Source organism: Flexibacter flexilis DSM 6793 (assembly GCF_900112255.1).
In the GTDB taxonomy this organism is placed as follows: Bacteria; Bacteroidota; Bacteroidia; order Cytophagales; family Flexibacteraceae; genus Flexibacter; species Flexibacter flexilis.
This window is the reverse complement of record NZ_FOLE01000001.1, coordinates 519,045-749,730: the sequence shown is the minus strand read 5'-3', so window position 1 is coordinate 749,730 and position 230,686 is coordinate 519,045. Positions and strand designations below refer to the sequence as shown.

The window sequence follows — 230,686 nt, the reverse complement described above, 5'->3', positions numbered from 1 at the left end:
TAGACAGCCATGGGTTTCAGGAGGAACATTTACCACAAATTGTCAGTCGCCAACTATATTTTCTACTACTGACATTACAGGAAAAGGGGCTACACTTAATTGGAATAAAGTGTCAGCAAAAGGCTTTGCTGTACGAGTGAAAGATATTGTATCGTCAACATGGAATTACTATCCGCTTTCCGTATCTACAGATACTACTGTAAGACTTTCAGATTTGAAGTTGAGTACTACCTATGAATGGCAAGTTCTTGATACATGTTTGTCAGGAAATGTGAATCCGTGGAGAAATGCAGGTGTATTTACAACCTTAGCGACACCGTATTGTGCTGATCCATCTGGCCTTAGTCTTGGAACCATTACATCTAATGGGGCGGTATTTAATTGGACTCCTACTTCTTTAGTCGGACAATACACATTAGCAGTTCGGAATACATCTTCTCCAAGCAACTCTTGGACCGCGATAAATGTTAGTGGTGCGCTTAGTACCTATACCGTTAATTTTTTGTCTTCTGGCGTGACCTACGAGTGGAGAATGAAAAATGAATGTACAAACGGAGACCAAAATAATGATTGGATTCTCGGAGCTAATTTTACAACTGTTTGTGCTTCTCCTTCTGGTTTGGATACAAGTAGCGTAACGGGTACGGGAGCTACGCTTAACTGGGCTATAGATAACACAAATGTTAGTAAGTTTGAGGTGCAAATTAAAACTGTTGCTGCAACGACTTGGACCAATGTATCCACGAGTTTAGCAAAAACAGCTCTGAATATTCGGGTATCTACCTTGTCTCCTTCTACTCCTTATGTTTGGAGAATTAGGAGTACTTGTAGTAACAATACTGTGAACAATTGGATCCAATCAAATGAATTTACGACAAAAGGGACTTTTGCGTGTAGTCAACCAACTAGTTTGGCAACGGCTGATATTACAAGTAATGGCGCAGATTTGACTTGGGTTGGCGGAACAAGTATTGCTACTTTTGATATAGAATACAAGACAAGTGCAGCCACTACATGGACAAGAATTTCGGGACTTTCTAGTGCAACTACCTCTCGCAGGCTTACTACATTAATCCAGCTTACTACTTACATGTGGCGTGTTCGTAGTGTATGCTCTAACGGTGATGTGTCTCCTTGGGTGAACGGTGCAGACTTTACAACAACAGCTGAAGTTGCGTGTCAGTCTCCAACAAGTTTACATACAAGTGATTTGACTGCTAACGGAGCGACATTGAATTGGAGCTTGGATACCACGGGCTTAGGTTCTGTACAGATTTCTTACAAATTAACATCATCAAGTACATGGGGTACGGCAGTAACATTAGCTAAAGGGGCTACAAGTTATCGTTTGAGCACATTGGCTGTGAACACCTCTTATGATTGGCGCATAAGAACTGTATGTAGCAATGGCGATGTGCAAGCATTTGTAACGGCATCAAGTTTCCTTACAACATCTGTCGGAGCTTGTCAAAGTGCTACGGGTTTGTTTGTCTCCGATACTACCTCCAATGGAGCGACATTGAATTGGAGCTTGGATACTACGGGTTTGAAGAACATGCAAATATCGTATAAAACGAGTGCAGGAACGACATGGGGCACAGCGGTAACATTAGCTAAAGGGGCTACAAGTTATCGTTTGAGCACATTGGCTGTGAACACCTCTTATGATTGGCGCATAAGAACTGTATGTAGCAATGGTGATGTGCAAGCATTTGTAACGGCATCTTTTACTACTACGAATGTAAATGCTTGTAACTACCCTACAAGTTTAACGGCGACAAGTATTACTTCTACGGGCGCAACATTAGGCTGGAGCATAGATACCGTAGGCTTAAAGAGCATGCAATTGTACTATAAACTGAGTTCGTCTGCTACTTGGAGTTCGGCGATTGCTATCACAAAAGCTACGACATCTTATAGGTTGACAGGCCTTACCGCAACAACTTCTTATGATTGGAGAATCAGAACTATTTGTAGCAATAATGATGTACAAAATTTTGTAACAAGTTCATTCTCTACAACTAACGCTGCGGCTTGCAACTCACCTGCAAGCCTAACAGCTACAAACCTAACAGCTTCTGGTGCTACATTGGGTTGGACATTGGATACTACGGGTTTGAAGAACATGCAAATATCATATAAAACGAGTGCAGCAACCACATGGGGGACTGCTGTAACTTTGGCTAAAGCTGTAACTTCGTATAGATTAAATACTCTAACCGCGAATACCTCTTATGATTGGCGTATAAGAACTGTATGTAGCAATGGTGATGTTCAGGCGTATGTTACAAGTAATTTTACGACTGTGGATACATTTGCTTGTAGCCAACCGTCAAGTTTGTTTACGTCGGGAATTACCACTTCGGCTGTAACGTTTAACTGGACTGGCGGTTCTAATATTTCAACTTATGATATCCAGTTCAAAACTGTGGCAGCTACTGCATGGACAAGTGTTGTAACAGGTTTGAGTGGCTCGGCTGTGTCTCGCACAAGAACAGGCCTAACATCTGGTACTACATATATGTGGCGCATGCGTAACAAGTGTACTAATACAGATATCAATCCTTGGGTTAATGGAACTAATTTTGCGACACTTGCACCACGTTTTGGTGATGAATCTTTTGCTAATAACTGGACAGAAACCATTAATTTGTATCCTAACCCAAGCGGTGGATTGGTAAATATTGGTGTGGAAACTTCTAACGAATTACCAATTGAAATCACTGTACTTAATGCGTTGGGACAACAAGTAATGAGCAGAAATGTAACTTTCACTAATGATAACAATACCACAGAATTTAACCTTACGGCTTTGCCTGCTGGTATGTATTTCGTGAAAATGAAATCAGCTCAAAAAGTGGTTACTCGCCAGCTCATTCTTGAGAATCGTTAATCACTAACTATATGTTTTTTAGCAAAAGGCTTCTTCTTTTCGGAGGAAGCCTTTTGCTTTTCTGACACATGCTGCATTGCACTTGATATTTTATTTACCTTTGCGCCGACAATCTGCCGATTTGGTCAGAAATAATAATTTATAAATAACTTATTATCAATCAAATAAGCCTAAAATAAGCTTTGAATACATCTTTAGACACAGTGCCACGTGTAGCCGTTGTGGGTGGTGGCAGTTGGGCTACGGCCATCGTTAAAATTTTGTGCGAACAATCCGTAAAAATACGTTGGTGGTTGCGCAAACCCGAAGACGTGGCGCATATCAGCCATTATCATCATAATCCAAGTTATTTGACTGATGTACAAATAGATACACACAAAGTAGAGGCGCACAGCGATTTGAAATATGTGCTTTCCGAAGCTGATTTTGTGGTGCTGGCTGTGCCTGCGGCTTTCGTACAAAGTGCCTTGCAAGGCATAGATTCGGAGGATTTGCAAGGAAAAGTAATCGTTTCGGCCATCAAAGGCATGATTCCCGAACGCAATATTTTGGTGACGGATTATGTTGAGCAATATTATAATGTTCCGCCCGAACAGCTTTGCATTATTGCAGGGCCTTGCCATGCAGAAGAGGTGGCCTTAGAGCGTCAATCCTACCTGACCATTGCAGGCTACCAAAAAGAAACTGCCGAACGCTTTGCCGCTTTGCTCAATTGCCGATACATCAAAGCGACTGTAAACACAGACCTTTATGGGGTGGAATACGCCGCTGTAATCAAAAATATTGTGGCCATTGCTTGCGGCATTTGTCATGGGTTAAATCATGGCGACAACTTCCAAGCCGTGTTGGTTTCCAATGCCATGCAAGAAATCAAATGCTTTCTGGACACGCGTTTTCCGCTTCAGCGCGACGTAAACTCATCGGCCTACATGGGCGATTTGCTGGTTACGGCCTATTCGCAATTTAGTCGTAACAGAACTTTCGGGAACATGATTGGGCGCGGATACAGCGTAAAATCGGCGCAAGTGGAAATGAATATGATTGCCGAAGGCTATTACGCCGTACAAAGTTTGTATCAGGTAAACCAAAAATACGGCGCACAAATGCCGATTATGGAAGCGGTTTACAAGATTTTGTATGAAAAAAAATCTGCACAAAAAGAAATAGACAAACTCCGCAAACAACTCAGCTAAGCAGCGCGTTGGGCTGTTAAAATTTCTGGCATTTGTGCTTACTTTGCACCTGATTTATTAAAGATTTTACCTGACAATATGAGCATCGAAAAACCCAGCCTGCCAAGCGGAACACGCGATTTTGGCGCGGCTACCATGATACGCCGTAATTTTATTTTTGATACAATTAAAGCGACTTTCAAACGCTTTGGCTTTACGCCACTGGAAACCCCCGCAATGGAAAAACTCTCCGTCCTGACGGGAAAATATGGCGACGAAGGCGACCAACTTATTTTCAAAGTACTCAATTCGGGCGACTTTCTCAAAGACGTACAGGCCGACGATTTGGCCAAAGGCTACAGGCCACTGACCAGAAAAGTGTCCGAAAAAGCGTTGCGCTACGACCTGACCGTTCCGTTTGCGCGTTACGTGGTGATGAATCGCAACGATATTTCTTTTCCGTTCAAACGCTACCAAATCCAACCCGTTTGGCGTGCCGACCGTCCACAAAAAGGCCGTTACCGCGAATTTTATCAGTGCGATGCCGACGTAGTGGGTACAGATTCGTTGATTTGCGAAGCTGAAATCGTGTTGATGATGCACGAGGTTTTGCATAATTTGGGAATCAAATCTTTTCAGATAAAAATCAATAACCGCAAAATATTGGCAGGTTTGGCCGAAGCCATTGGCGCGGCTGGCCGCGAAGCCGAACTTTGCGTAGCCATCGACAAGCTCGACAAAATAGGCCAACAAGCCGTAGAAAAAGAGTTGCTCGAACGCGGATTTTCGGCAGAAGCTATCGAAAAATTAGCTCCGATTTTCTCCGTACAAGGTGATAACACAGCCCTTTTAACCCAAATCAAAACGTTTTTGGAAAGCTCTGAGCAAGGCCAAAAAGGTTTGGAAGAACTTAATGCCGTGTTTGATTACTTGGCGCAATTTGGTTACGACGCGTCCGCGCACGTGGCTTTTGATGTTACGTTGGCGCGTGGCTTGAGCTATTACACAGGAGCGATTTTTGAGGTAAAAGCCTTAGGCGTGAGCATCGGCAGCATTAGCGGCGGTGGCCGTTACGACAACCTGACGGGAATGTTTGGGTTGCCGAATGTGTCGGGCGTTGGCTTCTCGTTTGGCGTGGACAGAATCTACGACGTAATGGAAGAATTGCAGCTTTTTCCCGCGAGTCAAACCACTACCACACAGGTACTTATCAGTAATTTTGATGCGCAAGCCGAAAAATACGCGTTGCCACTTTTGGCCAAAATACGCGCGGCAGGCATTTGCGCCGAGCTTTTCCCCGAATCCAGCAAACTCAAAAAACAAATGACGTACGCCAACAACAAGCAAATTCCGTTTGTGTTGCTGATTGGCTCCAACGAAATGGAAACGGGCTTGCTCACACTCAAAAATATGACGTCGGGCGAGCAACAAAACCTTGCTATTGACCAAGTGATTGAGCAATTGAAAGCCTAAAAAATTCTTATTGAATAAAACTAACTAACTCACTGTCAGATAAAAACTTGTTTGCGTCATGGCTAACGACCCCATTAATCTATCTTTCGACAATTTGGAAGTGGCTTTTGCCTCCAAAACCAATGCGCAATTGCGCAAAACTTATTGGCTGTTTGCGGCCATGAATAACACAGGTCTGATGAATTTCGGAACGTCGGCGATGCAGACGGCTCTGAATTGGCGATTGCCCATCAATGGCCTTGTGAAAGCAACGATTTTTGAGCAGTTCTGCGGTGGCGAAGACATCAACGAATGCCAAAAAACGGTGGATGAGTTGGGTAAATTTAATATCGGAACGATTCTGGATTATTCCGTAGAGGGCGAAAAAAGCGAAGCGGGTTTTGATGCCACCATGCGCGAAATCATGGCCACGATAGACAAGGCCGCCACGTCCAAACACATTCCTTTTTCGGTGTTTAAGGTAACAGGTGTAGGCAACTTCGATTTGTTGGCCAAAGTGCAAGAAGCCAAAAATATGACTGATGCCGACCTGAAAGCCTTTGACCGTGTGCGTAATCGCGTGCAGACTATTTGCGCGTATGCGGCCAAACACAAGGTCAGAATTTTTATTGATGCCGAAGAAAGTTGGATTCAGCAACCTATCGACCAACTCGCCGACGAGATGATGGCGGAGTTTAACCGCGAAGAAGCCATTGTTTACAATACCTACCAATTTTATCGTTGGGCTACGTTGCCAACTTTGCAACAGGCTGTATTTGAGGCGAAAAGCAAAGGCTATCAGGTAGGCGCAAAACTCGTAAGAGGGGCGTATATGGAAAAAGAACGCGCCAGAGCTGCCGCCAACAAGTATGCGGACCCGATTCAGCCAAATAAAAAAGCCAGTGATGAGGATTACGACAAAGGAGTGTTATTTTGTTTAGAAAATTTGGATACTGTTGCTTTTTGCGCGGGCACGCACAACGAAAATAGCAGTTTGCAACTGGCCGCCGAAATGAAAAAACGGGGCATTGCGCCAAACAATCCGCGTGTTTTCTTTGCGCAATTGTTGGGCATGAGCGATAATATTTCCTACAATTTGGCGAAAGCTGGCTACAACGTGGCCAAATATGTACCTTATGGTCCAGTGGCTGCCGTCATGCCGTATCTGATGCGCCGTGCGCAAGAAAATACGTCTATCGCAGGGCAAAGCAGCCGCGAATTTAGCCTGATTACACGCGAACGCGAACGCCGCAAGATTCAATAATTTTGTGTATTTTGGTGAGTTAATTTGATAATAATATCACCGACCTATTTTGTTTTTTTGATTAGATGAAGAAAGATATAGAATTTCCTGCCGTGAAGGGCGTTTCGGTGGCTATCGTGCGCAAACCTTCCGAAGAAGACAACCAAGTCTATGAATGGTCTGTTTATTTGTTGAATAACAATGATTTTGCCTTGACGAATGTCTTGATTGCTTCCAAAGGTTATGGCACCAACGCCGAAGGCGAACAACAACGCACTTCTACTTTGCGCCATTTTATTGAAGAAATTGCGGCCAATGATTACGCGCTTATCGAGCCGATAGACCCGTCTGTATTTCATTTGTGCAACGAATATTGGGTAACGTATTATGTCGGCAATTTTGGCAAGCAGATTTATGACAAGAAATTTTTGTTTTTGCCCGATAGCATTGTAGAGACCAATTTGCAATTTATTCCGCAATTAGAATTTGAAGGAATTTTGCACGTATAATTTTGATTTTCAATAACAAACAACTCCCGCTTTTGGCTGATAGATAGTTCTAATTTGCTTGGCGGAGTGTAAATGCTCAGTTATAAGGTTTTTAAAATCTTAGGACTGAGCATTTTTTGTAATAAAATAAATAGATTTGTATGCCTTGCATGTAAAGCAAAAAGGACTTTTTTATTCTCCTAAACCTCATTTTCCTATGAAACAAACAATATTCCTATTTTTCTTTTGGCTCCTGATAGCAGCCTTCAGCTATGCCCAAAACCAATACAGTACATGGGTTCTATATAATCGTTTTCTACTATCTTTCCCCCCAGACAGTGGCCAAGCCTACCAAACCTTTGAGTATCCTTATTCCTCTTCGCTGGTTATGTATGGGCATACGCAAATAGCGGATAGCGCAGGCCATTTGCTTTTTTATACCAATGGTTTTAACACACCTCCACCAGATGTAGTTATTCGTAATCGCGCTCATGAAATTATGCCACATGGTGGTACCATGGAAAATTATTCTGGCTATGTGGGTCAGAGAGATATTATTGTCCCTTCGCCCACCGACAAGCAGCAATACTATCTGTTCAGGACAACACGCCGCCGTTCTACAGCCATGGTCTATCTCCAGATAGAGGATACGGCCAGCTATAGTGTAGTGGATATGCGATTGGCGGGGGGCATGGGTGATATAGCCCAAGATACGGAAGGCCATTTGCTTAAAGACATACGTTTGTATCCGCGCCCCTCTTCTTGCAAAATCACGGCTACGCGCCGTAGTCCCTGTGGCCGCTCCTACTGGATACTGACCCACGATTTGATTAGCAATGCCTTTTATGCTTACCTGCTCGATTCGGTGGGCTTGCACGCCCCCGTTATCTCACAAACTGGCTCGGTGTTTTCAGATTATGGAATGGGAGGAGGACAGATGATATATGCAGAGTCAGGCTGTATGAAATTCTCCAGAGACGGTACTTGTGTGGTAGCAGCCGTAGGATCAAGCAATACGGTCAGCAAGGTTGAGTTTTTTTAATTTTGATAAGCATACAGGGCAAGTGAGCTTGCGTGAGAGCATAGACTATAAAGCATTATCGCCGTACAGCTATCCATGGGGTGTATCTTTTTCGCCCAATGATTCACTCATTTATGTGAGCATGATTAACACCGTGTATCAGTACGATCGATATGCTACTTCTCTGGCAAGCAGTACAGTGCTGCTGACCATTCCAGATACCAATCCTTATACATGGTATAATAAACATTATGGCATATTACAATTAGCCCCTAATGGGCGTATTTATGCTGCTGAGGCGAGAACAACCTTATACAACAGTACAGGCCAACCAATAGGCTATACGCGGGGTTGGCTCAGTGAAATACGCTACCCCAATCGGCGTGGCTTGGCTTGTGGTCTGCGCGATAGCGTAGTACAGTTTAGAGAACCTTATATTTTCTATGCTAGCCTTCCCAACTGCATTGATAGTGATATGGGCTTTGGTGCCGCCTTTGTGAGCGTATCGTCCCATCATTTTTGTGTCGGGGATAGCCTGCGGGTACAAGCTAGCATGAAAGGTTTTTCGGGTGATTATGCCCCTCAGATGCAAGTATGGTATAGCGATTCGGATTCGGTATTGGTGCAAGGCTACGCCGCTACGCACACCTACACTCAGGCAGGCCAATATACGCTGCGTGTTCGGCTGTGGGAGTCATGCAGTGGGCGTTATCGGGACTATACGGACAGTGTAGAAGTGTTGGGTTGTGAGCCACCGCGTTTGTCCTTGTCCTGCTTGGTGTCTGATACTTGCGGCCAAAGTGTGGGGACGGTATCTTATGCCAGTATTGGGGGCGCGGTGGATAGCCTGCGTTGGGACATGGACGGCGATGGGGTTTTTGAGTATGTGGGAGAGCAAGCCCCCTTGCTGCATGAGTCCCGTGCGGGGGTTCGCCGTGTGGGTTTGTGGTGCAAAAATAGGTATGGCCGCGATACTGTGCATTGCGAACTGTCGTTTCAGCCACAGGATTGTAGTAGTTATTATTTTGTCCCGAATGTATTTACGCGCAATGCGGACGGCGTGAATGACCGTTGGGAGTTGAGCAGTCGGGGTTATGGCTTGGAGCGATTGTGGGTGTATAATCGTTGGGGTGTTCGGGTGCATGATTTAGGAGCGGTTGGTGGTTTGCCGCCTTCGTCTGTGTTATGGGATGGCGGTCAGCAAAGTGCAGGTGTTTACTTTTATGTATTGGAGCTAAAGGAATCAGCCACAGGTCGTAAGGTACAGATTAAAGGTACCGTAGAGTTGATGCGATGAGTTTTCTAATTCATTCAAATAAAAAAATCCTCCGTTGCTGGAGGATTTTAAGTGTTAGGTTAGATTATAATGCTTCCAAAAACTTGATAACGGCGTTGCGGTCAGTTTCTGGCAAATTCTTGTATTTCTTCTGTGCTGTTTCGCCTTCGCCACCATGCCACAAAATCGCTTCTTCGAGGTTTCGGGCTCTGCCGTCGTGTAACAAAAAGCCGTGTTTGTTCACCGTCGGGATAAGGCCAATGCCCCAGAGTGGGGGAGTGCGCCACTCGTTGCCGTTGGCTTCGTAGTCAGGACGATTGTCCGCCAAGCCGTCGCCCATGTCGTGCAAGAGCAAATCTGTGTAGGGGTGAATGGTTTGGTTCGCAAATTCGGGTACGTCCGTACTCGCGCCAGTGCGTAAGGTTGTGGTATGGCATTTGGCGCAACCTATTTCCGTAAACAATGCTTTTCCGCGAATTACAGCCGCCTCGCCAGTTTTGCGGCGGGCAGGTACGGCCAAAATCTGACAGTAATACGTTACTTTATCCAATTTAGAACTTTCCAATTCGGGCGTTCCGCCGTTTGGCAGATTCAGGCAAGCCGTTTGCAAACTTGTATGATTTTCTGCATTAAAAATACTGGAGCTAATGCCCAAATCGCCCTGAAATGCGCCTGCTACTTGTTGTCGCATAGAAGGTTGGTTGGCTTTCCAGCCCAAGCGACCGATGCGGTATTTGCCTTGCTCGGCATCCCAAACACGGTTCGGACGGCCAGAAATGCCATCGCGGTTCGCGTCGTCGGGGTCGGCCATGGCTACTAGTTGGTCTTCGGGTACTACTTCCAACAAGCCCAAACCTTGCATTTGTGGTGCAACGCGCGGCGAATACATCACGTTGGCACTCATTGCCCCATAACCCAAATTAATAAACTCATATTTAGGTTTACGCAATTGGTACGGCTTGCCGTCGTCGAAAGTAGCGTTGATATAATCGTAAGTAATTTTCACGTCGCCTTCGGCAGGCACGCCCAAAATGGCTGAATTGCTCAACTGTCCGCCATAATTTGGTTCGCCTTTCGGTTCGCCGTGTTCGGTGCTTCCTGGCACGCTCAAACGAATGAGCATAGAAGAAAGCGGTTCGCCTTCCGAAAGTGGCGGCTTGCCGCGCCCATCCAGAATATGACAGCCCGAACAAGATTTGGAGTTGAAAAGAGGCCCCAAACCGTCGAGAGCTTCCACCGAAGCGGGAGCAGTTACCCAATTGGAACGAAAAATAGAATTGCCCGTTGTAAAAGTAAGTTGTCCGTTGTCGCTCACATTGGGAGCGGCGTGCCCGAAGGCATTTTCCGACTCGTCAAAAACGGTAGCCGAACCACCCGAAAAAATCTCGTCGGCATCGGGATTGGTGGATTCTTTGTCTTTACAAGCCCACAAAATACTGCTTGCAAACACGGCAGCAGCCAAAGGCAGCAGGGCAATTCTTGCTTTTTTCATGATATAATTGGGATGTTAGATTGTATTAGTGTTAAGAAAAGTAACTGGAAATGAGTTGCTTAATTATTCCAAAGTAATTTTGATACCAAATAATTTTGCTCCGTCCAGAATCAAATCGCCTTGAGCGGTGTAAGTGTCGATGCAAGTTTTCATGCGCACGCGACCCGCTGGGTTGCTGTCCAAAAATTCTTGGTCGAAAGGATTTTGAAGTGCGTTAGCAGCCGTAATGCCTGCGGCGATTTTGTCGGTTAGGCTTTGTGCTAATTCTGGTTTTACGGATTTGATAATATCGTCCAAACCTGTGCCATCTATCACTGTGCCATCAGCTTTTTTGTAATAACCTAAATAAACATTTTGGATGCCTGTGGCGTTGGCGATAATGTCATTTTTTGTATTGTCGCTGAAACAAGAATGTTCGTGTTCGCGGTCTTTTTCGTCATAAGCCACATACATACGTTCGCCTGCCAACTCGCCTTTGCTCAGGCTGGCAATTCCCAACACGATGTCTTGGAAACGAGATTTATAGATTGCATCTGTTTCAAAATCACTGCGATAATTGCTTGCATTTGGCTTCCAGTCGTTGAGTACCGTAGCTAAGTGCTCTACTAATAAGTTAGTAACCACTTGCAAATACTGACGACGACGCGCTTGATTTTTTGCTGTGCCATTGTCCACATAATCTGTATAAGGGCGTTGGCCTGCGCCAGGGCCTACGGTAAGATCTTGTCCCCACAATAAAAATTCGATGGCATGATAACCCGTGCTAATGTTGGTTTCGCCGTCTTTTTCGTTAAGCGAAATAAGCAATTCTTTCGTAATGTTCGGGAATGCTGTTGGTTTATTAATTACACCTGCCGAGTCGTTGCCTGACACATAATCAATGTACGATTCGTCAATTGGCCAAGCGTTGATAAGACCTTCTGGGCCTGTTTCGCTGTCAATTGGGCCGCCATAAAAACGGAATGCTTCTGTTTGTCCGTAATAGTTACGAGCTTCGAGCCACGCGCTTTTGGTCGAGTCAAAAGTAATTTGCGTAGGACTAGCCACAAAAGCATTTACTTTTTGTTGGAGCTTTAGGGCTTTGTTATAAGCGTCAGTATAGTTAGCATATACGATATTGGCGTAATTACTGATGTAGGCTTTGGTTTGTGCCTCGTTGAGCGGGTATGTTTTTTCTCCGTCGTCGTCTTTGTCGCAAGAAGCAAACGCAAGTAAAGAGGCTAGAGCCAAGGCCGAAAGGCGCGTATATTTTAGCATATCAAATAAGATGTTTTGTAACTGATTTAATGGCCGCAAAACAAATACTTATTTAGACTTAATCCAAATAAATTTATTTGATTTTTGTCATATACTTTTTTGATGGATCTAATGTTTGGGTTTTGGCCTGAGCGTTTTATATTAAATGGGTTAGGTGATAAAAAATCTACGTTTAGCAAAGTCTTTTTAATGCTTTTTTTTGAAGCGATAAAAGGGCTTATTGTTTTATTTTGACTTTTGATGCCAAAGGCTAAAAATTATTTTGATTGTGTAAACCGTATCAGTGTATTTGAATAAAAAGCCGCCCAAAATGTATTTTAAGTATTGATATTCAAAAAAATAAGCAAACGTTTGCAAATGGTATTGAAGCGTATTGCTTTTTGATTAACTTGTTAATTATCAGTAATTTATACTTACTTTTTTGATTAGTGGCTATTGCTTTTGTTTTGGGAAGTCATTTATCTTTGTCGTGGGCATTGCCCTGAAAACTATACATAAACTTTCCAAAAAAATGACTGTATGAAAAAAAGAGTTACGCTACTTTTAGCGATGCTCCTAAGTATTTGGAGTATGGCACAAGCACAAGACATCGTTGTTACGGGCAAAGTGGTTGCGTTGGATGATAACGCACCGATGCCAGGCATCAACGTGGTAATTAAAGGAACTACCAACGGTACATCAACTAACGCAGAAGGTAAGTATAGCATTACGGTTACGAAGGGTGCTACACTTCAATTTTCATTCATTGGCTACGAAACAGAAGAAGTAGTGATTTCGGACGAGTCACAAACTACTGTAGATGTAAAAATGAATGTGAACATTTCTACACTACAAGACGTAGTAGTTGTAGGTTATGGCTCACAACAAAAACGCGATCTTTCGACGGCTGTTGTGTCTGTAAGCACAAAAGACATCGAAGAACGCCCAATGATTCAGGCAGGTCAAGTGTTGCAAGGTAAAGCGGCTGGTGTACAAGTAACACAACCATCTGGTAAGCCAGGTAGCGCGCTTTCGATTCGTGTACGTGGTGCTACGTCTATGCAAGCAGGTAACGATCCATTGTATGTAGTGGATGGCGTGCCTACCACAGACATCAGAGACATCAATACCAACGACATCGAAAGTATGCAAGTGCTTAAAGATGCCGCTTCGGCTGCTATCTACGGTGCTCGTGCTGCTAACGGTGTGGTGATTATCACTACAAAACGCGGTACTGCCAACCAATCATCTATTGATTTTGGTGCGTATTGGGGTACTTCTAAAATCATTAAAACAATTGATGTGTTAAACTCACGTCAGTATGCTGATTTGCAAAACGAAATGAACGCAGGTTCTGTTCCAGCTTCATTAGTAGATAAATATGATACAGATTGGGGCAAAAAAGTATTTAGAAATGGTTCGATTCGTAACTACCAATTGAGCTTTAGAGGTGGTAACGAAAAAACGAAATACTATGTTTCGGGTTCAAGCACACAGGACATCGGTATCATCAAACCTGCTCAATATGAGCGTTATGCGTTGAGAATGAACCTTGACAATCAAGTAAAAGATTGGTTCAAAGTAACAACCAACCTTACTTACTCGAATGTTCATAGCAAAAATGTAAAGGATAATTCTAATGCTGGCCGTAATGCGGTAGTATTGGGTGCTTTGGGTGCGCCTCCAACAATGGACGTGTACGAATATGATGCTTTGGGTCGTCGTCGTTTTACTTCTAATCCATTGAAAGCTGGTTGGGACAACCCAATGGCGGCTATTGATGGTCCTTCGCAAGGTTCGGTAGATAATCGTTTGCTTGGCAACGTAGTAGCAGATTTGAAACTATATGATGGTTTGAGCTTCAAATCAAATATGGGTTTAGATTTCTTTAATCACAAATATGATTATTATGTGGATTATATCCAGACTACAGGTGGCCGTACAGACCACGGTTATGCAGAAGCAGAGAAATCTAACAGCATGACTACTTTGTGGGAAAACACATTAAACTACGAAAAATCATTTGGCAAACATACTGTAAATGGTTTGGCTGGTATTACTCGTCAAGAGAACAAATGGAATCAGTCTTGGATTTCGGCTAAAGATTTCCCAGCAGATTCGACTGTTCATACCATCAACGCTGCTAACGTAATTAACGATGCTTCTACTTCTGAATCTCGTTGGTTATTACAATCTTATATTGCTCGTGCTAACTATAATTTTGATGGCAAATACTATTTGAACGTAAACTTCCGTGCGGACGGTTCGTCTAAATTGGCGAAAGATCACCGTTGGGGTTACTTCCCATCGGCATCGGCTGCTTGGCGTTTGTCTTCTGAAAAATTCATGGAAAGCGTAACGGCTGTGAATGATTTGAAACTTCGTGCAAGCTGGGGACAAAACGGTAACCAAGAAGGTTTGGGAACTTATGCGTCTTATGGTTTGAATGGTTATTCGCGTATTACGCCTACAAATCCTCCGTCTGGTCCAGCGATAAACCCTCCAGGCTACGCGCCAAACGCTGATCTGAAATGGGAAACAACAACACAAACAAACATTGGTTTGGATCTAAGTGTATTGAACTCACGTGTTACTTTGTCGGTAGATGCTTATATCAAAAAGACAAAAGATTTGTTGGCTAACGTGCCACTTCCAAGCACAACAGGTTTGAGCTATATGCCAATGAATGCTGGTAGCATCGAAAACAAAGGTCTTGAGTTTTTGATTTCATCTCATAACATTGATAATGGTGTTTTCACTTGGAAAACAGATTTCAACATTTCTTTCAACAGAAATAAAGTAACGAAACTTGATCTTGTACCAGTTTACCGTGATGCTGAAATCGAAAACAAAGGAACTGTAGCTATTGTTAAAGAAGGCTTGCCTCTTGGCTCATTCTATGGCTACGTTGCTGAAGGTGTAAATCCTGAAACAGGTGCAATGATGTACAAAGATTTGGACGGTAACGGTGAGATCAATGATGCAGACAGAACTGTGATCGGTAACGCTCAACCTAAATTTACTTACGGTATCAACAACGAATTGAAATACAAAAACTTCACACTTTCATTCTTGTGGCAAGGTTCTTACGGCAACGATATTTTCAATGCTTCACGCATCGAAACAGAAGGTATGTTTGATAGCAAAAATCAATCTACTGAAGTATTGCGTCGTTGGACTACACCAGGTCAAATCACTGACATTCCGAAAGCTGGCGATCAGAATAACTCAAGAATTTCTACTCGTTTTGTAGAAGATGGCTCATTCTTCCGTCTTAAAAACTTGACGTTGAACTATACTTTCGACAAAGCTTTGCTTGCTAAAGCGCGTATGACTCGTTTGTCTGTATATGGTACTGTACAAAACCTGATCACATTCACAAAGTATAATGGCTTTGACCCTGAAGTAAATGCTTGGGGTGGTAGCGGTACAGCATTGGGCATTGACTATGGTACATATCCACAGGCTAAATCTTTTATCTTGGGTGTAAATGTTTCGTTCTAATCAAGACAATCTCAGACGATTATGAAAAAGACTTTCAAAAATTCAATATATCTTTTCTTGGCAGCAGCATTAGCGACGGGTTCTATCACGTCTTGCTCTGACCAACTTGACCTTAAGCCAATTTCCAATACAACTGTAGGTGGAAGTGGGCAAGGTACAAGCGGCTCGGCTATCACAGATAGCTCTTCTGCCGAAACAGCTTTGGCTTCAGCGTACTCATTCTTCAAAACAGATGGGGGCGAATATTATGTACTTGATCTTTATAATATTGGGGACTCTCAGTCAGATAACGCCTATGTTGGTGCTGACAACGTAGCAGGTTTTGAATGGGACGAATACAGAGTAACTGCCACAAACTCTTGGGTGGCTCGCGACTGGTCGTATTTGTACAGACATGTTGCGCGTTGTAACAACGTGATAAGCCGTGTGCCTAACATTACAATGGATCAGACGCGCAAAAACCAAATTTTGGCAGAAGCAAAAACGATCCGTGCAAGAGCTTATTTCGATTTGGTGCGTCTTTTTGGTGATGTGCCACTTATCATAGACGAAACGCCTGCTGTTACTCTAGAAAATCTTTCTAAGCTTTATCCTGCTCGCACCCCAGCGTCTCAAGTTTATACGCAGATTCTCAAAGATCTAACGGAAGCTGAAACCGCTAATTTACCACAACAGGCCAACAAACAATTTGTTTCTAATGGTGCTGTTTGTACGATGTTGGCTAAGGTATATGCCACACAAGGCAACTGGGCTAAGGTAAATGAATATACTGATAAAGTAATATCACAAGGCTATAGCTTAGTTTCTACCTTCGATCACTTATGGGACGGTGCTCACGAAAACTCGTCAGAGGCTATCTGGGAACTTAACTTTGAGGATTGGAGTACTGGCGGAAACTGGGGGGTTGGTATGTTTACTGGTACCGACTGGAAACGATTCTGTAACCCGTCTAATGATATGATTAAAGCGTATATCGACGAACAAGATTCTGTACGCTCCAAATCAACTATTACTTATATTGATAATGTACATTGGGTGGATAAATATTTGTCTGTGGCGCATTTTCCATTCTTTAACAAAATGCGTGTTCAGCCTACTGCTAACACTATTTTGTACCGTTTGGCTGATGTATTATTGTTAAAAGCGGAAGCCCAAAACGAATTAGGAAATACTTCTGTTGCTGCTACTTACGTAGATCAAGTGCGTAGCCGTGCTAAATTGAACCCAACTACAGCCACAACACAATCTGATATGCGTTTGGCTATCGAAAAAGAACGTCGTTTAGAGCTTGCTTTCGAAGGACATCGTTGGTTTGATTTGATACGTACTGGCCGCGCTATTCCTGTAATGCAGGCGGTTAAAGACGGCAACGGTAATTCGCTTAATTACGTTATCAACCAAAATAAATTGGTGTGGCCTATTCCACAAAATGAAAGAGATAAGAACGCTAACTTAACTCAAAATGCTGGCTACTAAGCCAAAACCATTTCAGTAATCCTGAATAATTAAAAAATGTTGTGGGGCTTTGGTTGGCGTATCTAATAGCCCCACACATTTTTCTTACAACAATAATTCCCGCTATGAATTTGCAATCTTTCAATATAAAAGCTACTGCCCAAGCATTAGCCCTTGGAATGCTTTGTCTTTCCCAAACGGCTTTTGCACAAAATGCGCAGGACGCACAAATCGAAAAACTTATTAGCCAAATGACCCTACAAGAAAAAGTAGGACAAATGGCACAAATCACTTTGGATGTAATCGGCAAAGGAAAAGACCGCTATTCGAGCTTTGAACCGCTCGCGCTTGATACTGCCGAACTCAATAAAGCCATTCTCAAATATCACGTTGGTTCTGTTCTCAACACCGCCAACAACCGCGCCCGTACGCCACAAGTTTGGCACGAGCTTATCAATCAAATGCAGGCCGTTGCCACCAAAAAAGCACGCCTCAAAATACCTATCATTTACGGAATTGACGCCATACACGGCACTACATATACAGCGGGAGCTACGTTTTTCCCGCAACAAATAGGCCAAGCGGCCACTTTTAACCGCAATTTGGTGCGCGAAGGTGCAGAAATTGCTGCCTACGAAACCCGCGCCAGTGGCATCCGCTGGAACTTTTCGCCCGTGCTGGATTTGGGGGCAGACCCACGCTTTTCGCGCCAATGGGAAGGCTACGGCGAAGACCCGTATTTGGGTACGGCTTTAGGACTTGAAGCCGTAAAAGGCTATCAAGGACAACTTGGCCAAAATGGGGAAATTGATGCCAAACACGTGGCAGCCTGTCTCAAACATTTCTTGGCTTACTCTGCGCCTGCTTCGGGCAAAGACCGCACGCCTGCATATATGTCCGAACAAATGCTTCGCGAATATCATTTGCCAGCTTTTAAAGCGGCTATCGAAGCGGGAGCTGCTACGATTATGATTAATTCGGGGCTTATCAATAACATCCCGACGCATGCCAACTATCAGATTTTGACCAAATTATTGAAAGAGGAGCTAAATTTCAAAGGCTTGGTTGTGTCTGACTGGGGCGATATTGAAAACCTTTACCGCCGCGATCATATTGCCGCCAACGACAAAGAAGCTATTATGTTGGCTGTAAATGCGGGTATTGATATGTCCATGATTGCCTACCAATACGAAGTATTTTGCGATAATTTGGTGGCTTTGGTGAAAGAAGGTAAAGTAAAACAAGAACGCATAGACGATGCCGTACGCCGTGTTTTGCGTACAAAACAGCAGTTAGGTTTGTTCAAAAATGCCGTAGAAAAGCAAAAGGATTATCCAAAATTCGCGGATAAAACCTTCCAACAAGCGGCTTATAACACTGCTGCCGAGTCTATTACTTTGCTTAAAAACCAAAATGGCGTTTTGCCTTTGGCTAAAAATAAAAAAGTGTTCGTAACAGGGCCAAATGCTAATTCGATGCGCACGCTTAATGGCGGTTGGTCGTATTCGTGGCAGGGCGAAAAAGTAGAAGATTTCGCTGGCCAATACAATACTATTTTGGAAGCAATCCAGAACGAAGTAGGCAAAGCCAACGTGCAATATGCCGCAGGCGTGAGCTACAAAATGACGGGTTCTTATTACGAAGAATTTGCTGACAAACTTGAAGAAGCCGTAGCGCAAGCCGCCCAATCGGATGTGATTGTGGTGTGTGTGGGCGAAAATTCTTATACCGAAAAACCAGGTGATCTTAACGACTTGTATTTGTCGGACTTGCAAACAACGCTGGTGCAACGCCTCGCCGCTACGGGAAAACCTGTCGTGGTGGTACTTAACGAAGGCCGCCCGCGTGTGATTAGCCGTTTTGAGCAAAGCGTGCCAGCCATCGTGCAAGCCTATTTGCCCGGCAACTTTGGCGGTGATGCCATCGCAGATATTTTGTTTGGTGATGTGAATCCTTCGGGCAAATTACCATACAATTATCCTCGTTACCCAAATTCGGTTTCGACGTATTACCACAAGCCATCTGAAGAGCAGAAAAAAGCGGAAGGTATGTACAACTACGAAGCCGACTACAATCCGCAATACGAGTTTGGCACAGGTTTGAGCTATACTACTTTCAAATACAGCAACTTGCAATTGAGCAAAAACAAATTGAAAGTAGGAGAGAGCCTCAGCGTTTCGGTGGACGTAACCAACACAGGCACCCGCGAAGGCAAAGAAACCGTATTGCTGTATTTGTCCGACAAAGTGGCCAGCATTACGCCAGACGTGAAGCGTTTGAAAGGTTTTGATAAAATTTCGTTGAAACCAAATGAAACCCGCAAACTAACCTTTACGCTAAGCCCTGCGGAAATGGCATTTATTGGCCTCGACCTCAAACCAACCGTAGAAGCAGGAGACTTTGAAGTACAAGTAGCTGACCAAAAAGCAGTTTTTGTTTGTGAATAAATAAAATATAAATACTTGCGATAGTTAAGTATCTAATGCAACGAATAACACCACAATTAAATCAGAAATGAAAATGAAAAATGTATGCTTATCGGCTTTGGCGATAGCCGCTTTCCTGACTTCGGCGACGGCTTGCAAAAAAGGAGGAGATAGCCCTACTGCTGTCGTAGAACCAACCAAAACAGAACCAACGGTTTCGGTATGGGTAACGACTGGCAATCAAAGCGAGCTATTGAAGAAGCGCAGTGATATTGGCTTTGCTAAAAATCTGACAGGTGATTTTGTAACCATTGATACCGCCCAACATTTCCAACAAATCGACGGAATCGGCGCGGCCATGACGGGTTCTTCGGCGTATTTGTTTAGCAAAAAATTAACAACAGCCCAACGCGATGCCATCATGAAGGAGCTTTTTACGACCAATGGCATTGGTATTAGTTATTTGCGCCTCACGATTGGAGCTTCAGATTTTTCGCTTAAAGATTTTTCTTATAACGATTTGCAAGAGGGACAAACTGATCCGAATCAGCAACAATTTTCGATGGCAGAGGAACAAACAGACTTGTTGCCGATGCTCAAAAAAGTAAAGGCTGTTTCTTCTGAAGTAAAAATGATGGGTTCGCCGTGGAGCCCACCCGCTTGGATGAAAACTAACAATAGTTTCATTCAAGGTGAGGTGAAAACCGAACATTATCAGGCTTTTGCCAACTATTTGGCCAAATACGTAAAGACGATGGAGGCGGAAGGCTTGCCGCTTCATGCCATTACTATTGAGAACGAGCCGCAAAACCGCGACGCGGGTTATATGAGTATGATTATGTCGGCAGAGCAACAACGCGACTTTATCAAAAATAACTTGGGGCCAACGTTTGTGAACCAAAATATCACGACCAAAATCCTGACGTGGGATCACAACTGGGACAAACCAGAATACCCAATGACGATTCTCCAAGACCCAGACGCGGCGCAATATGTGGCTGGTTCGGCTTTTCACGGCTACGGCGGAGAGCCTGAGGCCATGAGTACCGTGCATAATGCTTATCCTGAAAAAGGCTTGTATTTCACGGAGATTTCGGGTGGCGATTGGTCGCCAGATTTTTCGGGAAACCTGATGTGGCACATGGAAAAAGTGCTTTTGGGTACAATGAAAAATTGGTCTAAGTCAGTGATTTACTGGAATTTGGCTTTGGACGAAAATCACGGTCCGAAGAATAAAGGTTGTGGCGATTGTCGCGGAGTCATTACGATTCCTTCGTCGGGCAATGGCAAAATTATTCGCAACGTAGAGTATTATTTGTTGGGTCATACGGCTAAATTTATTCGCCCAGGTGCGTACCGCGTATCCAGCGAAGGCCTTACTGATTCAAATATAAAATATTTAGCATTTGTAAACCCTGATGGCTCTAAAGTAGTCGTGGCCTTGAATAAAGGCAATGCCGACAAAGCCGTAAACTTTAAGTCTGGGGCAAGAACTTTCCGCTACGTGTTACCAGCTAATGGAGTAACTACACTGACGTGGAAATAAATTGTTTGAGTGTGTTTTTTATAGGTTAATTTGGTTTTAGTGATAGCATGATTTAACGCATCGTAACTCCAAATAGGAAAAGGGAGAAACCCTACTGCTGCTGGTGGTAGGGTTTTTATTTTATATGGTGGCCATTGTCCTCACAGACCACATATTTTTGTTGTTTTTTATGGTTTGTGAAGACACAAACCATGGAGGAGATACCAAGTTATGTATGTAGGTTCTAACAAATCTGTGAGGATTGAAATCTTGGTAGAAAAATGAAATGCCAACACCTTAACGCCGTAGGTGTGAAATCTTCCCCAACCCCGCGCCTCTCCACACCTCATACTTTTGTCGTCTTTTATACTTTGTGCTGTCTTTTATTTTATCAAAAAAAATGCCCAAAACACGGCTTTTAAACGTAGCTTTGTTACTTTTGCAGGCTTTCTTGACTTACGAAAGACATTTTTATTATGCCAATTATTCAGACGATCAACCTCGAAAAAATTTTTAAAGGGGCAGAGGAGTTCAAAGTACTCAACGACATTAACATTAGCATCGAAACAGGCGAGTTTGTTTCCATTATTGGCCAATCAGGTAGCGGAAAATCTACGTTGTTGTACGTGCTTTCTACGTTGGATACCAATTACGGCGGCCAAATCCTCGTAAACGGAACTAATCTTAAATCATTGAATAAAAACCAGTTGGCTTCTTTTCGTAACAAAGAAATTGGCTTTGTTTTTCAATTTCATTATTTGCTTCCCGAATTTACGGTGGCCGAAAACGTTTCTTTGCCAGCCCTCAAGTTGGGCAAATACAGCCAAGAAGAGATTCGCGAACGTGCCTTGCAAAAGCTCGATATGCTCGGCCTGAAAGTCCACGCCGACAAAAAAGCCAGCCAACTTTCTGGCGGCCAGCAACAACGCGTAGCCATTGCGCGCGCGCTTATCAACGACCCTAAGATTTTGTTTGGCGACGAACCGACGGGGAACTTGGACTCGCAAAACAGCAAAATGGTATTTGAGATTTTTCAGGAATTAAAAACCAATTTCAAACAAACCATCGTCATCGTTACGCACGACAACGACATAGCAGCCAAAACAGACCGCCGCATCACACTCAAAGACGGCATCGTAGTGAGTACGAATTAGTTGTAAGATATATTTCTGTAGATACGCACAACCCGTGCGTATCTTTTATTTTTTTCGCCCAAAGTCAGCAGGATTTTCGCCCCATTGTTCGGTTTCCCATTTCAAAATACGGTTCGAATAGCGATTGTTTTCGAGCCAAAACAAGGCGCGGTCAATGAGTTGCCAAATTTTTTCGGTTTTGGCATTGCGCGGCAAAGTGGTTTTTACTTTGCGCTGATGCAGCCAGCCGATGGCATTACGCGAGTCCGAATAAATCGGCAAATCGCTGTTGCGTTGTTTGAGGTAGGCCAAGCCATGCACTAAGGCCAGAAACTCGCCGATGTTGTTTGTGCCGTTGGCAAAAGGCCCCGCATGAAAAATCTGTTCGCCAGTCTGGTTGTCCACGCCTCTGTATTCCATCAGGCCGGGGTTGCCGCTGCACGCCGCATCTACGGCAATGCTCACTCTGTCGAAGTCTGCCGCCGCGATTTTGGCTTGTTGGGCGGCTTGCTGCGTGGCTGCGGCAGGAAAATACCCCAGTCGCGAGGCTTGCTTGGCCGCGTCCCAACTCTCAAAAGATTTGTATTGCGCTCCCGTAAAATTTTCTACTTGTGCCTTGCAGTCGTCCCAGTTGTCAAAAATCCCCGTAACGCGGCCTTTTAGCACTACATAATATTTCTTCTTCTTTGCCAAAACCCTTATTGCAATTTATCTAATAATTCTAATTTACTATTAACAAAAAGAACAATTATACGCCGTTTTTCTTAAAATATCTACCGAAAAAGTAAGTAACGGTATGGATATATTGAATATAAAATTCTGTATTAAGCTGCTTATGCATACATTATACAGGGTTAATGTATGTTTATATATTGTATTATTTGGTAAAAATAGCTTAAATTAGCCGATATTCATTGTATATTTCTTCTATTAATTATCTATAAGAATCGCCATGACACGAATCAAAAAAATGCCTATCGCAGCAAATGCCTTTAAATATCCGTTACTAATCAAACGTTTGTTAGATTATTCTACCAAGCTCGAACCTACACGCCAAATCCATTACCAAGACAAATTTGCAATGGATTATTTTGAGCTAAATCGCCGCGTGCGCAAGCTGGCCAACGTTTTGTATAGTTTGGGACTTGATGGCGGCCAAACCGTTGCGATTCTGGATTATGATAGCCACCGTTATTTGGAAGGATTTTTTACAATTCCCATGACGGGCAACATTATTCATACGCTTAACTGGCGACTTTCTCCCGAACAAATTCTTTATACGATCAATCATGCCGAAGACGTCGTTATCATTACGCACGCCGACTTTGTGCCCTTGCTCAATAGTTTTGGGGATAAAATCAAGACCGTAAAACAAATTATTGTGGCCACCGACGGTGCAGCCATGCCCGAAAATTCATTATTGCCTGTGGCTGGCGAATACGAAGAACTGTTGGCGGCTGCTCCCGACCAATTTGAGTTTGACGACTTTGACGAAGATGCCGTAGCCACTACTTTTTATACCACAGGCACGACAGGCAACCCGAAAGGCGTGTTTTTTACGCATCGCCAAATTGTGCTGCATACTTTTGCACTGGCCACAAATTTTGGTTACATCGACCGTTCTGGTCGTTTGAGTAACTCGGATGTTTATATGCCACTTACGCCGTTTTTCCACGTTCACGCATGGGGATTTCCGTTTTTGGCAACCATGACGTGTATGAAGCAAGTGTATGTAGGTAAATTTGAACCTGCCATCGCTCTGCAACTTTTCATTAAGCACCAGCCAACATTTTCGCACTGCGTGCCGACTATTTTACAAATGCTGATTGGCCACCCAGCCACTGCCGAAATGGATTTGTCGTCATGGAAAGTAATTATTGGCGGTTCGGCTTTGCCCAAAGCCTTGGCGAAAGCGGCAGTAGAACGCAAAATTGATATTCTGACAGGTTACGGAATGTCCGAAACTTGCCCCGTGCTTACGATTTCGTACATTAGTCCAACAGAAAAAAATATCGAAGATGTAGATTGGCAAGTGGCCGCACGTGTGCGCACAGGTTTGCCTATTCCACTTGCAGACGTGCGCGTGATTGATGAGTACGGCAAAGAAGTTACGCACGATGATGAGGCCGTAGGAGAAGTGGTTGCGCGTACGCCTTGGCTGACGCAAGGTTATTACGGCGAGCCAGAGCAAAGCGAAAACTTGTGGCATGGCGGTTGGTTGCATACGGGCGACGTGGCTACGATGAACGGTTCTAATTTCTTGAAAATTTCGGATCGCCTCAAAGACGTAATCAAAACGGGAGGCGAATGGGCTTCTTCTATTGATTTAGAAAATATTATTGGTCAGCACCAAGCCGTACAAGAAGTGGCCGTAGTGGGTTTGCCAGATGCGCAATGGGGCGAACGTCCGCACGCAATGATAGTGCTGAAAAAAGGTTTTGCGGCTACCGCCGAAGACATTAAATTTTCGATGCAACAGTTTGTAGCCAACGGACATATAAACAAATGGGCTATTCCTGACAAAGTTATTTTTGTGGAGGTATTGCCCAAAACGTCGGTTGGAAAAATTGATAAAAAAGTCATTCGGGCTATTGTGCAAGAGCACTTGGCCGAAAATGTTTAATTTTTTAGGATTAATTAGGAATGTAAGTAAAAAAGGTTGCCCCGTTTGGGAGCAACCTTTTTTGTTTGATATATCAAAACCTTGATTATAAGGTTCTTTTTACTTCTTTCAACTCAAATGCTTCGATAGTATCACCTGGTTTCATGTCGTTATAGTTTTTGAAACTCATACCACATTCATAACCAAATTTCACTTCGCCTACATCGTCTTTGAAACGTTTGAGGGCATCAATTTCACCTGTGTGCAATACGATACCATCGCGGATGAGTCGTACTTTGTGGTTACGTTTGATGTTGCCTTCTTGTACGTAACAACCTGCCACATTGCCCACTTTCGAGATTTTGAATACGTCGCGGATTTCGACCACACCCGTAATCACTTCCTCTACTTTCGGTGCGAGCATACCTTCCATCGCGTCTTTTACGTCGTTGATAGCATCGTAAATAACCGAGTACATACGCATCTCGATTTGCTCTTGGTCGGCGAGTTTGCGTGCATTTACCGACGGGCGCACTTGGAAACCGACGATAATCGCATCGGAAGCCGAAGCCAACAATACGTCTGATTCCGAGATTTGACCAACGGCTTTGTGGATAATGCGAACTTGAACTTCGTCTGTACCCAACTTTTGTAAAGCATCCGAAAGGGCTTCGATTGAGCCGTCCACGTCACCTTTCACGATTACGTTCAACTCCTTAAACGTACCGATAGCCAAACGGCGACCGATTTCGTCGAGGGTAATATGTTTCTTGGTACGAATAGATTGTTCGCGTACCAATTGTTCGCGTTTGTTGGCGATTTCGCGGGCTTCTCTTTCGCTTTCCATTACCGAGAATTTATCCCCAGCTTGTGGCGCACCGTCCAAGCCTAATACTTGTACTGGTGTAGATGGCCCTGCGGCTTTGAGGCGTGCGCCTCTGTGGTCTGTCATGGCTTTTACTTTGCCATAATGCGAACCAGCCAACAATACATCTCCGATGCGCAAAGTACCTGTTTGTACAAGCAATGTGGTTACATAACCACGTCCTTTGTCCAAAGATGCCTCGATCACTGTACCTTGTGCGGCACGTTTCGGATTGGCTTTTAGGTCGAGCATTTCGGCTTCTAACAATACTTTTTCAAGCAAATCAGAAACACCCATACCCGATTTAGAAGAAATTTCTTGAGATTGGTATTTACCACCCCAGTCTTCTACCAAAATATTCATTTGAGCCAGTTCGTTGCGGATTTTGTCTGTGTCCGCTCCTGGTTTATCTACTTTACTGAAAGCAAAAACAATCGGTACACCTGCCACTTGTGCGTGGTTGATGGCTTCGCGTGTTTGTGGCATGACGCTGTCGTCTGCTGCTACTACGATAATGGCCACGTCCGTGATTTTCGCACCACGCGCACGCATCGCCGTAAAGGCTTCGTGACCTGGTGTATCAAGGAAGGTAATACGTTTGCCCGAATCGGTTTTTACGTCATACGCACCGATGTGCTGCGTGATACCGCCTGCTTCTTGTGCCGTCACTTTTGATTTACGGATGTAGTCAAGCAATGACGTTTTACCGTGGTCAACGTGACCCATGATCGTAACGATTGGTGCACGCCATTCCAAATCTTCTGGTGCGTCTTCAAATACGTCTTCGGCTTGTGTTACTTCTTCTTCTGCCGAAATGAATTGTACATCATAGCCAAATTCATCTGCAATTACAGTAATTGCTTCAGCATCAAGACGTTGGTTGATAGAAACGAACATTCCTAACGACATACACGTAGAAATTACTTCGTTGATCGAAACATCCATCAGAGATGACAAATCACTGGCCGAAATAAATTCGGTTACGCGCAGTGTTTTTGCTTCGATTTGGTCTTGAAGGTAACGCTCTTCAGCGGCTGCGGCATCGGCACTACGGCGGTCTTTTTTACGACGAGCTTTATTAATCGCCATCGAGTTATTTTTGTTACCGCTCAACTTGGCCAAAGTAGCCTTGATTTGCTCTTGTACGTCTTTGTCGGAAATTTCCTCGCGACGTGGTTCGGGCTGGCGTTTGTTATTTGGCTTATTTTTATTACCGCCTTGGGTGTTGTTTTGACCTTGTCCGCCTCCTTGTCCTTGTGGTCTTGGTCTGCGGTCTTGTTGCCCACCGCCACCTTGTCCGTTGGCTGCTACTTTAGGGCGTTCGCTATTGCTATTATTATTGTTGCCGTGTTGATTGTTGTTGTTTCTGTTATTGTTGGCAAGCTGAATTGGGCGGTCGTTGCCAGTACCCGCAGCAGGAACAGAACCATCAGAAGAACCAACTTTCAAACGTTTACGTTTGCGTTTCTTTTTCTTTTTGTCGTCGTCGTCAGAGGCCGCATTTCCACCAAATTTAGCATTTGGTGCAGCTGGGCGTTTTTTCTCTGTCGGCAACTCGATTTTACCCAACACGGTAAGACCTTTAAGCGTTTCGGCTTTAGAACCAATAAATTCTCCCTCCGCAGGCGTAACTGGAGCAACTGATTTTGGTGGCTCTGGAGCTTGTGGTGTTGTTACTGGTTCTGCTGGTTTTACGACTGGCTTGGCAGGAGCGGCAGGCGCAGCAGGTGGCGTATTGGGTTTGCTGTTGGTTGGAGCAGCGGGCGCAGCGTTGCTTGTGGGTTGTGATGGAGCCGCAACAGGTTTGGCAGGAGCAGCCTGTACAGGCTTTTCTTGCTTTGGTTGTTGTGGCGGCTGCGGTGCGGGCTTACTTTTCGTTTGCTCGGCGGCAGGTTTTCCCGAACCCTGAACAGCGTCCAAATCTATTTTTCCTAATACTTTCAAACCGCCTGTTTTGGGTGCAGTGGCTTTAATTGTTTCAGAATCAGTATTTTTGGTTTCTTCTTTTTTCGGCTCGGCAGCTTTTGGCTTGTTGTCAGAAGTATAATTTTTGATCATGATTTCTTCTTCTTTCTCGTCTTCGCGAGATTTTTTGCCCTTTTTACTGTCGGCTTCGATAACAATATTCTCGGCAGTTTTCTTCCCGATGTTGAGACCAGAGGCTTCTTTTTTTACTTGCGCCGAGGCAGCAAACTCTTTTCTCAGCAACTCATATTGTTGCTCAGAAATTTTTGCGTTAGGACTACTCTCAATCGTAATGCCTTTTTTTGCCAAGAATTCCGCAATCGTAGGAATCCCCACGTTCAATTCGGCGGTTACTTGACTAATTCTCTTCATCTTTTCTTCTGCCATGCGTATGTATTGCTTTACTAAGTTGATGCAAATGTAATTAAATTTAAAGGAACGGACTTTGTATTGTCCAAAGTTTGGTGAAGAACGGCAAAATGTTGAGCAACTCCCATCATACATTTTTATAGCGGGCTTCACGCTATCTCTCACATAACCAAACAGCTAAATTAAATAATTAGTTTAATCTATTTGGCATTTTCCCCAACAACGCTATGCTGTTGTTTGGGATATTGATATAAAAACAAACAAATTGCCTGATACCAATAACGGTTTGTATATCAGGCAATTGCTTTATTTATTCTTGTTCAAATTCTTGGCGCAAAATCTGGAGTACTTCCTCAATGGTTTCTTCTTCCAATTCTGTACGACGTACCAAATCCTCTTTCGAGAGCGCAAGTACACTCTTGGCTGTGTCCAAACCGATGCGTTTTAGCTCTTCGATTACCCAGCTTTCAATCTCGTCGTCAAACTCCTCCAACGCGATGTCGTCTTCTGTTACGCCTTCCTCGTTTTCGCGGAATACATCTATTTCATAACCCACCAATTTGCCTGCCAATTTGATGTTCTGGCCACCTTTACCAATCGCCAAAGATACTTGGTCTGGTTTCAGGATTGCAGATACGCGTTTGTCGTCGTGGTCAAATTTCATGCTCGAAATTTTGGCTGGACTCAGCGCACGCGCAATATAAAGTTCCAAATTGCTGGTAAAGTTGATTACGTCAATGTTTTCGTTTTCCAACTCACGCACGATGCCATGAATACGCGAACCTTTCATGCCCACGCAAGCACCCACAGGGTCGATGCGGTCATCAAAAGATTCTACGGCTACTTTGGCTCTTTCGCCTGGCTCACGCACGATTTTGCGAATCGCGATAAGGCCTTCGATGATTTCAGGAACTTCATTCTCGAACAAACGCTCCAAGAAAACTGGCGAAGTGCGCGACAAAACGATACGCGGGTTGCCGTTTACCATTTCCACGCGATGCACTACGGCACGCACGCCGTCGCCTTTGCGGAAACGGTCTTTCTGGATTTGTTCGGTACGAGGCAAAAACAATTCGTTACCGTCCACGTCATTGACAATAATTTCGCGGTTGGTTACTTGGTTCACTTCGCCGTTAATGATTTCGCCTACGCGCTCTTTGTAAGCCTGAAATAAGTTTTCTTTTTCAAGGTCTTTAATTTTTTGTTTGAGCGTTTGGCCTGCCGTCATTACCACACGACGACCGAAATCTTCCAATTTAATGGGCAAAGCCACCATTTCGCCTACTTCAAAATCTGGCTCAATTTTGCGTGCATCGGTCAAACAGATTTTGTCTGTGTCCCAAATGTCTTCTGACTCGTCAGAAACCACTTCTAATTTTTGCCAAATTTCCAAATCACCTTTTTCTACGTTAATGATTACGTCGAAGTTATGGTCAGTGTTATATTTTTTGCGAATAATAGACCTGAACACATCTTCGAGAATGCGAATCATGGTAGGACGGTCTATATTTTTAAATTTAGCGAAATCGGCAAACGATTCGATGAGTTCTTTGCTATTCATTATACTAAATGAAATAATGTTTTGTGAATAGTGTTATCATTATTTGAAAGAAATTTGCACGACAGCCTTCGCAACATTGTCCAAGCTAATGGCTTGCGTTTCGATGCGGGCTTTTTTGCCTTTTTCTTTGATAGTTACGTCTAAGGCGATGTTTTCGCCTACTACGGCTTTGAGTAAGCCCGTGACATCTTTTCCGTCTTTGAATTGCACTTTGAGTTCACGGCCTATATTTTTGATGTATTGGCGCACGCCGCTGAGTGGGTAATCAATGCCAGGAGACGAAACTTCCAACAAATAAGCTGTTGGGATGAGGTCTTTTTCGTCCAAGAATTGGCCTAAAGCTCTGCTCACATCGGCGCAAGTATCTATTCCTAAGCCTTTGTCTCCGTCGAGAAGCACCGTAATTTTTTGTGCTCCTTGTGCATTGCCGCGAATGTTTACGGCTACTACATAATATTGCGGGTCTTTTAACGTTTCGGCTACAAAGTCCGCAATGGTTTGTTTCAAGTCCATTCCGAATTTTTAAAAATCTTCTTGATAAAATTGTAATAAAAGAGGGGACTTGTTGCCCCCTCAATCAATTTCACCTTATCACCCGCAAAGGTAGCACTTTTTTGTTTGAATACAAAATATAAAATAATCTTCGTCAAAGTTCGGCCTTGTGTTTGGCGCAAATCCTGAAAAAGAAGGTGGAAGTATATTTTGATTATCAGCTTTTTGTAACATTTCCAAAACTTTTTTAGCTGGGCTTGTCACCCTTTTTGTCTTCGAGAAACGTCTTATAGCCGTAAAACCCTGAAATTGGCAGGAAATGCGAAGAAATAAAATATAAAAATATTTGCAATTTTGTCGAGCATTTTGGATTTTGCGAAGAGAATGGCAAGCAAGGTGCTTGTTTGAGCCAAGAAATCGAAATATCAGAGCATTTTGCGTATTTAGATGTTGAGGTAGTAATTCTATACAGGGCTAATAAAAATCAAACAATAAAATATGGACGCATCGAAATTTTTAAACATTTTACTTGACTTAGCTAGTGACAGTGAAAAAGCAACTGAAACACTTAATACTTTGGCTAATAATATTAGTTCAAATCAATCAACAGAAATTTCAGCTAATTTAGATAAACTTAAAGAGTTTTTTTCGGATTCAATCGTAAATGAATATAATCCGAGCAATTTAAAAATTATAGAGAAAATTGGTGCTAATGACTATTTTGGTCTTTAAAAATTTAGAAAATATCCTGAACAAAAACTCATATGATGTTCAAAAAACAGTAGCTGACTTACAAAAATTTATTCAAAAGCGAACAGAATATATTTCACTTATTAAAACAACAAGTGACAGTTTAAAGAAGCTAAATATAAAACCTCATTTTCATTCTGACAATACGTTTGAAGTTGGACTATTGATGCCTAATGAGCTAACTAATAGCAAAATAACCAACATAACAAAAGAACTAAATAACTGGGACAAAGTATTTAAAACCTTAAAAGAACTAACAAGTGGCTCTGTTGATGATACTGAAATCAACTTCGTAAATAATGGTTCATTAGAGTTTTTTATAGATAATGGCCCCCAAATTGCAATTTGTTTGGCAGTTACTGTTGAGCGAATTATTAAGGTTTATAAAAATATAGTTGAAATTAGAATTGCTAAAGAAAAATTAAAAGATTTGGGTGTAAGTACTGGAGAACAAAAAGACATAGAAAGACAAGAAAAAGATATTTTAGAAAAAGGCATTGATACAATTGCTGCCGATATAATAAAGGAATTTTCTATAAAACAACTTGATAGTGGTAGAGTAAATGAGCTTAGAATTGCGATGAAAGGACATATAACCTACATAGCAAAGTGCATTGATAATGGAATGGTAATTGAGATTAATCCACCTGAAATTCCTGAACCATCTGAACCTAAAGAGACGGATTCAGACGAAAAGAAAAATGAGGTACAAAAACTTAAAGAGAATTATGACAAGACATTAGAACAAATAAATATTGTTCAAAAATCAATGGATACTGTAAAAACAATAGGAAAAACAGGAGTTGATATTGTCAAATACCTAACAGAAGGTGAAAACCTCAATGATTAAGGAATAATTTCATTCCCCACAAACCAATTTTTCAGTAACTTAGAGGCCACAGAATCTATTTCATATTTTTATGAAATCTTTTTTTAATATAGTGTGTGGCCTGTTGCTGAGTGCGGCGGTGGTGGCTTGTTCCGATGATGCCGCTGCGCGTTTGCCTTTGTCGTCGCCAGACGGAAAATTTGAGTTGGCCAAATCCACTGACCAATTACAACAACTTATCACGCGCCGCGCCAATGCCAAAGAAGCCGTTAGTTTGGACAGCGTTAAATATTTTCAGGTAAGCCAAGGCGTTTGGTCGGCACTGGTCAAATACCACGATGCCCAAAACGAGCAAGGTTCTATTATTATTTCGCACCAATTGTCCGACCAAAAAACCGATTCGGTCGTTATTTCATCGGATTCGGTGGCGGTTGCGCCCAAACCATAATTTTTGTTATATCTCTGATAAACAGTTTATTATTGATTAAATGCTTTGCTTTCGGGCAAGGCATTTTTTGTTGGCGGGTATATTTATAGTTAAAATCTATTAGTTATTAAATTTTATTGATTTGCTCTATATATGCCCGATGCACTACCTTTGTAACATCAAAACGGAAAAAGTCAAACGCTTAATAATATGAAAAACTTCATCGGCATCGAATCACAACAAGCCGAAACACTCGCCCAAGAATTGAATACGCTTTTAGCTTCTTTTCAACTTCATTATCAAAGCCTACGCGGTTTTCACTGGAACATCACAGGCCGCAAGTTTTTTGAATTGCACCTCAAATTTGAAGAGTATTACAACGATGCTCTTTTGAAAATAGACGAAATCGCCGAGCGTATTTTGGCACTTGGCGGCAAACCACTGCACACTTTTTCGCAGTATTTGCAACACTCATTTATTACCGAAAACGGCTACGTTTCCACCGAAAAAGAAAGCGTGGAATTAGTTGCGGCGCATTTGTCCGCGCTGTTGGCTGCCGAACGAAAACTGATGCGTTTGGCTGCCGATGCCTCCGACGAAGGAACTACCAGCCTTTTGAGCGAGTACATTAAGCAACAAGAAAAAACGCTGTGGATGCTAAGGGCTTGGTCCGAATAATTCGCCCTTTTGTGTCATCAAAACAAAATGAAAAATCTTAATTAATAAAACTCATTATCATTCTCAATATCAAATCATTAACTATCATGGAAAATCGCATTCTTGGCCTTGGAAGCCAATTCCCAATATTCGAAAAAACTGCCGTAGTATCTTTGGAAAAAGGCAAAGAATTTGCCACTATTTCTAACAAAGATTACCAAGACGCTGGTCTTTGGACAGTAATGTTCTGGTGGCCAAAAGATTTCACGTTTGTTTGCCCGACAGAAATCGCCGAGTTCAACAAACACGCCGAAGATTTCAAAGACCGCGACGCAGCACTTATCGGAGCTTCTACGGATTCGGAATTTGTGCACTTGGCTTGGCGCAACAACCACGACGATTTGCGCGGCCTTACTTTCCCGATGTTGGCCGACACTTCCAAGTCTTTGGCTGCCGAATTGGGCATCTTGGAAGCAAACGAAAAAATTGCGTACCGCGCAACGTTCATTGCTGACCCTCAAGGTGTTATTCGTTGGGTAAGTGTAAACGATTTGAGCGTAGGCCGCAACGTGAAAGAAGTGTTGCGTGTGTTGGACGCTTTGCAAACCGACGAGCTTTGCCCTTGCAACTGGGAAAAAGGCCAAGCAACAATTAAAGCATAACCTTCTGTAAATATACTGTTTGTCTCAATTTGTAGTGTGTTTAATGTTGGCGTAACTAACTGCGCCAACATTCTTTCAACCAGTTTTTATTTTCTTTTCATCAAAAAAACAAAAATCTTAATAGACCAATGACGACTTTATCTGCCCCCAACCAACTTTTGGAAGATGCTTCTTCTCGCTATTTGCGCGATATGCGTGTGAACTTGAACAGCATTTTTGAACTCGAAAATATCAACAAAAAAGAAGCCGCCTTGTTGGGCGTGGCCATTGCCGCCAACGGTCGCAACGAACGTACTTTGTCCTATTTTACGGAAGCTGCCCGCGAACATGGCGCGACTACGGAAGAAATCGGCGATGCGGTGGCGTGTGCTTCTTTGCTTTCGGCCAACAATGTGCTGTATCGTTTCAGACATTTTACCGAAAAAGACACGTATGAGCAATTGCCTGCGCGTATCAAAATGAATATTATGATGAACCCTGTTTTGGGTAAAGAATTTTTTGAGTTAGTGAGCTTGGCAGTTTCGGCAGTGAACGGCTGCGAGCGTTGCGTAAAAGCACACGAAGCCTCATTGTTGCAATTGGGCACGCGCGAGGAACGTATTTTTGAGTCGATTCGCGTGGCCGCTATCGTCGAGAGCGTGAACAAAGTTTTTTAATTGCCTAATCGGTTGCATTCAATTCTATAATTTGCCTTACAGTGGCACGGCGTTGCAGCGCGAGAGTTTCGGCTCTGGTGTTGCAACGTTTTTTTTTGAAAACGGTCGTTCTGCACATTATTTTCTTGATGAAAATATTGTGCCTAATTGTAGATACTGTGTTTTGGGGTAAATTGCACCTCTTTATACTTAACTCATTTTTGCTTTGTTATAAATATTATGGGACACAACCATCATCATTCCGAACACGGACATCATCATCATCACAGCCCCGCAGATACGGCAAATTTATCGGTGGCCTTTTGGCTTAACTTTGTGTTTTGCCTATTAGAGTTTGTGGGCGGATTTGTTACAAATTCTGTTGCGATTATGTCGGACGCGCTGCACGATTTGGGCGATAGTTTATCATTGGGTTTGGCGTGGTATTTTCAAAAAATATCCAAACGTAAGCGCGACACCAAATTCAGTTATGGTTACAAAAGATTTTCTTTGCTGGGAGCTTTAGTTAATTCCTTGGTATTGGTAATTGGGTCTGTATTTGTGCTTTCCGAAACCATTCCGCGCCTTTTTCATCCTGAGCAAAGCGATGCAAAGGGAATGTTATGGTTTGCTATTGTGGGTATTGCCGTGAATGGAGCGGCAGTTTTGCGTCTCAAAAAAGGAGAATCGCTTAACGAGCGTGCCGTGATGCTGCATTTAATGGAAGATGTGTTGGGTTGGGTGGCAGTGTTGATTGGCAGTTTATTAATGCTTTGGGTGGATTGGCCGATTATAGACCCGCTTTTGTCCATAGGCATTACGGGGTATGTGTTGTATAATGTTTACGGTAATCTGAAAAGCGTATTGTTGGTGGTGTTGCAGGCGATTCCTGAAGAGCTTGACGAATCCAAGATAACAGAGGCCTTGCTTAAAATCCCCAATATTGTAGGCATACATGATTTGCATCTGTGGAGCATGGATAGCCAATATCATATCATGACCGTACACGTAGTTTGTGCCCCTCTGACGAGCTTAGAGCAAGCAGAGACCATTAAAAACGAAGTGAAACATGAAGCTGAGCATATTAATATTCAGCATGTTACCGTTGAAATAGAAGCAGAAAGCGCGATGTGTGAACAAAAAAATTGTTAGAGAATAAGCTAAAACAAAAAAGACATTAGCATTCAGCAGCTAATGTCTTTTTTGTAAATTTTTGGTGTATGTTGGTGTGTGTATTGGGGGTAGTCTGAACAGAAGCTATTGAATTATTCTTCTCTGTACCAAGTTTGTGTGCGGAAGAATGGCCCTAAATAGCCTCTAACTTTAAGTGTTTTTGCATCAGCTAACCATAATTTACAACTATATGTTTTAGCTTTTTTGGGGTCGAAGATTGTACCATCTTCCCATTCATCATCATCTAAAATCATATCTTTAACGATAATCATCCCGACAATTTTTTTGCCTTTAAGCTCGCCTGTGCATGGTTCGCATATAGCGTCTTGTGGCTTATTTAATAATTTGATGACCTTTCCGAAAAGCTTTCCACCTTGTTCGTATAATTCTACGATAGATTTTGGCTGGCCTGTTTCGTCATCTATGGTTTTCCAACGCCCTGCTACTTTCGCTTGCGAGAAAGCTGAAACGCCGAAGAACAACAACCCAAGGGTTAATAAACTTGATTTTAGGTTCATAAACGATGTGTTATTTGTCTGTCTATTGAACGAATTTATTAGCTTACTTTCAGAAAACCAAACTTTCTAAGTGTTTGGCAAACGTTTGCGCTAGCTAAAATCGCATTTTTTCAACAAACTGTGAATCAGGAACTAAAGCGAATGGCCATTTTTGTTGAAAAGCTGCAAACGTTTTTTTTTGTTTGTTAGGAAAACCGTAACGTTCGGGTGTGTTTTTAGAGAAAAGTATAAATCTTTTATTTTGGGGTATAAATCATAAAAATTTTTCAAAAAACTTACGATAAGCACGCCGCCAATTCACATGTTTACTAACAAATCAAAAAAGTTGTTGTGTCGTGTAAATTCCTTTTTTGCCCGATACCCAACAAGCCAACCACGTAGCTAATGCCCAATACAAACCCGCTTGCGCTCCAAACAATTCTACACCCAATAGCAAACCCGTCAGCGGAACATTCGCAGAGGCCGAAAACACTGCAATTAGACCCATTCCCGCCAAGCCTGCCACAGGCAACGGCAACCAAACCGCCAACGCACTGCCCAGTGTTGCGCCAATAAAAAATAGGGGAGTTACTTCGCCGCCTTTCATACCAAAACTAAGCGTAAGGCAAGTGAGTACAATTTTTATAAAAAAAATATAAATGGCCTGCGGCTCTCGGAAAGATGCTTCGATTAGCGGCAAGCCCAGCCCGATGTATTGCGTAGTGCCCGCCAGCCACACACTTGCGGCCACTATTGCGCCGCCAATGGCTGCACGCAGTATTGCATTTGAAATAAATTGTTTGCTTTTGGCCGAAAGCCATTCGTTGAGCCACACGAAAACCCGCGCCGCCAACCCAAAGGCAATGGCTGCCACCACTACATACAGCAGATTTTCGGGGGAAAAAGTCGGCATCGTGATTTGGGGGTAATGTGTATGTGTTACTGGCCAAAGGTTACAAACATAATTGGCGCAGAGGCTTGCCCAAAACACAGGAAGCCAAGCCTTATGCCACATTTTACCCACGACCGCAAACTCAATGGCAAAAATAGCCCCCGCCAACGGCGTACCGAATAGTGCCGAAAAGCCCGCACCTGCACCACACATCAGCAGCAAAATTTGATTTTCTTTAGACCAACGTCCAAATTTTAGCAAAAGAGAAGCCAACGCCCCGCCAATTTGTACGGCTGTACCTTCGCGGCCTGCCGAACCGCCGCCCAAGTGTGTAAGCAATGTTCCGACTAAGACCATTGGCGACATTCGCCAGCTAATGGGCTTTTGTTCAGGATGTTGTATTCGGGAAATAATCGTGTTGTTGCCTTTGCTTTCTTCGCCCGTATCGAAACGTTGGTAAAGGTAAGCCACAGCCGCCGCCAACAAAGGCAGTAAGCCAATTATCCAAACATGGCTTTCGCGCCATTGCGTAACCCATTGCAACGAAATCAGGAAAATGGCACAAGCACTCCCCACGATTAGTCCAAGCAGCAGCCCCAAACCCGCCCAAAGTCCAAACCAAGCTAATTGGTTAAGTGGCTGTTTATATGAAAGTTGCGTTTGGGTTTGGGTCATTTTGTTTAATCAAATTTAATGGCTTTGATGGGTTGGATACTGGCAATAACGCGCGTAGGCAAAAGCAGCACCAACGCCGCTATGACGATGGTCATGACATTGAGTGAAAGTATCGGCCAAATATTCCATTCGATAGGCACGAAATACATGTAATAGTTTTCGGGGTCGAGGGGGATTATTTTGAAATAATATTGTAACGCACAGACTCCCAGCCCAATGACGTTGCCAAAAAGCAAGCCGCGTGCCGTGAGTTTCAGGCCGCTCCACAAGAAAATACCCCGAATCTGGGCATCTGTCGCACCTAAGGCTTTGAGTACACCAATCATGCGTGTGCGTTCCAGAATCATGATGAGCAGCGAGGATATAATACTAAAACACGCCACTACCGTAATGAGTACCAACAAAATATCTACGTTGCGGCCAATCATTTCCAGCCACTCAAAAATTTGGATATGTTGGTCTGTTACTTTGATGGCACTCATATAATAAGGCAAAAGATTGGCTACTTCGTTGTGGAGTTGCTCAAGTTGATCGAAATTTTTACCAAAAACCTCCACACCACTCGACAGCGAGTCTGGCCAAGCGTTGATTTGGCGCAGCATTCGGGCGTTGCCCAATACAATACTTTCGTCAAACTCTTCCATGCCCGTATCATAAATCCCGACAATCTGGACTTTGCGCAGGCGCGTAGGATTTTGCATAAAATACATGATTACCTCGTCCGAAGGTTTGAGCAGCAGCATATTAGCCAGTTTCTTGCTAATCACCACTTCCGTTACGTGGTTGGTGTCGGCGGTGTTGGGCAAGCGGCCTGCCGTCATGTTGGGGGCAAATGCTGGGCTATAAAAATTAGCATCTATGCCTTTTATCACAATGCCTTGCACGGCTTCTTTGGTTTTGAGTAAGGCCGGTTTGAACACATACGACTGCACCGCCGCCACGTCGGGTAAATGCTTGATAGCCGCCACACCTTTTTCTAAAGTGCTAATGGGCTGTTCTTCGTAATAATTATTGCCGTTGAAAGTGGTAACATTCAGGTGGGCAGCAAAGCTAAAAACCTTTTGGCTAATGTTTTGGCGGAAACCTTCCAACACGCCAAAGGCCACGAGCATCACGGCTACGCCCAAAGCGATACTACCCGTTGCGATGCGTATGACGGTAGCTGAGAAAGCGTGCGCATCCTGATTTTCAAGTCTTTTGGCAATAAAAAAAGAAGTATTCAAGGGCTAAATCAAGTTTGGATATGAGCAGATTGCAGCCCGAAAGTACGCCACAAGCAGCATTTGTGCAAGTTTGGGGGCAGGAGAGAGCCTTGTTGCATTTTTTTTGTGTATGGATTTATTTACTTATTCTAAGTATTTTCTTGTAAATTGTGATACGTTTTGTTTTAACACTAAAATTTAAAGTAGTGATGAAAATTGAAGAAAAAGATTGGCGAAAATATGAAAGAAGTATTTATGGCGCATTATCTAATGCTTTTGATGGTTGCTCCTTTGAATTTGATGATAAGATTTTTGGCAAGTATAGCAAAGAAGAAAGACAAATTGATATTGCAATTCGTGGAGAAATAGGAGGAAATAAAATTCTTGGAATAGTTGACTGCAAGTACTTTAGTAAAAATATTGATGTTAAGATTATTGAAGGATTTTTGGGCATGTTAGATGATGTGAAAGCTAATTTTGGTATAATTATTACCAATAACGGCTTTAGTAAAGCAGCCAAAAATAGAGCAATTCAAAAAGGTGTAAAATTAGAAATTATAGAGTTTGATAAAATAAATGAGATACAATTAGTATATGATTATTTTATAAATAAAGACATACATAATTTAGAATTATCTAAATACGAATTCTATCAGAGATGCACCCATAATAGTAGTTTCTTTGATAAAGAAAAATCTAATTATGAAAGCCGAATCATTATATTTAAGGAAGGTTTTGCCAATACAGAATATTATGCGTATAAAAAACTTATTCAAGAAAGTGCCAGATTATTTAGAGACTTTCTTGATCTGGAATATATAACAATAAAAATTCCAGCTAATGACGATAATCAGCGTAAAAAAATATATTCTGTAACTATTAAAAGAATTCAATTAGAGTTATTTTTAGAATTAAATTTTAAAAATTTGAGAGAAGATATTAGACTATGGCGTGGTGATTTTTTGTATAATAATCGTTTTACAAAGGAGATTATATATGATTTTGCCCGATTATATATAAAATCAGATCAACATTATAATTATGCAGATGATGTATCTTAGTGTACACTAAGATTTCTTTATAGTAGCCTAAATTCCTTATAGCTTAAATCCCCACCTATCAATAATCTACCCAAAAATCCCTACCTTCGCGCGGCGTGTTTCGGCACGTATTCACTTTAACATCTTATTTACATAGAATATGAGTCTATTGGTAGTAGGCTCGGTGGCGTTTGATGCCATCGAAACTCCATTTGGAAAAACAGATAAAATTATTGGTGGAGCAGCCACTTACATTACGTTGGCTTCTACTTATTTCACCAAAAAAGCTAATTTGGTGGCCGTTGTGGGTGGCGATTTCCCTGCTTCGGACATTGCGCTTTTGCAAAGCCATGGCGTAAATACCGAAGGTTTGCAAATCCGCGAAAACGAAAAATCATTTTTCTGGTCGGGAAAATATCACAACGATATGAACTCACGCGATACGCTCGTAACAGAGCTTAACGTATTGGGCGATTTCGATCCGATTATCCCAGAAAGTTACAAAGACTGCGAATTTTTGATGCTCGGCAACCTTACGCCAGCCATCCAACGCACGGTGATTGAGCGTTTGCCAAAACGTCCGAAACTTATCGTAATGGATACGATGAATTTCTGGATGGATATTGCTTGGGACGATTTGATGCAAACCCTTTCGATGGTCGATGTACTTTCCATCAACGACGAGGAAGCACGCCAATTGTCTAAAGAATATTCGTTGGTGAAAGCTGCTCAAAAAATCTTGACAATGGGGCCTAAAGTCTTGATTATCAAGAAAGGCGAACACGGCGCATTGTTGTTCAACAAAGAGCAAGTTTTCTTCGCACCAGCTTTGCCATTGGAAGAAGTATTTGACCCAACAGGCGCAGGTGACACGTTTGCAGGCGGTTTTATTGGCTATTTGGCCAAAACTGGCGATATTTCTTTTGCCAACATGAAACGCGCTATTATTTACGGTTCGGCTTTGGCTTCTTTCTGCGTAGAAAAATTTGGCGTAGAGCGTTTGGCCAGCCTTACGGATACCGAAATTCAAGACCGTGTTCAGGATTTTGTGGACTTGGTTCAATTTGAAATTACAATAGACTAATCATCTGTATTTCAGATAAATAAAAAGGACTTCGGCGCAAAACCGTAGTCCTTTTTTGTTTGTGTTATTATGAAGATTTCACGCCTACGGCGTTTATTGTTTCGTCGGGCAATTATTCTATAAAGATACTAAGCCCAAAGGCTTTGGGTATATGAATTACAATTCGTTAGGATTGAAATCTTGGTAGCAACAACGAATATTAAATCAATTCTCAGCCCAAGGCTTTGGGTATATGAATTACAATTCGTTAGGATTGAAATCTTTGTAGCAACAACGAATATTAAATCAATTCTCAGCCTAATGCTTTTGGTATATGAATTACAATCCGTTAGGATTGAAATCTTTGTAGCAACAACGAATATTAAATCAATGCCAAGCACCGTCGGTGCGGCATCTGATTTTTATTTAATAAGCCTCGTAAACGGGTGCGGTTTGAAGTCTGATTTCAAAATCGCTGAGTATGTTCATGTAGTTGATGTAAGCGTCGTAGGGACTGGCATACGGCGAAAAGTTGTCGTGCACGGGGTTGCCCCAATAGCGCGTGGACATATAATAAAAATGGTCGGAAGTCTGCAATTTGCCCCATTCGTCCCATAGCTCGGAGTTACCGACGTGCGCTAATTGGTGTTCGAGGGCATAGAGTTGGCGCAAACAATCTTGTTGCATCAGGCCAGCCGTCCACGCCGCAAGGTCGCGGTTTTCGTCTGCCCACGAGATAGTTTCGCTTTCTTTCACCGAAAAAATGCCGTAAGGCTTGTGTATCTTGACGGCTTCGGCAGGTGTCCGAAACTTAAAATCGCGGTTGCCAATCACGGCAGCAGGCAAAGTCTCCAAAAAGTCAAAAATGCCTGTTTCGGCGGCTCGGTGTTCGCCAAAAGTTTCGTAATCCATGAAAAGCCCGATAGTGTCCGCAAATGCTGCTTGGCGATGTAACCAACCCGCGAATTTGTCGGCAGTAAGCGGATATTCTGCCCAACTTTTTTCCGTGAACCGAAAGGCAATATCATCCGAAAGTTGGCTGTTGCGCAGCAGCACAAAGGCTTCTTTTTCGGCTGATTGATAAAGTTTTATACTCGGATTCGCACCCAAAATGCGGCGTGCGTCCTCGGTTACGACGGTCGTAAAACCCAAGTTGGCGGCCATGCTCGCGATGCGGTCGTTGTAAATAAGTTCGGTGTTGCGGAAGGTCGTGGGCGTATAGTTAAAAAGGCGTTTGAGTATTTTTTTGTGCAAAAGCACTTGTCTTTCAAATTCGGTATCCGAATACAAACCCGCCAACGAATGGTAATAGGTTTCTCCGAAAAGTTCAACACAACCCGTTGCCACCAATTGCTTAAACGAATGCAAAACCGCAGGCGCGTATTTTTCCATTTGCTCCAAACAAATACCTGAAATAGAAAAACTTACTTTAAATTTTCCTTCAAATTGCTTGATAAGTTTCAGCAATAAAGCATTGGCAGGCAAATAACTTTTTTCGGCTACGCGCTGCAAATAATGATAATTTTGGTCGGCAGCTTCGTAGTGATGATTGTGGCCAATATTCATAAACGAATAATCGCGCAAACGGAAAGGTTGATGTACTTGAAAGTAAAGACAAACGGAAGCCATAGCAAAAATATTAAGCCCTATAAAAACATTTGACCCGACGCACACCTCCGCAAAGCAGTACGCATCAGGTCAAATATAAAGATTTTTGCACAAAATCGCAGCTAAATATTACGGAATATTTCTTTTGTTCAAAGTAAATATTGTTGTTGGTATTTATTGGAGATTGTACCCAAACTGGCGTAGTTTGTTTTCGCGGTCGCGCCAATCAGGTTCTACTTTTACGTGCGTTTCCAAAAACACTTTTTTAAGGAAAAACGCTTCCATTCCTTCTCTGGAAGTAATACCTAACTTCTTGATAGACTCGCCTTTATGCCCCAATAGAATGGCGCGTTGCGTGGCGCGTTCCACATAGATTTCGGCGCGAATTACTATCATATCGTCACGTTCTTTAAATTCCGTTACGACTACCTCGCAGCTATAAGGCACTTCTTTTTTGTACTGAACCAATATTTTTTCGCGAATAATTTCCGCCGCAAAAAAACGCTCGGATTTGTCCGTGAGTTGGTCTTTAGGGAAATACGGCGGGTGAAGCGGCAAATTGTTCATAATCATTTCCAACAATTTGTCCGTATTCGTGCCGTGCAGTGCCGAAATCGGGAGAATATGGTCGGCAGGAATTTTTTCGCGCCAATACGCCATTTTTTCTTCCACCTGTTCGGGCGTGGCTTGGTCTATTTTATTCACCAACAAAATAACGGGTACTTGTATGCGCGGAAGTTTGCGGATTACGTCGTCTTCGTCGTATTTCTCAAAAATATCCGTAACGAAAAGCACCACGTCGGCATCTTCCAGCGAGGTATTTACGAAACTCATCATGGATTTGTGAAGCTCGTATTTTGGCTGAATAACACCAGGGGTGTCGGAGTAAACTATCTGAAAATCATCGCCGTTGATGATGCCAAAAATTCTGTGTCGGGTGGTTTGGGCTTTGGACGTAATGATGGAAAGACGCTCCCCAATGAGCGAGTTCATCAGCGTAGATTTGCCTACGTTGGGTTTGCCGATAATGCTGACAAAGCCTGCTTTGTGTGGCGTGCTTGAAGTTGCCGAATCTGTCATATTTTTTGTACGAATCAAAGATGCGCCTGCGTGTCAGGCACATTTGCAGCGCAAATTTACGAAGCCTTCGGCAATTATCCCATTATCGCGCCTTCGCAAAAGCTGTATTAAATTTTTTTTAGAAAAAAGTAACAACAATAATTGTATGTACAATTAAATTGTTTTACCTTTGCTCAAACTTCAGGAGGAATTTGTTATGGAACGTCGCCGTTTTATTCGCAATACAATTTTATCTGCAATTTCTATGCAAACATTAGGTGATTTGAGTCGCTGGGCGGATGAGCTTACGGCTTCTGATTTGATGCCCGCGATGTTCGTGGGACACGGTAGCCCCATGAACGCTATCGAGAATAACGAGTTTACGAAAACTTGGCAAAAAATGGGCAAACAATTGCCGCACCCCAAAGCGATTTTGTGTATTTCGGCCCACTGGGAGACGAAAGGCACGTTCGTGACGGCGATGGCCAAACCCAAAACCATTCATGATTTTGGCGGTTTCCCGAAAGCCTTGTTCGATGCGCAATATCCTGCGGCTGGTTCGCCAGATTTGGCGGCACAAACCGTCGCGGCTGTGCATAGCACAAAGGTTACGCCTACGCAAGAATGGGGACTCGACCACGGCGCATGGAGTGTATTGTTACCGATGTTCCCGAAAGCGGATATTCCTGTAATTCAGTTGAGTATAGATTACTCTAAACCACCAGCTTACCATTACGAATTGGCGCAAGAGTTGGCCAAATTGCGTAAAAAAGGTGTGATGATTGTGGGTAGCGGTAACATTGTGCACAACTTGGGAATGTTGCAATGGGGCAACCCGACGGGCGGCTATGATTGGGCTGTTTCTTTCAACGAAAAAATAAAAAAAGCGGTTAGCTCAGGCAATCACGACGACGTAGTGAATTACCAAAAATATGGCCGCGAAGCACAACTTTCCGTTCCGAGCAACGAACACTTTATGCCGTTGGTGTACGCGCTTGGCGTGCAACAGAAAAATGAGAAAATTTCGTTTTTTAATGATACCCCAAATTTCGGTTCACTGACCATGACGTCTGTGCTGATTGGTGGCTAAAAATTACAAATAATTCGTTTGGTTATACACTGATCATCAGTAAAAAGCCCTTGTCCGTTTGTTGGCAAGGGCTTTTCTTTTGGGGTAATTTATTGATTGTATAACTCGTAATATTCGTCGGCCATGCGGGCAGAATCGAAATACGGCATTACGTCGCGCATACTGTTTTTCACAATTTCGAACCATTGGTCGGGCTTGTCGTAGTAGAGCGGCAAAATATCGTTTTCGAGCATATCCATTAGGTTTTGATTGTCGAAATTGTCTTGCTGGTCAATGGGTTGGCGCGTGTCGGCAATCGGCAACACGAATGCATTTTCGCCATGACGCGCAAATTCAGGAATCCAACCGTCGCTAATGGTCAGGTTTACAGCACCGTTCATGGCCGCCGACATACCACTTGTGCCAGAGGCTTCACGCGGACGGCGTGGCGTGTTGAGCCACACATCAGCTCCTTTTTTGAGCAAAGACGAAAGCCCTAATTCGTAACCCGTCAGCACGGCACAGTTGGGCAAATGTTTGCTGCTTTGTACCAGATGATTGAACAAACTAATGGCGTTGTAGTCGCTCGGATACGGTTTGCCTGCCCACACGATTTGAACTTTCTTGTCGGTTTGGGAAATGAGTTTGTTGAAACGTGTAATGTCGCGTTTGATAAGGTCGGCGCGTTTGTATTCGGCAAAGCGTCTTGCCCACACGATAATAATTGCGTCTTTGTCAAACATCTTGCCCGTTTGGTCGGCGATGAGCTGAATTAGGCGTTTTTTGAGGTGCTTTTTGCGGTGCTTGAGGCGGTCGTCGTCGCCATCGGCTAAGGCTTCGTTCATGGCTTTATCTGACCAGTAAGTACTGTTTTGAGAATTGGTAATGGCTTTAATCTCACAAACGCCTACATAATTTTTCCACATTTCGCGCGAAACGCGTCCGTGCAACTGCGAAACGCCGTTGGCCACTTTCGCAAAACGCAAAGCCACTAAACTGTGGTTGAACATTTGGCCATTTTCGCCCGTAATGGCGCGCGCCTCGTCGAGAGAAAGCGAACCAAAAAAGCCCATTTTATCCAACAAAAAGATGTCGTGCTCTTCGTTGCCTGCTTTTTCGGGCGTGTGTGTGGTGAATACTAATTTTTGGCGAATTGCGTCGCTGCTTTGCCCTAATTGGTTGTACAAATGAAAAATAAGTGGCAATGCGTGCGCTTCGTTCATGTGATAAATTTCCGCGCCGCCCAACGCCTCAATTACTTTTGCCCCGCCGATGCCCAACACGATATTTTGGGCAATGCGTGCCGCTGTGTCTGCGTCGTAGAGTTTGTAGGTGATGGTTTGTGCCAAATAATCATTTTCGGGAATGTCGGTCGTGAGGAAAAACAAAGGCGCAGTCCCAAAAACATGCGGCGGCAAATACAAGGCTTTGACGTACACTTGATGTTTGTTGATATAGACAGGTACCATAATGCCACTGTCTTCCAAGAAGCTATAAATTTTTTCTTGAAACAAAACCCCCATAGAGTTGTCGGCGTTGCGCACTTGGTCGTAGTAGCCAAATTTCCACAAAATGCCGATACCAATTACGTTTTGTTTGAGGTCGTAGGCACTGTGCATGTGCGAGCCAGCCAAAAAGCCTAAGCCACCCGAATACGTTTTGAGGGCTTGGTCAATGGCATATTCCATCGAAAAATAAGCAACACGTTTGCTGTATTTCGGATTGATGGGGTAGGGGTGTAGTTTGTTTGCATCCATGATGTAGAATTGATGTTAAGCAGTGAAGAATTGCCCAAACTTAAAAAAAATATTAGACCAAAAACAATACTATTTCTTTTCTATGCAAACGTTGCCGCTAAATGTGCTCGCAGAAACCTAATGCAGTGTTATATTGAATCGCTGTGCGGGTGTTTTCTTTCCCAAATCATTTATTGTTTTACTTTTGTGTTTTTCAACCAAACTTCAATCTACCATGAAAAAATACGCATATCTTTTCGGTCTGTTGATGTGTTGGGGTGTACAAACAGCCCAAGCGCAGCTTTACGATTGTCCAGAAGAAATTTTTCCACGCCAAGACAAAGCCACCAAACTTTGGGGTTATAAAAATTTTATGGGCGAATGGCGCGTACCTGCCACTTTCGTAAAAGCGTATAGTTTTGAGGGAAAAAACGCCATTGTTATTCAGGGCAAACAATACGGAATTCTGAATTGCGAAGGCCGCCTTGTAGCCACTGGCTACGATGAATTTGCTTCATTTATTTTTGGAAAAGGTTGGGGCAAAATCGGGGGTAAATGGGCTTTGGTGGACGACAAAGGCCGCCAACTCATCGCGCCGACGTATTCGCAAATCAAAGAAATTTCGCCGCGAACAGGTTCGCTCACGTGGGTAGAAAAACAAGAAAAATGGGGTTTGATTTCTAAAGAAAATGGCCGTTTTATTATTCCACTCGAATACGATTCGTATTTGAACCTCTCGGATAGTGCCGCCATCGTGCGCCAAGCCAACACGTTTCGGGTGATGGAATATGCACGCGGTACGGTGGTGCAAGATAACATTTCGGCGGTGCTGCCGCTGGGCGGCAATCCAGCTTTGTATGCTTTTCGTCGCAACGGCAAATGGGGCGTGATTAATAGTTTTGCCAGTTTGGTAATGCCCATAGATGCCGATACGGTTTGGCGTTCGGGCAACCATTTGTACATCAAGCAAAACAATAAAACAGGCGTGCGTACTTTGCGAGGTCGCGACGTGATTTTGTGTGAATACGACGAAATTACGCCATTTTCGGAAGGTTTCGTGCGCGTGCGAAAAGGCAATTTGTGTGGTTTGGTATCTCAAAAAGGCGAAATAGCCGTACCCGTACAGTATGATGCCGCCGAAGCCGTACATAATCAACAAACCATTCTCCGAAAAAACAATACTTACGGTGTGTGGAATGTGCGCACCAATCAGTTTGTCATTCCGCTGAGTCAGCAACTTATACAGCGCAACGACAAATACGAATTTTATGCGGTAACGACCGAAAACAAAGCCTTTTTCACGGGGCTGGACGGCAAAAAATTGAATCAAGAAGCCTTTGACAGCATTTATGTAAACGACGACATTACGCGAATGCGCGTGCGCGATAAAGGCCGCTTTAAGTTCTATAATGCCCAACTTTTGCGCTATGCGTCCGAACTGAATTTTGAACAGGCACAGCCATTTGTGGGCGATTTTGCTTGCGTAAAAAACAACGGATTTTGGGGCGTAATCAATGCGCAAGGCGTGCAAACTTTGCCGTATAGTTACGAGGAAGCTCCCGTTTATTTGTCGGTGGCGGGTGTGAATAAACAATTGCTCAAGATAAAAGAAAAAGGCAGTTATGGCGTAGCTGAAGCAACTGGAAAACTTTTATTGAATGTTCAATATCAGGAAGTTGTGCCGTCGGAGCAAAAACTTTTCAAAGTAAAACAATCGGACAAATGGGGTTTGGTGCGCCTGAATGCAGAGCCAGTAGTTGAGCCGACGTATTCGCAAATGAGCAATGGCCAAGACAGCCCAGCGGGTACGCCTGAGTTTCCTGCTATCGTCAAGAAAGGCAAAAAAGTAGGCTTGCTCAATGCCAAAGGCGAACAAGTTTTTGAGGCCGAAGCCGAAACCTTACAGTTTTTGGGCGATGGCGTGTACGGCTATGTGTCCAAGCAAAAATGGAACTTGGTAAACGTACAGGGTAAACCCGTAGAAGTATCTGGAATTGAAGAAATTAGACCGTTTTCAGAGCATTTGGCCGCCGCCAAAAGCGCAGGAAGATGGGGTTTTGTAACGGCCAACGGCCAATGGCAAATGCAACCACAATACGAAACCGTGACGGATTTTAACGGCAAGTCGGCTTACGTACAAACCAATGGCAAATGGGGCGCAGTGAACCGCAACGGTAAATTTTTGTTGCCTGCCGAATACGACGGTTATGAAGTGTTAAGCAACGGCACACGCCATTTGATTAAGAAATAAAAGCCAAAAATAAACCGCAGCTTCTTTGGGGAGGCTGCGGTTTTAAACTCAGATGAACTTGGATGCAGGTTTGAGAAATTAACCCATTTGGTAAAAACATTTGTCCAAAACCAGTTGGTAATGGCCGCTATACTGTTCATAGCACCAATGTTTTAAGTCCTCGATGTCTTGAGGAAGTAAACGGGCGATTGCTTTACGCAATTCTTTTTCAAATAAGTGGCGGTCAAAACTTACCTTTTGTAAGATTAATTTAACGTAATTTAGCATGGCTACACAATGTTTAAAAAATGAGCAGACAGATTTTGTGATTGAAAATTATACAATAAAAACGGAATTTGCAAGTACCTTATTATATATTTTTTAATTTTACCCCTATATACTTAAAAAATATTCACGAAATATATAGTTATTATTCTTTTTGATAGTATTAAAATTGTGTATAAATGATTGATAATCAAAAGTTTAAGTTATTGTTTGTGTGCTTTTTGTGGCTTTGTTCTTGGCCGCTATGTGCGCAAGAAATTTCTGTCCAACTTGGTAACAAAAACATTGCACTTAACGAAACATTTACCATTACGTTAAGCATAAGTAACGACGAGATTAAAAACCATAGTACATTTCCTGATATTCAGGGTTTTACTAAGGTGGGTGTTTCGTCTAACACTTCCACCACGATTATAAATGGCGATATGTCGTCCACGCATAGCGTAACACAGTCTTACATTCCGCAAAAAGAGGGGCGATTTAGGCTCAAATCCTTTACCATGCAAGTAAACGGGCAAACCTTACGTTCGCAAGGAGATGTAATTGTTGTCAGTGCGCCGCGCGAACAGCAACAAACGGACCCGTTTGCTTACGACCCTTTCGAGGATATTTTTCCGCGCCTGCCACAGGCTGCTGCCAACCAAAAAGACGACGCATTCTTTTCTATTTCTGCCAACAAAAAAGAAGTATTTGTGGGAGAAGGCCTTAATGTCGTGATTTCGTTTATTGTGGGGGAAAATAACAGCACTGATTTGCAATTCTATAAACTAGGTGAGCAGTTGGCCGAAATTGTCAAGAAAATTAAACCCAAAGATTGTTGGGAAGAAAATTTTGGCATAGAAACCATCGAAGGTGTCCCCGTGAACATTAACGGCAAACGCTATACCGAGTACCGAATGTATCAGGCTACTTATTTTCCGCTTAATACAGAGCCTATTCGATTTCCGTCGGCGGCTTTAAAGATGGTCAAATACAACCTTGTTGCGGGAGGTGGGCTTTTTGGGCAAGCGCAAGAGGAGTTTAAATCCTTTGTAAGCCAGCCAGTTGTCGTAAAAGTGAAAGAGTTGCCGCCGCACCCGTTGCGCAATAGCGTGCCTGTGGGCAATTATCGCCTCGACGAAACGTTGGGCAAAACGGCAGTACAAACAGGTCAAAGTATTACTTACGAATTTAAAGTACGTGGCGAAGGAAATCTCTCCTCGCTTAATGCCCCCGAAATGTTTACGACAGCCGCTATGGATATTTATCCGCCCAATGTGCGTCAAGAAATTTCGAGAAATTTTGGACGTGTAACAGGGGTTAAGGCGTTCTCTTACAGTATTTTACCAAAAGAAGCAGGTATATTCAAACTCTCCGACGTGTTCGGGTTGGTGTTTTTCAATCCCACTACGGCGCGTTATGATACGCTTCGCCCCAATGCCTCTTTTACGGTAACGGGTGCGAGCAAACACGACATGGACGTACAGCAAATAGAAGCGGATGGATTTTATAACCGAATACTCGAAGTAAGCAATAAATTACGCAGTACCGACCGCGAAGAGCAGCTCAAAGTCTGGGCTAATGTCGTGTTATTGGCCATGCTTTCTATTACCATTTTTTTCATTTTTAAGAAAAAACGCCAAGCATAATGATAATTGGATTTGATGCAAAAAGAGTATATAACAATTTTACGGGATTGGGGAATTATTGCCGCACTTTGCTGCACAATTTGGCCGAATTTTACCCTGGAAATGATTATTATTTATATACGCCGCGCACACGCCACACTGCCGAAACAGCCGAGTTTTTGACTAACCGTAATTTTAAAAATAAATTACCCAAAACAAAACTTAAATCACTGTGGCGCAGCTTTTTGATTAACCAAGATTTAAAAAAAGATAAAACCTCTATTTATCACGGCTTAAGCCACGAAATCCCGTTTAGGATTCAGAAAACGGGCATTAAAACAGTGGTTACAATTCACGACCTTATTTTTAAACATTATCCAGATACTTACGGCTTTATTGACCGCAGTATTTATGATATAAAGTTCAGATATGCTTGTGAAAATGCCGATAAAGTGGTGGCTATCAGCGAAAGTACAAAGCGCGATATTGTGCAGTTTTATGATATTGCACCCGAAAAAATAGAGGTTATTTATCAGTCGTTCAATCCATTATTTTTAAATAATTTATCCGAAATAGAAATAAAAGTGGTATTGCAGCAATACAAAATTCCGACGGATTATTTGCTGTACGTGGGTTCGGTGATTGAGCGCAAAAATTTGCTTACCATTTTGAAAAGTTATTTGCTTTTGCCGCCAGATTTGCAAATTCCGTTGGTCGTGGTGGGAAGGGGAGGAGCTTACAAAAAGCAGATGCAAGAATACGTGCAAAAAATCGGCATTGCTTCGCGTGTGATTTGGCTCGATAACTTGGATAATAATTATCATTTGCACGCGCTGTATTGCGGTGCGCAAGCCTTTATTTATCCGTCTGTTTTTGAGGGTTTTGGCTTGCCTGTCGTGGAGGCGTTATTGTCGCAAACGCCCGTGATAACATCCAATGTTTCGTCGTTGCCCGAAGCGGCGGGCAAACATTCGCTGTGCATAGAGCCGACCAATTTTGAACAAATGTCAGCAGCCATTAAGACGGTGCTGACCAATACGCCTATGCGTGAAAAAATGATTTTGGAAGGCCGAAAATACGCACTTGATAATTTTTCGGCGCAACACACCGCCCAACAGTTGATGGATTTGTATAAAACATTGAAATAAAATGTAGTAGATACGCACAGCTTGTGCGTATCTACTACATTGTTTTAGAAACAAAGCATTTTTACGGCAGTGGCGGCAGCTTCGTCGCCTTTGTTGCCGTGCTTTCCGCCTGCGCGGTCGAGGGCTTGTTGCTGATTGTCAGGCGTAAGCACTCCAAAAATAACAGGTTTGTTGTATTTGAGCGACACGTTCGTAACGCCATGCGCTACGGCAGAGCAAATAAAATCGAAGTGGCGCGTTTCGCCCTGAATCACGCAGCCCAAACAAATAACGGCGTGAATGCCATTCTGCTCGGCGAGCCATTGCGCTCCCAACGAAAGTTCAAAACTACCTGGAACATTTTTTCTAATAATCTGATTGTCAGGTACTCCGTACTTGCGTAAAGTTTCTACCGCGCCATTGTAAAGGGCTTCGGTTACTTCGCTGTTCCATTCGGCTACCACGATGCCAAACACGTAGTCTTTTACGGCTTCCGTGATATTTTTTTCTGAATATTGGCTAAGATTTTTGAGGTTACTGGCCATGTTCTTTTTTAGTTCTTGTGATGGGATTTTGTGGCGGCAAAGCTACCAAAAAACAAAAAGGATTAGCAACGAAGCTAATCCTTTTTTGAATATAAACTTTTGTATAAAGTCCGAATTATTGAGCCATTTGCTCAGCGCGAGCCTGATATTTTTTGGCTTCTGCTGCTTCTGCTGCATCAAAATACTTTGTTGTTACGGTGGCGTAAGTTTGCGCCGCGCCTGCAAAGTTGTTTTGTTTTTCTTGTGCCAAACCTAATTTAAGCAAATAGTTTGGTGTAAGATATTTGTTTGGAGCAAGGTCAGCCGCTTTTTTGTAGTTGGCTTCAGCTTCCGAGAAGCTACCTTTTTCCATATAAATATCACCCGTGATGCAGTAGGCGCGTGCTTGCAACAAATCATCTTTGCTGCTAAACTTGCCGATAGCTTCCAAAGCCTCATCTAATTTGCCTTGTTTTAGTTGAGCTACTGCGATATAAAATTCTGCCAAATTAGCGGCATCAGTTCCTGAATATTCGTCGGCGATGGCTTCTAAGCCTTGGCCAGTTCCGCCACCTTGCAATGCTTTTTTCAATGAATCAGCTTCAAAAGCATAAACGGCTTGGAACATTTCTTTTTGTGCTTCTTCGTTTTGGGTTTTCTTATAATTATAAAAGAAGAATAACCCCGCTACAACTACCAGCACCCCAGCAGCAATACCGCCTACCAAATTTCTATTTTTCTCCAAAAATTCCTCTGTTTTCTCGAAACGCTCCGAAAGCACTTCGGGATTTTCCATAAAAGTTGGTTCAGTTGGGAATATGTCGTTCTCGGTTGATGCTTGCTTGTTTACCTCTTCGTTAGGTGTTTTTTCCAGTTTCATGAGCGAATTTTATTTTAAAGACCGCAAAACTAAAGGATTAGCACCAAAAAAACAATCCTTTAGGGCGGGCTTTTCTGTTCATTTTTTTATACAAATAATAATTGCATGAATGTTATTGTTTCTTTTTTGATTGTATATGTTTGATTACTAGTATTTTGAGTGTTTTATGCAAACGTTAGCCTGCTCGAAAATTATTTTGAGTGTAGGTGAAATTATATTCTTTCGCGTAAGAATTGTTTTGGTATAATACAAACGATTTCATGTTGCTTGTAAATGCTTCGTTATCAAATGAATAAATGCTTTTTGTGTATAATAATTCTTTTCTGTAAAAATATTTTATCTTTTTTGGGTAACAGTTACGTGAAGTTCAGATAAAATAAATACTTTTGCGGCTCAAACTCACAAGTTGCGTTATGTCCTCTGTCAAAATCTTTTCGGGAACAGCTTCCCACTACTTATCAGAGAAAATCGCCCAATTTTATGGCCAACCATTGGGTGCTCTGACTGTTCAAAAGTTCAACGACGGAGAAATCTCTCCTAACTTTAACGAATCGGTGCGCGGTGAAGATGTTTTCATCATTCAGTCCACCTTTCCACCCGCCGACAACCTCATGGAGCTGCTTTTGCTTATAGATGCAGCCCGTAGAGCTTCCGCCAAGTATGTTACGGTAGTGTTGCCTTATTTTGGGTACGCTCGCCAAGACCGCAAAGACAAACCTCGTGTAGCCATTGCTGCCAAATTAGTAGCCAATTTGCTTTCGGCTGCTGGTGCTGACCGCCTGATGACTTGCGATTTGCATGCGGGTCAGATTCAGGGTTTCTTTGATTTCCCTGTGGATCATCTGGACGGTTCGGCAGTTTTTTTCCCTTACGTTAACTCGCTGAAACTAGATAATTTTATCTTTGCAGCCCCAGACGTAGGAGGTGTGGCTCGTGCTCGTAACTTTGCCAAGCATTTTGCTGTGGAAATGGTTGTGTGCGACAAACATCGCAAACGCGCCAACGAAATCGCTTCGATGCAAGTAATCGGTGATGTAGAAGGTGCAGACGTAATTTTGGTAGATGATATGGTAGATACGGCTGGTACGCTTTGCAAAGCCGCCGAAATTCTCAGAGACAAGGGTGCTAAATCCGTAAGAGCCATTTGTACACATGCGCTTTTGTCGGGTAAGGCTTACGAAAATATCGAAAATTCAGCCCTTGAGTCTTTGGCCGTAACAGATACGATTCCGCTTCGCCGCGAGTCGAGCAAAATAAAAGTGCTGACAGTGGGCGAACTTTTCGCAGAAGCGATCAAACGCGTACACGGACACGAATCTATTAGCTCGTTGTTCCTGTAACATTCCAAAAGTGAAAGTTGTGAAACTTTATTTATATATTTTCAATCTTATTTTAACAAAATTCTAATGAAATCAGTAGAGATTATAGGGTTTAAAAGAGCAAATCTCGGCAAAACAGAAGCCAAAGCTTTACGCCTTGAAAGCAATGTTCCATGCGTATTGTACGGCGGTAACGAACAAGTACACTTCTATGTGCCTGCTATCTTGTTCCGTGACTTGGTTTACACGCCAAACGCTTACACTGTAAGTCTTAACGTAGAAGGCAAATTGTTTGATGCAATCCTTCAAGACATTCAGTTCCATCCAGTTAACGACATGATTCTTCACGCTGACTTCTTGGTTCTTGACCCAGCGAAAGAAGTAAAAATGAACGTGCCTGTAAGAGTAGAAGGAACTTCAGTAGGTGTACAAAAAGGTGGTAAACTTTCTGTAAAACTTCGTAAATTGACTGTAAAAGCTTTGCCAGCAGCTCTTCCAGATTTCGTAACAGTAGATGTTTCGGCTTTGGATTTGGGTAAAACGATCAAAGTTGGTCAAGTGAAAGCGGAAGGCTTCGCAATTTTGAACGCTCCAAACATTCCTGTGGTGAGCATCGAAATTCCTCGTGCCCTCAAAAACGCAGCAAGACAATAATTTTCACATTTGTAAATATTTGTCAAAAAAAGCAGCTTCTTCGGAGGCTGCTTTTTTATTTTGGAGTGATTGGGGAAAGTAAAGAATAGGTTGATTTTGCTATAAAGATTTCAATCCTTACGGATTTATTGGGCTTCATCCCAAAGCCTTTAGGCTTGGTAATCTTTGTAGTAATAAGTATTTGGGGACGAAAAAACGCCGTAGGCGTGACATCTTCAATTACCTGAATTGGGATTGTTTTACACCATTAATTACAAATGATTTCTACTGTTTTATAAATTCTCTCCTTGGACAAAACCTTCGTGTACGCCAAAAAAACGCGCTTTTTCGCCCAAATGTGCCAGCAATGCGCGGCTTCGTTCGGGGCGTGCGTCGGTGATGAAAATTTGACCAAAAAACGAATCAGCCACCATTTGCAGCAGTTGCCCGATGCGCAACTCGTCGAGCTTGTCAAAAATATCGTCCAACAACAAAATTGGTTTGTGGCCTGTGGCCGCTTCGATGGCCTCAAACTGCGCGAGTTTGAGCGCAATCAAATACGATTTTTGTTGGCCTTGTGAGCCGTATTTTTTCAACGAAAAATCATTTATCTGAAAAACGTAATCGTCGCGATGTATGCCGTGCGTGCTGCGTTGCAACTGCGCATCTTTGCCCAGTGCCGCCCAAAAATCGGTGGTTGGGTTTTCGGCTTGCCATTGCGACTCGTAGCTAAGGCGCACAATTTCACGGCTTTGCGTGAGACGTGCGTAATGTTTTTGGAAAAGTGGTTCGAATTTTTGTAAAAAATCTTGTCGTTTGTGATAAATTTTTTCCGCCAGCTCCAGCAGCGGTGCGGAATAGGCTTCGAGCAAATCGCGGTCAAAATAATGACGTTCGGCAAACTGCTTGAGCAAACTATTTCTTTGCAACAAATAATGATTGTAAGCCAGCAGGTTATGCAAATAATGGTTGTCGGTTTGGGCAATGATGCCATCAAAAAATTTGCGACGTTCCTCGCTGCCTTCGCGGATTACTTGCGTGTCGTCGGGGGCGATAAGCACCACAGGAAAGCGGCCAATATGTTCCGTAATTCTCTCGTAAGGAATTGTGTTACAGGAAAGTATTTTTTTTTCGACAAGGCTATACGCACACCGAACGGCGTGTTTTTGGGCAGTATCCACAAAGTCGCCGTGAATCATAAAAAAATCGTGACCTTGCCTGATGTTGGGCAAGTCGGTTTTATGAAAGGCACTTTTGGTCAGTGAAAGATAATAAATGGCATCTAAGAGGTTGGTTTTGCCGCTTCCGTTTTCGCCTGTCAAGCAGTTGATGTGTGGCGAAAACGAAAGCCGACATTCCTCATAATTTTTGAAATACAATAACTCCAGCGACTCCAGATACATTGATTGTCAGAGGCTTGTTGGTTATTCTTCTGTTTCGTCTTCTTCCTCGTAAGTGAGTTTGGAAGCGTTTTCCGATGGTTTTTTCACCATTTCCAATAGTTTTTCGATGCGTGCAGCTTCTTCGGCAGTGTCGTCCACATAAAAACGCAATTCGGGCACAATACGCACTTGGTTACGGATGCGTTTGGCCAATTCTTGGCGAATAATCTTGTTTTTTTCGTTGATTTCGGCCAGCAATAATTGCGGATTTTTGGCCAGCAAAAAGCTCAAATATACATATACAACACTCAAATCTGGGCTTACGCGCACTTTCGTAACGGTAATGAACGCACCCCCGAAATGATGTTTGGCATCGCGTTGGAAAATCTCGCCCAAATCGCGTTGGAGCAGACGGGCGTATTTTTGTTGTCTTTGGGTTTCCATTGTCTTCTTCTTGAATTGGCCGCAAATTTAGCGGATAATTCCCAATAATGTGGGCTTATGGGTTAAAATTCGTATGCTTGCGGCTATTGGTTTGATAAATAAAACTTTGCACCTTTGCAGGGTGTTGCCTGTACAAAAGTTGCAACTCATGTTTTCCTTTTTTTCTGTAAAACAAATATGACAGAAGCAAAATTCAATTATTATAACGCAGAGAAAGATATTACGCTCAAAGAATATGGCCGTAATATTCAGAATTTGGTAGATAGCATCGTAGAAACGCCCGACCGCGACAAACGCAACCGATTGGCTCGCACGGCTATCGAACTCATGCGCCAACTCAACCCCAGTGTTCAAGAAAATACGCAAGATTATACCCAAAAACTTTGGGACGATTTGTTCATAATTTCGGGTTTCCGTCTGGACGTAGATTGTCCGTACCCTAAGCCCGAAACAGATGTTTTGTTCAAACGCCCCGAACGCATGAGTTATCCGTCTGGACGTATTCGTTACAAACATTATGGTCGCACGGTAGAATCTATGATTCAGAAAGCCAAGCAGTTAGAGACAGAAGAAGAGCGTAAAGCCGCAGCCGTGGCAGTAGGTAAGCTCATGAAAATGTTCTACAAAACTTGGAATAAAGAAAGCATTGAAGATGCCGTGATTTTGGAACAATTGGAGCACATGTCCGAAGGCGTGCTGACGCTTACGCTCGAACAAGTGCAACGCGAAAGATTGTTCGATATGGACAAGCCAAAATATGTTTCGGGTGGCAGTTACTCTAACCGCAACCACCAACAACGCAAACATCAGGCTGGCCACAACGGACGCAAAAACAACAACAATAACAACGACCACCGCAACAAACGTAAATAGTTGCGCATAAGATTGCTACACAGCAATTCCACTGAAACAAATATATTCTACATCAAACTATCAATTTTTTGGTCTAAATGGCTTCTTTTGAAATTATTGGCGGCACACGCCTACAAGGCGAAATCGTGCCACAAGGTGCTAAGAATGAGGCACTACAAATTATTTGTGCGGTCTTACTTACGCCTGAGCCTGTTACGATACACAACATCCCCGACATTCGGGACGTAAATAAACTCATTGAGTTGATAGGGCATTTGGGCGCGAAAGTCGAGAAACTTTCCGCTGATTCGTACCGCTTCGAGGCCAAAGACGTGGATTTGGCATATATGGAAAGTCCAGAATTTGCCAAAGAAGCAACCGCTTTACGTGGCTCAATTATGATTTTGGGGCCATTGTTGGCGCGTTTTGGTCAGGCACGTATTCCCAAACCAGGAGGCGACAAAATCGGTCGTCGTCGTTTGGACACGCACTTTTTGGGCTTGGAAAAATTGGGCGCAAAATTCAACTACAATTCTAAAGATGGCTTCTTTTATATAGATGGCAGCCATTTGCAAGGAACGTATATGTTGTTGGATGAGGCCAGCGTAACGGGTACGGCTAATATCCTGATGGCTGCTGTGTTGGCCAAAGGCACGACTACCATTTACAATGCGGCTTGCGAACCGTACATTCAGCAACTTTGCAAAATGCTCAATTCGATGGGCGCGAAAATTTCGGGTATTGGCTCGAACTTGCTCACCATCGAAGGGGTAGAAGCTTTGGGCGGAACGGAACACAGAATGTTGCCCGACATGATTGAAATCGGTAGTTTCATTGGCTTGGCTGCTATGACAGGCTCTGAAATTACGATTAAAAATGCGGCTGTAAAAGAATTGGGCATTATTCCCGAAATCTTTGGACGCATGGGTATCAAAATCGAAATCAAAGGCGACGATATTTTTATTCCACAACAATACAAATATGAGTTAGAAACGTTTATCGACGGTTCTACGCTGACCATCGCCGACGCGCCTTGGCCGGGTTTTACGCCCGACTTGCTCAGTATCGTGTTGGTAACGGCCACGCAAGCCAAAGGAACGGTTCTTATTCACCAAAAAATGTTTGAAAGCCGTTTGTTTTTCGTGGATAAACTCATTGACATGGGCGCACAAATTATCCTTTGCGACCCGCATCGCGCTACGGTGATTGGTCTTGATCGTCGCGTGCCTTTGCGTGGTATCCGCATGACTTCGCCCGATATTCGCGCGGGGGTGGCTTTGCTCATCGCGGCACTTTCGGCAGAAGGCACGAGTATCATCGACAATGTAGAGCAAATCGACAGAGGTTACCAATACATTGACCAACGACTTAACGCACTTGGTGCAAAAATCCGTCGCCTGTAATATTCTGATTTTCTTGTGTTTAGATAAAATAAAAACGACTACCGAAACAAATCGCGTAGTCGTTTTTATTATTGTGATAAAAGAAAAATATTAAATTGATTGTCTGCCTTGTTGCGTTTCAACGTCGCGGCGCATGAGGTAAATTAGTACGCCAAATTGTGGCAAAAACAATAAAATAAAATACCACAAATTCTTCCTGCGAAGATTACGAGAGCTAACATCGTATATCGCTAATCCGAGCGTTAGAACTTGTAAAAACATAGCCAGTATATATAGCGCATTTGTTCCTGCTACATGATTGATGCGAAGCAATGTTGCGGCCATACTGAGGACAATATTTAGTCCAATGAGTGTAACAAAACTACGTTTGGTCAGAAATAAAGTTAAATTTTTCATAAGAATAGGGGAGGGGAGGAATAAATGTAATTATATTGAATAAATGTAAATAGGATTTGGTATAAATAAAAAATAAGGCTTTATCGGTACAAGTTCACGGGTACAAAATCAAGGTTTTGGTGTGTGTGAAATATCATGCCGTTGTCGGGTACATTAAAGTTAAATTCATGTGTAAATGGCTGCCCGCCGCGCCGACTTTGTGCTGAAAATGTTACTTTTTGTGGGCCTTTGGGCAGCGTAACCCGCGCGTAATAAATGCTATGCGGTACAGTTTGCCAGTTGCGCGTGTCGGCTTTTTCGGTAAGGGCATTAAACGCGCCAATGGCTGCGCCTACACCGTCGTTTTTCTTTCTTAACTGATATTCCGAAAGTTTTTTCAAGCCCATGCGCAGCAGCGATTTGCCCATCTCAAAAAGCATTCGGTCTTGTAGGCAACGCAACGAAACAGCATTTACATCTTCCAATAATTGCAAGTTAAACGTTTGATTATTAGCTGATAAACTCGCTTGCCCGAACACCAATGGGCGTTCTACATATTTCGGAAAAGCGACGCGTATAAACTCCATCGCCGCCAAGCCATTGCTTTTGTCTTTGTCTTGTTCTTCCAAAAAAAACGGAAAACTAAAGCCCATCTGTTCGTTTGCAAAAAATACTTGCCCGCCTTGCCCGCGCACGATATTAAAATTGATACTCCATTCACTTTTGATAGGCCCCAAACCATTGTGCCACAAGAAAATAACATCGCCAGTTCCTTTGGGTAATGGTTTGTATTTGATACCAAATTGCTTTTCGTATCGTTGGGCATCTTGTTTGAAACCCGTTTGGTAAGCTGTACGAATCAGGTCTTGTTTGAGTTGGTCGGGAGCAGCCATACCAAAAAGTTTGGCGTAGTCGTCCGAATAAATTTCGTAAGCATTCCGATAGGCAATAAAAGCATTGTTATAGTCGTAATTGGCATCATAAATCAAGCCCATGAGCAAATGAATAAAGGCATCACGCTTAAATTTTTTGTCGGATTTATATTTATCCGAAAGTTGATTTATTTTGATATTCAGGCGTTTACATTCTACTAAAGCCGCTTCTTTGTCGCCCAATTTCAAATAATTTAGGGCTTTGTAGTACAAATTCATCAGCACCTCATTGTTTTCGAGGCGGTACTCGGTCATATTAGGGTTGGTGAGCAGTGCCAACGCTTCATTGCCGTAATTGATATGATATTCGTCGGCCATGCGATAGGCATTCTCAAAATAAACGTTACTGCTATCGTAATTACCTAAAAGTGAGAGTGTTGTACCTTTGTTGAGGTTGTAAAGTACCAGTTCGCGTTTGCGTTTCATTTTTTTGTTGGAAGACAAAAGGCGGTCGGCTTCCTCGATGCGGCCTTGCTCAAAAGCGCGTTCGAATTGTAGATTGAGTTGGTAATAAGTAAGGCAAGAACTTAAACCTCCCAAAAATATTAAAATAAAACTGGATAACAGTATTTTACGTGTCATGGCTTTGCTCCAATCTATGTACTTGCGGCTGGACTAAATTTTTCTGAAAAATAAAGCCATTCTTCTGCAAATGGCTTGTAGAAAAATGGCTTTGTAATCGTTTGCGATTAGCTTAGTTGTTGATGAATTTTTTAATTTTTTTCTCACCAATCCAAACTAATTCGTTGGTTTCCAGATCGGCCAACTCCAAATTTACTTGATAGTACACTACTTTTTTGCTTTGGTAAGTGTCCACGATGGAGTTAATTGTCCCGAAAATCATGTAATCTGCGCCCAATTCGCGACCAAATTTCTTTTGGGTTTCGGGCGAAGCAAATTGTTGTTGGTCGCCACGTTCTTTGCGCAAAGCCTCGCGCAATTCGCTATTTTGCACCACGCGCACAAGGCCAGAATTGATAAATTCGCGTTGAATATCTTTTATAAAAGTCTCTGCTTCAATATGTTCGTGGCTTTTGTTGGTAATAATGCCTACTATTACGGTTGGGTTTTTCTTGCGAGAATTAACGAAATTGCCGCGCCAAGCACGCCCAAGTGCGTCTTTGGACATTTCCTCCGCAACCAATCGTGAATCTGTATCGTTCCAACGACCGCTCAGGTCGGTTTGTTGGTTGGGGTCGATGCGCGTAACACTATGCTGTGGTACGGGGGTACAACCAAAGGCTAAAAACGAAGCAACTACCAAAATTTGGGCTTTAACTAATAGATTTTTCATAATTTTATATCAAATGTGATTACGCTTATTTTGTGCAAGAAAGTATATAATTGATTCAAAAGCTAAAAAAATAGCACCGAAACAGCCAATTTTAGATTTATAGAAGCCGTTTACAAATTTGATGCCAATTTTCTGAAAATACTTTCGTTACTAATTCTGTTACAAATCAAACAAAATTATTTAATTTTATATGAATATTTTATTTTTAGAAGATGATTTTACGCTTTCTCAAGAAATTAAAGATTTTTTGGTGGCAAAAGGAATAGAATGCGATACTGTTTTTGACGGCGATTTATTTTTTAGGCAATATAAAAAACAGCATTATGATGTCTTTTTATTGGATATAAATGTCCCTAAAATGAATGGCTTGGATGTGTGCCGCAAAATCAGAGAAGCAGATCAAAATACGCCGATTATTATGCTTACTGCTTATGGCGAGTTGGACGATAAAATAGATGCTTTTGGTTCGGGTGCAGACGACTATTTGGTAAAACCATTTCATTTGGAAGAATTATATGCGCGTATCAAAGTAATTTTGCGCAGAAAAGATACATTGCAAGCCGAAAATAATATTATTACGGTTGGTGATTTGTTCATGAATATTGATGAAAAATTGGTAAAGCGTGCAGATTCTACTATTTCACTGACAGCAAAAGAATTTAAATTACTTTGTATTTTAGCTGAGGCCAAAGGACGCATTGTTTCTAAACAAACTATTGCAGATTCTTTGTGGGATTATCACGTAGAAACAAATCAAAATACGATAGAGGTTTATATCAATTTTTTGAGAAATAAAATAGATAAAGGCCACGAAAATAAATTAATACATACAAAAATTGGTTTTGGTTATTACTTAAGAGCAGAATAAATGACAATCAAACTCAAAACTTCTATTTATATTAGTCTTCTTTTTACGGCACTTTTTGGCGTTGCAGCTGCCGTAATTATTGTTATTTATTCCGACTTTAGAAAAGAAGAGTTTAAAGAGCGTTTGAAGGAAAAAGCCAAAACAACGCTTAAGCTTTTGATAGAAGTTCAGAGTGTAGATTATCAGACACTTAAAGTAATAGATCAAAATACTATCAATCATCTTTACAATGAAAAAACGTTGGTTTTTGATGAAAATTATAACCTGATTTATAGTAGTTTAGACGATACACGAATCAACTGGACACGCGCCGATTTGGATTATTTAAAAAAATATAAAACTTTTTTTAAAAAGGATGGAGAATATGAAGTATATGGCGTGTATTATGATAGTAATTATAAAGATTTTTTTGCTTTAATTTCGGCTAATGATAATTATGGAAAACGTAAAATAGCTTTTTTAAATTACCTTATGCTAATTACTTATTCTATTGTTTCTTTACTTGGTTGGATACTAACATTTTATGTAATTAAAAAACAAATTTCTCCTCTGGATTATTTATACAAAAAAATAAGTAAAATAAACGGAAGTAATCTTGAAACAAGATTAGTAGTAAGAGAAAATAGTAAAAACGAAATAGATTTACTTGGAAAAGAATTTAATTTTATGATGGGTAGGATAGAAGCAGCCTATCAACGCCAAAAAGAATTTACGGCACACGCATCACACGAACTCCGAACACCGCTTGCACGTGTGCTAGCTCAATTGAATAATTATAAGGTAAAAACAGACGAAAAAACAGTTCATTTTATTGATAATATTACCGAAAATATAAATCAAATAAATGATTTAATTCATTCGCTTCTTATTCTTTCTAAAATAGATATAATTAAGAAAGAAGAAAAACAAAAAGTACGCGTTGATGAGGCTATTTTTGAAAGCATAGAGAAAGTTTATGCGCAATTTAAAGACATAAAGGTAAACCTTGACGTGGAAAATTCTGCGAATTTAGATACGCTATTGGAAGTAAGTTGCAACCCCAGTTTATTAGAAATTGCATTTAATAACTTGCTGCGCAATGCTTATTTATACTCTGATAACCAGCAAGTTAATTTAAAAGTGTGGGAACAAAATAGCCACCTTTGGGTGTCGGTAAGCAATACGGGGGCATTGCTCAGTGCCGAAGAGCAGCAGAAAATCTTCCAGCCGTTTGTACGTGGCGCGAACGCAAAAGGTAAAGTGGGGTCGGGTTTGGGCTTGCGCATAGTGCAACGAATCCTTAATGTTTATGATTTTTCTATCCGATATACCTCAGAAGATGCTGTAAATCAGTTTTTAATTATATTTTAATCTCAATTAAGGCTTTTTTAACGTCAATTTAAGCGGCTTTAAAGGATAGCCTATTTCATTTGCACTCATCAAACAAAAGTCAAATGAGAAGGTACTTGGTATTGTTATTTTTATTATTTTTTTTAAAAAATAATTTGTCGGCACAGCAGCAACTCACTGTTACACAGTGCGAAGAGTTGCTGCAAAAAAATAATTTGTATTTGCTTGCAGAGCAGTATAATATAGATGCCAGCAAAGCGGCACTTATTCAAGCAAAAATATGGGAACAGCCATATTTTTCGGGCGAAATAAATGCCATCAACCCCGCAGATAATCGCTATTTTGATGCAGGAAAAAATGGACAAAAGTCTTTTGCTATTCAACAACTTATTTATCTTGGTGGCAAAAAAAGAAATGAAGTTGCTTTTGCAAAATCGAATATTATTTTGTCAGAATTGCAATACGAACAACTGTTAAGAAGCCTTAAATTTCAACTTGCACAAAGTTTTTATACTATTTACTACGATCAAATAAAAGCAAATAGTATTCGTACACAAATAAATAGTATTGACAGCCTTACAAAGGCTTATGAGACGCAAGTAAGCAAAGGAAATATCCCGCTAAAAGACTTGGTCAGACTGCAATCTTTGTCTATTTCACTTAAAAATGAACTAATGGAAATAGATAAAAATATATTGCAAGAACAACAAAATTTAAGACTTCTTACAAGTGCTGAAAGTCCGATTATTCCCATTATTTCAGACACCAATAATATGGCTACACTCTTAAACAAACCTATGCCTAATGTGAGCAATATAGAACAGTTAGCCGTTGAAAAAAATACAGACTATTTGTATTATCAAAAAGTAGCAGAAAGCAATGAACTAATGCTTAAATGGCAAAAATCTATGGCTGTTCCAGACCTTAATATAGGAGCTGCTTACGATCAAAGAGGAGGCGCATTTAATAACCAAGTGGGCTTAACATTCGGAATCCCGTTGCCGCTATGGAATCAAAATAAAGGAAATATTCAGGCTGCTAAAGTACAGGTAATGCAAAGCAAAACACTTAAAGAACAAAAATTGCAAGAGTTGAAATATGGCATACAAACTTCGTATGAAATTTTGCAGCAGCAACGCAATTTATACCACCAATTTTCTGTAAATGTTACTCAAAATATGCAAAAAGTATATGAAGGATTTTTGTATAATTTTCATAAGAAAAATGTGTCTTTAATTGAATTTACGGACTTTATGGAAAGCTATAATCAGACAATTGTATCTTTCAACGAAATGAAGAAAAATATAGTTGTATCTGGTGAAAATATCAACTTTTTAGCCAACGAAAAAATATTCTAATCATGAAAAATATATTTTTATCCTTATCAGTGTTGCTTTTGCTTTTTTCGTGCAAAAAACAAGAACAACCAGAGCAAATGAGTCAAACTTTTGTGTTGAGTAGTAAAATGTTGGCTACTACAAAAGTCGAAAAAGCCAAATATGAAAACCTGAAAAATGAACTCAATTATTACGGAAAAATAACCGCAGACAACAATAAACTGATTGAAGTATTTCCTGTTGTAGGCGGAAATGTAACACAAGTTTTTGTGGAATTGGGCGACTATGTACAAAAAGGAAAAGTATTGGCTCTGATTCGCAGTATGGAAGTGGCAGGCTTTGAAAACGAAATGGAAGATGCCAAAAATGATGTGGTAGTTGCCAAAAATAATTTGAAAGTGGTGCAAGACCTTGTTGAAGGAAATTTGAATACTGAACAAGAATTATTGGAAGCAAAAAGCCAGTTGCAAAAAGCCGAAGCACATTTGCAACGTATTAGCGAAACATACAAAATTTATAACCTTAAAAAGGGTGCAATTTATGAGGTTCGTTCGCCGATAGATGGTTTTATTATTCAGAAAAATATTAACCAAAATATGCTTTTAAGAAGTGATAAAACGGATAATATTTTTGATATAGCCGAAATAAATGACGTTTGGGCAATTGCGAATGTAAACGAAACAGACATCAGTCAAATTAAACTTGGGATAGATGCTTCTGTAACAACTTTGAGTTATCCTGATAGCATTTTTTATGGAAAAGTAGATAAAATTTATAGTGTAATTGATCCCGAAACAAAATCCATGAAAGTACGGATTAAATTACATAATAATAAATTTCTGTTGAAGCCAGAAATGCGCGCAAATATTAAATTGTCTTATACAGATAATGACCAAATGATTGCAGTTCCTTCTGCTGCTATTATTTTTGATAAAAGCAAAAATTTTGTAATGATATTTAAGGACAGAAATAATATAACTACAAAGCAAGTAGAAGTATTCAGACAGCTTGGTAATACTACTTATATTTCTTCTGGTTTAAAGGAGGGAGAGCAGGTAATAACTGCTAATCAATTGCTAATATACGATGCGCTAAATGACTAAGTAATGAATAAAATAATCAAAAATATTATAGCCTTTTCGCTCAAACATAAAGGCTTTACTTTTTTCTGGGTTGCTATCTTAGTTATTTCTGGATTTTTTGCGTTCAAAAATATGCCAATTGAGGCGTTTCCTGATGTTACCAATACGCAAATAATTATTGTAGCAGAATGGAATGGACGTAGTGCAGAAGAGATAGAACGTTTTGTAACGACCCCCATCGAAATTGCGATGAATCCTGTCCAAAAAAAGACAAGTGTTCGAAGTGTTACTATGTTTGGATTGTCCGTAATTAAGATCATTTTTGAAGATGGTATTGGTGATTTTTTTGCGCGGCAACAGGTAAATAATCAGCTCCGAAATGTGTCTTTGCCAGATGGTGTAGAGCCTGATGTGCAACCACCTTACGGCCCAACTGGCGAGATTTTTCGCTATACACTCAAGAGTAAAGACCGCGATACGCGCGACTTGCTAACCATTCAAAATTGGATGATAGACAGGCAATTACGTGCCGTTTCGGGCGTGGCGGATATTGTGGCTTTTGGCGGACAAACCAAGACCTACGATGTGAGCGTGGATCCTAATCGTTTATCGAAATATAATATCACGCCTTTGCAAGTTTTTCAGGCCGTAAATCAGAGTAATATCAACGTCGGGGGCGATATTATTGAGAAAAATTCACAGGCTTATGTAGTGCGTGGCGTGGGTTTAATTAAATCCATACAAGATATTGAAAATATTATTGTAGATGAAGCGGGAGAAAATCCAATTTTGGTAAAAAATGTAGCTGATGTAAAGGAAAGTTCTTATCCACGTGTTGGCCAAACTGGATTAAATGATAATGATGATGTGGTAGAAGGCATTGTAGTGATGCGAAAGGATGAAAATCCACAAGAAGTCTTGGCACGTGTAAAGGCAAAAATAGAAGAATTGAATACTGAAATTTTGCCAAAAGATGTCAAAATGGAAACGTTTTATGATCGTGATAATTTGATGGAATATACCACATCTACTGTAATGCATAATATGTTAGAAGGCATCATTTTCGTTACGGTAATTGTGTTTCTTTTTATGGCTGACTGGCGCACTACAATTACAGTTTCTATTATTATTCCATTGGCATTATTATTTGCTTTTTTGTGTCTAAAACTCAAAGGAATGAGTGCGAATTTACTTTCTTTGGGTGCGGTAGATTTCGGAATTATTATAGATGGTGCGGTGGTAATGGTGGAAGGAATTTTTGTGGCACTTGACCATATTGCGCACAAGCGTGGCATGGACAATTATAATAAATTGGCGATTGGTAGCATAATTAAACGAACTGGTTCGGAATTAGGCAAGGCTATTTTCTTTTCAAAACTCATTATTATTACAGCATTATTGCCTATTTTTTCTTTCCAAAAAGTAGAAGGAAAAATGTTTTCGCCGCTGGCTTATACACTCGGTTTTGCGTTGCTGGGAGCTTTGATATTTACGCTTACTTTAGTGCCTGTACTTTGTCATATTTTCTTAGATAAAAACGTAAGAGAAAAGGATAATAAATTCGTTAATTTCTGGAATAGCATTGTAGAAAAAGGCTTTAATTGGACGTTTGCACATAAGAAAATAACGTTAATTGCTTCTAGTGTATTTATTGCCATTATTTGCTTTTCTGCCAAATTTTTGGGAACGGAATTTTTGCCACAATTAAATGAAGGAGCTTTGTGGGTAACTGCCGAACTTCCAATTAGTTATGGACAAGAACCATCGGTACAATGGGCTAAAATTATTTCGACTGAAATCCGAAAAACCAAAGAAGTCAATAGTGTTTTGTTTCAAGAAGGGCGTTCTAATGATGGTACAGATCCGAACGGGTTTAACTTTCTGCAATTTCAAGTGGATTTGAAGTCCAAAGACCAATGGGGAGGCAAAACAGTAGATGATATTATTCGTGAAATTGATAGTAATCTCGCTAATTATCAGGGAATTGTCTATAATTATTCGCAGCCAATCATGGACAATGTGGCGGAAGCTGCCGCAGGGATTAAAGCCTCTAATGCTATCAAAATTTATGGTGATGACCTCAATCAATTGGATGAGTTGGCCACGCAAGTAATTAAGCAAATTCAGGGCATTGAGGGCATCAAGGATGTGGGCATTTTGCGCAACGTGGGACAACCCGAAATAAGTGTACTGCTTGACCGCGAGAAAATGGCGGCTTACGGCGTGAATGTTTCGGATGCGCAGGCCGTTTTGGAAATGGCTTTTGGGGGCAAAACCGCCACGCAAAAATATGAAGGCGAACGTAAATTTGATGTGCGCGTGCGCTATGAAAAAGAGTATAGAAAAGATGAAAATGACATTGCAAACCTGAAAGTACCGACGATTCAGGGCGCGAAAATTCCACTAAAATCCATCTCAACGATTCGGCGAATCACGGGGCCAGCTTTTATTTATCGCGACAATACCAAACGTTTTATTGGCGTGAAATTCTCGGTACGCGACCGCGATTTGGGAAGCACGATTGCTGAAGCGCAAGCTAAAGTGTTCAAAAATATCAAATTGCCGACAGGCTGCACGATTGGCTGGACGGGCGAGTTTGAAAATCAGGTGCGTGCCACTGGCCGTTTGGCGCAAATGGTACCTATTAGTTTGATTGGAATTTTTGTGTTGCTGTTCATCATGTTCGGTAATGCCAAAGATTCGCTATTGGTGTTGGCCAATGTGCCTTTTGCGATTGTGGGCGGCATCATTGCGCTGCACGTTACGGGCATGAACTTCGGTATTTCGGGAGGCGTGGGCTTTATTGCCTTGTTCGGGATTTGTATTCAGAATGGCGTAATCTTGATTTCGGAATTTCATAAAAATACCCGCGACCGCATGAAACTGGAATTGGCCATCAAAGAAGCCATCAAAGCACGTACGCGACCCGTGGTAATGACCGCACTCATGGCCTCGATTGGCTTGCTTCCTGCCGCTATTAGCACGGGCATTGGTTCAGAATCTCAAAAGCCTTTGGCTATCGTAATTATAGGCGGTTTGGCGACGGCCACCGTACTTACTTTGCTTGTTTTCCCGATTATTTATTGGGTGTTCTATCGCACGAAACACGTAAGCATTGACGAATAAAAAACACAGTAGTAGAGTTAATATTTTTACTAAATTCTAAAAGGACTGGCTTTTTAAGTCAGTCTTTTTTTTGAAAATCTTTTTAGCGATCCTAATTAAACGTTATTCTTCCTGCGATTTTTGACGTTTAATTTTTGTAGCTTTTATCTATTAGAAAAATTCAAATAGAGTGAGATGTCTTTTTCTTTTTAGTAAAATCGTAACGTAATGCTGTTTTTGTTGGGAAATAATCGTAAATTTCAGCTAAACATTGTATATCTGTTGGGACTTCTAACACCTATGGACAAATGAGCAAGTTATTTTACGACTTTAAAGACAGTTGCGGTTGCGGCTTTATTGCCAATATTTATAACAAACCTTCTCGCGGAATTACAGATGATGCCATCACGGCACTGAGTCGCATGGTACACCGTGGCGCGATAGCTGCCGACGGTAAGAGCGGCGACGGTTGTGGCTTTTTGTTTTCGATGCCAAGGGCTTTTATGCAGCAAATCGCCAAAGATTATGGCTACGATTTACCCGAAAAATTTGCGGTAGCTATGCTTTTCTTTTCCGATGAGTCGCAAAAGGATATAGTAAGCAATATTTGCGCCGAATACGATCTTAAACTATTGTTTTACAGACCTGTACCCCTCAATACGGACGTGTTGGGCGAACAGGCTTTGGCCGATTTGCCACTCATTACGCAGGCGTTTATTGTGCCCAATTCGCTGATGGCGGCACGCCGTTTTGCGTCGGTGCTGTACTTGGTGCGCAAGCACATCGAACATACATTTTCCCAAGACGACCGCTTTTATGTGGCTTCTTTTTCGGATAAAGTAATCAGTTATAAGGGTTTGGTGATGCCCGACAAACTCGAAACTTTTTATTTGGATTTGCAAGAAAGGACTTTCGAAACGGGTTTCGTGATGTTTCACCAGCGATTTTCTACCAATACTTTGCCCAAATGGGCTTTGGCGCAGCCGTTCAGAATGTTGGCGCACAATGGCGAGATAAATTCCATTGAAGCCAACCGTTACATTATGCAAGTAAGTACGGAAAGTGTTGAAAGTGATGTGTTTAGCCAAGAGGAAATGCAAAATATTTTGCCGATTCTGGACACACGCACCAGCGACAGCGGCTCGGTGGACAATATGTTTGAGTTTTTGTTGGAAAATGGTGTGGACTTTTTCAAGGCTGTGCGCTGTATGTTCCCGCCAGCTTGGCAAAATTTGCCCAAAAACGATGCCGATATTCGCGCTTTTTACGAATACAAAAGTACCAACTTTGAGGCTTGGGACGGCCCTGCGGCGGTAAACATCACCGACGGGCGTTATTTGGCGACGGTAATGGACAGAAACGGCCTTCGCCCTGCCAAATACGTGATTACTTCGGATGATAGAATGCTTATTGCCAGTGAGTTGGGTGTTTTGGATATTCCAGAAGAAAAAATCTTGAAACAAGGTAAACTCAACGGCGGTGAAATGATCGCCTTAGACACACGCTACGGCCAAATCCTTTCTAACGATGACATTCGGGACTACGTGAAAAACTCGCAGCCGTATCAAGAATGGCTCAACAAGCACCAAATTTATGTGGTGGAACACGTGGAAGAAAATTTTGCTGACCACACCGACTACCAATATGCCGATTTGGTGCGAATGCAACGCTATCACAACTACACTAACGAGGTGATGGAGAGCATTATCAGCCCAATGGCCGAGCAAGGAAAAGAAGAAACGGGTTCGATGGGCGACGATACGCCAATGGCTTGTTTTAGCAATATTCGTCGTCATTTTACGGACTATTTCCGCCAACGATTTGCGCAGGTAACCAACCCGCCACTTGACCCGTTGCGCGAAAAACTGATTATGTCTTCGTCCATTACGTTGGGGCAGCGCGGCAATATCCTGAAAGAGTCGCCCGAAAATGCGATTGGGATTCGTTTGAGCAGCCCGATTTTGTCCAAAGAACGTTTGGACGTGATTTCCAGCTTCGGCAATAGCAGTATGCCGCAGTATCAGCCGCATTACAAAAACCGTGTTTTTTACACGAATTTTGCAGGGGATTTGCGTGCTTCGTTGCATGATTTGGCCGAAAGTATTGTGAGTGCCGTGCGAAACGATGGCGTGCGTTTGGTGATTCTGGACGACCGTCATTTGTCTGCCAATGAAGCACTTATGCCAATGCCAATGGTGATTGGCTACGTGAACGCGGCTTTGTTTAAGCAAAAAATACGCGGCTTGGTGTCTTTGATGGTGATTTCGGGCGAAGTACACGACGCGCACTCTTGCGCCGTGATGATAGCTTTAGGCGCGACGGCGGTGTATCCGTATTTGCTTTTTGCTTCGACGCTTTCTTTGGTAGAACGCAAAGCGAATTTGTATAACGGTACGCTGAATCGCCGCAAAAAAGAAGCCCTCAAAAACGTGAACAAAGCCATGAATGCGGGTTTGCTCAAGATTATGTCCAAAATGGGCATTTGCGCCATAGACAGCTATCATCACAGTAATTTGTTTGATATTATTGGTTTGGGTAAAGACGTTACGGAAGATTGTTTTGAACATGCCAATTCCATTCTGCACGGCCTGACGTACAGCGATATAGAACAAAAAATTTGGGAATATCATACCAAAACTTTCCCGAAAGTTGAATATCAAAAACAATACGCACTCGAAGTGGGTAGCTATTACAAATTTATGCCAAAAGGCGAGTATCACGACTATTCGCCCGACGTGTCGCAGGGTATCCGCAAATTTGCGGTGAGCCATTCGGCAGCCGACTACGAGGCCATTCGTCAGCGCGTGAACAAACGCGAATTGTTTATGATTCGCGACTTTTTGTCTTTGAAAAAAACGCCTCAACCTTTGCCGCTGAGTGAAGTTGAGCCAATCGAAAATATTACGCGTCGTTTCAATTCGGCGGCCATGAGTTTGGGTTCTATTTCCCCCGAAGCGCATGAAGCTATTGCCGAAGCCATGAACCGTTTGGGCGGTATGTCCAATTCGGGCGAGGGTGGCGAGGACAAAAAACGTTACGGCACGTTGCGCAACAGCAGCATTAAGCAAATTGCTTCTGGACGTTTTGGCGTTACACCCGAATATTTGCGCAGCGCGAAAGAGTTGCAAATCAAGTTGGCGCAAGGCGCAAAACCTGGCGAAGGCGGGCAGTTGCCTGGCAATAAAGTAACGCCGCTTATCGCTTCGTTGCGCTACACGATACCGGGCATTACGCTGATTTCGCCGCCGCCGCATCACGATATTTATTCTATCGAAGATTTGGCGCAATTGATTTTTGACCTAAAACAAGTGAATCCGCAAGCACGCGTAAGCGTGAAACTGGTTTCTTCGTTGGGTGTCGGGACGATTGCGGCGGGTGTGGCCAAAGCCTACGCCGACAAAATTATTATTTCGGGCTACGATGGCGGTACGGGTGCGGCGCAACTCTCGTCCATAAAACACGCTGGCAACCCTTGGGAACTGGGAATTGTGGAAGCACATAACGCCCTGAAAGCAAATAATTTGCGCAAAATGGTAGAGTTGCAAGTAGATGGCGGCCTCAAAACAGGTTTGGACGTGGTGAAAGCGGCCATTTTGGGCGCAGAATCGTTTGGATTCGGTACGGTGCTACTTTCTACGATTGGTTGCAAAATTTTGCGCGTTTGTCACCTGAACAAATGTAGTGTGGGCATCGCCACGCAAGAGACAACCTTGCGCGAGCATTTCAAAGGCACGACGGAAGGCATTATCCAATATTTGCGACAAGTGGCGCAGGAAGTCCGCGAAATTTTGGCGGAATTGGGTTATAAATCTTTGGACGAAATCGTAGGCCGCACAGAGCTTTTGGAGGTGGTGAATCACCCGAAAGCCGCCAAGTTTGATTTCTCGTTTTTGTTGAGCAATCTCAACGGCACGAACACGCAACAGCATTGGCGCAACGAGCCTTTCGACAAGCATTTGTTTGAAAAATACGTGTACGAAGACGTAAAGAAAGCGATTCAAAATCCTAAGCAACAGATATTTACAGAATATAGCATTAGCAACACAAACCGTAGTTTTGGGGCGTATATTAGTGGTGTAATCGCTGAGAAATACGGCGATAAAGGTTTGCCCAAAAACACGATTAACATTAGCCTGAAAGGAAATGCGGGGCAGTCGTTGGGCGTGTTTTTGATAGAAGGTTTGAATATTTCGCTCACAGGCAACGCCAACGATTATGTGGGCAAAGGCATGAGCGGAGGCCGCATCGTGGTAGTGCCCGAAGATGTGCGCAAAGAAAAAGCCATTGCGGGCAACACGTGTTTGTATGGTGCGACGGGCGGGCAAGTGTTCATTGCGGGCAAGGCTGGCGAACGTTTTGCGGTGCGCAATTCGGGAGCGTTGGCGGTGGTGGAAGGTACTGGCGACCACGCTTGCGAGTACATGACGGGCGGAACAGTTGTGATTTTGGGTGAAACTGGCTATAATTTTGGGGCAGGCATGACAGGCGGGGCGGCTTTCGTTTATGATGCGAATCTTACGTTTTTTGATAGGGTGAATATGGAGCTTGTAAAGCTCGAACGTATAGATACTGAGGACGGAGAGGAGGCACGTCGCTATCTCAAAGAAATGCTCAAAACATTCTATCAGCATACGCAAAGTCCGCGTGCCAAAGCATTGTTAGACAACTTTTTAGGAGAACTTCGCTTCTTCTGGTTGGTTACGCCCAAAGGCCTAACATCTCCTCTCATTAATCCATTTGAAGGCAACTAATAAAAAAAGCAATTGCTTTTTGCTGTAAAGGTTACATGGTGATTTTCCCGTGTAACCTTTATTATTTTATAACCAATCAGATGTGCACTTAGTGTTTATCTTGCTTTGAAAAAATAACGGTTTGATTATCAATTAACCCTAATAATATTGTTATTTCATCGTGTTAAGTAGTATATTTGCCGAATAATTAAAACTCTCTGGTTAATCTTACATTATTTTACAACGACTATACAAGCATTATTGGACTCAGATTACAACAAAGTTTTAATTCATTCTAAAAGCACATGAAAAAAAAGTACCAGTCTTTATCACAAATCACGAGTATTTATGGTAGTTGGTTAAAAAAAGTTGCATTCATTTTCTTGGCGTTGCTAACGTCTTGGCAGGTACAAGCACAAACAGAAGTTTGTGACGACGGTATCGACAATGATGGAGATAATTTTATTGACTATTACGATCCAGATTGTTCTTGTAACAATAGTAATTATTTTGGTTGGTGTACTCCTGCTTGTCTTTATACAGAAGGTTTTAGTGCCTTTTCGATGGAGCAGCAATGGGCTACCTCCACCACTGTTCCGACCTACAATACACCTATTGTAGCAGATTTGGACGGCGATGGACTTCCTGAAGTAATTATGATGGATATGACAGGCTATGTAGCGGCAGATCCACGTAGAACGTCTGGTATTCAGATATTTAATGGAAGCACGGGGACGCTGAAGACCTCGTTTGCCACTGTGTCTATGGCGTGGGTATCTCCGCATCCTATTGTAGTAGCAGATGTAGATGACGACGGAAAAGGGGAAATAATTGTGGCGGCGATAGACAATGGTCCTAATTCGGCATTGGTACGTGGTCGTTTGGTTTGTTATGAAGAAACATCCCCCAATACTTGGGTGCAAAAATGGATGTCTGATAGCCAGTTTGGCGTGCATGCTTCTGTAAAATTTGGTTCAGCTTTGGGCGTTGCTGATTTTAATAGTGATGGTATTCCTGAAGTATATGTATATGATGAGATTTTTAATGCACGCACAGGCGTAAAGTTGGCCACCCCGACGGTAGCCCCTTATTCTACTGCTTTGATGGGTAATTTTGCTTGGGGGGCGATGGCTTCGCCTACGGCTGCGGATCTGACGGCAGATGCAGGGATAGAATTGGCGTGTGGTAATGTAGTCTATAATGTGAATATAACTAATACTGCGGGAACGGCTGGCAATACCATGACGGCTGTGCGTTTGCCTGACGCTACTTGCAAAGATGGCTTTACAGCCACTGCCGACATGGATGGAGATAATCAGTTGGATGTGGTAGTAGTTACAGGAGCTACGGGTGGTTCTGACAAATCGGTTTATGTCTGGAATCCACGTACATTAACCGTTATTGCATCTACGACAGATAACCGTTCCAGCCAAGCAGGTATTCCTTTTATCGGGGATATGGATAATGATAAAAAACCTGAAATTGGGCTTACGCGTTCCTTAAAAGTGCTAGCTTATGAATTTAATAATACTGCTACATTATCTAAAAAATGGGAATTAGCTACTACCGATGGCTCTGGTTTTACGGGCATTACGATGTTCGATTTTAATCAAGACGGCGTTTATGAAATGGTGTATCGCGACGAAAGCACGCTTCGTATCTTGGATGGTAGTGGTAGTTCGGCGGTTACTAAAGTATCTATTGCGTGTGGGTCGGGGACAGGTGCGGAAATGCCCGTAGTGGCCGACTTGGACGGCGACGGTGCAGCAGAGATTTGTGTAACCTGCCAGACCATAGACATTAGTCGCGGTACATTGCGTTCTTTCCAGTCCGACAAACGCCCTTGGGCTCCTGCGCGTAGGGTTTGGAATCAGTACAATTATAATGTAGTCAATATCAACGATAATTTGAGTGTTCCCAAAACGCAACAAAACCATGCAATTGCTTTTTCAGCAGGTTTGCCGCTGAATAATGCGCTGGTACAAGCTACGCTTTTCGATAAAGACGGAACACAAATTTATCCTGCGGCAGATGCAACCGTCAAAATTATTAGTGGGGTGGTAAGTGGAATTGGTACGACTCTTACTATTAATTTCCGTATAACGAACAATAGCGTGGCAGCCATCAACTTGGCGGCAGGAACGGTCATTTCGTTTTTTAATAATAGCCCTTCTTCGGGTGGTACGCTCTTGGGTACTTATACTACTACTGCGCCGCTTGTTCCTGGTGCATACATTAATGCTTTAAAAACACTGACTTACCCAGGTGGTGCTATTAATTTGTATGCTGTAATCAATACAGATGGAGCCGTTACGCCGATTACCATTGACAATTACAATCAGGCAGAGTGTGACTATACCAATAACATGGATAATTTGTTGGTGGGCGATTATGACAATGACGGTATTGCTGATAATTTGGACATCGACGATGACAATGACGGTATATTGGATACAGTGGAAGGCTTGGGCACGAATCCAAGTGCTGATGACGACTCAGACGGTATCCCGAATTGTTATGATAACATTACAGCCAGTACAGATATTAATAACGATGGTTTGAACGATAGTTTTGACCAAGATCTGGACGGAGTCCCGAATCATTACGACCTCGACTCGGACAATGATGGTATCAATGATTTGCGCGAAAGCGGCCTTACTGCTACCCAAATATTCACCTTGGATACTGATAACAATGGTATTTTGGACGGAATTTTTGGAGTAAATGGTTATGATAATGGCGCAGAAACTGCCGTAGATAATGGCACGCCTATTTATACGGTGGCCAATTCCGACGGACTTACTCGCCCCGATTTTTTGGATTTAGATTCGGATAATGATGGGATTAATGATATTCGTGAAAGTGGAAACATTGCCCTTGATGCCAACAATGATGGAGTGGTAGATGGTGGTGATGCTGATGCAGACGGTATTTTGGATGGTGCTGATGGCAATGATGTTTCTTTTGGAGACCAAAACGATACTTTACCCATCGATACGGACAATGACGGCGTAGTCAATTACAAAGATTTGGATTCGGACAACGACGGCATCAATGACGTACGCGAAGGTTCTATTACAGATTTGGATACCAATGACGATGGCCGCATTACTTCTGCCGATACCAATGGCGGAGATACGGACAACGACGGTATTCCCAATTCAGCGGACGGCAACCCTACGGCTTTCGGGGACTTGAATGAAAGCGTACCGAATACGGACAACGACAATGTGCCTGATTATTTGGATTTAGATTCGGATAATGATGGCATCAATGATGTGCGTGAAAACGGTTTTGCAAGCCTTGATGCCAATAACAATGGTTTGGTGGATGGCACAGACGCGGATGGCGATGGTATTTTGAGTAGTGCTGATGGTTTTGTGGGGCTTGGCGATACGGCTGACCCTGATTTGGTGAACACGGACGGCGCAGATAACCCGAATTTCCGCGATTTGGATTCGGATAATGACAGCGAAAACGACATTAAAGAGGCTGGTTTGTTGGCCACTGACACAAATGAAGACGGTATTGTCAATGGCACTGATGCGGACAACGACGGTATTTTGTCGGCAGTAGATGGCTCGGCGGCTTGGGCTGATGCTTCTGACCCTGCGCCTATAGATACAGATGGTGATGTAATTCCTGATTATTTGGATTTAGATTCGGATAATGATGGTATTTTTGATATTGTAGAAATTGGCAATGGTGTTTATGATGCTAATGCGGATGGCAAGATGGATAATACCATTGATAATGATAAAGATGGTATCGTTGGGGCAGCTGACGGAAACGCGGCGGGCTATGGTGATTTGTCGGATAATGATATGGACGGTGTGGCCAATATCTTGGATTACGATGCCGACAACGACGGTATTCCGAATTTGATAGAAGGCAATGGCGTGAACCCAAGTGCAGACTTGAACGGTGATGGTATTGTTAATTATGCCGACCCAACTTACCCAGGCTTTACGGATACTAATGGCGATGGTGTACACGACCCATTTGATAAAGATTTGGACGGTATTCCGAACCACCTTGATTTGGATTCCGATAATGACGGTATCGCCGACGTAATCGAAGCGGGTGGGATTGATGCCAACGGCGATGGTGTAGTAGATTTTGCGGAAGCAAACTCAGACGTTGCCGATGCCAATAATAATGGGGTCATTGATAATATTCAGGCTACCAATCCGAATACCTCTAAAATGACGGCAGGTACTGCGGCGGGTGGTTTTTATACTAATACCAATGCTGCTCTGGATACAGACGGTGATGGTGTGGCCGACTTCCTCGACCTCGATGCGGACAATGATGGTATTTTTGATGTAATTGAAGCAAAAGGAACAGATGCCAATGGTGATGGTCGTCAGGACTATGCGGGGACATTTGTAGCCAATGATGCAAACCAAAACGGTTGGCTGTCGTCTAAAGATGGTGGTGCGGGTGGCGTTTCGCCTGTTACTTCCAGTGGTACGTTGGGCAGTGCGCCAAGTACATATTTGGGAGCTAATGCAGATGCGGATTATGTACCAAACTTCCGCGATTTAGATTCGGATAATGACGGTATCAATGATGTACGCGAAGCTAATCTTTCGGATTCAGATGGAAACGGTGTGATTGGTTCGGGGGCTGTGCCTACGGTAAATACCAATGGTGTGGTAACGGGTGCTACGGCCTCTCCTCGAAATACAGATGGTGATTTGGTTGCCGATTATTTGGATTTGGATTCGGATAATGACGGTATCAATGATGTGCGCGAACGTACAACAAGTGCTACTTCATTCTCTGATACGAACAGCGACGGTACTTTGGATGGTGCAGATACAGACAATGACGGTATTCGTGATACAGAAGATACATTTGTAGGTTTCGGCGATAGTGCAGACCCTACACTTCCTGATACTGATTTGGATGGCTTCCCGAACTTCCGCGATTTGGATTCGGACAATGACGGGATCAATGATTTGAGAGAAAATATTATTGCTGATAATATCCTTAATTCGCTGGATACCAACGAAGACGGTATGATTGATAACAATGATACAGACGGCGATGGTATTCAAAATGGCGCAGATGGAAATATCAATGCCTTTGGTGATTTGGCTGATGCTTCTTTGAGAAATAGAGATTCCGATGCAGTTCCTAATTATTTGGATTTGGATTCGGACAATGACGGTATCAATGATATTATTGAAGGTGGCTATGCTGCGCAAGACGACAACCACGATGGTTTGGTAGATGGTGCAGACGTGGACGGCGACGGTATCCGCGATGTGGTGGACGGCAACGACTCAGTTTATGGCGATTTGGCCGATGCACTACAACGTAATACGGATAAGGATAGCGCACCTGATTTTGTGGATCTAGATTCGGACAATGACGGTATCAATGACGTAGATGAGGCCAATCTTACAGACGCTAACCGCAACGGTATGGTTGATGGCTCAGATACGGACGGTGATGGTATTTTGTCTTCTGCTGATGCTTTCGTAGGTTTTGGAGATAACTCAGACCCTATCGCTACGGACACGGATGGTGATAATATTCCTGATTATCGCGATTTGGATTCGGACAACGACAGTGTAAACGACGTGATAGAAGGCGGAAACGCCGCCGCCGACCCTGATGGTGATGGCATTGCCAATGGTTCGGATTCTGATGGCGATGGTATTCGTTCGTCGGTGGACAATAGTAGTCTTGCGGTGGGCGAATCGTCCAACCCTTTGCCAACGGATACAGATAGTGATGGCGTACCTGATTACCGCGATTTGGATTCTAATAATGATGGAGTTAAAGATATTGTCAGTGCTGGAAATGGCTCTTTAGACCCTAACAATGATGGTAGAATTGATAATCTCACAGACGGCGATGGCGACGGGTTGGTTGGTGCTTCGGACGGAAATACGGCTTCGTTTGGCGACAAATCCGACAACGATGGCGACGGTATTGATAATACCACAGACCTTGATTCGGACAATGATGGTATCACCGACATTATCGAAGGAAAAGGTACTGACCCAAGTGCGGATGCCGACGGAGATGGCTTGCCTAACTATATTGATCCTTCATTTGCTGGCTTTACGGATATTAACTTGGACGGTATCAATGATAACTTTGACCAAGACCGCGACGGTGTGCCAAACTTCTTAGATCTTGATTCGGACAACGACGGTATTGCCGACGTAATCGAAGCGGGTGGTATTGATGCCAATGGCGACGGTATTTTGGATTATGCGGAAGCCAGTGCGGACGCTGCTGATGCCGATAACAATGGTATTATTGATAATATTCAGGCCACAAGTACAAGCACAACCAAACTTACTGCGGGTACTGCTGCTGGTGGTTTCTATGCTACGGCCAATGCGGCCTTAGATACGGATGGCGATGCCATTCCTGATTATTTGGATTTAGATTCGGATAATGATGGTATTACGGATGTGGCTGAAGCCGCTGGCATTGATGCCAATAATGATGGTATTTTGGATTATGTAGGTTATTTCTCGGCCAATGATGCCAATAGCAATGGTTGGATGGATACAAAAGATGGCCTGATTGGAGGTACTTCACCTGTAAAATCTTCGGGTACGATTGGTTCGATGCCTTCCGCTTATACTGGCTCTACTTCTAACAGAGGGGCAAATAACGATGGGGACAATACACCAAACTTCCGCGATTTGGATTCGGATAATGACGGTATCAATGATGTACGTGAAGCAGGCAATGCCGACGGTGATAATGATGGCCGTATTGGAACAGGAACGCCTGCCATAGATGCTAACGGAAAAGTGGCTGCGGCTACTTCTAACCCGCGTGCAACTGATTTTGATGCAGTAGCCGACTATTTAGACCTTGATTCGGATGATGATGGTATCAATGATATTCGCGAAAATGGGCTGATTAGTTTGGATGCTGACAACAATGGTTTGGTAGATGGCTCTACTGATACTGATGGCGATGGTATTTTGAATGGTGCAGATGCTAAAGCTGGTTTTGGCGACGCTTCAGACCCCGTTTTGAAAGATACTGATGGCGATGGTGTAGCTAATTTCCGCGATTTGGATTCCGATAATGACGGAATTAATGATGTGCGTGAAAATGGAAATATCTCGCTTGATACCAATAATGATGGCATTGTTGACGGTACTGATACCGATGGTGATGGCATTCGAAATGGCGTAGATGGGGCAACTTCTGCATTTGGTGATAGTACTGACCCCGCTTTGAGGGATAGAGACTCAGATGGTGTTGCCAACTATATAGATCTAGATTCGGATAATGACGGCATCAATGATGTAAGAGAAGTATTTTCTACTAACAATGATAGCAATGGCGACGGAACTGTAGATGGTTCGGACTCTGATGGCGACGGTATTTTGGATAATATAGATGATAATGACCTTGCTTTCGGCGATAAAAATGATCCAGCTCTCCACAATACAGATGGTGACGGATCTGCTGATTATTGGGATTTGGATTCGGATAATGACGGTATCAATGATGTTCGTGAGGCTTTAAACCAATCTTTTGACACCAATAATGATGGGATGATAGACGGTACAGACACGGACGGTGATGGTATTTTGGCGGGCGTAGATTCTAAATCTGGATTTGGTGAAACTACTGATGCTATCCCGACAGATACGGACAGCGATGGCTTGGCGGATTATCGGGATTTGGATTCGGATAATGATAGTCTCAACGACATAGAGGAAGCTGGATATGCTTCGGCTGATGCCAATGGCGATGCTATTGTTGATGGTGTTGATACAGATAACGACGGTATTCGCAATTTAGTAGATGGCAACAATTCCAGTATTGGTGATGCCGCAGATCCAGCACCAACCGACACGGACGGTGATGGTATCCCGAATTACCGCGACCTAGATTCGGACGGTGATGGCATGAGAGATATCGTAGAAGCTGGCAATACGATTTTTGATGCGAATGGCGATGGAAAAATGGATAACACTTCTGACAGCGATGGCGATGGCATCGTGGGTGCTGCGGACGGAAATCCTGCGGGTTATGGCGATAGCAATGACTCCGACGATGATGGTATCGGTAACATTGCAGATTACGACGACGATAACGACGGTATTCCTGACCTCATAGAAGGCAACGGTACAGATCCAAGTGCTGATGCTGATGCTGATGGTTTGCCAAATTATGCGGATGCTTCTTTTGCTGGATATGTGGATACTAACGGCGATGGTGTAAATGATAATTTTGATAAAGACCTAGACGGTGTACCAAACCAGTTAGACCTTGATTCGGATAATGACGGTGTTCCTGACGTTGTAGAAGCTGGTGGCGTAGATGCCAATGGCGATGGTGTAATCGACTATTCGGCTTTAGATCCAGATGCTGCCGATGCCGACAATAACGGTATTATTGATAATATTCAGGCTAATGTTGCTACCGCTTCTAAACTTACCGCAGGTGTTCCTGCTGGTGGTTTTTATAAGCCAACTAATAGTGCTTTAGATACGGATGGCGATGGTATTGCGGATTTCCTTGATCTTGACTCTGACAACGACGGTATTTTTGATGTGGCCGAAGCCTTCGGGATAGATGCTGATAACAATGGCCGATTCGATTTTACTGGCACATTTGCCAGCAATGACATCAACAATAATGGTTGGCTCAATACTGTAGATGGTTCTTCGGGCGGGACGGCATTGGTACGTTCTACGGGTACGGTTGGTAGTGTACCAACGGCGTATGTAGGCGGCAATGTAGATGGAGATATTACGCCAAACTTCCGTGATTTGGATTCAGACAACGATGGTATCACAGATGTACGCGAAGCTGGCCTAACAGATTCGGACAATAACGGTATTGTGGGGTCGGGTGCAATTCCTGCCATCAATGTAAATGGCGTGGTGGCTTTGGCTACGTCTGCTCCGAGCAATACAGATGGAGACACAAGACCAAATTATGTGGATTTGGATTCGGACAACGACGGTATTACAGATGTACGTGAAGGTGGTTTCACAGCCAACGATGCCAATAATGATGGTATATTAGATGGTGTTGATTCTGATGGCGATGGCTTGCGCAATGCTGCTGACGGCTTAAGTGGTTTTGGCGATAGTGCAGACCCTGCCCAGCCTGATACAGACGGCGATTCAACGCCTGATTTCCGCGATTTGGATTCGGACAATGACGGTATCAATGACATAAGGGAAGGCGGAAATACTGCCGCCGATGCCGATAACAATGGCATTGCTGATGGCGTAGATGCGGATAATGATGGCTTGCGTAGCTCTGTGGACGGAAACGAAGCGGCTTTCGGTGATAGCGGAGATCCTGCTATTGTAGATACAGATTCGGACGGTGCGCCAAACTACAAAGATCTAGACTCCGATAACGACGGCATCAATGATGTAAAAGAGGCTTCACTTACTGATATTGATACAAACAGTGACGGTATTGTAGATGGTTCGGACGCTGACGGCGATGGTATCCTTGACGATGCTGACGGCAATAGCTCGGCGTTCGGAGATTTGAGTGATGCGACGGTGTTGAATAGCGACGGCGATGCCGTTCCAAACTATTTAGACCTTGACTCGGACAATGACGGTATCAATGATGTACGCGAAAACAACAATGCGGCTTTTGATACAAACAATGACGGCATGGTAGATGGCGCGGACACAGATCAAGACGGTATTATTAACGCCACAGACGGAAATGCTGCTGGCTTTGGCGATGTGGCTAGTAATGTGTTGGATACAGATAACGATGGTGTGCCTGATTATCGCGATTTAGATTCCGACAACGACGGTATTACAGACGTAAAAGAAACTTCTCTCACGGCACTGGATACCGACAACGATGGCCGCCTCACAGGTACTGATACCGACAATGATGGTATCGTAAACGCTGCCGATGGTAATACAAGTGCTTACGGTGATAATGGGGATACTGCGCCATTCGATACTGATGGCGATGGGGTGCTGGATTTCCATTCGCCAGATGCAGACGGTGATGCCGCGTTGGATAGGGTAGAAGGTTTTGACGATAATGAAAACGGCGATGCTTACGACGACCTCAAAGCAAGAGTTTACGACTTTGAAGCAAATCATGGCTTCCCGAATATGTACCCAAGCTCTGACAGCGATTTGGATGGCACACCTGACTGGCTCGACGATGCAGACGGCGACGGCATACCAAACTATTTGGATGTTGATAGCTCTATTTATCACGATACCGATGGTGATGGACTCATTGATTTGTTTGATGTAACTAGCGGTGGTATTGCTTACGGTGCTGTGGCTGGCGAGCCAGACAATGACGGCGACGGAAATATTAACATTCGCGATAACTCAGACATCGTGATTTTGCCGCTGAACTTCCTGTCTTTCTATGCGATCAAAAAAGACAAATTTGCGTTCTTGGAATGGAAAACCACCAACGAACAAAATGTAAGTCATTTTGAAATAGAAAAAAGTTATAACGGTCGCGATTTCTTGTACATGGGACGTGTGAAGGCCAAAGGCAAGACCTTAAGTAGCATCAATACTTACGATTGGCAAGACCCGCAAGCCCTCGAAGGAGTGGTTTACTACCGCATCAAAGAAGTAGATTTTGATGGCAAGCAAGAGTATTCGCATACTGCCGTGTTGAGCGATAAAGCTGCCGAGAAATTCAGCATTTATCCAAACGTAGCCACTACCGACAAGGTTTATGTTTCGTTTAGCTCGGAGGCTGTCGAAAAAGTGCAAGTGGTGATTATCGACGTAAATGGCGTGCCAGTATTTAAGACTTCTTACGAGAAAGAAAAAGGCTTAAGTACCTTACCAATTACACTAGATACCTTGCCTTCGGGTACTTACTTTGTCAATTTGGTTGCTGATGGCCAACGCTATACACGCCAATTGGTGGTAGTGCGCCAATAATTAGCATTTGAATAAACTTTATACAATAAAAGCTACTCTTTTTGGGGTAGCTTTTATTTTTATCTCAAAACCCTTGAACCTGTTACGTCCCACTTGTATTTTATCACAAATTACCTTGTATATTTGTTCGCAGTTAGGCCAATAAAAAAGCAATGTTTTGAAGATAATTTCTGTAAATATTCTTCGCTAATAGCACATTTCTTTATCTTTTTGCACAAACACTTATCAAGAACACATTTATCATTTTTAACCATTTAGGTACTTAATATGCAAAACAAAAGTTTCAATTTTGTAGCCATTCAATACGGAATTATGGTAGGCTTGGCCTATACTGTTGCCTTGTTTATGCTCTATTTGATGGGCGTGGAAGTCTTTTTAGGCTTTGCCCGCGCGGGAGTTTATGCGTTAGTTTGGGCAGCTATTATTTATTTTACGGTTCAACTGCGAAAAAACAATGACAATACTTTTACTTTTGGAGAAGCTTTGTTAGTGCTAATGGTAATGTATGTGTCTGCTGAAGTGGTTTGGCATATTGGCAACTACGTGATATTCAATTTTGTAGATCCCGAATTATCGCAAACCGTTAAAGATGTTTCCATCGAAAAAACACGCGCCATGATGGAGAAATTCGGAACACCAGAAGGCGAAATTGATAAAGCAATGGAGCGCGTAGAAAAAGAAGATTATGCTTTTACGATATTCAAACTCGGACAAAGTTTAGGTATTTATATGGTGATAGGTTTGGTAATGGCTTCTATTGCCGCTTTGGTGATTAAGAAAGCTCCCCAAAACAGCCCTTTCGATTTAGATAAAAAATAATTAACCTTAATAAACGTTGTCCTTCCCAAAAAGGCCGACGTTTTTAGTTTTACAATGAATCCTTATACAATTGATATTTCGGTAGTTGTACCGCTTTTCAACGAGGAAGAATCCTTGCCAGAACTTTGCCAATGGATTGACCGCGTAATGAAAGCCAACAACTTTTCTTATGAAGTTTTGCTGGTTAATGACGGCAGCCGCGACAATTCGTGGCAGGTAATTGGGCAAATTGCCGCCCAAAATCCTAACGTTAAAGGCATTAGTTTTACGCGCAATTATGGCAAGTCGGCAGCCCTGAACACGGGTTTTCGTCATTGCCTCGGCGAGGTCGTGATTACGATGGATGCCGACTTGCAAGACAGCCCCGACGAGATTCCCGAACTCTACGACCTTATCAAAAGGCAAGGCTATCACATGATTTCGGGCTGGAAGAAAAAACGCTACGACCCACTTTCCAAAACCATCCCGACCAAATTATTCAATGGTGTAACCAGTTGGGCATCAGGCATAAAACTTCATGATTTTAACTGCGGCCTCAAAGCTTACCAGTCCAAAGTCGTGAAAAGTATCGAGGTGTACGGCGAAATGCACCGCTACATTCCTGTCATTGCCAAATGGAACGGTTTTGAGAAAATAGGGGAGAAGGTAGTAGAGCACCGCGCGCGCAAATACGGTGTTACCAAATTCGGATTGGAACGCTTCGTGTACGGTTTCTTGGACTTGATGTCCATTATGTTCGTCTCCAAATTCCGCCGCCGCCCGATGCACTTCTTCGGAACGTGGGGGTCGCTTTCGTTTTTTGTCGGCTTTCTCATTTCCTTTTACCTGATTGCCGAAAAAATGTATTACATCTACGGACAAGGAATGTCGGCGCGTCAGTTGCGCAACATCACCGACCAACCACTGTTTTTCTTGGCTCTGGTGGCCATCATTTTGGGCATGCAACTGTTCTTGGCGGGCTTTTTGGGCGAAATGATTTCTTTGGCGGGCGCACGTCGCAACGAATATTTGATTTCGGATGCCGTTGGGGTCGAAATCAAGAATTAAAGCCCCAAAAATACCTTCACAATAACCGAAAGTATCGGAGATATTTTATCCTAAAAAATAAATATTTCCGATACTTTTTTTGTGTTAAAAAACTACTGACCAATGAATAAATCCACTGACTTACTTATTCAAATTGCTTTTTGGATATTTTATACCATTTTATTATTAATTGTAGTCGCCGCAGCTACCAATGGCTTCGCCGAAAACTATAATTTGCGGTATATTTTTAAAGTGGGAATGGCTTTTGTGTTTTTGCCGTCGGTCAGCGGGTTTTATTTATTCTATGTCGTTTTATTTCCCAAATACATCAAGACAAAAAAGGTTAAACAATCGCTTACGGGTGCGCTCATTACCGCGTTGTTTTTGGGACTTTTAAGCGTGCTTTTCGTTGTGCTTTTGTTTGGCTACAAGATGTTGTTTAATCAGCAGTCTGACCAATTTTTTTTCAAAATTATTTCCATGATGGCCATTGCGTTGGCCACTGGCCTGATGGGGGTTGCCATAAAAGGCTTCGTAACATGGTACGACGAAATGCGCATTAAAGAAGCACTCACTTTAAAAAATCATCAAATCGAGCTGGCTTTGGTAAAGTCGCAGTTAGACCCACATTTTTTGTTTAATACGATTAACAATATTGATGTACTTATCCTAAAAGATGCCCAAATTGCTTCAGTTTATTTGAATAAACTTTCTGATATCCTGCGTTTTATGCTTTACGAAACCAAGCAAGAAACCATTCCGTTGAGCAGAGAAATAGAATATATCCAGCAATACATAGCCTTACAAAAAATCCGAACGTCTAACACCAATTTTGTAACATTTTCCGTCATCGGCGACACAAACAATCACACCATTGCGCCAATGGCCTTGATTACTTTTGTAGAAAACGCCTTCAAACACTCTACCAACAAAAAAGAACCTGATGCCATCGTTATGACAATTCGCACCGAAGAAAAAAACATTTATTTTGAGTGTAAAAATAAATTTAATCCCGACAAAAAAACAGAAAAAGAATACAATGGTTTAGGTCAAAATCTAATTCAAAAACGATTAGAATTTATTTATAAACACAGGCACAAACTCGAAATAAAAAACAAGAATAATATTTATACGGTAAAACTATTAATTACGCATGATTAAATACACCTGTATTATTATTGAAGACGAACCTTTGGCAATGGAACGCACTAAAATGTTTGTCGAAAAAACGCCTTTTTTACAACTTCTCGCCTGTTTTGAAAACGCACTGGAAGGCGTGGCTTTTCTCAAAGCGAATAAAGTAGAAGTCTTGTTTTTGGATATAAACATGGACGAAATTTCAGGCATCGAATTACTGGAAACCTTCCGAATAGAGGCGCAAGTAATTATCACGACCGCTTACCCCAACTACGCACTCAAGGGCTACGAACTCAACGTAACCGATTATCTACTAAAGCCTTTTACTTTTGAACGTTTCTTGCAGTCGGTTAATAAGATTCAGGACAAAAAGCCCGCAACATTAGCCGCCGCGCCACAATTTCTATTTATAAAAACCGAAAACCGACTCGAAAAAGTTAATATCGACGACATTTTATTCATTGAAGGAATGCGCGACTATCGCCGTATCCATACCACCACCAAAAAGATAATGACTTTGCAAAACTTTTCGGAGTTCGAACAACTCATTCCCGCCAACCAAATTTGTCGCGTACATAAGTCTTACATGTTGGCTATCAGTAAAATAGATTCGGTGGAGCGTGGTCGCATTCGCATCGCCGACCAACTCATTCCCATTTCCGAAACTTACCGCGACGCATTTTTTCAACGTATCGGCGGCTAAGGATTTCGCAGCCGCAAACGCCATTTTTGCAGACAAATACACGGCGTTGGCATAACGGAATTTCTGTTTAGGATACTTCGGCGCACCTTTGCAATGTGGTTTTTAGCACATTCCCCACACCCCGCAAAGATGAAAAAACGCCATTTGCTTTCACTAATAGGCACAGCCTTACTCATATTGATTTTTTGGGCTAACACACTGGCTTGCAGTATGTACAAAGTAACGCTTGGCCGCCAAACAATGGTCGGGTGCAATGAAGATGCTTGGCGCACTACGCCACATATTTGGTTCGAGACGGCCAAAACCCCGCAAACTTATGGCGCAGCTTTTACGGGTTCGCGCTACGATGGCCACAATGGTTACGCGCCGCAGTCGGGCATGAACGAAAAAGGCTTGGTGTTTTCGCGTCTTGCTTCCTACACGCCACCAGAAGCGAGAGTTTCTTTTCGGGACAAAAAGCCCATCAACAACCCCACGCAATATCTCAAAGACATCTTGCACCATTGCCAAACCGTCGAGGAAGCCAAAGCGTACATCAGTCAGTATGATTACAGTTTTTTTCTGGACGATGTTTTTATTTATGTAGATACTTCTGGCAAATATCTACTGGTCGAATCTTTTGCCCTGACCATCGGCCACGATTCCAAATACGTGTTAGCAAATTTCTGTCCCAGCATCACACCCGACGACCGCAAAAAAGAGTTTAAACGCTATGCCAACGGAGCGTCATTTCTGGCCAATAAAATAGATACGACGCTGGCGTTTTGCAGGGCAGTATCGGACACAATGCACGTTTGTCGCCCCAAAATTGGAGACGGAACATTGCTTACTTCTATCTGGAATACCAAAGCCAAAACAGTGAATCTGTATTTTTATCATCAATACAACCAAACGGCGGCATTCGATTTGAAACAAGAATTAGCCAAAGGCAATCATATCATTGCGGTTGCGCCATTGTTTGCCCCAAATCCCGAATTTGAAAAATTGGCTACTTACAAAACGCCCAAAAATAATTTATCCCTCATGCTTTTTCTGATTGCTTGCGGTGGTTTGTTTTTGTTTACTGCTTTCTTCTTCGGTTTGCATTATGCTAAATATCGTGGTTTGAAATTACAATTATTATTAGTGCCATTAGGTCTGATTTTATTTGGATATATGGTAGTGCTTTGTACAAATCCTAATTTATTTTATTTCAAAGCTCCATATAAAGACTTTTATAATCAATGGGTTACGGCATCATCTTACATTCCTTTTGCTTTGTTGGGTTTGCTTATTCCCTTGAGCTTGGCAAGCGTTAGAACTTGGAAAAATAACGAATGGGGCATTTTTGCCCGAATGCTACTGACTACCAATGTAATTATATATTGTGTGTTAGTCGTGTTGTTTGGATACTGGGAACTGTATAGTTTTTGGAGTTAGTGAAGAAGAGCGTCAGAACCTGCCAAACGTGGCGGGTTTTGGCGTTTCTGTACATGCGCACAGTCTTGTGTATTTTAATAATGACAATATTTATCAAGTTGTCTTTTTTAACATAGAGACGCATTGAAATGCGTCTATTAAATCAAACCTTTTTGTATTAATAAATGTCGTCTATCACGCAAAACAACCGTTGCTATACATATATCAATACACAGTTGCAAAAACAAACTATTTTATTTTAGTTTCGGGCAATTGCAGTAGGCAATTACACTTCTAAAATTAAAATAAAACAAACAAATTTATGTTATATCCAATAATTGTATTTGCGTTAGTAGTCCTTATATCGGGCATTAGAGTAGCGCAAGAGTATCAACGCGCCATTGTTTTCAGGCTTGGCCGCTTTAATGCCATCAAAGGGCCGGGTTTGTATTGGATTATCCCCATCATTGAGCGGCAGCAAGTCGTGGATATTCGTACCAAGACCGTTGATTTAGAACAACAAGAAACCATTACTAAAGATAGCGTTACCATCAAAGTAAATGCGGTGTTATGGTTCAAAATCATCAACCCCGAAGGCGCAATTTTGAAGGTAGTGGACTATAATAAAGCCGTGTATCAGTTTTCTGTCTCCGCGCTGCGCAATATTATCGGCCAACATACTTTAGATGAGGTCTTACGCGAGCGGGAGCAAATCAACGCGACACTACAAAAAATCGTGGATCAAACCACAGAGCCGTGGGGTGTCAAAATCGAAATGGTAGAAATGAAAGACGTAGAAATTCCTGAAGGAATGCAACGCGCCATGGCCAGAGAAGCCGAAGCCATTCGCGAAAAACGCGCCAGAATGGTAAAAGCGGAAGCCGAGTTGGACGCATCTATCAAGCTCACGCAAGGCGCGAAAGAGATGGAAGGCAGCCCGATTGCCCTCGAACTCCGACGTATGCAAATGCTTTCCGAAATTGGCATCGACAACAATACAACAACCATCGTATTAGTTCCATCCGACTTCAGCAATGCCGCCAGAAGCTTCACGGAGCTGGTAGCGAAGAAGAATAATGATGTATAAATGATATATTTTTGAGTAAATAAAAAAGGACTTCTAACCATTGCGGCGAAGTCCTTTTTTATTTATTGAATTAAATGTCAATTACTTAATATTTACGCGAATGCCCTCCGAGTGTGTAGTGAACTCTGGCGCGTACATACATTGTATGCTCGTGATGCCATTGGAGAAACTACCCGCTTGCGCCACGCGCAAATCGTATTCAAACACAAACGTACCTTTCGGCAAATAGCCAATAAAGAAGTTAGCCGACGCATCTTTGATGCTTTGGTAATAACCCAAACCGTTGCGCCATTCGTAGCCCGAAAGCGTTTCGGCTGGCTCAAAACCCGACGCACGCAAATCTTTCAGATGTACATATTCCAAATCGCGGTCGGTAGTGATTTCTACACGCACTTGCACCATATCGCCGACTTCTAACGTTTGTGTCGTGATAGGCAAAAGCTCCGTTCCGCGTGCACCTGCTTGTTTTTTGTAGAGCTTTTTGCGGATAACCAACGGATTGTTTTCGGCTTTCGTGATGTGGTCGAGTTGCTCGAAATATTGCCAATACAACGCGCCCCACGCTACGCCCTCATCGCGTTTGGTCACGGTTACGCGCCCCATTTCTGGCTTGATTTGCTCGGCCTCAAACGTAGTTTTGAAATAACCCGTTCCCGCTTCTTGTTTTATTTTGCTCAAATCAATTTTTTGAGAACCTACACTAATTTCGATGGGTTGCGTATCGGTCAGCCAATTGCCGCCTCTGAGCAACAGCGCGTAGCAAGCTTCGGCGGTGGCTTTGGTGGTTTCCCAGTTGGTCGTTTGTTTGTTTTTCAAAAGCCAAACTTTGAGGTCTTCAACGGCTTTGGCGTTTTGGGCTACTTCATCAAACACCTCAATCATAATGGCTTGGCGTTCGATGGGAGCTTCGTACCAGAAATAACCCGAATTAGCACGCCAATACATTCCCATTTCTTCCGAATGCAACGCCTTTTCCGACAAAGAAGCTACGATGCTTTTGGCCGTTTCCTTTTCGTTGTAGCGATGCAAAGCCAACGCCGCCAACCCTTGCGTATAAAGCGGTTGACTGAGCCAATATTTTTTACTTTGACCCAAATAATAACTAAACGCTTCGCGGTTGCGGGCTTCCATTTCTTGTTTAAAGAAACTGCGCGTATAGAGGTAATGAATGTGCAAACCGCCTACGTGTTGTTCTTTAAGATTTACTTTATGCAATTTTTTCAAATACTCGTAGTCTTCGCGCATTTTGTTGTCCAGATACGCAATGGCTTTTTCAGCAATGGCCGCAATGCGTGCATCTTTTTCGATGCTAATCACGCCCAACTGTTGCAAATGCCCGATGCCCGCCACAATGTATTGCGTAATGTACGGGTTTTCGTTCATGCCCTTAAACCACGGAAACGCACCGCTGGCCATTTGCATTTGTTCGAGTTTGGCAATGGCCGCGTCCAAGCCTTCGCCCATTTTTATCATGTCAAACAAAAAAGCAATGCGGCGTTTGTTTTCCGACTCGTTTTTGGCTTGCAGCACCCAAGGCGTTTCTTGCAAAAGCAAACTTTTGAGTTCTTGGTTTTTCTGCAAATTCGACAAAAACGCCGAGCTGTCCGACTGTTTCCATTGCTCAAAAACCGCCTTAATTTTCGGGTTGCTGCCTACAATGTGCGCGGCCAAACTGTTGGCATAATAGCGGCTAAATGTCTGTTCGGCACACTCATACGGATATTCCATCAAGTACGGCAAGGCTTGCACGGCATACCACGCAGGATTTTGCGTAAACTCCAACGTAAGGCTGTGATTGCGTGCCGTCGGGCTGGCTTTCTTGGTCAATTTTTCCAATTCAAACGTTTTGGTCTGCTTGCCGCGAATCGGTAGCGGCAGGGCTTCGGTTACCAAAATGCGGTTGGTCAGCACAGGCAAAACGGCTTCTTCGCCGTCCGAATACGTGCCCGCTTGCGCCACAATTTTGTATTGCACAGCTTCCAAACCTGCTGGCACAATTATTTTCCAAGTGGCCGTGCTGCTCTCGGCGGCTGGGCAACTAAAATCAAATGTGTTGGCCTTGTTGCCTAACTGCTCATCAATGGACTTTTGCGTAAGCGCATCAAAAAGTTGTAGCTGCACTTTGCCTTGCAAAGCCTTGTCTGAGAGGTTTTTAATTTTGGTAGAAAGAAAAATAGTGTCGCTTTCGCGCAAGAAACGCGGCATATTTGGCACGACCATAAGCGTTTTTTGAGTTACCAATTCATTGGTTACCGTCCCGAAACTCACGTCTTTGGTGTGCGCCAAGCCCAACATTTTCCAGCGTGTCAGCGATTCGGGTATCGTGAAATTAACCAAAATCTCGCCTTTGTCGTTGGTTTGCAAGTGCGGCAAGAAAAAGGCCGTTTCATTGAAATTACTACGTGCTTTCACTTCTAGCGGTGCGGCGGCTTGGGCTTGTGGCTTCGGCGGTGCAACGCTGTTGTCCGTATCTGCGGCTTCTTCTTTGGCTATATTTCCAGCCATAAGCGTTTGCTCTGCTACTTTCTTCGCTTTCATGGCTGGAGCAGGTGCAGCGGCAGTTTTCATTTCTACGGAAGCATCACTCATCGACTCATACGCGGCAGTTGGTGCCATGCCTTTGCGCACCGCTCCGTATCTGTAGCGGCGTGGTACATGGATTCGGAAATCCTCGTAACTGTCATCAGACGTATATCTTTCGTAGTGCGTGGCAGGCCAACGGTACGAGTTTAGGGCTTGGGCAAAAGTAGTATTGCCGCCCCAATTCAAGTACGGATAATAGCTATTAAACACACTCATATAGAAACTGTTAGGCGCGAAAGCATCCAAAGAAGCATCGTACAGCGTAGCCAACATTTCGGCGGCTACTTTCTCGGATTTATAACCCGAAATTTTGAGCTTCCAAGTTTCTTTTTCGTTGGGCAAAAGTTTACTTCTGAACGTCTCGAAACTGATTTTCAGGTCTTTGTTCGTGTACGGAACATATACCGTCAGGGTTTGCGAATACGTGTGATTGTGGCGCACGGCGGTCAGGTGTATGCCCACATTGCCTCTGTATTCTTCTTTGATAGGCAAAGAAAGAACGCGTTGTTCGGCGTTGAGTGTGAGTTGTTCGGAGCTGATAATGCGGCCTTCGTGTTCCACTTCGTAGAGTACCACAAAATCTTTTTCACTGCTTACCACCAAAATTTCGGCATTTTCCAAAGGCTCTACGCTGCTGCGCAAAAGTTTAGCCTCAAACACCAACGGTTTGGCTATTTCTTTGCCTTTTGGCGCAATGAGTTTGAACATATACTCGGCTTTTACGGGTGTTTGGTGTTGGTCTTTTGTTTCCAATTCCACCCAATAAACCCCGACAGGCAATTTCTCTAAATCCTTGAAAGTGAGTGCAGTCGTTGTTTTTGTATCAAAACTAATGGTTTGCAAAAGCGTTTTGGGTTCTTGCAAATGATATGGCGCATCGGACGGGAAATCTTTGGCAAAATCACTATCCGAAATCGTAGGCGCGTCGGGCAAAGTCCAATAGCGGCTGTGCGTGGCCTTTGTGCCCGTTTGTACGCGGTAAAGGCGTGCGGTTACCTGTGCGCCAACGGCTTGCCCAACGGTGTTGGTACTGCTGACGGTAAGGTTAATTTTTTGTTCTTTGTTCACTTCCTCGCCGATATTGGCCGTCAGGCGCAACGATGTTTTGCCGACTTGTACGGAAGTGTTGGCCGTGTGCGTTTCACCGTTTTGGTCTATTACGTCGGCTTTGATGTTGTAAATAAATTCCGTTCCGTCCGACTCGGCAAGGTCGGGCAGCGCAGGGAAACGAACTACAAATTTGCCGTTTTGGTCGGTTTTAAGCGTCTGATTCAGTACCACCGTCGAAGTTTTGGAAGCAGGCGGCACCCACCAACACCACCAGTAAATTGGTTTGTAGGCTTGGCGTTCGATGCTTAACACTACTTTCGCGCCGTCCAAGCCGTAACCCGCGAAGGCTTTGGCCACACCCGTTACGCTAATCGTGTCGCCGAGTCGGAAACTGCCCGTAATCGGCTCGAAAGTAGCTTCAAATTTCGGGCGTTTGTATTCTTCTACTTGTATGTTCAGTTCCGCCAAACTGCCATAATTCCAACGATATTCGTCGGTTTCCGCATGATTAGCCACCAATCTAAAACTTCCGTTCAGTACACCCGACGGCAAGGCCACCGAACCGCTCAGGCTGCCGTATTGGTTGGTTTTGTAGCTTTTAGAAAAAACTTCTTCGTCGTTAGGGTCAAGCAATTTTATCCATATTTCCTTGTCGGCCAATACTTTGGCTTTGTCGCGCAGGCCTTTTTCTATCATTATTCCCTTAAAATAAACCGTTTGGGTTGGGCGATAAATGGCGCGGTCGGCAAACAAAAACATTTGCGTTTGGGTCTGTGGCGGCTGTGGCTTGTGAATGTCTCCACCAAAGCTGGTACAATTGCTTAACGTGTCATGGTTGCTTTGCAAAGAAATTGCAATGTGATGATTCTGCATTGGTGGAACATTTGCTCTACCGTCTGCACTGGTAGTCAGGTATTTAGTTTCGCGAACTACTTCTTTGCCCGTATGACTGTCGTAATATTTGTATTCTGCCATCACTTTTACGCCTGCTATTGGCTTGCCTGTTTCGCGATGCAACACACGTATTTCTTTTTCTTGGTTACGCACAAAAAAGCTCAAATCCGATACCTGAAACGCATCTAATTGCAGTTGTTGGGCTTTGCTCAAATCCGCGTCGTTGGCGACAGCAATAATATAATAACCTAAGTCTAAGGCAGGGATTTTGGCTTCTGTGCTGTGGGTTTTGTAGTCGTTGCTGTCTGGTAAATTAACAACTTGCTCATTTACAGGTTTTTTCTTTTCGAGCAAATCCAAAATTTTACTCAAATGTTCTTTGTTGTTGTAATAATGGTAGTCTTTGAACCACTTGTAGTCGTTGCCCGAAATTTTGTAAATGCTCAAACGCGTAGATTTGAGATTGCGGTAACTCAACAAAGCCAGTTGCGGCAGTCCCGAAGGCGTAATATTGAGGTTCGTAACCGAAAGTTCGGGTTGCTGTATGGCGTTAATAATGTTTTGGCAAAGTGCCGCGCCTCTTGACTTTGGATAAAGGCTAATGCCTTGCTGCGCGATTTTGATGGCCTCGTGCGGTTTGCCTGCGGCTTGTCGTTGTTGGGCTACTGTGGCCAAAAACTCCGTAACTTGTTCGTTGTTTTTGTAGGTGTCGGCAGCGGCCAACAGGCTTTTTTCGTAAAGTTCCGTTTTGGTATTGGAGTCGGTGTAATTGTTTAGCACAAATTCGATGCGCTTTTTCTCCAAATTAATCAACGCGTCATTTTTTGGGTCTTGCAAATGGAAAGCGGCAAGTTGCTGATACGTGCGCAACATTCGCCATTTCACCGAAAGGCTGTCGGGCGTGCCGATGTTGAGCTTTACAAATTCTTTGGCCAACCCAAAATACGCGGGATTGTTGATATAAAATTGCTCGTGCGGACGCGTGTTAAAAAGTTCGTCGTTGTTGAGTGCGTCCAGCGCACGCATAGCCAAAATATCAAAAAGCGTCGGGTACAAATGGCGGTTTTGCTTGCCTCCCGTCGTGAGCGTCTCAAACTGCGCCATCGGCAACTGTTGTAGTTGCTTGGCATTTTGCATAGACTGTTCGTAATGCGTAATTATTATTTCGGACAACTGGTTGATGTTCAGGGTTGCCAGTGTCTCGATGGTCGGCACTTTGCCCTTGAGTTCCACGTCTTTTGGCGCACTCATTTCATAAATTCGCCAACGGTTATTGTCCAAATATTGTTGGTAATATTGCCCCAAAACTGAATGCAAAACACCACTTTTGGCAACCGAAATCTTTTTGTTTTGAAGCTGTTGTTCTAAAGCAATAATGTTGCTCGCCTCATAATCTTCGTCTTTGGAAGCGGAAATAGAAGCCAGATAGAACAACACTTTGATTTGTTGCACTTCGTTTTTTTCGGCAATGGCTTTTCGCTCGATTTCTTCTACTTTTTTGCGTGCCGATTCGGGCAGGCCTTTGCCCATGAGTTTGTCGGTTTCGGCCCAAAGGCTTTCATAACTGGTGTTTTTCATGGTTGGTGTTTTTGTTTGTGCGAAACTAGTGTTTGCCCATGCCCACACGCATAAAACAAACAGTAATAAAGGGTGTCGTTTCATTTTTTTTGATTTTGTTAGTTGGCTGTTGTATGAAAATAAAAAAGTATATTTTATGTAAAAAAGCCTCTCAGTTTTGCACATACTGAAAGGCTTTTTTAGAATAAATTACGGAAAAAATTAACGACGATACGATACAATATAGTCGTTCAAATCTTCTACGCTGCTCGGAAATGTAAACACGTCATTTATCACAAAATAATTGTTAATATCGAGTGTATAACCGTATGCAAATTTTGCAAAATCTAATCTTCTATCCTCAAAAGTAAACATTTTGGCAAGCTCTTTTACTTGTGAAGTAAGCAAACAGTTTGATGTAATTACTTGCTTGGCAATCATGAGTTTGTTGTCGTCAAAAGGCTGCTTGGCGATAGAGTTTTTCGCGGCCTGAAACGCATCAGGTTGCATCGGATAAGGGCAACCGTACACACCAGTATAACCAGGCAAAACGTAAGGTTGTGGCGTTGGAGGAGGTACTACACCACCGTTGGTGGTTGTCGTAGTCGAATTTCCTGTATTTACCTGGCCTCCAATGGTTACGCCGCCTACGCTGATTTGACCGTTTACGGCTACACCGCCGTTGGTAGTAGTCGTGGTGGTGGTACTTCCGTTCGGGCGTGGTGGATTAGGCGTTGGGTTGTAGCCGCCGTTATTGTTGTAACCACCATTATTATTGTAGCCATTTCCGCCACTATTATTATTGTAATTATTGGCATTGGCTGCACCGCCACCAATTTGATTTTGACTTACAAAACGCAACACGTATTTTGATTTCTTTTTGCGAATAGCATAAGTAATTTCTTCGCCATAATAAACGTATAAAGTATTGTCCATTACCCCCAAGCGTTTATCTTCAAAAATGACACGCATTTTGTAATTTTCGGAAGTGAGTCCCGTGAGTTTTACGTTTGTTTCTGGGCGTTGATTTTGGCGAACACCGTTCAGAATTATTGTGAATCTTTCGCCATTTTCTGTAAATAAAATAGCGTTAGCAGTTTGGGCAAATGCTATTGTTTGAGCGGCCAAACAGATGAGCAAAAAAGTGAATAGCTTTTTCATAAAATTGAGTAAGTGTGTATCAAGTGAATGTATGGTTTTTGTTTTATAAAAGCTCTTTTTCAAATATAATGCCAAAAAAATATTTTCTTGATTTAAGAAAATAAATAAAATTATAAAAGTTTATTATTCAGTCTTTTATAATTATTTTATTTTAATAAAAGGCGTGATAATTCGTTCACTTTTCTGTAAATTACGGTCTTTGATTTGCACTTTGAAACAAACTTCCGACACCGTATCGTCGAAGAAGTAGAAAGATTTGAGGTCGTAGCGCAGTGTGCCTTCCAACGCACCGCTTTTTTCGGGCCGAATACGCGGAAAACGCCCGTAAAAAGTGCCGTCGATGCTCGAAAGCGAAGGCATTGGGATCGAATCTATGCGGCCATTGGCTTTGCGCTGAAAGCAGTCCACCGTAATATTAAAGTAATCAGGATTGAAACTTCCGTTGCTCGAAAGTCTTTGATAAGGCGCATTCGTGTCCGCAGCGTTCAGCCCCAAATCGCCGTTTCCGTCGCGGTAGTTGAGCGTGATGGCGATAGTATCTTGCTTAAAATCACCACCTTCTATAAATGCCATGGTGCGGTACGAAATGGAAGGCGTGTCCGAAAAATTAGGCTTACCGAAGCAACCCGAAAGCGTAGCTAAAAACCCTACTAATAGAATATATATGTTGTTTCGTTTCATTATCGTGCAATGTTTAGAACCTATTTCTGTTGCCTTTTCTAACGTGCAGCCAGCGGCTCATAGTACATTTTTCTGAGGCCATAAAGGTATAAAATTTATCCAAACATCTGCATTTAGTCATGGAGAAGTCCACAACTAAGACTGATTGTATGTTATTATTTTACCAAAAGATTTGCTTATTGTTTTTTTTGGTATAATATTGAGGTTGGTTTTATAAACAATAGGGGTGCCGAAAACTAAATATAGAGTAGGCGAAACAATTAAATAAAAACAATAATAATATGGCAGAGCAAAAACCTCTACAATCTAAAACCACCATGATTTTGATTAGCTTCTTTTTGGGCGGCTTGGGTATTCACCGTTTACTAATGGGCTATTCTAATTGGTGGTTAATGCTTATCACTTTGGGCGGCTGTGGTATTTGGTCTTTGATAGACTTTATTCGTATTATTACGGGAAGTCTAAAAATGGCAGATGGCCGTGATTTAGCTTAATAAAAACTACTTTTAAAAGAAAATCAACTTGGGTTAGTGTTGTTCGCTAACCCAAACTTATTTTTTAGCTCATTGATTTATGGATTTAAAGAAAGATAACGAAAAATATTGTACCGAATGCGGTTCGCTTATCAATAAAAAAGCAGAAATATGTCCGCGTTGTGGGGTTCGCCAAACGCCGCCGCAAGTAGTTGCTACAGGAGAAAATCGCTGGCTTACTTGTTTGCTACTTTGCTTCTTTTTGGGGGGCTTCGGAGTTCATCGTTTTTATACTGGCCATACAGGAATAGGTATTTTGCAACTCATCACGCTTGGTGGTTGCGGCATCTGGACTATTATTGATTTTGTTATGATTGTTACGGGCAATTTCAAAGATGCACAAGGTAATGTTATTACTCAAAACACTGCCGTTTAAACTTTTAAGCTATTGCAAAGAAAATTGGATCCCCAGTTTAGTTGTTTTTTATTTGCTGATTTCCAGTATTTTGCAAGCTATCACCAGCATAGACATTGGTATTCCGTGTCTTTGGAAAACTTTGTTTGAGACTTCTTGCCCCAGTTGCGGACTTACGACTTCGTTTGTGTGCTTGTTGCGTGCCGATTGGCTGGCCGCTTGGCAAACCAACAAACTCATTTATGTAGTGCTGCCTGCCGCAAGCTTTTATTTGCTTCAAGATTTTTGGCGTTTTTGTACAAAATGAGCCGACTAAATCAATGCCCCAGATAGATAAGTTTGGGGCTTTTTTGTGCCCAAAACCTTTAGATTTCCCAAATCCATAGGTTTAAGATTATGCTTAAATGCTTTGAAAAAAGGCTAAATTCGGTCATATTTGCCGCTTTGCGTTGATTCTGTAAAATTTTATCTATACAATGAAAATATCATATTCTTGGCTCAAGAAAATTATAGATTTGCCTGAAGACCCCGACTATATTGGCAAACTCCTTACTCGTTCGGGTTTGGAAGTGGAAAGCGTGGAGGAAATCGAACCTGTACGCGGCGGCTTGGAAGGCATGGTAGTTGGTTACGTGGTTACTTGCGAAAAACACCCCGATGCCGACAAACTCAGCAAAACGACGGTGGACATTGGCAGCGATATTATCGTACCGATTGTGTGCGGTGCACCAAATGTAGCTGCTGGTCAGAAAGTTATCGTGGCCACCGTTGGCGCGACACTTTACCCTGCCGAAGGCGAACCTTTCAAAATCAAGAAAGCCAAAATTCGCGGCGAAGCCTCCGAAGGCATGATTTGCGCCGAAGACGAAATCGGGTTGGGCAAATCGCACGCAGGCATTATGGTGCTGGATACCAACTTGCCAGCAGGTACGCCAGCCGCCAAATATTTTAACCTCGAAAAAGATTTTGTATTTGAAATAGGCCTTACGCCCAACCGCGCTGATGCAGCTTCGCATTGGGGCGTGGCGCGTGATTTGCGTGCGCTACTCAACCGCGATTTGCATTTGCCGTCGGTGGAGGCTTTCAAAGCTCCCGAAAATGAATTTCCGATTGCCGTAACCGTCGAAAACTCGGAAGCGTGTCCGCGTTTCGGTGGCGTGGTGATAGATGGCGTAACGGTGGGCGAGTCGCCAGAATGGTTGCAAAAAGCCTTGATTTCCATTGGTTTATCGCCAATAAATAACATCGTGGACGTAACCAATTACGTGATGCACGAGTTAGGCCAACCGCTTCATGCTTTTGACGCGGCAGCGATTGCAGGTAACCAAGTGATTGTAAAAAATGCAGCCGAAGGCGCGAAATTCGTAACCTTAGACGGACAAGAAAGAACGCTTCAGGCCACCAACCTGACCATTTCCAACGCCACAGAGCCAATGGCGATTGCGGGCGTTTTTGGTGGTTCAAAATCAGGCGTAAAAGACAGCACAACGCGCATTTTCTTGGAAAGTGCCTACTTCTCGCCTGTGTCGGTGCGCAAAACCTCGCAAGTGCTGGGTATCAAAACCGATGCTTCGTTCCGTTTCGAGCGCGGCGTAAATCCAGACGGCAATATTTACGCGCTTAAGCGTGCCGCTTTGTTGATTTTGGAAGTGGCGGGCGGCAAAATCGCTTCGTCTGTGACGGACATTTATCCGCAAGCCATACAGCCGTTTGACTTTGAAGTTAAATACAAAAACATTGATAGACTCATCGGTAAAAGCATAGACCGCCATTTCATTCACCGTATTTTGCAAAATCTTGACATAAAAATCACGCAAGAAAGCAATTACGGACACGAAGGTTTTGAGGAAAGTTTCCGCGTAAGTGTGCCGCCGTATCGCGTGGACGTGCAGCGCGAAGCTGACATTATCGAAGAAATTTTGAGAATTTATGGCTTTGAAAATGTGGAGATTTCCGAGCATTTGAGCACGGACTTTTTGGCATCGTTTCCGCAACCCGACAAAGAGCGTTTGCAAACCGATGTAGCGCGTTTGTTGGCGGCCAATGGTTTCAATGAAATTTTAACTAATTCTTTGACCAAAGCCACTTACACGGACCTGACAGAGTCGTTTAAATCCGAACTTAACGTGCCGATTCTCAATCGTTTGAGTGAAGATTTGGGCGTAATGCGTCAAACTTTGTTGTTTTCGGGTTTGGAGGCATTAGCGTATAACATTAACCGCCGCCAAAAAGACCTGAAAGTATTTGAATTTGGGAAAGTGTATAGCCGCAAACCTGAAGGCGGTGAAGGTCAAAAAGCGTATCAAGAAGAATTGCATTTGGCGTTGTTGGTTACGGGCGACAAACACCCAGAATCGTGGCAGGCCAAAGCCGAAAAAACCGACTTCTTTGTGTTGGCGGGTGCGGTGCAGCAAATTTTGGCGCGTTTGGGCATCAATGCCGAGCAACAAGCCGTTCAGAATGATATTTTTAGCTACGGTTTGGCTTTCATGCTCAACAACAGAGCCGTTGCAACGGTTGGTTTGGTAAATCCGAAATTGGCCAAAGCTGCCGAAGTAAAACAAACGGTTTTCTTTGCGGATATTGCTTGGGATTATTTGCTCAAAAAATATTCGGCCAAACACAAATTCCAAGACGTGGCCAAGTTCCCAGAGGTTCGCCGCGATTTGTCGTTGGTGCTGGACAAGCAAGTTTCTTTCGACCAAATCAAGAAATTGGCCTTGCGTACTGAGAAAAAAATCTTGCAACAAGTCAATGTGTTTGACGTGTACGAAGGCGACAATATTGGCGCGGGCAAGAAGTCGTATTCGGTAAGTTTCACGCTTCAGGACGAAGCCCAAACGCTGACCGATGCCGTCATTGACAAAACCATGACACGCCTCATGGAAGTTTTTGAAAAAGAATTAGGCGCGGTAATTCGTAAATAATCAATGCTTTTCAGAACATCGGTTTTCGTCGGCAACCTGCGCGAGAACCGATGTTTTTTGTTTTTATTACAATCCAAACAAAAAACGTTGGCCTGTTGCGCCTACGCTTTTATTCTAACCAATACAAAATCATGTATTCATACGCAGAACTCAAACATTTTGCCAAACAAATATTCCTAAAAATGGGCTGCTCGGAAACACACGCCGAGACGACGGCCACCAATTTGCTGTCGGCGGACTTGCGCGGTGTGGACTCGCACGGCGTGGCGCGTTTGTCGGGCTACGTGCGCCTCTGGGAAGCGGGTCGCATTAACCCAACCCCCAACATTCGCATCGTACACGAAAGCCCCAGTACGGCGGTAGTGGACGGCGATGCGGGACTGGGCATGGTGGTCGCGGATTTTGCTATGAAAGTTGCCATCGAAAAAGCCAAAGTAGCGGGCACGGGTTGGGTTTCGGTGCGCAACTCCAACCATTACGGCATTGCAGGCCAATACGCTATGCAAGCCCTCGAACACGACCAAATCGGTTGGGCAATGACCAACGCCAGTCCTTTGGTTGCGCCGACTTTTGCCGCCGAAAGATTATTGGGTACAAACCCGATTGCCATTGCTATTCCCGCCGACAAACAACCTGCTTTTGTAGCGGATTTTGCTACCACGACTGCCGCTAACGGCAAGCTGGAAATTTTGCAACGCAAAAACCAAGACGCGCCTACTGGCTGGATGCAAACCGCTGACGGACAACCTGCTACCGACTCAAATACCGTGAAAAATGGCGGTGCGTTGTTGCCGCTCGGTGGTGACCGCCAACACGGAAGCCACAAAGGTTATGCACTGGGTGCGATTGTCGATATTTTTTCGGCGGTGCTTTCGGGTGCGAATTACGGACCATTTGTGCCGCCGTTTGTCAGCTATGTTCCGTTGCACCCTAACCCCGTTGGAGAAGGACTTGGGCACTTTTTTGGGGCAATGCGCGTAGATGCGTTTCGCCCTGCCAGTGAGTTTAAATCGCACATGGACAACTGGATAGAAACTTTCCGCAAGGCCAAAACCACGTCCGAAGCCGACCAAGTGTTAATCCCTGGTGATGTGGAACGCCAAGCTACCGCAGAGCGTTTGCGCGACGGCATTTATTTGCTCGAACCTGTGGTAAAAGATTTGGGACAGTTGGCCGAAAAATTTGCTGTACCAGCTCCAACAGCATTATAATTGATTGATTTCAAACGAAATACCCTTCAATTTCTCTTATAGCTTTAGAAAAATTGAAGGGTATTTTTTATTTAAAATTGCCATTACGTAAGCCATAATTCGTCAGAGTGTTTTACTCGAATTGAAAAAATCTGTGTTTGAACGGAATTTTTCGACAAGCAAATAAGCGTGATAAAAAAATTGCATAGGCAAAATCGGTTATTTATTCGGATGTATTGCCTTCTCCTATCCATTTTTTTAGTGTGGGACAAGTGTTACCATCTTCGGAATAGGTTTGTACTTGTTGCTCTTGGCGCACACCAACATACAGCATATTTTCTTTAAAGTTATAAACAATAATAAAGTTTGTATTGTCGCAGTTATGCGCTTGACAAGCCGAGGCAACAAACTGATTTTCATCTACTTTTATCGGTTCTTCTACTTCCCAAAATTCTTTGAGCGCATTATAATTTTCGCCCATTAGTTTTTGCAAACGCGTGGTGAGTTGTGGTGAATTGAGCAACTTTACCTCGTACGGATACTTTCCGTTTAGTTTCTTTAGAAATTCTAAATCTTCGGCAGGTGCGCGTTCTGAGTGAGGGTCGGCGGCGTGTGGCATGGCTGGAATTTCGGCCGCTTTTTCTGCGCTAAGTGGTTGTTCTGTAATTGTTTTTTCGTTGGCACAAGCGGCAAACAAGTAAATAAAACTGCTAATCAGAATTGTTTGGGTAAACTTTTTCATAAATAATAAAGAATAGATAATATGCTAAAAGATTATTGATTCAAACTTACGAAAAGCATTTTTTTAAAAACAGCGATTTTACATAAAAAATAAAGGGCAAGTAATCAAATACTTACCCTTTACCAAAATCATATTATATTTTATTTACTGGAAATGCTGTACAAAAGGCCTATGGCAAGTGTTTGACTTGTCTGGATATGATAGTCCATGTCTTCGTCATAAAGCAATGTTCCAGAAAGATTTACGCTCACAAATTTATTGATTTTGGCGGCCAGCAGCACATCCAAACGGTTGTCAATGGCGCGTAGGGTTTCGTAGTTGGCAAAAGCCGCATAACGTACTTTCAAGTTCATGTTTTTGGCAATATCTTTATCAAAACTAGCGATAAACTGAAAGGCGATTTCGTTACGAACTTTCGAGCCGATATCAACCCCATAATTTTTGGGGACGTTGTGGTAAAGCGTGGTATCAGTTACAAAAGTTTGGCGCAGTGTTCCTGTGCCGAAGCGCAACCAAAAATAACTCACAGGTTTGTATTCCGCCCCGATGGAGTTGGTAAGGTAGGCAGGCGCAAAAAAACGAGAAATCAGATACGATTTTTCTTCACCCGTAACCGCATCTTTTTTATACTCGTAGCCTTTGTCGAACTGCGCCGCGAAGTTGGTAGAGGCAAACAAGTTCCAGTGCGGCGAAATTTTATAACCCAATTTTGAATCTAAGAAAATGCGGTCGGCATTTTTGCGTAAAGATTGGCCGTCATTTTTCAGAAAACCGTATTGCAACTGCAAATCATTGTTGAAAGAAAGACGCGTATTTTCGTAGTTGGCATGGCCGTTAAAGAAAAGCCCCACCGCAATAGAGTTTACACCGCCGCCCTTCCAGTTGCTACTAAAAGAAGCTTGGTTAAGGTTTGTCCCTGTTTGTATATCAGATTTCCAGTGGCTTACTTTTAGGCTGTCTGTTGGCGCGGCAAAAGCCGTAGCACTGAGTATAAGCCCCAATATGAGCATAGTAATTTTGGTTTGCATCGTTATTTTGATAGAAAATAATTTAGATGATTTTTGTTTGTGATATGAATGAAATGTATTTATTGTTATAGAGTATATGTATTTTGTTATCAACTTGTTAGCTTATAAACGCAAACAATCCCCAAACTGAACTTATACAAGAATAGTTTGAGGATTGGTATTGATAATGGCAATAAATCTATGGTTTGAAAACCTCGTCTTGTTCGCTGAGGCCTTCCACGATTTGCACAAATTCCACGTCGTTGAGACCTGTCTTAATTTTGATGCGTTGCGCTTTGCCGTCGCGGTTCACACGTACCGAATCGTTGTGTACATAAAACTTCGGCAGCACCAACACATTTTTTTGTTTTTCAAAAATAATGTTGGCTTCGATGGTTGAGCCTGCATAAAATTTCACGTCGGTAGGCATTTCGATTGTAGCCAAAGCCTTGATACTCTTGTTTACCAAACCAATTTTTGGGTAAATCTTTTTGATTTTGCCCGAAAAATAACGGTTCGGAAATGCATCGCTCGAATAGACGACCTCTTGCCCTTCGCGAATCCAGTTGATGTCCGTTTCGTCGATGGCCAGTTCTACTTCATACGCTCCCGCTTGCCCAATTTCCATGACAACTACCTGAGGAGCAATTAGTTCCCCCAAACGGCCTGCAATGTCGTACACGCGACCATTGATCGCCGAATTAATCGTAAAATTATCTTTGCCCACTTGCTGCGACTTATAAACCTGCTCGGCATTGGCCACGTCCGTGCGGAGCTTTTGGCGTGTGCTTTTGTAGGTTTCTTGAGCGCGTTGGTAGTTTTGGAAAGAGGTTTCCGACAACGTACGGGCTTGGTCTAAGGCTACTTGCGTAGTGGCTTGCTCTGCCCACAAATTCTTGTAACGCACGTAGTTAGTGGAGTCCAAACGGAATTTGGTATAAGCCGCTGCAATTTCTTCGCGTGCCGCTTTCATCATAGATGAGTTTTCCGCCAAATTGGATTTGGCCAAAGCCATATTGTTGCGAGCTACGCTAATGTTATAGTCCGAAAGCTCATTTTTGATACTAAATAACGGTTGGCCTTCACGTACAGAGTCGCCTACTTGCACGTATAATTTTTGTAAATAACCGCCCACGCTGCTGTTGGCGCGGTAATAGTTAAGCGGATATACTTTTCCTGAAGCATAAATCGCTTGCGTTACGTCGCGGCGCGAAGGATGAATGGGTTTTTCGCGATTGAGGCAACCTTGCATCAGTGCCGCACTCATCGCCAACGACAATACAATATTTTTGGATAGATTCATCTAAATTCAATATGAAAATTTGCACATTGTTGGTGCGCAACAAAAAACACCTGCAAAAGAACACAAAAAAGCGATTGGATAATAGCTTTTAATCTCTCAAAACGAAAGTTTTCCTACACGAAAACTTGTAAACTGCTATCAAAATTAACTTTATCTTTGGGATTTGATACGAAAATTGCCCAACCATGAGCTTTGAAATAAAATTGCCTTTGTTTGAAGGGCCTTTCGATTTGCTACTGTTTTTCATCGAACGCGACGAGTTAGATATTTACGATATTCCGATTGCACGCATTACGGACGAGTTCTTGGAATATGTCAAACACTTAGAAAAAATAAATATTGAAATGGCCAGCGAATTTATTTTGGTGGCTTCTACGCTCATGCGAATTAAAGCGAAAACATTGCTGCCGCGCCCCGACCTCGACGCTAAAGGCAACGAAATAGACCCGCGTGAAGAGTTGGTAAGGCATTTGTTGGAATATAAAAAATACAAATCCGTAGTACAGACACTCGCCCAAATGGAAGACGACCGTTCCAATCAGTTTTCGCGCGGCAATGCCTTGGCCGAAGTGCTGCAACTAGCCGAACAGAACAACGACGAAGCCGAATTACAGCATTTGGATTTGTACAAATTGCTCAAAGTGTATCAGCGCGTCATGAAACGTTTTGAGCTGGAACAGCAACGCCCCGTGCATACGGTGGTGCAATATCCGTACAGCATTGAGCAGCAAAAAGAGCATATTTTGGGTCAATTATTTTTCAAAACGCGCATTGGCTTTGGCGAGTTGCTCACGGAGTTTCCCAACAAAATTGCGGCTGTTTTTAATTTTCTGGCTATTCTGGAACTGCTGCAATTAGGCCAAATCGGGTTGCACATCGAAGAGGGTTTTAATCAGTTTTGGGTGGAACGCCCCGCCACGAGCGAAGTAGAAATTTTAGCCGAATAAAATTATCTGATGCCTTACGCGCCTACATTTTTCTTTTATTCGCCTCGCTATACGGATTGGTTACGTGCTCAAATCCCGCAGCAATTGCAACGTTGGCAAACGCCAGAGGCCTGTCTTTTGGCTTGGTATAACACTGATAAAAAGCAACTTACAAGCACCGTTCGGGCTTCTTTTGGGGGAATAGAAGCGACCACTCACGCCAATTTTGCAACGCATCAGTATTTGTACGGCCAGTTGCTCGACTGGGCTAAGGCGCAAGGCGCAACGCAAATCAAGGTAGTGTTACCGCCAGAGTGTTACGCGCCGAATGTGGCTTGGCAAGCAGAGATTTTGCGGGAACTGGGCTTTGAGTTGTTGTACCAAGACCTTAATTTTCATTGGGAAATAACGCCCGAACCCGTGCAAACGCGCTGGTCGGGGCAGGCGCGTTGGAAGTTGAGCAAGTCGCAGCGCATGGGCTGGACTGTAACGCGTGTCAGCAACCCCGATTTGGCCAAAACCTACGATTTTATTTTGGCCAGTCGCGCGCGCAAAGGTTTTGAGTTGAGTATGAGCCAAGCGGATTTTGTGGCGCAATGCACGCAATTTCCGCACGACTACCAAGTTTTTGAAGTGCGCAACGCGGCGGGCGAACTGTTGGCCAATGCCGTTACGTTGGCCGTATCGGAACAGGTATTGTATGTTTTTTATACGGCAGATGCGCCGCAAGCACGGGCTTTAAGCCCTGTGTTGCTGCTACACGCGGGCATTTATGCGTATGCGCAAGCACAAGGTTTCGGGTATTTGGATTTAGGTACAGCCTCGCTGCAAGGCATTGTAAATGAAGGTGTAGCGCATTTTAAGCAAACGGCTTTAGGCGCGAGGCCAACCCCAAAATATACGTTTTTGAAAAAATTAGTTTAAGCATTTTACACAAAAAAAGCCGCCCAATCTTGAGCGGCTTTCGTATTTTTATTCGTCGAGCATGGTGGTTTCACCTTGCAAGATTTTACATTCGGAATATTCGGGGTCAATGTTAATAAATACTTCGCCTTTCGTTTTGTCGAACCACTTGTTCATGGCTTCTGCTTTTTTCTCTTGCAGTGCCGCGTGTTGTATTTTCTGATAATCGTCTTTGAGGTTGGCAGCGTGCGGCGGTGTTTTTGATTTGAAATAAATCAGGCGCAAAGCGTCTTTGCCGTCGTCGGTGCGCACGGGTAGCGGCTTAGTAATCTGACCAATTTTCATGGTATCCGTGATAAAATAAATCACAGGGTCAAGATTTTCGGTAGCAATGTGCGTGCTGTTGGTGGTGGCATCCGTGAAATAACCGCCATTATTTTTAGTGGTTTCGTCGCTAGAAAATTTCTTAGCTGCTTTTTCAAATGTAATACTGTCTTGCATAATCGCCGTGCGGATGCTGTCGAGGCGTGTGCGTGCATCTTCCAAATCTTGTGCCGAAGAAGTCGGGCGTAACAAAATGTGGCGCGAACGATATTCTGTGCCACGTTTTTCGATAAGTTGAATCAAGTGCAAACCAAATTGAGATTCTACAATCCCCGACAACTCATTGGGTTTGAGTTGCAAAGCGGCTTGCTCATACTCTGGCACCATTGCGCCACGTCCCCAAAAACCTAAGTCGCCACCTTCGGCAGCAGAGGCAGGGTCTTGCGAATACACACGCGCCAACGTTCCGAAATCTTCGCCTTTTTCGATGCGGCCTTTCAGCGTTTCGAGTTGGGCGCGGGCTTCGGCTTTGCGGTCTTTACCAACTTTTGGAGTCAGGATAATTTGCCCGATTTCCACTTCCGTCGAGAAAAACGGCAAGCTGTCGGTCGGAATTTCATTGAAGAAACGCTTCACTTGCGCAGGCGTAACTTTTACGTCTGCCGTAATGCTGTTCTGCATTTTTTCAGCCAACATCATTTCTTTTACTTGCTTGCGCAACTCTACTTTGAACTGCTCTACGGTTTTCTTGTAATAGGCTTCGAGCTTTTCGCGTGAGCCAATCGTCGAAATCATGTATTGCATACGGCGGTCGAGTTGTTCGTTTACCATTTTCTCTTCTACCGTTACCGAGTCGATGTCGGCTTTGGCCAACATAAGTTTATTAATCACCAAATTTTCCAACACTTTGCAGCGCATATCAGGGCGTTGGCGTTGGTTGTTTTGGCTGGCTTGCAAATATGCTACTTCCAAATCAGATCTGAGAACGATGTAGTTATCTACTTTTGCAATAATTTTATCAATGCTTTGGCCTTTGAGTTGGGCGTTGGCGCGTGGGGCAGATGCCGCCAACAATGCCACGCACAAGGCACTAAGGTTTAACCAATATTTCAAATTCTTGTTGTTTTTGGGCTTGTTTGTAAACATCGTTGGAAAGTGTATTGAGCAATTCTGTTTTTCTTTGATTAAGAATAATTCCTTTTACTTGTGCTTGCACGTAAGCTAACGGTGCAGTCTGCCCCGATATTTTATAAGCACTTATTTTGAGCAAATAAACAAAATCTTCGTCTTGTTTTTGACTAAAAGTATTTTTGCTTACAAAATCGTTTTTGTTAGTGATTTCGGAAAAGGGCGTACCGCGCACCAATTCTTCAAAATTAGTCCAAACCGTGTCTTGCAGTTGGTAGGTGGTGGCAAAGCGTATGCAATAAGAGCGAAACTCTTGGCGGTCAGCCTCTTTGCGCGACTTGAACCAGTCCATTGCCTTGTCTTGCTTGGGCGTTCCTTTGGGCAGTTGCACCCACTGGGCTTGCACGATGGGAGAGCGCAGCAAGAAATTAGTTTGGTTTTCGGTATAAAATTTATTGATGTCGGCTTCGGTCAGGTTCGTGTCCAGATGCTCGGTAATGTATTTTTGTTTGAAAGCCTCTACGAGCAAATCGCGGCGATATTGCTCCACTTTTTCTTCTAAGTCAGTGGGTGTAAAACCTTGATTGTTAGCTTCTTTCTCCCAAAGTTGTTGGCGTACCCACGCTTCGGCGTAGCGCGTGATGCGTTGCACGCTGTCTGTGTGCGAAATGTTAGGCGCGAGCACATCGGCAAGCTCTGCGTAAGTGAGCGTTTTCGTTCCCACTTTGGCTACAACTTGTTGTGGGTCAATGCTCGGCGATTGGGCGGCTTGCTCTGCTTGCTTTTGGCAGCCCAACAATCCTATTCCCAAACCAATTAGCCCTAAAAATGATATTTTCACGTTCATCAAAACTGTATTAGCCTCAAAATAAGGGGCAAAGATAGACAAATCCGCCCAACAAAAAAGACGTAGCCGCGTGGCTTACGTCTCTGAGTAAAAATGTTAGGATTGCAAAATGAGTCCCAACCATGTGTTTTGTTAAAAATCCCAAATGGAACTATTGCCGCGTCTGAAATGCTTTCGCATATCCATCACGAAGGCCAAAATGAGATACAAAATCACGGGCGAACCCATTGTCAGGAAGGAAGTATAAACAAAAAATAAGCGAATACCCCCCGACGAAATGCCCATGTAGTCGCCCAAACGAGCGCAAACTCCAAAGGCTTGTTTTTCGCAAAAAATTTGAATTTTCTTCGTCATTGCTTTCTATAAATCAGGGTGAGTAACTAAGATTATTTTGTTAATAACTCGGCACAAATGTAGGAAAAAAAATATAAATTCGTATTATTGCGGCTTTGTTAGTGCAATCAAATCTTTAATGTCGAATTTAATTTTAAGTTAATAAACATTGCAAAACGATGATTTCTAAAAAACTGATTTCCGGTGCTTTGCTTCTTGGCTCGGCAGCTTCATTTTCGAGCTGTACCTTGAGCAAGATGATCAAAATGGCTAAAGACCAGCAACTTACCATTACGCCTTCTCCTTTGGAGCTACATGGTGACTCGGTAAAGTTTGAAGCTTCGGCGCTTTTGCCTCTAAAAATGTTGAAGAAAAATACTGTTTACACAGTATATCCGACGTACAACTACGGCGACCAAAAAGTAGCAGTAGGCGACGTACAATTTAAAGCCTCTGACTTCCCTAATTCAAAAGTAGAGCAGCCGAAAGTAACACGCAAATTTGCGTTTGCTTATGGCGGCGAAGCCATGAACAAAGGTACGCTTACTGTAAAAGGTACTGCGGCAAACCTTAACGGCAAATCTAAAACGACACCTGCGCCAGATATGACCATTGCACAAGGTCTTATCACTACTTCGCGCCTCGTACAAGATGCGTATTATCCTGTATATGCTGACCACGGTTATAACAATGCTGAAGAGCTTACGCCAACCAATGTAGCTTTCTATTTCGAGCAAGGCAGTGCCAAATTGCGCGTGGTAGAAACGGGTGGCAAACGTGGTAAATTCTTGGACGCTTTCATCGCACACAAAAACGTAACACGTACCGTAACCGTAACGGGTGCGCACTCGCCAGAAGGCCGTGAAGCGAAAAACGTTTCGTTGGCTGAGCAACGCGCTGGCGCAATCGAAAAATACTACCGCGCACGCCTCAAAAAATTTGATTATGGCAAAAAAGCAGACTCAATTGAGTTTGTTACAAAATCCGTAGTACAAGATTGGACAGCTTTCAAAGATTCGTTGGCAACATACAAAAAATTGTCTGAGTCTGAGAAACAAGAAATCTTGGCTGTAATTGATAACGGCGAAGGCGATTTCGTAGCAAAAGAACAAAAATTGCACGCGTTGCCATCGTACAAAAAAGTTTTCAACGACATTTATCCAAAATTGCGTAATGCAGGCACTGAAATTTTGACGGTTCTTCCTAAAAAGACAGATGCTCAAATTTCGGTTTTGGCTAAAAATATCACTGAAAGCAAAGCAGACGCAAAAGTTCTTACAGACAAAGAATTGGCTTACGCGGCAACGCTTACGCCAATTTTGAGCGAAAAAGAAGCGATCTACTTGGCTGCTACTAAGAAAAACGATAGCTGGGCTTCGCACAACAACTTAGGTGCTGTGTACTTGGAGTTTGCTAAAAAAGCAGCTTCTCCAGCAGAACGCAACCAATACGTGGACAAAGCCGTTACACACTTCGACATTGCAAAAGCAAAACAAGAATCTGCGGAAGTTTACGCTAACTTGGGTACTGCGCAACTCATGAAAGGAAATGTTACGGCTGCCGAACAATCGTTCCAAAAAGCACAAACACTTTCTCCTTCGGACGATGCTCGCAAAGCTGTAAACAGCATGGCGGGTGTGTTACAGATCAAAAAAGCACAATACCAAACGGCTGTTTCTAGCTTCACAAACGGCCTAAACGATGCGCTTGTAAGCTACAACAAAGGTTTGGCGCAATTGCTTAACCAAGATTTCGCTAACGCTTCGGCAAGCTTCGAGGAAGCAACTAAAGCTAATCCTCAATTGGCAGTTGCTTACTACGCTGCTGCTGTGTCGGCTGCTCGTCAAAAGAAAGAAGACGTGTTGGCAGCTAACCTTGCAAAAGCCATCAGCGTTGATTCTAACTTGCGTGCACGCGCTATCAACGATTTGGAATTTGCTGGTTTCGCTTCAAGCCAAAAATTCAAAGATGCAATTCGCTAATCAATAGCATTTTGCTTTCTTCAAATAAAAAAACGCCTGCTTTTCGGCTCAGAAAGGCAGGCGTTTTTGCTTTTATCCGAATGTTTTCTTGTCAAACAGGCAATAATCCAGTATCATTGTAACGTTCTATATAAAGTGAATTGTAATTTGCTCAATCAAAACGATTAAGCGAATCGCAGTAAAAAGAATTAGGTTGCTATGCTAAAATTCATGAGGGAACATATCGCATTTAGAGTATTGTGGCTGCTAATGGGCTTACACATACTCAATTACAGTGTGGACAGTCCCGATAAGCAACCCAATTACGTTCCCGAAGATTTGAGTTATAACGACATGGAAAGTATTGCAGAAATTGTGTTGGAACAATTTCTGGACATAGACGATGCCATGGCCGAACACGACGAAGATGACGACGAAAGTGGCAGTAGTTTTTCCAAAAAAAGAACATTTGATGTATTCGTGTGCCACAAATTCATCAAAGTAGTAATTGGTTGCCCTTGTTATCGCGACATTACTTTTCTTTCAACTTATACGGAGCAATTTTTTGAACAGTTTAATGCTGAAATAATTCCCCCTCCGCCCAAAGCCTAATTTTTTTTGACATTCTGTATTATCCGACCCTGATACGTGCGGGGCTTGGCGTAGCGTAGGCATCTCCTTCCGATGGCCTACTCAATATTCTTTTGTTTCATTATTAACATCCCTCAAAAACAATGAAAAATATAGCATTGATTTTGAGCCTGTTTGCTATTGTCGTTTTAGCAGCCTGCTCAACTAAAATTCAGCATCAAAAAGAAGAAAAATTTAAGGTGGCCAGTCCGTTGGTAAAAGATACGGTTTACACCAGCGAATATGTAGCCGAGCTGAATGCCATTCAGAACGTGGAAATTCGCACACGAATAAAAGGCTACATCGAAACGATTCGGGTAGATGAAGGCCAGAACGTAAAGAAAGGGCAAACGCTGTTTTCGGTGAGCAGTCGGCGTTATCAGCAAGATTTGCGCAAAGCCAAAGCCAATCTGAAAAGCGTGTTGGCCGAGCTAAAATCCGCTGAAATAGAACTGGAAAGTTCCCGAACATTGCTCAAAAAAAATATCATTGCCCAAACCGAATACGATTTGGCGGCGGCCAAAGTAGATGCGCTCAACGCCAAGCTCGAAGAGGCCGAATCGGAAGAGGCACAGGCCAAACTCAATTTGTCTTTTGCCGAAATAAAAGCTCCTTTCGACGGGATTATTAACCGCATTCCATACAAAACAGGAAGTTTGGTAGAAGAAGGAACATTGCTTACAACTCTTTCCAACAACAAAGAAGTGTACGCGTATTTCAATGTTGCGGAGAAAGATTATTTGGATTATGTAATCACGAAAGGCGGCGGAAAATCCAAAGAAGTAGATTTAGTATTGGCCAATGGCAGTGTTTATGCGCACAAAGGCATTATTGAAACGACAGAAAGCGAGTTTGACAAAAGCACAGGCAATATTGCTTTTCGTGCCAAATTCCCGAATCCCGAACAAATCCTCAAACACGGCGCAACTGGCAAAGTACAAGTAAGTACAGCGTTGAAAAATGCCATGCTTATTTCCCAAAAATCAACTTTCGAGATTCAGGGCAATGTGTACGTGTATGTAGTGGATAAAAACAATGTAGTACAAATGCGCAAAATCACTCCAACGGTTCGTTGGCCGCATCTGTATGCCATTGGTGCGGGACTTTCTCCTTCCGACAAATTTATTTATGAAGGAATACAGCGAGTAAAAGAAGTAAGGGGTATAAAATGAAATGTCCAAGAGAGAAAAAGAAAAATGTGCGAAATTTGCACAGAAATGCAGTTTTTGGCGGTTTTATGAAAAAATGAAATGTCCATGCGCCGCTATAATACATCTACCTTGTAACGGTACAATTAACCCATAAAAAAGCCCGTAAAACAGCGATTAACCTACCAACAGGCATAAAGCCCGTATATTAACCTAAAACGCTGTAAAACAACCATATTAACGCCGAAATTATAGGCCGTTTAAACCGAAATTAAAGCCTCATTACACGCTGTATAAAGCCGATGTAATGAGGCTTTTTTATGCCCTGAAAAATAGCCCAAAAATGACCCAAAAAATAGTTGGGTACGCAGTTGGGTACGCAGTTGGGTACGCAAATCACTGTTTTAAAATACGTGTACGAATAGGTATAATGTATAAAAACAGCCATAAAAAGCGCGTAATACTAATATAGATACCCCTTTATTACAGGCGTATGAATGTATTTATTTGTCATAACTGATTGAATATCAGATATTTGAATGATTTTTAGTGTAATTGTTATGCAAAAAATGCGCACACAGCTTCGCAAAACCGCGTGAACTACTATAATTCTCGCGGTTTATTAGGGTACTACCCCATAAAAAAGCCAAAGACTACATGCTTAAACATACCGAGTATGTACCAATATGTTTGCTCGTCAAATTTGGCGTGCAAATAATATGGTTGATAATCAATAGTTTATAGTTGTCGTTTTTTGCCGTCCAGATTTGGACAGTAAAAACAGAAGCTAATTAAGATGGCTGGGTAACATGAATACGAGTAGTCGTGCTACTTTTTTTGCATTCCTCCAACTGAGCCATGAGCATCTGAACCATCATAGCCTGCTGCGCAATAGTCTGCTGCTGCGCTTCTATGGTTTGCTGCTGTGCCTCTATCGTCTGTTGCTGTGCGGTACTTATTGATGAAGGTTCTACGGCGGGGCTGGCTGAATCTGCATCAATAAGCATCGAACCTTTGCCAGTTAATAACCATGTAGCACTAATGTCTGAATATATGGTCAATATATTGGCTATTGCATCAGAATTTAGTGGTGTCTTTTTCGCCTCTCCCTTAAAACTGCCATAGGTCATACCTATATTAGCAAAAAAAATTTCTTTGCTAACTCCTTTATTTTCAGCAATAAGAAGTACTCGCTCTTTGATATTGGTAAATTTATTTTCCATAAAATTTGGATTTTAGTAAATATATTGTCCATATTTGTAACGTCAAACGTAACACAATAATAACAATGTCAGACAATCCACCCAAACAATTACATGAAATAGCTACGCTGCGAGCTGCTGCGATAATCAGGACAGCACAGGAGCTTAAAGTAACGCCACACATGGTTAGGCTTTCGCTCAACAATAAGCGGCACTCCGATACAGCAGCCAAGTGCTGCGAAGTGTTTGAAATGAAATTTGAAAAAATCAAAACCCTGTAATCTAATGTGGAAAATCACCGAGCATAAAGAGGCCAAAAGTCGCCAAGACATTATGGTATTAGCTATGATTAAAGAAATCATAGAACACAAGACATACATCACTTACGCTGGGTCATTCATTGACGAATTTAAAAGCAGGTTGGCCGAAATTCCTCGTGCTAATAAATATTCCGCTGACTTGATGTATCGGACGTTTACGAATGACGAATGGGGCAAAACACTCAAGATTGCAAAACTCAATGTGTTGGGTGATGTCAAGGCAATTATGTACACCCTTTCTTTTGAATCAACTTCCAAAACACCAATCCAATGAAAACAAATAGCTTTTTAGAGCCAAGAATGAGCCTGTTGAAAAAAGCCACCAAAGCAGGTTGGCCATGCGACGAGTCGTTGCAATCGTGGGAAGATATTGAATGGGATGCTCGCGAGTACCTTGCTAATAAGGTAGATAATGCCGATAAACTTAATAGAATTCAGGCCGTCTACTACCATCAAGAGGAAGGAGGATTTCTTGAATGTGAATTACCTATCGGCGGTGATGCTGCTCCAAAATCCGATAGAACGGTCGTCGTGCGAGGGGTAGAAGTTGCGGCGGCTGTAATATGTGATGCTGACGGCGTTTGCTACTTAGTCCATGAATGACAAAGCCACTCCCGAAGCCGCCCGCGTGTATGAGTTAGCCGAAGCACTCAACGAGGCCATTGCCGCCGCTACCGCCAAAGGCTATTATATACGTGTCTGGACGGATAAACCGCTACTTGTACAGGTCTATATCCCTGTGCCAGCACCCAAGCAAGACGAACCGCACCCATTTTAATTACTGCTATGCCTCATTTCTGGAATAATATAGTTGTCGTAACGAAAGATGAACTTGTACCAAGTTTTTTTGCTACATGGAATACGCTGAAAAGTGAGATACAACGCTATAAAGATAAGTCTTACGGGATTAAGCGATTGCAGTCTGGAGGTAATGGCCGCCAATTATTGATTGCCTTCGATAGCCTGCCGATAGAAATACGTGAGGCACTGGGCGACCCTCGCAAGCTGAATCATATCATGGAGCGATTTTACACGGTCGATGCTGAGGCCGTGAGATTCTTCTCAGATTACCGATTCGATGACGCGAGAGCCTTATCCGATGAGCATCAGGAGCTTTACATCACTAATGCCTGTGTGCTAAATGCCGCGATTAAGCTCATGGCCGCTCGCCGTCAGGAGCGAATTACGAAAGGTGGCAAGACGACTGGCATCATGGCCACGATATGCAGCGATGTAGCGAGCTTTAACGAGGTGCTTAAAGCAAAGTATCAGGTGCAGCACAACTTGCCCGAAAGCGAAAAACGCTTTAAAGAGACGTTTAAAAGCTATCAATCAGAGGGATATGTGGTACTGGTGTCGCAGAAATTGGGCAAGAAAAACGCCCAAAAAGTAACCGATACAGTGCTGGAAGTGCTTGAGGCGATGTTCGCGAAAGACTCACAGAAGCCAACGGCCACTGAAATACACAGACGATATTCGTTGTTTTTGGCAGGCTCGGCCAAGCTAATCAACACAGATACAGGCGAGGAGTATAACCCGTCCATGTTCAAGGAGTTAAGCCAAGCGACAGTGCATAATTATCTGAAGTCGTGGAAATCGAAGATTGCGACTTATGGCATTAGAAGCGGCGACCGTCAGAAGTTTATGACGGCCTTCAAAACGCCACATAGCTTGGAAAAACCAAAGTATGCAGGTTCGATAATCTCGGTAGATGACCGCCAACCGCCGTTTAAGTGCTTGGAAATTGATGGTGAACGCATCTGGTTCTACAACGCAATTGATTTAGGAAGCGAAGCCTTCACGTGCTGGGTACACGGGAAATCGAAAGAGGGAATTATCGTTGATTTCTATCGCCAGTTGGTGCGCAATTATCACGAATGGGGCTTGCCGATGCCGCATGAGATAGAGGCAGAAAGCGCGTTAAACTCTTCATTCGTAGATACTTTCTTGAAAAAAGGTGCAATGTTTCAGGAAGTGCGCATCGAGGCGAACAACGCACGCGGAAAACGCATAGAACGCTACTACGGCGAATTGCGCTACCGCTACGAAAAGCAGCGAACTGGTTGGCTGGCAAGACCATTCGCACTTTCAGAAGCCAATCAGGCAGGACCAGACAAGCAACCGAAGCTCTTGTATCAAACAATCGTAGATGGTTGTTTGGCAGACATCGAAGAGTGGAACAATTCGCCTCACAGCGTACACACAGACAAAAGCCGCTGGCAGGTGTTTTTGGAAAATCAGCACCCGAAGCTCAAGCCAACGAACTGGAAAGGCATATTGCCGCACTTGGGCTTTAAGACCCAAACAAGCTGCAATGCAGGCCAAATCAGGCTTAATAATAAGCTGTTTTTGCTTGGAAATAACGGCAAAGTAGCATTAGGCGATGAGCTTATTACGCTGATGAGCAGATGCGAAGGCCAAGACTTAGACATCTATTGGCTGGACGGCAACGACGGCGAAGTAATCAAAGCACTGGTGTACTTACGCGGCGGCTCAACGCTCATGTGCGAGGCCGTAGCCAAACCAAGATATGCTCGTGCGGTGCTGGAACAAACGCCAGACGATTTGGCGCAACGCGAAATAATGTCTGCGTACGTCGCCACAATCGAAGCCTACGGGCGAAACAAACGCAATGCAATTGAGCAAGTGATTTTTATCGACGAATCAAAGAGACGATTTAATGACTTCAGTATCACGGGCAATAACAAACCTAAAGCAACAGTCAGCAGTGAGCGTGCAGCAATTTTGCCACCGCCACCAGACGATGACGAAGTGTTAGTGCCTGCTTTTCCTAGGATAACATTATTTGAAAGATTTTAATTAACAACCCCTACAAACATGAAACTTTCCGAAGAATTTAAAGAAAAAGTAATTGTGGCTCTGATGGAGCAGCGCGAAAATTTTGGCGGCTCAGATGCCGCTTACGCCAAGCGTTACGGTATATCGCCCGCGATATATTCGCGCTTGAAAAATGGTGAACGCGCTAATATTATTGCCGAAAGTGTGCTGCTTAATATTGGCCGCGAGCTTGGAATTGATTTGCGCGAACGTAAGTGGAGTGTGGCCGAGACAGATGTTTTCAAAATCATATCCGAAGACATTGTATTCTGTCAGCAAAATGCGAAAGCACGCATCTGTGTAGATGATTGCGGCATTGGCAAGACTTTTTCGGCCAAATACTTAGCTAAAACACGCCAAAATTGCTTCTATGTTGATGCCAGCCAAGCTAAAACAAAGCAATTGTTTATCCGACTGTTGGCCAAAACAATAGGCATCGACTCAACAGGTAAGTATTCTGAGGTGAAGGCTAACCTAAAGTATTACACCAAGCAGCTGATTGAGCCAGTGATTATCATAGATGAGGCTGGAGATTTGGACTACCCAGCCTTCCTTGAGCTAAAGGAGCTATGGAATGCTACCGAAAATGCTTGCGGTTGGTATTTGATGGGTGCAGATGGCCTTCGCCAAAAAATCACATCGGGAATCAGGACTCGTAAAGTAGGCTATCGCGAATTGTTCTCAAGATTCTCTGAACGCTATACTACGACAGTGCCGACGGGTGTGCAAGACCGCCGAGCATTTTACAAGAAACTCATTACTGATGTATTGGCCGCCAACATGAGCGACAGTAATCACATGAGTATGATTGTCAATAAGTGCTTGGAGAATGATTCGCAGGGTGAGATTGGCGGGTTGCGTCGGGCTGAAAGTTTGTTACTAATCCTTGAAAATCAGCAGCAAAATGACAGATATTAACAGAGTCACACTGTCTCGCGCCTTGTCGCCGAAAAATTTGCTTGACAAAACACACAAGTTATTCGAGTTCGGTAACCAGTGGGCGGAGGTATTCGGGCAGCCCGAACAGTTCGGAGCTTGGATAATTTACGGAAATGAAAAAAACGGCAAGACATGGTTTGCCTTGCTGCTTGCCAAGCACTTAGCTCAATTTCAGCAAGTGTTATATGTGTCGGCGGAAGAGGGTACTGGGGCAGCGTTCTGCCAAGCCGTTGGGCGTGCAGGAATTACAGACAAAACAAGCAACATTTTGTTTTTGGAATACGAATCCATCGACGAACTGCGTGTAAGACTTTCACGGCGGCAAGCGGCTAAGGTAGTGTTCATCGACAACGTCACAATTTATGCCGACGAACTCAAGAATGGTGTTTTTCGCAAGTTGTTGCATGATTTCCCAAGCGTACTATTTGTGTTTTTAGCCCACGAAGAGCGCAACGAGCCGACGACTGCAACGGGTAAGCTCATTAAAAAGTTGGCTAAAATCATAGTGCGCGTGCAGGGTCTTGCTGCCAATGTCGGTGGCAGGTGCAAAGGCGGAAACCTAATCATTGACGAAGAGCGAGCAGCATTGTTTCACGGCCAAAACATCTTACAGCAATGAACATCAGAAAATTATTGATGCAAGTCAATCAGGCTGAAGTATGCCGAAAACTTGGCTGGTCAGAAGAGCAGTACAATGAGTTGCAACTTGAAACAGGGTTACAGTTTTTGCAACTATATAGCCTGCCTGAATATGCTGATAACAAGGTGTTTTGGGCATGGTTTCGCAACCAGTGGGATATGAGAGACGAGCGGTTTTTGCTCAGTATCAGCCAAATCCCGACGCTTGAGCGAGAAGATAAGTATCTCGCTACACACAGTATTCTTAACAATTCGTTTTTTCCACCTCACAACATTATCAATTATGCTTAGGATTGAAGAATTAGATATGCTCGGTATTTACACTGCCAAAAGCGATTGTAAATACTACAAGCGCAAGGCCGAGCAAGCACGGGCGAAAGGAGACGGCCGCACGGCTCGCGAATTGTACGATGAAGCTGATAGAGCTAATGCACGTTTGCAGGAATACCGCGAAAAATATAACCTGACAAATGTATGACTACGCAAGAAGCCACTAATTATAACGCTCAACTAAATTTCTTGATTTCGAAAATAGAGAAGGCGAGAGAACTTGTAGCCAAGCATTACGCAGATGCCGAAACGCAGGCCTTGTGTCGGTCAGATTTGGCCAAACTTGAAAATCAACTAAAGCAACTTGATGCTCAGTATGAAAAAGCGACTAACGATAATTCTGAAAGCGGAGGAAGTGCTGCTACTGCGCAGCGCGATTGAACATATCGCGGCTGACATTGAAGCGATATGTGCCTCCGAAGAGTCAAAGCGACAGTACTGGCAATTGGTGAATCTCACGCTCATAGATTTTTACCAAGCGAATTACGCGAACTTAATGCTGCTGCGATTAGATAATAAGTTCAAAGTTAGTGCGCCGCAATTGTCAGCTATCCTATCAGTGCTGTATTTTTTAGACACACCGCAATCAATGGAATTGGCCGACTACGTTAGAACTTCGGCTAAAACTAAGCTTACGAATGCCACCGACATGGCCAGTGTCGCATTCACCCAAGCAATCACGATTTAAACCCCAATTAAATATCATGGAAACCCTAATTAAGCCGCCAGCACGCGAAATGTCGCTGGTGCAGAACCAACATGCCATTGCTGATTGGCTTAGTATCAGCCGTGAAGAGCTTTTTTGGCTCAAAGTAGAGTGCGCATTACGCTACCTCGAAGACGAATGTGCAGGCTCAAACACCTACAAGTTCAGGCAAGCGATGCAATCAGAGCGATTATGGGCAGGCATTAGCGAACACCTCGACGCGGTCGATGCGTATGTTTTGAAAAATGTAAGGTATTGCCCCGCCACTCAAAAGCACGCTATTGCGCTAAGTCCTACGACGATGGTATATCAGACGACTACGCCACTGGCAATGTATGAAGAGTTTACTGTTTGGTTTTTAACGACTTGGGTAGTGTAGCGATGAAATGGGCATCAATAATTATTAGCCTTGGAGGTCGGGCTATTGAAACCATCGACATTGAGTATGAAGATGTAAGTGATGGCAAGTGCATCGAAGTTGATTCGGTCGTAGGGTTTGAACCTGAAGAAGAAGAAGACCCTGAAGACATACTTCCGTGATTAGTGGAACAGTCTTTGATACACATTAAGTATCTGATTCACAGTTTTTAATTTCAAATTTTAACAATAAAAAAATGTCGATTGCTAAGCAAATTATATTAGATGAGCTTGAGAGTCAGACCCACCCTGAATGGGTTGAAGATGTAATATTTGACGCATTAGAGTTCTATGCCAATTCTGGGCCAAAAGGGATAAGTTGCAGTGTGGCCTACGCTATTAAGGAACGAATTAAAGAAGCTGAAGCCATAACTGCAAACCCAAAAAATCCTACGAGAAAGGCTAAAAAATCAACCTAAAACTACCGTTTGCGCCTTAAATGGCAAAATGTATAATTTCAAATTTTAACAATAAAAAAAATGTCTAAGACACAAGTAACACAAGAGCAATTGGCTGCGATTAAAGCCAAACCATTTGACCAACTTACTGGCGAAGAGCAAGAAATATTGCTTGGCGATGCGGCGGCGAAAAAGGCCGCTAAGCAAAATGGACTGCGCGAAACGTATAGCTCAATGCGAGATTCGCTAATCGTTGGGCTGCTGACTCGTGCGGAGAAATTATCTGCTGATATGACCGCATTTAAAACACAAGCAATTGCCGAGCTTGATACGTTCGCGGAGATTATGAAAGAGTACAGTGGTCGTGCAGACAATGCCGACGACAAAGGCAACTTCACGATTGAGTCGCCTGATGGTTTGGCAAAAATTATCTTTTCCAACAACGAAAAGAGCAAGTTCAACGAGCTTTCTATTGAAGCGGAAAAGCATATCATGCTGTTTATCAACAGCGAGTTTGGGGATAAGCCCGCTGCAAAAATTATTACTACGTTACTTGAGCGTACAAAAGGCAGCTTAGATATTAAGCTGATTCAGAGGCTCTATAAGATGGAAAATGACTATCAAGACGAGAACTGGAAACGCGGCATTGAGTTGCTGAAGGAGTCTTGGCAGCCTACCGACGTGGCAAGCTACGTGCGTTTTTACAAACGCCCAACCAAGCAAGACAAATACACGCTGGTCAATCTTAATTTTTCCGCCGCCTAATTTTCAAACCCCAATTCCCCCGTTTTCGGGGGAATTAAACCCCTACTAAAATGGAAATAAAATTAACCCCTGAGACATATACTTGTATGTTCTCAAACGCCAAAGGGCAACAGATATGTGCGCTACTTCTGTCAAAAGCAGCGAATAGTATTACAGTCAAACATCGTGATGGTACTTTAGAGTTAATTCTTATTACTAATAATGAGCTTGTATCACTTCGTAATGCTATCAATAAAATACTTGATGAGCCGCAGCCATACGCGAAGCTCGAACTAACTAATGAAGAGTTAGGGCTTGCTTGTAATGTTTTTCAGCGTTATGAAGCAGAACCCAATGAACAAAAAGATTGGCTGTCTATCTGCGATAAAATAGACTATGAACTTCTCAGACACCTTAAAGATGAAAAATAGACTCAATTTCACCGAAATCAATAAACGCCTTGTATTGGTTTTTAATGATGGCAGTTTTTCGACCACAACAGGCTTGTGTTATTGGGCGGAAAAAGATTTTCATGTTGCCCAAAAAACACATTGTTATCTGCACGATAACAAACGCCCCGCACCGATAGAGCCAGCGAACCGCCAGATATTGGAGGCGTTATGTGATGAGCTTTCAGCCGATACACTGGCGATGGTCAAAATCAGACTTCTGTTGTGTAACAATGACTTCAATACGATTTACCTGTTTTGCCCAGAGCATGACTTGTCGCCGATGCAGCAGATAAAGATGGCGCATCTTATCGCCGCAATGGTTAATCTCACGGCATGGAAAGTAGTTGTGATGACGCACAGCGATTACCTTATCAAAGAGCTATGTTCGTGCATCATGTTTGGCGATTTAGTGGCGGCGGGCTATCAACATCAGCGGCCAATAAACTATCAAATGTATTTTGCGATAAATCGTAAGGAATTGGTGGCGTACAATGCAATTAGTGGCGGTGGTTTTAAAGAATTGCAAATAAACGAATTTGGTTTTTTAGGACTTGAACACATTGAACGTGCTATTGACTTGCTGGATGTCAATGAAGATCATTTTATCGGTTTAGTTTTTGGTTTATTATGAAATACGCACTTATAATTCACTTGATACTTGGCTTGTTGGTATTTTTCTTTTTGTATTATAACGATAAAGAAAATCAGCTTACAACTCAATCAACTATCTCGAATGTTTCTACGGCACTCGTTATGTTGTCTATTATACTTTTATTTGGGTCTGTTTTTGCTTTTTTGCACGTCTGCCCAGTGTACATATATATTGAGGTTCTTTGGTTAAAGAAATACGATAACATGTCAGCTAAATCACTGGATTTTTTGGCAGATGAATATTTTTCCCAGAAATACAAAGATTGGAATTTCATTCGTAGTGCCATCGAAAGGCATTGTGTTAGAATTGTTTTCAAACGCAATAATCGTGAGTTAAAGCCAACACATTTACGTTCAAAATATTGATTATGACACGAAAATACGCTATCCAAACCACGAAGTACACCGAGCAAGTAGTGTTCGAGTACGACGAAGAATCGGGCTTATTGGTTGGCCTGCACATCGAAGCTGGCTTGCCAGTCGGACCGCATGAATGGATACTGGAGCATCTGCCCCGAACCACTACAGAGTTACAAGACTTTGTCGCTGCCGTAACATCACCGCACACAAGAGTAATTGAAGTGCCTCACGATTTGAGCTTTGAGCGTTTTTGGGACCAATACACCAAGAAAGTGAACAAAGCTCGCTGTATTAAGCTCTTTGAAAAACTCAGCGATGCGGATAAGCTCAAAGCCATCACTACAGTAACGCCATACCTTGAATACTGCAAACGCACTGGTTTTCGGGGTGTGGCCGACCCAGAGAAGTACCTAAACGCAGGATATTATGAAACAGACTGGAAGCGAGAACGTTAAGTACGCTACGCCTGACCAAAAACAATATTTGGCCGTGTTGTGCAAAAAAAATGGCATTGATGCGGAGGCGAAAAAGCAACTGGTCAGTGCGGCAAGCGAAGGCAGAGCTGAGAGTTCTGACGACTTGTATCTCAAAGAGGCACAGTCCTTGATTAAACAATTGGTAGAGAAGACTACGGGCGAACTACCCATTACGGCTGAAGAGCGAATGCGGAGTAAAATAATAAGTGTCGCTCATCAACTGAGGTGGAAGCTGCCTGATGGCCGCGCAGACATTGAACGGTTAAATAACTGGTGCATCAAGTACGGAGCAGGTGTAACCCTCAACCAAGCCAACGCCGAGCAACTTCGCAAGATGGTGACGGCCATTGAAAATATTTTAAAACAACAATTAAATCAAATTTAAAATCATGAGAACTGATGTTGAAATTGAAAAGATTTGCAGGCAAATATTAAGGCTTTCTCCCCAAAAAATAAGAGTAGCACTATGCGGTGGGCTGATAATTGGAGCTTTTAAATCATTGACACATTACAACATTGAACTCAATGATAATAGCTTTAATATATTCGTGGCTGTCGTCGGCGAAAAGTTGTCGGGTAACAAAGACATTGAATATGAATGGCTTGATGAAGAGTATAATATGATTCTTGAAATACGCCAAGCCTACTTGTAATGCGTGGGCTTTTAATCCCCTCTTAATTATATGAATAACGAAAATTTGACATGGCAACAAGGTGTGCCGACAAACCCATTACAACGAATTAGAGAAACTTTCTCCCGTACGTCACAAGACAACGCTCAAGATAAATGGACAGCATTTCTATATGCAATTATAGTAGGCTGGAATAACGCATCTTTTGAAGAACTGAAAGTCAAACACAACTGGACTGACGAAGACATTCAAATGATGAAAGAATGGCATGAAAGCTATAATAATCTATGGAATCTTTTTGTCGAAATGCAATCTGTGAAAGGAGACTTTAACGCAATTAAAGAGAAGGCCGAAAAATGGGATGCGCTTTCTAATGAAATTGCGGCGTGCTATGAGTCAGAAAGTGAAGAACAACCTGATTTATTAGCGATTGGCGAAATAGCTGCACAGGCTTTCGACTGGCTTTAATCACTAATCCCTCACCCCAAAGCCTACGTGTAATGCGTGGGCTTTGGAAAAACCAAAATGAAACTACGAATAGTATTGCAAGTAATACACTTTTTTATAAATTTGAGCTTCAAATAATCCCTTATTTTTATGAAAAATGTAATTATATTATCTCTTGTGGCTCTTATGGCCACAGCCTGTGGCGGAAATCCAGAAAAAGATAGAGCAACTAATTTAATTAAAAATAACATCGGAAAATCGCTGCCATTCGATGATGTTAAAATTGCTTCTGTCGAAAATGGAACAGGTGTAATCGTTGATGGTTCTTGGTGTTATTGGATTGATAAAGATGGCAATGTTTTTTGTGTAAATGGAACTTCGCGTGGTGTTTGGCCAAAATCAAAAGAATGTGTACAAGCTCCTATCCAATCAACATTTTCAGATATAGAAAAAATAGCTAAATAATTTTACCCAAACATTTGCATTTCTGAAATTTACCTTTCACATTTGCTATGCCTAATAATTACTGTTGAGGTTCAAAACTCGACAAATTTTCTCGAAAATAACATTAATACCATGTTATAAGCTGGTACGATAGGAAACGACCGTACAGATTCCTCGCCTCGGCGGTAATTGTTAGGCACAGCTAAGTAACATGGTATTTTTGTGCAAAAACTTTTCTTATGCCTAACAAGAAAGAAAGTCCAGCTCCGACAAAAAACGAGCAAATGGTAATTGCCAACAACGGGCAGCCCATCACTACCAGCCGCAAGGTAGCCCAAGCCTTCGGGAAAGAACACAAAATAGTAATGCGCGACATCAGGGAACTGGGTTGCTCGCCAGAATTCGGCGGGTACAATTTTGTACCCACCTCTTATCTTGACAAACAAGGGAAAGAACGTCCTGAGTATCAGATAACGAAAAATGGCTTCGTGATGCTTGTCATGGGTTACACTGGCGAAAATGCGATGGCCTTCAAAGAAGCCTACATTGCAGCCTTCGATAAAATGGAGGCGCAATTGCACAGCTACTTTTTGCCAGCAGAGCAGCAAGGTAAGTTTGCAGGTTTGCAACCAGTGGTGCATACGGGCGTAAAATGCTTTTGCTACATAGACGTGCTTAGAGCCGTTGGGTTTAGCACACGTAGCGGCTCGGTTTATGGCCGCCGCAAAAAGTTTGGTACGCATTTTTTCAAGGTATTTGGCCGCACGTTTATTACGGCAGACTACGCCAATCATCTCGATGCAACTAAACAACTAATGTTAGAAGCAAGTAAAATGCAATTAGATATTCCATTTCAGGAAGAAGGAGGTGTATCATGCTAAATCCGCAACCAATAATAGACGTGTTCACGCGCAATTTTGACCCAGAAGTTGCCGAACAATATATCGACGAAATAGTAATGCACTACACACTGGTGAGTTTGGAAGCAGAAAAGCCAATTAAATCAGACTTATTTGAATTTTTATGGTTGCTTCGGGATGCGGTTAAAGAATCTCAAAAGCCAGAACAAAAGGAATAGCATACTTTTTTAACTAAGAGAGCTTTTTAGCTCTCTTTTTTTATTGACAAAAAACTGACAATCTGCTATTTTTGTAGAAAAATCTTCCACGAAATATGCGAAACAAAGAACAATTAGCTAAAAGAAACCAGAAATTGCGAAAAATGTACGATGAGTATTCGGCTAAAAAATATAATGGCCGCAAAATGTACACTACCGAGTATATCGTAGGGCTTATTGCTGATACTTTTTTTTTGGCATATCGTACAGTGTACGACATACTATTTTCACGACAAATCGTACAAGCTGCCTAACGGCGGCGTAGATGGTGCTGGTGGCGAGCCGCCCGTCTTCGAGATAGTTACATTGCCATCGAGTGTAATGGTTGTGCGAGGCTTATGTATTGTTTCGCTGTCAGCCACAACGAGCTTAGTAGTAAATGTGAGTATTAGTACATTCACATTACTACGGCTCGTTTTTTTCTTGATTTCCTTGAGCGTAATGCTGCCGACTTCATCACTTTTCCAGCCATTTACATACGCCAAAACAGCCTGTGCATAGTCGTACACTTTTAAGGCTTCGTCCACATTGCTTGCTCCTATGTTTGTATCCTCCAGTGTCGTATTCGCCACGTACAGGGAGAAGTCTATATTCATGATTTGGTGAAGTCGGCCAATATCATTCGGCGTAATCAATGGCTCGAAAAATACGGCTGGGTAATCAACTGGCGACTCGTCTTCTTCCCAATCATCTTGGCCTTGATATTCATCAAAGTATTTGATAATCAAATTGCCGTCTTCGTCCTTGCACTCGCTAAGAATGTATGCGCCAAGTGCTTTGTATAGATTTACAATATGTTTAAACATTGTTGAAAAGTTCGTTAAATCGTGCTTCCATTTGTGTTTTCATGCGATTGCCAAGATTGACCGTATAGCCTAAAAATTGGCGTTTCGGGAGCTTGATGTTCTGCTTGCGCTGATGCGCCCGAACTGTACTAATACTTCCGACGACTTTCTTTTTTATCGTATAAGTTTTACGAGACTTAAGGCTGGTTTGCGATACTCGCATAGACTTGATATTGTGCCGTTGGTGCTCAGGTACATTCTGTACTACTTGCCCGACAAAGCCTTTATTGTGTGCTTGTGCGTAAGGCTTGTCAGAAAATGCGCGAATATCCAGTCCGCGCGAATCGGTGCGAAGGCTGCGCCATAACTGGCCAGAGCCTTTACCAATCAATATGCCGCGACCTGCATCTTTGTCATTTTTTCGTTTAGCCCACGGTTTCCCATCCCAGCCTTGTTTTTTAAAAGATCCAACACTCTCATTCAGCAGCTCTACTCTGGTAATTGCCACGCAATCACGTACTAATTGCGTGGCCAATTGTTTTAAATTCTTATCAAATCCCATCTATTCTTTGCTTAGCATCTTCATAGTAGCCTTTATCAATCTCACACCCTAAGCCATTAAATTGAATATTAGGGTATTCTTGTGACAACTCAAGAGTAGCTATTAAGGTAGAGCCACTACCTGCGAAAAAGTCCACAACTGATATACTTTCTGTTTTTTTATTGAAACACAAAGCCATGATTCGCTTTAGTAGTTTAACAGGCTTTTGCGTTGGATGTATGGCTGAATAATGGTCGCGAACCTGTTTGATAATACTTTTCTCGTTTAGTCCAAAGGTTATAGATTGAGCAACGTCTGTACATCTATTTCCAGAGCATCTTTTGTCTGCATTTACATAGTGTTTTGTAAATTTATCATGTGATTCATAATCACTTCGTATAATGGATTTTTCGTTACAGCCACATGCCATAGATTGAGCAACAGTAACTACCTTTAATCCGTCCTTAGCTTTTGTGCCGCAAAGAGTTGTCGGTACGTTTTTTTTGAAATCTCCCGAAAAGTCGCTTCTGATTATAGATTTTTCGTTTAACCCCTCTTGCGTAGAGCGCTCTACCGCTACACATCTATCCATTGTACCATGCTCGCCATTATCTGCGTGGCGATGCTTATAAGTAGCTTCGTGATACGCTACTGTATTGTTTTCCAAGAAGTCAAGCACCGCCTGCATAGACTTAGTGTCCTTAAAGATTGAACGCATACGCTTAATATCCTGCACAATACTACCTATGTCATGTTTTTTCATCTCCAAATAAGGCACTTTCACTTTGTGAATCTTACCTATGATAGACCACAACGAAACGGTTTCATGTACTCTACTAATAGCCATCAAGGGGCTTGAACATTGGGATTTATCCCAAATTATTTCCTCCTTGAAATTAAACCCAAGTTCGGCAAGCATTGTATTCCAACGATAAAACGAAGTACCACGCCCGAATAAGATAACAAATCCTTCAGGCTTAATAATCCTTGCGATGCCATCAAACAACGCCTTTTCGTTAAAAGGTATATCAAGTTTATGTTTTAAATAAAGATACGGAGGGTCTATACATACAATATCCACTGACTTGTCAGGAATATTGTTAATGTGATTTGCGAAATCAGTATTAAGTAATGTTATCATATTTTGAGTTTGTCGTTTGTAAATGCCTTGATGTCATTCATTTGTGAGCGCGTTACGTCGAAGTATGGGTGCGCGTCTTCTTTAAATATGATGCCCGACTTGCCCACGTTATTGGCGAATATTGGGCTAATGGTAGGCTGTACAATCGTAGCCTTATCCGTGGCCTTATCACGTGTTTGCGTTACGCGGCAGCGACAACCCCAATCATTTTGTGGCCAATAAGTATCCCAAAACGAATCGTTGAACGGTAGCACAATGCCTTCCAATTCTTGATGCGAAGGACGTACACGCTTGTCGCCTGCGGTCTCATAGCGTAGGTTAGGATAGGCATCCGTATTGGCGGCAAAATCCTGCCACATCTGAAACATTTGCCCAGACGCGAGTGCGGTGTTGCGTTCAACGCTCAGATACTGCACGTACATGTTATGTGTACCTTTCGCTAATCGCTTGAACTCAGATTCACTACGCACTTGCCCGTTTTCGTCGTATAATAGCTGCGACATCTCGCGCATCTGCTGCCACGTCTTGGCGGACGAAAACAGAAATATATTGTCGCGCATGAATTGTAGTAATTGATTATCGGGCTTCGTATAATCTACTGAAAGTAAATCAACACCCACGCCCTCATTGGCTACTTCGATAAGCGCGTCATTGATATATTGCCATAAGTCTGGGTCAATCTTCTGCGCTTTGCCATCAAATATTTTTTGAATCAGGCCGCCAAGTCCTTTAAATTCAGGCGTGTTATCGCTGGCCATTGTTACAGGGTATTCCGTGCGCATAATCGCGGACATCGGCTTTTGCGAATACATTGCTGGCATAGCGTAATACATTTTTCCCGTTTTCTTGGCCGCCACTTGCTCGACTACGTCGGTAATATTATTGACTGGTTTTAATACCGCCTCGCCGCCGCCAGTGCTTGATTTTTCCGTGATAAATTCAATCGGTACATCGTACTTATTGGCCACATACTCAGGGCTTACATGGTAGTGCCGCATCAGCGTATCATCAATCTTGATTTGGTCAAGTAAAGGAATCTGTGTCTTGTCGTCTCGCTCGAATTTGAAGCCATGCAATGGATAGCCGTGTGCCAGCAATCGCGGCATGAGCTGCGTATTGACGTTGTATTCCAAAAACGCACGGTCGGCAGCGTGTACTTCTTCGGCCACAGATTGATGCACCGCCGCCGAACCTGCATAGGATTTTTCGTTCGTTGTGCCAGTCTGGTGTAATACAGAAATAGACATTTGGCTGTCGCAATATGCCATCAATTCCGCGAAGCACTTATGTACATCGCTCTTGCTCACCTCAATAAATTTTAGCTCTTCACCAGGGTGTAAAATACCCCAGCCCGCTGCACCCATCTTGTCAAGAATCTCTGCCAATTTACGCTCTCGCTTGACATCTTGCCCATTCATAGTGACAGTCCTGAACGGTACGGCCAATTTGTCATTGAAACTTCCCCAAGTCGCTTGAGCGTATCGTTTGGCCAGCGCAATAGGCGTAATTCGCTCCATCAGACCTAAGTCTTTGCGCTCGCCGATTCCTATATAATAGAGATTATCGGGTGCGGCAGTGTAGTCAAATCCTGCCGATGCGGTGTCATAATCATAGGCAAACCACTTGTTAAGCTCTGGTCTTACGTGCGATTTGTTCACGCGCGAAATCTCTGAAATTTCGCGTATTTGTAAATTTTTATTGCCAATTGAAACGGTAGTTAATTGGTCATTAAATTCCGTTATTTCGGCCAGTGTGTAGCCATCAAATATGCTCATGGCCATATCCCGAATATAGCCCCTGAACCACATATTTTTGAACAAATCCTCTGCGCCTGTATCTTGCCGAAGTTCGCGCGTTACTTTGAATTTTGAATTCTGCAAAGACGTGATTCGAGTGCCAATAATGCCTGTCAAATGCAAGTCGCGGTACGCATTATCATACGTCCGATACAATTGCTTGCGATTGTACATGTGTGGGTTTTTGGCAAATTCGATGCCTTGCGACCACTCCAACAATGAGGCTGCTCGCTCACTGTGGAAATATGGAACAATCCCCTCACTTGCAGATTTATGACCTTTCGCGGCGGCCAACATCTGCAATGAAGTCGTATCTAATCTATCGAATGCCAATTGCATCAGCTCATTATCACCTATTGCTTTTGGCTTTTTCTTAAAAATATCCCACATATTAGTATAGGGTTTGTTGGGGGGTGTTGCTGCCCCAAATTGGATAATCAATTGAGTCGTTAATCACCACTGGGCGCGGCAGGTCTGGCGTTATTTCCTTGCCCAGCACCTGAGCAAGCCATTCGCGTTCTTCGTCGTATCTGTCTCGGCGAAGCTGCGGTATTTTTCGCGGATTAATTCGAGTATGTAGCTTGTATATCGCAATGGCCGTAACGCAATCTACTATGCGTGCTGGTCGGGGGTCGTGTTCGGCCCAATAAGTACTATTGGTTGGGTCGATGCCACTACAGTCTTGTTTGCATTTGTAGAATTTTTCTTCAAAATATACATAATTAACAATCTGATTATTAAGCCTGTATATCGTTCTATCATAATCGGCTGGCGCAGCTTTGTATTCTGAAAGCGCGTCATAATCTGAAATAATCGGGAAGCAGTCCTCCGCGGCAAAGCGTTCGCGTAGGTAATCAATGGCAAACGTAGTAGCCTGTGTATCGGCAATGATTATATTATTATCATCATCGCCACGAATACTGTCGAATTGGTCCTGCTTGAGTGCGGCCTGTAAGTCGCTGGTGGTAAGGAAGTAGTATAGCATTTTAGTATTTTTTTGATTCTGTGAAACCTCCGAGCGTGGGTATTGAGTCGCCTGTTATGATGGTTTGTTGCAATTGATTATTGCATTGCTCAAGCGCATCAGGGCCATCATCTTTGGTCTTGTAATTTGGTTCGATTCCTTGCGTCTGCGAGACAAGTAATTGCATGCCAGTATTGTAGCGTTCTTGCTCTGCAAAAGACATCTCATAACGCTGAAATTCAGGCAACATCTGAACGATACGGCTATACTTGTTCTGGCCGCGCCCTGGTCTGTCAATCTTGATAAGATTTGGCCATTTTTTCCCCTGAAATTCTTGCTGAACAGTCGCAATGGCAAGCTGTACCGCCTGTGTCCAGAATTGCTGTTCCATGTAATATTCCACGGTCACTGTTTTTGGCAAAATATTATGGAGCTGGAATAACCATCGTAAAGCCGTTTCCATGGTGCAGCGGTCAACAAATGCTTTGAGCACATGTTTTTGCGTTCCTTTTAAACCGACCATCACCATGGCGTTAAAGTCGGCTGTTGCGGCTTCTGAATAGGCCACGTCCCACGCTAATACGATTCGGTCATATTGATTGAGCGGCAAACGATTACACCACTGAAAGTATTCGGGCTTGAATATCTTGCCCGCCGTATGTGGCGTGTTCTGGTATTCTTGATTAAAGTATATGATACCAAGCGTTTCTTTGCGGCTGTTTAAAAACTCCATGGTGAATTTGCCGGGCCAAGAGGGTTTCCCTTCTGCATTGATAGCGTTCACCACCCGATGCCTGAATCGTGGTAATTTGACCAAGTTTGTAAGAATCGTATTATTGCCGATTCGGTTGTTGGCCATCACAAATCGCGTGCGATTCGTACCCATGGTAGGAATTAAGGCCGTGAGTACCCACTTGACCTCTTCATCTACACGTTCAGGATTGCGACATGCTTTGTCATCGTCTATGTCGTCGCAAACAATGTAGTCGGGCCGATTAGCACCATTGCGTCGACCACGTGGAGATTGGCCTTTGCCGAGCGCAAAAAACGCTGCCCCTGTTTTTGTGATAAAATTTCCTTCAGCCCACGACCCAGACAGCACCAGTTTTCCGAAATGGTGCTTTAGCATTTCATTGCCTTCAAGCTCGCCTTGAAGGTCTGAAAGTAGCTGAATTGCAGCATCTTCATTCTTGCCCACCAACAGCATACAATCAAGTTGGTTGTGAAATAAGTGCAGCCATATTGGGATAAAGATGTCAAAGTGCGTTGATTTAGCGTGTCCGCGTGCCCATTCCTCTACTGTGCTAATATCTTTATTGCGCAATATGTCATTGGCCGCCGCAATTTGAAACGGAGCACATGGATACTCGGCATAGTGTGGGAAAAATTCCGAGACAAAAAACGCATAGTCTTTCTTCGCACGATTGAATCGCGCTTGCTTGTCTTTTTCGCACTCTTTATCGCGGCCATGTGTGTCTGTGCCGCTCTTGATGCGTTGCAGCTTTTCAAGATACTGCTCAATGAGCTTATCGCTTGCTAACATTATTCAATCTGTCTTTTATACGCGCCAAAAAACCTGTCTGTTGCCCGATTACTTCCTCGGTGATACGCTTATCGCAATTGCTTCGAATGTAGTCGGTGAATTCTTCGAGTACCTGCACTATGTAGCGAATTGGTACACCTTGTCGCATCTGGTCAATCGAATTAGTAAGCTGCGTGATAATGTCTGCGTCAGCTTTGGCCAACCCCTCTTTGGCCGCTTTATCGGCTGTTTTCGCAAGCTGATTTTTCAATATATCTTCCAATTGCGCAACGATTGCATGAGTGGTTGTACGCTTCGCTAAACGCACGGATTCCCATTGTCCAGCGGCTGACCATGTCCCTATTGTTTTCTCAGCAACACCCACGAGTACGGCTATTTCTTTCTGCGTTTTCTCGGTATGAACGTATAGCTCGAATGCAGTAGCTTGTGCATCTGTTTTGGTTCTGCCCATGTCTTTTTTCTACAAAAAAAACACATTAAAAGCGGCTATACTTTTTTGTAATCCATTGTGCGGCATACTATTACGTGTGATGCGTGATTATAACACGTATCATCGAATGCCAATTTTTTCGCCAAAAAAAACCCTGCCAACTTTGTTTCACTAAAAGCAGAAATCGTAACCAAACTAAATAGATAAGCGATGTAATGGCGAAGAATATACCATACGTAGTAATGCAGGCGACGGATAGCCGTACTGCGTATATCGTGATACAAGGCGATATATCGTGGTGGTCCGAGATGAACAACTCGGATGCGTTTACGCGAAAAATTGATGAGGCAATCACGGCAGGTTGCGTGAACGTAAACCTGTATATCAATAGCGGCGGCGGTGACACACATCAGGCGAATGAAATGTGTAATCAATTGACCCGATTTAAGGGGAAAAAAATAGGGTATATCGGCGCATTGTGTGCCAGCGCAGCGACGTTGCTGGCATGTACAATGGACGAAGTTTATGCAATGCCTAACACGCTGTATATGGTCCATAACCCATGCTTAATGGCTTATGGCGGCCTAAAAGAATTTGAATCGGCCAAACAACTGTGGCAGATAACCAAGGATAATGCCGCTGAGCTATATGCAAAAAAAACAGGCAAGCCACTGAATCAGATTATTGCGATGATGGATGCTGAAACTTGGTTTTCGGCGAAGTCAGCCAAAGAATATGGCTGGATAACTGACATAATCGACGCGATTCCGTTTGGGGTATCGGAAGACCCCGCAGCAATACTGGAGGAGTTGTATAAGCCTTATTCGGAGGCGATAAAAGAACAGCTTACCAGTATGCAATCAAAGCTAACTGCATCGGTAACGATGTATTCGGTGAACAATCAAGTAACTATCACAACAGACAATAATAATAATATGGAAGGCAAGAAAATAGCCGTTGCCCTTGGGTTGGCCGAAACAGCCGACGAAAATGCGATTATGGCGGCCATTGCTGGCATGAAGTCGCAGAATGAGAATTTTGCAACAATGCAGCGTGAGCAGGTTAAGCAATACGTTACTTCGATGATTGCATCGGGCAAAGCCACCGAAGCCGAACGCCAACATTGGGAATCGCTTGGAAATGCGAGCATGACCCTATTACAATCGACTGCCGAGAAGCTAACTGCTCGAATGAGTGCGTCTCGAACTATTACACCTTCAGGAGGTACGCCGCCTGCCGATGAAAAAGAATATAAAACGCTGATTGAGTTAATGGCTGACGGAGAGGCGTTTGACCGCGAGCGTAATGGCAAAACGCAATTGTACATGAGCTTGTACAAAGCCCATTATGGGTTTGAGCCGAAGTTTTAATCGTAAATCACAAATATAAATATGCAAACTATTATTGCTTTTTTGAGCATCATCGCAATGATGCTGGCCTCCGCCTTCGCACAGGCCATTAATAAAAACCAGCGAATTGGCGCGGGTGCATTATTTGTCGGCGTAACACCATACACTGAGCTGTTCACTGGTGAGATAATTAAACGATTTGACCGCGTGCATGACTGGCTCTCTGAAATTCCGACGGCGAATAATTATGTGAAACATAATGCAATTCATCTCGTGGACATTGGTGCAGACCCTCAAGTCTTGATTGACAACACTACTTATCCTATTTCGTCAGTCTACCGCGACGACCAAGATGTTATCATTGCATTGCATAAGTATGATACGCAAAATACCAAGATTAGTGATGATGAGTTATACACCGCTTCTTATGACAAAATTGGTTCTGTGTTAGACCGCCATTCAGCTGTATTACAAGATAACTATGGTATGCACGGATTGCACTCTCTCGCCACAAACTCTGCATCTGCCAGCACACCAATCATTGAAACATCTGGGCCTGTGGTAGATGGTCGTAACAGATTGATTTGGGCGGATTTGGTAAATTTTAAATCGGCATTGGATACGCTTAAGGTCCCATTATTCGATAGGCTCTTAGTGCTATGTAATGAGCATGTGAATGACTTACTGATGGATACAGCGGCTCAAACGTTCAGAGATAGATATTTTCAAACAGAGACTGGTAAGGTATTACCTATGCTTTCGTTCAAAATGTATGAAAATACCTATAACCCTGTCTATACAGCTCTGAATGTGAAAAAAGCATTCGGCGCAGCAGCTGCACCAAGTACTGACCGTAATGCCAGTACATTTATTGTCAAGTCTCGCGCTCGCAGGGCTTTAGGAGAAACAGCGATGTATTACAAAGAGGCGGCCACTGACCCTGATAATCGTGAAACAAGAGTTGGTTTTAGACAATACGGACTCGTATTGCCTGTAAAATCAGAAGGGTTTGGTGCGATTGTCTCGAAACGAGCCTAACGTTTTCCTGATAACAATAAAACGATAATAGATACATAAAAAGAGGCTGTGTTGTATTAAGTAACAGCCTCTTTTTCCTAAAAACATTCCCTCCTAAAAATGAAACAGTCTATCCAACCACAAGAAAATAAATTGACCAATGGTCAATTGCTCAAATTGAGAATTAAGCGATTTGTTCGCCAATGGAATGAGTTGCTAATCGTCGTCCCTGTATTGCTTTTGGTGTGGGAATTTTTACCCGCCATTCTCAGACATTTCGATGCACGCATCGTCTGTTATGATGACAGCTACCTGTTAAAGCTGGTTTATGCTTGCTTGGCCACTGCCGTAGAGTTTGGCGTAGTCAACCTGCTCATATACCTATCATTCCCAACCCTACACGCTTATATATATAGGCGTATGGAAAACGAGTTGTTACTCGACATTTTGAATCCGCATACAAAAACGAACGACAATAAAAAAATATGGCAAAGGCAATTATTCTCGCTTGGCTTGCTCTCCTTGTACATACTAACAGTCATTGCCAATCTGCTGGCGATTTAGCTTGTGTAGAAAAAACGTATCTCTCTCAAGTCGGCGTAAGAGAAGCGACTGGCCGCAATGACGGCAAAGCAGTAGCCCAATACCTGCGAACGTGCGGGCTTGGCACTGGCTATTCGTGGTGCGCCGCGTTTGTCAATTACTGCCTAACGAGTTGCGATTTTAAAACGAATAATAACGCTTGGGCAGCCGCTTGGTTTCCCGACCAAAAAATAATATGGACACCGACCAAACCAATAGGTCAGCCACGCACTGGCGATTGTGTCGGGTTCAGATTTGGCAAATCACAGCGAATCAGCCATATAGGATTCGTGCATGAGTGGGGTCGCAAGTCTGTTGTTACGGTGGAAGGTAACACGAACATGGCTGGCTCTCGCGAAGGTGATGGCGTGTATTGCCGTCGCCGCCCTATTGGTGTCATCGCTGCGGTATCTCGCTGGACTGGAGGTGTCCGATGAAGACAATACGTGTAAGTAGGATTAGTTTCGTAGTAGTAGGGGTGATTTTGTTGGCGGTTGGTGGGCTTGCTTGCCGCCGCCAGCAACAATCAATTACCAGCGCGAATGTTGATTCGCTATCGGTGAGGGAGACGGATTTGTTGCGACCTATAACGGTCTGGACTCCAGGCCAAAGCCTTCAGTACGTTGGGCAATTGCCTTATAAACCGCCACGTAATTACGGCCAAACCGTACAAGCAACGGCTGGTAAGCTGAGTGTATCCATTGATACAAGCGGTAGAATTTCAGTTGATTGTAAATCTGATTCGTTAAAACGAGAGTTGTTCGTGCGTGACAAACTTATCGAAAAGCTCAAGCTACATACATCGGATTCGGCAACGGTTAGGGAGGTAATTCGGCGTGAAAAAGTACCTGTGATTGTCTATCACGCTTATTGGTACGACAAAGCCTTACGTTGGGCTTTTCTTATATTGATTATCTTGATTATCATATACTTATTGATAAAAAAACGATGGACATTTCTGTAAATCAACTGAAGCAAAAAGCCATAGATGAGGTTTTTGCAAGGAATCCAAATCTTGAAAAATGCTATGGCACAATTGACGGCAATCTGTTCGAACCGTCGGCCTTGAATGCTGCGCAATTGCATGCGCGCCAAAGCAAACTTGAGCTGTACACTATTATTAATGAGTCTTATGCCGCGCAAGAGGCAATAGAGCTTGCGCCCGATGCTGACCCATTAGCAATCATTGACACCAGTGTACCTGCTGATGTATCTGCTGAAGTGCCTGCTGAAGAACACAAATCTAATAAAACTAAGAAATAATGCACTCATTTTCAGGACCTTCGTTCACCAAATCGCAAGGCGGTTTAGGTAGAACTGGTGTAAGCGATGAGGGCTACATGGGTTTACTGTGTGGCGCAGTCGCTGTATCAGGATTTGAGCTTGGCACAGTTTATAAGGTAGATTCACTTGCTTACGCTGAAGATACGCTTGGCTTGACCGCTTCGTACGATGCGAATAATCATCTATTGTTGCACCATCACATCGAACGTTTTTTTGAATATGCACCCAACGGAACACTTTTCATTATGGGCGTATCGCGCTCTGTTACGTTTGAAAACATGTGCGATTTGGCCAATGATTATCTGAAGAAGCTCTTGCGTTCTGATGTGCACGGCCGTAAGCTCAAGTGCGTTGGGATTCTCAGAAATGCCATTGTTGGCTATGGTCACGCATACGACAATGGTGTCGATGCCGATGTTCAGGCGGCTGCTTTGAAAGCTGATTTGTTATGCAAAGATTTGTTTGATGATAAAATTTATGTGGACAACATCGTTTTTGAAACGCGATTAGAGCCAGGTGAACCGATTGCTGATGCTGCCTCTTGGCGCGACATTGGCACAGAATACTGCTCTGCACTCGTAGCTCAAGACCCCGTTATCGCTGCCTTAGATTCGGCTTACGCTGGATACGCCGAAGTAGGCTCATTTTTGGGGATGGTGGCCGTCCGCAAAGTATCTGAGTGTGTTGGCTCGGTAGCCATTGAGAATAAACCATCGGCGTGGCTGGGCGTGGAGAGCTATCCACTTACCCGTATTTCGCGGGAATGGTGGCTGACGGCATCACTTACCAATGGTACGGCTTATTCTGCTTTGTCTAATGCTCAAAAAACGGCATTGGACAGCAAAGGCTATATCTATGCAGGCGTTTATGAAGGGTATGATGGTGTCTATTTCTCGGACTCCCATACCGCCGCATCTGTAACCAGTGATTATGCCTACATCGAAGATAATCGCGTATGGAATAAAGCAGCCCGTATCGCTCGCGCTGCGTTGTTGCCGAATATGAAAGGCAATGTAGAAGTCGATGCTACTACAGGTAACCTATTGAGTACATGGGTTACTTACTTGAAAAATAAAGGCGAAAAGGCTTTGAGCGTGATGGCATTAGCCAATGAGTTAAGCGGTAATCCCGTTTTAACTATACCTGTGGAGCAGGACGTGTTGGCGCAAAATGGTATCACCATGAGCATCCAATATGTGCGCAATGGAATTCTAAGAACTTTAACAGGCACTATTGGTGCGGTCAAAAAAATCAGCTAATGGCAACGATTAACAATAACCGTTTTGGTGAACTGACAGGCTGGAATCAAATCACAATCAACATTCTTGGCCGCGATGTCGTGGGGATAAAATCACTGTCGTACTCCGACGAGTGGCCGACTGAGGTGGCCTATGGTGCTGGCGCAATGCCAGTTGGCAAGGCTCGGAAAAATTATAAAGCGAAGTGTGAAATTGAATTACTCTGGGAAGAGGTACAAGCAATTCAAAGTGCATTAGCAGGCGGTTTGAGGATTCAGCAGCTTCAATTTGATGTAATCGTACAATACGAGTATGGAAGCGAATTTTACAAAGACATTGTTCGCAACTGTAACTTTAATGAGTCCGTTCGCGACTTGAAACAAGGAGAAGGCGAGATATGGTGTAAAATGCCCATCACTTGCATCTCTGTTGATTGGAATGTTAAATAACAATTAATCCCCCTATATAATGGCTTTAAATACGAAAAAACCAAAATCAATATTGCCATCTGATATTGAAGATTGGCAGTCAAAAGATAAGCAACGCCGCAAAATTGGAGTTGTAAAATTTGAATCTGAGTTTAGCGAATCAGGTTATGTTGAATTTTTTATTCACGCTCCGACGAAAGAGCAAGTCAATGCAATCGCAGAGATTGCGGCGGAACGTAAGGCTGGTTGGGTGACTAAGATTCAAGAGCTGGCTATCAATTCATGTGTGCTTGCTGGCGACTTAGATATCGCAGAACAAGATGATAGTGTGTATTTCGCGCTCAACGAACAATGCCAATTGCTTTTTGAGACGAAAAAAAAGCTATAGCAGAAGTCTTTGAGTGGGCTGCTATCAGTAGTGATAGTGAAAACGATAGCTGGCGACGAATGTACGCACTGCTGCGTTATCATTACGGGGGCCAGCCAGAAGACTATACAGATGAAGAGCTGGCTCAAAAATGGGCTGAATTGAGCTTTATGCTCACCTATCAGCGGCAGTACTACAAGAACCTATTGCATGAAGTAATAGCAGAGGCGTTTGGTAAAAAAGATTAAATAAGCAATGGTAGCAGAATTCATTCTCCGATTAGTGGACCAGGTAACAAAGCCTTTGGGTGGCGTTACGGCTGGTTTGGCTGGTGCTGAAAAAGCGAGTAACTCGTTTGGCTCGGCACTGGAGAAAGCTGCTGGCAAAGCATTTCTATTCAACCAGATGCGCGATGCGATTACCAGTACAGCAGGTGCATTAGATAGCATGACGGCACCAGGTGTCGCATTTCAAAGCCAATTAGCTGAACTGTCAGGTATGACAGGTCAAACAGGTGCTGGGCTTGATAATATAGGACAAAAAGCACGCGAAACTGCGCTTAAGTTTGGCGGTGATGCGTCTCGGGCTGTTGAATCTTATACATCTATTCTTTCGCAACTTGGGCCGCAAATCGCACAGAACGACGTAGCTCTACAAGCGATGGGCGAAAATGTGCAGATACTGTCTCTTAATATGAAAGGTGATGCAATAGGAGCTACTGATGCGCTTAATACAGCATTATTGCAATTTGGTGCAGATTTGAATAATCCTACGCAAGCAGCGAAAACCATGACCGAATATATGAACATCATGGCGGCTGCTACAAATGCTGGCTCTGCTGATGTTACAGCTATTAGTGCTTCATTGAAAGTCGCAGGTTCTGAGGCATATAACGCTAATGTATCATTTATTGAAACGAATGCTGCTATTCAAGCATTAGGTACTAAAAGTAAATTTGGCGCAGAGGCTGGTACAGCGTTGCGCAATGTGATAGCAACGATGGGAAAAGGTCGATTCTTGCCCAAGGATACGCAAGAAAGCCTTATTGCAGCAGGTGTTAATATTGATAAGTTGTCGAATAAAGCACTGCCATTTACCGAGCGACTGAAAGAGCTAACAAAAATTCAGAAGGATTCAGCTTTGGTTACTCATTTTTTTGGTACTGAAAATTCAGCTGCGGCAACTACATTGCTGAGTACTATTCAATATCAAGAAGACCTGCAAAAGCAAATTACAGGGACTAATCAAGCAGTAGTGACAGCGAATGCTAACTTGAATACGCACGAAGGCCGAATGGCTCGGATTAATGCGCAATTTAAAGACTGGGGAATCTCCATCTTTAATGCTACATCGGGCATGCTGCCATTTGTTCAGGTTGGTTCAAGCTCGTTGTTATTCCTAAGCCAATTTGCGCCAGCGATGGCCGCCGCCAATACGATGGTTGATTTTGCGAAGGCCAAATATGCTACGGCTGCTGTGTCAGTCAAAGCATTTGCATTAAGCACTTGGACATCAGGCTTAAACGCATTAAAAGCGGGTGGGCAATACGTCTTGACTGCTCTGACTGGTATCGGTTCTTACGTGGCCTCACTTATTACGGCTACGGCTGCACAGTGGGGCCTAAACATCGCAATGAATGCGAATCCGTTGGGGCTGGTTGTGCTTGGAATCGTGGCGGTTGTGGGTGCATTGGCTTTGCTATACACTTATTGGGATGAGATATGGGGATTTATCAAAAATTTTACGGTCTGGGTGATTAAGCTATCACCATTCGGAATTCTTTGGCAAGTTGTTGATTACTTATTCCCTTCGCTTAAGACTTGGGCCTCAGATGTATTTGGCGGCATTATTGACTGGTTTGGCAAGCTATGGGGAAAGATTGTGGAGGTTTGGCAGAATGTCAAGGGCTTGTTCAGTAACCCCGTTACTATCGCCGCGCCAGTGATTGAGAATCCAGCGACTGGAACATCTGCTCCTGTGGCTGTTGGGGTTGCGGGTCAATTGCTTACTCCGCAGGCACTGACAGCCTATCCGACTGGGATTCAAAACCCAATCGCAAAGCCTGAAGTTGATGCTAATGCCAAAAAAATTGATACCAAGGCTCCGAAAAAGACAGAAGTTGGTGGCGATACAAAAGCAAGAATTGTGAATCTGCGAATTGATAAGATAGAAGTATCTAATCACGTATCAAGCACTATTACGCAAGGACTGGATGATTTGGAAAACAAAATCGCACGAGTTGTAGTGGCGGCACTGAATGACGCTGAAATCATTATGAGCAATGGATGATAAAGTAGTAATCAAAAATTATACGGTCGATAAGGTAGTAGGGCAAGTATTCCCATCGCTGGCAAATGCGGTGGTTTATAAAATCGAAGGTGTACGTGATGCGGCAGCCGATAGGCTGGACAAGCTCTTGGGTAATGTCTATGAAATACCGCCCAATGAAGACACGCGCCAGCCGATTGTTTTCGAACTCGGTGATGTTGCGCCACAAGTGGTTTCGGGTGATTTGCCCCGAACATTGTACGGCACACCGATTATGATGCCTGTATCATTTGGGGGTAAAAAGTACAATGTATTCGCGCCCGACGGTTCGCTGAAGTCAGTGGATTATAAAACATACCAATTGCCCGCGACAACATTCTGCGAGTTTTCGCGGGATAAACGTATCGCCGAAACACCTATCAATGGCGGCGTAGGTTCGATAAGAGAGCTGTACGGCTTCTCGGATTGGGAAATTACGATTCGCGGCCTGCTTATCACGGAAACTAAACAAAGTGGCATGATGGCTTGTGATGTATTCCCCGAAGACGAAATCAGAAATTTGCAGGCATGGGAGAATATTGCTGCCAGTGTTGATGTCTCAGGATTGATGTTTAACATACTTAAAATCAGAAGCATTGACATCAAGAAAATCACCATTGGGGTAATAGAAGATGCACCGAATGTTATCCCTTTTCAAATTTCGGCAGCTTCTGCGCAAGCACAGGAGTTGTATGTAAAAACGAATAAACTATTCAAGCGAAAATGACGGCAAACGCAAGACAATTAACTGAAGATATTTGGGGCTATGGCAAATCGCTGATAGTCGTACTGATGGCAGTGGCAAACTTTTTCTTGGTTCGCACGCTCAACGAAATCACGGCCAACTTAGAAAGCCTAAACCAACGCACTAATACGCTGCTGCAAAATGATGCAGTTCGAGAACAGGTGATACTCAATTACTCGGAAAAACTCAACAATGTGATTCTCAAACAAGATGCGCTCTCGACACGCGTCTATGAAATTGAAAAGCAAATTATAATCAACAACAAGTAATGCTGGCGATGCAAATAAGAGTGGTATTCGGTGAAACCTCAACTCGTAATGAGTTTGAGCTGCGCACGATTAACCATTTTTCTTGCAAAAAATCGTGGAAAGATTTAGTCGGTACTGGCACGCTGAAGATAGCTTCACGAAGTTACTTTCACGACCAAGACTATGACCTTAAGGATTTAATTAAAGTCGGCGACCCTGTTACTGTGTATGCTGGTTATGACAATGAGCTGGTGCAAGAGTTTATCGGATTTGTAGCTACCGTAAAGCCTACTATACCAATTGAGATTCTGCTCGAAGATTACATGTACAAGCTCAAGCATACGGCAGCGCATTGCATATTCTCAAGTTGTACACTTGCTCAGCTATTGGCTAAGATTATTCCCAAAGGCATTGCGTATAGTGCGGCCAGCATTAGTCTTGGGGCGTTTAAGGCCACTAATACGAACGTGGCATCTTGTTTGGCCAAGCTCAAGGAATCGCATGGTTTGAGTGCTTATTTTATCGGAAAAAAACTGTACGTCGGACTGGTGCATCTGGCACGTGTTGAACAGAACTTGACACCTATATATACAGTCAATATTCCGCAGGGCGTGCGTAAGCATAGCCTTGAATTTAAGGCAGTTGATGATGTGAAAGTGAAAGTAACAGTCACATCGGGCAAAGGCGTGAAAGCGGTAGTAGGTGACGAAGGCGGCGAAACGATTAGTATGCGAATCCCTAAGATTACGCAATCGGAAGCCGAGCGGTACGCAAATGAGCGGCTTAAAAAAGTAAAAGTCGCTGGGTTTAAAGGCTCAGTGGACTTGTGGGGACTGCCGTATATCGAACATGGCGAAATTGTAACGATTATCGACAGGGATTATCCTGATAAGAAAGGTAATTACTATGTCGATGCAGTAAATTTTGCATGGGATAGCGGTGGAATTGTGCGAACATTAGAAATTGGAGCAGCAACAAAATGAGAGAGGTATTTAAAGTAGCGGAATTTGATTCGCAAGGTAAATTGAGATTGCTAATGCAAGAATATGCCTCTTATAATGAAGCTGTTTTGGCTATCGAAATAATGCCGACGGGCGTTTATCAAGTGCAGAAGGTTTTTGTAAAATCATGTGATTATGAGCGCAGCGACTCAACAAATTAGAGAGGCGATACTTGCCGCCATTAAGCGTAATGCACCACCTACCGCTTGGATTAGCGGCACTGTTGTGAGTGTAAATGAATCGGCCAATACTTGCGAGGTGTACGTGGAAGAGGAGGATTTGACTTATCCTGATGTATTGCTTTCCCTGCAAGAATCTGGCATGTTGCTTATTCCTGCTAAAGACAGTGACGTGATTATTGCACCTGTTGATGGCCAAGATGCCGTGATGCAAATTGTGGCGATTTCGAAAGTTGTTAAAATCGCTTTAAATGCCGATTCAATGACATTTAACGGCGATGGTTTTGGTGGGTTTGTTCGCGCTGATGAGCTGAAAAAGCAATTGCAAAAAAACAATGAATTGCTGGCGGCGATACTATCGGTAATTAACGGTGGGGCAATTCCAGAAACTGGAAACGGTACGGCATCTGCGTTACAGGCCGCTCTTAAAGCCGCAATAACAGGCAAACAGGTAGGGGATTTTTCTCAAATTGAAAATACGAAGATAAAACATGGCTGATTTTCTGGACGACGATGACGATGATATTGGCGCAGATGCCAATGGAGATATGAAGATAGGAAATTCGAATGCTCAAGAAGTGTATTCGATTATGATGACTAATCAAGGGAATTGGCGCAATTCGCCTTTGACTGGACTTAATTTGCTGGCAAAAAGCAAATCTAATATTACTGCCAATGAATTGATTCGCGCGATTGAAACGCAGTTGGAAGCGGATAATTTTATAGATTATAAAGTAGCAATTGTAGAAGGTAAGCCAGTGATAACGAGGGCTGAAAGATGATAGTAACAGAAGGACAATCTGTAATTGATGCGCATTTGCAAACACATGGCGACCTAAATACCGTCGTGCAGTTTTGTGCGAATAATGGCATCACCCCAACATCATTACTATTGGCTGGGCAGGTGCTACAACCGCTTGAAAGCGTAGAAGATAGTAGTGTTACTGATTATTATGCGGCACGCACCTTTCGCGTAAACAGTGGCAGTGCAATGCAATCGGTCATTGAGCCAATGAATGACTTTGATTCGCAAGATTTTGATTCACAAGATTTTTATTAAAAAAGATGGCAATAAGAACTAAGACACAGCTGCTGGAAGACATCGTGGCTTACGTGAAGTCGGGAGGTAACCCCTCGCTTACTACGGCGCAAAACCTGCGCAGCTTATTTGTGAATTTTGTGGAAACGCTATTCGCTCAAGCAGGGGTTACGTGGGAGAGCTTGTCGGGCAAGCCGTCCACATTCCCGCCGTCTGCGCACGGCCACACGACGGGAAATATTACAGACGTGCAAGTACCTTATAACGCAGCCGTTACCCCGACGGGTACGGCGCCTACGGTTACTTATGATTTTGGCGGAAAAATCGACCAGCAAAATCAATTAACACTAACGAGCGACTCAACAGGTGATGTAACAATTGCCGTAATAGGAAGTGCCAATGGCTCGGCCATGACAATTGTCGTTAAAAACAACGATAGTATAAGTCGAGATGTGAAGATTCCTTCAGGTGATACGGGCATCGGTATAGCATCGCATACGGTGGCTGTTCCATCGGGCAAGTATGCAGTCTTATGCGTGAGTTACATTGGAACAATAGGATTATGGAAATCAGATGCTGAATAGTAGATACTTGTGGCGTAGAATTGGAAAAAACACACAAACGCTTGATGAGCTTATTGCCAGCCAACTGCCAGTGGTCTGGGTAGTCCCTGATGACATTGTCGCATCGGACGGAAGTAGAATAGCAACATATACGGATAGAGTTGGTAACGTATGGGCCCAGCCAAGTTATTCGAATAGGCCAAAACTCATAACATCACACTGGTATGAGCATCACTGTATAGGGCTAGGGACGGCCATAGGCACGGGAACGAACTACTTAACTGCCGCTACGTGGGCTACAATTATAGGCGACTTCACCGCGATGTTTGTTGTGCAACAAAATGGCTACGGTACGCAGCCCGTGTCGTACGTTGCGGGGATGGAGCAGGGCGGATTCTTCAGCGACGCGACGATAATCAATGCAACTGTTGGCAACAGCGACAGCAATGCTGGAGTGGAATTAGTATCCGCAACGGCAGCATTTATTGGCACGAATAAATGTGTAATTACAATGACTAACAATGCGATACGAATTAATGGAGTTGAGGCTATGCGAATTAATACCGATGTTATGATAAAGGCGTTCATCAATTACATAGGTAATATGCCTGCGAATCTGACGCTCAAATTCAACGGATACATTGCGTACATGGTGCTGATGCACGGCGGTATGAACGAATATAAAGCACTGATTGAAAGTGAATTGATAACTAAATATTTATAAAATGCAACAACGCCAATACCCTGACTTAAAGCTATATGTCTTTGATTCAGCCAATTACCCAAGTGAGGCAGCCGCGTATACTGCTGCTTGTGCGAAAGAATTAATATTCGCGAACAGAGTAGGTTGTCCGTATCAATTCGGGTATTCGCCAGTCTGGGAAAAGTACAAAGTATCTCCTAAGGTGTACTACTTCAATGTAGCCGACCTATTGAATGAAGAGCCAGCGTTGTTTGAACCAGCTGATATAGCCGAGCTAACCACTGTTACTTACGCGGATTTTCAAGCGTGGTTGGACAACGAGTCTGGCTTGCCGCAAGCGGCGGCCAACCCTGCTGGCGAAAGCCAATCAATGTAATTAATTATGCCAGCATCACTAACACTGGTGCTGGCTAAACTTTTTTTTAAAAAAATGGCAAAGACTTGGCAAGAATATCAGGCGGAAATGATTGCAACGCATCAGGCAGTACCTGAGTTGTCGGCGGTTAATTCGCCTTCGGAAACGGCACGGTGGAAACTCATATACTTCGTGATTGCCGTAGCAATGTCGTTTTTCGAGCAGGTTCTTGAGCTGTATTACTCACTTATAACCTCGACGGTAAGCAGTGTGAAAATCGGCACACCTGCGTGGCTTGCTGAGCAAGCAAGACTGTTTCAACTCGGCGATTCTATTGAGATAATTAATGGTGTTCCAACTTATCCGTCAGGTGCGAGTGGTAGTAAGATTATTACTCGTGTCGTGGCTAAGAATAGTAGCGAGGGTATATGTATTGTTAAAGTGGCTAAAGGTAGTATCACAGATTTACAAGCACTTAGCAGCGAAGAATTGTTACAATTCTCTGCGTATCTTAATCGGATACAATTTGCAGGCACTCGAATCAAAGCCATTAGTATTAGTGCTGATTTATTGACTATTGGAGCTAACGTGCGATACAATGCGATTTACGATGCTGCTACTGTTAAGCAGAATGTAATTGCCGCAATTAATAATTTTTTGGCAGCCCTGCCAGAAGACGGCTTGTTTTGGCGCGAAAAATTACGAGATTCAATGCAATCTGTTACAGGTATAGTGGATGTTGAATTGACTGGATTACAGTCAATCGCGGGCGGTGAGATAGTGGCAATCGGGCAATATTACGAAGCTCGTGCGGGTTACATTAAGCTCAATTCGGCGACTCCAATCGAATCAACAATAACCATGATACCCGCATGACGATAGACTTCAATAAGCTGGCTCAAGACTTGTTGCCATCGATATTGCGAAAATCTAAGCGACTGGCAATGCTTGGCGTGATGTTATCGCCATTAGCGACAATGTATGCGACTTGGCTTGTGTTTTTGGCCAATGCGCAAAAGCAAGCACTGTACAATGGCCAGACGATTGTGCTTGAGAGTATTCTTAACGACGTGTTTGACCCGATGCTACGTCGCATTACGCTTAATAACATCGCCAATGAAATTGAGCCTGTTTTTTTTCCAAAAAACGAGTTAGCGGGTGAGCCTGTGTATATTGATAAGGATACTGAGCCTATGTATATTGGCTTATACGCTGATTATCTTAATGCGACAGGCCTTGAGGTCATTGTTCCCATTGAATTAAACGGTAATGAATTAGCGATTAAATCGCAATTAAATCGCTATCTAATTGCGTCTGTAAAATATATAATAACTTACTACTAATTAGCATGATAGAGCAAGTACAAGAATTTGAAAAACGCGGCTTTTTGGGCGATGATTTCATTGAGATCGACGAACAGGCGCGTATAGCTGCTACGGCTGTTCTGCGAGATGTAGATGATTGCATACTGTCAGGCTGTAATGTTACAGCGTCAGCCACTGTAGGAATGTTTGACGTATCTGCTGGCTTGGTGTGGCTGGCTGGCCGAATCATGCCTGTAGAGGCTGTTGTAGCCGTCGAGATGCCATCAGTAATTGTTGCCAATGCTGTCGTTGAGGTTGTCAAACCTTATATGCCAAGCGGCATTGAGCGTGCTGTAACACGAAGCTACACCGCTTCTGTGCAGCCATCAGGCACAGGGATTGCATTGTCGAATATAAGTCGTGTTGATTTTTGGCAAAAATTGCAGGCAAAGATAAATTACGCGGATAAAGCTACTCAAGCACAAGTGGCGGCGTTGCAAGCGCAGATAGATCAGCTAAATGGATTGACCGCTTGGAATTTAATCAGAGATATGCCTGGTGGCGGCTTTAATACCGACTGGTCAGACGATCCCGAATACGATAATCCAGTAGGCTGGCGACGTGTGGCGGTCAATAAGATAGCTATGTGTGGTGTCGCCGTCAAGACTGTTGATAACGGCAATTTCAAACTATTAACGTTGCCAACTAATGCTCTGCCATCCAGAACCATTGTACTGCCTTCTAACATATATATTTCTGATTATAGAAGAACGGATGAAAATGTACCGTTGATCATTAAGCCGAATGGCGACGTGCAATGGGCAAATACCTCGCCAGTCACTTGGGCGGTAGGGCATCGCGTTGTCTTTGATGGTATTGAGTATTTCACCGATTAGTCGGTGAAATACTATTTTTTTATATTTTTTTACTTTTTTATTTTTTTAATGATTTTTTTTTGATTACAAAAATCACAAGCTATACAACGCAGATTGTATAGCAGTGATGAAGACAATGCCAGAGAACAGCGTAGATGTTGTTCTTACAGACCCTCCTTACCTTTATCTCAAGCATAAACTTGATAGGCCATTCGACGAGGCTACTTTTTTTTCAGAGATTCAGCGCATAGTAAAGCCTGATGGTTTTGTTGTCATTTTTGGACGTGGCGCATCGTTCTATCGATGGAATACAAGACTTGCGGAACTTGGATTCGCCTTTAAGGAAGAGATTATCTGGGACAAGAAGCGCATATCTTCGCCGCTTATGGCACTGGGTCGCCGACATGAGACGATTAGTATAAGTACTAAGGGTAAGGGTAAGATTAAGGCGTGTAAAGTGCCTTATCTTGAAATGAAACGATATGATGAGGCGGGTATATTGCGCGATTTGAAATCGCTGAAGGGCTTACTCAAGACGAAGAAGCTTGATAATGTAATCGCGTATTTAGAAAAAAATACAGTCGTTTACAGCCAAAAACGCGGCAAAGAAAGCCTTACGATTGGGGCTGCGATAGCTACTCCAGACAGGCAAGTGACAACGCTTAAGTCGATTGTTGAGGGGATGAAGGAGCAGAGTATCATTGAAGTAGCTGCCGAGCGTGGTTCGGTAGTCATACACCCAACGCAGAAGCCTGTACGATTGTTAGTAAGATTATTAGCACTTGTAGGAGCTGGTAGCAATTCTGTTGTATTTGACCCATTCGCAGGCTCGTCAGGCGTGGCCGTTGCCGCCGATGAGATTGGTGCGCAATTTGTTGGATCTGAGATTGATGAGGAGTACTACAATGCTGCCGTTAGGCGAATATCAGCGTTGTGATTTTAAAGCGATACGAGTAATTGTATCGCTTTTTTTTGGACATTTGATTTTTGATTTTTGGAAATTTGATTTTTTAGATTTTAGAAGGCGAAAAAATTGTGCCTGAAGCGGTGCTGTTATCTCAAATTATTAACCTATAAACCACTGATAATTAGATGATAGAAAAATTTATACATCGCCCTGTGCTGGCCATCGTTATTTCCATTATTATTTGTATGCTGGGAGGAATTGCCTTGTTCAAACTTCCCATGACGCTCTTTCCGAGCATTGCGCCGCCCGAAGTAAACGTAACCGTAGAATATACGGGAGCTAACGCCGAAACCGTAACCAAAGCCGCCATTGTGCCACTCGAACGCGCCATTAATGGCGTGCCTGGCATGAAATACATGAGTAGCGATGCGGGCAACGATGGCGTTGGTGTGGTGCAAATATTGTTTGACATAGGCACAGACCCCGACGTGGCGGGCGTAAATGTCCAAAACCGCGTCAATGCCGTGATGGGCGAGCTGCCCGAAGAAGTAATTAAAAGCGGGGTAAAAATTGCCAAAGAAGAAAACGCCATGCTCATGTATCTGAATATTTTTAGCACGGATACGACGATGGACGAAAAATTTGTATTCAATTTCGCCGACATCAATATTATTCCTGAGTTGCGCCGCATCAAAGGCGTAGGCTATTGTAGTATGTTGGGGGTAAAAGAATACGCGATGCGTGTTTGGTTAAAACCTGATAAAATGCTGGCTTACAACATTTCTACGGAAGATGTAACCAACGCTTTACAAGAAGAAAACGTAGAAGCCGCCCCCGGTAAAATTGGTGAAAGTAGCGACAAGAAAAGCCAGTCGTTACAATACACCGTCCGTTATACAGGCAAGTTTACGACTCCCGAACAATACGGAAACATTCCGTTGCGGGCGGAGGCTTCGGGCAAAATCCTTAGGATTCGAGATGTGGCTGATGTAGAGTTCGGAACGATTTATTTTGATGTGGAAAGCAAACTCAACGGCAAACCCTGCGCCGCCATTATGCTCAAGCAGTTGCCGGGGTCTAATGCCAGCGAGGTAATTGCCAACGTAAAAACCCGATTGGCAGAACTTAAACAAAAATCTTTTTTGAAGGGAATGGATTATTCGCTCAACTACGACATTAGCCAGTTTCTGGACGCGTCCGTACACGAGGTAATCAAAACGCTGATAGAAGCCTTTATTCTGGTGGCTTTCGTGGTGTTTATTTTCTTGCAAGATTGGCGTTCCACGCTTATCCCGACATTTACGGTTCCTGTGGCTCTGATTGGGACAATGTTCTTTATCAGTCTGTTAGGCTTTTCGCTGAATATGATTACGCTGTTTGCGATGGTTTTGGCCATTGGCGTTGTAATTGATGACTCGATTGTGGTGGTGGAAGCCATTCACGCCAAACTGGAGCAGTCGCCCGACATGACCGTAACGGAAGCCACAGAACAAGCCATGAAAGAAATTAGCGGCGCGATTATGGCCATTACGTTGGTGATGTCTGCCGTGTTCGTGCCAGTGGCTTTTATGAGCGGCCCTTCAGGTATTTTTTACCGACAATTTTCGCTTACGATGGCCATTTCGATTGTGCTTTCGGGCGTGGTGGCACTTACGCTTACACCTGCACTTTCTACCCTTATTCTCCGCAAACACGCACACGATGCCAACCGCAAACACAATGTTTTTACACGCTTGTTGGCGGGTTTTAATCGTGGTTATGAACGCATCGAAGGCCGATACCGCAAGGTTTTGGAACTGATTTTGCACCGCAGGACGATTACTTTCGGGATTTTGTTGCTGTTCTGTTTGGGTACTGGCATTTTGGGCAAAACCTTGCCGTCTGGTTTTATTCCCAACGAAGACCAAGGCACTTTTTACGCCAGTATTACTACGCCTTCGGGGGCTACGCTGGAGCGAACCAAAGAAGTGGTAAACGAAATTCAGCGCGTTGCCCAACAAACCGAAGGCGTGGCGAGTGTGTCCACACTTTCGGGTACAAATATTCTTTCTGATGGAACGGGCGCGACCTATGGCACCGCTTTGATTAACCTCAAAACATGGCATGAACGCAACGTATCGGTAGATGATGTAATGGAAACGCTGACAGAAAAAACGGCTCATATCAAAGATGCGGCGATTGAGTTTTTCCCGCCGCCCGCCGTGCCGGGTTACGGAAATGCCAGTGGTTTTGAGTTGCGATTGCTCAACAAAACGGGTGATGGTGATTTGAAAAAAATGGAAGAAGTCGTAAAACAATTTATCCAAGACCTCAAAGCACGCCCCGAAATTGCGAGTGCTTTTACCATTTTCGATGTGAGTTTCCCGCAATATACCTTGCTTTTGGATTTGGATAAAGCCGCGCAAAAAGGCGTAACCGTCAGTAATGCAATGGGTTCGCTCCAAACGATGCTGGGCAGCGAATACGCCACCAATTTTATTCGTTTCGGGCAAATGTATAAAGTAATGGTGCAGGCTTTGCCCGAATATCGCGCCAAACCTGAAGATTTGCTCAAACTGTACGTCAAGAATGACCGCGAAGAAATGGTGCCGCTTTCGGCTTTTGTAACGTTGGAGAAAACCTATGGCCCCGACCAAATCACGCGTTACAATATGTTCCCGTCGGCGGAGCTAAACGGCGAAGGCAAACAAGGCGTAAGTAGTGGCGACGTGCTCAAAGCCGTGCAAGAAACAGCCAGAGAAAAACTGCCGCGCGGCTATGACATCGACTGGGCGGGTATTTCCAGAGACGAAGCGGGTGCAGGCAACGAAGGCGTGTTTATTTTCATTATCTGTCTGGCCTTTGTGTATTTGCTTTTGGCGGCACAATACGAAAGTTTTTTGCTGCCTTTGTCCGTGATTCTGTCGCTGCCTACGGGCATTTTTGGGGCTTTCTTTTTGCTGAGTGTTTTGGGTCTGGAAAATAATATTTATGCCCAAATCGCGATGGTCATGCTTATCGGTTTGTTGGGTAAAAATGCCATTCTGATAGTGGAGTTTGCCGCCCAAAAACAAGAAGAGGGGCACACGCCTTTGCAAGCGGCCATCGAAGGGGCTACGTTGCGTTTGCGCCCAATCCTGATGACTTCTTTTGCTTTTATGGCTGGTTTGTTGCCGTTGGTGGTGGCTACGGGGGCGGGTGCTGTCGGCAACCGAACCATAGGCTCGGCGGCACTGGGCGGAATGCTCTTCGGGACGGTTTTTGGCGTAATCGTGATACCGGGTTTGTATGTGGTTTTCGCTTCGCTTGCCCGCAAAAAAACAACACAACCCACTATTTCCAACTCAAACGTTTAATCATGAAACAGAAAGTTTTTTTTGCAATATACAGCCTTGTGTTAGGCTTTGTTTTTGTTGGTTGTCAGAAATTTAACACCAATCTTAGCATTTCCCAAAAGCCTATTCCGCAGCATTTTGGTAGCCCTGCGGCTTCTGCTGATACGGCCACTATTGCCGACCTGAATTGGCGCACATATTTTGCCGATTCGTTGCTCATCGGGCTGATAGATACGGCTTTGGTCAATAATTTGGATTTGCAAATCGCGTTGCAACGCATCGAAATGGCACGCGCCACCAAACAAGGCACTTGGGGCGCAATATTGCCACAAGTGGAAGCCAATGTAGGCGGTGGGCTTCGCAAATTTGGGCTTTATACAATGGACGGCGCAGGCAATGCCACCACCGAAATTACACCAGGTAAACTCATTCCCGAAAATCTGCCCGATATGTATGTAGGTTTGCAGGCTTCGTGGGAAGTGGATATTTGGGGCAAATTGCATACCCAACGCAAGGCCGCTGTCGCCAACTATTTGGCAAGTCTCGAAGGACGTAATTTTGTGGCATCGTGCTTGGTAACCGACATTGCCAGCGCGTATTATGAACTGGTGGCATTGGATAACGAATTGGATATTTTGAACCGTTTTGTTGAAAAACAAAAAGAGGCTTTGGACGTAATTCAGACGCAAAAAAATGTAGGTCGCGCCAATCAGTTGGCCGTGCAACAATTTGAAGCACAATTGCTTAGTGCACAAGCAATGGAAACCGAAACCAAACAACAGATTATCCAGACACAGAATTTTATTAATTTTCTGCTCGGACGCTACCCGCAAGCCATCAAACGCAACAAAACGGGTTTGTTTCGGGAAACACCTGCCCAAATTGCGACGGGAGTGCCTTCGCAGTTGCTCACGCATCGCCCCGACATTCGCGAAGCAACTTTTGCGCTGCAAGCAACCAAATTCGATTTGCAAGCCGCCAAAATGGCCTTTTTGCCGAGCCTCAACATTACGGCGGGCTTAGGTTTTCAGGCTTTTAATCCCAAATATTTGTTTTGGACACCTGCGTCTTTGGCTTACTCGGCACTGGGAAGTTTGGCCGCGCCACTGATTAACCGTAACGCACTCAAAGCGCAATTCAGCACGGCCAAAGCCAGCCAATTGGCGGCCATGTACGCGTACCAAAAAACAATTCTGAATGCTTATGTGGAAGTGGCCAATCAGGTATCTAATCTTGAAAATATACATCAAGTTTACTGGCTCAAAAAGCAACAAACTGATATTTTGGCCAGTGCCGTGGAAACTTCTACGGAGCTGTACCGAACCGCCAAAGCCAATTATTTGGAAATATTATTTGCCCAACAAAATTCGTTGCAAGCACAACTCGAATTGGTTGGCATTGCCAAACGTAAACAAATGGCCACTGTCAATATTTACAGGACGTTGGGCGGCGGCTGGCGATAGATTCCTTTGATTATAAAATAAATGAAAAAGGCCTGCTTTTCTGAACCGAAAAGCAGACCTTTTTCATTTATTGATCACTTTACGCGCTGATGCGTTGGTCTCGGTATTGTTCGAGTTGCTCCAAATAGTGCTTTTCTTTGCGAATAAGCTCTTCTTGTGTGGCACTCAACTCTTCCAGATTTTGGCGCATTTCTTCTTCTTGCACGCGCATTTTTTGTGTTTGGGCTTGTACGGATTCCAGTAGCTTTTTGGTTTGTACGTTGGTGTTGAGAATGCCAACGGTCGAAGCTAAATTTTCGGCTATTTTTTGTATAAAATCGCGATGATGTTTTTCAAAAGCAAAAAACGAAGCCATTTCGATTGCTCCATACGTCTGATCGTTGTAAATCAACGGAATAATGAGTAAATGCGAGGGTGGTGCATCGCCCAGACCCGAAGTAATCCGAATATAGTTTTGTGGAATTTCGGTCATGTAAAGCATTTCTTTTTCAAAAATAGCCTGCCCAATAAGTCCGTCACGCAAATCCATTTTTTTCTTCAAATATTTTTGGCGGTCGTAAGCCACACAAGCCACCAATTCTAAATAAGGGTCGGTATGTTCGGCTTCGCGTATCAAAAACAAGCCTGCTTGGTTAGCTTTCGTATATTTTACAAATTGAGTGAGAAAACTCCGATAAAAACCAATTTCATCGGAACTGTCTTGGCGCAACAAATCATTCATTTGCGCCAGCCCGATATTTGCCCAATTTTGTTTGCGGTCTTCGTCGGCTACGGTTTTGAGTTTTTGGCGCATGGTGTGTAGCGAATTGGCCAGCTTATCATGCTCGGAAATGCTAAAATCCGCGTCATAATTCCCTTGCCCGATAGTATCGGCAAAAGCAGTCATTTGTTCGATATAAGCCTCATCTTCGGCCATTTTTTTTTCCTGTTTATCTTTGGATATTTCGCTTTTGCGCTGAATCACAAAAATAAGCCAGCCGATACCCATAAAAATCCCCACAATCATCCCCAAAGCCACCACAAACCACGTTTCGATGTGCATGGCATCGCGGCGAATTTTTTCGTTGATGGCCACACCGAGTTTGCTCAAACTTTCTTGAATCTCGTCGTATTTGGCATCAAATTGTTGGTCGAGTTGGCTTCCCGCATTGGCTGCTTCGCCGTCCGAACGCAACGCGTCGGTGTGTGTTTGGCGTGTGCGCGTAATGTTTACAAACTCTTCTATTTGATTTTCAGAAATGGCAATCAGGTGTTCTAAATTAGGGTCTGTGATCTTGTTAAGATAGCCCAGTTCGGATTGACCGCCTTTCTGTGCTATTTGCAATATTTTTTGAGAGTTTAAAAACAGTGCTATCACATCTTTTTCTGGGTTAATGGACTTGTCGCCAGCTACATATTCCTCAAACCAAAGATGGCCTTTCGTAATCTTGTTTTTGAGGTTGTCGCTCATGGCCATTAGTGGCAAATTGTCGTCGTAAGTATTCGTGATTTTGAGTTGTAACAATGCAATAATGCTCACGATTATGGCACACGAAATACCTACATAAAAAGGAAGTCGGATAGATAATTGAATGGTTTTCATGGCTTTAATTGATTTATGTGTGTATTATTTTACTTAGGTAAACGGTAGGAGAGGCCACAACTCAAAAAGTAGTCGGGCGAGGCTTTAGAAATGCCGAAACCAGCCGAAATGTCGGCCTGCAAATTACTTTGGAGTACATACGAAATACCACCATCAAAGCGGTGGTCGTGCAAAAAATTGCCTGCAAATTGGTCTTGTTGGTTGGATTTTTCACTTACAAAACCGTAAAGTTCTACAAAAGCCGAACAATTCGTAAATAGATTTGCGCCAACGGTCGTGGTGTATATATAAGCGGTATTTTCTTGCTTGCCGCCATACTCCAACCCTAAGTTATAAGAAAACGTAAAAATGTCGGAAAGTGTGTGTTGCATGGTAAATCGAAAACGCGATGCCAAAAACGCAGGCCTAAATTTCTTGCTACCTAAATAAGGTAGCCCCACATGACCAATAAACGAGGTTTTGGGAATAAAACCATTTTCTTCGCAAACAAAAATCTTTGTACCGACCGAAACGCCGTTCAAGCCTTTAATATCCGAAATGAGGCTGTCGTTTGATTTTTTCCAAATCTTTTCGCCCAAATATTCGGTAATAAGTCGCGCTTCTATGTGCTCGGAAATACCATATTTCCAGAGCGTAGTGTTATAAGTATTGTGTAAATATTTTACCTCGTAGCCCAAATCCGTATCTAATTCGTGACCTTTTTCGTACCAAGCTCCCATTTCCATTTGTAGGCGGCCTTGAGGGACTAAAAACGGGGTTTCGGTTTGGTCGGGACGGTCAGTGGCAATTACCATTTGGTGATAGGCGCGATGATCGTCGGCGGGGGAGTGGTTCGGCTGCGAACTGTTTTCAAAATACAGTTGCCAAGCCCGTTTGCTAATATTAATCGTCGTGTCGGTTTGCGCCCAGCCTACGTGCGACCCAAGCACCAATATACCAACCATGAGCGTGTTTAATGTTATTCGTTTCATCTGAAGTAATAGTAGAGTTTTGAAATAAAGTTTAATAATTATTTTGAGAAATAATATTTCGGAGAAGTGAAAGATAGGTTAGAGGATGTATGATAGTTGGGTTATTCTGACGTTTTTTGTAATATTTTTTCTTGAATTATCCGTTGACTATGAGTGTTTTGTGCGTTAGTTTGCCCAAAAGCTATGATTTGCTTTAAATTGTTATATATCAATCTATTGTATGATTCTTGTCATGTTTTTCGAAATATAGAGAATATGTTTCAAAAAAATATTAGTGGCTTCATAATGTATCGTAGCATTTATTTGTTATACATTTAATCGAAGTTTTATATCTGTTGAGTTTACTGTTTGTATGAATTTGAAATATATTTTACTGACGCTGCTGGCCGTAGTGGGTTGGCGGGTTGGGTTGGCGGCGATGCCACCAGTGCTGCTTGCCGACAAACCCGCGATGCTCGTGTTTGAGCAGGCTTTAACGCAAATGTATAGTTTGGAGTTTGAGCGTTCGGCTCAAACCGTGCGTAAAGTCAGTGTGAAGTACGCGCAACACCCTGCTTATCACGTGTTTTTGGGATTGCATCGGTATTGGTGGAAAGTACTAGGCCAGCCCTACGATGCCAAAGAAAACGCCGCGTATCGCAAGCATTTATACGATGCTGTTACTTACTCGGATGCGATGCTCGACCAAGAATCAGAAAACTTAGAAGCTACTTTTTTTGTGACGATGGCTTACGGAATGCTCGCACGCCAAGACTCGGAAGCAGGCGATTACATGAAAGCACTTTCGCACGCTCGCAAAGCCTATATCTACATGAAACGCGGCTTTGGCCTCAAAGAAAAATACGACGAATTTTATTTTTCGACTGGGCTGTATTTCTACTATCGCGAATTTTATCCCGAAGTAAATCCTGTGTATAAACCATTTATGGCTTTTTTTGTTTCGGGGAATAAAATGGCAGGCCTACGAGACATTGAGATTTCGGCAGGGAAATCGGTGTTTATGCGTACGGAAGCTCTTACGTTTTTGTCGCACATTTATTTGCACTATGAAAACCAACCCGCCAAAGCCTTGCAGTTTGCCCGACCGCTTTACGTCGAACACCCACAAAATTTAGTATTTGGAATGCTTACGGCAGAAGTGGAACTAGCCAACAACAATTTTGCGGCAGCCGAAACCATCGCCGACCGCCTCGAAGCCAACGGAAAACCCGTGTACGTGGGTGCAGCCCAAGTCTTTAGAGGAATCATTGCCGAACGCCACGACCGCGACGATGCCAAAGCCAAAATTTGGTACGATAAAGCACTGGCCACTACCAAAACATTGCGCCGCCAAAGTGATTTTCACAAGGCATTGGCTTACGCTGGGTTGGCACGCATCGCTAAGCGAGCAGGCAATAAAACTTTAGCCAAAAAATTATACAGTGCCTCCAAAGACCAAGCCTATTACGTGGCCATCAACAAAGAAGCAGAGGCCTTGAAATAGGTTGTATTTATTTCACCAAAATTTCGATGTGCGAAGTACGGCCTTTGTCGTCGGTACAGGAAATTTTGATGTTTCCGCGTTCGGGTTCAAAAAATAAATGCTCCATGCTTTGGGCTTCCGCCAAAAAATGGTCATTGATGTACCAATACACCGTTTGTACGTCGGCGGCAGCTTGGCAGGCCAACATGAGTTTTGTTTCTTCGCCTTTCTCCCAAAAATATTCGTGCAAATTGGCGGGCGACACAATGCGCGGCGGTTCATTACCCAAAATACGCCTGCAAAGTGCATAATGTGGCGGGATTTGTTCGGCGCGATGGCTGTGCGTTTCTTTATAAAAAGCCAACAATTCGGGGGCAAAATATGGATACATTTTACGTTTGTAACCCGACTCAGGCACGCAAGCACTACAATACGAGCAACTTTCGTCAGCCGACACCAGCACTTCCCGCAAATGCTGGCAACGTTGCCCCGACGAAACCAAAGGTAAATAATAATCCGTCATTAATTCCTTACAAAAAAAGTTAGGCAAAAGTCCCGTTTGGGCGCAAACTAATCTGTCTTTCAGGCCGTTGGGGCGAGCAAACCAGTTATTTGTAGAATTATAATCAATGCTATTGAACACCTCGAACATGAGCGGAGTGGCAATGTCCGCACCCGTGAGTTCGGGCACGCCTTCGCCCGAAAAATTGCCGACCCACACGCCCACCGTGTAGCGATGATTATAACCAATACTCCACGCGTCGCGACGGCCATACGATGTGCCCGTTTTCCAAGCTACTTTCGGGATGTGCGCACTGCTGGCAAAATTATGCGGCAAATCTGGTCTGGAAATTTGGCTTAAAATCTCGGTAAGCATAAAAGCGGCTTCGCCCGACACCAAGCGCGAACGCAACACAGGTTTTTCTTGCGGCACAGCCGAAAGCATGTAGCAGTTTCCGCCATTGGCAAAAGCCGAGTACAAGCCGCAAAGCTCCTCTAAGGTTACACCACAACCGCCCAGCGCAGCCGAAAGCCCCAATTTGTATTGGTCGGCGGCAATTTGTGCAAAACCCGCCTGCTTGAGCGAAGCGGTAAGCGCAGGCACGCCCAATATTTCTAACGTCTTGACGGCTGGCACATTTAGCGAATAAGCTAAGGCCGTTTCCACCGTTACGCGGCCATTAAATTTGTGGTCAAAATTGTCGGGAGAATAACCATCGAAATTCGTAGGTACGTCGTTGAGGCTGGTTTTTGGCGTAATCAGCCCTTTATCAAATGCCAAACCATAAACCAGCGGCTTAAGCGTACTACCTGGCGAACGCACGGCACGAATGCCGTTTACTTGGCCGCCATTGGCTTCGTCCGTGTAATCCGAAGACCCGACATAGGCTTCTATCTGATGCGTTTGGTTGTTCACCACCAACACCGCCGCATTATGAATATTCCGAAAATGCAGCCTTTGCACATAATTATATGCCAATTGTTGCGTTTTTTGTTGGGTCAGCGTCCGAACTGACGTGTAGATAAGTGCTTGATTGGAAAAGCGTTGTTGTAAAAGTCTGGCCAAATGTGGGGCTTGCGTAGGCGCAGGAACGCGCTTAGGCGTAAGCGGCTCGTCGATGGCATCGGCAATGGTGGCACTGTCAAAGAGATTCGCACTTTTAAGTTTTTGAAGCCATTTATTTCGCTCCGCTAAAAGCAATTGATTGTTGCGACCCAGCCGTAAAGAAGTAGGCCGATTCGGAATAATGGACAAAGCTACCACTTGCGCCAAACTTAATTTGTCGGGTTTTTGACCAAAATACAACAAAGAAGCCGCTTTTACGCCTTCCACATTGCCGCCGTAAGACACCAGATTTAAGTAAAGCTGTAGGATTTCGTCTTTGCTATAATGCCATTCCAGTTGCAGTGCACGCAACACTTCCAGTAGTTTATGCGAATACGTACGGGATTTGGGTTGCAAAAGTCGCGCTACCTGCATCGTAATCGTAGAAGCTCCCGAAAGCGTGCGACCATGTACTATATTGTTAATGAAGGCTTTGCCGATAGCAAATGGATTTATGCCAAAGTGATAATAAAAATAGCGGTCTTCTTTATGCAAAATCACACGGCGCAAATCGGGCGTAATTTCGTGGAGTTCGGTTTGCATACGCCATTTGTCGTCGGGGCTTAGAGCAGCGTGCAAAATCGTACTATCTTGTGCCATCACCAGCGGCGAGTATTGCGGCAAAGTTGGCAACGGACAAACTTTGTCGGCAATCCAGAGCCCCAAAAGCAGGCAGCCGAGTACGCCTGCAATCCAACGTAACCAACGACGACGAGAAAATCGCTTTATTTTTTCATAAAAAAACATAACCCAAAGGTAAAAGATGCTATAAAATACCGCAACAATCAGAACAAAATTAACGTATTAGTGTCAAAAAATATTATATTAAAAAAATAACACAACAAAATAAACTCAATAAGATTCAATTTTTAAGTCAAATAAGGAAATTATGCTTTTTTTGTGCTATGTTTTCTAACAAAAACTTAGATTATTGATAATTTTTGCGATATTCGCGGTTAAACTACAGATTTACCTTTCCTTATTTCTAATTATTTACAGACAGACAAACACAAATGGGGACGTTCAAAAATATCATTTTCGATTTAGGGGGCGTTGTTTTGGATATTGATTACGGCATATTTTCCAAAGCCTTCACGGATTTGGGGGCCGCTGATTTCGATAAATTATACAGCCAATATAAACAACACCCGCTTTTTGATGCTTTTGAAATGGGTTTGGTTATGCCTGCCGAGTTTCGGCCACAGCTCGAACGCCTAATGGGCTTTAGGGCTACGCCAGAAGCTTTTGATGCGGCTTGGAATGCTATTATTTTGAACTATCCGCCAGACAATCTGAAACTTATACGAGAGTTGCGCAATCAAGATAAAAAAGTTTTCGTGTTGAGCAACACCAACTTACTACACCAACAGGCTTTTGATGCCTTGTATAGAAAAACATTTGGCGGCTCGGAACTAGCCGAAATTTTCGATAAAGCCTATTATTCGCATTTGGTGGGAATGCGCAAACCCAACGCCAATATTTTTGAATTAGTATTGGACGAAAATAACCTCAACCCCACCGAAACGCTTTTTATTGATGATACTTCATTGCATACAGACACGGCAGCGCGTTTGGGATTGCACACGATTCATTTGGCCAAACCTAAACGCATTACCGAATTAGGATTACTTTTGTAATGGGATTGTAATTAAAATTTAATTGCTTTTTTTCGTTTGTGTTGGAATCGGTATTGGTGAGTAGCATAGGCTAGTTTTACAGACAGATACCCAATACCTGCACCAGCCAGCACATCGCTCATGTAATGTTTGTTGTTCAGTACGCGCATAGCTCCCACCGACGAGGCCAATACATACCCCACACACGAAAGCCACGGGTAACGCTGGCCGTATTCTTGGTCGAGAAAAGTAGCTGCGACAAAGGCCTGCGCCGTATGGCCAGAAGGGAAGGAGTTTTTAGCACTTTTGTCGGGGCGTGTTTCCCTGACCGTATATTTTAGTCCTGTAACGATGGCGGTCATGGCCAATTCGCTTTTCATCAGAATAATACTTTTGTTCAAAAAGTCGGTTTTGGAGTGCAAGCCTAATGCATCCAACCCGTAAGCCACTGCAATCGGCGCAAATTGTAATTGGTCGTCTATGTGAGAATGAAACGCAGGAAAGAATTTATCGCGAGCTTCTTTCAATTCATTTTTGCCAGATTCAGGGCTTTTGCCTGCCATTGCCAAACCTGCACCTATCAGCGAGGTCGGTACTACATATGTGCAAAAATGTTTGTGTCGGTATAGCGACGACAATTTGTCAGAAAAATTAGTAGATGGCTCGTAAACTTTTAGTGTATCAGCTGGTTGAGCTACGGAAAGCATGGGTAGCAAAATCAAAAAGCAAAATGTTTTTTTCATAAAGGAGTTGGTGTGAAGTAATGTATTTTTTAAATAGTGCTATAAATCTGATAGTATAGTGGTAAAATTTTGTTCCAATCGTAGGCTTCCCGAACCATAAGTTGCGCTTGTGCGCCCATGATGGCCACGCCTTGCCGCTGGATTTGTTTGTGCAACATACTAAGGGCTTCTAACAAGCTAGCTTCATTGATTGAAGACAAAACCCAGCCCGCCTCATAGTCTTGTACGGGTTGTTGCAGAAGGGTATTGTTGGGGACAACGACAGGCACGCCCAAAGCGGCAGCTTCTATGGCGATGCTCGGCCATGCCAGTTCTGATAATGCTAAATACAAATGGCTGTAAGATAGTAATTTACTCCGTTCGGAAGCCGCTTGCTCATTCCAGAAAATGACATTATTTTGGATGTTATGTGTTTTAATTATCTTTTCAAAGGCGCGTATTTGTTTGGATTTGTCCAGTATCCATAATTCTGTATTGGGATTTTGGAGTAAAAAATAGTTAAAGGATTTTGCTATTATATTGAGCAAATGAGGATTGGAACAGTTCGTTAGGTTATAAGAACAAATAAACTTATCATTACTGCGCATTGATTGCATGGTTTGGCTCACCTCAAAGCCATGCGGAATAATTTTGCTTTTGTTGATTGCAGAAGGCATCTGGTTTGCCGCAAAACCATGAATTACAGAGGCTAATTTTATAATTTTTTTCTGAAATAATGTTTTCTGCAATATTTTATTTGCTTTATCAATTTGTGAAGAGGTGCACTGCGGAAAAAACGTAAAAATAAAAGGTTTGTTAGCAGCGTGTAATGTTTTGGCCACTACATAATTAAAAGCCGAAAATTCGCCGTGAAGATGAAAAACAGTATTGGGTTTGGTACATTGTATGGCTTCTGTGAGTTGGGTATCAATAGCCCAAGGGTTAAGCAGTCGCGGAAAAAGGCTTATTTCGTAGTTGGCAAGGGCATAGTCTAGGTGCGGATTGTCTGTAACAAACCAAACTTTGGTGTGCAGGCCTGCTTTGGCTTGTTTGGCTGCCAAGTTCATCACAGATTGGCTCAGCGCATCATAACAGGACATTGTTGTTGCCTGAAGAATATGTACCAGTTCCATAGATTAGATTTTGTTTGTCGCCAATTTTGGTGAAGAAAGATAGTGAATTTTCTATTTTAAAACGGAATTCATCGTAGATTATTGGAACAGGCAGGGAGGTAACAACATTTATGTGATTTATGCGAGTAATGATACTACATAACATTGTGTATTGCAATGATTTTTCGACTAACAATGCCTCTTGTCAGGTAAATTGATATTTCAAAACGGTATAGTGCGATACTGACAAACATCATATTTTAAATGATATAAAAATACATATTTGCAAGACAATCATCTCAAAATAAAACGACAATGAAAAAAGTACCTAAAAAAAAAGTTGTATTTATCATAGAAAATGACGGGCTGAACACACGACTTATGGCCGATAGCTTTTCCAAATCCCATGACTTTGAATTTGTGTATTTTGCTAATAGTGCTAGTTGTTTGGCTGCTTTAGACCAACATCCGATGGCTGTTGTTGTGGATTATGACCTTAATACAATGGACGAAACCGAGCGCGATGGCGCAAAAATTTTGAAAGAGATAAAAAAACTCGAACATCACACGGAAGTAATATTTTTCTCTACCCACGACAATGCAAAAGTAGCTACTGAGATGGTCAAGTACGGTGCTTACGATTATGTGGTGATTAACGATGCCCGCTTTGTGCGCTTAGAAAAAGTGCTTAACAACGTGGTGGACTATTTGGAAGCCAAACGCGAAACTTTCAAATATAAAGTGTTCACTTACAGTGTAATTGGCGCGATTGTGGCTTGGACTTTGCTCACAATTGTAATGTTTGCCACAGGCCGCTGGGAGTCGAAAAGTGGCGTATTTATTGAGCCATAATCTTTTAGTTTAGTCAAATGAAAATACTGAAAATCAGTGCTATATTGTTTTTTTGTTGGGGAATAAATCTAACGGGTTTTGCACAAAAAATTCCTGCTGACGCGCTCAAAGGCGATTTTGACGGCGATGGCAAACCCGAATTTGCTTGGATTACGTCCAACATGAAAGAACAAAAAACAGAAGACGACTTTGGGCAATGCAACGGCGGTGATTGTCAGTGCATTATTCGTTTTTCTAATCCCAAAATACGAGGCATTATTGTGCCGCAGTGTATCGGCTCGGACGCGCTCCAGAACGAAGGCGATTTGAACGGCGATGGCCGCGACGAACTGTCTTTAGTGCCGTCGTGGTGGACGAGTTGTTGGCAAGCTTGCCACGTTTATACGTTTCAGACCAATGGCCGTTGGCGCGAACTCATCAAGCCGTTTTCGGTGTATTGCAGCCATTTGGCCGACAACCCCGACGTAGTGCGCAGTGTCGCACCCAAAACCATCGAAATACGCGAAAGCACGATGGGCGAAGAAATCGGCATCAAAACCCGCAAAATTAAAGTTAACTAATTGTCTATAAGCTTAAAATGATTGCGGGGCGCAAACCAAAGGTTTGCGCCCCGCAATCATTTTGGTATCCGAACGGCTCGGCTTAGTGAGCTGCCAAATACGACGCTACGCCTTCGCGTGTTGCTTGCATTGCGTCTTTGCCTTGTTCCCAGTTAGCAGGACAAACTTCGCCGTGCTCTTCCGTGAACTGAAGCGCGTCCACCATACGCAAAGCATCATCAATGTTACGACCCAATGGGAAGTCATTGATTACGCAGTGACGTACAACGCCTTTTTTATCAATCAAAAATGTGCCGCGCAGTGCGATTGGTGCACCCACAAACTCCATTTCGCCTTCTTCGTTGTAAGTGTAGTCGCCAGCTAAAACGCCAAAGTTTGTAGCGATGGTTTTTGCTGTGTCAGCTACAATCGGATAAGTTACGCCTTCGATACCGCCTTGTTTTTTAGGTGTAGAAAGCCACGCTAAGTGCGTTTCTTCTGTATCGGTTGAGCAACCTACTACGGCTACATTGCGTTTTTCAAATTCGGCCAATTTGCTTTGGAAAGCCAAAATTTCAGTTGGGCAAACGAAAGTGAAATCTTTTGGGTAAAAGAAAAATACAACCTCTTTTTTGCCGATGAATTGCTCCAAAGAGAAATCTTCTACGATTTGGTTGCCGTTTACGACCGCAGGAGCGCGGAAAATTGGGGCTTTTTTAAGAACTAATGACATATTATTTTTTTAGTTAAATATTTGAAATTTTATTGATTCTATAACACTGAAAACTATTGTTTAGTTGCATTTTCTGTGGCGGCTTCTTGCGCCCGCAACTGACTGGAGGTAAGCGTACTTCCGTCGTGGCTCCACCCTGGAGGGCCAAACACATACATCATTTTTTGCCAAAAAGTGGCTTTTTTCTCTTTCAGGTCGTGCCAAATATTGCGCCATTCATAAAACACAATGTTTATGGGATTGTAGCTTTCTTGGTTGCTGGTCAGGCCGTAGCGCGGCTTTTCGGTCTCTTCGGCAAAAGTACCAAATATTTTATCCCAAATAATGAGTACCATGCCCATATTTTTGTCCAAATACCGAACATTAGAAGCATGGTGCACGCGGTGGTGCGAGGGCGTTACCATGAACCATTCCAAGAAACCCAGCTTGCCGACCGACTCGGTGTGTACAAAAAAACCGTAGGTCTGACTTACCGCAAAAATAAAAGCCAAATCCAGTGGGTCGTAGCCCAAAAACATCAGCGGAATGTAAAAAACAAAGCGATACAGCGGCTGAAACACCGACGAACGAATCGCAACCGATAAATTGAATTTTTGGGAAGAGTGATGTGTTACGTGAACTGCCCAAAAAAATCGGCTGTAATGGTCGGTCAAATGCAGCAAGTAGTACAGCAAATCATGGATAATAAAAAGACTTATCCAGTAGAAATAACTTTTTTCTGTAAAATGAAAGAAACTGTACTGCGAACAAAATACCAAAATGGCAAACGTAAATCCGCGTGTAAGCAAGTCCAAACCGCCGTTGAGGGCTGTACAAGTCAGGTTGATGGCCGTGTCTTTTGTGTTATAGGTCGGGCGATTGAAATACCAACTCAGCACGATTTCCAGCGCAATAAAAAACGCCATCATCGGAGAGGTAAACATTAATAATTGTTGTTCGGTCATGGCTTTGAAAAGCAATAACAAAGTTTAATTGTTTTGTTTTTGTTGAAAAATGGAAGCTGATTTAATCGTTTGATTTGGTGCAAATATACACGCAAGTCCAAGACTTACGCCTTTTTAATGACTTAATTACGCACTATGGCATTTGTCGCAAACGCCTTGTACCAGCAAATTTGCTTCCAAAAACTGATAACCCGTAGGTAATGTTATTTTCGGAATATGCACATTGTCAATACATTGCGTAAGGTTGCACGACACGCATTTGAAATGTACGTGGTCGTGGTGGTGATGGCCGTGTCCGCCTTCGCACGCGGGACTACACAGGGCGTAATGTGCCGTTTCGGTATCGTCGGGCACTTTATGGATAATGCCTTTTTCTACAAAAGTTTTGAGCGTGCGATACACTGTTACGCGGTCTATGGCAGCGTTCACGGAACTTTCGATGTAAGGCTGCGAAAGCGCGTAGGCTTTGTCCAAAAATAATTGTAAAATATGTTCACGCGGCTCTGTGAGGCGCAAATCGTGTGCTTTGAGTATGGATTTTATACTGATGTTCATAGCGGTAAGGCTATCATTAAATTACAGAACAAAGGTATCTAAAGGTTTTCGCTTTTACCAAAAAACTATATATTGCCGCTATTAATTCTTCAAAATTTATTCAAGACTCAAATCCGTTTTGGTACATGAGAATACTGATAATCAATGGCCCTAACCTCAATTTGTTGGGCGTGCGCGAACCTTCCGTTTACGGAAGTATGTCTTTTGAATACTACCTGACCAACTTGCAACAACAATTTTCGGACGTACAGTTAGAGTATTTCCAGTCCAATGTGGAAGGGGAAATCATTAACGCACTGCACGCGGCGGGCTTTTCGCACAATGGCATTATCCTGAACGCTGGCGGCTATACGCATACGTCTGTGGCCATTGCCGACGCGATTTCGGCCATCAAAACGCCCGTGATAGAAGTACATATTTCCAATGTGCATTCGCGCGAAGACTATCGCCACAAAAGTATGTTGAGTAAAAATTGTGTGGGCGTGATTTCGGGTTTCGGTATGGAAAGTTATACGCTGGCTTTGGTGCATTTTATTAGTAAAAGATAGTTCCCTCCACGCAGATTTTATGTAGCTTTGCCGCCATCTAATTCAACATCATTCTTTTTCCTTTCGTTTTATGTTACAAATCGGCGACAAAGCCCCTGATTTTGAGGCAAAAGACCAAAACGGCCAAACCATTCGTCTCTCTGATTTTTTGGGCAAAAAGGTAATTCTTTATTTTTATCCAAAAGATGATACAAGCGGCTGCACGGCACAAGCCTGCAACCTCCGCGACCACCAAGAGCCTTTGCAACAAGCTGGTTATCATACGATCGGCGTAAGCATCGACAACGAAAAGTCGCACCTGAAATTTATTGAAAAATATAGCCTAAACTTTCCGCTCATCTCCGACACCGACCAAAAAGTCGTGAATTTGTACGGGGTTTGGAAAGAAAAATCTATGTACGGACGCAAATACATGGGCACGGTTCGCACCACGTTTGTTATAGACGAAAACGGCCAGATTGCGCAGATTATTGACAAAGTAAAAACGTCGGCACACGCCGCCCAAATCTTAAAATAAATCAACTTATTAATTACACAAATGAAAGATATTCAGCAACTTAGCAGTATAGCTTCACAAGTGCGCCGCGATATTTTGCGCATGGTACACGCTTGCCAATCTGGACACCCTGGCGGCTCTTTGGGTTGCACGGATTTGCTGGTGGCTCTTTATTTCCGTCAAATGCACCACAACAACCAATTCAGCATGGACGGCGTAGGCGAAGACCTTTTCTTTTTGTCCAACGGACACACCTCGCCGATGTTTTACAGTGTGTTGGCACGTGCGGGTTATTTCCCTGTGAGTGAATTGGCTACGTTCCGCCGCATCGACTCGCGCCTACAAGGCCACCCAACCACACACGAACATTTGGAAGGTGTACGCATCGCGTCAGGTTCGTTGGGACAAGGCTTGTCGGTGGCATCTGGTGCAGCGCAAGCCAAAAAGCTCAACAAAGACGACAAAAACGTGTACGTGTTGATGGGCGACGGCGAGTTGCAAGAAGGACAAGTGTGGGAAGCGGCCATGTACGCGGCGCACAACCAGATTGATAACCTTATCGGTATCGTGGATTACAACGGTCAGCAAATTGATGGCCCTGTGGCTAAAGTAAATTCGTTGGGCAATTTGGCTGCCAAATGGGAAGCGTTCGGCTGGGACGTGTTGGAGGTGGCCGAAGGCAACAACATGGCCAGCGTGGTAGCGGCTTTGGAAACTGCCAAACAATTGAGCGGCAAAGGCAAACCCGTAATGATTTTGTTGCATACGGAAATGGGCTACGGCGTAGATTTCATGATGGGCAGCCACAAATGGCACGGCGTTGCACCAAACGACGAGCAACTTTCTAACGCACTTTCGCAGTTAGAATGCACACTTGGCGACTATTAAGCCTTTGATATTCTTCTTTTTAATAAAATCCCTTCGTCGTGTGGCTTACAGGCGAAGGGATTTTCTTTGGCGTAAACAATGTTTTTTCTTTGTTTTTGAGCAAAATAAAGAACCTATTGCCGCGCATATCGCCAACGTGCTATTAGGATTAGGCGGCTTTTAGCTGTTAAAATATTCTTAATAAAAACCCAAAATTACAATTTACTGCCTATCTTTGCGGCGGTTTTTTACATAAACATTTCCAAACGATGACACAAACTAATTTTATATTCGGCTTTTTGGGAGGCTTGGGTACAGGCGAAATCGTCCTTGTATTGCTTTTGGTACTTATTTTCTTTGGTGCTAAAAAAATTCCTGAACTGGCAAGAGGTTTGGGTAAAGGCATTCGCGAGTTCAAAGACGCAACACGCGAAATCAAAAGCGAAATAGAAGAAGGCATTAAAGACGAACCTAAAAAGTAAGGCAACTTGGCTTTGAAGACATATCACTCTTTCCGCGAATTACAAGCCGACGTGCAGTCGGGTGTGGTTTCTTGTGAAGAAATCGTAGGGCATTACCTGCGCAATATCGAAGAGAAAAACAAGACACTCAACGCCTTTGTTGAGGTATATACAGATTTTGCTTTGGCGCAAGCCCAAGCCTTAGACGCTCGTATCAAGGCGGGCGAGCCTGTTGGCCGCTTGGCTGGTATGGTGATTGGCATCAAAGATGTGCTTTGCCTCAAAGATTTTGGGTTGCAGGGTTCGAGCAAGATTTTGGACAAATTCAAATCGCAGTTTACGGGTACAGCCATACAACGTTTGCTCGACGAAGATGCCATTATCATTGGTCGCCAAAACTGTGACGAATTTGCGATGGGTTCTTCCAACGAAAATTCAGCATTTGGCGTAGTTCGCAACGCCGCCGACACTACACGCGTGCCGGGTGGTTCGTCGGGTGGCTCGGCAGTAGCCGTACAAGCCGATATGTGTTGGGCTTCTATTGGCTCAGACACAGGCGGTTCGGTGCGCCAACCAGCTTCTTTTTGCGGTTTGGTGGGCTTAAAGCCAACGTACTCGCGCATTTCGCGCTACGGCCTTATTGCTTATGCTTCTTCTTTCGACTGTATCGGCCCTATCACGCGCAACGTGCCTGATGCGGCTTTGTTGTTGGAAGTAATGGCAGGAGCAGACGATTTTGACAGCACCGTTTCCCAAAAACCAGTGCCTGCTTATTCGCAGCAGTTGGCGTGGAATGGCGCAGGCAAAAAAATAGCTTATTTGCGCGAAAGCCTTGAAAGTGAAGCGATTGCACCAGCTATCCGCGAAAGCATGAAAAAACGCGTGGAGTTTTTGAAACAACAAGGCTACACGGTGGAAGGCGTAGAATTTCCGTTATTGGAATATATTTTGCCAACCTATTATATCCTGACGATGGCCGAAGCCAGTGCCAATTTGTCGCGCTACGATGGTGTACGCTACGGCCACCGCACCGAAAACGCGCCAGATTTGGAGACGATGTACAAACGCACACGCGCCGAAGGTTTCGGACGTGAAGTAAAACGCCGCATCATGCTCGGAACATTCGTGTTGAGTGCCAGCTACTACGATGCGTATTTTACGAAAGCGCAACGCGTTCGCCGCCTCATCAAGGAAAAAACAGAAAGTTTGCTTACAGAGTACGACTTTTTGTTGATGCCAACTTCTCCGACTACGGCTTTCAAAATCGGTGAAAACTCCGCAGAATCAGACCCATTGGCGATGTTTTTGGCGGATATTTATTCGGTTCAGGCCAACGTGGCAGGCGTTACGGGCATTTCGATTCCAGCAGGCAACGACGAACAAAACTTGCCTATCGGTTTGCAAATTATGGCAAATGCTTTCCGCGAAACAGATTTGTTGGCTTTCTCTAATTACTTGGAGCAACAAACTTTCTAAGCAGCATTTATTTAGAAAAAAATAGAAAACTCGCACGGCTTACCAACTGTGCGAGTTTTTTTTGTTTACTCGATATTGTTGTATATTAAATATTGTATATATAGAGGGCTTTTCTCGTAATTTTCATACATTGGAATTGGGCGTAATTAATTGTTCTTTTTCGGATAAAATCATGTCAGGGGCTAGCCTAACAACTAAAATTTGTCTTTTTCTATGGATAGGCTAATGTAGTGTTTTTGAACTAATTAATTGATAAATAATAGATTATTTTTATTGAGATTCAAATTAAAGTTAGATAAATATATGGGCTTTGGGGTTGAATCGTGCCATGAGCTAAAAATATTACTTTATCTTTTAATCTAAAATGTGGTATTTGTTAGAATTTATAACATTGTTTTTGCTGCCAATAAAAAAACGTGCATATTCGCGGACAGTTTCATACACCAAATGCCTTTTAGTATTATTTCTGATGAATTTCTGTTGCCTTCTCCGCTTGTGCGACTCGAAGATGAGTACACGTCGGCGGCAGGCGTAGCGTTGTATCTCAAGCGCGAAGACCTCATACATCAACAAATTTCGGGCAACAAGTATCGTAAACTTTTTTATAATCTGCATCAGGCACGCGCGGAGGGCAAACAAACATTGCTCACGTTTGGCGGGGCATATTCCAACCACATTTACGCGACGGCTGCGGCGGGTTATTTGCATGGTTTTCAGACGATTGGCGTTATTCGGGGCGAAGCTACCGAGCCACTCAACGAAACGTTGGCGTTTGCGCAAGCGGCAGGAATGCGATTGCATTACGCCTCGCGCGAGGCGTATCGGCACAAAACGGAGGCAGAGTTTATCGAAAAATTACGGCACGAATTTGGGGATTTTTATCTTGTTCCTGAAGGCGGAAGTAATGCGTTTGCGGTGCGAGGTTGTGAACAGATAATCAGCGAGTTAGAACAAGAATTTGATTATGTTGCGTGTGCTTGCGGAACGGGTGGCACATTGGCGGGTTTGGTGGTTGGGCTTTTGCAGCAAAATAAAAAAGCCAATGTTTTGGGCGTGCCTGTACTGAAAGGTGCAGATTTTTTGTATCAGGATATTGCCAAGCTCTTAGCGGATTATCAGCAAGTTTATAACATTGATTACAATTTGCCCCAAGCAGCCGCCGCGCGTTTTGAGTTATTTCTAGATTATCATTTTGGCGGCTATGCTAAGCGAAATCAGGATTTAGATAAATTTATAGTATGGTTTCAGGCGAAACATGATGTTCCGATTGAGTTTGTTTATACTGGCAAAATTTTATTTGGCATTTACGACCTTATTAAGAAAGAATACATCAGAAAAGGACAAAAAGTAGTAATTATACATACAGGAGGGTTGAGATAGTTTATTTTTTTGAAAAAATAGTACAAAAAATAATATTCTTTTTTCCTGTTAAAACTGAAAATTTTATATTATTTAGTTCAGTAAGCTCCAAGGTTAATGCTATGTAAAATCTGGATTAACGAAATATTATAGAAGTATTTTCGCAAATACAAACTTTCTTTAAATAAAATTAAAAAAAAATAAAATAAATTTTGGTTTTTAAAAAAGAGGTTGCATCTTTGCAGCGTCGAACAACAAAATGTTGTTTGGCCAATCTTCAAAAGTTGCATTCTGTTTCAAGTTTATAAATAATATGAAGCGCAAAAGACTTCTTTTGCGTGATTACGGAGCAACTTGGACAGCTACAATGGAAGGTAGTAAATTGTTCATCATAAGGTAGTTGTGTTGTATTTTGAATAGAGTATAACATAATTTTGAAAAGGTTTAGTTAAGAAAAGGAAGTGGAAATGGTTAGGCTCTTGGTCTGACCTTTTTTTTTGCCTGTTGCGCCGTGTCCGAACATTTTACATCTTTGTTCAATACATTTTAAGCCTTTCTCTATGCGTCTATTGTTTGTAGTCAATCCTATTTCTGGAGGCATTGCCAAAGCGGATATTGTGGACAAAATCCGTACTTTTTGCCTGCAAAAAATTTATAACGCGGATTTTTATTTTACCGAAGGAACGGAACAAGACAAATTTGAGGTCAATCGCCGTATTTGGTCCAACACTTACGATGCCATTGTTGCCGTTGGGGGCGATGGTACAGTGAATTTGGTGGGCAAACAATTGATTGGTAAAAAAATTCCGTTGGCCATCGTGCCTGTTGGTTCGGGCAATGGCCTTTCCAAAGATTTGGGTTTACCGCAAGACCCCGCCGAAGCCTTAGAAATCATTTCCAAGTATAACGTACAGCGTGTAGATACGCTATCAGTGAACGATGCGCCCGTTTTACATTTGGCCGATTTGGGATTTAATGCCCTGATTGTAAGCCGTTTCCATGAGTCGGAAACGCTGCGCGGTACGTCGGGTTATGCGTGGCATTTGTTGCGCGAATACATGACCTACGAGGCGGCTCGCTACACGATTATGGTCGAAAATGAAGCCTCTTTTGGGCTGCGTGCGTTTATGGTAACTATCGCCAACGGCAATGCGTTTGGCAGCAATTTGCGCATCAATCCTTACGGTAAACCCAATGACGGCCTGTTCGAACTTTGCATTTTGGAAGAGTTTCCCAAGACGACGGGCGTAAATATATTGTATCAACTTTTTGACGATGGAATCACGGACTCTTCGTATGCGCACGTGATTTCGTGTAGCCATGCCCGAATTGTGAATGTGGATAATGCTGATTTTCAGATAGATGGCGAAACGCAAAAACATTCACCTGATTTTTTAGACATCTATATTCGCCCAGAATCTTTGCCCATACTCATTAACCCCGCGCCTGTGTTGGGTTAATGAAAGTTATTTGCAGGAATCGTTTGTATTTACTTGCAGGTGCAGGAAATAAACGTAGTTTTGCGCCCAAATTCAGGTGTTTTCTTTAATCTGAAATCAGCATTTTTCCTCCAATAATACACCTTCCATGAAAGATTTACTAAAGAAATTTGAAGAAAAAGCCCCCGAAATCGTGTTTGAGTGGCACGATGCCGAAACTGAAGCCAAAGGCTGGGTAGTGATTAATTCCTTGCGTGGCGGTGCGGCTGGTGGCGGTACGCGTATGCGCAAAGGGCTAGACCGCCGCGAGGTGGAATCATTGGCCAAAACAATGGAAATTAAATTTACGGTGTCTGGCCCTGCCATCGGTGGCGCAAAGTCGGGTATTGATTTTGACCCACAAGACCCACGCAAACCACAAGTACTAAACCGTTGGTACAAAGCCGTTTCGCCATTGCTACGCAATTATTATGGCACGGGTGGTGACCTGAACGTGGACGAAATCCATGAAGTAATTCCCATTACGGAACAATACGGCCTTTGGCATCCGCAAGAAGGCATCGTAAACGGCCATTATAACCCGTCCAAACCCCAAAAAATCCGTAAAGTGGGTCAATTGCGTCAGGGTGTTTCTAAGGTAATCGAAGATGCAAATTACATTCCAGACCAAGCCAAACGCAAATATGTAATCGCCGACATGATTACGGGATACGGTGTGGCTCAGGCACTTAAACATTTTTATACGCTTTGGGGCGGAAGCCTGAGCGGTAAACGCGTCATCGTACAAGGTTGGGGCAACGTGGGCGCAACTGCGGCCTTGTATTTGGCCAAAGAAGGCGCGAAAGTCGTGGGCATTATTGACCGCGTGGGCGGTATTCTTAACCCCGAAGGCCTGACGCTCGACCAAGTAAAACAACTTTTTGCAGACCGCGACAGCAACACGCTGGTAAGTCCTGATTTGGTGGCTTTTGAGCAAGCCAACGCGCAAGTTTGGACGATGGGCGCAGAAATTTTTATACCTGCCGCCGCTTCACGTTTGGTAACCGAACAACAAGCTAAAGATTTGATAGCGAACGGATTGGAAGCGGTTTCGTGTGGCGCAAATGTGCCTTTTGCCGACCCAGAAATTTTCTACGGCAAAATTGCGCAATTGGTGGACGAACAAATCGCCCTTATTCCTGATTTTGTGGCTAACTGCGGCATGGCGCGTGTGTTCGCGTACCTGATGGGAGAGGAGGGAGGAAATATCACGGACGAGGCCATTTTCTCGGATATTTCTAACACCATTTTTAAGGCTTTGGAAAATATACACGCACAAAATACTTCGCGTAAAAATTTGACCCAAACAGCCTTTGAAATTTCGTTGAAACAATTGGTAAACTAATTGATATTCAGTGTTTAAAACTAAAAACCTATAAGGAAATGAGTTTTGCGATTCTAATAAAAAGCAACTCAAAAGCCTTATAGGTTTTTTATGATATAATTAAAGAATAAGCTTTTATTTCAGTTTTACGGTTGTAGCTCCGTAACCGAATTTTTCTTTGCGGGCATCTTTGTAATATTCCACAAACATATTTTTGCCCAAACGCTTGTGTATTTCGTCGCGCAAAGTGCCCGACCCTACCCCATGAATCAACGTAATTTCCGTTACGCCATTGGCTACAGCATTATCGATGGCTGCTTCAAAGGCTTTGAGTTGGCATACGAGCATTTCGTTAGCATTCATACGTGCGCGGCGCAGCGTATCAGTTATGAGCTTTTCGATGTGCAAATCTATTTCCGTTTGAGGAGGCGAAATTACTGTTTTAGATTTGTCTTTCGGATTTAAAATATTCTCTTTCAGATTTTTAGCATCAACAGAAATCGGTGCGGAAGTGGCTGGCGCATTGCTCACGTCGTCGCGGTCTATTTGGAACAAATGTGCAGGTTTGCCTAAAATCGGCGCGTTTTCTTTGCTACGGAAAAATGTAGCCGCTTTGAAACGCATACGGCGCAACATGGGCGGCTGGAACGTGTGCACGCCTTCGCGGTGATACATGAACTGAAACACCATAATCGGCCAGCGGTCAAATTCTTTTACCAACATGATGTCAGGCATTTTGACCGAAGAGCGTTGGCGCAAAACGCCCGTGAAAACGCCTTTGTAAATGCCGCTTTGTTCGTGGCCAAACGTCATTAGCAAATCAAAATCGGTGTTGTTGATGATGTGCAACAGTAATTCGCGGTCGTTGAAAGCTTCGAAAGCCAAGAAAATGCCTTGCGTCGCGTAAACGGGTTGCGTGGGTACGGCATTTTTGGTTTCTTCTGGCCTTTTGCCAAAAGCAACGGCTTCGGATTGAGAAATAATAGACACTTCGCGACGCAGCACAGGGATACGGAAATCGCCATCAATGGCCACTTCAACAGTCTGTGGGTCAATTATTTTGGTAATTACGCCTTCTTCTTTGTGGTGCAGTAGGCGCACGCGGTCGCCGATATTCATACGATAATGAGTTTTAATTTTTGTGAAATTATCCCAATACTTTTTGCTCGATGAGCAGCATCAGGATATGAATTACTTTGATGTGAACCTCTTGGATTCGGTCGGCGTAGCCAAAATGCGGCACGCGAATTTCTACATCGGCAAGCCCCGCCATTTTACCGCCATCTTTGCCCGTAAGCAATACTACTTTCATGTTTTTTTGTCGGGCAGCTTCCACGGCGCGTAGCACGTTGGCCGAGTTGCCGCTGGTGCTTAGGCCGAGCAATACGTCACCTTCGCGGCCAAGTCCTTCCACGTAGCGCGAGAAAATATATTCAAAACCAAAGTCGTTGGCCGTGCAAGTAATGTGACTTACGTCCGAAATGGCTATGGCAGGCAAGGCACGACGATTTTCGCGGTAGCGGCCGCTTAACTCTTCGGCAAAGTGCATCGCATCGCAATGCGAACCGCCATTTCCGCACGAAAGAATTTTGCCGCCAGCGTTGATAGAATCAGCCATGAGCTGAGCCGCCGCTTCGATTTGTGCAATGTTATTTTCGTTGGCCATAAATGCCGCCAATACGTTGGCTGCTTCTTGTAATTCGGCATAAATTTGTGCAATAGCCTGATTATTAGCCATAAAGCAAAAAGATTTTTATTTAATTTTCTTCAATGAAATATTTTCCAGAAAACGAAGATACACGTTTTTTCCGTCGCGTAGCTGTTGCAAACTGATGCGTTCGTCTGGATTATGAATCGTTTGGAGTTGCTCGCGCGTCATAAAAATAGGCGTAATTCCGTACACCAGCACACCTTTTTCACGGAAATAATTGTTGTCGGAAGAGGCAGGAAACAGAATCGGCATGACGGCGGCTTGCGGAAAAACTTCTTGTATCGCTTTGTCAAGTGCTTCGTAATAAGGCGTTTCTGGCGAAGATTCTTCGGCTTCGGGCGATTCGTTGATGACCGAAATTTTAAAACGAGGCTCAATGAGACCGTATTTAATATCACGAATAAATTTTTTGCGATTTGCGCCAGGCAGTAGCCTACAATCCAGATAAGCGGTTGCTTTATTAGAAATTTGGTTGGGCGGGCCAGGCGGATTGTACATATTGGTGAGCGTGCTGGTATTGCTCAACACCGACCTGAAAACGGGCTCATTTTCCATGATTTTGTTAAGCACTGGGCGCATCACCCACCAGTTTATATGCTTGATCAAGAAGCCTTTAAATCCGCCTTCCAGCTTGCCCAACTCCCTGAACATACGTTTGTTGGTTTTGTTGAAATCAATGCGCGTATCAATGTTATTGAGTTTGGTCAGGGCTTTAACCATCGCTTTGTTGGCGTAGCTGCGCGGCGGAGATGCACCGTGCCCAAAGGTTACGAATTTGAGTTCAAGCTTGAGCCACAAGTTATTTTTTTCGGCCACCGAAATCCCGAAAACGTGCTTTTCTGGTTTGGACGGAACGACATTGTCCACGCCCGAACCGCCTTCGCCGTACACGGCTACCGCGTTTAGTTCTTTCAAAAATTCATTGACAATAATTTTTGCGCCATTAAAACCGCCCGTTTCTTCGCCCGACACGGCCAACAGCGTAATATTATACGGAAATTCGGTATTCGGATATTTGTGGCGAAGCTCCAGCATCGCACCTAACTGCATGATAGCCATTCCTTTAGCATCCAGTGCGCCACGTCCCCAAACGGCAGTATCAGTGATTTGGCCAGCATACGGCGGCAGCGTCCATTCGTTGCTGTCACTGGCGGGAACTACGTCTATGTGGCTGAGTAGCACCAAATTGGGCTTTCCGGCACTCAACGGATAAAGCGATGCGGCGAAATTGAAGGAAGAATCTAAATCGGTGAAAATGCGTAAGTGTAGGTTTTGTTTTTGGCATAAATCCGCCAAAAAACGCCCTGCTGGTTTCTCATGGCCACTTTCGGAAGCCAATGAAATATATTGACTAAGCCATAACGCCAGCGAATCGGTAGGGGTGGCCTTGCCTTGCAGCGTCAGGCCACTGAGCAAGAACAAGAATAGAAATATTTTTTTTATGAAAGAATATCTAAACAAAGCGCAAGTATAAAGCTGATTTTACCATAAAATCGTAAAATAATACGCAAAAATAACCTTTTAGTTGTTGAAAGAAAAGGTATTATTTCAGTAAAAACAACCTATGAGGCGATTGAGATAGTAAAAGCAGCTTTTTAAATAACTTTTTAGAATGTAATAAATTTTTTTTATGATAAAATAAGCTTATTATTATTTGTAAACAATTTAATATTTGGCAGAAATAATGTTTTTATTGAAAATATTTTGTTTAAAATATCTGCTATGAATATATTGCGTCCTTATTCTCTTAGTTGTAATTATTTTAAAGATGAATTATACTTATCCTGTATAATATATCGAATAATAAAAAAAGAAATAATTAGACTTAATAAGTATAAAACTTACATGATAGTAAATTGCCTCAAAAATTAGTAGATAGTATATTATATAGGTAACTACCTTTATGATAACGACATATTTCGTAAGAGGACGCTAAATCGATCAATCAAATTGCTAATGAATCCTGCACCGACAACTCCATTTGTATTACTAATAGACGATAACGATACAGATAATCTTATTTCTAAACGCATACTCGAATTAACAGGATTTAGCAATAATATACTGGTCAAAAATTCGAGCGTGGCGGCTATCGATTGGCTGCGTGTGGTGGTCAATGACCAAGCCGCCGCAATGCCCGATTGGATTTTTTTGGATATAAATATGCCCATGCTTGATGGTTTTGATTTTGTAACAGCTTTTGAACAGCTGACCGACAAAATGTCAAGACGTGCGCGTATTGTTATTCTTTCCAGCTCCGACAGCCGTGCCGACATCGAACGCATGATGAAGAATCCATGTGTAACTGGTTTTATTACTAAACCACTCACAACCAGTAATTTAAGTCAGTGGCAAGCCTCTTTTCCTACCGAAAGTTTGGGGCTTATAGGCTAATGCTATGAAGTTAGAAAAAACGCGCGGCATTGTATTGGGCTACGTTCGGTATAGCGAAACCTCCATTGTCGTGCGGATTTACACGGATATGTTCGGGACGCAGGCCTACATTGTAAATGGCGTGCGTTCGGCCAAGTTAAAAACCAATAAAATAGCACTGTATCAACCACTTACGGTCTTGGATTTGGTGGTATATCAGTCCGAAAAAACAGACAGCCTTCAGCGAATCAGCGAGGCGCGTTGCCCAGTGGTGTGGGCTAATATTTCTACCAATTTTTTAAAAACAACAATTGCATTATTTTTGGCTGAGGTGCTGGATTTGGTGTTACAGCAAGAAGCCCCCAACCCAGAGTTGTTCGATTTTTTGGTCAATTCTTTACGCGTTTTTGATTTGCAAACGCACGAAATTGAGAATTTTCATTTGCGTTTTTTGCTCAAATTAACCCGATTTTTAGGGTTTGCGCCTTCTTCCGCCGACGATATTTATAATCTTATTTACAAGGCAGAATTTCAGTCGTGGCGCACCATTATTCCCGCACAAGAACAGGCTATTTTAGCGCATTTAATTCACTCGCAATACACCGATGAGTTGCTAATAAATAACCACATACGCAGACATTTGCTTGACCAAATCTTGCTTTTTTATGAAAATAATTTACAAAACTGGCGAAAATTACGTTCGATTGAAGTGCTAAGAAGTTTGTAAAAACAAGATACTATGACCCAAATAAAAAGGGCTAACCTAAAAAGTTAGCCCTTTTTGCTTAAACGACTGACAATCAAAATGCCCTATGAGAAAAACATTTTTCTTGTTGGGTAAATATCATCTATCTCCAGCCACCGCCAACGGCTCTGTAAGCGTTTACGCTGGCATTGAGTTGCTGCATTTTTATTTCGATAAGCTCAAAACGTGCTTCCAGCGCGTCGCGTTGCGTCATTAGCACTTCCATGTAATCAGCTCTGGCAGATTTGAATAAGCCCGTCGAAATGTCAATGGACTGCGTCAGTGCCGTTACTTGTTGCGATTTGAGGTCGTAGCTTTTTTGCAAATTACTGATTTTGGAAACCTGATTGGCTACCTCAATGTAAGCGTTCAGAATGCTACGTTCGTAGTTGTAAACGGCCTGAATCTGCTTGGCGTTGGCACTGATATAAGCAGCTTTAATGCCATTTCTGTTGACCAATGGAGCTAACAAATCGCCCGCTAAATTGTACATCAACGATTCAGGTGTTTTGAGTAAATAACTCGGATTGAAGGCGTTATAACCCAAACCAGCCGTAATGCTAAATTGCGGATAGAATCGGGCTTTAGCTACTTTTACGTCCAGTTTGGCGGCGGCGAGTTCAAACTCGGCGCGTCTGATGTCTGGGCGATTGGCCAAAAGCTGCGAAGGCAAACCCACTTGCACGGTGTGCGGAATCATATTCGTGAAATTGTCCGAATTGCGCGTAATAGGTTGCGGATAGCGACCCACCAAGAAATTGATGCGGTTTTCTGTTTCAATAATTTGTTGTTGTATGGCAAATTGTAGGCTTCTGGTCTTGAAAACTTCGGCTTCAAACTTGCGAACCGCCAGCTCTGTTACTTTGGTTGCTTCTTTTTCCAGTTTTACGATGGCTAAGGCATTGCTCTGAATCTGTATGTTTTGATTCAGGATAGCAAGTTGATTATCAAGGGCTAATAGCTCATAATACGAACCTGAAATTTCTGTTACTAAATTCGTTACCATGAAATTTTTGCCTTCTACGGAAGCTAAATACTTGCTGGCCGCCGATTTTTTGGCGTTGCGCAACTTGTGCCAAATATCCACTTCCCAAGTAGCGTAGCCACCCAACACAAAGTTTGGTAGCGGGTCGGGCGTAGCTTTCCCTGGTTTAATTTCGGTAGTTGCTTCGCTCGAACCTTTGCTTGTGTAGCGACCCGATTTGTCCACACCAGCACCCACGCCCACGCCCACGAAAGGCAAATATTCCCCTTTGCGTGCGCGTACTTCGTTGCGTGCGATTTCTATTTCTTGTAAAGTAATATTAAGCTCTTGGTTATTTCTTAGAGCCGTATCAATAAGGGCAACCAGATTGGGGTCAGTGAAAAATTGTCTCCAACTCTGTGTAGCCGTATTGGTGGAGTCTTGCGAGCCATTGGTGTAGCTCGCAGAGACTGTTTTATTTTCTTTTTTCTCGATAATAGCGGGCATTTTACAAGCCGTAAAGGCCAACAAGAAAAAAGCGATTCCCGCATATTTATTCATGTGCTGTGTGGTCATGTCCGTTGTGGTGGTGAGGGTGATGATTTTCAACTTCTTCTGTAAGAGGTGTTTCGTGTTCGTCTCTGATCAGGTGGCGGCCATCGGCAAGCGTACCAAATACATAGTACAAGCCTGGCACAATCACTACGCCGAATATCGTACCGAACAACATACCACCGAGCGCGGAAGCACCAATCGTATGGTTACCAATAGCTCCAGGTCCTGTGGCAATTACCAACGGAATCAAGCCCGCGATAAAGGCAAAGGAAGTCATCAGGATTGGGCGGAAACGTGCTCTTGCGCCCTCAATAGCCGACTCATAAACACTTAGGCCTTCCTGATGTCGCTGTATGGCGAACTCCACAATCAGTACGGCATTTTTACCCAGCAAGCCGACGAGCATTACCAAACCAACTTGTGCGTACACGTCGTTGGCCACACCCATAAAGTCAATGAACACAAATGCACCGAAAATACCCACAGGCAAGGAAAGAATTACGGCCAAAGGCAAAATGAAACTTTCGTATTGGGCGGCAAGTACCATGTAAACGAACGCTAACACAATGATAAAGATGTAGATAGCTTCGTTTCCGCGAGATACTTCGTCTTTTTGCAAACCTGCCCAGTCGATGTCAAAACCACGAGGCAAAGTCTTGTGTGCCACTTCTTGTACGGCCTTGATGGCCTCACCACTACTGTAACCTTTGGCAGCAGAACCTCTAATTGAAGCGGTCGTGTACATATTATAACGGTTGATTTCGTTCGCGCCCTGCGTCTTTTTGATGCGCATGAATGCCGAGAACGGCACCATTTCGCCACGGTCATTTTTTACCCACATATTCAAAATATCTTCAGGCAAACGGCGATATTCTGGCGAAGACTGCACGAATACTTTAAAGAAACGTTGGTATTTGATAAAACCTAATTCGTAGGTACTACCCACCATAATCGAAAGTGTGTTCATGGCATTACCAATCGAAACGCCTTTTTGCATGGCCAATTGGTTGTCAATTTCCAATTCGTATTGCGGATAATTGGCACTATAAAACGTGAACAGACCCGACAATTCTTTGCGTTTTTTCAACTCGTTCATAAAGTCTGTAGTTACTTTGCCGAGTTGGTTATAATCGCCCGTATTAGTTTTGTCGAGCAATTGGAGGGCAAAACCACCCGCAGCACCATAACCCGGTACGGCTGGAGGGTCGAAAAATTCGATAGTCGCCCCTGGTATATCTTTTGCTTTTTCTTCAAGCTCATAAATCACTTCCGAAACCGTGTGTTTGCGTTCTGCCCAAGGCTTCAAGTTGATAAGACAAGTACCTGAGTTAGAACCACGACCTTCCGTAAGTACCTCATAACCAGCCAAAGCAGATACCGATTGAATGCCTTCTACTTTCTCTGCCACTTCTTGTAGCTGACGCGTAATGTCGTTGGTACGTTCGAGCGTAGAACCTGGAGGTGTTTGGATAATGGCATAAATCATGCCTTGGTCTTCGCTTGGGATAAAGCCTGTCGGAATTTTATTAGCAATACCCAGCACCCCAAAACTGAACACTATCAGGATACCAAACGTAACCACGCGGCGGCCTACAATCACACGCAAGAAGTCCGTGTATTTACCCGTAATTTTCTCGAAACCTCTGTTGAAAGCATCGAAAAATTTATCCATTGGCGATTTTTTCTTCGGCTGGCCATGGTTGTGTTTCAAAATCATGGCGCAAAGCACAGGCGTAAGCGTAAGAGCCACAAGACCCGAAAGTACAATCGAAGTGGCCATCGTAATAGAAAACTGACGATAGAACACACCCACAGGACCAGTCATGAAGGCCACAGGCACAAATACGGCAGTCATCAACAAAGTAATGGCGATAACCGCGCCGCTAATTTCTCCTAATACTTTCTGGACGGCCTTATATGGGGATAGATGTTCTTCTTCCATCTTGGCATGGACGGCTTCCACCACCACAATGGCATCATCTACCACAATACCGATAGCCAACACCAACGCGAACAATGTAATCATGTTGATAGTCAGGCCGAACATCTGCATAAAGATAAACGCACCAATCAAGGACACAGGCACGGCAAGCGTTGGGATAAGCGTCGAACGCCAATCGCCTAAGAACAAGAACACTACCAAAGCCACCAAAATAAAGGCATCGCGAAGGGTGTGAATTACGCTTTCCGTAGAGGCATCAAGGAAGTTAGAAACGTCGTAGCTAATTTCGTAGTTCATACCTGGAGGGAAAGACGATTGTTTCAATTCGTCCAACTTGGCTTTTACTTCTTTGATTACGTCGTTGGCATTACTGCCGTCTGTTTGTTTCAGCACGATAGCCGCCGAAGGGTTGCCGTTTAGGTTAGAGTAAATGTCATAATATTCACTACCCAACTCCACGTTTGCTACATCTTTGAGGCGCAAAATTTCGCCATTCGGATTGGCTTTGATAATTACGTTATTGTATTGTTGGGGGTCGTTGAAACGACCTGCGTAAGTAAGTACATATTCGAGGGCTTCGGCGCGTTTACCGTCGCTTCGGCCAATACGACCTGGTGAACCGATTACGCTTTGGTCGGCGAGGGCTTCCATGATTTCGTCTGGAGAAATGTTATAAGCTCTCATGCGGTCGGGTTTTAACCAAATACGCATTGCGTACTGGCGGCTACCCAAGATACGCGCCTGACCGATACCGTTAATACGTTGTAATTCAGGCAAAATATTTACCCCAGCAAAGTTGAACAAGAACTTCATATCGGAGTTTTTGTCTGTACTGTACAAGTTCACGTACATCAACATACTGTTCATTACGCGGTTCACGATTACCCCTTCACGTTGTACGAGGACGGGCAAACGGTTCAATACCTGCGCGATACGCGTATTTACTTGTACAAGGGCTTGGTCTGGGTCTGTACCTAAATTAAAGATAATTTGAATGTTGGCTTCGCCCGCACTCGTACCCGTCGAAACCATGTATTTCATGCCTGGTACGCCGTTGATGGCTTGTTCCAAAGGAATCAGTACCGATTCGGTAAGTACTTTGGCACTGGCACCAGGGTAAGAAGCGGCCACCATTACCATTGGCGGGGCAATTTCGGGGAACTGTGATTTTGGCAACGTGTTGATAGCCAAAGTTCCCATAAAGATGATGACCAGCGAAATGACAATCGCAAGCACTGGTCTATGAATGAATTTTTGAAACATTTCTTGTGTGGTTTAATGCCCTAAAGTTACTCTGTATATACGTTGAGGTGAGAAATAACCTTTTTAGGGTCTTCGTATTCAAATACAATCTTGTCGTTGTCTCTTACTTTGCGTAAGCCTTCGAGCAAGATTTTTTCTCCATTGTTCAAACCGTTTTTGATTACATACAAGTCGGGCATTTCGGCAGCGATGTTGATTTCGCGCGAGTGTACTTTGTTATCTTTATCCACCACAAAAACATAGCGTTTTTCCAGTATTTCAAACGTTGCTTTTTGTGGAATAATCATTGCGCCTGAAAGTGGCGTAACTACTTGAATATTACCAGTTTCGCCATGACGCAACAAACCTTTCGGATTGGGGAATGTTGCTCTGAAAGCAATATTACCAGTTTCGTTGTTAAAATCCGCTTCGATGGTTTCTACTACACCTTTGTAATCAAACATTTTGTTGTTGGCCATTACCAAACTTACGCGCAAAAGGCTATCGTCTTTGATAAGTGATTTGTAGTCCAAATACTCGGCTTCTGGTACGTTGAAGTAAACCCACATTTTGCTATTGTCCGAAAGCGTTGTGAGCAAATCGCCTTCCGATACGAGGCTACCCAATCGTACTTGGAAATGGTCCATAATGCCGTTGAATGGCGCACGAATTTCCGTAAAACCTAAGTGTACTTGCGCCAATTGCATTTCGGCTCTGGCTTTGTCTAGTTTGGCTTTTGCAAGAGCCAACTCATTGGCAGATACTACGTTGTTATCGGCAAGTTGTTTAGTGTTTTTGTATTCGATTTCTGCAAATTCTACTTCGGCTTTTTGCTTTTGCAACTCGGCTTGGTAGAGCATCGGCATTACTTTAAACATAAGCTGCCCTTTTTTGAGGTGCTGGCCTTCGTCCACATAAATTTTTTCCAAATAACCTCTTTCCAAAGCCCTCAACTCAATGTGGCTAATGGCCTTAATTTGGCATACATATTCTTTCGTTACCAAAGTGTCTTTGATAAGTGGACTGGTAACCAAAAACTTTGTTTGTGCTTCTTTTTCCTCGTGGTGATGAGAACAACTTGTTGAGCCAACTGTTGCACATAGACCCAAAAGCAAAATAAATTTTCTCATAGTTGATAATTTTTATGAATAAGATGTTGAGGTAATGCTACTGATTTGATGGACGATAGCGGTTTATTTGCCTGACCAATAATAAGAACATTGTTAGATAAATTAGCAAACTAAACTAACTTACAACAATGGTTGAAAATATTTTTATCGGAAAATTCATAGTGGTTTTCATCGTACTTAATACCTATTTTGTCTAAATGCTATTTGATATAGCAAAGGTGGGTTCTATTTGCTTTTTAAGAATTAAAATGGAATTAAGGTGTAATTAAAAATCAATTAAAACGCGGAACTTCTTCTTAATTCTTTGGCAAAAGAAAAGGGGTGGAATTGAAAAAATGGAGAAAAACAATGCAAAAAATAAAAGGTCGCTTAGAAAAATCTTCTAAGCGACCTTTTAGGTAATATGTGTTAAAGCCTGAACTTGTTATTCAGCAGACGCAGCAGAGCGGCGTGTACGTGGTGCTGGTTCTTGTTCGGCTACTTGTTCGGCTTCGGCCAAAATACGTCCGCAGTGTTCGCAAACGATAATTTTCTTTTTCTCGCGAATATCTGCTTGGCGTTGAGGCGGAACGCGGTTGAAACAACCACCGCAGGCATCACGTTTTACAGCAACGACAGCCAAACCGTTTTGAGCGTTTGAGCGCACGCGGTTGTAAGAATATAACAAACGTTCTTCGATTTCTGTGGCAGCTTCGTCGCGCACAACCATCAATTTGTCTTCTTCTTCTTGGCTTTCTGCGATAATTACTTCCAATTCTGCTTTTTTCGCATCCAAATCTTTTTTGCGTTCGGCTAAAAGACGTTTGATACCTTCGATGTCTTCGTTTTTACGCTCGATTTTGAAGGTAGCTTCACGGATACGCTTCTCACAAAGCTGAATGTCAAGGCTGGTAACTTCTATTTCTTTGGAGATAGCATCAAATTCGCGGTTGTTGCGAACATTTTGCTGTTGCTCCTGATACTTTTTAATAAGTTTCTCGGCATCTTTAATGGCTATTTTGTTCTTAGAGATTTCCTCTTGGAACACCGCATTTTCGCCAGTAAATTTGCTAATACGTGTCTCATAACCAGCGATTTCGTCTTCTAAGTCGCGAACTTCTTCTGGCAAATCACCACGTACTTTTTTTATTTCATCTAACTGCGAATCAATGGCTTGCAGCTTCATTAAAGATTCCAGTTTTTGGGCTACGGTCCTTTCCATCTAATAATAATTTATCGGGTTGGTAACAATTTTTGATAAATTGAGCGCGATATTACTAAATTTTTCCGACAACATCTTCAAAAATAAATCTTTTGTAAAAATTTCACTTTCGTAATGACCAATGTCGGCGATAATTAATCGGCCTTCGGCATCGAAAAACTCATGATATTTTACGTCGGCAGTTACAAAAACATCCGCTTGCGCTCGCAGCGCATCTCCCAGCAAGAAAATCCCCGAACCGCCACACAGGGCCACACGCTGCACCGTTTTGCCACGCAAAGGCGTATGACGCACGCAGGCCAGCTGCATTTTTTCTTTCAAATAAGCCAAAAAATCTGTTTCTGCAAGTGGTTCGGCCAATTCGCCAACCATTCCCGACCCAACTTCTTGCCACTGATTTTCAAGTGATTGTAAATAATAGGCTACTTCTTCGTAAGGGTGCGCCGTGCGCATGGCCTGCAATACGCGACTTTCGGCAAAGGCTGGCAAAATCACTTCAATTTTTTGTTCGCTTACGTGCTCCAGTTCATTGACTTTGCCGATGCTGGGGTTGGCTTGCGCGTTGGGCAAAAACGTTCCCGTTCCTTCGCTTACAAAACTGCAATGCGAATAATTGCCGATGTTACCTGCGCCTGCAGCGTGTAGCGCATCGAGTAGGGCAGGGCTGTGTGTTGCTGGCACAAATACGGTCAGTTTGCGAAGTAATTGTTTTTTGGGTGAAAGAATGCGCGTATTTTGCAAATCCAGTTGTTGCGCAATACGTTGATTTACACCGTTATAAACATTATCCAGATTGGTGTGTGCAGCGTAAATAGCAATGTCGTTTTTGATGGCTTTCATCACGGTACGTTCTACATACGAGTTGCCGTTAAAGCGTTTTAACCCCTTGAAAACGATGGGGTGGTGCGCCACAATAAGATTACAGTTTGTTTTGATGGCTTCTTGCACGACTTCTTCGGTACAATCCAAGCAAATGAGTATGCCCGTGACGGTTTGGTTGGGTTGCCCGACGATAAGTCCTGCATTGTCGTAAGATTCTTGCAGCGAAAGAGGGGCGAGGCTTTCCAAGAAACGAGTGATGTCCTGAATTTGATACATTTAATTTTTATAGAAAAATGACGATAATATTTGTTAAATAGCAAATAAAGAAATAATATTACCAACTATTTGACACAAAAAATAAGGCTTGGGGTGGTATAAATTATTCCATAAGCAAGAATCTAATGTAAGTATTTGTTTATTAAACTAAGTAAAAATTTAATATAAATCTGATTTTAAGCCACGCAAAAGCAATTTGATCTCACTTCTTCGGACTGCTTTGGTTTGTTGGGATAATGTTTGTAAGTGTAATATTGGGTAAAGAATTTGCGATTTATTCGCCTATTCTCTAACTTTAGAGAAATTTTTAAACCCTTCTCTTCTCAATATATTATGGGCGCAAAACCAATACCCAATAGGCTGCTGGACTTACAACTAAATACATTTACGAATATGAGCGTAGAAAAAAACTCACCACAAGTAGTTGTTTACGATAAGGCCAAATATCACTTCAAAGGTAATTTTCCTGATTCGCTACCCATCGAACAAGCGTACGTGCACATCGGTATGTTTATGGGTTGGATTATCGAGAACGAATTGTATAGCGAATTTTTTGAGGAGGAATGTGAAATACAAATGATGCGTTTCAAACGCCGCGAACTGACTTGTACGGTACTTTGCGAAATTTGGGACGGCCACTTGGGTAGCGAACTTTTCACGGAAGAAGGTAATATGTTTACTTACTATTACTATGGCGGCGGGATTTTCCGTAAGGATTACGAGACACTTTTGGTGAATGCCGAAGCCCCAACGATCTATCACGTAAAGGATTCGTGGGAAAATTTCGATAAAATATCGAGCAAAATAACCGAACGTTATCATGAATGGAGAAAAATTATTTCTTAATCAATTAGATCAAAATCCTATAGAAGATACCATTACTTTTTTCTGCTCAACTCAAATCCACATACAGTAGCTATTCAGTAAATAGCTGTCTTTGTATCGTAATAGTGTTATTTATTTCATAAAAATATGAACCGATTGAATGGCTTTTAGTTCCTTTCAGTCGGTTTTTTTTATTTACTTACTAAAAATACTTACATAGTTTTCAATCCGTTTTTGGGCCACGCATTTTGCACTATTTGTAATCAAATTGAGAAAGTAAAAAGAAATTTGTAGAGAATATTTCTTTGGTTTTCAGTAGCTTATCTTTGCTTAGCCTGGCGTATGTTGCTTTATATATAAAATGAATTGTGGATACTCGCAATGTAGTGTATTTGGTGTTTTTTTGGATAAATTCTTTTTTATATCAATCAAAATGCACTTAAATATCAGATTACTAATGTGTTTACCTCGTTGGTTTTTAGAGAATAAATCCACAATTTTAAGGCTACTACCATTCATTCTCTTGTTTCTGTTTAGTTCTGATTAGATATTTTCGGCTTGCTATGGTGAAAAGAAATCTACTTTTGCTTGTTTGTTGTTGGGGTTTGGGCGTTGGTCTTTCTTATGCACAATCTACCACTGTTGAAGAAGACACTGCTGTTTTTTCGGCAGTTCCCGAAGGTGATGTGATAGAGGCGATTACGGAAAAAGATACGATTTCTGTTCCGAGTCTTACCGCCCAAATGCCGCTGTTGCCATTTCCTACGGGCGAAATGCTGGCCGACCGCCTGCATTGCATTGAGTCCAAAATTCCGCTGATGTACAACAAGGCCGTAGGCGGATTTATTCATTATTTCACGGTTCGCAAACGCAATTACAGCCAAACCATGTTGGAGCGTTTGCCGTATTATTTCCCGATTTTTGAGGCGTGTTTGGCCAAATATGGTTTACCTGATGAGCTAAAATATTTGTCTATTGTAGAGTCTGGCCTTAACCCTCGCGCGGTGTCGCGGTCTGGAGCGGTGGGTTTGTGGCAATTTATGCCCGCTACTGGCTACGATTTTAGTTTACAACAAAGCATTTTTGTAGATGAACGCATGGATATTCACAAGTCCACGGAAGCTGCTTGTAAATATTTGCGTTATTTGTACAATCAGTTTGGCGACTGGCATTTGGCTTTGGCCGCCTACAATTGCGGGCCGGGCAACATTCGCAAGGCGCAAGCACGTTCGGGCAAATATCATTTCTGGGATATTTACGACAAGCTGCCCGCCGAAACGCGTTCGTATGTGCCGCAATTTATGGCAGTCGTTTATACCATGAATTACGCCAAAGAACACAGTCTTTTCCCCGATGCGGATAGTACGTTGGTACACATTCCTTTCGATACCGTCCAGCTGAGCCATTTTGTGCATATAGATTCGTTGGCCGACCAGTTGCAAGTTTCTGTACAGCATCTTAAGTTATTGAATCCTTCTTTGCGTAAATATGCCACACCGCATCAGGCAGAATTTGCCCTCAAAATTCCTTCCGAAAAAATAACCCATTTTGAAGCCTTGCGTGATTCATTGGCTGCCGATGCCGACAAACAATGGTTGGCGTGGCAAGCGGCTAATCCCGTTTCCCGCAAAGACACACCCAATTCACGCAAGATATTTTATACAGTTTGCCGCAAAGATAATTTAGCGAAAATTGCTTCTAAATTTGGAGTAAAATCCTCAGAGATAAAGCGTTGGAATGTGATTCGCAACGGAAAAGTAAAGACAGGCCAAATGCTTGTTATCTGGAAAAAGTCAAAATCATCGCGCCAGTTTTTGGCCAAAGCCAAAGGTGCGAAAGGCAAAAAACGCATTTTGTATAGCTCGGCGCGTGTGTATAAAGTGCAGCAGGGCGACACACTCACCAATATTGCGGGACGTTATGAAGGCGTTTCGGTAAGCGATATTATTCGCGTAAACAACCTGAAAGGCGGGGCGTTGAAACCTGGCCAGAAATTGATTATTAGCGTTTAATTTTTTGAAAAATAACTTCATAAAAAAAGAGGTTCGCCGTAGTGGTAAACCTCTTTTTTTATGAATAATCGCTTGAACTTTAAGGATTAAAGTGTAGCGATGTGTTGAATCAAATCAACCAATTTGTTTGAGTAACCCCATTCGTTGTCGTACCAAGCTACTACTTTCACGAAGTTTTCGTTCAAAGAAATACCAGCGTCAGCATCGAAGATAGAAGTACGAGCATCGCCCAAGAAGTCGTTAGAAACTACGGCATCTTCAGTGTAACCCAAAATACCTTTCAATTCGCCTTCAGAAGCAGCTTTCATTACTTCTTTGATTTGAGCGTAAGAAGCAGGCTTCACCAAACGGCAAGTCAAATCCACCACCGATACGTCTGGCGTAGGCACGCGGAACGACATACCAGTAAGTTTGCCTTTCAATTCAGGAATAACCAAACCTACGGCTTTAGCAGCACCCGTCGAAGAAGGGATGATGTTTTGGTAAGCACCACGGCCACCGCGCCAATCTTTAGCAGAAGGGCCATCAACTGTTTTTTGAGTAGCCGTAACAGCGTGTACCGTTGTCATCAAGCCTTCCAAAATACCGAAGTTGTCGTTCAATACTTTAGCCACAGGAGCCAAGCAGTTGGTTGTACATGACGCGTTAGAAACGATGTGCATGTCAGCCGTTAATTTCTTGTGGTTTACGCCCATTACGAAAGTAGGGGTGTCGTCTTTTGCAGGAGCAGACATTACCACTTTTTTGGCACCAGCTTGGATATGTTTTTGAGCAGATTCTTGAGTAAGGAACAAACCAGTAGATTCTACTACATAGTCAGCACCGATTTCATTCCATTTAAGGTTGGCAGGGTCTTTTTCAGCAGTTACGCGGATAGCTTTGCCGTTTACCACCAACTTACCGTCTTCAATAGCAACCTCACCTTTAAATATGCCATGCGTAGAGTCATATTTAAGCATATAGGCCATGTAATCCACATCAATAAGGTCGTTAATGCCCACGATTTCGATGTCAGGGCGATTCACTGCGGCGCGGAAAACCAAGCGACCGATACGGCCAAAGCCGTTGATACCAATTTTAATTGTTTTAGACATTGTGTTAAAATGGGGGTTGAAATTTCAAGAAACGTAAATCTACGAATCGGTTGTAAACTTACAATCTTCCCTACAATAACACAATTATTATTTTTTAGAATACTCAAAACAAGGCATTTAGATTCGTTTCTTGAAAAAAAAGTAAAAAAAATATCGGGATTTTTTGCATCGTAAAATAATATACCTACTTTTGCAGGCCTTTTGAAAGCAAGGCCCGTTCGTCTAGGGGTTAGGACGCATCCCTTTCACGGATGAAACACGGGTTCGATTCCCGTACGGGCTACCAAAAATTACTTTTTTGTTTTGGTAGTAAAATAAAAGCAAATTCAAAAAGGCCCGTTCGTCTAGGGGTTAGGACGCATCCCTTTCACGGATGAAACACGGGTTCGATTCCCGTACGGGCTACCAAAATTACCTTTTTATTTTGGTAGTAAAATTAAAAGCAAATTCAAAAAGGCCCGTTCGTCTAGGGGTTAGGACGCATCCCTTTCACGGATGAAACACGGGTTCGATTCCCGTACGGGCTACAAAGGCCGAAGAAAGTAACAATCAGCTACTTTTTTCGGCCTTTTTGCTTTTTGTCTGAAGCCAAACCACATAGGTTTCTAAAACCTATATGGTCTAAAAATAACAAAACCCATTTCTTAAAAAATAATTGTGCGGTTGCCGTTGATAAAAACCCTGTCCTGAAAAACGAGTTGCAGGGCTTGCGAAAGCACTATTTTTTCGATGTCGCGCCCCGCTACGGCCATGTCTTTCGCCGAATAACGGTGGTCTATATTCTTGATACTCTGCGCAATAATCGGCCCTTCGTCCAAATCGTTGTTCACGAAATGCGCCGTTGCACCAATGATTTTTACGCCGCGTTCGTAGGCTTGTTTGTACGGATTGGCACCCACGAAAGCAGGCAAAAACGAATGATGTATGTTGATGATGCGGTGTTGGTAGCGGTTCACGAAAGCAGGCGTAAGTACGCGCATATATTTGGCCAATACCAAATAATCGGGCTGATAAATGTCGATGGCGCGAAAAATGGCTTCTTCGTGTTGCTCGCGGGTTTGGTCGTCGTGGGAAATGTAATGAAACGGAATCCCGAAACGACTCACCAAACTTTGTAGTTGGTTGTAGTTGCTAATCACCGCCAAAATATTGGCATTCAGTTCGTCAAAGGAATAACGCACCAACAAATCTGCCAAACAATGGTGTTCTTTGGTGGCCAACACAACGATATTTTTGTTTTTCTTCGGATTCAGGCGCAAACGCGAGTCTTGTTCGGGCAGTACTTTGAGCATTTCGGTGGTGAGCATTTCTTCGTTTACTTCGCCTTCAAACTCAGTGCGCATGAAAAAGCGGCCATCTTCACTGACAAACTCGTCGTTTTGGGTTACGTTCAGTCCCAAATCGAAAAGAACCCCCGTAATATGGTGAACCAAACCCTTGTGGTCTGGACAATCTATCATTAAGCTATGCTGTTTCATGCCAAACTATTTTTTGCTTTTCTTTCAATAAACCAAATCAAAACTAAGCAAATTTTATATACAAACAATAATGTTATTGAAATGCTGGTGAATTGGTGTTTGTGCTGGGCTTGTTACCCTTTTTTGCTTTCGAGAAACGTCTTATAGCTGTAAAACCCTGAAATTGGCGGAAAATGCGAAGAAATAAAATATAAAATTGTTTGTAATTTTCTGTTTGGTTTTGGATTTTGCAGAAATAATGTATAAACGATAATAAATGCAATAAGATTCGTTTGTATAGGCATTGTATTTCAGACTAAAAAACAATCTATATGAATATACCAGTAGAATTAAGAAAAGCTATATTAGACAATGACTTAGTAATATTTGTAGGAGCGGGATTGTCTTATGAACTTACAAACACTAAGAATAAACCTTTAAAAGGATGGGCTAATTTAGTTACTTGTATATTAGAACACTTGAAAATTAAGGGATATGAAGTAGAGCATTTGTTGCCATTAATAAAAAGATATGAACCAATAAAAGTTCTTGACTTAATTGAGCATGACAAAAATCTTCCCAAAAAAGAAATATATAGCTTCGTTAAGACTTTTTTTGAATTAGGTGATAAAAATACTTTAGCGATACATAAAAAAATATTTCAATTATCTAACAAGATTATCACGACAAATTATGATACGGCATTTGAAGAAGCTGTGCCACAATTAAGAAGAAATAAAGCGTATAAAGGGAAAAATTATGAATTAACAACTCATAAGGATAAAGATTCTGTTTTATTATTCAAATTACATGGTTGTTCTGAGGATGCGGACTCTATGGTTTTGTTTCCTACCAACTATGAAAATTTATACGAAAATAAAGAAAGAGATGCAGAGCATTCTTTATTAGTATTAAAAAATATTATTTTAAATAAAAGCATTCTTTTTATTGGAGTTGGCTTGGGCGATTTCCAAATCAATAATATTTTTAAAGAAGTGCAAAATTTACAAAAGGAATACAACCAAAAGCATTTTATTATCACGAATCAAACATTAGACAGTAACCTTAATTTTGTTACGCCAATCCAAATTAAAGCGTTTTCTGAAATTGATAATATTATTGATGAGCTAATTAGCATAAAAGAAAAAGCTAAAGCAGAAGATACTGATGAAGTAAAAAAACTCAAAGAACAACTTGCCGAAGCTGAAAAAAAACTTGCTGAACCAAGTAACCACTCACTTAAAGAAGAACTTGTTAAAAAAAACAGACTTTTGGAAATAGAAGCGTTGAAGTATTTCTCAAAAGGTATAGTATTTAGTATTTCTAATGAATATTTAAATGCTTCTTCTGCATATAAATCAGCTATAAAGTTAAAACCAGACTATCATGAAGCCTTTAATAATTTAGGCAATGCTTTAGTAAATTTAGGTAAAAGTAAATCAGGTAAAGAGGCCGAAGGCTTGTATGGTCAGGCCATCACACAGTATGAAAAGGCGATAAAGTTAAAACCTGACTATCATGAAGCTTTTAACAATTTGGGTTCTGCTTTAGGGAATTTAGGTAAAACCAAATCAGGTAAAGAGGCCGAAGACTTGTATCGTCAGGCCATAGCAAAGTATGAAAATGCGATAACGTTAAAACCTGACAATCATGAAGCCTTTAACAATTTGGGCAATGCTTTAGGGGATTTAGGTAAAAGTAAATCAGGCAAAGAGGCCAAAGATTTGTATCGTCAGGCCATAGCAAAGATTGAAAATGCTATAGCGTTAAAACCTGATTTTCATGAAGCCTTTAATAATTTGGGCGTTGCTTTGGCATATTTAGGTAAAAGTAAATCAGGCAAAGAGGCTGAAGATTTGTATCGTCAGGCCATCACAAACTATAAAAAGGCGATAGCGTTAAAACCCGACTATCATGAAGCTTTTATTAATTTGGGCAATGCTTTAGGGTATTTAGGTCAAAGTAAATCAGGCAAAGAGGCAGAAGATTTGTATCGCCAGTCCATCACAAAGTATGACAAGGCGATAGCGTTAAAACCTGACAATCATGATGCCTTTAATAATTTGGGCACTGCTTTATGGTATTTAGGTCAAAGTAAATCAGACAAAGAGGCCGAAGATTTGTATGGTCAGGCCATAGCAGAGTATGAAAAGGCGATAGAATATGGAGGAAGCTCTTATAATCTTTCTTGTTTGTATGCTTTAAGAGGCGATAAAAATAATGCGCTTAAATACTTGGCTATGAGCCTATCAAACAATGAAATTAAGGTTGAATTTGTTGAAAAAGATACCGATTGGAGTCATTATTTGTACGATAAGGATTTTATTAGCGTTTTAAATAAATTCAAATAAAAAAGTAGGAAAACATAATAGCACCTCTATAAAAGTGGAGGTGCTGTGGTTAATTAATTACCTGTCCTTTTGTCTCCCAAAATCTATATTTTAGTAGCTGCATAATTCATTTACCCAACAACTTCTTATAATTTCGCGCCAAAATGAATGGCAAATGAATATTACGGCAACTTTTGACGCGCTAATTTTGGCCGACGGCCTTTTTCCCCAACGCAAACAAATTCAAGACCTGCTGCACACCGCGCCCGTGCTGGTGGCCTGCGATGGAGCTACACGCCATTTGCTGGACATCGGCAAAATGCCCGATTGGGTCGTTGGCGATTTAGACAGCCTCTCCGACACGCTCAAAACCCGTTTGCACGACCGACTTTTTCATAACCCCGACCAAGAAACCAACGACCTGACCAAAGCCGTACAGTTTTGTGTGGCGCGAGGTTGGCGCAAATTGCTCATTGCGGGAGCTACGGGGCTGCGCGAAGACCACACACTCGGCAACATTTCGTTGCTGCTCGAATATTTGCCGTTGGTGCAAAGCGTACAAATGATTTCGGACTTTGGTGTTTTTACGCCCATCGCCCAAACCTCGGTGTTTGGCTCGTATGTGGGGCAACAAATATCGTTGTTCGCACTTTCGTCCCAAACGCGCCTTTCTTCCCAAAATCTGAAATATGCGATTCAAAATCAAGGCTTTAGGTCATGGTGGCAAGCTACCCTCAACGAGGCCACCGCCGATACTTTCAGCATCGAACTACACACGCCCGACGCGGGACTGATTGTGTATCAGGTTTGGTAAAACAAAAAAATCCGTAACCTTTTCAGGGGCTACGGATTGAAGTTAGGTATTAGTAGTTTTTTAGCTGGTAATATCTTGTTAGTTGAGGCGAATCTTGCGGGAATATGTGCCGCGTGTGGTGCTCACCGAAAGAATATAAATCGGGTGTTGTTGGCTGTCGTTAGGCAATGTTATTTGCAAATACCCGTCGGTGTTGTTGTAGTCTTGGCCAATATTAATTTCTCTGCCGAGCATATCCAACACACGCAAACCCCTGAAGTCTTCTTCCGCCGAAAGCTCAAAATCTGTTACATTTTTGTTGTTTACCGAAACGTTCAGGTTGCGGATAATGTCTTTGTCGGCAGCTACAGCCACGGTTGGCGAATATTTGAATGCGCCATCAAAGTCTATTTGTTTGAGGCGGTAATATGTTTTCTGATACAGCGGCGTGCGGTCAGTGTATTCGTAGCTCAATGTTTTTTGGCTGTTGCCTGCGCCTTGTACCGTGCCGATAGTCGTAAAATCTTTGCCGTTTTCGCTTTTTTCTATGCTAAAATAATCGTTGTTCTGCTCGGAAGCCGTTGCCCAAAGCAATTGTGTTTGGTTGCTTTTTGTTTGAGCTTTGAAATAAAGCAGATTCACGGGAAGCGTTTCGAATGTTACGACGGGTTGGGCTTTTACCAAGAGCACGAACATCGAATCTTGTTTGCTTACCGCCGAGCCGCCAAACGTGGACATGAGGTTGTCGTTTGTGCCGCCAATGTCCGAAGCTCCCGCCGAAAGTACCGTAGAACCATTTACGGAAGTTGCACCTACCAAACGAATCGGGGCGGTAGAAGAAACGCCCATGTCTGAGAGCATTACGTAAAAATCATAGAAAATTACGTCGGTTGTGCCGCAGCCCGAAGTGGTGTATAAGGCACTGACACGCTGTGTGTTGGATGTGAGCGAATAAGATTTTAGGTTAATGCCCGAAGTTCTGCCGTCGATGTTGTCCACATAAACGCCTTTGCTTCCGCCTCCGTTTACGACCCTGATTTCGCGTTCAAAACCTGGGTTGCCTGCTATATAATTGGCATCAGCACGCCCGATTTTGCCGTCGGTATCCATCAATACGCTAAATCCGAAGTTGGCTGTACCAGGGTTTTTACCTACACGCAAACGATAAATTACGTATTCGTCGCCTGAGTTCGGTACGCCGTTCGGGTCTTTGTAATACACGTAGCTGGCATCTGCTCCCGTGCTTGGGCTGTCCATGATGTCGGTGGTGCCACAAGAGCCGCCGCCCGAAAGGTCGCCACTTGGTTCGGCGGTCAATTGAAATATTTTGGTAAAAGGAATTTCTGATTCTGTGCCGTCGTCTTTGCTTGCGTAGGCGCAGGCGCAAGACGTTGCCCAAGTGTCGCCGTTGGGATTCATGGGCGAAGCAGCAGGCGAAGACGCTACTAATATTTTTCCTGCTTGTGCCAGAGCTAAGGTGTTGTTAGAAAAAAATAGGGCAGTAGCTAAGATGGTGTATGCGTATAGGGTTTTCATTTTCGGTAATATTTTAGCGTTTATAATAGTGTTGTTTTATTTGATTCAAAGATACTGCCTTTGTACACTCCCTAAATTTATATTCGGCGAATGACCGTTACCACTCGGCCAGTATTATGTTATAAATGTTTGAAGCTGTAATATGATTTTGCCGAAATAGAGTAGTGTGCTTTGTTTTCTTAAAACACAAAAAAATCCATAACCTTTTCAGTGGCTACGGATTGACGTTAGGTGTTATTATATTGTTGATAACGTGTTAGTTGAGGCGGATTTTGCGCGAATAGATGCCTTGTGTTGTATTAATAGAAATAATATAAACACTGTGGTTGTAGCGATGATTTTCAGGCAACACGATTTGTAAGTGTTCGTTTTCGCTGTTGTAATAATGTTGTGCTTTGATGTTTTTGCCCAACATGTCCATGATGTGCAGTTCGCTAAAATCTTCTTGCGCCGAAATCTCAAAATCTGCTACATTTTTGTTGTTCACCGTAACACTCAGATTGCGTGTCAGGTCTTTTCCGTTGGCGATTACGGCTATTGGCGAATATTTCGATGCACCATCAAAATCTACTTGCTTGAGGCGATAATAGGTTTTCTGATACAGTGGCGTATGGTCAGTGTATTGATAGTTCAACATTTTTTGGCTGTTGCCTGCGCCGTGTACCGTACCGATGGCCGTAAAATCCTTGCCGTTTTCGCTTTTTTCTATGCTAAAATAATCGTTGTTCTGCTCAGAGGCTGTCGCCCAAACGAGTTGTGTCTGATTTTTTTGTGTTTGGGCTTTGAAATAAAGTAAACTTACAGGCAATGTTCCGAAGGTTACGGCAGGTTGTGTTTTGACTAATGTCGTGAACATCGAATCCATGTTGGCCGTAGCTGAGCCGCCGTAAGTGTTCATGAGGTTATCGTTCACGCCGCCGATGTCGGAAGCTCCCGCCGAAAGTGCCGTAGAGCCGTTGACGGAAGTGGCCGTTACCAAACGAATCGGGGCAGTAGCTGCAAGACCTAAGTCAGAAAGCATTACATAAAAATCATAGAAAATAACATTGGATACATTGCAGGCGGCATCCGTGTATAAGCTTTTTACGCGCTGCGTATGGCTGGTAAGTGTATAAAATTTAAGATTTAGGCCTGTGGTTCTGCCGTCCACATTGTCCACATAAACGCCTTTGCTCGCGCCGCCATTTACGACCCTTATTTCGCGTTCAAACCCTGGGTTGCCTGAAATATAATTAGGGTCTAAACGTCCCATAAGGCCATCAGAATCTATCAGTACACTAAACCCAAAATTGGCATTGCCAGGGTCTTTGGCCACCCTGAGCCGATAAATCACGTATTCGTCGCCTGAGTTCGGTACGCCGTTTGGGTCGCTGTAATAGACATAACTTGCGTCGCGGCCTGTGCTCGGATTGTCCACGATGTCGGTCGTACCGCACGCGCCGCCGCCCGCAAGGTCGCCGCTTGGTTCGGCTGCCGACTGATAAATACGATTGAAGGGGATTTCGGAAACCGTGCCGTCGTCGTTGGTCGTGAACGTGCAATTACAAGTACTTGCCCACGTATTGCCGTCGGGGTTGAGAGGCGATGCGGCGGGGGAGGAGGCTACAACAATATTACCTTGACCAAAAGCGACAGTAGCCGAAAATAGGGTGAAAATAGATACCCCAAGGAGGTGATTAAGTGGTTTCATGTTTGTATTAAGTATAGAGTTGGATATTGATTTTGTTGAATGCAAGATACCCTACTGGCTCGCCGCCTAATACAGAATTTCGACCAATGTTTTTATTTTATCGTCTAACAGAATGTTATTATCGAACAGTTTTTTTATGTCATTTTCTTAAAAACAAGTCGTTGATTATTAGTTTTTTATGTATTTTTGTCTTTTCAAATTCTATCTATTTAAAAGCAAAAAATATATTACTTTGCCTAAAGCAATGCTTTTCGATTCAGGCTACGAATTTGAGCCAATACGCTACGATTTTCGCCCAAAACATTGCTACGCCAAAGCCAAATACTACACGAATAAGGTCGGGCTTTATTCGTCATTTTTGAGAAATTGGATATTCCGTTGCAAACCCGCGAGTTTGGTACGCTTTACGGCTGATTTGCTAAAGATTTTCGAGAAAGTCTCTTGCGTAATTTCCTCCCAGTCGCGGCGCGTGAAATGTTCCAGTTCGGGCGAAGGGCCAAACGCTGGCGTGCGGTGCGGTCGTGAAAATCGGTTCCAAGGGCACACGTCTTGGCATACATCGCAACCAAACGCCCAATCCTCAAACTGGCCTTTCATGCTGGCAGGAATTTGTTCTTTCAGCTCAATGGTAAAATACGAAATGCAGCGGCTGCCGTCCACCTGATACGGCGCAACGATGGCCTGCGTGGGGCACGCGTCGAGGCAGCGCGTACACGTGCCGCAATAATCCTTGACGGGGCCGTCGGTTTCCAGTTCCAAATCAAGGATGAGTTCGGCGATGAAAAAGAAACTACCCGCTTTTTTGTGAATGAGATTACTGTTTTTTCCGACCCAACCCAAGCCGCTACGCGCCGCCCAAGCCTTGTCCATCACGGGAGCCGAATCCACGAAAGCACGGCCATTTACCTCCCCAATTTCGGTTTGTAAGTGCTGGAGCAGCAAATTTAGTTTGTCTTTTATAACAAAGTGATAATCAGTGCCATAGGCGTATTTTGAAATTTTGTAGTTGTCGGGTTGTGCCAAATCTTTGGCGGGAAAATAATTGAGCATCAGGCTCACGACCGACTTTGCGCCGTCCACGAGTAGGCGCGGATCAAGGCGTTTGTCGAAATGCCCCGCCATGTAGTGCATTTGTCCGTGCATTTGGGCATTGAGCCAGTTTTCGAGGCGCGGGGCTTCTTCTTCCAAAAATTCAGCTTTGGAAATTCCACAAAAATCAAAACCCAGTTCGGCGGCTTTTTGCTTAATCAGTTGCGCATAACGCGCGGGAGTGGAGGCGGCAAGCATATTGTTAGATTGATAACAAAACAAGACCACAAAAATAAGGGAAAGCTTTGGGCAATCCCGTATTCTCCCCAAAATTACCTATATTCGTCTGTCATTCAGTCGTTTATTTTCTTTATAAAATCTTTATACTCCCTTCCCGAATCCTTATAATTTGCTTATGGCCGCGCCTATACCTTTGCGCCATCATCTAACGAAAGTTCAATGCAAATTTTATGAAAATGTTACTGATTTTGTCTGCGTCGGCTTCTGTGCTGGCCTATGGCATTGGGGCTGTGATTGCTTTAATGGCCTTTGTGTACCTCGTCTATGTCTTGATTAAACCCGAAAAATTCTAAAACATTTCTTTGCCATGACCGCATTAGATATTATCCAAATCATTTTGTTTCTGGCCATTCTGACCGCATCCGCGCCGCTTTTGGGTGGCTTTATGGCCAATGTTTTTATGGGCAAACCGCACGTGTTGTCCAAGCCGCTGGGCTGGCTCGAACGCCTTATTTATCGCCTGTCGGGTGCGCCGCTGCACGAACAAGACTGGAAAACTTATACGTTTAGCTTGTTGGCTTTTAATGCCGTCGGTTTGGTCGTTGTGTTTTTGTTGCAAATGTTGCAGGCATTTTTGCCGCTCAATCCCGAAGGTTTGGCGGGCGTTTCGTGGCATTCTGCCCTAAACACTGCCATTAGCTTCGTAACCAACACCAACTGGCAAGGCTACGCAGGCGAAACCACCATGAGCTACGCCACGCAAGCCTTGGGGCTTACCGTACAAAATTTTGTGAGTGCTGCCACTGGTGTAAGTGTCTTGCTGGCTCTTACGCGCGGTTTGGCTCGCAAACAAACGCCGCACATCGGCAACTTTTGGGCAGACCTCACCAAAACGACCGTTTATATTTTGCTGCCTTTGTCCGTAGTTTTTGCTTTGTTTTTGATAAGTCAGGGCGTTGTACAGAGCTTGCAACCGTACCAAACGGCCACGACGTTACAACAAGAAGCCCAACAAATTCCGATGGGTTTGGCTGCGTCCCAAATTGCCATTAAGCAACTGGGCACCAACGGCGGCGGCTTTTTCAATGCCAACGGCGCACATCCTTTCGAGAACCCCACGCCTTTGAGCAATTTTTTACAAATGTTAGCCATTCTGCTCATTCCTGCGGCACTCACGTACACCTATGGTAAAATGGTGGGTTCGCTCAAACAAGGTTGGGTGCTTTTCAGTGCCATGATGGTGCTTTTGGTGGTGGGTTTGAGTATCGCGCTTTGTGCGGAATACGCCGCTAATCCTGTATTTGGCCATACGGCATTGATGGAAGGGAAAGAAACACGCTTTGGCATTACCAACAGTATTTTGTGGGAAACCGTTACGACTGCCGCCTCTAACGGTAGCGTAAACGCCATGCACGACAGTTTATCGCCGTTGGCTGGTATGGTCGCGATGGTAAACATGATGTTGGGCGAAGTGATTTTTGGTGGCGTAGGTGCGGGGCTGTACGGAATGTTAGTTTTCGTAATCCTGACGGTTTTTATCGCTGGCCTGATGGTGGGCAGAAGTCCCGAATATTTAGGCAAAAAAATAGAAGCCTTTGAAGTAAAAATGGCGATAGTGGCCATTCTCGCACCCAGTACCGTTATTCTGATTTTTGGGGCGTGGGCTGCTGTGTCTCAAATGGGATTGTCCAGTCTCAACAATGCAGGCGCACACGGTTTGTCCGAAATTCTGTACGCTTACACCTCGGCGGCAGGCAACAACGGCAGCGCGTTTGCAGGACTCAACGCCAACACGGTTTTTTATAACCTTACGCTTGGTTTGGGAATGCTCATAGGCCGTTTTGGAATTATCGTGCCGCTTTTGGCGGTGGCGGGAAGTTTAGCCGCCAAAAAAGCAACGCCGTTTTCTTCGGGCACTTTCCGCACCGACAACGGTCTGTTTGTGGCCTTGCTCATCGGGGTAATACTCATCGTCGGGGGGCTAACATTTTTCCCTGTCCTGTCGCTTTCGGCTATTGTCGAGCACTTTCTTCTTTCCAACGGTATTCTTTTCTAATTCTTTTTTCTCCAGAAAATGGCTACAAAATCAAAGGTAGGTTTGTTTAACAAAGAACTTGTTGGCCAAGCCCTTAAAGATAGTTTTATCAAATTAAATCCCGTAACGCTCATCAAAAACCCTGTCATTTTTTTGGTGGCGGTGGGAGCTGTGCTCACGACGGTATTGGTTTTTATTCAAATCGCACAAGGCAAACTCTCGTCTTTTGATTTGCAAATAACTTTTTGGCTATGGGTAACGGTACTTTTTGCCAACTTTTCGGAAGCTGTCGCCGAAGGGCGCGGCAAAGCACAAGCCAACAGCTTGCGCAGTGGCCGAACCCAAGCCAAAGCCTTCAAACTCGTAGGCACGGCGCGTATAGAAGTGCCCGCCACCGACCTGAAAAAAGGCGATGTGGTAGTTTGTCAGACGGGCGATGTGATTCCGTCGGATGGCGAGGTGATAGAAGGCATTGCCAGTGTGGACGAGTCGGCCATTACGGGTGAGTCTGCGCCAGTGGTGCGCGAAAGTGGCGGCGACCGCTCGGCGGTAACGGGTGGCACAAAAGTAATTAGCGACCGCATTGTTATTCGCATTACAGCCGAACAAGGCAACACGTTTATAGACCGCATGATTTCGCTTGTAGAAGGCGCACAACGCCAAAAAACACCCAACGAAATTGCACTTTCCATTTTGTTGGCGGGTTTGTCGCTGGTGTTTCTGCTGACGGTGGCCACGTTGCCCGCATTCTTTGGCTACAGTCTCGAAGCGTCGGGCTTGGCTGCCGACCAAAACTTGTCGATTCCTGTCCTGATTTCGTTGTTGGTGTGCCTAATCCCGACGACCATCGGCGGGCTGCTCAGTGCCATTGGCATTAGTGGCATGGACAGACTTTTGCAAAGAAACGTAATTGCTACCAGTGGCCGCGCCATCGAAGCGGCGGGCGACGTGGACGTGCTTTTGCTCGACAAAACAGGAACTATCACACTGGGCAACCGCATGGCCACTAATTTTGTGCCTGCCGACGGCGTTATGGTGGAAGAGTTGGCCAACGCCGCGCAACTTGCCTCACTTTCCGACGAAACGCCCGAAGGCCGTTCTATTGTGGTATTAGCGAAAGAAAAATTCAATATCCGCAGCCGCGAAGTGCAAGAAATGAACCTTACTTTCGTGCCATTCACGGCGCAAACGCGCATGAGTGGCGTGGATTTTTTGAATGAAAAAAACGAAACGATTTCTATCCGCAAAGGCGCAGCCGATGCCATTCGCCAACTCGTGCAAGGACTTGGCGGTCAATATCCCGAAAGTGTGAACGCCGCCGTTCTGCAATTGGCACAACAAGGCGCAACGCCTTTGGTAGTGGCGCAAGGCAACAAAGTGTTGGGCGTGGTGCATCTCAAAGACGTAGTGAAAGGCGGTATCAAACAGCGTTTTGCAGAATTGCGCCAAATGGGGATTCGTACCGTCATGATTACGGGCGACAATCCGCTTACAGCCGCCGCCATTGCCGCCGAAGCTGGTGTAGATGATTTTATGGCCGAGGCCAAACCCGAAGACAAATTGCAACGCATCCGCGACGAGCAAGCCAATGGCCGTTTAGTCGGCATGATTGGCGACGGGACTAACGACGCGCCCGCCCTTGCCCAAGCCGATGTCGGTATCGCCATGAATTCTGGTACGCAAGCCGCCCGCGAAGCTGGCAACATGATAGATTTGGACAGCAACCCCACCAAGCTCATCGAAGTAGTAGAAGTCGGCAAACAGTTGCTGATGACCAGAGGCGCACTCACTACGTTTAGTATCGCCAATGATGTGGCCAAATATTTCGCCATTATCCCCGCTATTTCCGTTGCCCTGTACGCCAAAGCCAACGGCGTGGGAATGCTTTCCGCGCTCAATATCATGCACTTGGGTTCGCCCGAAAGTGCCATTCTCAGTGCCATTATTTTCAATGCGATTATCATTGTGTTGCTTATCCCGATTGCACTCAAAGGCGTGGCTTACAAGCCTGTGTCAGCTTCCGAAGCATTGCTGCGCAACCTGCTGATTTTCGGTTTGGGTGGACTGGTTACGCCTTTCGTGGGTATCAAAATTATAGACCTTATCATCAATTTCTAATCATCAATTTCTATGAAAAATATTGTTGTTTCTCTCAAAATTTTGGGTGTGTTTACGCTGCTCACAGGCATTGTATATCCCTTGTTGGTTTGGGCGGTAGGACAAACCGTATTTCACAAACAAGCCAACGGTAGCCTGATTTACGAACATAACAAACTGGTAGGCAGTGAGCTAATGGGGCAACCAACGGACACGAGTATTTATTTTTCGCCGCGTCCGTCGGCCATTGGCTACAATCCTTTGCCTTCGGGTGGCTCTAACTGGGGGCTGACCAACGCCAAACTGCAACAAGCTTTCGTGCAACGCAAGCAACATTTTGCAGCACAAAACGGTATTGATACCTTGCGCCAAAGCGTTCCCGCCGAAATGCTTTTTGCTTCGGCCAGCGGTTTAGACCCGCACATTAGCCCGCAAGCGGCGTTGTTGCAGGTGGACAAAGTGGCCAATGCACGCCATTTCACCACCACCCAACGCCAGCAGCTTTTGAAGGCAGTGAATGAAAACACGAAAGGCCGACAATTGGGTATTTTCGGAGAACCAACCGTCAATGTTCTTTTGCTTAATTTGGCCGTCGATAAAATTAAATAGACAGGAATTGTAAGGCGAATAAAAAAGATGCCAAGCCTAAAAAGGCTTTGTGATGTTGATGCGCTAAATCCGTGATATATTTAAGATGCCACGCCTAAAGGCGTTTTTATCCTACAAGAATTTCTTGCTACAAAGATACCACGCCTAAAAGGCTTTATGATGTTGATGTGCTAAATCCGTGATATATTTAAGATGCCACGCCTAAAGGCGTTTTTATCCTACAAGAATTTCTTGCTACAAAGATACCAAGTCTAAAAAGTCTTTGTGATGCTAATGCGCTAAATCCGTTAGGATTAAAATCTTTGTAGCTGTAATGTACGCTTGTTATATTTCTAACGCCGTAGGCGTGGCATCTTTTTATTTGCTTTGTAGGCTAATGTGTGGTTTGTCTCTAATTTTCCGAGAAAAATATCAGTAACTTTTTACCAATTGTACAACCTGTAAGGCGTAAATCGCTATGAATAACCCGACCGAAAATCGCCCCAATCCTGATGAGTTGTTAGAGGCACTCAAGCAAGAGCAAGCCCAAAGCAAACGCGGAAAGCTCAAGATTTTTTTTGGAATGTGCGCGGGAGTAGGCAAAACCTGCGCCATGTTGGAGGCCGCACACGCCGAACTCAAAAAAGGCGCAGACGTGGTGGTGGGCTATGTGGAAACGCACAACAGAACCCAGACCGCACAAATGGCCGTGGGCTTGCCCACTGTGGCACGCAAAAAATATTATCGCAATAATATTTTGGTAGAAGAAATGGACTTGGATGCTATTATTCAGCGAAAACCCCAAATCGTGTTGGTGGACGAGTTGGCGCATACCAACGCCCCAGAAGCCCGACACGCCAAACGTTATCAGGACGTTTTGGAGCTTTTGGACAATGGCATCAACGTTTACACGACCCTCAACGTACAGCATTTGGAAAGTCGCGCCGAGACGGTGGCGCAGATTACGGGCATTATTGTCCGCGAAACCCTGCCCGATAGCATTTTCGAAAATGCCGACGAAGTCGAAGTAATTGACCTAACCACCGCCGAACTGCTGGAGCGATTGGCCGAAGGAAAAATTTACGGCACAGAACGCGCCAGACACGCCCGCGAAAACTTTTTCCGACAAGGCAACATTACCGCACTGCGCGAAATGGCCTTGCGCATCGTGGCCGACCGCGTGGACAAGCAGCTCAACGCCTACATGCAATACAAACGCATCAAGGCGACGTGGAAATCGGCTTTTAGGTTTCTGATTGTCATTGATGCCACGCCTCAATCTACTTTTTTGTTGCGTTCCGCCAAGACGCTGGCTTATTCCATTGGCGCAACTGCACAGGCCATTTATGTCGAAACCCTTACCAAACCTTCACCCCAAGAGCAACAACAACTTTCCGCCAACTTCAAACTGGCCAAGCAATTAGAAATCCCTTGCCGCACCATTACCAACGATAGCCGTTGGCAAACCGTCTTGGATTTTGCCCAAAAAGAAAACATCACACACGTATTAGTACGCACTTCGTCGGTGGGTTCGCTGTCACAACGTTGGCGACAAAAGACATTTATCAACCAACTGTTGAGGCATAGCGGCAACATAGATGTATATGTGATTGGAGCAGAAAATACCGCCACGCCGCCATCTTCTAAAAGTTTCGTACCTGTTTTTACTTCTTCGGTGGTAGATTACTTGCTCGTTACGTTTTTGGTAGTGGTCTCGGCGGTGATTTGCAACGCCTTTAGCGATTATCTGGGCTACGAGGTCGTTTCCTATGTTTTCCTGTTCGTGATTTCTATTTTCTCGTTGTTTTTCGGAACAACGGCCATTTTGTTGGCGGCGGTGCTTTACGCTCTGATTTGGGACTACTTTTTTATTCCGCCGATTCATACGTTTCACATTGGCAGGGTGGAAGATATTCTCATGTTGGTCATGTTTTTTGTCATTGCCTTGCTCAACGGCATTCTTACTTCCCGCATTCGCCGACAGGAAAAGAAAACCCGCGCACGCGAGGAGCAAACCCATGCCTTGTACCAGATTACGCGCCGATTGGCCAGCCTGCAAAGCATCGAGGAGATTACCCAACAAGTGGCCTCCAACACCAAGCAGTATTTTGGTGCGGACGTGGCTGTTTTTATCAAAAACGAAGCTGACAAGCTCGAAAAACAAACCTATTTCAAGCCCCAACTTTTCTTTACCGACAAGGAAGAAAGCATCATTGATTGGGTCTTTAGGAATAACGCACGCGCTGGACGTTGGACGGATACGCTGCCCGCCACACGCTACACGTTTTATCCGCTCACTGGCGACTCCCAAAATATGGGCGTGTTGGCCGTGGCGCATAACAAAAACTTTACACAAGCCGACGAACAATTTTGGGAGGCTTTTCTTTCCCTCATTTCGGGCAAATACGAACGCGAATACCTCCGCAATTTGGCCAAACAAACCTATTTGCTGGCCGAATCCGACAAACTGTACAGGACTTTGTTCAATTCCATTTCTCACGAATTGCGTATCCCGATTGCCACCATTATGGGCGCGTCCGACTTGCTTTTGTCGCAAAATTGTTCCCCCGACGACAAGACCCAACTCGAAAACGAAATCAATACCGCGTCTTTGCGTCTCAATCGGTTGGTAGAAAACTTGCTCAATATGTCGCGCATCGAGTCGGGGCATTTGCGCCCACACCCCGACTGGTGCGACGTGCAGGACTTGGCCAATGCCCTGACTACCAATTTGCAAAAACAACTCGCGCAATTTCATTTTCAAATGATACTGCCCGCCGCCATGCCTTTGGTCAAGATAGATTTTGGCCTAACGGAAAATATCGTCCATAATTTATTGCTCAATGCCACCCAATACACGCCGCAGGGCGCGGCCATTGACTTGAGTTTTGGGTATGAGCATCAAAATTTTGTGGTGAAAGTTGCCGACGCGGGCAAAGGTTTTACCAAAGAAGAACTGCGTTTGTTGTTTGATAGCTTTTATCGGGGCAAAACCGCGCAAGCGGGCGGCGTGGGACTGGGCTTGTCGATTGTAAAAGGCCTAACCCAAGCGCAAGGCGGTACGGTGGCCGTTGCCAATCGTCCCGAAGGCGGCGCGGTCTTTACGGTTACGATTCCTTGCGAGGCACTCAACCCCCAAGACGTGCATTGGTAGGAATATTGTTCCCCGATTCAGGAATATAGTATGCTGATGTAGGAATATCGTTCCCCGATTCAGGAATATCCAACCTCCACGTAAATACGCACGGTGTTTCGTATCCTTAACCTGCTGTGTGTGTATCTATCGCTAATATATTTTTCTAATCTTTGCCTTTATAAAAAGAACTTGATTAAAAATGCAACCATCAAACGCAATTCTGGTCATCGACGACGAACCCCAAATCAGGCGACTATTACAAATCACCTTAGAAGCAAACGACTACATCGTCCACGAAGCCGCCGATGGCAAACAGGGTTTACAAATGGCCGCACAATGGCAACCCGCACTCATCATTTTGGATTTGCAATTGCCCGATACCGACGGAAAAGTCGTACTACAAAAGCTCCGCGAGTTTACCCAACAACCTATCATTATTCTTTCGGCACGCACGCAGGAAGACGAAATTATTCAGGCCTTAGATTCGGGGGCAAACGACTACCTAACCAAACCTTTCCGCACGGGCGAGCTGTTGGCACGTGTGCGCTTGGCCATGCGACAAAGCACACCGCAAGTATTACCGCAGCAACTTACTTTCGGTAATTTAAGTATTGATTTGCAGGCGCACACTGTCCGCAAAAACAACGAAATTATAAAGCTTACCACCACCGAATATTCCTTGTTGGCTCTGCTGGCACAAAACGCGGGGCGCGTCCTGACACATCAGTTTATTCTCAAACAAATTTGGGGTTTGCATTACACCGACCAGACGCAATATTTACGGGTTTTCGTCGCCCAATTGCGCAAAAAGATAGAAGACAACCCCACCAAACCTGTATTTTTGAATACCGAATCGGGCATTGGTTACCGCTTCGGCCAATAGCTTTTTGATTTAGTGAAAAAAGAAAAACCTCCGTAAGCGATTGTTACAGAGGTTTTTTTTATTAGGGAATAAAAGAATATTATTTGCAAAGATGCACGCAAAACAAATCGTAGTAGCGATGGTCAAGTTGCTCATCAAACTGATACCCGAACGACAACATACTCGGACGATTGCCAAACTGTACGTTACGGATGTAGCGGTATAGTTTTTCGTATATCGGTGAGTTGGGCATAAGCTCTCCCCACAAAATAACCATGTCCGAATCTGGATTCATTTTCAACTCATCCATCACAAACATCACAAAGTAAATAAAGTCGGCATCGTTGCTGTACGGGAACACGTTGCAGAATTCCAACACTTTACCACGCGTCACCAAAATACTCACGTGCGACTCTTCGATACACAAAAACATTTTCTTGGTGTTGCTGGCAGGCTCGGAGTTGCGCAAAGCCGCTTCGATGAGTGCACTAGTATTGTGTACCAAACGCAAGGTTTTGTTTGGGTATTTGGCTTTAAACCATTGTGTATAAGCATAGGGCGCAGGAAATACATTGGTAATATCTGCACCGATATGTTTGAAATGCAAGATTTGTTCGGTGTTGCTGTCCACCGACGCGATGGGGCGCAAATAGGCGGCAAGATGGTCGTCCTGAAACAGCGAAGCAGGAATCAAAGAAAATTTACGATTAAGAAACGAAATCGAAATTTCCTTCCAAAACCCTGCCTGTAAAATATGGTGACTTTCAAAAATAGCTTGCACCTGTGGCAGTTGCATTTCGGCACTTTCTTGCGGAGCTAACGTATAGTCTTCTAGCCAAAGACAGCGATTTTTTTGCAAGTCGTGGATGCAAAACCGCATACGAGTAGTGCCCACTTGTAGAGACAGGTGGTAGTAGCTAATGCGGTCAATGTCGAACTGTTCATCTTTTACTTTTTGTGTCAGATGATAGTTGGTAGATAGGGTGCTGTTCATAATCAATCAGTTAGAACGTGCGTTCGAAAAAACAACTGCTTACACTTCAGCAAGCAAAGCAGTTGTACTCAATAAAATTTATTTGGCAGGAAAACGCATACGATAATCGGCACGCGCTACGCCTCGGCTAATGCCTGTTAGTTTGCCTTTCAGGATTCGTTTTTTAAAAGGGCTAAGATAATCCGTAAACAAAACGCCTTCGATGTGGTCGTATTCGTGTTGGATTACGCGTGCGGCAAGGCCATCAAACACGTCGGTATGTTCCACCCAATTTTCGTCCCAATAATGAATTTTGATAACCGATTTGCGGGTAACTTCTTCGCGCACACCTGGAATGCTGAGGCAGCCTTCTTGGTAAGCCCACTCTTCGCCGCTTTCTTCTAAAATGGTGGCGTTAATAAATACTTTTTTGAAACCTACGAGCTTTTCTTCGTCCATTGGCTCGGCATCCACCACAAAAAATCGGATACTTTTCCCTATTTGGGGAGCGGCAAGGCCTACGCCATTGGCTTCGTACATGGTTTCGAACATATCTTCGGCCAATTTTTTTACATCAAGTTCTCCTTGGGTTACAGGACTTGCCTTTTTCTTGAGGACGGTATCTCCGTAGGCTACTATTGGATAAATCATTGAAGTTTCTATTGAATAATAATGCGTAATTACAAATTAAGAAACGAAATGGCCGAGCCATTAGGTTTTAAGGCGCAAAGTTAGCAAAACTCCGTGTGATTTGTAATTGTTTTTGATTTAACCCTGAAAAATACAAGCATTTTTCCTGAAAAACAAAAAACATTTACTGGAATTAAAAAATAAGAAATTAATAACGAAAATCTTTCGGAAAATTATGCAAACGATAAGCAAGCATATTTGGACTTTATTTAAAAAAGTAAAATAGTATAAAATAAAAATATTATTTGGTAAAATACTGTATTTGCAAATATTTTCTCTGTAAAAATTATATCGTAGCGCACAGAAATAAACTAAAATTTTGCATCTTATTTGTTTAAGAAAAAAAATAAGTGTAGGTTTGCATCAGATTTTTTAATCCCAGTATTAATTAGAAAACTTCTTGAAACAGAGAAGTGCCTGAGGTTCGCCCTCCTAACCGTTTTTGGGTATTTCGGTGCAGTCCTTCCTTCCATAAGGTATCGGACAATCAAACGGCAAAAGAGGAATATGGTTGTTGCCAATGCTTGTTTATGTTGTGCTATTGCTATTGTAAGTCTCGCCTTTGGCTTTGTTTGGGTTTAGAAAATCAGGCGTATTTAGAACATCAACTTAGCCGCCTCATTTCAAAAGATTAACCCGATTTTTATTAATTCCAAAAAATTCAATGCAAAAGTTAAAATTTGAAGAGTTGCCTCTTTCGGCCTCCGTGCAAAAAGCTATAGCCGATATGGGCTTCACAGAAGCATCACCTATTCAATCAGAAGCAATTCCTTACTTGCTTAATGGCCACGATCTTATCGGCCAAGCCCAAACAGGTACAGGCAAAACGGCTGCTTTTGGTATTCCTGCCGTCGAAAGTATCGACCCGTTAGACCGTTCGGTACAAACTTTAGTACTTTGCCCAACGCGTGAGTTGGCTGTTCAGGTATCTGAAGAATTTAAAAAATTAGCCAAATACAATTCTGATATTCGCATCGCGGCCATTTATGGTGGTGAGTCTATCGAACGCCAAATCAAAGCGTTGAAACACGGTGTTCAGATTGTAGTGGGTACGCCAGGTCGCGTAATTGACCACATCGAACGCCATACACTGCGTTTGGAAAATGTGAAAATGGTTATCCTTGACGAAGCAGACGAAATGCTTGACATGGGTTTCCGTGAAGACATCGAAATGATTTTGAGCCGTATGCCTGAAGAACGTCAAACTGTTTTCTTCTCGGCTACGATGTCTAAAGAAATCATGACGCTTACCAAGCGTTATCAAAAAGAGCCAGTTTTGGTGAAAATCGCTAAGAATGAACTTACGACACCGAACATTGAGCAACTTTATTATGAAGTAAAAGGTCGCCAAAAAGTAGAAGCATTTACTCGTTTGGTAGAATTTTATGACATCAAACTCATGCTTGTTTTCTGTAATACTAAGAAAATGGTAGATGAGTTGGTGGACGAACTAAACGCCAAAGGTTTTGCGGCAGAAGGTTTGCACGGCGATATGCGCCAACAAAGCCGTAATGCCGTAATGACAAAATTCCGTAGCGGTCATACTACTATATTGGTTGCTACAGACGTAGCGGCTCGTGGTATTGACGTGGACAGCGTAGAAGCGGTATTCAACTACGATTTGCCAATGGACGACGAAAATTACGTTCACCGCATTGGCCGTACGGGTCGTGCAGGCAAAACAGGTCGCGCCTTTACGTTCGTAACTTACAAAGATATTCCTCGTTTGCGTGATATTCAACGCTTTACGAAAGTAGATATTACAAAAGGCACTATCCCAACAGCGCAAGAAATCGTGGCGGGTCGTCAGGGTCGTTTCACTGAAAAAGTGAAAGCGGAAGTAAACGCTGGCGGTTTTGCAGATTACCAAGCGATCATCGACCAATTGGTATTTGATGGTTTTGAAACACGCGACATTATCGGTGCGCTTATCAAAATGAACATGGGCACGTTGGAAATTTCAGATGACATGTTCAAACCAGAAGAAAGAACTTCACGTTACGAGCGTGGCGACAGAGACGACAGACGCGGAGACCGTGGCGGACGTTTCGAAAGCCGTGGCCGTGAGCGTGGCGATAGAGAAGGTGGCCGTTTCGAGCGTGGTGGTGACCGTGGTGGTCGCGAGCGCGGCGGACGTAGCCAATACTCTGGCGAAAATATGGTGCGTTTGTTCATCAATATTGGTCGCCAGTCGAACATTCGCCCTGGTGATATTGTTGGAGCGATTGCAGGCGAAGCAAATATCCCTGGCAACACGATCGGCAACATTGATATTTTCGATAAATTCTCATTTGTAGAAATACCACAAGCCTCTGTGCAACAGGTACTTTCTGTAATGGATAACAACCAAATCAAAGGCAAGAAAATTAACATTGAAATTGCCAAATAATTAAATTGTTATTCAAATAGATTTTTATTTTTTACAAAGCCTTCAAACGCACACCACTAAGCTGTTTGGAGGCTTTTGTAAAAAAGCTGCGGTACGATGACATGGCCGCAGGTTTTTGTTTTCATAGTTTTAGGTTTAATGGTTGTTCAAAATGCTTGGCCAGTTTGGTCAGGCCTTTTTCTTTTATGGGCATACCTCATTGTTTATAAAAAAAAGCCCGATGCAACAATATGCATCGGGCTTTTTTTTATCTCATAAAGAAATTACTCTTCTACTTCGTCAAGGGCAGCAGCTTCTGTAACGGCAGCTTTTTTTCCTTTTTTACCCATTTTGCTCATCGCTTTTTTGCGCATTTCTACATATTTGTTGAACTGCTCTTCCTTCAATACTTGTTTGAAAAGCGTTTCGCGTTCAGCTTCCACCGATTTTACTTTTTCAGCGCGAGCAGCAGCATTTTCTTTACCTTTTAGTTCGGCGCGTGCTGCATCAATTTTTTGAGCAGTTTGTTGATTAATCACTTTTATGCGCTCTTGTTGAGCAGCGTCCAAGCTTAACTGGGTTGTCATACGTTTAGTGAGGGCTTCTGCGCGTTCTGCAGCAGTGCGTTTTGTTTTGCCAGCGTTTTGAGCGTTCACACTGAACACGAACATGAGAGCAGCAAAGCTCAATAACAAAAATTTTTTCATCGTTTTTAAATTGTTGTTGGTTAAAAATATATTTTTCTTCTTAGATGAGCCATCGCCCAAAAGGTTTAAACTCAATCAAAAATATTAAACTTGGCGGGAAAAACAAACAAATGTTTGGATATAATTGATCAACGAACAATTAAACGTAAATGCTACTGCTGCGGCAAGTCTTCTTTCCAAAATTTTCCTTTTTTGTTATAATACTTCCATTTTCCTACGGCTTTTCCGTCTTCATAATTGCCCTCGTGTTGGAGCAATCCTTTTTCCGAAAAAAATTGCCACCAGCCCTGTTCTTTTCCTTCCCGAAACTGGCCTTTTTGCCAAAGCGTGCCGTTATCGTCCCAAAAAGTCCATTGGCCATCGGGCAAGCCTTTTACATAATTTCCTTGCCTAACTAACTGTTTTTGAGCATTATAAAAATGCCATTGGCCATCATACACGCCATCTTTGAGTTTGCCGCATTTGTGCAAAACGCCATTTTCGTAATACCACGCCGAATCCTGTTGTATGTCGTTTTGCCAAAATTCTACGGCCTGCAACTGGCCGCCAAAATCATAAAAACGGGCTGTTCCGTGCAGCATTCCGTTTTTGTACGGAAGTAAAGCACTGGTTTTTCCGTCTGGATAAAAAAACGCCCAAAGGCTGTCGCGTTCGTGCTGGGCAGTGTAGCGGCCTTGCGCCTTGAGTGCGCCGTCGGCGTAGCGTTCTTGCGTCAAATTATGTTGCCCAAAAACATTTAAAACGCTGATTTTAAGAAAGATAAAAAAAATAAAAAATCGTTTTAGATACATGGACGCACCGCTTTTACAAAGGTTTTTATATAATATTCCGAATACAAATTATTTTCCACCACGCCCAATTTCGTGGACGAATGAATAAATTTGATTTGACTGCGAATGTCTTTAATTTCCGTAACAATGCCTACGTGCGTAATGCCTTTACCCAATCGCGTGTCGGTAAAGAAAACCCAATCACCAATTTCTATTTCTTTGATTTTCACTTCTTTGCCCATCGTGCTTTGGTCTTGTGCACGGCGCGGCACAGATTTATTGATGGCCTTAAAAGACGTGTGCATCAGTCCCGAACAATCCATTCCCAGCCGCGTAGTGCCACCGTATTTGTAGGGCGTTCCCAAATACGATTTGGCTGCTTTTATCACACTTTCAATTTCTTTTTTGGTCAAAAATTGCGCGTTGCTGCTACTGTTTTGATTGGTGGTTTTCGTGGTGGTGGTCGTCGTTTTTAGTTTGGCTTTTCGGCGTAATGCTCGCTTTTTGGAACGGCACGCCGAAAGGTCTAACAACAATGCTGTAAGCATTAAAAAATACAATAGTTTCGTAATGTTACGCATGGTTTTCTGATTTTTATAATAAACGTTGCAACAAAAAAAACACAAACAAATACAGCCAAACAATGTCCACAAAATGCCAATAAATCGACACTAATTTCAGGCGTGCCCGCTTCACAGGATTTAGGTATTGAATAAAACCATCAATATAAGCCACATTTTTGCGTGCATCCCAATACGCCCACGCCAACACGCCAACACCCAGCACCAAGTGCGCAATGTGCAGCCCCGAAAGCACATACACAAACGAACCCGCTACCGCGCCACTCAACACAATTCCCTGCTCTACAAGCTGTTGCCAGCCCCAAAGCTGCGTAACAACAAAAACAATGCCCAAGACCAATGTTGCGCCAATTTGATTTTTGTATAGTGCATAATTTTCTTGCCTGATGGCGGCATTGGCTTTGTGCAGCGTCAGGCTACTGGCCATAATCACAAACGTACTCAACCAAAACGACGGCGGCAGCGCAATGGCCTGCCAATGCTGCTTGTGCTTGAGCACTCCATACATAAACGTAATCATCCCAAAGATAATGGCACTACCTAACACCCCAATCCAAAGCATTGTTACGTAAGGGTCGCGGCGGGCATATTTCGTGCTGCGCATTATTTCCATATCGCCACCAAATTTAATTTTAGCAAAAAGATATTAGTTTCTGTATCTGAAAACCAAATTTTGCTTAAAAAGGTTGTCGGGCGTGCCGCAAAAACATGCCACACGCCCGACTTTTTTATTTTTTCTCCAAAATGACAAAACCAAAATTTTGCTGTGGCGTAATAAACTGCTGCAACGGCGTATATTCGGCGGGTTTGTTGAGGAAGTAATCAATGTTTACACCGCGTTTGAGGTTGGGTCGGAAACCGTAATGCGAATCCCAAAACACAAAACTTCCTTTCGGCGCGGCCTGCATATCGGCTTCACTGCTAATGGCTTTGGGTTCGGGCGTAAGGTCGGCACGGGTTTTTTCTAAGAAATAAAAAAACATCACGTGATTGACATACAGTAACTTATTTTTAAACTGTGCTTGATTTTGTTTGTACCAGTTGGCCACCTCGCGGCAAGTGCGGTCTTCGTCAGACATTTTCATGGGGCTGCTATTGATATACACATTAAACAAAAACACCAAACCAAAAACCGCCGTTTTGATCATCGCCGACATCGGCAACAACAACACCACAGCCGCCAACATCACGCCCATCAACGGTTTGGGGTCGCTTTCTTCCTGCAAAAGCACATAATTATGTTTGTGATTCAGGTACAAAGCCACCACAATCGCCAAAGGCACTAAAAAATACGCAATGCGCCAACGGTCGGGCATTTGTTCGTATTCATCTACGGCCAACGCGCCAAGCACAGCCACGAGCGGCGAAATAAACAACATATAACGCAAGTTGCCGCCCGTAGAAGGGCCAATATGAACCGCTTGCCAGTTAAAAACACTGTTTACCAGCACATACAATAACACAGGCGCAAGCACCAGATACACAGGTTGTTTGCGTTGTAAAATTTGCGTGCCGATGTAGGCCACCAACAAAGCAATTGCCCCAGCCCCAAACACGACAATAGAAGTGCGCCAATAGTGGTCGAAACCCTGACGCGGGTATGCGTCTTGTATGCCTTCAGAATTTCCCAATATTTGATGCAGCAAATACAAAGGGTCGTTGTTGAGCATACCGCCCCACAGGTTTTGCAGCAACGGAAACACCGTGAGCATCGCCACCACCAACCAATCTTTGCGATACAGCGCATACAAGCCATAAAGCCCCAGAATCGGGATAAATTCTTGGCGAATGGTACAGATATACGAAGCGACCAAAGCCGCCAACCAACGTTTGTCCAAAAGGTGCAAGTAAACAGCCAATGCCAACAAAAACGCCGACGGAATTTCGGAATAATTTCGGAAAGAAAGAGCCACCCAAAGCGGCTGTGTTACCAACAGAATGAAGGCTAAAAGCGGTTTGCAGCTACCCAATTTCTCGGCGATTTTGTAGGCCAACCAACCCGACATGGCCGCAAAAAAACAGTTAAGTAACATCACGGCATTTTTGCCCAACAACGCAGGCAAAACGTAAATGAGTTTGTAACCGGGTTTTGCCCAATTGGAAAGAATGGAGCTTGGCACGTGCCAAAAATCCAGCATCGAAATAAAATGCCCCGCCTCGTCTTGCTGATAAAAACCATCGGAACGCGTAGAATAGTAGGCGTAAAAAAGCCCCGAAGCAAGCGTAAGCAATGCCAGCGTGAGTTTGTTTACCTGAAAAATATCTTTGTTGGGTAATGCCGTTGCTGTGCTAACAGGTGGCGGAGTTGTTTCTTGTTTGTTTGTTTTTGCCATAAAAACTTAATTATCAGAAAGTTGTGTAGTGTGCTAATTTTAATGTCGGAGCACGCCTTTGCGCCATTGCTCCACCGTCCCGAACCATGCGTGCGAATAGTCGCCCGAACGCATCAGCTCGTAGTTTTCAGGTGTAAAAATGGTCGGGCGTTTGAAAAAGGCAAACATCAGGCCTGAGTCATTGAGGTTGCGGTCGTAGTACCATTCTTCGTGGTCGTCGAAGCGTAACAAACGGTCGGGTTTACCAAAAATAATATATACCATGCCTCTGTCTGTTTTCCAACCTTGTTCGAAGCTGGTAAACAGGCGGTTGGCTTCTTCCACGTTCTCATAAAAGTTACGGATTACGTTGCGAGCGTGGTCGCGGTTGCCGCCAACGTCCAACCAGAATTGGTCAAGCGTTTCTTTTTGCTTGGGGGAATTGCTCAATTTATTGCGTTCCTCGCGGGTGGTGATGTACACCAACGGGTTGACCAACTCTTGAGGGATTGTTACACGCGGAAATTTATTTTCTTGTACCACAAACGAAAAACCATCGTTAGAAGTAGTATCTTCTTGTACAAAATAAAGACCTGATTCGGAGAATTGTAGTAGCCTGTCGGTGTTTATCTGAAAACGACCTAAAAGTTTTAAAGATTTTTTGTTGGTAATGGTAGAATTGACACTCATCGGCGGCAACGAAGCTGAAAAGGTTTCTTCCGAATAATGTTTGATAAAGAGTGTTTTATTTTTGGCCAATAAACTTCTGATACTCACCGTATCGCGGGGAGCAAAATAGTTTTGCATCAAAGGAATGGTACTTCCATTTCTGAAAAGCAAATATTTGTTGGCAATGGGATTGGCTGGTTCAAAATCCAGCGGAATGTCCATGACATAACTGCGGTCTGTGCCACGTTCGTAAATATCTAAGGCAATGACTCCAAAAGGTAAATTTTGTGCTTTTTCAATATTAAACACCGCGTAAAATATGCCTTTTTTATCTCTAAAAATTTGCTGAGGAACTAAAGTATCGTGCCTGATGATGTATTTGCTTTTATAACTGGGGCTAAGATTTCCCGTAAAACCATAATAATCCAAAAGGCTTTGGGCGGGTGCATTGGGCAATATTTTCTTGGCATCTATGGCCAAATACAAGCGAACGTTCGCGCCAGCGTCCAGTACGGCCTGCTGTACGGAAACGGGCATATTGGCATCGTAGCGATATTCTAAATTAACGGTATTTAGGCTCGAATAGGTTTGGCAAGCTCCCAGCAGCAGCCCCAAACCCAAGAAAAAAATAACTGGACGTAATTTCCAAATCATACGATATTTACTATCAGAAGTTGTCAGAGTAATCCGAATAATACAAAAAAAGCGGCGTTTTTTCAGAAAAATAACCAACCTTTTAGCATTAACGAAGGCTTTCAGCACGAAAGTACAAATGTTTGGTATAAACCACACAGCATTTTAACCGAAAAAAACAACTTCTGATAGCAAATCGCCTTAAAATTAGGGCAAACGAACCCCAATAATCAATACGTCATCCATTTGCGAAGAGCCAAATTTCCATTCTTCAAACTGCGACTTAAGGATGTTATGTTGCTCATTGGCAGGCAAATGCCCGATTTCTTGAAACAATTGCTTGAGGCGTTTGGCCATAAATTTTTCCCCTTTCAGGTTAAATTGGTCGGCGTATCCGTCCGAGAACAAATAACACATATCGCCTGATTTCCATTGGCCAGCCGTTGCCCCAATTTCTTTGGTATGTTTTGTGCCTTGGCAGCCGCCAATGGCGCATTTGCTTCCTTTGGTTTCTGTGATTCGGCCATTGCTGTACATCACCATTGGGCGATGCGCTCCCGCAAAAGACCATTCGCGCGTATCGAGTTGCAATTTTATCAAACCAACGTCCATGCCATCGCGTGAGTTTTTGTTTTCGTTTTGGCGCAATGTTTTTACAACTTCTTGGTCAAGTTGTTTTAAAATGGCTTCGGGTTGGTTAAAACCCTGATGTTTTACCACTGAATTGAGATGCGTATAACCCACGAAAGACATAAACGCGCCTGGTACGCCGTGCCCAGTGCAGTCCACAGCCGCCAAATAGCAAGTGTTATTGCCTGCGGCGTGATGCCAATAAAAATCGCCGCTCACCACGTCTTTACATTGATAAAAAATAAAATATTCGGCTAACTGTTGCGCCATTTCGGATTGCTTCGGCAACAGCGCATCTTGTATATTTTTGGCATAATTGATACTGGCCGTAATCTTTTTATTTTTCTCTTCTACTTCTTTGGTAAGCGTAATTACTTGCTCGGCAGCCTGTAATTTTTGCTGGCTATCAGCCAATTGTATTTCGGCAGCTTTGCGTTTGCTAATGTCGCGCAAGGTAAGCACCATCATTTGGCGGCGTTGGCGCAACACTTTACGCAATTGCATTTCTACCACAAAAATGCTTCCGTCTTGGCGGCGTGCTTCCGTTTCGGCAAAGGCTTCTTCCGAAAAATTTACTTGCGAAAAAATATTGTCTTTTAGCAACTCGGCCAAGTGCATTCCTTCCAACTCGTCATTTTCAAAACCAAACATTTGGCTAAAAGCGTAATTGTGGTCAATGACGCGGAAATTATCAATAAATGCCACGCCTTCCGTGCCTACCGAAGCCAATGTTTGCAAATGTTCGCGTTCGTCGCGGAGCTGTGCAAGACTTCGGAGCAACTGTTTTTCTTTCAGAATAGAATGCAACGCAGAAGCCACAAAAGGCAAAGCCCCATCAAATTCTTGTTGTGCAATATGGTTTGCTTCGTGGTCGAAAGCCGTACATTCAAACACACCCGCCAATTTGTAATTGTTCATGAGCGGCACGGTAAGCAACCAATCGGGCTGAAATTCGGTCGTAGCCGAAAAAGAAGAAAAGCCTTTCAGGTTGGTGCGAACTGTTTTGTGTGTTTTGGCGGCGCGGCCAACTGTTCCGTGTCCAAGTTCTACGGTTTGCGGAATGTTATCGGGATAAATTGGGCTGTACCAAGCCGCTAATTTTAGTTTTTGTTCTTCTTCATCAAAAAAATACAAGGTAGCCTGCAAAGCACTCAGTTTTTGCGCCAAAAGTTCCAAAATAGGCTCAGCCCATTGATGCAAATCCGTATCGCCTTCGCCTTTGAGGGCGTGCAGCAATTTGGTTTGCCAATGATTTGTTGTTTGATGAGTATTTTGAACAGCCTTATTTTGCTGATTTAGAAATACTTGCAATTCTTCGTGTTTGGGTAATTCTTGTATCATACGCTGGAGGAAAGATTTTCAAAAGACATTGGCTTTATTGAGAAATAAAGCCAATGTCTTTTGGTCAAAAAAATAATTGCTGAAAGATGAAAAAAGAAAGGGAGGCTTACCATTCCACTCGGAAAGTATCTGCTCCAATAAGCGAAACTTTACCGTTTTTGATGCCGCATAGTTCCATAATCCCCAAATAAACGCCTTCTATTAAGCCTTCAGGATAACCAACACAAGGCGGTGTCGCCACTACTTCCACCAAGCCTTCTTCTTTTTTGAGGAAAGTACGCTGCTTGATATTATCGCCTAAATGTGCGCCTTTAAAGCCTTCTGCTTCAAAAAGAATAAAATCTAAAGGTGTTTTGAGGTGTGGAGGAAAACCTGAAGTTCTTTTTACCGTCGGATAAATGCGTTTTCCTACGGATTTGGCTACCTCTGCTTTATTGCCACCCAACGACTCCTGATAAATTTCCAGATAACGAACCCATACCGTAATATCATAAAAATCTTCGGGGTCAAGTTCCAAGTGTGTAAGCCCTATTTCACTTTCCAAATAAGCATTCGCTTTTTCCAAATGCTCTGGTTTGTTGCTCATTAGCATTCCGATGAGCGTAAAAAATTTGCCTTGTATTTCTACCATAGCTTTAACGGTGTGTCTGTGATACAATTAGTTTTTTAATTTACGATTGCTGGTGCTGGCTTGCTCCAAATTCGATTTGGCTTCTTCCAACTGCTCCAACGTATTGATAAGGTCTTGTTCTTTGCGCACCGCGTCGGTGATGTCGCGCATATAAAACACTCTTTGTTTTTTGTCGCCAATCTCGAAAGAGTTGGTCACGAGTTCTACCAATTTGGTTGAACCATCCAAGCAGAATAATTTTTGGCGGTAGCGTTGGTGGTTGTTAAGCCTCTCCAAACGCATCATTTTAAGAAAATCTTTCGCGTTTTCGGGTTTGTGGTCAGGATTTGCTGCGATTAGATGAAGTGTCGCGTCATTGAAACGATCGATGTTGCCGTCCATGTCCGAAGTAAACAAACCGTCTGGCAACGATACCAATACTTTTTCCAGCGTCTGCGCCATCAGCTCGATGCGTTGTTTTTCGGCTACCAGCTCATGGTGAAGTTTGTCAATATCTTTTTGTGCTTGAACATTAATCAAAGAACCAGCCACGCGAATCGGGCGGCCTTGCGGGTCGCGCAACGTATTTCCTACCGCTCTAAACCATTGATAACTACCATCTTTTAGGCGTAAACGGCATTCAATATCATATTTGTATTTGCCCGTTACGTCAAACAAATGGTCTAAAAATGCCTTTTCTACCGCAGCCGTATCTTCTGGGTGATAAAGGTCTATCCAATTTTGTAACAATCCTGGAAATTCTTGTTCGTTGGCATAGCCCAACATTTTGCGCATCGTATCCGAACACCAAAACGGCGTAGTGCCATCTACCTCCATGTTGCTGGGAATCATAATGTCCCAAAGGCCTTCGGTGGTGGTGCTGGCCGCCAAATCAAAGCGTTGCATCAAGTTTTTAAGCTCGGCGGTTTGGTCGGCAACTTCTCTTTCTAGATTTTCTTTAAGTAGCTGAAGTTCTGATTGTTGGCGTTGCATTTGCTCTTGCGTCGCTTCCAGTTCTTCTAAGTTTTGGCGCAATTCTTCTTCTTGTGCGGCACGCTGCGAAGCTTCTTCTTGTAGCTGAATAAGCAATTCGCGTGTGCGCATATTGTTTTGGATACTTTGCAGCGTAGAAGCAATGTTTTTGCACAAACGCTCCAAAAAATCTTGGAATTTATTTTCTAATGGTCGCAGGCTAATCAACTCAATTACGCCATATACTTTTTCATTAAAAATCAGCGGCAAACAAATCAACGAGGCCGCGCTGATGCTTCCTAACGAACTGGCCACCAACACCGATTGCGCGGGGACATTTTCGATATAGCGCGTAGCTTTCGATTTAACTACCTGTCCTACAATACCTTCTCCAATTTTGAATTGCGTTTTGGCCATCGTTTCGGGCGTACAACCAAATCCAGCCGTCGCCAAAATAATGTTACGTTGTTCGTCCACTACAAAAAATGACCCCGAAATAGCTCCCACGATTTCGCAGGTTTCCGCTACCACCAAATCCGTAAAAACCTCGATTGTTTTATCATAATTGATACGCAAAACCTCATCGAAGCGGCTCAGTGTCGAGTCCATCCAAAGACGATCTTCCAAACTTTTTTGTTTCATCGAAGGGTTTTGACCATTAGCCGCAACGGGCTCTTGTTCGTAAGTAGCAGTGGGAATCATAAGATTTAATGTGTGATTTTATGCTAGAAAAACTATCAAAATTAGCTTTGCCAGCGGGTGATAACTGATTGAGACAAAAAAGAAAAAATGCTAATTATTAAGATATGTGGCAGGTTAAAAAAAACGCCGCAAACGTTTACATTTCTATACGAAATTTGTTAAGTCCAAATATCGCAGAGCAACGAATACCAAAAAATCTATATCAAGTCAAAATATTACACCCGTGCGTATTGAGTGTTTTAGTATGGTAGAGTTAAAAAAAATCGTTGCGTACGCGGTATTCTCGCGTGCGAAATCATTGTTATATATTATATCTCAAATGAAATTTTTACAATGTTATTTACAAATACTATATCGTATTATTGAAAAAAAATAAAATATAATTTTAGATTCTTGGTATTTTTGTTTTTAATAACAAAGCTAAATTTTTTACAACAGAAGTATATACTTCCAGTAAGTCTCCTGCAAAGAGGAGGGCTGTAAGTCCTAAAGTTAGGTCTATTTTGTAATGAAAATGCGAAAAAACTAACAGCACAATGTATAGTAATAGAGCTATTTCAACAAACTGTAACAGCTTTGTTATGGCATCGTACCACCTCGAGAACCATTGATTGACCCACAGAAACAGCCTAACATTGAGCAAACAAAGTGCAATTCCCAGTAGCACACACAACCACTGCGGCATTTGATTAAGATAATCGCTGTCTTTAATCATAGACAACGTATTGGCGTGTATGGCCGCCTCAAACATATCGGGAGCAGTTTTGCCGATGTACTTTTCGTTGAGCGGTGTGTAGTATTTCACTTCCCACGACTGCGTGCCGAGTTGCTGCCCCATGTAGCCCAAAATCACGACTTTATCTTTCAGATTAACGGCCAGTTCTGGATTAAAAATATCTTGTACGTCAAGCGTGATGTACTGCAAATCCGTTCGTCTGTAATTGATGCGCTCTTTGGTGTTGTTGCGCTCCTGCAAATGCTCGTAAGCGTGCGGATAGGCGATTTTGGCCATTTGCGCCGCAAAAGACGGAATCAGGCTGTCGCCAACGTGTCGGGCTGGATAAAAGTCGCGTGTTACTTTATTGCGAGCACCAGAGGCAAAACCCAGCGCGGCTTTTTTGGCGTTGGCGTACAGTGGCGCGTAATAACTACCCAACGAATCTTTTTCGGTAAGGCGCGATTGATAGACATTTACGCCCAAAACCAAATGCTCCACTTGCGCCAACGAAGCAGCCAAAAGGCTGTCGGCTTGCGGCGTAGTTGCTTGCTCGAACACGGTATCTATGGCGATAAGGCGCGGCTTTTGAGCATTGATTACTTCCACTTCTGCGGCGATGCCTTCGCGGTTGAGCGTGCCGATATTGACCAACACAATGTTGGTATCGGCGGCGGCGTGGTCGTCTTGCAGATTGTAAGTGCTGCCGTCTGCCGCCACACGTCGCGCGTAAATCAGGTCGGTCATTTCGAAGTCTTTCAGGGCTTGCGAAAGCGGCTTTAGTACGTCAAAAATCCCTGTAAACCAATAGGTTATTCCCAAAAATACGAATACAAAAAGCGTGCAAAAAATGGTATCAGTCCAGTAAGTACGTTTCATAAAAACACGAAGAAGTTGCCTGAAAAATACAATATTTTTTGGTTAAATCAATTGGCGGCGCACTTGCTCCATTTCTTCTTTTACGGGCAAATGCGCTGCTATTCGCTCTAATTTCTGTAAAAGTTTTTGCAAAAAAGCCTGATGCGCTGCCGACTCAGGCAAAAATGGCCGATGCGCCAAATCGCGCCGAATTTCGTGCCATTGCTGCATAAGCGTCATGGTTTCGGGGCGGCAATAGGTTTGCGTAAATTGTTCCCAAATATAATTTTCGGCCACTTCGGAAGGGTGTATCATGTCGGGCGCGTAAAAACGATAGTCCCGCAAATCATCCGTAAGTAACTCATAGACAGGAAAATAACTTACTTTTTTATGTTTTTCGGAAATATAATGACTGGCCAGCCGCAACACCGATTTGCTCACGGCATTGAGCGGCAACGTATCTTTCAGATGTCGGACGGGACTCACTGTCAGGATGATATTCAAAGAAGGATTTATTTTTTGCAAAAAATCATAACACTGCACAAAAGCCCCTTCGATTTCTTCCACACCCAGCAGCCGTTTTCCGAATGTTTTGGTAGGTTGTTTGTGGCAATTCGCAACGGTTTGGGCTTGTGCCGTCAGTTCGTACACCCAAGCCGTACCGAGTGTAATAATCAGATAATTAGACTTTTGCAAATAACGCTGGAGCATTTCGGTACGCGCCCCAAGGTCTTGCGCCAACGCTTCGCGGCTGGTGGCGGCGCATTGCGAATGTGCCTGATAGTTGTACCAAATGCCTTGATGCTCGACAAAATACGGCTCAAAAAAATGTGCGTCGGCTTGCAGCAACCCGAACAAAGAAATAGGATTGAAAATCGTCCCGAACGGGTTGGCCAACATATCAAATTTGGCGTTGGAGAGTCGCTGCCCCATCAGGTCGGCAAAACACGAACCCAAACTTACCAACGAGCCCGCGTATTGAATCGGAAAATCGGCAGGCGGAATATTAAAAGTAGTTCTAAAATTCATTGATTTATAGTCAATTATAAATTAAAGGTCACGCCGACGGCATTTGAAGTTCATTTAAAGGCTTTTACCCCAAATATTTTGTTCAAAAAAGCACACATTTTGTTTTTACTATTTTGAACAAAAACTAAAAAAAGTTAAAATAGCGTATTCTTTATCATTCACAAACTTCAACCCAGTTTTATGAAAAAAATAACACTACAATTTATTGTATTAGTGGTAGTTATGGCCTCTTGTATGCCCGACTCCAAAAAGTCTGGCCAAGCCGCCGCACAACCCAGCAGCTTGGAAGCAGACAAACAGCTTCTCAAAGATGCACAAAGTAATTTTCAGCCGTTGGCCGCCACCGCCGACAATCCCGAAAACCCCATTACGCCCGCAAAAGTCGAGTTGGGACAAGTGCTTTACTACGACACGCGCCTAAGCAAAACGGGCAATAATAGTTGCAATTCGTGCCACAATCTGGCCACTTTTGGCGTGGACACGCTGCCAACTTCCAAAGGCGATGCGGGCAAATTCGGGACGCGCAACTCGCCAACCGTCCTGAATGCGGCCTTTCATTCGATTCAGTTTTGGGACGGCAGAGCCAAAGATGTAGAAGAGCAAGCAGGTATGCCGATTCTCAATCCCGTAGAAATGGCCATTCCCAACCAAGATTTTTTGGTTAAAAAACTAAAAGGCATCAAAGAATATCAGCCGCTTTTTTCGCAGGCGTTCCCCGAAGACAAAAATCCTGTTAGTTACGCAAACATACAAAAAGCAATTGGGGCATTTGAGCGCACACTCGTAACGCCGACGGCTTTTGACCGCTATTTGGGAGGCGAAATGTACGCCCTCAGCACGCCCGAACGCGAAGGCCTACGCGCTTTCATGGAAACAGGTTGTACGAGTTGCCACAGTGGGGCGAATTTGGGCGGAACGATGTTGCAAAAATTCGGTGTTTTTGCTGATTATCACAGCATTGCCAACTTCAAAACCAAAGACGAAGGCCGCAAAGAAGTAACCAAAGCCGAGGCCGACAAAGATATGTTCAAAGTGCCATCGTTGCGCAATGTCGGCAAAACTTATCCGTATTTCCATGATGGCAGCGTGCGCAACTTGGAAGAAGCCGTAAAAATTATGGCCAAATTGCAGCTTAACAAAGAGTTGAGCGACGAAAAAGCCAAGTCAATTGTAGAATTTTTGCATTCGCTTACGGGCGAAGTGCCCGAATCGGCCAAGCAAGTGCCCGCGATATTAAAACACAGCTAATTTTGTATCACAAGTAGATACGCGCATTTGGTAGATACGCACTGCTGTGCGTATCTACTATTCAAAGATGACACGCCGACGGCGTTTGTAGGAAATGCTAAAATGTTATTTACTACAAAGATGCCAAGCCTAAAGGCTTTATTTTTTGCTAAAATAAATCGGTTCGAGTACTATTTTTTCAATCGGCAAACCCAAACGTCGTGAATTTCTGTGTTTTGGTCTTTTAGTGGATAATTGATGGCAAAACGTTGTAGCATTTCAAAACCATATTTTTCCAAAAACAGGCTGATTTGCTGCGTGTCGTGGTAATAAAAATATACGCGGTCACCTTCGCCGTTGGTCTTAAACCCCGAAAGTTCGGCCTTGCCACCCACAAAACTCACGTACAAAACACCTTGCGGCTTTAGCAGTTTGCAAGCATCAGCTACAAACTTTTCGGCTTCCGTTTCGGACAAATACGGCAAGCAAAATCCCGCCACAATGCCATCAAACGGCTGCGGCAAATCACTGATTTGGCGACAATCTCGCACCTCAAACCGCGCCGTAGGATTATTGGCCTGCGCCAAAGCCACCATGTTTGGGGCAATGTCCGTACCCAATATCTGCCAATTGGGTTTTTGAGAAAGCAAATAGCGCGTGATATTGCCTGGCCCACAACCCAATTCCAAAATATGGGCATTGTTGTTTGGGATATTTTCGCAGAAAAAATCATACGTCTGATTGTACAAGTCCATGTGCATAAATTTGGATTCGTAGAGTTTGGCTATTTTGTTC

203 protein-coding genes, 3 tRNA genes and 1 pseudogene (2 of these 207 only partly in view) are annotated in these 230,686 nt (G+C 43.3%); 134 read left to right on the top strand and 73 right to left on the bottom strand.

Annotated elements, in window-relative coordinates:
* From BM090_RS03260 to BM090_RS03230, 7 genes are all read left to right on the top strand, one after another.
* Positions 1–2,893, top strand: partial view of a T9SS type A sorting domain-containing protein gene (locus tag BM090_RS03260; protein WP_245756673.1) — the 3' portion only. Its footprint begins 635 nt before the window's first position; 2,893 of the gene's 3,528 nt are visible here — the last part of the coding sequence; its start codon lies off the left edge, out of view; the stop codon is at positions 2,891–2,893.
* Between the two features lie 182 nt (positions 2,894–3,075).
* Positions 3,076–4,086, top strand: coding sequence for an NAD(P)H-dependent glycerol-3-phosphate dehydrogenase (locus tag BM090_RS03255; RefSeq protein WP_245756672.1), 1,011 nt, complete (start codon positions 3,076–3,078; stop codon positions 4,084–4,086).
* 78 nt (positions 4,087–4,164) lie between these two features.
* Positions 4,165–5,538 (top strand): histidine--tRNA ligase, encoded by a 1,374-nt coding sequence (gene hisS / locus BM090_RS03250; protein ID WP_091507247.1) that lies wholly within the window; start codon positions 4,165–4,167, stop codon positions 5,536–5,538.
* A 58-nt stretch (positions 5,539–5,596) separates the two neighbouring features.
* Positions 5,597–6,781: a proline dehydrogenase family protein gene (locus BM090_RS03245; protein ID WP_091507243.1), complete on the top strand. Its 1,185-nt coding sequence runs from the start codon at positions 5,597–5,599 to the stop codon at positions 6,779–6,781.
* A gap of 65 nt (positions 6,782–6,846) precedes the next feature.
* Positions 6,847–7,269, top strand: coding sequence for a hypothetical protein (locus BM090_RS03240; protein ID WP_091507240.1), 423 nt, complete (start codon positions 6,847–6,849; stop codon positions 7,267–7,269).
* Positions 7,270–7,465: 196 nt separating this feature from the next.
* A complete protein-coding gene (locus tag BM090_RS03235) occupies positions 7,466–8,290 on the top strand; it encodes a hypothetical protein (protein ID WP_091507237.1) in 825 nt (274 codons plus the stop codon).
* Positions 8,277–9,566 (top strand): T9SS type B sorting domain-containing protein, encoded by a 1,290-nt coding sequence (locus tag BM090_RS03230; RefSeq protein ID WP_143083849.1) that lies wholly within the window; start codon positions 8,277–8,279, stop codon positions 9,564–9,566. Before BM090_RS03235 ends, BM090_RS03230 begins: the two co-directional genes overlap by 14 nt.
* 64 nt (positions 9,567–9,630) lie before the next feature.
* On the opposite strand, the gene BM090_RS03225 is transcribed toward BM090_RS03230, so the two are convergent.
* Both BM090_RS03225 and BM090_RS03220 read right to left on the bottom strand, forming a co-directional pair.
* Positions 9,631–11,037, bottom strand: coding sequence for a di-heme oxidoreductase family protein (locus BM090_RS03225; protein ID WP_091507229.1), 1,407 nt, complete (start codon positions 11,035–11,037; stop codon positions 9,631–9,633).
* A 63-nt stretch (positions 11,038–11,100) separates the two neighbouring features.
* The gene (locus BM090_RS03220; protein WP_091507225.1) at positions 11,101–12,294 is read right to left on the bottom strand and encodes an imelysin family protein; all 1,194 of its coding nucleotides are present in this window, start codon (positions 12,292–12,294) and stop codon (positions 11,101–11,103) included.
* A gap of 519 nt (positions 12,295–12,813) precedes the next feature.
* Between BM090_RS03220 and BM090_RS03215 the strand changes: the two genes are divergently transcribed.
* The 5 genes from BM090_RS03215 to BM090_RS03195 all read left to right on the top strand — a co-directional run bounded on the left by BM090_RS03215 (position 12,814) and on the right by BM090_RS03195 (position 22,337).
* Positions 12,814–15,777, top strand: coding sequence for a SusC/RagA family TonB-linked outer membrane protein (locus BM090_RS03215; RefSeq protein WP_091507221.1), 2,964 nt, complete (start codon positions 12,814–12,816; stop codon positions 15,775–15,777).
* Positions 15,778–15,798: 21 nt separating this feature from the next.
* A complete protein-coding gene (locus BM090_RS03210; RefSeq protein ID WP_091507218.1) occupies positions 15,799–17,253 on the top strand; it encodes a RagB/SusD family nutrient uptake outer membrane protein in 1,455 nt (484 codons plus the stop codon).
* Between the two features lie 104 nt (positions 17,254–17,357).
* Positions 17,358–19,679, top strand: a complete 2,322-nt coding sequence (locus tag BM090_RS03205) for a glycoside hydrolase family 3 N-terminal domain-containing protein (RefSeq protein ID WP_091507215.1) — start codon at positions 17,358–17,360, stop codon at positions 19,677–19,679.
* 73 nt (positions 19,680–19,752) lie between these two features.
* Positions 19,753–21,204: a glycoside hydrolase family 30 protein gene (locus tag BM090_RS03200; RefSeq protein WP_177199820.1), complete on the top strand. Its 1,452-nt coding sequence runs from the start codon at positions 19,753–19,755 to the stop codon at positions 21,202–21,204.
* A 455-nt stretch (positions 21,205–21,659) separates the two neighbouring features.
* The gene (locus BM090_RS03195; RefSeq protein ID WP_091507208.1) at positions 21,660–22,337 is read left to right on the top strand and encodes an ABC transporter ATP-binding protein; all 678 of its coding nucleotides are present in this window, start codon (positions 21,660–21,662) and stop codon (positions 22,335–22,337) included.
* A gap of 45 nt (positions 22,338–22,382) precedes the next feature.
* On the opposite strand, the gene BM090_RS03190 is transcribed toward BM090_RS03195, so the two are convergent.
* Positions 22,383–23,009, bottom strand: coding sequence for a ribonuclease H1 domain-containing protein (locus BM090_RS03190; RefSeq protein ID WP_091507205.1), 627 nt, complete (start codon positions 23,007–23,009; stop codon positions 22,383–22,385).
* A gap of 259 nt (positions 23,010–23,268) precedes the next feature.
* On the opposite strand from BM090_RS03190, the gene BM090_RS03185 reads away from it, so the two are divergent.
* On the top strand, positions 23,269–24,939 hold the full coding sequence (locus tag BM090_RS03185) for a long-chain-fatty-acid--CoA ligase (RefSeq protein ID WP_091507201.1): 1,671 nt from the start codon (positions 23,269–23,271) through the stop codon (positions 24,937–24,939).
* A gap of 85 nt (positions 24,940–25,024) precedes the next feature.
* On the opposite strand, the gene infB is transcribed toward BM090_RS03185, so the two are convergent.
* The 3 genes from infB to BM090_RS03170 form a co-directional block, all read right to left on the bottom strand.
* Positions 25,025–28,135 (bottom strand): translation initiation factor IF-2, encoded by a 3,111-nt coding sequence (gene infB / locus BM090_RS03180; protein ID WP_091507198.1) that lies wholly within the window; start codon positions 28,133–28,135, stop codon positions 25,025–25,027.
* Between the two features lie 292 nt (positions 28,136–28,427).
* Complete coding sequence (gene nusA / locus BM090_RS03175; protein ID WP_091507195.1) at positions 28,428–29,678, bottom strand: transcription termination factor NusA; 1,251 nt, start codon at positions 29,676–29,678, stop codon at positions 28,428–28,430.
* Positions 29,679–29,717: 39 nt separating this feature from the next.
* On the bottom strand, positions 29,718–30,191 hold the full coding sequence (locus BM090_RS03170) for a ribosome maturation factor RimP (protein WP_091507193.1): 474 nt from the start codon (positions 30,189–30,191) through the stop codon (positions 29,718–29,720).
* 477 nt (positions 30,192–30,668) lie between these two features.
* On the opposite strand from BM090_RS03170, the gene BM090_RS03165 reads away from it, so the two are divergent.
* From BM090_RS03165 to BM090_RS03135, 7 genes are all read left to right on the top strand, one after another.
* Positions 30,669–30,902: a hypothetical protein gene (locus BM090_RS03165; RefSeq protein ID WP_091507189.1), complete on the top strand. Its 234-nt coding sequence runs from the start codon at positions 30,669–30,671 to the stop codon at positions 30,900–30,902.
* The gene (locus BM090_RS03160) at positions 30,883–31,770 is read left to right on the top strand and encodes a hypothetical protein (protein ID WP_091507185.1); all 888 of its coding nucleotides are present in this window, start codon (positions 30,883–30,885) and stop codon (positions 31,768–31,770) included. Before BM090_RS03165 ends, BM090_RS03160 begins: the two co-directional genes overlap by 20 nt.
* Before the next feature lie 70 nt (positions 31,771–31,840).
* Positions 31,841–32,197: a hypothetical protein gene (locus BM090_RS03155; protein ID WP_091507182.1), complete on the top strand. Its 357-nt coding sequence runs from the start codon at positions 31,841–31,843 to the stop codon at positions 32,195–32,197.
* Between the two features lie 189 nt (positions 32,198–32,386).
* On the top strand, positions 32,387–32,854 hold the full coding sequence (locus BM090_RS03150) for a Dps family protein (protein ID WP_091507178.1): 468 nt from the start codon (positions 32,387–32,389) through the stop codon (positions 32,852–32,854).
* An 86-nt stretch (positions 32,855–32,940) separates the two neighbouring features.
* Entirely contained in the window at positions 32,941–33,495 is a 555-nt protein-coding gene (locus BM090_RS03145; protein ID WP_091507175.1) for a peroxiredoxin, read from the top strand.
* A 128-nt stretch (positions 33,496–33,623) separates the two neighbouring features.
* Positions 33,624–34,151, top strand: coding sequence for a carboxymuconolactone decarboxylase family protein (locus BM090_RS03140; protein ID WP_091507172.1), 528 nt, complete (start codon positions 33,624–33,626; stop codon positions 34,149–34,151).
* Between the two features lie 219 nt (positions 34,152–34,370).
* Positions 34,371–35,282: a cation diffusion facilitator family transporter gene (locus BM090_RS03135; protein ID WP_091507169.1), complete on the top strand. Its 912-nt coding sequence runs from the start codon at positions 34,371–34,373 to the stop codon at positions 35,280–35,282.
* A 113-nt stretch (positions 35,283–35,395) separates the two neighbouring features.
* Here the strand turns inward: BM090_RS03135 and BM090_RS03130 are convergent, their stop codons facing one another.
* The 3 genes from BM090_RS03130 to BM090_RS03120 form a co-directional block, all read right to left on the bottom strand.
* Positions 35,396–35,821: a DUF2147 domain-containing protein gene (locus tag BM090_RS03130; protein ID WP_091507166.1), complete on the bottom strand. Its 426-nt coding sequence runs from the start codon at positions 35,819–35,821 to the stop codon at positions 35,396–35,398.
* A 316-nt stretch (positions 35,822–36,137) separates the two neighbouring features.
* Positions 36,138–37,367, bottom strand: a complete 1,230-nt coding sequence (locus BM090_RS03125) for a chloride channel protein (protein ID WP_091507163.1) — start codon at positions 37,365–37,367, stop codon at positions 36,138–36,140.
* 5 nt (positions 37,368–37,372) lie between these two features.
* Positions 37,373–38,590, bottom strand: a complete 1,218-nt coding sequence (locus BM090_RS03120; protein WP_091507159.1) for an ABC transporter permease — start codon at positions 38,588–38,590, stop codon at positions 37,373–37,375.
* A 188-nt stretch (positions 38,591–38,778) separates the two neighbouring features.
* On the opposite strand from BM090_RS03120, the gene BM090_RS03115 reads away from it, so the two are divergent.
* Together BM090_RS03115 and BM090_RS03110 are read left to right on the top strand one after the other, a co-directional pair.
* On the top strand, positions 38,779–39,630 hold the full coding sequence (locus BM090_RS03115; RefSeq protein ID WP_091507156.1) for a restriction endonuclease: 852 nt from the start codon (positions 38,779–38,781) through the stop codon (positions 39,628–39,630).
* Positions 39,631–39,769: 139 nt separating this feature from the next.
* Complete coding sequence (locus BM090_RS03110; protein WP_091507152.1) at positions 39,770–40,693, top strand: PfkB family carbohydrate kinase; 924 nt, start codon at positions 39,770–39,772, stop codon at positions 40,691–40,693.
* Positions 40,694–41,098: 405 nt separating this feature from the next.
* Here BM090_RS03110 and BM090_RS03105 read toward each other — a convergent pair whose 3' ends face one another.
* Both BM090_RS03105 and era read right to left on the bottom strand, forming a co-directional pair.
* Entirely contained in the window at positions 41,099–42,301 is a 1,203-nt protein-coding gene (locus BM090_RS03105; RefSeq protein ID WP_091507148.1) for a glycoside hydrolase family 57 protein, read from the bottom strand.
* A 153-nt stretch (positions 42,302–42,454) separates the two neighbouring features.
* The gene (gene era / locus BM090_RS03100) at positions 42,455–43,360 is read right to left on the bottom strand and encodes a GTPase Era (RefSeq protein ID WP_091507830.1); all 906 of its coding nucleotides are present in this window, start codon (positions 43,358–43,360) and stop codon (positions 42,455–42,457) included.
* 244 nt (positions 43,361–43,604) lie between these two features.
* Between era and ygiD the strand changes: the two genes are divergently transcribed.
* On the top strand, positions 43,605–44,429 hold the full coding sequence (ygiD, locus tag BM090_RS03095; RefSeq protein WP_245756671.1) for a 4,5-DOPA-extradiol-dioxygenase: 825 nt from the start codon (positions 43,605–43,607) through the stop codon (positions 44,427–44,429).
* 89 nt (positions 44,430–44,518) lie between these two features.
* Here ygiD and glgP read toward each other — a convergent pair whose 3' ends face one another.
* A complete protein-coding gene (glgP, locus tag BM090_RS03090) occupies positions 44,519–46,165 on the bottom strand; it encodes an alpha-glucan family phosphorylase (RefSeq protein ID WP_091507141.1) in 1,647 nt (548 codons plus the stop codon).
* A gap of 214 nt (positions 46,166–46,379) precedes the next feature.
* On the opposite strand from glgP, the gene BM090_RS03085 reads away from it, so the two are divergent.
* A complete protein-coding gene (locus tag BM090_RS03085) occupies positions 46,380–48,395 on the top strand; it encodes a WG repeat-containing protein (RefSeq protein WP_091507138.1) in 2,016 nt (671 codons plus the stop codon).
* A 78-nt stretch (positions 48,396–48,473) separates the two neighbouring features.
* Here BM090_RS03085 and BM090_RS03080 read toward each other — a convergent pair whose 3' ends face one another.
* Positions 48,474–48,662 carry a hypothetical protein gene (locus tag BM090_RS03080; RefSeq protein ID WP_091507135.1) on the bottom strand — a complete coding sequence of 63 codons (189 nt, stop codon included), beginning with the start codon at positions 48,660–48,662 and terminating at the stop codon, positions 48,474–48,476.
* A 176-nt stretch (positions 48,663–48,838) separates the two neighbouring features.
* Between BM090_RS03080 and BM090_RS03075 the strand changes: the two genes are divergently transcribed.
* Together BM090_RS03075 and BM090_RS03070 are read left to right on the top strand one after the other, a co-directional pair.
* Entirely contained in the window at positions 48,839–50,287 is a 1,449-nt protein-coding gene (locus BM090_RS03075; RefSeq protein WP_091507131.1) for a BatD family protein, read from the top strand.
* Entirely contained in the window at positions 50,287–51,414 is a 1,128-nt protein-coding gene (locus BM090_RS03070) for a glycosyltransferase family 4 protein (RefSeq protein WP_091507125.1), read from the top strand. The genes BM090_RS03075 and BM090_RS03070 overlap by 1 nt, the downstream gene beginning before the upstream one ends.
* A 44-nt stretch (positions 51,415–51,458) precedes the next feature.
* Here BM090_RS03070 and ribH read toward each other — a convergent pair whose 3' ends face one another.
* Positions 51,459–51,938, bottom strand: a complete 480-nt coding sequence (gene ribH, locus BM090_RS03065; protein ID WP_091507121.1) for a 6,7-dimethyl-8-ribityllumazine synthase — start codon at positions 51,936–51,938, stop codon at positions 51,459–51,461.
* A 115-nt stretch (positions 51,939–52,053) separates the two neighbouring features.
* Positions 52,054–52,797, bottom strand: coding sequence for a tetratricopeptide repeat protein (locus BM090_RS03060; protein ID WP_091507118.1), 744 nt, complete (start codon positions 52,795–52,797; stop codon positions 52,054–52,056).
* Positions 52,798–53,210: 413 nt separating this feature from the next.
* Between BM090_RS03060 and BM090_RS03055 the strand changes: the two genes are divergently transcribed.
* A complete protein-coding gene (locus BM090_RS03055) occupies positions 53,211–54,137 on the top strand; it encodes a ribose-phosphate pyrophosphokinase (RefSeq protein WP_091507115.1) in 927 nt (308 codons plus the stop codon).
* 66 nt (positions 54,138–54,203) lie between these two features.
* The gene (locus BM090_RS03050; RefSeq protein WP_091507112.1) at positions 54,204–54,770 is read left to right on the top strand and encodes a 50S ribosomal protein L25/general stress protein Ctc; all 567 of its coding nucleotides are present in this window, start codon (positions 54,204–54,206) and stop codon (positions 54,768–54,770) included.
* 272 nt (positions 54,771–55,042) lie between these two features.
* Here BM090_RS03050 and recF read toward each other — a convergent pair whose 3' ends face one another.
* Positions 55,043–56,152, bottom strand: coding sequence for a DNA replication/repair protein RecF (gene recF / locus BM090_RS03045; RefSeq protein WP_091507110.1), 1,110 nt, complete (start codon positions 56,150–56,152; stop codon positions 55,043–55,045).
* A 21-nt stretch (positions 56,153–56,173) separates the two neighbouring features.
* Positions 56,174–56,575 carry a 30S ribosome-binding factor RbfA gene (gene rbfA / locus BM090_RS03040; protein ID WP_091507107.1) on the bottom strand — a complete coding sequence of 134 codons (402 nt, stop codon included), beginning with the start codon at positions 56,573–56,575 and terminating at the stop codon, positions 56,174–56,176.
* Between the two features lie 177 nt (positions 56,576–56,752).
* On the opposite strand from rbfA, the gene BM090_RS03035 reads away from it, so the two are divergent.
* Together BM090_RS03035 and murA are read left to right on the top strand one after the other, a co-directional pair.
* A complete protein-coding gene (locus BM090_RS03035) occupies positions 56,753–57,448 on the top strand; it encodes a DUF4290 domain-containing protein (RefSeq protein ID WP_091507105.1) in 696 nt (231 codons plus the stop codon).
* Positions 57,449–57,525: 77 nt separating this feature from the next.
* Positions 57,526–58,830, top strand: a complete 1,305-nt coding sequence (murA, locus tag BM090_RS03030; protein ID WP_091507102.1) for a UDP-N-acetylglucosamine 1-carboxyvinyltransferase — start codon at positions 57,526–57,528, stop codon at positions 58,828–58,830.
* A 90-nt stretch (positions 58,831–58,920) separates the two neighbouring features.
* Here the strand turns inward: murA and BM090_RS03025 are convergent, their stop codons facing one another.
* The 3 genes from BM090_RS03025 to BM090_RS03015 form a co-directional block, all read right to left on the bottom strand.
* Entirely contained in the window at positions 58,921–59,226 is a 306-nt protein-coding gene (locus BM090_RS03025; RefSeq protein WP_143083848.1) for a PLDc N-terminal domain-containing protein, read from the bottom strand.
* An 80-nt stretch (positions 59,227–59,306) separates the two neighbouring features.
* Entirely contained in the window at positions 59,307–60,719 is a 1,413-nt protein-coding gene (locus BM090_RS03020) for a COG3014 family protein (RefSeq protein WP_091507095.1), read from the bottom strand.
* Between the two features lie 112 nt (positions 60,720–60,831).
* Positions 60,832–61,431 (bottom strand): penicillin-binding protein activator LpoB, encoded by a 600-nt coding sequence (locus BM090_RS03015; RefSeq protein ID WP_091507091.1) that lies wholly within the window; start codon positions 61,429–61,431, stop codon positions 60,832–60,834.
* Positions 61,432–61,621: 190 nt separating this feature from the next.
* Between BM090_RS03015 and BM090_RS03010 the strand changes: the two genes are divergently transcribed.
* The 13 genes from BM090_RS03010 to BM090_RS02950 all read left to right on the top strand — a co-directional run bounded on the left by BM090_RS03010 (position 61,622) and on the right by BM090_RS02950 (position 90,953).
* Complete coding sequence (locus tag BM090_RS03010) at positions 61,622–62,299, top strand: response regulator transcription factor (protein ID WP_091507087.1); 678 nt, start codon at positions 61,622–61,624, stop codon at positions 62,297–62,299.
* On the top strand, positions 62,300–63,649 hold the full coding sequence (locus tag BM090_RS03005; protein ID WP_091507084.1) for a HAMP domain-containing sensor histidine kinase: 1,350 nt from the start codon (positions 62,300–62,302) through the stop codon (positions 63,647–63,649).
* Between the two features lie 95 nt (positions 63,650–63,744).
* Positions 63,745–64,986, top strand: a complete 1,242-nt coding sequence (locus tag BM090_RS03000) for a TolC family protein (protein ID WP_245756670.1) — start codon at positions 63,745–63,747, stop codon at positions 64,984–64,986.
* 2 nt (positions 64,987–64,988) lie between these two features.
* Positions 64,989–66,068, top strand: coding sequence for an efflux RND transporter periplasmic adaptor subunit (locus BM090_RS02995; RefSeq protein ID WP_091507077.1), 1,080 nt, complete (start codon positions 64,989–64,991; stop codon positions 66,066–66,068).
* Between the two features lie 3 nt (positions 66,069–66,071).
* A complete protein-coding gene (locus BM090_RS02990) occupies positions 66,072–69,173 on the top strand; it encodes an efflux RND transporter permease subunit (RefSeq protein ID WP_091507073.1) in 3,102 nt (1,033 codons plus the stop codon).
* Positions 69,174–69,460: 287 nt separating this feature from the next.
* Complete coding sequence (gltB, locus tag BM090_RS02985) at positions 69,461–73,903, top strand: glutamate synthase large subunit (protein WP_091507068.1); 4,443 nt, start codon at positions 69,461–69,463, stop codon at positions 73,901–73,903.
* A 284-nt stretch (positions 73,904–74,187) separates the two neighbouring features.
* Positions 74,188–84,783, top strand: coding sequence for a T9SS type A sorting domain-containing protein (locus BM090_RS02980; RefSeq protein WP_091507064.1), 10,596 nt, complete (start codon positions 74,188–74,190; stop codon positions 84,781–84,783).
* Positions 84,784–85,050: 267 nt separating this feature from the next.
* Complete coding sequence (locus BM090_RS02975; RefSeq protein WP_091507061.1) at positions 85,051–85,602, top strand: DUF4199 domain-containing protein; 552 nt, start codon at positions 85,051–85,053, stop codon at positions 85,600–85,602.
* Positions 85,603–85,656: 54 nt separating this feature from the next.
* Positions 85,657–86,649, top strand: a complete 993-nt coding sequence (locus BM090_RS02970) for a glycosyltransferase family 2 protein (protein WP_091507059.1) — start codon at positions 85,657–85,659, stop codon at positions 86,647–86,649.
* A 102-nt stretch (positions 86,650–86,751) separates the two neighbouring features.
* Positions 86,752–87,789, top strand: a complete 1,038-nt coding sequence (locus BM090_RS02965; RefSeq protein WP_091507055.1) for a sensor histidine kinase — start codon at positions 86,752–86,754, stop codon at positions 87,787–87,789.
* Entirely contained in the window at positions 87,782–88,468 is a 687-nt protein-coding gene (locus tag BM090_RS02960; RefSeq protein ID WP_091507052.1) for a LytR/AlgR family response regulator transcription factor, read from the top strand. Before BM090_RS02965 ends, BM090_RS02960 begins: the two co-directional genes overlap by 8 nt.
* A gap of 129 nt (positions 88,469–88,597) precedes the next feature.
* On the top strand, positions 88,598–89,887 hold the full coding sequence (locus BM090_RS02955) for a hypothetical protein (protein ID WP_091507048.1): 1,290 nt from the start codon (positions 88,598–88,600) through the stop codon (positions 89,885–89,887).
* 301 nt (positions 89,888–90,188) lie between these two features.
* Positions 90,189–90,953, top strand: a complete 765-nt coding sequence (locus tag BM090_RS02950) for a slipin family protein (RefSeq protein WP_091507045.1) — start codon at positions 90,189–90,191, stop codon at positions 90,951–90,953.
* A gap of 81 nt (positions 90,954–91,034) precedes the next feature.
* Here BM090_RS02950 and BM090_RS02945 read toward each other — a convergent pair whose 3' ends face one another.
* From BM090_RS02945 to BM090_RS02935, 3 genes are all read right to left on the bottom strand, one after another.
* Positions 91,035–97,058 carry an alpha-2-macroglobulin family protein gene (locus BM090_RS02945; RefSeq protein ID WP_177199819.1) on the bottom strand — a complete coding sequence of 2,008 codons (6,024 nt, stop codon included), beginning with the start codon at positions 97,056–97,058 and terminating at the stop codon, positions 91,035–91,037.
* A gap of 201 nt (positions 97,059–97,259) precedes the next feature.
* Positions 97,260–98,198: a proline and serine-rich protein 1 family protein gene (locus BM090_RS02940; protein ID WP_143083847.1), complete on the bottom strand. Its 939-nt coding sequence runs from the start codon at positions 98,196–98,198 to the stop codon at positions 97,260–97,262.
* Between the two features lie 141 nt (positions 98,199–98,339).
* Positions 98,340–98,879 (bottom strand): hypothetical protein, encoded by a 540-nt coding sequence (locus tag BM090_RS02935; protein WP_143083846.1) that lies wholly within the window; start codon positions 98,877–98,879, stop codon positions 98,340–98,342.
* A gap of 281 nt (positions 98,880–99,160) precedes the next feature.
* Between BM090_RS02935 and BM090_RS02925 the strand changes: the two genes are divergently transcribed.
* From BM090_RS02925 to BM090_RS02905, 5 genes are all read left to right on the top strand, one after another.
* Positions 99,161–99,373, top strand: a complete 213-nt coding sequence (locus BM090_RS02925) for a TM2 domain-containing protein (protein WP_091507029.1) — start codon at positions 99,161–99,163, stop codon at positions 99,371–99,373.
* A gap of 79 nt (positions 99,374–99,452) precedes the next feature.
* The gene (locus tag BM090_RS02920; protein ID WP_091507025.1) at positions 99,453–99,788 is read left to right on the top strand and encodes a TM2 domain-containing protein; all 336 of its coding nucleotides are present in this window, start codon (positions 99,453–99,455) and stop codon (positions 99,786–99,788) included.
* Entirely contained in the window at positions 99,760–100,074 is a 315-nt protein-coding gene (locus BM090_RS02915; RefSeq protein ID WP_177199818.1) for a DUF2752 domain-containing protein, read from the top strand. Before BM090_RS02920 ends, BM090_RS02915 begins: the two co-directional genes overlap by 29 nt.
* A gap of 169 nt (positions 100,075–100,243) precedes the next feature.
* Positions 100,244–102,694, top strand: coding sequence for a phenylalanine--tRNA ligase subunit beta (pheT, locus tag BM090_RS02910; RefSeq protein ID WP_091507019.1), 2,451 nt, complete (start codon positions 100,244–100,246; stop codon positions 102,692–102,694).
* 131 nt (positions 102,695–102,825) lie between these two features.
* Positions 102,826–103,905 (top strand): Ldh family oxidoreductase, encoded by a 1,080-nt coding sequence (locus tag BM090_RS02905; RefSeq protein ID WP_091507826.1) that lies wholly within the window; start codon positions 102,826–102,828, stop codon positions 103,903–103,905.
* Positions 103,906–104,107: 202 nt separating this feature from the next.
* On the opposite strand, the gene BM090_RS02900 is transcribed toward BM090_RS02905, so the two are convergent.
* The 3 genes from BM090_RS02900 to BM090_RS02890 all read right to left on the bottom strand — a co-directional run bounded on the left by BM090_RS02900 (position 104,108) and on the right by BM090_RS02890 (position 106,936).
* A complete protein-coding gene (locus tag BM090_RS02900; RefSeq protein WP_091507015.1) occupies positions 104,108–104,626 on the bottom strand; it encodes a hypothetical protein in 519 nt (172 codons plus the stop codon).
* A gap of 140 nt (positions 104,627–104,766) precedes the next feature.
* Entirely contained in the window at positions 104,767–105,654 is an 888-nt protein-coding gene (locus BM090_RS02895; protein WP_091507012.1) for a DUF3078 domain-containing protein, read from the bottom strand.
* A gap of 178 nt (positions 105,655–105,832) precedes the next feature.
* On the bottom strand, positions 105,833–106,936 hold the full coding sequence (locus BM090_RS02890) for an efflux RND transporter periplasmic adaptor subunit (protein ID WP_091507009.1): 1,104 nt from the start codon (positions 106,934–106,936) through the stop codon (positions 105,833–105,835).
* A 185-nt stretch (positions 106,937–107,121) separates the two neighbouring features.
* On the opposite strand from BM090_RS02890, the gene BM090_RS02885 reads away from it, so the two are divergent.
* Both BM090_RS02885 and BM090_RS02880 read left to right on the top strand, forming a co-directional pair.
* Positions 107,122–107,883, top strand: coding sequence for a segregation and condensation protein A (locus BM090_RS02885; protein WP_091507006.1), 762 nt, complete (start codon positions 107,122–107,124; stop codon positions 107,881–107,883).
* A gap of 9 nt (positions 107,884–107,892) precedes the next feature.
* Positions 107,893–108,786: a GNAT family N-acetyltransferase gene (locus BM090_RS02880; protein WP_091507004.1), complete on the top strand. Its 894-nt coding sequence runs from the start codon at positions 107,893–107,895 to the stop codon at positions 108,784–108,786.
* Between the two features lie 48 nt (positions 108,787–108,834).
* Here BM090_RS02880 and BM090_RS02875 read toward each other — a convergent pair whose 3' ends face one another.
* The 3 genes from BM090_RS02875 to BM090_RS02865 all read right to left on the bottom strand — a co-directional run bounded on the left by BM090_RS02875 (position 108,835) and on the right by BM090_RS02865 (position 111,418).
* Positions 108,835–110,202, bottom strand: coding sequence for a peptidylprolyl isomerase (locus BM090_RS02875; protein WP_245756669.1), 1,368 nt, complete (start codon positions 110,200–110,202; stop codon positions 108,835–108,837).
* Complete coding sequence (locus tag BM090_RS02870; protein ID WP_221405325.1) at positions 110,180–111,058, bottom strand: hypothetical protein; 879 nt, start codon at positions 111,056–111,058, stop codon at positions 110,180–110,182. Before BM090_RS02870 ends, BM090_RS02875 begins: the two co-directional genes overlap by 23 nt.
* A gap of 138 nt (positions 111,059–111,196) precedes the next feature.
* On the bottom strand, positions 111,197–111,418 hold the full coding sequence (locus tag BM090_RS02865; protein WP_091506996.1) for a PspC domain-containing protein: 222 nt from the start codon (positions 111,416–111,418) through the stop codon (positions 111,197–111,199).
* A gap of 158 nt (positions 111,419–111,576) precedes the next feature.
* On the opposite strand from BM090_RS02865, the gene BM090_RS02860 reads away from it, so the two are divergent.
* From BM090_RS02860 to BM090_RS02850, 3 genes are all read left to right on the top strand, one after another.
* Positions 111,577–113,379, top strand: coding sequence for a hypothetical protein (locus BM090_RS02860; protein ID WP_091506993.1), 1,803 nt, complete (start codon positions 111,577–111,579; stop codon positions 113,377–113,379).
* Between the two features lie 210 nt (positions 113,380–113,589).
* Entirely contained in the window at positions 113,590–113,970 is a 381-nt protein-coding gene (locus BM090_RS02855) for a hypothetical protein (RefSeq protein WP_143083845.1), read from the top strand.
* Positions 113,971–114,092: 122 nt separating this feature from the next.
* Entirely contained in the window at positions 114,093–115,160 is a 1,068-nt protein-coding gene (locus BM090_RS02850) for an efflux RND transporter periplasmic adaptor subunit (RefSeq protein ID WP_091506988.1), read from the top strand.
* 767 nt (positions 115,161–115,927) lie between these two features.
* Here BM090_RS02850 and BM090_RS02845 read toward each other — a convergent pair.
* Positions 115,928–116,359, bottom strand: a complete 432-nt coding sequence (locus tag BM090_RS02845) for a hypothetical protein (protein ID WP_091506985.1) — start codon at positions 116,357–116,359, stop codon at positions 115,928–115,930.
* Between the two features lie 65 nt (positions 116,360–116,424).
* Between BM090_RS02845 and BM090_RS02840 the strand changes: the two genes are divergently transcribed.
* The 24 genes from BM090_RS02840 (at position 116,425) to BM090_RS02720 (ending at position 128,502) form a co-directional block, all read left to right on the top strand.
* On the top strand, positions 116,425–116,619 hold the full coding sequence (locus tag BM090_RS02840) for a hypothetical protein (RefSeq protein ID WP_091506983.1): 195 nt from the start codon (positions 116,425–116,427) through the stop codon (positions 116,617–116,619).
* A gap of 4 nt (positions 116,620–116,623) precedes the next feature.
* Positions 116,624–116,932, top strand: coding sequence for a hypothetical protein (locus BM090_RS02835; protein WP_091506980.1), 309 nt, complete (start codon positions 116,624–116,626; stop codon positions 116,930–116,932).
* Positions 116,929–117,261 (top strand): hypothetical protein, encoded by a 333-nt coding sequence (locus BM090_RS02830; protein ID WP_091506978.1) that lies wholly within the window; start codon positions 116,929–116,931, stop codon positions 117,259–117,261. Before BM090_RS02835 ends, BM090_RS02830 begins: the two co-directional genes overlap by 4 nt.
* Positions 117,254–117,436 (top strand): hypothetical protein, encoded by a 183-nt coding sequence (locus BM090_RS02825; protein WP_091506976.1) that lies wholly within the window; start codon positions 117,254–117,256, stop codon positions 117,434–117,436. The genes BM090_RS02830 and BM090_RS02825 overlap by 8 nt, the downstream gene beginning before the upstream one ends.
* A gap of 8 nt (positions 117,437–117,444) precedes the next feature.
* Positions 117,445–119,478, top strand: coding sequence for a hypothetical protein (locus BM090_RS02820; RefSeq protein WP_091506972.1), 2,034 nt, complete (start codon positions 117,445–117,447; stop codon positions 119,476–119,478).
* 18 nt (positions 119,479–119,496) lie between these two features.
* A complete protein-coding gene (locus BM090_RS02815) occupies positions 119,497–120,414 on the top strand; it encodes an AAA family ATPase (RefSeq protein ID WP_091506968.1) in 918 nt (305 codons plus the stop codon).
* Positions 120,401–121,054 (top strand): AAA family ATPase, encoded by a 654-nt coding sequence (locus tag BM090_RS02810; protein WP_091506965.1) that lies wholly within the window; start codon positions 120,401–120,403, stop codon positions 121,052–121,054. The genes BM090_RS02815 and BM090_RS02810 overlap by 14 nt, the downstream gene beginning before the upstream one ends.
* Positions 121,051–121,365 (top strand): hypothetical protein, encoded by a 315-nt coding sequence (locus BM090_RS02805; protein ID WP_091506962.1) that lies wholly within the window; start codon positions 121,051–121,053, stop codon positions 121,363–121,365. Before BM090_RS02810 ends, BM090_RS02805 begins: the two co-directional genes overlap by 4 nt.
* Positions 121,358–121,552, top strand: a complete 195-nt coding sequence (locus BM090_RS02800; RefSeq protein ID WP_091506959.1) for a hypothetical protein — start codon at positions 121,358–121,360, stop codon at positions 121,550–121,552. Before BM090_RS02805 ends, BM090_RS02800 begins: the two co-directional genes overlap by 8 nt.
* Positions 121,549–121,785 carry a hypothetical protein gene (locus BM090_RS02795; RefSeq protein ID WP_091506957.1) on the top strand — a complete coding sequence of 79 codons (237 nt, stop codon included), beginning with the start codon at positions 121,549–121,551 and terminating at the stop codon, positions 121,783–121,785. The genes BM090_RS02800 and BM090_RS02795 overlap by 4 nt, the downstream gene beginning before the upstream one ends.
* A gap of 64 nt (positions 121,786–121,849) precedes the next feature.
* Positions 121,850–122,092: a hypothetical protein gene (locus tag BM090_RS02790; protein ID WP_143083844.1), complete on the top strand. Its 243-nt coding sequence runs from the start codon at positions 121,850–121,852 to the stop codon at positions 122,090–122,092.
* Between the two features lie 16 nt (positions 122,093–122,108).
* The gene (locus tag BM090_RS02785) at positions 122,109–122,489 is read left to right on the top strand and encodes a hypothetical protein (protein ID WP_091506951.1); all 381 of its coding nucleotides are present in this window, start codon (positions 122,109–122,111) and stop codon (positions 122,487–122,489) included.
* Positions 122,490–122,724: 235 nt separating this feature from the next.
* The gene (locus tag BM090_RS02780) at positions 122,725–122,946 is read left to right on the top strand and encodes a hypothetical protein (protein ID WP_091506948.1); all 222 of its coding nucleotides are present in this window, start codon (positions 122,725–122,727) and stop codon (positions 122,944–122,946) included.
* Positions 122,947–123,006: 60 nt separating this feature from the next.
* Complete coding sequence (locus BM090_RS02775; protein WP_091506945.1) at positions 123,007–123,690, top strand: DUF3164 family protein; 684 nt, start codon at positions 123,007–123,009, stop codon at positions 123,688–123,690.
* A 50-nt stretch (positions 123,691–123,740) separates the two neighbouring features.
* Positions 123,741–124,100 (top strand): hypothetical protein, encoded by a 360-nt coding sequence (locus tag BM090_RS02770; RefSeq protein ID WP_091506942.1) that lies wholly within the window; start codon positions 123,741–123,743, stop codon positions 124,098–124,100.
* Positions 124,090–124,752, top strand: coding sequence for a hypothetical protein (locus BM090_RS02765; protein WP_091506939.1), 663 nt, complete (start codon positions 124,090–124,092; stop codon positions 124,750–124,752). The genes BM090_RS02770 and BM090_RS02765 overlap by 11 nt, the downstream gene beginning before the upstream one ends.
* A 388-nt stretch (positions 124,753–125,140) precedes the next feature.
* Complete coding sequence (locus tag BM090_RS02755) at positions 125,141–125,587, top strand: hypothetical protein (RefSeq protein WP_091506933.1); 447 nt, start codon at positions 125,141–125,143, stop codon at positions 125,585–125,587.
* A complete protein-coding gene (locus BM090_RS02750) occupies positions 125,559–125,993 on the top strand; it encodes a hypothetical protein (RefSeq protein ID WP_091506930.1) in 435 nt (144 codons plus the stop codon). Before BM090_RS02755 ends, BM090_RS02750 begins: the two co-directional genes overlap by 29 nt.
* A gap of 4 nt (positions 125,994–125,997) precedes the next feature.
* Positions 125,998–126,261, top strand: coding sequence for a hypothetical protein (locus BM090_RS02745; RefSeq protein WP_091506926.1), 264 nt, complete (start codon positions 125,998–126,000; stop codon positions 126,259–126,261).
* A 30-nt stretch (positions 126,262–126,291) separates the two neighbouring features.
* Positions 126,292–126,708, top strand: a complete 417-nt coding sequence (locus BM090_RS02740; RefSeq protein WP_091506922.1) for a hypothetical protein — start codon at positions 126,292–126,294, stop codon at positions 126,706–126,708.
* Between the two features lie 129 nt (positions 126,709–126,837).
* Positions 126,838–127,152, top strand: coding sequence for a putative periplasmic lipoprotein (locus tag BM090_RS02735; RefSeq protein ID WP_091506918.1), 315 nt, complete (start codon positions 126,838–126,840; stop codon positions 127,150–127,152).
* Between the two features lie 218 nt (positions 127,153–127,370).
* A complete protein-coding gene (locus BM090_RS02730) occupies positions 127,371–128,012 on the top strand; it encodes a Rha family transcriptional regulator (protein ID WP_091506915.1) in 642 nt (213 codons plus the stop codon).
* Positions 128,006–128,209 (top strand): hypothetical protein, encoded by a 204-nt coding sequence (locus tag BM090_RS02725; protein ID WP_091506911.1) that lies wholly within the window; start codon positions 128,006–128,008, stop codon positions 128,207–128,209. The genes BM090_RS02730 and BM090_RS02725 overlap by 7 nt, the downstream gene beginning before the upstream one ends.
* A 95-nt stretch (positions 128,210–128,304) precedes the next feature.
* Positions 128,305–128,502, top strand: a complete 198-nt coding sequence (locus tag BM090_RS02720) for a hypothetical protein (protein ID WP_091506908.1) — start codon at positions 128,305–128,307, stop codon at positions 128,500–128,502.
* Here BM090_RS02720 and BM090_RS02715 read toward each other — a convergent pair.
* Genes BM090_RS02715 through BM090_RS02685 form a run of 7 tightly spaced genes read right to left on the bottom strand, consistent with a single transcriptional unit; the run spans position 128,476 to position 135,469 of the window.
* A complete protein-coding gene (locus tag BM090_RS02715) occupies positions 128,476–129,054 on the bottom strand; it encodes a hypothetical protein (protein ID WP_091506904.1) in 579 nt (192 codons plus the stop codon). The two genes, BM090_RS02720 and BM090_RS02715, sit on opposite strands and share 27 nt — an antisense overlap.
* Entirely contained in the window at positions 129,047–129,568 is a 522-nt protein-coding gene (locus tag BM090_RS02710; RefSeq protein WP_221405324.1) for a phage virion morphogenesis protein, read from the bottom strand. Before BM090_RS02710 ends, BM090_RS02715 begins: the two co-directional genes overlap by 8 nt.
* 16 nt (positions 129,569–129,584) lie before the next feature.
* Positions 129,585–130,715 carry a DNA methyltransferase gene (locus BM090_RS02705; protein WP_091506896.1) on the bottom strand — a complete coding sequence of 377 codons (1,131 nt, stop codon included), beginning with the start codon at positions 130,713–130,715 and terminating at the stop codon, positions 129,585–129,587.
* Positions 130,712–132,901, bottom strand: coding sequence for a phage portal protein family protein (locus BM090_RS02700; RefSeq protein ID WP_091506893.1), 2,190 nt, complete (start codon positions 132,899–132,901; stop codon positions 130,712–130,714). Before BM090_RS02700 ends, BM090_RS02705 begins: the two co-directional genes overlap by 4 nt.
* 1 nt (position 132,902) lies before the next feature.
* A complete protein-coding gene (locus BM090_RS02695) occupies positions 132,903–133,496 on the bottom strand; it encodes a hypothetical protein (protein ID WP_091506890.1) in 594 nt (197 codons plus the stop codon).
* Position 133,497: 1 nt separating this feature from the next.
* Positions 133,498–135,018 (bottom strand): hypothetical protein, encoded by a 1,521-nt coding sequence (locus tag BM090_RS02690; RefSeq protein WP_091506886.1) that lies wholly within the window; start codon positions 135,016–135,018, stop codon positions 133,498–133,500.
* Positions 135,002–135,469: a hypothetical protein gene (locus BM090_RS02685; protein ID WP_091506883.1), complete on the bottom strand. Its 468-nt coding sequence runs from the start codon at positions 135,467–135,469 to the stop codon at positions 135,002–135,004. Before BM090_RS02685 ends, BM090_RS02690 begins: the two co-directional genes overlap by 17 nt.
* A 194-nt stretch (positions 135,470–135,663) precedes the next feature.
* On the opposite strand from BM090_RS02685, the gene BM090_RS02680 reads away from it, so the two are divergent.
* The 27 genes from BM090_RS02680 to BM090_RS02560 all read left to right on the top strand — a co-directional run bounded on the left by BM090_RS02680 (position 135,664) and on the right by BM090_RS02560 (position 156,716).
* Positions 135,664–136,818: a Clp protease ClpP gene (locus tag BM090_RS02680; protein ID WP_091506880.1), complete on the top strand. Its 1,155-nt coding sequence runs from the start codon at positions 135,664–135,666 to the stop codon at positions 136,816–136,818.
* Between the two features lie 21 nt (positions 136,819–136,839).
* Positions 136,840–137,835: a hypothetical protein gene (locus BM090_RS02675; protein ID WP_091506877.1), complete on the top strand. Its 996-nt coding sequence runs from the start codon at positions 136,840–136,842 to the stop codon at positions 137,833–137,835.
* Positions 137,836–137,934: 99 nt separating this feature from the next.
* Entirely contained in the window at positions 137,935–138,378 is a 444-nt protein-coding gene (locus BM090_RS18120) for a hypothetical protein (protein ID WP_143083843.1), read from the top strand.
* A complete protein-coding gene (locus BM090_RS02670) occupies positions 138,300–138,833 on the top strand; it encodes a CHAP domain-containing protein (protein ID WP_091506873.1) in 534 nt (177 codons plus the stop codon). The genes BM090_RS18120 and BM090_RS02670 overlap by 79 nt, the downstream gene beginning before the upstream one ends.
* Entirely contained in the window at positions 138,830–139,360 is a 531-nt protein-coding gene (locus tag BM090_RS02665; RefSeq protein ID WP_091506870.1) for a hypothetical protein, read from the top strand. Before BM090_RS02670 ends, BM090_RS02665 begins: the two co-directional genes overlap by 4 nt.
* Positions 139,345–139,659, top strand: coding sequence for a hypothetical protein (locus BM090_RS02660; protein ID WP_091506865.1), 315 nt, complete (start codon positions 139,345–139,347; stop codon positions 139,657–139,659). Before BM090_RS02665 ends, BM090_RS02660 begins: the two co-directional genes overlap by 16 nt.
* Positions 139,659–140,939 carry a DUF2586 family protein gene (locus BM090_RS02655; RefSeq protein ID WP_091506861.1) on the top strand — a complete coding sequence of 427 codons (1,281 nt, stop codon included), beginning with the start codon at positions 139,659–139,661 and terminating at the stop codon, positions 140,937–140,939. Before BM090_RS02660 ends, BM090_RS02655 begins: the two co-directional genes overlap by 1 nt.
* The gene (locus tag BM090_RS02650) at positions 140,939–141,367 is read left to right on the top strand and encodes a hypothetical protein (RefSeq protein ID WP_091506858.1); all 429 of its coding nucleotides are present in this window, start codon (positions 140,939–140,941) and stop codon (positions 141,365–141,367) included. The genes BM090_RS02655 and BM090_RS02650 overlap by 1 nt, the downstream gene beginning before the upstream one ends.
* A gap of 19 nt (positions 141,368–141,386) precedes the next feature.
* Positions 141,387–141,734 (top strand): hypothetical protein, encoded by a 348-nt coding sequence (locus BM090_RS02645; RefSeq protein WP_091506855.1) that lies wholly within the window; start codon positions 141,387–141,389, stop codon positions 141,732–141,734.
* A 59-nt stretch (positions 141,735–141,793) separates the two neighbouring features.
* Positions 141,794–141,961 carry a hypothetical protein gene (locus tag BM090_RS18270; protein WP_177199815.1) on the top strand — a complete coding sequence of 56 codons (168 nt, stop codon included), beginning with the start codon at positions 141,794–141,796 and terminating at the stop codon, positions 141,959–141,961.
* A gap of 7 nt (positions 141,962–141,968) precedes the next feature.
* The gene (locus BM090_RS02640; protein WP_091506852.1) at positions 141,969–144,002 is read left to right on the top strand and encodes a phage tail tape measure protein; all 2,034 of its coding nucleotides are present in this window, start codon (positions 141,969–141,971) and stop codon (positions 144,000–144,002) included.
* Positions 143,995–144,747 (top strand): DUF6046 domain-containing protein, encoded by a 753-nt coding sequence (locus tag BM090_RS02635; RefSeq protein ID WP_091506849.1) that lies wholly within the window; start codon positions 143,995–143,997, stop codon positions 144,745–144,747. The genes BM090_RS02640 and BM090_RS02635 overlap by 8 nt, the downstream gene beginning before the upstream one ends.
* Positions 144,744–145,034 carry a hypothetical protein gene (locus tag BM090_RS02630; protein ID WP_091506847.1) on the top strand — a complete coding sequence of 97 codons (291 nt, stop codon included), beginning with the start codon at positions 144,744–144,746 and terminating at the stop codon, positions 145,032–145,034. Before BM090_RS02635 ends, BM090_RS02630 begins: the two co-directional genes overlap by 4 nt.
* Positions 145,035–145,042: 8 nt before the next feature.
* The gene (locus tag BM090_RS02625; protein ID WP_143083842.1) at positions 145,043–145,996 is read left to right on the top strand and encodes a hypothetical protein; all 954 of its coding nucleotides are present in this window, start codon (positions 145,043–145,045) and stop codon (positions 145,994–145,996) included.
* Entirely contained in the window at positions 145,993–146,175 is a 183-nt protein-coding gene (locus BM090_RS02620) for a hypothetical protein (RefSeq protein WP_091506841.1), read from the top strand. The genes BM090_RS02625 and BM090_RS02620 overlap by 4 nt, the downstream gene beginning before the upstream one ends.
* The gene (locus BM090_RS02615; protein ID WP_091506839.1) at positions 146,150–146,692 is read left to right on the top strand and encodes a hypothetical protein; all 543 of its coding nucleotides are present in this window, start codon (positions 146,150–146,152) and stop codon (positions 146,690–146,692) included. Before BM090_RS02620 ends, BM090_RS02615 begins: the two co-directional genes overlap by 26 nt.
* Positions 146,685–146,975: a hypothetical protein gene (locus BM090_RS02610; protein WP_091506833.1), complete on the top strand. Its 291-nt coding sequence runs from the start codon at positions 146,685–146,687 to the stop codon at positions 146,973–146,975. Before BM090_RS02615 ends, BM090_RS02610 begins: the two co-directional genes overlap by 8 nt.
* On the top strand, positions 146,972–147,253 hold the full coding sequence (locus tag BM090_RS02605; RefSeq protein ID WP_091506830.1) for a hypothetical protein: 282 nt from the start codon (positions 146,972–146,974) through the stop codon (positions 147,251–147,253). Before BM090_RS02610 ends, BM090_RS02605 begins: the two co-directional genes overlap by 4 nt.
* Before the next feature lie 5 nt (positions 147,254–147,258).
* Complete coding sequence (locus tag BM090_RS02600) at positions 147,259–147,816, top strand: hypothetical protein (protein WP_091506826.1); 558 nt, start codon at positions 147,259–147,261, stop codon at positions 147,814–147,816.
* Positions 147,806–148,519, top strand: a complete 714-nt coding sequence (locus BM090_RS02595; protein WP_091506823.1) for a hypothetical protein — start codon at positions 147,806–147,808, stop codon at positions 148,517–148,519. The genes BM090_RS02600 and BM090_RS02595 overlap by 11 nt, the downstream gene beginning before the upstream one ends.
* A 1-nt stretch (position 148,520) precedes the next feature.
* Positions 148,521–148,874 (top strand): hypothetical protein, encoded by a 354-nt coding sequence (locus BM090_RS02590; RefSeq protein WP_091506819.1) that lies wholly within the window; start codon positions 148,521–148,523, stop codon positions 148,872–148,874.
* Positions 148,875–148,880: 6 nt separating this feature from the next.
* Positions 148,881–149,729 carry a hypothetical protein gene (locus tag BM090_RS02585; RefSeq protein WP_143083841.1) on the top strand — a complete coding sequence of 283 codons (849 nt, stop codon included), beginning with the start codon at positions 148,881–148,883 and terminating at the stop codon, positions 149,727–149,729.
* On the top strand, positions 149,726–150,196 hold the full coding sequence (locus BM090_RS02580) for a hypothetical protein (protein ID WP_143083840.1): 471 nt from the start codon (positions 149,726–149,728) through the stop codon (positions 150,194–150,196). Before BM090_RS02585 ends, BM090_RS02580 begins: the two co-directional genes overlap by 4 nt.
* 5 nt (positions 150,197–150,201) lie before the next feature.
* Positions 150,202–151,053: a hypothetical protein gene (locus tag BM090_RS02575; RefSeq protein WP_091506807.1), complete on the top strand. Its 852-nt coding sequence runs from the start codon at positions 150,202–150,204 to the stop codon at positions 151,051–151,053.
* A 106-nt stretch (positions 151,054–151,159) separates the two neighbouring features.
* On the top strand, positions 151,160–151,969 hold the full coding sequence (locus BM090_RS02570; protein ID WP_091506803.1) for a DNA methyltransferase: 810 nt from the start codon (positions 151,160–151,162) through the stop codon (positions 151,967–151,969).
* Between the two features lie 155 nt (positions 151,970–152,124).
* Positions 152,125–155,274 (top strand): efflux RND transporter permease subunit, encoded by a 3,150-nt coding sequence (locus tag BM090_RS02565; protein ID WP_091506800.1) that lies wholly within the window; start codon positions 152,125–152,127, stop codon positions 155,272–155,274.
* A 2-nt stretch (positions 155,275–155,276) separates the two neighbouring features.
* Positions 155,277–156,716 carry a TolC family protein gene (locus BM090_RS02560; protein ID WP_091506796.1) on the top strand — a complete coding sequence of 480 codons (1,440 nt, stop codon included), beginning with the start codon at positions 155,277–155,279 and terminating at the stop codon, positions 156,714–156,716.
* 79 nt (positions 156,717–156,795) lie between these two features.
* Here BM090_RS02560 and BM090_RS02555 read toward each other — a convergent pair whose 3' ends face one another.
* Both BM090_RS02555 and BM090_RS02550 read right to left on the bottom strand, forming a co-directional pair.
* On the bottom strand, positions 156,796–158,298 hold the full coding sequence (locus BM090_RS02555; RefSeq protein WP_091506792.1) for a GAF domain-containing protein: 1,503 nt from the start codon (positions 158,296–158,298) through the stop codon (positions 156,796–156,798).
* 29 nt (positions 158,299–158,327) lie between these two features.
* Positions 158,328–159,269, bottom strand: coding sequence for a transporter (locus BM090_RS02550; RefSeq protein ID WP_091506789.1), 942 nt, complete (start codon positions 159,267–159,269; stop codon positions 158,328–158,330).
* Between the two features lie 352 nt (positions 159,270–159,621).
* Here BM090_RS02550 and BM090_RS02545 point away from each other — a divergent pair, with 352 nt between their 5' ends.
* Entirely contained in the window at positions 159,622–160,752 is a 1,131-nt protein-coding gene (locus BM090_RS02545; protein WP_091506786.1) for a hypothetical protein, read from the top strand.
* A 7-nt stretch (positions 160,753–160,759) separates the two neighbouring features.
* Here the strand turns inward: BM090_RS02545 and pbpC are convergent, their stop codons facing one another.
* A complete protein-coding gene (pbpC, locus tag BM090_RS02540; RefSeq protein ID WP_091506782.1) occupies positions 160,760–163,084 on the bottom strand; it encodes a penicillin-binding protein 1C in 2,325 nt (774 codons plus the stop codon).
* A 266-nt stretch (positions 163,085–163,350) separates the two neighbouring features.
* Between pbpC and BM090_RS02535 the strand changes: the two genes are divergently transcribed.
* Positions 163,351–163,974: an HAD family hydrolase gene (locus tag BM090_RS02535; RefSeq protein ID WP_091506779.1), complete on the top strand. Its 624-nt coding sequence runs from the start codon at positions 163,351–163,353 to the stop codon at positions 163,972–163,974.
* An 11-nt stretch (positions 163,975–163,985) separates the two neighbouring features.
* Here the strand turns inward: BM090_RS02535 and BM090_RS02530 are convergent, their stop codons facing one another.
* Both BM090_RS02530 and BM090_RS02525 read right to left on the bottom strand, forming a co-directional pair.
* On the bottom strand, positions 163,986–164,696 hold the full coding sequence (locus BM090_RS02530) for a phosphatase PAP2 family protein (RefSeq protein WP_091506775.1): 711 nt from the start codon (positions 164,694–164,696) through the stop codon (positions 163,986–163,988).
* A 29-nt stretch (positions 164,697–164,725) separates the two neighbouring features.
* Positions 164,726–165,808: a glycosyltransferase gene (locus BM090_RS02525; RefSeq protein ID WP_091506772.1), complete on the bottom strand. Its 1,083-nt coding sequence runs from the start codon at positions 165,806–165,808 to the stop codon at positions 164,726–164,728.
* A 294-nt stretch (positions 165,809–166,102) separates the two neighbouring features.
* On the opposite strand from BM090_RS02525, the gene BM090_RS02520 reads away from it, so the two are divergent.
* Both BM090_RS02520 and BM090_RS02515 read left to right on the top strand, forming a co-directional pair.
* Entirely contained in the window at positions 166,103–166,639 is a 537-nt protein-coding gene (locus BM090_RS02520; protein WP_091506768.1) for a response regulator, read from the top strand.
* 17 nt (positions 166,640–166,656) lie between these two features.
* Positions 166,657–167,199 carry a hypothetical protein gene (locus tag BM090_RS02515; RefSeq protein ID WP_091506765.1) on the top strand — a complete coding sequence of 181 codons (543 nt, stop codon included), beginning with the start codon at positions 166,657–166,659 and terminating at the stop codon, positions 167,197–167,199.
* An 82-nt stretch (positions 167,200–167,281) separates the two neighbouring features.
* Here the strand turns inward: BM090_RS02515 and BM090_RS02510 are convergent, their stop codons facing one another.
* The 3 genes from BM090_RS02510 to BM090_RS02500 all read right to left on the bottom strand — a co-directional run bounded on the left by BM090_RS02510 (position 167,282) and on the right by BM090_RS02500 (position 169,410).
* Positions 167,282–167,911, bottom strand: coding sequence for a peroxiredoxin (locus BM090_RS02510; protein ID WP_091506762.1), 630 nt, complete (start codon positions 167,909–167,911; stop codon positions 167,282–167,284).
* Between the two features lie 53 nt (positions 167,912–167,964).
* Positions 167,965–168,855: a sterol desaturase family protein gene (locus tag BM090_RS02505; protein WP_091506758.1), complete on the bottom strand. Its 891-nt coding sequence runs from the start codon at positions 168,853–168,855 to the stop codon at positions 167,965–167,967.
* Positions 168,856–168,981: 126 nt separating this feature from the next.
* Entirely contained in the window at positions 168,982–169,410 is a 429-nt protein-coding gene (locus tag BM090_RS02500) for a Fur family transcriptional regulator (protein WP_091506752.1), read from the bottom strand.
* Between the two features lie 125 nt (positions 169,411–169,535).
* Here BM090_RS02500 and aroQ point away from each other — a divergent pair, with 125 nt between their 5' ends.
* From aroQ to BM090_RS18895, 8 genes and pseudogenes are all read left to right on the top strand, one after another.
* Positions 169,536–169,958 carry a type II 3-dehydroquinate dehydratase gene (gene aroQ, locus BM090_RS02495; protein WP_091506750.1) on the top strand — a complete coding sequence of 141 codons (423 nt, stop codon included), beginning with the start codon at positions 169,536–169,538 and terminating at the stop codon, positions 169,956–169,958.
* Between the two features lie 70 nt (positions 169,959–170,028).
* Positions 170,029–170,475: a thioredoxin-dependent thiol peroxidase gene (gene bcp, locus BM090_RS02490; protein ID WP_091506747.1), complete on the top strand. Its 447-nt coding sequence runs from the start codon at positions 170,029–170,031 to the stop codon at positions 170,473–170,475.
* Positions 170,476–170,496: 21 nt separating this feature from the next.
* The gene (locus BM090_RS02485; protein WP_091506744.1) at positions 170,497–171,342 is read left to right on the top strand and encodes a transketolase; all 846 of its coding nucleotides are present in this window, start codon (positions 170,497–170,499) and stop codon (positions 171,340–171,342) included.
* 248 nt (positions 171,343–171,590) lie between these two features.
* Positions 171,591–171,803 (top strand): Sec-independent protein translocase subunit TatA/TatB, encoded by a 213-nt coding sequence (locus BM090_RS02480; protein WP_091506741.1) that lies wholly within the window; start codon positions 171,591–171,593, stop codon positions 171,801–171,803.
* Between the two features lie 12 nt (positions 171,804–171,815).
* Positions 171,816–173,258, top strand: coding sequence for an Asp-tRNA(Asn)/Glu-tRNA(Gln) amidotransferase subunit GatA (gatA, locus tag BM090_RS02475; RefSeq protein ID WP_091507823.1), 1,443 nt, complete (start codon positions 171,816–171,818; stop codon positions 173,256–173,258).
* A 447-nt stretch (positions 173,259–173,705) separates the two neighbouring features.
* Positions 173,706–174,638 (top strand): 1-aminocyclopropane-1-carboxylate deaminase/D-cysteine desulfhydrase, encoded by a 933-nt coding sequence (locus BM090_RS02470; protein WP_091507820.1) that lies wholly within the window; start codon positions 173,706–173,708, stop codon positions 174,636–174,638.
* A gap of 539 nt (positions 174,639–175,177) precedes the next feature.
* A complete protein-coding gene (locus BM090_RS02460; RefSeq protein WP_091506733.1) occupies positions 175,178–176,077 on the top strand; it encodes a diacylglycerol/lipid kinase family protein in 900 nt (299 codons plus the stop codon).
* Positions 176,078–176,204: 127 nt separating this feature from the next.
* Positions 176,205–176,534 (top strand): annotated as a pseudogene (locus BM090_RS18895) (Glu/Leu/Phe/Val dehydrogenase dimerization domain-containing protein); the annotation flags it as partial.
* Here the strand turns inward: BM090_RS18895 and BM090_RS18890 are convergent.
* On the bottom strand, positions 176,514–176,792 hold the full coding sequence (locus BM090_RS18890) for a DUF986 family protein (RefSeq protein ID WP_394333469.1): 279 nt from the start codon (positions 176,790–176,792) through the stop codon (positions 176,514–176,516). The pseudogene BM090_RS18895 and the gene BM090_RS18890 sit on opposite strands and share 21 nt — an antisense overlap.
* On the opposite strand from BM090_RS18890, the gene BM090_RS18885 reads away from it, so the two are divergent.
* Positions 176,754–177,440 carry a Glu/Leu/Phe/Val dehydrogenase gene (locus BM090_RS18885; RefSeq protein WP_394333468.1) on the top strand — a complete coding sequence of 229 codons (687 nt, stop codon included), beginning with the start codon at positions 176,754–176,756 and terminating at the stop codon, positions 177,438–177,440. The genes BM090_RS18890 and BM090_RS18885 overlap by 39 nt on opposite strands.
* A 114-nt stretch (positions 177,441–177,554) precedes the next feature.
* On the opposite strand, the gene BM090_RS02450 is transcribed toward BM090_RS18885, so the two are convergent.
* Genes BM090_RS02450 through BM090_RS02440 form a run of 3 tightly spaced genes read right to left on the bottom strand, consistent with a single transcriptional unit; the run spans position 177,555 to position 180,552 of the window.
* Entirely contained in the window at positions 177,555–178,538 is a 984-nt protein-coding gene (locus BM090_RS02450; RefSeq protein ID WP_091506728.1) for a Smr/MutS family protein, read from the bottom strand.
* A 28-nt stretch (positions 178,539–178,566) separates the two neighbouring features.
* A complete protein-coding gene (gene lpcA, locus BM090_RS02445; protein ID WP_091506724.1) occupies positions 178,567–179,157 on the bottom strand; it encodes a D-sedoheptulose 7-phosphate isomerase in 591 nt (196 codons plus the stop codon).
* A gap of 15 nt (positions 179,158–179,172) precedes the next feature.
* Positions 179,173–180,552 carry a M20/M25/M40 family metallo-hydrolase gene (locus BM090_RS02440; protein WP_177199814.1) on the bottom strand — a complete coding sequence of 460 codons (1,380 nt, stop codon included), beginning with the start codon at positions 180,550–180,552 and terminating at the stop codon, positions 179,173–179,175.
* A gap of 534 nt (positions 180,553–181,086) precedes the next feature.
* On the opposite strand from BM090_RS02440, the gene BM090_RS02435 reads away from it, so the two are divergent.
* Positions 181,087–181,524: a response regulator gene (locus BM090_RS02435; protein WP_091506719.1), complete on the top strand. Its 438-nt coding sequence runs from the start codon at positions 181,087–181,089 to the stop codon at positions 181,522–181,524.
* A 4-nt stretch (positions 181,525–181,528) separates the two neighbouring features.
* Entirely contained in the window at positions 181,529–182,230 is a 702-nt protein-coding gene (gene recO, locus BM090_RS02430) for a DNA repair protein RecO (RefSeq protein WP_091506715.1), read from the top strand.
* 121 nt (positions 182,231–182,351) lie between these two features.
* Here recO and BM090_RS02425 read toward each other — a convergent pair whose 3' ends face one another.
* From BM090_RS02425 to BM090_RS02405, 5 genes are all read right to left on the bottom strand, one after another.
* On the bottom strand, positions 182,352–183,788 hold the full coding sequence (locus BM090_RS02425; RefSeq protein ID WP_091506712.1) for a TolC family protein: 1,437 nt from the start codon (positions 183,786–183,788) through the stop codon (positions 182,352–182,354).
* A complete protein-coding gene (locus BM090_RS02420; RefSeq protein ID WP_091506709.1) occupies positions 183,766–186,972 on the bottom strand; it encodes an efflux RND transporter permease subunit in 3,207 nt (1,068 codons plus the stop codon). The genes BM090_RS02425 and BM090_RS02420 overlap by 23 nt, the downstream gene beginning before the upstream one ends.
* A gap of 26 nt (positions 186,973–186,998) precedes the next feature.
* Complete coding sequence (locus BM090_RS02415) at positions 186,999–188,081, bottom strand: efflux RND transporter periplasmic adaptor subunit (protein ID WP_091506706.1); 1,083 nt, start codon at positions 188,079–188,081, stop codon at positions 186,999–187,001.
* Between the two features lie 424 nt (positions 188,082–188,505).
* Positions 188,506–189,282: a zinc ribbon domain-containing protein gene (locus BM090_RS02410; RefSeq protein WP_091506703.1), complete on the bottom strand. Its 777-nt coding sequence runs from the start codon at positions 189,280–189,282 to the stop codon at positions 188,506–188,508.
* Positions 189,283–190,380, bottom strand: coding sequence for a Nif3-like dinuclear metal center hexameric protein (locus tag BM090_RS02405; RefSeq protein ID WP_091506699.1), 1,098 nt, complete (start codon positions 190,378–190,380; stop codon positions 189,283–189,285). It lies immediately after the preceding gene.
* A gap of 393 nt (positions 190,381–190,773) precedes the next feature.
* On the opposite strand from BM090_RS02405, the gene BM090_RS02400 reads away from it, so the two are divergent.
* Both BM090_RS02400 and BM090_RS02395 read left to right on the top strand, forming a co-directional pair.
* A complete protein-coding gene (locus tag BM090_RS02400) occupies positions 190,774–191,226 on the top strand; it encodes a DUF7832 domain-containing protein (RefSeq protein ID WP_091507816.1) in 453 nt (150 codons plus the stop codon).
* A 542-nt stretch (positions 191,227–191,768) separates the two neighbouring features.
* Positions 191,769–193,217 carry a lytic transglycosylase domain-containing protein gene (locus BM090_RS02395; protein ID WP_091506695.1) on the top strand — a complete coding sequence of 483 codons (1,449 nt, stop codon included), beginning with the start codon at positions 191,769–191,771 and terminating at the stop codon, positions 193,215–193,217.
* Between the two features lie 86 nt (positions 193,218–193,303).
* Here the strand turns inward: BM090_RS02395 and gap are convergent, their stop codons facing one another.
* On the bottom strand, positions 193,304–194,311 hold the full coding sequence (gene gap / locus BM090_RS02390; RefSeq protein WP_091506691.1) for a type I glyceraldehyde-3-phosphate dehydrogenase: 1,008 nt from the start codon (positions 194,309–194,311) through the stop codon (positions 193,304–193,306).
* A gap of 211 nt (positions 194,312–194,522) precedes the next feature.
* On the opposite strand from gap, the gene BM090_RS02385 reads away from it, so the two are divergent.
* The 3 genes from BM090_RS02385 to BM090_RS02375 all read left to right on the top strand — a co-directional run bounded on the left by BM090_RS02385 (position 194,523) and on the right by BM090_RS02375 (position 194,838).
* A tRNA-Glu gene (locus BM090_RS02385) sits at positions 194,523–194,597 on the top strand.
* 47 nt (positions 194,598–194,644) lie between these two features.
* A tRNA-Glu gene (locus BM090_RS02380) sits at positions 194,645–194,719 on the top strand.
* A 47-nt stretch (positions 194,720–194,766) separates the two neighbouring features.
* Positions 194,767–194,838 (top strand) — tRNA-Glu (locus BM090_RS02375).
* A 117-nt stretch (positions 194,839–194,955) separates the two neighbouring features.
* Here BM090_RS02375 and purU read toward each other — a convergent pair.
* Complete coding sequence (purU, locus tag BM090_RS02370) at positions 194,956–195,789, bottom strand: formyltetrahydrofolate deformylase (protein WP_091506688.1); 834 nt, start codon at positions 195,787–195,789, stop codon at positions 194,956–194,958.
* Between the two features lie 311 nt (positions 195,790–196,100).
* On the opposite strand from purU, the gene BM090_RS02365 reads away from it, so the two are divergent.
* Both BM090_RS02365 and BM090_RS02360 read left to right on the top strand, forming a co-directional pair.
* Positions 196,101–198,119 carry a tetratricopeptide repeat protein gene (locus BM090_RS02365; protein WP_091506685.1) on the top strand — a complete coding sequence of 673 codons (2,019 nt, stop codon included), beginning with the start codon at positions 196,101–196,103 and terminating at the stop codon, positions 198,117–198,119.
* A 154-nt stretch (positions 198,120–198,273) separates the two neighbouring features.
* Positions 198,274–198,912, top strand: coding sequence for a thiamine diphosphokinase (locus BM090_RS02360; RefSeq protein ID WP_091506683.1), 639 nt, complete (start codon positions 198,274–198,276; stop codon positions 198,910–198,912).
* Between the two features lie 78 nt (positions 198,913–198,990).
* Here the strand turns inward: BM090_RS02360 and BM090_RS02355 are convergent, their stop codons facing one another.
* The 3 genes from BM090_RS02355 to queG all read right to left on the bottom strand — a co-directional run bounded on the left by BM090_RS02355 (position 198,991) and on the right by queG (position 203,404).
* On the bottom strand, positions 198,991–200,427 hold the full coding sequence (locus BM090_RS02355; RefSeq protein ID WP_143083839.1) for a hypothetical protein: 1,437 nt from the start codon (positions 200,425–200,427) through the stop codon (positions 198,991–198,993).
* Positions 200,428–200,683: 256 nt separating this feature from the next.
* Positions 200,684–202,117 (bottom strand): hypothetical protein, encoded by a 1,434-nt coding sequence (locus BM090_RS02345; RefSeq protein ID WP_091506673.1) that lies wholly within the window; start codon positions 202,115–202,117, stop codon positions 200,684–200,686.
* Positions 202,118–202,462: 345 nt separating this feature from the next.
* Positions 202,463–203,404 (bottom strand): tRNA epoxyqueuosine(34) reductase QueG, encoded by a 942-nt coding sequence (gene queG / locus BM090_RS02340; protein ID WP_091506669.1) that lies wholly within the window; start codon positions 203,402–203,404, stop codon positions 202,463–202,465.
* 212 nt (positions 203,405–203,616) lie between these two features.
* On the opposite strand from queG, the gene kdpF reads away from it, so the two are divergent.
* From kdpF to BM090_RS02310, 6 genes are all read left to right on the top strand, one after another.
* The gene (gene kdpF / locus BM090_RS02335; RefSeq protein ID WP_091506666.1) at positions 203,617–203,739 is read left to right on the top strand and encodes a K(+)-transporting ATPase subunit F; all 123 of its coding nucleotides are present in this window, start codon (positions 203,617–203,619) and stop codon (positions 203,737–203,739) included.
* 14 nt (positions 203,740–203,753) lie between these two features.
* Positions 203,754–205,442: a potassium-transporting ATPase subunit KdpA gene (gene kdpA / locus BM090_RS02330; RefSeq protein WP_091506662.1), complete on the top strand. Its 1,689-nt coding sequence runs from the start codon at positions 203,754–203,756 to the stop codon at positions 205,440–205,442.
* 18 nt (positions 205,443–205,460) lie between these two features.
* Positions 205,461–207,539: a potassium-transporting ATPase subunit KdpB gene (gene kdpB / locus BM090_RS02325; RefSeq protein ID WP_091506659.1), complete on the top strand. Its 2,079-nt coding sequence runs from the start codon at positions 205,461–205,463 to the stop codon at positions 207,537–207,539.
* Between the two features lie 12 nt (positions 207,540–207,551).
* On the top strand, positions 207,552–208,127 hold the full coding sequence (gene kdpC, locus BM090_RS02320; protein ID WP_091506656.1) for a potassium-transporting ATPase subunit KdpC: 576 nt from the start codon (positions 207,552–207,554) through the stop codon (positions 208,125–208,127).
* 457 nt (positions 208,128–208,584) lie between these two features.
* The gene (locus BM090_RS02315; RefSeq protein WP_091506653.1) at positions 208,585–211,260 is read left to right on the top strand and encodes a sensor histidine kinase; all 2,676 of its coding nucleotides are present in this window, start codon (positions 208,585–208,587) and stop codon (positions 211,258–211,260) included.
* Between the two features lie 181 nt (positions 211,261–211,441).
* On the top strand, positions 211,442–212,125 hold the full coding sequence (locus tag BM090_RS02310; protein ID WP_091506649.1) for a response regulator transcription factor: 684 nt from the start codon (positions 211,442–211,444) through the stop codon (positions 212,123–212,125).
* Between the two features lie 79 nt (positions 212,126–212,204).
* Here BM090_RS02310 and BM090_RS02305 read toward each other — a convergent pair whose 3' ends face one another.
* Together BM090_RS02305 and def are read right to left on the bottom strand one after the other, a co-directional pair.
* A complete protein-coding gene (locus BM090_RS02305; protein WP_091506645.1) occupies positions 212,205–213,098 on the bottom strand; it encodes a DUF3822 family protein in 894 nt (297 codons plus the stop codon).
* A gap of 78 nt (positions 213,099–213,176) precedes the next feature.
* The gene (gene def / locus BM090_RS02300) at positions 213,177–213,728 is read right to left on the bottom strand and encodes a peptide deformylase (protein ID WP_091506641.1); all 552 of its coding nucleotides are present in this window, start codon (positions 213,726–213,728) and stop codon (positions 213,177–213,179) included.
* A gap of 703 nt (positions 213,729–214,431) precedes the next feature.
* On the opposite strand from def, the gene BM090_RS02295 reads away from it, so the two are divergent.
* Entirely contained in the window at positions 214,432–216,156 is a 1,725-nt protein-coding gene (locus BM090_RS02295; RefSeq protein WP_091506636.1) for a DEAD/DEAH box helicase, read from the top strand.
* Between the two features lie 263 nt (positions 216,157–216,419).
* Here the strand turns inward: BM090_RS02295 and BM090_RS02290 are convergent, their stop codons facing one another.
* The 11 genes from BM090_RS02290 to BM090_RS02240 form a co-directional block, all read right to left on the bottom strand.
* The gene (locus BM090_RS02290) at positions 216,420–216,842 is read right to left on the bottom strand and encodes a hypothetical protein (protein WP_091506632.1); all 423 of its coding nucleotides are present in this window, start codon (positions 216,840–216,842) and stop codon (positions 216,420–216,422) included.
* A gap of 152 nt (positions 216,843–216,994) precedes the next feature.
* On the bottom strand, positions 216,995–217,558 hold the full coding sequence (locus BM090_RS02285) for a toxin-antitoxin system YwqK family antitoxin (RefSeq protein ID WP_177199813.1): 564 nt from the start codon (positions 217,556–217,558) through the stop codon (positions 216,995–216,997).
* Positions 217,559–217,623: 65 nt separating this feature from the next.
* Positions 217,624–218,193 carry a C40 family peptidase gene (locus BM090_RS02280; RefSeq protein WP_091506625.1) on the bottom strand — a complete coding sequence of 190 codons (570 nt, stop codon included), beginning with the start codon at positions 218,191–218,193 and terminating at the stop codon, positions 217,624–217,626.
* A 13-nt stretch (positions 218,194–218,206) separates the two neighbouring features.
* Complete coding sequence (locus BM090_RS02275; protein ID WP_091506622.1) at positions 218,207–218,806, bottom strand: cytochrome c oxidase subunit 3; 600 nt, start codon at positions 218,804–218,806, stop codon at positions 218,207–218,209.
* A gap of 115 nt (positions 218,807–218,921) precedes the next feature.
* Entirely contained in the window at positions 218,922–220,526 is a 1,605-nt protein-coding gene (locus BM090_RS02270) for a glycosyltransferase family protein (RefSeq protein ID WP_091506618.1), read from the bottom strand.
* 39 nt (positions 220,527–220,565) lie between these two features.
* Positions 220,566–221,828: a GWxTD domain-containing protein gene (locus BM090_RS02265; RefSeq protein WP_091506613.1), complete on the bottom strand. Its 1,263-nt coding sequence runs from the start codon at positions 221,826–221,828 to the stop codon at positions 220,566–220,568.
* Positions 221,829–222,014: 186 nt separating this feature from the next.
* Complete coding sequence (locus tag BM090_RS02260; RefSeq protein ID WP_091506609.1) at positions 222,015–223,778, bottom strand: SpoIIE family protein phosphatase; 1,764 nt, start codon at positions 223,776–223,778, stop codon at positions 222,015–222,017.
* A 106-nt stretch (positions 223,779–223,884) separates the two neighbouring features.
* Positions 223,885–224,409, bottom strand: coding sequence for a hypothetical protein (locus BM090_RS02255; RefSeq protein WP_091506606.1), 525 nt, complete (start codon positions 224,407–224,409; stop codon positions 223,885–223,887).
* 27 nt (positions 224,410–224,436) lie between these two features.
* Positions 224,437–226,062 carry a PAS domain-containing protein gene (locus BM090_RS02250; protein WP_091506603.1) on the bottom strand — a complete coding sequence of 542 codons (1,626 nt, stop codon included), beginning with the start codon at positions 226,060–226,062 and terminating at the stop codon, positions 224,437–224,439.
* Positions 226,063–226,447: 385 nt separating this feature from the next.
* The gene (locus BM090_RS02245; RefSeq protein WP_091506600.1) at positions 226,448–227,656 is read right to left on the bottom strand and encodes a CHASE2 domain-containing protein; all 1,209 of its coding nucleotides are present in this window, start codon (positions 227,654–227,656) and stop codon (positions 226,448–226,450) included.
* 42 nt (positions 227,657–227,698) lie between these two features.
* Positions 227,699–228,664, bottom strand: a complete 966-nt coding sequence (locus BM090_RS02240) for a GSCFA domain-containing protein (protein ID WP_091506597.1) — start codon at positions 228,662–228,664, stop codon at positions 227,699–227,701.
* 180 nt (positions 228,665–228,844) lie between these two features.
* Between BM090_RS02240 and BM090_RS02235 the strand changes: the two genes are divergently transcribed.
* Positions 228,845–229,912: a cytochrome-c peroxidase gene (locus BM090_RS02235; RefSeq protein WP_091506594.1), complete on the top strand. Its 1,068-nt coding sequence runs from the start codon at positions 228,845–228,847 to the stop codon at positions 229,910–229,912.
* A gap of 170 nt (positions 229,913–230,082) precedes the next feature.
* Here BM090_RS02235 and BM090_RS02230 read toward each other — a convergent pair whose 3' ends face one another.
* Positions 230,083–230,686, bottom strand: the 3' portion of a protein-coding gene (locus BM090_RS02230) for a class I SAM-dependent methyltransferase (protein ID WP_091506591.1). It continues 32 nt past the right edge of the window; only the last 604 of its 636 coding nucleotides appear in the window; the start codon falls outside the window, past its right edge; the stop codon is at positions 230,083–230,085.

Excerpts from the sequence above, each read along its gene's own strand:
- BM090_RS02915 (WP_177199818.1), top strand. The coding sequence starts at position 99,760 with ATGTTATTACTCAAAACACTGCCGTTTAAACTTTTAAGCTATTGCAAA.
- recO (WP_091506715.1), top strand. The coding sequence starts at position 181,529 with ATGAAGTTAGAAAAAACGCGCGGCATTGTATTGGGCTACGTTCGGTAT.
- BM090_RS02615 (WP_091506839.1), top strand. The coding sequence starts at position 146,150 with ATGAGCGCAGCGACTCAACAAATTAGAGAGGCGATACTTGCCGCCATT.
- BM090_RS02715 (WP_091506904.1), bottom strand. The coding sequence starts at position 129,054 with ATGTTTAAACATATTGTAAATCTATACAAAGCACTTGGCGCATACATT.
- BM090_RS02525 (WP_091506772.1), bottom strand. The coding sequence starts at position 165,808 with ATGGAACTGGTACATATTCTTCAGGCAACAACAATGTCCTGTTATGAT.
- BM090_RS03005 (WP_091507084.1), top strand. The coding sequence starts at position 62,300 with ATGACAATCAAACTCAAAACTTCTATTTATATTAGTCTTCTTTTTACG.
- BM090_RS03150 (WP_091507178.1), top strand. The coding sequence starts at position 32,387 with ATGAAAAACTTCATCGGCATCGAATCACAACAAGCCGAAACACTCGCC.
- BM090_RS02705 (WP_091506896.1), bottom strand. The coding sequence starts at position 130,715 with ATGATAACATTACTTAATACTGATTTCGCAAATCACATTAACAATATT.
- BM090_RS02680 (WP_091506880.1), top strand. The coding sequence starts at position 135,664 with ATGGCGAAGAATATACCATACGTAGTAATGCAGGCGACGGATAGCCGT.
- BM090_RS02250 (WP_091506603.1), bottom strand. The coding sequence starts at position 226,062 with ATGATTCCCACTGCTACTTACGAACAAGAGCCCGTTGCGGCTAATGGT.
- recF (WP_091507110.1), bottom strand. The coding sequence starts at position 56,152 with ATGTATCTGGAGTCGCTGGAGTTATTGTATTTCAAAAATTATGAGGAA.
- BM090_RS02685 (WP_091506883.1), bottom strand. The coding sequence starts at position 135,469 with ATGGGCAGAACCAAAACAGATGCACAAGCTACTGCATTCGAGCTATAC.
- bcp (WP_091506747.1), top strand. The coding sequence starts at position 170,029 with ATGTTACAAATCGGCGACAAAGCCCCTGATTTTGAGGCAAAAGACCAA.
- BM090_RS02315 (WP_091506653.1), top strand. The coding sequence starts at position 208,585 with ATGAATAACCCGACCGAAAATCGCCCCAATCCTGATGAGTTGTTAGAG.
- glgP (WP_091507141.1), bottom strand. The coding sequence starts at position 46,165 with ATGGATGCAAACAAACTACACCCCTACCCCATCAATCCGAAATACAGC.
- BM090_RS02815 (WP_091506968.1), top strand. The coding sequence starts at position 119,497 with ATGAAACTTTCCGAAGAATTTAAAGAAAAAGTAATTGTGGCTCTGATG.
- BM090_RS02535 (WP_091506779.1), top strand. The coding sequence starts at position 163,351 with ATGGGGACGTTCAAAAATATCATTTTCGATTTAGGGGGCGTTGTTTTG.
- ygiD (WP_245756671.1), top strand. The coding sequence starts at position 43,605 with ATGCAAACATTAGGTGATTTGAGTCGCTGGGCGGATGAGCTTACGGCT.
- BM090_RS02450 (WP_091506728.1), bottom strand. The coding sequence starts at position 178,538 with ATGAATATCGGCGACCGCGTGCGCCTACTGCACCACAAAGAAGAAGGC.
- BM090_RS02305 (WP_091506645.1), bottom strand. The coding sequence starts at position 213,098 with ATGAACAGCACCCTATCTACCAACTATCATCTGACACAAAAAGTAAAA.
- BM090_RS02235 (WP_091506594.1), top strand. The coding sequence starts at position 228,845 with ATGAAAAAAATAACACTACAATTTATTGTATTAGTGGTAGTTATGGCC.
- BM090_RS18890 (WP_394333469.1), bottom strand. The coding sequence starts at position 176,792 with ATGTTTAAGTGCCTGAGCCACACCGTATCCCGTAATCATGTCGGCGAT.
- BM090_RS02720 (WP_091506908.1), top strand. The coding sequence starts at position 128,305 with ATGCGAAACAAAGAACAATTAGCTAAAAGAAACCAGAAATTGCGAAAA.
- def (WP_091506641.1), bottom strand. The coding sequence starts at position 213,728 with ATGATTTATCCAATAGTAGCCTACGGAGATACCGTCCTCAAGAAAAAG.
- BM090_RS03160 (WP_091507185.1), top strand. The coding sequence starts at position 30,883 with ATGACTATTTTGGTCTTTAAAAATTTAGAAAATATCCTGAACAAAAAC.
- BM090_RS03225 (WP_091507229.1), bottom strand. The coding sequence starts at position 11,037 with ATGAAAAAAGCAAGAATTGCCCTGCTGCCTTTGGCTGCTGCCGTGTTT.
- BM090_RS02365 (WP_091506685.1), top strand. The coding sequence starts at position 196,101 with ATGAATATACCAGTAGAATTAAGAAAAGCTATATTAGACAATGACTTA.
- BM090_RS02780 (WP_091506948.1), top strand. The coding sequence starts at position 122,725 with ATGTCGATTGCTAAGCAAATTATATTAGATGAGCTTGAGAGTCAGACC.
- kdpB (WP_091506659.1), top strand. The coding sequence starts at position 205,461 with ATGGCTACAAAATCAAAGGTAGGTTTGTTTAACAAAGAACTTGTTGGC.
- BM090_RS02925 (WP_091507029.1), top strand. The coding sequence starts at position 99,161 with ATGGCAGAGCAAAAACCTCTACAATCTAAAACCACCATGATTTTGATT.
- BM090_RS02655 (WP_091506861.1), top strand. The coding sequence starts at position 139,659 with ATGCACTCATTTTCAGGACCTTCGTTCACCAAATCGCAAGGCGGTTTA.
- kdpA (WP_091506662.1), top strand. The coding sequence starts at position 203,754 with ATGACCGCATTAGATATTATCCAAATCATTTTGTTTCTGGCCATTCTG.
- BM090_RS03155 (WP_091507182.1), top strand. The coding sequence starts at position 31,841 with ATGAAATCTTTTTTTAATATAGTGTGTGGCCTGTTGCTGAGTGCGGCG.
- BM090_RS03115 (WP_091507156.1), top strand. The coding sequence starts at position 38,779 with ATGAAAATTGAAGAAAAAGATTGGCGAAAATATGAAAGAAGTATTTAT.
- BM090_RS02640 (WP_091506852.1), top strand. The coding sequence starts at position 141,969 with ATGGTAGCAGAATTCATTCTCCGATTAGTGGACCAGGTAACAAAGCCT.
- BM090_RS02545 (WP_091506786.1), top strand. The coding sequence starts at position 159,622 with ATGAATTTGAAATATATTTTACTGACGCTGCTGGCCGTAGTGGGTTGG.
- BM090_RS02275 (WP_091506622.1), bottom strand. The coding sequence starts at position 218,806 with ATGGAAATAATGCGCAGCACGAAATATGCCCGCCGCGACCCTTACGTA.
- BM090_RS03080 (WP_091507135.1), bottom strand. The coding sequence starts at position 48,662 with ATGCTAAATTACGTTAAATTAATCTTACAAAAGGTAAGTTTTGACCGC.
- BM090_RS02900 (WP_091507015.1), bottom strand. The coding sequence starts at position 104,626 with ATGAAAAAGTTTACCCAAACAATTCTGATTAGCAGTTTTATTTACTTG.
- BM090_RS02810 (WP_091506965.1), top strand. The coding sequence starts at position 120,401 with ATGACAGATATTAACAGAGTCACACTGTCTCGCGCCTTGTCGCCGAAA.
- BM090_RS02825 (WP_091506976.1), top strand. The coding sequence starts at position 117,254 with ATGAATGACAAAGCCACTCCCGAAGCCGCCCGCGTGTATGAGTTAGCC.
- BM090_RS02530 (WP_091506775.1), bottom strand. The coding sequence starts at position 164,696 with ATGAAAAAAACATTTTGCTTTTTGATTTTGCTACCCATGCTTTCCGTA.
- BM090_RS02400 (WP_091507816.1), top strand. The coding sequence starts at position 190,774 with ATGAGCGTAGAAAAAAACTCACCACAAGTAGTTGTTTACGATAAGGCC.
- BM090_RS02635 (WP_091506849.1), top strand. The coding sequence starts at position 143,995 with ATGGATGATAAAGTAGTAATCAAAAATTATACGGTCGATAAGGTAGTA.
- BM090_RS03085 (WP_091507138.1), top strand. The coding sequence starts at position 46,380 with ATGAAAAAATACGCATATCTTTTCGGTCTGTTGATGTGTTGGGGTGTA.
- BM090_RS03130 (WP_091507166.1), bottom strand. The coding sequence starts at position 35,821 with ATGAACCTAAAATCAAGTTTATTAACCCTTGGGTTGTTGTTCTTCGGC.
- BM090_RS03070 (WP_091507125.1), top strand. The coding sequence starts at position 50,287 with ATGATAATTGGATTTGATGCAAAAAGAGTATATAACAATTTTACGGGA.
- infB (WP_091507198.1), bottom strand. The coding sequence starts at position 28,135 with ATGGCAGAAGAAAAGATGAAGAGAATTAGTCAAGTAACCGCCGAATTG.
- BM090_RS02460 (WP_091506733.1), top strand. The coding sequence starts at position 175,178 with ATGCGTCTATTGTTTGTAGTCAATCCTATTTCTGGAGGCATTGCCAAA.
- BM090_RS02575 (WP_091506807.1), top strand. The coding sequence starts at position 150,202 with ATGATAGAGCAAGTACAAGAATTTGAAAAACGCGGCTTTTTGGGCGAT.
- BM090_RS02835 (WP_091506980.1), top strand. The coding sequence starts at position 116,624 with ATGTGGAAAATCACCGAGCATAAAGAGGCCAAAAGTCGCCAAGACATT.
- BM090_RS02980 (WP_091507064.1), top strand. The coding sequence starts at position 74,188 with ATGAAAAAAAAGTACCAGTCTTTATCACAAATCACGAGTATTTATGGT.
- BM090_RS02585 (WP_143083841.1), top strand. The coding sequence starts at position 148,881 with ATGCCAGCATCACTAACACTGGTGCTGGCTAAACTTTTTTTTAAAAAA.
- gltB (WP_091507068.1), top strand. The coding sequence starts at position 69,461 with ATGAGCAAGTTATTTTACGACTTTAAAGACAGTTGCGGTTGCGGCTTT.
- BM090_RS18120 (WP_143083843.1), top strand. The coding sequence starts at position 137,935 with ATGAAACAGTCTATCCAACCACAAGAAAATAAATTGACCAATGGTCAA.
- BM090_RS02645 (WP_091506855.1), top strand. The coding sequence starts at position 141,387 with ATGGCTTTAAATACGAAAAAACCAAAATCAATATTGCCATCTGATATT.
- BM090_RS03015 (WP_091507091.1), bottom strand. The coding sequence starts at position 61,431 with ATGAAAAATCTATTAGTTAAAGCCCAAATTTTGGTAGTTGCTTCGTTT.
- BM090_RS02775 (WP_091506945.1), top strand. The coding sequence starts at position 123,007 with ATGTCTAAGACACAAGTAACACAAGAGCAATTGGCTGCGATTAAAGCC.
- BM090_RS02730 (WP_091506915.1), top strand. The coding sequence starts at position 127,371 with ATGCCTAACAAGAAAGAAAGTCCAGCTCCGACAAAAAACGAGCAAATG.
- BM090_RS02840 (WP_091506983.1), top strand. The coding sequence starts at position 116,425 with ATGTCAGACAATCCACCCAAACAATTACATGAAATAGCTACGCTGCGA.
- BM090_RS02880 (WP_091507004.1), top strand. The coding sequence starts at position 107,893 with ATGCCTTACGCGCCTACATTTTTCTTTTATTCGCCTCGCTATACGGAT.
- BM090_RS02725 (WP_091506911.1), top strand. The coding sequence starts at position 128,006 with ATGCTAAATCCGCAACCAATAATAGACGTGTTCACGCGCAATTTTGAC.
- BM090_RS02280 (WP_091506625.1), bottom strand. The coding sequence starts at position 218,193 with ATGCGTAACATTACGAAACTATTGTATTTTTTAATGCTTACAGCATTG.
- lpcA (WP_091506724.1), bottom strand. The coding sequence starts at position 179,157 with ATGGCTAATAATCAGGCTATTGCACAAATTTATGCCGAATTACAAGAA.
- ribH (WP_091507121.1), bottom strand. The coding sequence starts at position 51,938 with ATGGCCAGTAACCTCAAAAATCTTAGCCAATATTCAGAAAAAAATATC.
- BM090_RS02770 (WP_091506942.1), top strand. The coding sequence starts at position 123,741 with ATGGAAATAAAATTAACCCCTGAGACATATACTTGTATGTTCTCAAAC.
- BM090_RS03200 (WP_177199820.1), top strand. The coding sequence starts at position 19,753 with ATGAAAAATGTATGCTTATCGGCTTTGGCGATAGCCGCTTTCCTGACT.
- BM090_RS02405 (WP_091506699.1), bottom strand. The coding sequence starts at position 190,380 with ATGTATCAAATTCAGGACATCACTCGTTTCTTGGAAAGCCTCGCCCCT.
- BM090_RS02950 (WP_091507045.1), top strand. The coding sequence starts at position 90,189 with ATGTTATATCCAATAATTGTATTTGCGTTAGTAGTCCTTATATCGGGC.
- BM090_RS02670 (WP_091506873.1), top strand. The coding sequence starts at position 138,300 with ATGGCAAAGGCAATTATTCTCGCTTGGCTTGCTCTCCTTGTACATACT.
- BM090_RS03220 (WP_091507225.1), bottom strand. The coding sequence starts at position 12,294 with ATGCTAAAATATACGCGCCTTTCGGCCTTGGCTCTAGCCTCTTTACTT.
- BM090_RS02565 (WP_091506800.1), top strand. The coding sequence starts at position 152,125 with ATGATAGAAAAATTTATACATCGCCCTGTGCTGGCCATCGTTATTTCC.
- BM090_RS02765 (WP_091506939.1), top strand. The coding sequence starts at position 124,090 with ATGAAAAATAGACTCAATTTCACCGAAATCAATAAACGCCTTGTATTG.
- BM090_RS03075 (WP_091507131.1), top strand. The coding sequence starts at position 48,839 with ATGATTGATAATCAAAAGTTTAAGTTATTGTTTGTGTGCTTTTTGTGG.
- BM090_RS03110 (WP_091507152.1), top strand. The coding sequence starts at position 39,770 with ATGAGTCTATTGGTAGTAGGCTCGGTGGCGTTTGATGCCATCGAAACT.
- BM090_RS02510 (WP_091506762.1), bottom strand. The coding sequence starts at position 167,911 with ATGTCATTAGTTCTTAAAAAAGCCCCAATTTTCCGCGCTCCTGCGGTC.
- BM090_RS02360 (WP_091506683.1), top strand. The coding sequence starts at position 198,274 with ATGAATATTACGGCAACTTTTGACGCGCTAATTTTGGCCGACGGCCTT.
- BM090_RS02515 (WP_091506765.1), top strand. The coding sequence starts at position 166,657 with ATGAAAATACTGAAAATCAGTGCTATATTGTTTTTTTGTTGGGGAATA.
- BM090_RS02590 (WP_091506819.1), top strand. The coding sequence starts at position 148,521 with ATGCAACAACGCCAATACCCTGACTTAAAGCTATATGTCTTTGATTCA.
- BM090_RS02500 (WP_091506752.1), bottom strand. The coding sequence starts at position 169,410 with ATGAACATCAGTATAAAATCCATACTCAAAGCACACGATTTGCGCCTC.
- murA (WP_091507102.1), top strand. The coding sequence starts at position 57,526 with ATGGCTTCTTTTGAAATTATTGGCGGCACACGCCTACAAGGCGAAATC.
- BM090_RS02885 (WP_091507006.1), top strand. The coding sequence starts at position 107,122 with ATGAGCTTTGAAATAAAATTGCCTTTGTTTGAAGGGCCTTTCGATTTG.
- BM090_RS03185 (WP_091507201.1), top strand. The coding sequence starts at position 23,269 with ATGACACGAATCAAAAAAATGCCTATCGCAGCAAATGCCTTTAAATAT.
- BM090_RS03205 (WP_091507215.1), top strand. The coding sequence starts at position 17,358 with ATGAATTTGCAATCTTTCAATATAAAAGCTACTGCCCAAGCATTAGCC.
- BM090_RS02975 (WP_091507061.1), top strand. The coding sequence starts at position 85,051 with ATGCAAAACAAAAGTTTCAATTTTGTAGCCATTCAATACGGAATTATG.
- BM090_RS02995 (WP_091507077.1), top strand. The coding sequence starts at position 64,989 with ATGAAAAATATATTTTTATCCTTATCAGTGTTGCTTTTGCTTTTTTCG.
- BM090_RS02650 (WP_091506858.1), top strand. The coding sequence starts at position 140,939 with ATGGCAACGATTAACAATAACCGTTTTGGTGAACTGACAGGCTGGAAT.
- BM090_RS02425 (WP_091506712.1), bottom strand. The coding sequence starts at position 183,788 with ATGACCACACAGCACATGAATAAATATGCGGGAATCGCTTTTTTCTTG.
- BM090_RS03020 (WP_091507095.1), bottom strand. The coding sequence starts at position 60,719 with ATGACACGTAAAATACTGTTATCCAGTTTTATTTTAATATTTTTGGGA.
- BM090_RS02270 (WP_091506618.1), bottom strand. The coding sequence starts at position 220,526 with ATGGCAAAAACAAACAAACAAGAAACAACTCCGCCACCTGTTAGCACA.
- BM090_RS02785 (WP_091506951.1), top strand. The coding sequence starts at position 122,109 with ATGGAAACCCTAATTAAGCCGCCAGCACGCGAAATGTCGCTGGTGCAG.
- BM090_RS02860 (WP_091506993.1), top strand. The coding sequence starts at position 111,577 with ATGATTTCTAAAAAACTGATTTCCGGTGCTTTGCTTCTTGGCTCGGCA.
- hisS (WP_091507247.1), top strand. The coding sequence starts at position 4,165 with ATGAGCATCGAAAAACCCAGCCTGCCAAGCGGAACACGCGATTTTGGC.
- BM090_RS03105 (WP_091507148.1), bottom strand. The coding sequence starts at position 42,301 with ATGGCTTCCGTTTGTCTTTACTTTCAAGTACATCAACCTTTCCGTTTG.
- BM090_RS03235 (WP_091507237.1), top strand. The coding sequence starts at position 7,466 with ATGAAACAAACAATATTCCTATTTTTCTTTTGGCTCCTGATAGCAGCC.
- BM090_RS02550 (WP_091506789.1), bottom strand. The coding sequence starts at position 159,269 with ATGAAACGAATAACATTAAACACGCTCATGGTTGGTATATTGGTGCTT.
- BM090_RS02945 (WP_177199819.1), bottom strand. The coding sequence starts at position 97,058 with ATGAAAAACACCAGTTATGAAAGCCTTTGGGCCGAAACCGACAAACTC.
- BM090_RS02820 (WP_091506972.1), top strand. The coding sequence starts at position 117,445 with ATGCCTCATTTCTGGAATAATATAGTTGTCGTAACGAAAGATGAACTT.
- kdpF (WP_091506666.1), top strand. The coding sequence starts at position 203,617 with ATGAAAATGTTACTGATTTTGTCTGCGTCGGCTTCTGTGCTGGCCTAT.
- kdpC (WP_091506656.1), top strand. The coding sequence starts at position 207,552 with ATGAAAAATATTGTTGTTTCTCTCAAAATTTTGGGTGTGTTTACGCTG.
- nusA (WP_091507195.1), bottom strand. The coding sequence starts at position 29,678 with ATGAATAGCAAAGAACTCATCGAATCGTTTGCCGATTTCGCTAAATTT.
- BM090_RS03245 (WP_091507243.1), top strand. The coding sequence starts at position 5,597 with ATGGCTAACGACCCCATTAATCTATCTTTCGACAATTTGGAAGTGGCT.
- BM090_RS18885 (WP_394333468.1), top strand. The coding sequence starts at position 176,754 with ATGATTACGGGATACGGTGTGGCTCAGGCACTTAAACATTTTTATACG.
- BM090_RS02890 (WP_091507009.1), bottom strand. The coding sequence starts at position 106,936 with ATGAATCTATCCAAAAATATTGTATTGTCGTTGGCGATGAGTGCGGCA.
- BM090_RS03135 (WP_091507169.1), top strand. The coding sequence starts at position 34,371 with ATGGGACACAACCATCATCATTCCGAACACGGACATCATCATCATCAC.
- BM090_RS02580 (WP_143083840.1), top strand. The coding sequence starts at position 149,726 with ATGACGATAGACTTCAATAAGCTGGCTCAAGACTTGTTGCCATCGATA.
- rbfA (WP_091507107.1), bottom strand. The coding sequence starts at position 56,575 with ATGGAAACCCAAAGACAACAAAAATACGCCCGTCTGCTCCAACGCGAT.
- BM090_RS03215 (WP_091507221.1), top strand. The coding sequence starts at position 12,814 with ATGAAAAAAAGAGTTACGCTACTTTTAGCGATGCTCCTAAGTATTTGG.
- purU (WP_091506688.1), bottom strand. The coding sequence starts at position 195,789 with ATGAAACAGCATAGCTTAATGATAGATTGTCCAGACCACAAGGGTTTG.
- BM090_RS02260 (WP_091506609.1), bottom strand. The coding sequence starts at position 223,778 with ATGATACAAGAATTACCCAAACACGAAGAATTGCAAGTATTTCTAAAT.
- pheT (WP_091507019.1), top strand. The coding sequence starts at position 100,244 with ATGAAAATATCATATTCTTGGCTCAAGAAAATTATAGATTTGCCTGAA.
- BM090_RS03025 (WP_143083848.1), bottom strand. The coding sequence starts at position 59,226 with ATGAAAAATTTAACTTTATTTCTGACCAAACGTAGTTTTGTTACACTC.
- BM090_RS02745 (WP_091506926.1), top strand. The coding sequence starts at position 125,998 with ATGAGAACTGATGTTGAAATTGAAAAGATTTGCAGGCAAATATTAAGG.
- BM090_RS03210 (WP_091507218.1), top strand. The coding sequence starts at position 15,799 with ATGAAAAAGACTTTCAAAAATTCAATATATCTTTTCTTGGCAGCAGCA.
- BM090_RS02240 (WP_091506597.1), bottom strand. The coding sequence starts at position 228,664 with ATGAATTTTAGAACTACTTTTAATATTCCGCCTGCCGATTTTCCGATT.
- BM090_RS02395 (WP_091506695.1), top strand. The coding sequence starts at position 191,769 with ATGGTGAAAAGAAATCTACTTTTGCTTGTTTGTTGTTGGGGTTTGGGC.
- BM090_RS02245 (WP_091506600.1), bottom strand. The coding sequence starts at position 227,656 with ATGAAACGTACTTACTGGACTGATACCATTTTTTGCACGCTTTTTGTA.
- BM090_RS02610 (WP_091506833.1), top strand. The coding sequence starts at position 146,685 with ATGGCTGATTTTCTGGACGACGATGACGATGATATTGGCGCAGATGCC.
- BM090_RS02700 (WP_091506893.1), bottom strand. The coding sequence starts at position 132,901 with ATGTGGGATATTTTTAAGAAAAAGCCAAAAGCAATAGGTGATAATGAG.
- BM090_RS02690 (WP_091506886.1), bottom strand. The coding sequence starts at position 135,018 with ATGTTAGCAAGCGATAAGCTCATTGAGCAGTATCTTGAAAAGCTGCAA.
- BM090_RS02410 (WP_091506703.1), bottom strand. The coding sequence starts at position 189,282 with ATGGAAAGGACCGTAGCCCAAAAACTGGAATCTTTAATGAAGCTGCAA.
- BM090_RS02865 (WP_091506996.1), bottom strand. The coding sequence starts at position 111,418 with ATGACGAAGAAAATTCAAATTTTTTGCGAAAAACAAGCCTTTGGAGTT.
- BM090_RS02345 (WP_091506673.1), bottom strand. The coding sequence starts at position 202,117 with ATGAAACCACTTAATCACCTCCTTGGGGTATCTATTTTCACCCTATTT.
- BM090_RS02850 (WP_091506988.1), top strand. The coding sequence starts at position 114,093 with ATGAAAAATATAGCATTGATTTTGAGCCTGTTTGCTATTGTCGTTTTA.
- BM090_RS02740 (WP_091506922.1), top strand. The coding sequence starts at position 126,292 with ATGAATAACGAAAATTTGACATGGCAACAAGGTGTGCCGACAAACCCA.
- BM090_RS02665 (WP_091506870.1), top strand. The coding sequence starts at position 138,830 with ATGAAGACAATACGTGTAAGTAGGATTAGTTTCGTAGTAGTAGGGGTG.
- BM090_RS03140 (WP_091507172.1), top strand. The coding sequence starts at position 33,624 with ATGACGACTTTATCTGCCCCCAACCAACTTTTGGAAGATGCTTCTTCT.
- era (WP_091507830.1), bottom strand. The coding sequence starts at position 43,360 with ATGACAGATTCGGCAACTTCAAGCACGCCACACAAAGCAGGCTTTGTC.
- BM090_RS03035 (WP_091507105.1), top strand. The coding sequence starts at position 56,753 with ATGACAGAAGCAAAATTCAATTATTATAACGCAGAGAAAGATATTACG.
- BM090_RS02595 (WP_091506823.1), top strand. The coding sequence starts at position 147,806 with ATGCTGAATAGTAGATACTTGTGGCGTAGAATTGGAAAAAACACACAA.
- BM090_RS02830 (WP_091506978.1), top strand. The coding sequence starts at position 116,929 with ATGAAAACAAATAGCTTTTTAGAGCCAAGAATGAGCCTGTTGAAAAAA.
- BM090_RS03060 (WP_091507118.1), bottom strand. The coding sequence starts at position 52,797 with ATGAAACTGGAAAAAACACCTAACGAAGAGGTAAACAAGCAAGCATCA.
- BM090_RS02660 (WP_091506865.1), top strand. The coding sequence starts at position 139,345 with ATGGACATTTCTGTAAATCAACTGAAGCAAAAAGCCATAGATGAGGTT.
- BM090_RS02940 (WP_143083847.1), bottom strand. The coding sequence starts at position 98,198 with ATGAAAAAGCTATTCACTTTTTTGCTCATCTGTTTGGCCGCTCAAACA.
- BM090_RS02480 (WP_091506741.1), top strand. The coding sequence starts at position 171,591 with ATGACACAAACTAATTTTATATTCGGCTTTTTGGGAGGCTTGGGTACA.
- BM090_RS02605 (WP_091506830.1), top strand. The coding sequence starts at position 146,972 with ATGATAGTAACAGAAGGACAATCTGTAATTGATGCGCATTTGCAAACA.
- BM090_RS02935 (WP_143083846.1), bottom strand. The coding sequence starts at position 98,879 with ATGAAACGAAACAACATATATATTCTATTAGTAGGGTTTTTAGCTACG.
- BM090_RS02855 (WP_143083845.1), top strand. The coding sequence starts at position 113,590 with ATGAGGGAACATATCGCATTTAGAGTATTGTGGCTGCTAATGGGCTTA.
- BM090_RS02630 (WP_091506847.1), top strand. The coding sequence starts at position 144,744 with ATGACGGCAAACGCAAGACAATTAACTGAAGATATTTGGGGCTATGGC.
- aroQ (WP_091506750.1), top strand. The coding sequence starts at position 169,536 with ATGAGAATACTGATAATCAATGGCCCTAACCTCAATTTGTTGGGCGTG.
- BM090_RS02265 (WP_091506613.1), bottom strand. The coding sequence starts at position 221,828 with ATGATTTGGAAATTACGTCCAGTTATTTTTTTCTTGGGTTTGGGGCTG.
- BM090_RS02895 (WP_091507012.1), bottom strand. The coding sequence starts at position 105,654 with ATGCAAACCAAAATTACTATGCTCATATTGGGGCTTATACTCAGTGCT.
- BM090_RS03055 (WP_091507115.1), top strand. The coding sequence starts at position 53,211 with ATGTCCTCTGTCAAAATCTTTTCGGGAACAGCTTCCCACTACTTATCA.
- BM090_RS02560 (WP_091506796.1), top strand. The coding sequence starts at position 155,277 with ATGAAACAGAAAGTTTTTTTTGCAATATACAGCCTTGTGTTAGGCTTT.
- BM090_RS03195 (WP_091507208.1), top strand. The coding sequence starts at position 21,660 with ATGCCAATTATTCAGACGATCAACCTCGAAAAAATTTTTAAAGGGGCA.
- BM090_RS03170 (WP_091507193.1), bottom strand. The coding sequence starts at position 30,191 with ATGGACTTGAAACAAACCATTGCGGACTTTGTAGCCGAAACGTTAAAA.
- BM090_RS02295 (WP_091506636.1), top strand. The coding sequence starts at position 214,432 with ATGCAAAAGTTAAAATTTGAAGAGTTGCCTCTTTCGGCCTCCGTGCAA.
- BM090_RS02620 (WP_091506841.1), top strand. The coding sequence starts at position 145,993 with ATGAGAGAGGTATTTAAAGTAGCGGAATTTGATTCGCAAGGTAAATTG.
- BM090_RS02470 (WP_091507820.1), top strand. The coding sequence starts at position 173,706 with ATGCCTTTTAGTATTATTTCTGATGAATTTCTGTTGCCTTCTCCGCTT.
- BM090_RS03125 (WP_091507163.1), bottom strand. The coding sequence starts at position 37,367 with ATGACCCAAACCCAAACGCAACTTTCATATAAACAGCCACTTAACCAA.
- BM090_RS02735 (WP_091506918.1), top strand. The coding sequence starts at position 126,838 with ATGAAAAATGTAATTATATTATCTCTTGTGGCTCTTATGGCCACAGCC.
- BM090_RS02310 (WP_091506649.1), top strand. The coding sequence starts at position 211,442 with ATGCAACCATCAAACGCAATTCTGGTCATCGACGACGAACCCCAAATC.
- BM090_RS02555 (WP_091506792.1), bottom strand. The coding sequence starts at position 158,298 with ATGAAAACCATTCAATTATCTATCCGACTTCCTTTTTATGTAGGTATT.
- BM090_RS02570 (WP_091506803.1), top strand. The coding sequence starts at position 151,160 with ATGAAGACAATGCCAGAGAACAGCGTAGATGTTGTTCTTACAGACCCT.
- BM090_RS02990 (WP_091507073.1), top strand. The coding sequence starts at position 66,072 with ATGAATAAAATAATCAAAAATATTATAGCCTTTTCGCTCAAACATAAA.
- BM090_RS02600 (WP_091506826.1), top strand. The coding sequence starts at position 147,259 with ATGGCAATAAGAACTAAGACACAGCTGCTGGAAGACATCGTGGCTTAC.
- BM090_RS02920 (WP_091507025.1), top strand. The coding sequence starts at position 99,453 with ATGGATTTAAAGAAAGATAACGAAAAATATTGTACCGAATGCGGTTCG.
- BM090_RS02420 (WP_091506709.1), bottom strand. The coding sequence starts at position 186,972 with ATGTTTCAAAAATTCATTCATAGACCAGTGCTTGCGATTGTCATTTCG.
- gap (WP_091506691.1), bottom strand. The coding sequence starts at position 194,311 with ATGTCTAAAACAATTAAAATTGGTATCAACGGCTTTGGCCGTATCGGT.
- BM090_RS02505 (WP_091506758.1), bottom strand. The coding sequence starts at position 168,855 with ATGACCGAACAACAATTATTAATGTTTACCTCTCCGATGATGGCGTTT.
- BM090_RS02905 (WP_091507826.1), top strand. The coding sequence starts at position 102,826 with ATGTATTCATACGCAGAACTCAAACATTTTGCCAAACAAATATTCCTA.
- BM090_RS03240 (WP_091507240.1), top strand. The coding sequence starts at position 6,847 with ATGAAGAAAGATATAGAATTTCCTGCCGTGAAGGGCGTTTCGGTGGCT.
- BM090_RS02415 (WP_091506706.1), bottom strand. The coding sequence starts at position 188,081 with ATGAGAAAATTTATTTTGCTTTTGGGTCTATGTGCAACAGTTGGCTCA.
- BM090_RS02970 (WP_091507059.1), top strand. The coding sequence starts at position 85,657 with ATGAATCCTTATACAATTGATATTTCGGTAGTTGTACCGCTTTTCAAC.
- BM090_RS02520 (WP_091506768.1), top strand. The coding sequence starts at position 166,103 with ATGAAAAAAGTACCTAAAAAAAAAGTTGTATTTATCATAGAAAATGAC.
- BM090_RS02625 (WP_143083842.1), top strand. The coding sequence starts at position 145,043 with ATGCAAATAAGAGTGGTATTCGGTGAAACCTCAACTCGTAATGAGTTT.
- queG (WP_091506669.1), bottom strand. The coding sequence starts at position 203,404 with ATGCTTGCCGCCTCCACTCCCGCGCGTTATGCGCAACTGATTAAGCAA.
- BM090_RS02675 (WP_091506877.1), top strand. The coding sequence starts at position 136,840 with ATGCAAACTATTATTGCTTTTTTGAGCATCATCGCAATGATGCTGGCC.
- BM090_RS18270 (WP_177199815.1), top strand. The coding sequence starts at position 141,794 with ATGTACGCACTGCTGCGTTATCATTACGGGGGCCAGCCAGAAGACTAT.
- BM090_RS02795 (WP_091506957.1), top strand. The coding sequence starts at position 121,549 with ATGACTACGCAAGAAGCCACTAATTATAACGCTCAACTAAATTTCTTG.
- BM090_RS02845 (WP_091506985.1), bottom strand. The coding sequence starts at position 116,359 with ATGGAAAATAAATTTACCAATATCAAAGAGCGAGTACTTCTTATTGCT.
- pbpC (WP_091506782.1), bottom strand. The coding sequence starts at position 163,084 with ATGTTTTTTTATGAAAAAATAAAGCGATTTTCTCGTCGTCGTTGGTTA.
- BM090_RS02955 (WP_091507048.1), top strand. The coding sequence starts at position 88,598 with ATGAAAAAACGCCATTTGCTTTCACTAATAGGCACAGCCTTACTCATA.
- BM090_RS02485 (WP_091506744.1), top strand. The coding sequence starts at position 170,497 with ATGAAAGATATTCAGCAACTTAGCAGTATAGCTTCACAAGTGCGCCGC.
- BM090_RS03050 (WP_091507112.1), top strand. The coding sequence starts at position 54,204 with ATGAAATCAGTAGAGATTATAGGGTTTAAAAGAGCAAATCTCGGCAAA.
- BM090_RS02755 (WP_091506933.1), top strand. The coding sequence starts at position 125,141 with ATGACACGAAAATACGCTATCCAAACCACGAAGTACACCGAGCAAGTA.
- BM090_RS03165 (WP_091507189.1), top strand. The coding sequence starts at position 30,669 with ATGGACGCATCGAAATTTTTAAACATTTTACTTGACTTAGCTAGTGAC.
- BM090_RS03145 (WP_091507175.1), top strand. The coding sequence starts at position 32,941 with ATGGAAAATCGCATTCTTGGCCTTGGAAGCCAATTCCCAATATTCGAA.
- BM090_RS02750 (WP_091506930.1), top strand. The coding sequence starts at position 125,559 with ATGAAACAGACTGGAAGCGAGAACGTTAAGTACGCTACGCCTGACCAA.
- BM090_RS02965 (WP_091507055.1), top strand. The coding sequence starts at position 86,752 with ATGAATAAATCCACTGACTTACTTATTCAAATTGCTTTTTGGATATTT.
- BM090_RS02805 (WP_091506962.1), top strand. The coding sequence starts at position 121,051 with ATGAACATCAGAAAATTATTGATGCAAGTCAATCAGGCTGAAGTATGC.
- BM090_RS02800 (WP_091506959.1), top strand. The coding sequence starts at position 121,358 with ATGCTTAGGATTGAAGAATTAGATATGCTCGGTATTTACACTGCCAAA.
- BM090_RS03010 (WP_091507087.1), top strand. The coding sequence starts at position 61,622 with ATGAATATTTTATTTTTAGAAGATGATTTTACGCTTTCTCAAGAAATT.
- BM090_RS02695 (WP_091506890.1), bottom strand. The coding sequence starts at position 133,496 with ATGCTATACTACTTCCTTACCACCAGCGACTTACAGGCCGCACTCAAG.
- BM090_RS02355 (WP_143083839.1), bottom strand. The coding sequence starts at position 200,427 with ATGAAAACCCTATACGCATACACCATCTTAGCTACTGCCCTATTTTTT.
- BM090_RS02255 (WP_091506606.1), bottom strand. The coding sequence starts at position 224,409 with ATGGTAGAAATACAAGGCAAATTTTTTACGCTCATCGGAATGCTAATG.
- BM090_RS02290 (WP_091506632.1), bottom strand. The coding sequence starts at position 216,842 with ATGAAAAAATTTTTGTTATTGAGCTTTGCTGCTCTCATGTTCGTGTTC.
- BM090_RS02960 (WP_091507052.1), top strand. The coding sequence starts at position 87,782 with ATGATTAAATACACCTGTATTATTATTGAAGACGAACCTTTGGCAATG.
- BM090_RS02435 (WP_091506719.1), top strand. The coding sequence starts at position 181,087 with ATGAATCCTGCACCGACAACTCCATTTGTATTACTAATAGACGATAAC.